208 protein-coding genes, 2 tRNA genes and 1 pseudogene (2 of these 211 cut by a window edge) are annotated in these 230,686 nt (G+C 59.3%); 83 read left to right on the forward strand and 128 right to left on the reverse strand.

All coding sequences use genetic code 11. From position 1 onward, the window contains the following. From EOI86_RS09515 to EOI86_RS09525, 3 genes are all read left to right on the forward strand, one after another. On the forward strand, nt 1-1,119 hold the 3' portion of the coding sequence (locus tag EOI86_RS09515) for an ABC transporter substrate-binding protein (protein WP_193555775.1). The gene continues 171 nt to the left of window position 1, outside the view; 1,119 of the gene's 1,290 nt are visible here — the last part of the coding sequence; its start codon lies beyond the left edge, outside the window; the stop codon is at nt 1,117-1,119. A gap of 97 nt (nt 1,120-1,216) precedes the next feature. Continuing rightward, nucleotides 1,217-2,095 carry a carbohydrate ABC transporter permease gene (locus tag EOI86_RS09520; protein WP_127764823.1) on the forward strand — a complete coding sequence of 293 codons (879 nt, stop codon included), beginning with the start codon at nt 1,217-1,219 and terminating at the stop codon, nt 2,093-2,095. Then, nucleotides 2,092-2,910 (forward strand): carbohydrate ABC transporter permease, encoded by an 819-nt coding sequence (locus EOI86_RS09525; RefSeq protein WP_127764824.1) that lies wholly within the window; start codon nt 2,092-2,094, stop codon nt 2,908-2,910. Before EOI86_RS09520 ends, EOI86_RS09525 begins: the two co-directional genes overlap by 4 nt. Before the next feature lie 32 nt (nt 2,911-2,942). Here the strand turns inward: EOI86_RS09525 and EOI86_RS09530 are convergent, their stop codons facing one another. Beyond that, nucleotides 2,943-4,370 carry a tetratricopeptide repeat protein gene (locus EOI86_RS09530; protein ID WP_161973764.1) on the reverse strand — a complete coding sequence of 476 codons (1,428 nt, stop codon included), beginning with the start codon at nt 4,368-4,370 and terminating at the stop codon, nt 2,943-2,945. A 225-nt stretch (nt 4,371-4,595) separates the two neighbouring features. Beyond that, the gene (locus EOI86_RS09535) at nt 4,596-5,132 is read right to left on the reverse strand and encodes a hypothetical protein (protein ID WP_193555776.1); all 537 of its coding nucleotides are present in this window, start codon (nt 5,130-5,132) and stop codon (nt 4,596-4,598) included. Nucleotides 5,133-5,320: 188 nt separating this feature from the next. Between EOI86_RS09535 and EOI86_RS09540 the strand changes: the two genes are divergently transcribed. From EOI86_RS09540 to EOI86_RS09575, 8 genes are read left to right on the forward strand one after another with little or no spacing between them, the layout of a single operon-like run. Then, nucleotides 5,321-7,636 carry a bifunctional salicylyl-CoA 5-hydroxylase/oxidoreductase gene (locus tag EOI86_RS09540; protein ID WP_127764826.1) on the forward strand — a complete coding sequence of 772 codons (2,316 nt, stop codon included), beginning with the start codon at nt 5,321-5,323 and terminating at the stop codon, nt 7,634-7,636. 15 nt (nt 7,637-7,651) lie between these two features. Continuing rightward, nucleotides 7,652-8,422: an SDR family NAD(P)-dependent oxidoreductase gene (locus EOI86_RS09545; protein ID WP_127764827.1), complete on the forward strand. Its 771-nt coding sequence runs from the start codon at nt 7,652-7,654 to the stop codon at nt 8,420-8,422. Then, entirely contained in the window at nt 8,419-8,946 is a 528-nt protein-coding gene (locus tag EOI86_RS09550) for a MarR family winged helix-turn-helix transcriptional regulator (protein ID WP_161973765.1), read from the forward strand. Before EOI86_RS09545 ends, EOI86_RS09550 begins: the two co-directional genes overlap by 4 nt. After that, nucleotides 8,946-9,761 carry an enoyl-CoA hydratase family protein gene (locus EOI86_RS09555; protein ID WP_127764829.1) on the forward strand — a complete coding sequence of 272 codons (816 nt, stop codon included), beginning with the start codon at nt 8,946-8,948 and terminating at the stop codon, nt 9,759-9,761. Before EOI86_RS09550 ends, EOI86_RS09555 begins: the two co-directional genes overlap by 1 nt. A 1-nt stretch (nt 9,762) precedes the next feature. Then, the gene (locus EOI86_RS09560) at nt 9,763-10,947 is read left to right on the forward strand and encodes an acyl-CoA dehydrogenase family protein (protein WP_127764830.1); all 1,185 of its coding nucleotides are present in this window, start codon (nt 9,763-9,765) and stop codon (nt 10,945-10,947) included. A 55-nt stretch (nt 10,948-11,002) separates the two neighbouring features. Beyond that, complete coding sequence (locus tag EOI86_RS09565; RefSeq protein ID WP_127764831.1) at nt 11,003-12,661, forward strand: AMP-binding protein; 1,659 nt, start codon at nt 11,003-11,005, stop codon at nt 12,659-12,661. Nucleotides 12,662-12,664: 3 nt separating this feature from the next. After that, nucleotides 12,665-13,138: an acyl-CoA thioesterase gene (locus tag EOI86_RS09570; protein WP_127764832.1), complete on the forward strand. Its 474-nt coding sequence runs from the start codon at nt 12,665-12,667 to the stop codon at nt 13,136-13,138. Further along, a complete protein-coding gene (locus EOI86_RS09575; RefSeq protein ID WP_240035605.1) occupies nt 13,138-13,548 on the forward strand; it encodes a RidA family protein in 411 nt (136 codons plus the stop codon). The genes EOI86_RS09570 and EOI86_RS09575 overlap by 1 nt, the downstream gene beginning before the upstream one ends. A 25-nt stretch (nt 13,549-13,573) precedes the next feature. Here EOI86_RS09575 and EOI86_RS09580 read toward each other — a convergent pair whose 3' ends face one another. Both EOI86_RS09580 and EOI86_RS09585 read right to left on the reverse strand, forming a co-directional pair. Further along, the gene (locus EOI86_RS09580) at nt 13,574-14,695 is read right to left on the reverse strand and encodes a hypothetical protein (protein WP_127764834.1); all 1,122 of its coding nucleotides are present in this window, start codon (nt 14,693-14,695) and stop codon (nt 13,574-13,576) included. Nucleotides 14,696-14,930: 235 nt separating this feature from the next. Continuing rightward, complete coding sequence (locus EOI86_RS09585; RefSeq protein ID WP_127764835.1) at nt 14,931-15,341, reverse strand: DUF2000 domain-containing protein; 411 nt, start codon at nt 15,339-15,341, stop codon at nt 14,931-14,933. A 137-nt stretch (nt 15,342-15,478) separates the two neighbouring features. Here EOI86_RS09585 and EOI86_RS09590 point away from each other — a divergent pair, with 137 nt between their 5' ends. After that, nucleotides 15,479-16,261, forward strand: a complete 783-nt coding sequence (locus EOI86_RS09590) for an AraC family transcriptional regulator (RefSeq protein WP_205032113.1) — start codon at nt 15,479-15,481, stop codon at nt 16,259-16,261. A gap of 59 nt (nt 16,262-16,320) precedes the next feature. Further along, nucleotides 16,321-18,096: an ABC transporter transmembrane domain-containing protein gene (locus tag EOI86_RS09595; RefSeq protein ID WP_240035606.1), complete on the forward strand. Its 1,776-nt coding sequence runs from the start codon at nt 16,321-16,323 to the stop codon at nt 18,094-18,096. A 285-nt stretch (nt 18,097-18,381) separates the two neighbouring features. Here EOI86_RS09595 and EOI86_RS09600 read toward each other — a convergent pair whose 3' ends face one another. After that, nucleotides 18,382-18,993 (reverse strand): glutathione S-transferase family protein, encoded by a 612-nt coding sequence (locus EOI86_RS09600; protein ID WP_127764838.1) that lies wholly within the window; start codon nt 18,991-18,993, stop codon nt 18,382-18,384. Between the two features lie 115 nt (nt 18,994-19,108). Here EOI86_RS09600 and EOI86_RS09605 point away from each other — a divergent pair, with 115 nt between their 5' ends. Beyond that, nucleotides 19,109-19,693 carry a TetR/AcrR family transcriptional regulator gene (locus EOI86_RS09605; RefSeq protein WP_127764839.1) on the forward strand — a complete coding sequence of 195 codons (585 nt, stop codon included), beginning with the start codon at nt 19,109-19,111 and terminating at the stop codon, nt 19,691-19,693. Between the two features lie 18 nt (nt 19,694-19,711). Here the strand turns inward: EOI86_RS09605 and EOI86_RS09610 are convergent, their stop codons facing one another. Beyond that, on the reverse strand, nt 19,712-20,644 hold the full coding sequence (locus EOI86_RS09610; RefSeq protein WP_205032114.1) for a DMT family transporter: 933 nt from the start codon (nt 20,642-20,644) through the stop codon (nt 19,712-19,714). 154 nt (nt 20,645-20,798) lie between these two features. Here EOI86_RS09610 and EOI86_RS09615 point away from each other — a divergent pair, with 154 nt between their 5' ends. Next, entirely contained in the window at nt 20,799-22,226 is a 1,428-nt protein-coding gene (locus tag EOI86_RS09615) for a protein adenylyltransferase SelO (RefSeq protein ID WP_127764840.1), read from the forward strand. Nucleotide 22,227: 1 nt separating this feature from the next. Here the strand turns inward: EOI86_RS09615 and EOI86_RS09620 are convergent, their stop codons facing one another. After that, nucleotides 22,228-24,102, reverse strand: a complete 1,875-nt coding sequence (locus EOI86_RS09620; protein ID WP_127764841.1) for a PAS domain-containing sensor histidine kinase — start codon at nt 24,100-24,102, stop codon at nt 22,228-22,230. Nucleotides 24,103-24,230: 128 nt separating this feature from the next. Then, on the reverse strand, nt 24,231-26,660 hold the full coding sequence (locus EOI86_RS09625) for a GcvT family protein (RefSeq protein ID WP_127764842.1): 2,430 nt from the start codon (nt 26,658-26,660) through the stop codon (nt 24,231-24,233). Between the two features lie 317 nt (nt 26,661-26,977). Here EOI86_RS09625 and EOI86_RS09630 point away from each other — a divergent pair, with 317 nt between their 5' ends. The 3 genes from EOI86_RS09630 to EOI86_RS09640 all read left to right on the forward strand — a co-directional run bounded on the left by EOI86_RS09630 (nt 26,978) and on the right by EOI86_RS09640 (nt 28,959). Next, the gene (locus EOI86_RS09630) at nt 26,978-27,277 is read left to right on the forward strand and encodes a YciI family protein (protein WP_127764843.1); all 300 of its coding nucleotides are present in this window, start codon (nt 26,978-26,980) and stop codon (nt 27,275-27,277) included. A 132-nt stretch (nt 27,278-27,409) separates the two neighbouring features. Continuing rightward, nucleotides 27,410-28,225 carry a leishmanolysin-related zinc metalloendopeptidase gene (locus EOI86_RS09635; RefSeq protein WP_127764844.1) on the forward strand — a complete coding sequence of 272 codons (816 nt, stop codon included), beginning with the start codon at nt 27,410-27,412 and terminating at the stop codon, nt 28,223-28,225. A 122-nt stretch (nt 28,226-28,347) separates the two neighbouring features. Further along, nucleotides 28,348-28,959: a PAS domain-containing protein gene (locus EOI86_RS09640; protein ID WP_127764845.1), complete on the forward strand. Its 612-nt coding sequence runs from the start codon at nt 28,348-28,350 to the stop codon at nt 28,957-28,959. 15 nt (nt 28,960-28,974) lie between these two features. Here EOI86_RS09640 and EOI86_RS09645 read toward each other — a convergent pair whose 3' ends face one another. Then, a complete protein-coding gene (locus EOI86_RS09645) occupies nt 28,975-31,491 on the reverse strand; it encodes a PAS domain S-box protein (protein ID WP_161973766.1) in 2,517 nt (838 codons plus the stop codon). 111 nt (nt 31,492-31,602) lie between these two features. Here EOI86_RS09645 and EOI86_RS24545 point away from each other — a divergent pair, with 111 nt between their 5' ends. After that, a complete protein-coding gene (locus EOI86_RS24545; RefSeq protein WP_161973767.1) occupies nt 31,603-31,809 on the forward strand; it encodes a hypothetical protein in 207 nt (68 codons plus the stop codon). 205 nt (nt 31,810-32,014) lie between these two features. On the opposite strand, the gene EOI86_RS09650 is transcribed toward EOI86_RS24545, so the two are convergent. The 3 genes from EOI86_RS09650 to EOI86_RS09660 form a co-directional block, all read right to left on the reverse strand. Beyond that, on the reverse strand, nt 32,015-32,431 hold the full coding sequence (locus EOI86_RS09650) for a response regulator (protein ID WP_240035632.1): 417 nt from the start codon (nt 32,429-32,431) through the stop codon (nt 32,015-32,017). 17 nt (nt 32,432-32,448) lie between these two features. Next, complete coding sequence (locus tag EOI86_RS09655; RefSeq protein WP_127764848.1) at nt 32,449-33,627, reverse strand: EAL domain-containing response regulator; 1,179 nt, start codon at nt 33,625-33,627, stop codon at nt 32,449-32,451. A gap of 169 nt (nt 33,628-33,796) precedes the next feature. Further along, nucleotides 33,797-34,855, reverse strand: a complete 1,059-nt coding sequence (locus tag EOI86_RS09660) for a cyclase family protein (protein WP_127764849.1) — start codon at nt 34,853-34,855, stop codon at nt 33,797-33,799. A gap of 323 nt (nt 34,856-35,178) precedes the next feature. On the opposite strand from EOI86_RS09660, the gene EOI86_RS09665 reads away from it, so the two are divergent. Next, nucleotides 35,179-37,377, forward strand: a complete 2,199-nt coding sequence (locus EOI86_RS09665) for a CHASE3 domain-containing protein (protein WP_127764850.1) — start codon at nt 35,179-35,181, stop codon at nt 37,375-37,377. A 231-nt stretch (nt 37,378-37,608) separates the two neighbouring features. Here the strand turns inward: EOI86_RS09665 and rsgA are convergent, their stop codons facing one another. After that, nucleotides 37,609-38,670 carry a ribosome small subunit-dependent GTPase A gene (rsgA, locus tag EOI86_RS09670; protein ID WP_127764851.1) on the reverse strand — a complete coding sequence of 354 codons (1,062 nt, stop codon included), beginning with the start codon at nt 38,668-38,670 and terminating at the stop codon, nt 37,609-37,611. Nucleotides 38,671-39,027: 357 nt separating this feature from the next. After that, nucleotides 39,028-39,103, reverse strand: a tRNA-Glu gene (locus EOI86_RS09675). Between the two features lie 172 nt (nt 39,104-39,275). Here EOI86_RS09675 and EOI86_RS09680 point away from each other — a divergent pair. Then, the gene (locus EOI86_RS09680; RefSeq protein WP_161973768.1) at nt 39,276-40,547 is read left to right on the forward strand and encodes a flagellar hook protein FlgE; all 1,272 of its coding nucleotides are present in this window, start codon (nt 39,276-39,278) and stop codon (nt 40,545-40,547) included. Between the two features lie 34 nt (nt 40,548-40,581). On the opposite strand, the gene recJ is transcribed toward EOI86_RS09680, so the two are convergent. From recJ to EOI86_RS09705, 5 genes are all read right to left on the reverse strand, one after another. After that, nucleotides 40,582-42,354, reverse strand: coding sequence for a single-stranded-DNA-specific exonuclease RecJ (gene recJ / locus EOI86_RS09685; RefSeq protein ID WP_127764853.1), 1,773 nt, complete (start codon nt 42,352-42,354; stop codon nt 40,582-40,584). A gap of 79 nt (nt 42,355-42,433) precedes the next feature. Continuing rightward, nucleotides 42,434-43,426 (reverse strand): class II fructose-bisphosphatase, encoded by a 993-nt coding sequence (gene glpX, locus EOI86_RS09690; protein ID WP_127764854.1) that lies wholly within the window; start codon nt 43,424-43,426, stop codon nt 42,434-42,436. Nucleotides 43,427-43,510: 84 nt separating this feature from the next. Further along, complete coding sequence (locus EOI86_RS09695; RefSeq protein ID WP_127764855.1) at nt 43,511-44,809, reverse strand: homoserine dehydrogenase; 1,299 nt, start codon at nt 44,807-44,809, stop codon at nt 43,511-43,513. A gap of 67 nt (nt 44,810-44,876) precedes the next feature. Further along, complete coding sequence (locus tag EOI86_RS09700; RefSeq protein ID WP_127764856.1) at nt 44,877-46,097, reverse strand: LL-diaminopimelate aminotransferase; 1,221 nt, start codon at nt 46,095-46,097, stop codon at nt 44,877-44,879. A 164-nt stretch (nt 46,098-46,261) separates the two neighbouring features. Beyond that, entirely contained in the window at nt 46,262-47,191 is a 930-nt protein-coding gene (locus EOI86_RS09705) for an OmpA family protein (RefSeq protein ID WP_127764857.1), read from the reverse strand. Nucleotides 47,192-47,523: 332 nt separating this feature from the next. Between EOI86_RS09705 and EOI86_RS09710 the strand changes: the two genes are divergently transcribed. Then, nucleotides 47,524-49,353 carry a PHA/PHB synthase family protein gene (locus tag EOI86_RS09710; protein WP_240035607.1) on the forward strand — a complete coding sequence of 610 codons (1,830 nt, stop codon included), beginning with the start codon at nt 47,524-47,526 and terminating at the stop codon, nt 49,351-49,353. Between the two features lie 197 nt (nt 49,354-49,550). Here the strand turns inward: EOI86_RS09710 and EOI86_RS09715 are convergent, their stop codons facing one another. The 3 genes from EOI86_RS09715 to argC are packed head-to-tail and all read right to left on the reverse strand — an operon-like array spanning nt 49,551 to nt 51,688. Beyond that, on the reverse strand, nt 49,551-50,114 hold the full coding sequence (locus tag EOI86_RS09715; protein ID WP_127764858.1) for a gamma carbonic anhydrase family protein: 564 nt from the start codon (nt 50,112-50,114) through the stop codon (nt 49,551-49,553). 1 nt (nt 50,115) lies between these two features. Further along, nucleotides 50,116-50,712, reverse strand: coding sequence for a nucleotidyltransferase family protein (locus EOI86_RS09720; protein ID WP_127764859.1), 597 nt, complete (start codon nt 50,710-50,712; stop codon nt 50,116-50,118). A 10-nt stretch (nt 50,713-50,722) separates the two neighbouring features. After that, entirely contained in the window at nt 50,723-51,688 is a 966-nt protein-coding gene (argC, locus tag EOI86_RS09725) for an N-acetyl-gamma-glutamyl-phosphate reductase (protein ID WP_127764860.1), read from the reverse strand. Between the two features lie 296 nt (nt 51,689-51,984). On the opposite strand from argC, the gene EOI86_RS09730 reads away from it, so the two are divergent. Further along, complete coding sequence (locus EOI86_RS09730; protein ID WP_127764861.1) at nt 51,985-52,479, forward strand: YbaK/EbsC family protein; 495 nt, start codon at nt 51,985-51,987, stop codon at nt 52,477-52,479. 78 nt (nt 52,480-52,557) lie between these two features. Further along, nucleotides 52,558-54,036, forward strand: a complete 1,479-nt coding sequence (locus EOI86_RS09735) for a caspase family protein (RefSeq protein WP_127764862.1) — start codon at nt 52,558-52,560, stop codon at nt 54,034-54,036. Between the two features lie 26 nt (nt 54,037-54,062). Here EOI86_RS09735 and EOI86_RS09740 read toward each other — a convergent pair whose 3' ends face one another. Beyond that, nucleotides 54,063-54,290, reverse strand: coding sequence for a DUF2061 domain-containing protein (locus tag EOI86_RS09740; protein ID WP_205032115.1), 228 nt, complete (start codon nt 54,288-54,290; stop codon nt 54,063-54,065). A gap of 201 nt (nt 54,291-54,491) precedes the next feature. Between EOI86_RS09740 and EOI86_RS09745 the strand changes: the two genes are divergently transcribed. Both EOI86_RS09745 and aptA read left to right on the forward strand, forming a co-directional pair. Beyond that, a complete protein-coding gene (locus EOI86_RS09745; protein WP_127764863.1) occupies nt 54,492-56,846 on the forward strand; it encodes a xanthine dehydrogenase family protein molybdopterin-binding subunit in 2,355 nt (784 codons plus the stop codon). Nucleotides 56,847-57,051: 205 nt separating this feature from the next. Further along, nucleotides 57,052-58,386, forward strand: a complete 1,335-nt coding sequence (gene aptA / locus EOI86_RS09750; RefSeq protein WP_127764864.1) for an omega-aminotransferase AptA — start codon at nt 57,052-57,054, stop codon at nt 58,384-58,386. Nucleotides 58,387-58,454: 68 nt separating this feature from the next. On the opposite strand, the gene EOI86_RS09755 is transcribed toward aptA, so the two are convergent. Then, complete coding sequence (locus tag EOI86_RS09755; protein WP_205032116.1) at nt 58,455-59,636, reverse strand: cytochrome-c peroxidase; 1,182 nt, start codon at nt 59,634-59,636, stop codon at nt 58,455-58,457. 154 nt (nt 59,637-59,790) lie between these two features. Further along, nucleotides 59,791-60,960, reverse strand: a complete 1,170-nt coding sequence (pobA, locus tag EOI86_RS09760; protein WP_127764865.1) for a 4-hydroxybenzoate 3-monooxygenase — start codon at nt 60,958-60,960, stop codon at nt 59,791-59,793. A 181-nt stretch (nt 60,961-61,141) separates the two neighbouring features. On the opposite strand from pobA, the gene aguB reads away from it, so the two are divergent. Next, nucleotides 61,142-62,035: an N-carbamoylputrescine amidase gene (gene aguB / locus EOI86_RS09765; protein WP_338033043.1), complete on the forward strand. Its 894-nt coding sequence runs from the start codon at nt 61,142-61,144 to the stop codon at nt 62,033-62,035. Between the two features lie 12 nt (nt 62,036-62,047). Here aguB and EOI86_RS09770 read toward each other — a convergent pair whose 3' ends face one another. Next, the gene (locus EOI86_RS09770) at nt 62,048-62,671 is read right to left on the reverse strand and encodes a class I SAM-dependent methyltransferase (protein WP_127764866.1); all 624 of its coding nucleotides are present in this window, start codon (nt 62,669-62,671) and stop codon (nt 62,048-62,050) included. 44 nt (nt 62,672-62,715) lie between these two features. Further along, complete coding sequence (locus EOI86_RS09775) at nt 62,716-63,606, reverse strand: LysR family transcriptional regulator (RefSeq protein ID WP_127764867.1); 891 nt, start codon at nt 63,604-63,606, stop codon at nt 62,716-62,718. Nucleotides 63,607-63,719: 113 nt separating this feature from the next. On the opposite strand from EOI86_RS09775, the gene EOI86_RS09780 reads away from it, so the two are divergent. After that, nucleotides 63,720-64,436 (forward strand): haloacid dehalogenase type II, encoded by a 717-nt coding sequence (locus tag EOI86_RS09780; RefSeq protein WP_127764868.1) that lies wholly within the window; start codon nt 63,720-63,722, stop codon nt 64,434-64,436. A 27-nt stretch (nt 64,437-64,463) separates the two neighbouring features. Here EOI86_RS09780 and EOI86_RS09785 read toward each other — a convergent pair whose 3' ends face one another. The 5 genes from EOI86_RS09785 to EOI86_RS09805 all read right to left on the reverse strand — a co-directional run bounded on the left by EOI86_RS09785 (nt 64,464) and on the right by EOI86_RS09805 (nt 69,460). Continuing rightward, on the reverse strand, nt 64,464-67,541 hold the full coding sequence (locus tag EOI86_RS09785; RefSeq protein WP_127764869.1) for an HD domain-containing phosphohydrolase: 3,078 nt from the start codon (nt 67,539-67,541) through the stop codon (nt 64,464-64,466). Nucleotides 67,542-67,762: 221 nt separating this feature from the next. Then, nucleotides 67,763-67,942, reverse strand: a complete 180-nt coding sequence (locus EOI86_RS09790; RefSeq protein WP_127764870.1) for a hypothetical protein — start codon at nt 67,940-67,942, stop codon at nt 67,763-67,765. A 132-nt stretch (nt 67,943-68,074) separates the two neighbouring features. Beyond that, the gene (locus EOI86_RS09795; RefSeq protein WP_127764871.1) at nt 68,075-68,284 is read right to left on the reverse strand and encodes a cold-shock protein; all 210 of its coding nucleotides are present in this window, start codon (nt 68,282-68,284) and stop codon (nt 68,075-68,077) included. 296 nt (nt 68,285-68,580) lie between these two features. Then, nucleotides 68,581-69,051 (reverse strand): hypothetical protein, encoded by a 471-nt coding sequence (locus EOI86_RS09800; RefSeq protein ID WP_127764872.1) that lies wholly within the window; start codon nt 69,049-69,051, stop codon nt 68,581-68,583. Nucleotides 69,052-69,064: 13 nt separating this feature from the next. Further along, nucleotides 69,065-69,460, reverse strand: a complete 396-nt coding sequence (locus EOI86_RS09805; protein ID WP_240035633.1) for a DUF6152 family protein — start codon at nt 69,458-69,460, stop codon at nt 69,065-69,067. 196 nt (nt 69,461-69,656) lie between these two features. Between EOI86_RS09805 and EOI86_RS09810 the strand changes: the two genes are divergently transcribed. Beyond that, nucleotides 69,657-70,385, forward strand: a complete 729-nt coding sequence (locus EOI86_RS09810; protein ID WP_127764873.1) for a tellurite resistance TerB family protein — start codon at nt 69,657-69,659, stop codon at nt 70,383-70,385. Between the two features lie 111 nt (nt 70,386-70,496). Here the strand turns inward: EOI86_RS09810 and EOI86_RS09815 are convergent, their stop codons facing one another. Continuing rightward, nucleotides 70,497-73,259, reverse strand: coding sequence for a bifunctional aconitate hydratase 2/2-methylisocitrate dehydratase (locus EOI86_RS09815; protein WP_127764874.1), 2,763 nt, complete (start codon nt 73,257-73,259; stop codon nt 70,497-70,499). Between the two features lie 590 nt (nt 73,260-73,849). Here EOI86_RS09815 and EOI86_RS09820 point away from each other — a divergent pair. Next, complete coding sequence (locus tag EOI86_RS09820; RefSeq protein ID WP_127764875.1) at nt 73,850-75,526, forward strand: hypothetical protein; 1,677 nt, start codon at nt 73,850-73,852, stop codon at nt 75,524-75,526. A 231-nt stretch (nt 75,527-75,757) separates the two neighbouring features. Here EOI86_RS09820 and rpsI read toward each other — a convergent pair whose 3' ends face one another. Next, a complete protein-coding gene (gene rpsI, locus EOI86_RS09825) occupies nt 75,758-76,273 on the reverse strand; it encodes a 30S ribosomal protein S9 (protein WP_127764876.1) in 516 nt (171 codons plus the stop codon). A gap of 2 nt (nt 76,274-76,275) precedes the next feature. Next, nucleotides 76,276-76,740 carry a 50S ribosomal protein L13 gene (rplM, locus tag EOI86_RS09830; RefSeq protein ID WP_127764877.1) on the reverse strand — a complete coding sequence of 155 codons (465 nt, stop codon included), beginning with the start codon at nt 76,738-76,740 and terminating at the stop codon, nt 76,276-76,278. A gap of 313 nt (nt 76,741-77,053) precedes the next feature. On the opposite strand from rplM, the gene EOI86_RS09835 reads away from it, so the two are divergent. Both EOI86_RS09835 and EOI86_RS09840 read left to right on the forward strand, forming a co-directional pair. Then, nucleotides 77,054-77,890, forward strand: a complete 837-nt coding sequence (locus tag EOI86_RS09835) for a TauD/TfdA dioxygenase family protein (RefSeq protein WP_127764878.1) — start codon at nt 77,054-77,056, stop codon at nt 77,888-77,890. A gap of 168 nt (nt 77,891-78,058) precedes the next feature. Then, complete coding sequence (locus tag EOI86_RS09840) at nt 78,059-78,781, forward strand: class I SAM-dependent methyltransferase (RefSeq protein ID WP_127764879.1); 723 nt, start codon at nt 78,059-78,061, stop codon at nt 78,779-78,781. 26 nt (nt 78,782-78,807) lie between these two features. Here the strand turns inward: EOI86_RS09840 and EOI86_RS09845 are convergent, their stop codons facing one another. Together EOI86_RS09845 and EOI86_RS24605 are read right to left on the reverse strand one after the other, a co-directional pair. Beyond that, nucleotides 78,808-79,626: a phytanoyl-CoA dioxygenase family protein gene (locus EOI86_RS09845; protein WP_127764880.1), complete on the reverse strand. Its 819-nt coding sequence runs from the start codon at nt 79,624-79,626 to the stop codon at nt 78,808-78,810. Between the two features lie 284 nt (nt 79,627-79,910). Then, on the reverse strand, nt 79,911-80,579 hold the full coding sequence (locus EOI86_RS24605; protein ID WP_127764881.1) for a hypothetical protein: 669 nt from the start codon (nt 80,577-80,579) through the stop codon (nt 79,911-79,913). A gap of 336 nt (nt 80,580-80,915) precedes the next feature. Here EOI86_RS24605 and EOI86_RS09855 point away from each other — a divergent pair, with 336 nt between their 5' ends. Then, complete coding sequence (locus EOI86_RS09855) at nt 80,916-81,440, forward strand: TetR/AcrR family transcriptional regulator (protein ID WP_127764882.1); 525 nt, start codon at nt 80,916-80,918, stop codon at nt 81,438-81,440. Next, the gene (locus EOI86_RS09860) at nt 81,437-82,612 is read left to right on the forward strand and encodes an MFS transporter (RefSeq protein WP_127764883.1); all 1,176 of its coding nucleotides are present in this window, start codon (nt 81,437-81,439) and stop codon (nt 82,610-82,612) included. Before EOI86_RS09855 ends, EOI86_RS09860 begins: the two co-directional genes overlap by 4 nt. Nucleotides 82,613-82,699: 87 nt before the next feature. On the opposite strand, the gene EOI86_RS09865 is transcribed toward EOI86_RS09860, so the two are convergent. Both EOI86_RS09865 and EOI86_RS09870 read right to left on the reverse strand, forming a co-directional pair. Further along, complete coding sequence (locus tag EOI86_RS09865) at nt 82,700-82,945, reverse strand: hypothetical protein (RefSeq protein WP_127764884.1); 246 nt, start codon at nt 82,943-82,945, stop codon at nt 82,700-82,702. A gap of 274 nt (nt 82,946-83,219) precedes the next feature. Beyond that, entirely contained in the window at nt 83,220-83,672 is a 453-nt protein-coding gene (locus tag EOI86_RS09870; protein WP_127764885.1) for a PaaI family thioesterase, read from the reverse strand. A 74-nt stretch (nt 83,673-83,746) separates the two neighbouring features. Between EOI86_RS09870 and EOI86_RS09875 the strand changes: the two genes are divergently transcribed. Both EOI86_RS09875 and EOI86_RS09880 read left to right on the forward strand, forming a co-directional pair. Then, entirely contained in the window at nt 83,747-84,550 is an 804-nt protein-coding gene (locus EOI86_RS09875; RefSeq protein WP_127764886.1) for an enoyl-CoA hydratase, read from the forward strand. A 4-nt stretch (nt 84,551-84,554) separates the two neighbouring features. Continuing rightward, a complete protein-coding gene (locus tag EOI86_RS09880) occupies nt 84,555-85,106 on the forward strand; it encodes a CoA-binding protein (RefSeq protein WP_127764887.1) in 552 nt (183 codons plus the stop codon). 45 nt (nt 85,107-85,151) lie between these two features. Here EOI86_RS09880 and EOI86_RS09885 read toward each other — a convergent pair whose 3' ends face one another. Further along, nucleotides 85,152-85,457: a hypothetical protein gene (locus EOI86_RS09885; protein WP_127764888.1), complete on the reverse strand. Its 306-nt coding sequence runs from the start codon at nt 85,455-85,457 to the stop codon at nt 85,152-85,154. Between the two features lie 36 nt (nt 85,458-85,493). On the opposite strand from EOI86_RS09885, the gene EOI86_RS09890 reads away from it, so the two are divergent. After that, nucleotides 85,494-86,423 (forward strand): GNAT family N-acetyltransferase, encoded by a 930-nt coding sequence (locus EOI86_RS09890; protein ID WP_127764889.1) that lies wholly within the window; start codon nt 85,494-85,496, stop codon nt 86,421-86,423. A 28-nt stretch (nt 86,424-86,451) separates the two neighbouring features. Further along, complete coding sequence (hisI, locus tag EOI86_RS09895) at nt 86,452-86,853, forward strand: phosphoribosyl-AMP cyclohydrolase (RefSeq protein WP_127764890.1); 402 nt, start codon at nt 86,452-86,454, stop codon at nt 86,851-86,853. Between the two features lie 21 nt (nt 86,854-86,874). Here hisI and EOI86_RS09900 read toward each other — a convergent pair whose 3' ends face one another. The 12 genes from EOI86_RS09900 to rpoZ all read right to left on the reverse strand — a co-directional run bounded on the left by EOI86_RS09900 (nt 86,875) and on the right by rpoZ (nt 97,176). Next, the gene (locus EOI86_RS09900; RefSeq protein ID WP_127764891.1) at nt 86,875-87,183 is read right to left on the reverse strand and encodes a hypothetical protein; all 309 of its coding nucleotides are present in this window, start codon (nt 87,181-87,183) and stop codon (nt 86,875-86,877) included. Between the two features lie 34 nt (nt 87,184-87,217). Further along, on the reverse strand, nt 87,218-88,426 hold the full coding sequence (locus EOI86_RS09905) for an MFS transporter (RefSeq protein WP_127764892.1): 1,209 nt from the start codon (nt 88,424-88,426) through the stop codon (nt 87,218-87,220). Between the two features lie 50 nt (nt 88,427-88,476). Continuing rightward, nucleotides 88,477-89,220 (reverse strand): sulfotransferase-like domain-containing protein, encoded by a 744-nt coding sequence (locus tag EOI86_RS09910; RefSeq protein ID WP_127764893.1) that lies wholly within the window; start codon nt 89,218-89,220, stop codon nt 88,477-88,479. A 45-nt stretch (nt 89,221-89,265) separates the two neighbouring features. Then, entirely contained in the window at nt 89,266-90,189 is a 924-nt protein-coding gene (locus tag EOI86_RS09915) for an aminotransferase class IV (protein WP_205032117.1), read from the reverse strand. Nucleotides 90,190-90,251: 62 nt separating this feature from the next. Further along, nucleotides 90,252-91,211, reverse strand: a complete 960-nt coding sequence (gene era / locus EOI86_RS09920; protein WP_127764894.1) for a GTPase Era — start codon at nt 91,209-91,211, stop codon at nt 90,252-90,254. Beyond that, nucleotides 91,208-91,909, reverse strand: coding sequence for a ribonuclease III (rnc, locus tag EOI86_RS09925; protein WP_127764895.1), 702 nt, complete (start codon nt 91,907-91,909; stop codon nt 91,208-91,210). The genes era and rnc overlap by 4 nt, the downstream gene beginning before the upstream one ends. After that, nucleotides 91,896-92,612: a signal peptidase I gene (lepB, locus tag EOI86_RS09930; RefSeq protein ID WP_127764896.1), complete on the reverse strand. Its 717-nt coding sequence runs from the start codon at nt 92,610-92,612 to the stop codon at nt 91,896-91,898. The genes rnc and lepB overlap by 14 nt, the downstream gene beginning before the upstream one ends. Nucleotides 92,613-92,785: 173 nt before the next feature. Then, nucleotides 92,786-93,211 carry a holo-ACP synthase gene (gene acpS / locus EOI86_RS09935; RefSeq protein ID WP_127764897.1) on the reverse strand — a complete coding sequence of 142 codons (426 nt, stop codon included), beginning with the start codon at nt 93,209-93,211 and terminating at the stop codon, nt 92,786-92,788. Continuing rightward, the gene (locus EOI86_RS09940; protein ID WP_127764898.1) at nt 93,208-93,774 is read right to left on the reverse strand and encodes a DUF2062 domain-containing protein; all 567 of its coding nucleotides are present in this window, start codon (nt 93,772-93,774) and stop codon (nt 93,208-93,210) included. The genes acpS and EOI86_RS09940 overlap by 4 nt, the downstream gene beginning before the upstream one ends. Nucleotides 93,775-93,895: 121 nt before the next feature. Beyond that, nucleotides 93,896-94,498 carry a pyridoxamine 5'-phosphate oxidase family protein gene (locus tag EOI86_RS09945; protein WP_127764899.1) on the reverse strand — a complete coding sequence of 201 codons (603 nt, stop codon included), beginning with the start codon at nt 94,496-94,498 and terminating at the stop codon, nt 93,896-93,898. Nucleotides 94,499-94,525: 27 nt separating this feature from the next. Continuing rightward, complete coding sequence (locus EOI86_RS09950) at nt 94,526-96,688, reverse strand: RelA/SpoT family protein (RefSeq protein WP_127764900.1); 2,163 nt, start codon at nt 96,686-96,688, stop codon at nt 94,526-94,528. A gap of 95 nt (nt 96,689-96,783) precedes the next feature. Beyond that, a complete protein-coding gene (gene rpoZ / locus EOI86_RS09955) occupies nt 96,784-97,176 on the reverse strand; it encodes a DNA-directed RNA polymerase subunit omega (RefSeq protein WP_127764901.1) in 393 nt (130 codons plus the stop codon). 477 nt (nt 97,177-97,653) lie between these two features. On the opposite strand from rpoZ, the gene EOI86_RS09960 reads away from it, so the two are divergent. The 5 genes from EOI86_RS09960 to EOI86_RS09980 all read left to right on the forward strand — a co-directional run bounded on the left by EOI86_RS09960 (nt 97,654) and on the right by EOI86_RS09980 (nt 100,844). Beyond that, nucleotides 97,654-98,337, forward strand: coding sequence for a LabA-like NYN domain-containing protein (locus tag EOI86_RS09960; RefSeq protein ID WP_127765214.1), 684 nt, complete (start codon nt 97,654-97,656; stop codon nt 98,335-98,337). A gap of 56 nt (nt 98,338-98,393) precedes the next feature. Then, nucleotides 98,394-99,044 carry a uracil-DNA glycosylase gene (locus tag EOI86_RS09965; protein WP_127764902.1) on the forward strand — a complete coding sequence of 217 codons (651 nt, stop codon included), beginning with the start codon at nt 98,394-98,396 and terminating at the stop codon, nt 99,042-99,044. A gap of 48 nt (nt 99,045-99,092) precedes the next feature. Further along, complete coding sequence (locus EOI86_RS09970) at nt 99,093-99,539, forward strand: hypothetical protein (protein ID WP_127764903.1); 447 nt, start codon at nt 99,093-99,095, stop codon at nt 99,537-99,539. Between the two features lie 48 nt (nt 99,540-99,587). Then, nucleotides 99,588-99,980: a RidA family protein gene (locus EOI86_RS09975; protein WP_127764904.1), complete on the forward strand. Its 393-nt coding sequence runs from the start codon at nt 99,588-99,590 to the stop codon at nt 99,978-99,980. 108 nt (nt 99,981-100,088) lie between these two features. Beyond that, nucleotides 100,089-100,844 (forward strand): carbonic anhydrase, encoded by a 756-nt coding sequence (locus tag EOI86_RS09980; RefSeq protein WP_127764905.1) that lies wholly within the window; start codon nt 100,089-100,091, stop codon nt 100,842-100,844. 15 nt (nt 100,845-100,859) lie between these two features. Here the strand turns inward: EOI86_RS09980 and EOI86_RS09985 are convergent, their stop codons facing one another. Genes EOI86_RS09985 through EOI86_RS10005 form a run of 5 tightly spaced genes read right to left on the reverse strand, consistent with a single transcriptional unit; the run spans nt 100,860 to nt 106,887 of the window. Further along, nucleotides 100,860-101,642: a carnitinyl-CoA dehydratase gene (locus EOI86_RS09985; RefSeq protein WP_127764906.1), complete on the reverse strand. Its 783-nt coding sequence runs from the start codon at nt 101,640-101,642 to the stop codon at nt 100,860-100,862. Between the two features lie 5 nt (nt 101,643-101,647). After that, nucleotides 101,648-103,765 carry an acetate--CoA ligase family protein gene (locus tag EOI86_RS09990; protein ID WP_127764907.1) on the reverse strand — a complete coding sequence of 706 codons (2,118 nt, stop codon included), beginning with the start codon at nt 103,763-103,765 and terminating at the stop codon, nt 101,648-101,650. Between the two features lie 10 nt (nt 103,766-103,775). Continuing rightward, nucleotides 103,776-104,936, reverse strand: coding sequence for an acyl-CoA dehydrogenase family protein (locus EOI86_RS09995; RefSeq protein WP_127764908.1), 1,161 nt, complete (start codon nt 104,934-104,936; stop codon nt 103,776-103,778). Between the two features lie 26 nt (nt 104,937-104,962). After that, entirely contained in the window at nt 104,963-105,943 is a 981-nt protein-coding gene (locus tag EOI86_RS10000) for an L-carnitine dehydrogenase (protein ID WP_127764909.1), read from the reverse strand. 50 nt (nt 105,944-105,993) lie between these two features. After that, nucleotides 105,994-106,887, reverse strand: coding sequence for a beta-keto acid cleavage family enzyme (locus EOI86_RS10005; RefSeq protein WP_127764910.1), 894 nt, complete (start codon nt 106,885-106,887; stop codon nt 105,994-105,996). A gap of 141 nt (nt 106,888-107,028) precedes the next feature. On the opposite strand from EOI86_RS10005, the gene EOI86_RS10010 reads away from it, so the two are divergent. The 4 genes from EOI86_RS10010 (at nt 107,029) to sigJ (ending at nt 111,528) form a co-directional block, all read left to right on the forward strand. After that, a complete protein-coding gene (locus EOI86_RS10010) occupies nt 107,029-107,994 on the forward strand; it encodes a GlxA family transcriptional regulator (RefSeq protein ID WP_127764911.1) in 966 nt (321 codons plus the stop codon). A 132-nt stretch (nt 107,995-108,126) separates the two neighbouring features. Continuing rightward, nucleotides 108,127-110,043, forward strand: a complete 1,917-nt coding sequence (ggt, locus tag EOI86_RS10015; protein ID WP_240035608.1) for a gamma-glutamyltransferase — start codon at nt 108,127-108,129, stop codon at nt 110,041-110,043. A gap of 119 nt (nt 110,044-110,162) precedes the next feature. Beyond that, nucleotides 110,163-110,618 (forward strand): carboxymuconolactone decarboxylase family protein, encoded by a 456-nt coding sequence (locus EOI86_RS10020; protein ID WP_127764912.1) that lies wholly within the window; start codon nt 110,163-110,165, stop codon nt 110,616-110,618. Beyond that, complete coding sequence (sigJ, locus tag EOI86_RS10025; RefSeq protein ID WP_127764913.1) at nt 110,608-111,528, forward strand: RNA polymerase sigma factor SigJ; 921 nt, start codon at nt 110,608-110,610, stop codon at nt 111,526-111,528. Before EOI86_RS10020 ends, sigJ begins: the two co-directional genes overlap by 11 nt. 3 nt (nt 111,529-111,531) lie before the next feature. Here sigJ and EOI86_RS10030 read toward each other — a convergent pair whose 3' ends face one another. From EOI86_RS10030 to ugpB, 13 genes are all read right to left on the reverse strand, one after another. Beyond that, on the reverse strand, nt 111,532-112,902 hold the full coding sequence (locus EOI86_RS10030) for an MATE family efflux transporter (RefSeq protein WP_127764914.1): 1,371 nt from the start codon (nt 112,900-112,902) through the stop codon (nt 111,532-111,534). A 183-nt stretch (nt 112,903-113,085) separates the two neighbouring features. Then, nucleotides 113,086-113,910 carry an aspartate dehydrogenase gene (locus tag EOI86_RS10035; protein WP_127764915.1) on the reverse strand — a complete coding sequence of 275 codons (825 nt, stop codon included), beginning with the start codon at nt 113,908-113,910 and terminating at the stop codon, nt 113,086-113,088. Nucleotides 113,911-114,037: 127 nt separating this feature from the next. Further along, nucleotides 114,038-114,910 (reverse strand): multiheme c-type cytochrome, encoded by an 873-nt coding sequence (locus EOI86_RS10040; RefSeq protein ID WP_127764916.1) that lies wholly within the window; start codon nt 114,908-114,910, stop codon nt 114,038-114,040. Between the two features lie 359 nt (nt 114,911-115,269). Continuing rightward, nucleotides 115,270-116,829 (reverse strand): hypothetical protein, encoded by a 1,560-nt coding sequence (locus tag EOI86_RS10045; protein WP_127764917.1) that lies wholly within the window; start codon nt 116,827-116,829, stop codon nt 115,270-115,272. Between the two features lie 17 nt (nt 116,830-116,846). Continuing rightward, a complete protein-coding gene (locus EOI86_RS24680) occupies nt 116,847-119,135 on the reverse strand; it encodes a multiheme c-type cytochrome (RefSeq protein WP_205032118.1) in 2,289 nt (762 codons plus the stop codon). A gap of 481 nt (nt 119,136-119,616) precedes the next feature. Continuing rightward, entirely contained in the window at nt 119,617-121,683 is a 2,067-nt protein-coding gene (locus EOI86_RS10055; RefSeq protein WP_127764918.1) for a cytochrome c3 family protein, read from the reverse strand. A gap of 13 nt (nt 121,684-121,696) precedes the next feature. After that, nucleotides 121,697-122,518 (reverse strand): hypothetical protein, encoded by an 822-nt coding sequence (locus EOI86_RS10060; protein ID WP_127764919.1) that lies wholly within the window; start codon nt 122,516-122,518, stop codon nt 121,697-121,699. After that, entirely contained in the window at nt 122,515-124,239 is a 1,725-nt protein-coding gene (locus EOI86_RS10065; protein ID WP_127764920.1) for a cyclic nucleotide-binding domain-containing protein, read from the reverse strand. The genes EOI86_RS10060 and EOI86_RS10065 overlap by 4 nt, the downstream gene beginning before the upstream one ends. A gap of 85 nt (nt 124,240-124,324) precedes the next feature. Further along, a complete protein-coding gene (locus EOI86_RS10070; protein ID WP_127764921.1) occupies nt 124,325-126,367 on the reverse strand; it encodes an FHA domain-containing protein in 2,043 nt (680 codons plus the stop codon). A 420-nt stretch (nt 126,368-126,787) separates the two neighbouring features. Then, the gene (ugpC, locus tag EOI86_RS10075) at nt 126,788-127,843 is read right to left on the reverse strand and encodes a sn-glycerol-3-phosphate ABC transporter ATP-binding protein UgpC (RefSeq protein ID WP_127764922.1); all 1,056 of its coding nucleotides are present in this window, start codon (nt 127,841-127,843) and stop codon (nt 126,788-126,790) included. Between the two features lies 1 nt (nt 127,844). Beyond that, entirely contained in the window at nt 127,845-128,681 is an 837-nt protein-coding gene (ugpE, locus tag EOI86_RS10080; RefSeq protein ID WP_127765216.1) for a sn-glycerol-3-phosphate ABC transporter permease UgpE, read from the reverse strand. A 47-nt stretch (nt 128,682-128,728) separates the two neighbouring features. Continuing rightward, on the reverse strand, nt 128,729-129,610 hold the full coding sequence (ugpA, locus tag EOI86_RS10085) for a sn-glycerol-3-phosphate ABC transporter permease UgpA (RefSeq protein ID WP_127764923.1): 882 nt from the start codon (nt 129,608-129,610) through the stop codon (nt 128,729-128,731). 148 nt (nt 129,611-129,758) lie between these two features. Beyond that, nucleotides 129,759-131,072 carry a sn-glycerol-3-phosphate ABC transporter substrate-binding protein UgpB gene (ugpB, locus tag EOI86_RS10090; RefSeq protein ID WP_127764924.1) on the reverse strand — a complete coding sequence of 438 codons (1,314 nt, stop codon included), beginning with the start codon at nt 131,070-131,072 and terminating at the stop codon, nt 129,759-129,761. Between the two features lie 181 nt (nt 131,073-131,253). Between ugpB and EOI86_RS10095 the strand changes: the two genes are divergently transcribed. Further along, nucleotides 131,254-132,147 carry a LysR family transcriptional regulator gene (locus EOI86_RS10095; protein WP_127764925.1) on the forward strand — a complete coding sequence of 298 codons (894 nt, stop codon included), beginning with the start codon at nt 131,254-131,256 and terminating at the stop codon, nt 132,145-132,147. A 14-nt stretch (nt 132,148-132,161) separates the two neighbouring features. Here the strand turns inward: EOI86_RS10095 and EOI86_RS10100 are convergent, their stop codons facing one another. From EOI86_RS10100 to EOI86_RS10155, 12 genes are all read right to left on the reverse strand, one after another. Next, nucleotides 132,162-133,052: a LysR family transcriptional regulator gene (locus tag EOI86_RS10100; RefSeq protein ID WP_127764926.1), complete on the reverse strand. Its 891-nt coding sequence runs from the start codon at nt 133,050-133,052 to the stop codon at nt 132,162-132,164. A 42-nt stretch (nt 133,053-133,094) separates the two neighbouring features. Further along, the gene (locus EOI86_RS10105; protein ID WP_240035609.1) at nt 133,095-133,958 is read right to left on the reverse strand and encodes an ABC transporter permease; all 864 of its coding nucleotides are present in this window, start codon (nt 133,956-133,958) and stop codon (nt 133,095-133,097) included. A 3-nt stretch (nt 133,959-133,961) separates the two neighbouring features. Continuing rightward, on the reverse strand, nt 133,962-134,831 hold the full coding sequence (locus tag EOI86_RS10110) for an ABC transporter permease (protein WP_240035610.1): 870 nt from the start codon (nt 134,829-134,831) through the stop codon (nt 133,962-133,964). Between the two features lie 4 nt (nt 134,832-134,835). Beyond that, nucleotides 134,836-135,963 carry an ABC transporter ATP-binding protein gene (locus EOI86_RS10115; RefSeq protein WP_127764928.1) on the reverse strand — a complete coding sequence of 376 codons (1,128 nt, stop codon included), beginning with the start codon at nt 135,961-135,963 and terminating at the stop codon, nt 134,836-134,838. A 103-nt stretch (nt 135,964-136,066) separates the two neighbouring features. After that, complete coding sequence (locus tag EOI86_RS10120) at nt 136,067-137,137, reverse strand: extracellular solute-binding protein (RefSeq protein WP_127764929.1); 1,071 nt, start codon at nt 137,135-137,137, stop codon at nt 136,067-136,069. Nucleotides 137,138-137,162: 25 nt separating this feature from the next. Continuing rightward, nucleotides 137,163-139,877: a hypothetical protein gene (locus tag EOI86_RS10125; RefSeq protein WP_127764930.1), complete on the reverse strand. Its 2,715-nt coding sequence runs from the start codon at nt 139,875-139,877 to the stop codon at nt 137,163-137,165. A gap of 308 nt (nt 139,878-140,185) precedes the next feature. Next, on the reverse strand, nt 140,186-141,172 hold the full coding sequence (locus EOI86_RS10130) for an NAD-dependent epimerase/dehydratase family protein (RefSeq protein WP_127764931.1): 987 nt from the start codon (nt 141,170-141,172) through the stop codon (nt 140,186-140,188). Between the two features lie 129 nt (nt 141,173-141,301). After that, on the reverse strand, nt 141,302-142,294 hold the full coding sequence (locus tag EOI86_RS10135) for an LLM class flavin-dependent oxidoreductase (RefSeq protein ID WP_127764932.1): 993 nt from the start codon (nt 142,292-142,294) through the stop codon (nt 141,302-141,304). Nucleotides 142,295-142,496: 202 nt separating this feature from the next. Continuing rightward, a complete protein-coding gene (locus EOI86_RS10140; RefSeq protein WP_161973769.1) occupies nt 142,497-144,578 on the reverse strand; it encodes a TonB-dependent receptor family protein in 2,082 nt (693 codons plus the stop codon). Nucleotides 144,579-144,618: 40 nt separating this feature from the next. Continuing rightward, complete coding sequence (locus EOI86_RS10145) at nt 144,619-145,005, reverse strand: DUF2946 family protein (RefSeq protein ID WP_161973770.1); 387 nt, start codon at nt 145,003-145,005, stop codon at nt 144,619-144,621. Nucleotides 145,006-145,234: 229 nt separating this feature from the next. Beyond that, the gene (locus EOI86_RS10150; RefSeq protein WP_127764935.1) at nt 145,235-146,365 is read right to left on the reverse strand and encodes an aminotransferase; all 1,131 of its coding nucleotides are present in this window, start codon (nt 146,363-146,365) and stop codon (nt 145,235-145,237) included. A 19-nt stretch (nt 146,366-146,384) separates the two neighbouring features. After that, entirely contained in the window at nt 146,385-147,344 is a 960-nt protein-coding gene (locus tag EOI86_RS10155; protein ID WP_127764936.1) for a LysR family transcriptional regulator, read from the reverse strand. 140 nt (nt 147,345-147,484) lie between these two features. Between EOI86_RS10155 and EOI86_RS10160 the strand changes: the two genes are divergently transcribed. The 4 genes from EOI86_RS10160 to EOI86_RS10175 all read left to right on the forward strand — a co-directional run bounded on the left by EOI86_RS10160 (nt 147,485) and on the right by EOI86_RS10175 (nt 151,774). Beyond that, nucleotides 147,485-147,931, forward strand: coding sequence for a tripartite tricarboxylate transporter TctB family protein (locus EOI86_RS10160; protein WP_127764937.1), 447 nt, complete (start codon nt 147,485-147,487; stop codon nt 147,929-147,931). Beyond that, on the forward strand, nt 147,928-149,472 hold the full coding sequence (locus tag EOI86_RS10165) for a tripartite tricarboxylate transporter permease (protein WP_127764938.1): 1,545 nt from the start codon (nt 147,928-147,930) through the stop codon (nt 149,470-149,472). The genes EOI86_RS10160 and EOI86_RS10165 overlap by 4 nt, the downstream gene beginning before the upstream one ends. Before the next feature lie 22 nt (nt 149,473-149,494). Then, nucleotides 149,495-150,460: a Bug family tripartite tricarboxylate transporter substrate binding protein gene (locus EOI86_RS10170; protein WP_161973771.1), complete on the forward strand. Its 966-nt coding sequence runs from the start codon at nt 149,495-149,497 to the stop codon at nt 150,458-150,460. 111 nt (nt 150,461-150,571) lie between these two features. After that, nucleotides 150,572-151,774 carry a CaiB/BaiF CoA transferase family protein gene (locus tag EOI86_RS10175; protein ID WP_127764940.1) on the forward strand — a complete coding sequence of 401 codons (1,203 nt, stop codon included), beginning with the start codon at nt 150,572-150,574 and terminating at the stop codon, nt 151,772-151,774. A gap of 19 nt (nt 151,775-151,793) precedes the next feature. Here the strand turns inward: EOI86_RS10175 and panC are convergent, their stop codons facing one another. After that, nucleotides 151,794-152,651 (reverse strand): pantoate--beta-alanine ligase, encoded by an 858-nt coding sequence (gene panC / locus EOI86_RS10180; protein WP_127764941.1) that lies wholly within the window; start codon nt 152,649-152,651, stop codon nt 151,794-151,796. A gap of 179 nt (nt 152,652-152,830) precedes the next feature. On the opposite strand from panC, the gene EOI86_RS10185 reads away from it, so the two are divergent. The 3 genes from EOI86_RS10185 (at nt 152,831) to EOI86_RS10195 (ending at nt 156,175) form a co-directional block, all read left to right on the forward strand. Continuing rightward, the gene (locus EOI86_RS10185; protein WP_127764942.1) at nt 152,831-154,306 is read left to right on the forward strand and encodes an adenylate/guanylate cyclase domain-containing protein; all 1,476 of its coding nucleotides are present in this window, start codon (nt 152,831-152,833) and stop codon (nt 154,304-154,306) included. A 630-nt stretch (nt 154,307-154,936) separates the two neighbouring features. After that, the gene (locus EOI86_RS10190; protein ID WP_127764943.1) at nt 154,937-155,455 is read left to right on the forward strand and encodes a hypothetical protein; all 519 of its coding nucleotides are present in this window, start codon (nt 154,937-154,939) and stop codon (nt 155,453-155,455) included. Between the two features lie 66 nt (nt 155,456-155,521). Next, nucleotides 155,522-156,175 (forward strand): hypothetical protein, encoded by a 654-nt coding sequence (locus tag EOI86_RS10195; protein ID WP_127764944.1) that lies wholly within the window; start codon nt 155,522-155,524, stop codon nt 156,173-156,175. Between the two features lie 347 nt (nt 156,176-156,522). On the opposite strand, the gene EOI86_RS10200 is transcribed toward EOI86_RS10195, so the two are convergent. The 3 genes from EOI86_RS10200 to EOI86_RS10215 all read right to left on the reverse strand — a co-directional run bounded on the left by EOI86_RS10200 (nt 156,523) and on the right by EOI86_RS10215 (nt 159,867). After that, nucleotides 156,523-158,478: an acyltransferase family protein gene (locus EOI86_RS10200; RefSeq protein WP_161973772.1), complete on the reverse strand. Its 1,956-nt coding sequence runs from the start codon at nt 158,476-158,478 to the stop codon at nt 156,523-156,525. A 41-nt stretch (nt 158,479-158,519) separates the two neighbouring features. After that, nucleotides 158,520-158,702, reverse strand: coding sequence for an H-NS family nucleoid-associated regulatory protein (locus EOI86_RS10205; protein WP_127764946.1), 183 nt, complete (start codon nt 158,700-158,702; stop codon nt 158,520-158,522). Nucleotides 158,703-159,120: 418 nt separating this feature from the next. Further along, a complete protein-coding gene (locus tag EOI86_RS10215; protein WP_127764948.1) occupies nt 159,121-159,867 on the reverse strand; it encodes an SDR family NAD(P)-dependent oxidoreductase in 747 nt (248 codons plus the stop codon). A 118-nt stretch (nt 159,868-159,985) separates the two neighbouring features. Here EOI86_RS10215 and EOI86_RS10220 point away from each other — a divergent pair, with 118 nt between their 5' ends. Further along, entirely contained in the window at nt 159,986-160,363 is a 378-nt protein-coding gene (locus EOI86_RS10220) for a winged helix-turn-helix transcriptional regulator (RefSeq protein WP_127764949.1), read from the forward strand. A gap of 29 nt (nt 160,364-160,392) precedes the next feature. On the opposite strand, the gene EOI86_RS10225 is transcribed toward EOI86_RS10220, so the two are convergent. From EOI86_RS10225 to EOI86_RS10240, 5 genes and pseudogenes are all read right to left on the reverse strand, one after another. Next, the gene (locus EOI86_RS10225) at nt 160,393-162,015 is read right to left on the reverse strand and encodes a hypothetical protein (RefSeq protein WP_127764950.1); all 1,623 of its coding nucleotides are present in this window, start codon (nt 162,013-162,015) and stop codon (nt 160,393-160,395) included. A 209-nt stretch (nt 162,016-162,224) separates the two neighbouring features. Then, nucleotides 162,225-162,313: pseudogene (locus tag EOI86_RS25005) on the reverse strand (GMP synthase (glutamine-hydrolyzing)); the annotation flags it as partial. A 20-nt stretch (nt 162,314-162,333) separates the two neighbouring features. Next, on the reverse strand, nt 162,334-163,092 hold the full coding sequence (locus EOI86_RS24555) for a hypothetical protein (RefSeq protein ID WP_161973774.1): 759 nt from the start codon (nt 163,090-163,092) through the stop codon (nt 162,334-162,336). Then, nucleotides 163,089-163,817, reverse strand: coding sequence for an SDR family NAD(P)-dependent oxidoreductase (locus tag EOI86_RS10235; protein ID WP_127764952.1), 729 nt, complete (start codon nt 163,815-163,817; stop codon nt 163,089-163,091). The genes EOI86_RS24555 and EOI86_RS10235 overlap by 4 nt, the downstream gene beginning before the upstream one ends. Nucleotides 163,818-163,833: 16 nt before the next feature. Further along, nucleotides 163,834-165,024 (reverse strand): thiolase family protein, encoded by a 1,191-nt coding sequence (locus tag EOI86_RS10240; RefSeq protein ID WP_127764953.1) that lies wholly within the window; start codon nt 165,022-165,024, stop codon nt 163,834-163,836. Nucleotides 165,025-165,121: 97 nt separating this feature from the next. On the opposite strand from EOI86_RS10240, the gene EOI86_RS10245 reads away from it, so the two are divergent. After that, entirely contained in the window at nt 165,122-165,676 is a 555-nt protein-coding gene (locus EOI86_RS10245; protein WP_127764954.1) for a TetR/AcrR family transcriptional regulator, read from the forward strand. Nucleotides 165,677-165,811: 135 nt separating this feature from the next. Here the strand turns inward: EOI86_RS10245 and guaA are convergent, their stop codons facing one another. The 6 genes from guaA to EOI86_RS10275 form a co-directional block, all read right to left on the reverse strand. Further along, nucleotides 165,812-167,377, reverse strand: coding sequence for a glutamine-hydrolyzing GMP synthase (gene guaA, locus EOI86_RS10250; RefSeq protein WP_127764955.1), 1,566 nt, complete (start codon nt 167,375-167,377; stop codon nt 165,812-165,814). 82 nt (nt 167,378-167,459) lie between these two features. Further along, nucleotides 167,460-167,855, reverse strand: a complete 396-nt coding sequence (locus tag EOI86_RS10255; RefSeq protein WP_205032120.1) for a RidA family protein — start codon at nt 167,853-167,855, stop codon at nt 167,460-167,462. Between the two features lie 34 nt (nt 167,856-167,889). Continuing rightward, nucleotides 167,890-169,224, reverse strand: a complete 1,335-nt coding sequence (locus tag EOI86_RS10260) for an RsmB/NOP family class I SAM-dependent RNA methyltransferase (RefSeq protein WP_127764956.1) — start codon at nt 169,222-169,224, stop codon at nt 167,890-167,892. A gap of 52 nt (nt 169,225-169,276) precedes the next feature. After that, a complete protein-coding gene (guaB, locus tag EOI86_RS10265) occupies nt 169,277-170,770 on the reverse strand; it encodes an IMP dehydrogenase (RefSeq protein WP_127764957.1) in 1,494 nt (497 codons plus the stop codon). A gap of 168 nt (nt 170,771-170,938) precedes the next feature. Then, nucleotides 170,939-171,799, reverse strand: coding sequence for an RlmE family RNA methyltransferase (locus EOI86_RS10270; RefSeq protein WP_127764958.1), 861 nt, complete (start codon nt 171,797-171,799; stop codon nt 170,939-170,941). Next, nucleotides 171,780-172,829: a Ppx/GppA phosphatase family protein gene (locus EOI86_RS10275; protein ID WP_127764959.1), complete on the reverse strand. Its 1,050-nt coding sequence runs from the start codon at nt 172,827-172,829 to the stop codon at nt 171,780-171,782. The genes EOI86_RS10270 and EOI86_RS10275 overlap by 20 nt, the downstream gene beginning before the upstream one ends. Before the next feature lie 206 nt (nt 172,830-173,035). On the opposite strand from EOI86_RS10275, the gene EOI86_RS10280 reads away from it, so the two are divergent. Continuing rightward, a tRNA-Gln gene (locus EOI86_RS10280) sits at nt 173,036-173,109 on the forward strand. A gap of 153 nt (nt 173,110-173,262) precedes the next feature. Here the strand turns inward: EOI86_RS10280 and EOI86_RS10285 are convergent. Further along, complete coding sequence (locus tag EOI86_RS10285; RefSeq protein WP_127764960.1) at nt 173,263-173,763, reverse strand: MarR family winged helix-turn-helix transcriptional regulator; 501 nt, start codon at nt 173,761-173,763, stop codon at nt 173,263-173,265. 238 nt (nt 173,764-174,001) lie between these two features. Here EOI86_RS10285 and ectA point away from each other — a divergent pair, with 238 nt between their 5' ends. From ectA to EOI86_RS10305, 4 genes are read left to right on the forward strand one after another with little or no spacing between them, the layout of a single operon-like run. Beyond that, entirely contained in the window at nt 174,002-174,532 is a 531-nt protein-coding gene (gene ectA, locus EOI86_RS10290; RefSeq protein WP_127764961.1) for a diaminobutyrate acetyltransferase, read from the forward strand. A gap of 59 nt (nt 174,533-174,591) precedes the next feature. Continuing rightward, entirely contained in the window at nt 174,592-175,884 is a 1,293-nt protein-coding gene (ectB, locus tag EOI86_RS10295; RefSeq protein WP_127764962.1) for a diaminobutyrate--2-oxoglutarate transaminase, read from the forward strand. A 6-nt stretch (nt 175,885-175,890) separates the two neighbouring features. Continuing rightward, nucleotides 175,891-176,283, forward strand: a complete 393-nt coding sequence (locus EOI86_RS10300; RefSeq protein ID WP_127764963.1) for an ectoine synthase — start codon at nt 175,891-175,893, stop codon at nt 176,281-176,283. A 5-nt stretch (nt 176,284-176,288) separates the two neighbouring features. Then, complete coding sequence (locus EOI86_RS10305) at nt 176,289-177,722, forward strand: aspartate kinase (RefSeq protein WP_127764964.1); 1,434 nt, start codon at nt 176,289-176,291, stop codon at nt 177,720-177,722. A gap of 60 nt (nt 177,723-177,782) precedes the next feature. Here the strand turns inward: EOI86_RS10305 and EOI86_RS10310 are convergent, their stop codons facing one another. From EOI86_RS10310 to EOI86_RS10325, 4 genes are all read right to left on the reverse strand, one after another. Next, nucleotides 177,783-178,544, reverse strand: coding sequence for an enoyl-CoA hydratase/isomerase family protein (locus tag EOI86_RS10310; RefSeq protein WP_127764965.1), 762 nt, complete (start codon nt 178,542-178,544; stop codon nt 177,783-177,785). Further along, nucleotides 178,541-179,845, reverse strand: coding sequence for a phenylacetate--CoA ligase family protein (locus tag EOI86_RS10315; RefSeq protein ID WP_127764966.1), 1,305 nt, complete (start codon nt 179,843-179,845; stop codon nt 178,541-178,543). The genes EOI86_RS10310 and EOI86_RS10315 overlap by 4 nt, the downstream gene beginning before the upstream one ends. Then, nucleotides 179,842-180,504: a TetR/AcrR family transcriptional regulator gene (locus tag EOI86_RS10320; RefSeq protein ID WP_127764967.1), complete on the reverse strand. Its 663-nt coding sequence runs from the start codon at nt 180,502-180,504 to the stop codon at nt 179,842-179,844. The genes EOI86_RS10315 and EOI86_RS10320 overlap by 4 nt, the downstream gene beginning before the upstream one ends. Before the next feature lie 116 nt (nt 180,505-180,620). Continuing rightward, nucleotides 180,621-182,330, reverse strand: coding sequence for an FAD-dependent oxidoreductase (locus tag EOI86_RS10325; RefSeq protein ID WP_127764968.1), 1,710 nt, complete (start codon nt 182,328-182,330; stop codon nt 180,621-180,623). A 142-nt stretch (nt 182,331-182,472) separates the two neighbouring features. On the opposite strand from EOI86_RS10325, the gene EOI86_RS10330 reads away from it, so the two are divergent. The 6 genes from EOI86_RS10330 to EOI86_RS10355 all read left to right on the forward strand — a co-directional run bounded on the left by EOI86_RS10330 (nt 182,473) and on the right by EOI86_RS10355 (nt 187,771). Next, a complete protein-coding gene (locus EOI86_RS10330) occupies nt 182,473-183,543 on the forward strand; it encodes a Gfo/Idh/MocA family protein (RefSeq protein ID WP_127764969.1) in 1,071 nt (356 codons plus the stop codon). After that, the gene (locus EOI86_RS10335) at nt 183,540-184,346 is read left to right on the forward strand and encodes an IclR family transcriptional regulator (RefSeq protein ID WP_127764970.1); all 807 of its coding nucleotides are present in this window, start codon (nt 183,540-183,542) and stop codon (nt 184,344-184,346) included. Before EOI86_RS10330 ends, EOI86_RS10335 begins: the two co-directional genes overlap by 4 nt. Continuing rightward, nucleotides 184,343-185,149, forward strand: a complete 807-nt coding sequence (locus EOI86_RS10340) for a sugar phosphate isomerase/epimerase family protein (protein WP_127764971.1) — start codon at nt 184,343-184,345, stop codon at nt 185,147-185,149. The genes EOI86_RS10335 and EOI86_RS10340 overlap by 4 nt, the downstream gene beginning before the upstream one ends. Nucleotides 185,150-185,181: 32 nt before the next feature. Beyond that, nucleotides 185,182-185,877, forward strand: coding sequence for a hypothetical protein (locus EOI86_RS10345; RefSeq protein WP_127764972.1), 696 nt, complete (start codon nt 185,182-185,184; stop codon nt 185,875-185,877). Continuing rightward, on the forward strand, nt 185,874-186,770 hold the full coding sequence (locus tag EOI86_RS10350; RefSeq protein ID WP_127764973.1) for an NAD-dependent epimerase/dehydratase family protein: 897 nt from the start codon (nt 185,874-185,876) through the stop codon (nt 186,768-186,770). Before EOI86_RS10345 ends, EOI86_RS10350 begins: the two co-directional genes overlap by 4 nt. Nucleotides 186,771-186,838: 68 nt before the next feature. Further along, nucleotides 186,839-187,771, forward strand: a complete 933-nt coding sequence (locus EOI86_RS10355) for an AEC family transporter (protein ID WP_205032121.1) — start codon at nt 186,839-186,841, stop codon at nt 187,769-187,771. A 22-nt stretch (nt 187,772-187,793) separates the two neighbouring features. On the opposite strand, the gene EOI86_RS10360 is transcribed toward EOI86_RS10355, so the two are convergent. Then, nucleotides 187,794-188,177, reverse strand: a complete 384-nt coding sequence (locus EOI86_RS10360; protein WP_127764974.1) for a rhodanese-like domain-containing protein — start codon at nt 188,175-188,177, stop codon at nt 187,794-187,796. Nucleotides 188,178-188,354: 177 nt separating this feature from the next. Between EOI86_RS10360 and hemN the strand changes: the two genes are divergently transcribed. After that, nucleotides 188,355-189,704: an oxygen-independent coproporphyrinogen III oxidase gene (gene hemN / locus EOI86_RS10365; protein WP_127764975.1), complete on the forward strand. Its 1,350-nt coding sequence runs from the start codon at nt 188,355-188,357 to the stop codon at nt 189,702-189,704. A 7-nt stretch (nt 189,705-189,711) separates the two neighbouring features. On the opposite strand, the gene EOI86_RS10370 is transcribed toward hemN, so the two are convergent. Next, complete coding sequence (locus EOI86_RS10370; protein ID WP_127764976.1) at nt 189,712-191,235, reverse strand: B12-binding domain-containing radical SAM protein; 1,524 nt, start codon at nt 191,233-191,235, stop codon at nt 189,712-189,714. Between the two features lie 236 nt (nt 191,236-191,471). Here EOI86_RS10370 and EOI86_RS10375 point away from each other — a divergent pair, with 236 nt between their 5' ends. From EOI86_RS10375 to EOI86_RS10395, 5 genes are read left to right on the forward strand one after another with little or no spacing between them, the layout of a single operon-like run. Next, the gene (locus tag EOI86_RS10375; RefSeq protein ID WP_127764977.1) at nt 191,472-192,215 is read left to right on the forward strand and encodes a cytidylyltransferase domain-containing protein; all 744 of its coding nucleotides are present in this window, start codon (nt 191,472-191,474) and stop codon (nt 192,213-192,215) included. 46 nt (nt 192,216-192,261) lie between these two features. Next, entirely contained in the window at nt 192,262-193,443 is a 1,182-nt protein-coding gene (locus EOI86_RS10380) for a DegT/DnrJ/EryC1/StrS family aminotransferase (RefSeq protein ID WP_240035611.1), read from the forward strand. A 42-nt stretch (nt 193,444-193,485) separates the two neighbouring features. Then, nucleotides 193,486-194,430 (forward strand): NAD-dependent epimerase/dehydratase family protein, encoded by a 945-nt coding sequence (locus EOI86_RS10385; protein ID WP_127764979.1) that lies wholly within the window; start codon nt 193,486-193,488, stop codon nt 194,428-194,430. 33 nt (nt 194,431-194,463) lie between these two features. Then, nucleotides 194,464-195,198: a sugar phosphate nucleotidyltransferase gene (locus tag EOI86_RS10390; protein WP_127764980.1), complete on the forward strand. Its 735-nt coding sequence runs from the start codon at nt 194,464-194,466 to the stop codon at nt 195,196-195,198. Then, on the forward strand, nt 195,195-197,411 hold the full coding sequence (locus EOI86_RS10395; protein WP_127764981.1) for a glycosyltransferase family protein: 2,217 nt from the start codon (nt 195,195-195,197) through the stop codon (nt 197,409-197,411). Before EOI86_RS10390 ends, EOI86_RS10395 begins: the two co-directional genes overlap by 4 nt. On the opposite strand, the gene EOI86_RS10400 is transcribed toward EOI86_RS10395, so the two are convergent. Continuing rightward, on the reverse strand, nt 197,408-198,349 hold the full coding sequence (locus EOI86_RS10400) for a hypothetical protein (protein ID WP_127764982.1): 942 nt from the start codon (nt 198,347-198,349) through the stop codon (nt 197,408-197,410). The two genes, EOI86_RS10395 and EOI86_RS10400, sit on opposite strands and share 4 nt — an antisense overlap. A 337-nt stretch (nt 198,350-198,686) precedes the next feature. Between EOI86_RS10400 and EOI86_RS10405 the strand changes: the two genes are divergently transcribed. From EOI86_RS10405 to EOI86_RS10415, 3 genes are read left to right on the forward strand one after another with little or no spacing between them, the layout of a single operon-like run. Then, nucleotides 198,687-201,641, forward strand: a complete 2,955-nt coding sequence (locus EOI86_RS10405) for a B12-binding domain-containing radical SAM protein (protein ID WP_127764983.1) — start codon at nt 198,687-198,689, stop codon at nt 201,639-201,641. Then, on the forward strand, nt 201,638-202,498 hold the full coding sequence (locus EOI86_RS10410) for an SDR family NAD(P)-dependent oxidoreductase (protein WP_127764984.1): 861 nt from the start codon (nt 201,638-201,640) through the stop codon (nt 202,496-202,498). Before EOI86_RS10405 ends, EOI86_RS10410 begins: the two co-directional genes overlap by 4 nt. A gap of 47 nt (nt 202,499-202,545) precedes the next feature. Next, on the forward strand, nt 202,546-202,983 hold the full coding sequence (locus tag EOI86_RS10415; RefSeq protein WP_127764985.1) for a TIR domain-containing protein: 438 nt from the start codon (nt 202,546-202,548) through the stop codon (nt 202,981-202,983). 81 nt (nt 202,984-203,064) lie between these two features. Here the strand turns inward: EOI86_RS10415 and EOI86_RS10420 are convergent, their stop codons facing one another. From EOI86_RS10420 to EOI86_RS10430, 3 genes are all read right to left on the reverse strand, one after another. Beyond that, nucleotides 203,065-205,737 (reverse strand): motility associated factor glycosyltransferase family protein, encoded by a 2,673-nt coding sequence (locus EOI86_RS10420; RefSeq protein ID WP_127764986.1) that lies wholly within the window; start codon nt 205,735-205,737, stop codon nt 203,065-203,067. 183 nt (nt 205,738-205,920) lie between these two features. After that, nucleotides 205,921-206,976, reverse strand: a complete 1,056-nt coding sequence (locus EOI86_RS10425) for an alpha-ketoacid dehydrogenase subunit beta (protein ID WP_205032122.1) — start codon at nt 206,974-206,976, stop codon at nt 205,921-205,923. Next, on the reverse strand, nt 206,957-207,919 hold the full coding sequence (locus EOI86_RS10430) for a thiamine pyrophosphate-dependent dehydrogenase E1 component subunit alpha (protein WP_127764987.1): 963 nt from the start codon (nt 207,917-207,919) through the stop codon (nt 206,957-206,959). The genes EOI86_RS10425 and EOI86_RS10430 overlap by 20 nt, the downstream gene beginning before the upstream one ends. Before the next feature lie 171 nt (nt 207,920-208,090). On the opposite strand from EOI86_RS10430, the gene EOI86_RS10435 reads away from it, so the two are divergent. After that, nucleotides 208,091-209,110, forward strand: a complete 1,020-nt coding sequence (locus EOI86_RS10435; protein WP_127764988.1) for a GHMP family kinase ATP-binding protein — start codon at nt 208,091-208,093, stop codon at nt 209,108-209,110. 23 nt (nt 209,111-209,133) lie between these two features. Further along, complete coding sequence (gene nagZ / locus EOI86_RS10440) at nt 209,134-210,147, forward strand: beta-N-acetylhexosaminidase (protein WP_127764989.1); 1,014 nt, start codon at nt 209,134-209,136, stop codon at nt 210,145-210,147. Between the two features lie 10 nt (nt 210,148-210,157). Here the strand turns inward: nagZ and EOI86_RS10445 are convergent, their stop codons facing one another. The 7 genes from EOI86_RS10445 to EOI86_RS10475 form a co-directional block, all read right to left on the reverse strand. Continuing rightward, a complete protein-coding gene (locus EOI86_RS10445; RefSeq protein ID WP_127764990.1) occupies nt 210,158-210,640 on the reverse strand; it encodes a MerR family transcriptional regulator in 483 nt (160 codons plus the stop codon). A 91-nt stretch (nt 210,641-210,731) separates the two neighbouring features. Next, a complete protein-coding gene (locus EOI86_RS10450; RefSeq protein WP_127764991.1) occupies nt 210,732-211,034 on the reverse strand; it encodes an integration host factor subunit alpha in 303 nt (100 codons plus the stop codon). Nucleotides 211,035-211,219: 185 nt separating this feature from the next. Next, the gene (locus EOI86_RS10455) at nt 211,220-212,197 is read right to left on the reverse strand and encodes a beta-ketoacyl-ACP synthase III (protein ID WP_127764992.1); all 978 of its coding nucleotides are present in this window, start codon (nt 212,195-212,197) and stop codon (nt 211,220-211,222) included. Continuing rightward, nucleotides 212,194-213,243: a phosphate acyltransferase PlsX gene (gene plsX, locus EOI86_RS10460; RefSeq protein WP_127764993.1), complete on the reverse strand. Its 1,050-nt coding sequence runs from the start codon at nt 213,241-213,243 to the stop codon at nt 212,194-212,196. The genes EOI86_RS10455 and plsX overlap by 4 nt, the downstream gene beginning before the upstream one ends. A gap of 132 nt (nt 213,244-213,375) precedes the next feature. Further along, nucleotides 213,376-213,558, reverse strand: coding sequence for a 50S ribosomal protein L32 (rpmF, locus tag EOI86_RS10465; protein ID WP_127764994.1), 183 nt, complete (start codon nt 213,556-213,558; stop codon nt 213,376-213,378). Between the two features lie 135 nt (nt 213,559-213,693). Continuing rightward, nucleotides 213,694-214,281 carry a DUF177 domain-containing protein gene (locus tag EOI86_RS10470; protein WP_161973775.1) on the reverse strand — a complete coding sequence of 196 codons (588 nt, stop codon included), beginning with the start codon at nt 214,279-214,281 and terminating at the stop codon, nt 213,694-213,696. Between the two features lies 1 nt (nt 214,282). Next, nucleotides 214,283-214,951 (reverse strand): ubiquinol-cytochrome C chaperone family protein, encoded by a 669-nt coding sequence (locus EOI86_RS10475; RefSeq protein WP_127764996.1) that lies wholly within the window; start codon nt 214,949-214,951, stop codon nt 214,283-214,285. Nucleotides 214,952-215,183: 232 nt separating this feature from the next. Here EOI86_RS10475 and EOI86_RS10480 point away from each other — a divergent pair, with 232 nt between their 5' ends. Next, nucleotides 215,184-215,681, forward strand: coding sequence for an outer membrane protein assembly factor BamE (locus tag EOI86_RS10480; RefSeq protein ID WP_127764997.1), 498 nt, complete (start codon nt 215,184-215,186; stop codon nt 215,679-215,681). A gap of 186 nt (nt 215,682-215,867) precedes the next feature. Here the strand turns inward: EOI86_RS10480 and EOI86_RS10485 are convergent, their stop codons facing one another. From EOI86_RS10485 to rocF, 9 genes are all read right to left on the reverse strand, one after another. Beyond that, nucleotides 215,868-217,940, reverse strand: a complete 2,073-nt coding sequence (locus EOI86_RS10485; protein WP_127764998.1) for a sodium-translocating pyrophosphatase — start codon at nt 217,938-217,940, stop codon at nt 215,868-215,870. A gap of 240 nt (nt 217,941-218,180) precedes the next feature. After that, nucleotides 218,181-219,446: an MFS transporter gene (locus EOI86_RS10490; protein ID WP_127764999.1), complete on the reverse strand. Its 1,266-nt coding sequence runs from the start codon at nt 219,444-219,446 to the stop codon at nt 218,181-218,183. Between the two features lie 30 nt (nt 219,447-219,476). Continuing rightward, nucleotides 219,477-219,929: a hypothetical protein gene (locus EOI86_RS10495; protein WP_127765000.1), complete on the reverse strand. Its 453-nt coding sequence runs from the start codon at nt 219,927-219,929 to the stop codon at nt 219,477-219,479. 57 nt (nt 219,930-219,986) lie between these two features. Further along, on the reverse strand, nt 219,987-220,643 hold the full coding sequence (locus tag EOI86_RS10500) for an isopropylmalate isomerase (RefSeq protein ID WP_127765001.1): 657 nt from the start codon (nt 220,641-220,643) through the stop codon (nt 219,987-219,989). A gap of 132 nt (nt 220,644-220,775) precedes the next feature. After that, the gene (locus EOI86_RS10505; protein ID WP_127765002.1) at nt 220,776-221,933 is read right to left on the reverse strand and encodes a mandelate racemase/muconate lactonizing enzyme family protein; all 1,158 of its coding nucleotides are present in this window, start codon (nt 221,931-221,933) and stop codon (nt 220,776-220,778) included. Between the two features lie 56 nt (nt 221,934-221,989). After that, complete coding sequence (locus EOI86_RS10510; protein WP_127765003.1) at nt 221,990-223,240, reverse strand: NAD(P)/FAD-dependent oxidoreductase; 1,251 nt, start codon at nt 223,238-223,240, stop codon at nt 221,990-221,992. After that, nucleotides 223,240-223,563 carry a 2Fe-2S iron-sulfur cluster-binding protein gene (locus EOI86_RS10515; protein WP_127765004.1) on the reverse strand — a complete coding sequence of 108 codons (324 nt, stop codon included), beginning with the start codon at nt 223,561-223,563 and terminating at the stop codon, nt 223,240-223,242. Before EOI86_RS10515 ends, EOI86_RS10510 begins: the two co-directional genes overlap by 1 nt. A gap of 115 nt (nt 223,564-223,678) precedes the next feature. After that, a complete protein-coding gene (gene rocD / locus EOI86_RS10520; RefSeq protein WP_127765005.1) occupies nt 223,679-224,911 on the reverse strand; it encodes an ornithine--oxo-acid transaminase in 1,233 nt (410 codons plus the stop codon). 43 nt (nt 224,912-224,954) lie between these two features. Beyond that, nucleotides 224,955-225,929, reverse strand: coding sequence for an arginase (gene rocF / locus EOI86_RS10525; RefSeq protein ID WP_240035612.1), 975 nt, complete (start codon nt 225,927-225,929; stop codon nt 224,955-224,957). Nucleotides 225,930-226,055: 126 nt separating this feature from the next. Here rocF and EOI86_RS10530 point away from each other — a divergent pair, with 126 nt between their 5' ends. The 3 genes from EOI86_RS10530 (at nt 226,056) to EOI86_RS10540 (ending at nt 228,440) form a co-directional block, all read left to right on the forward strand. Further along, a complete protein-coding gene (locus EOI86_RS10530; protein WP_127765006.1) occupies nt 226,056-226,478 on the forward strand; it encodes an Lrp/AsnC family transcriptional regulator in 423 nt (140 codons plus the stop codon). A gap of 121 nt (nt 226,479-226,599) precedes the next feature. Next, on the forward strand, nt 226,600-227,910 hold the full coding sequence (locus EOI86_RS10535) for a serine hydroxymethyltransferase (protein WP_127765222.1): 1,311 nt from the start codon (nt 226,600-226,602) through the stop codon (nt 227,908-227,910). Between the two features lie 80 nt (nt 227,911-227,990). After that, complete coding sequence (locus tag EOI86_RS10540; RefSeq protein WP_127765007.1) at nt 227,991-228,440, forward strand: hypothetical protein; 450 nt, start codon at nt 227,991-227,993, stop codon at nt 228,438-228,440. A 12-nt stretch (nt 228,441-228,452) separates the two neighbouring features. Here the strand turns inward: EOI86_RS10540 and EOI86_RS10545 are convergent, their stop codons facing one another. From EOI86_RS10545 to EOI86_RS10560, 4 genes are all read right to left on the reverse strand, one after another. Continuing rightward, nucleotides 228,453-229,244, reverse strand: coding sequence for a CE1 family esterase (locus EOI86_RS10545; protein WP_161973776.1), 792 nt, complete (start codon nt 229,242-229,244; stop codon nt 228,453-228,455). Nucleotides 229,245-229,364: 120 nt separating this feature from the next. Then, a complete protein-coding gene (locus tag EOI86_RS10550; protein WP_127765009.1) occupies nt 229,365-229,805 on the reverse strand; it encodes a YqaA family protein in 441 nt (146 codons plus the stop codon). A gap of 143 nt (nt 229,806-229,948) precedes the next feature. Further along, nucleotides 229,949-230,254: an AtuA-related protein gene (locus tag EOI86_RS10555; RefSeq protein ID WP_127765010.1), complete on the reverse strand. Its 306-nt coding sequence runs from the start codon at nt 230,252-230,254 to the stop codon at nt 229,949-229,951. 1 nt (nt 230,255) lies between these two features. After that, nucleotides 230,256-230,686: the 3' end of an acyclic terpene utilization AtuA family protein gene (locus tag EOI86_RS10560; RefSeq protein ID WP_127765011.1), read on the reverse strand. 904 nt of this gene lie beyond the right edge of the window; only the last 431 of its 1,335 coding nucleotides appear in the window; the start codon falls outside the window, past its right edge; its stop codon occupies nt 230,256-230,258.

A 230,686-nucleotide genomic window follows, 5' to 3' on the forward strand; every position in this document is an offset into this window, starting at 1 on the left:
CCCAGCGTCAAAATCGACGCCGTCTATGCCGGGTCCTATCAGGACACGGTCGCCAAGGTGCTGACGGCCGCGCGCGGCGGCGATGCCCCGCAGCTGTCGGTGATCCTGTCCGTCGACATGTTCACCTTGCTGGACGAGGACCTGATCCTGCCGTTCGACGATTTCGCGACGACCGCGGAAGACAAGGAATGGCTGAACGGTTTCTACCCGTCCTTCATGGAAAACAGCCGGACGGGCGGCAAGACCTATGGCATCCCGTTCCAGCGCTCCACACCGGTGCTTTACTGGAACAAGGAAGCCTTCAAGGAAGCGGGCCTGGACCCGAACACGCCGCCGGCGACCTGGGAAGAAATGGTTTCGATGGGCAAGAAGCTCGTCAAGAAGAACGCGTCCGGCGAGGTTGAGCGTTGGGGCGTGCGTATCCCCAGTTCCGGCTTCCCCTATTGGCTGTTCCAGGGCCTGTCGACGCAGAATGACGTCATTCTGGCCAACAATGACGGCAACAAGACCAATTTCGACGATCCGAAAGTGGTCGAGGCGCTGCAATATCTAGTCGACCTCAGCGGCAAGTATGGCGTGATGGCGCCTGGCATCATCGAATGGGGCTCCACCCCGAAAGCCTTCTTCGAAGGTCAGACCGCGATGATGTGGACGACGACCGGCAACCTGACGAATGTCCGCAAGAACGCGCCCTTCGACTTCGGCGTCGGCATGCTGCCGGCCAACAAGCGCCGCGGCGCACCGACCGGCGGCGGCAACTTCTATATGTTCAAGGGCTCCACGGATGCGGAACTGAAGGCTGCCTTCGATTTCATCAAGTGGATCACGGGTCCGGAACAGTCGGCCAAGTGGACGATCGCCACCGGCTATGTCGCCCCCCGCCCCGCCACCTGGGAAACGGACGCGATGAAAGCCTATACGGCGGACTTCCCGCCGGCGCTGGTTGCGCGCGATCAGTTGGAATACGCGGTCGCCGAGTTGTCGACCTATGAAAACCAACGCATCACACGCATTTTCAACGACGCATTGGAAGCCGCGATCACCGGTAAGAAAACGCCGGAAGAAGCCCTGAAGGAAGCACAGCAGAAAGCTGATGCGATCCTGAAGGCCTATCGCTAAGCACGGATTGGCGCCGGTTCGGGGAACCCAGAGTAATATCTCCGAGCTCCGGACCGGCACCGTTCCAACGGGACGATAAGGGTATGAGGAACAACAGATGACGCGCCGTATAGAGTGGGTCCATGCCTGGCTGCTTTTGCTGCCCGCGATGGTGTTCCTTTTCACCTTCACCCATCTGCCCGCCGTCCGCACCATCATCGACAGTTTCTTTTCCACGGCCCGTGGCAGGCGCAAATCCGTCTTTGTCGGGTTGGAGAACTACCAGCAACTGATCGACGACCCGACCTTCTGGAAGGTGCTGGCGAACAATCTGTGGTTCGCGCTGGGCACCATTCCCACATCCATTGCCATCGCCCTGGTCATGGCGCTGTGGGTCAACGAGAAGCTCGCCGGACGCAGCTTCATTCGTATGGCCTATTTCACGCCAACGGTCCTGCCGCTGATCGCGGTCGCCAATATCTGGCTGTTCTTCTATACACCCGGTTTCGGCCTGTTCGATCAGATCGCGACAGGCCTGTTCGATACCGGTCAGCATAATTTCTTAGGGAATCCCGACACCGCGCTCGCCGCCGTCATGGTAGTGACAGTCTGGAAGGAAGCCGGGTTCTTCATGATCTTCTATCTGGCCGCCCTGCAGACGATTCCGCCTTCCCTTCTGGAAGCCGCCCGAGTCGAGGGTGCCGGCCGCTGGACAATTTTTTGGCGGGTCGTCTTCCCGTTGCTGATGCCGACGACGCTTTTCGTTTCCGTCAACGCGGTGATCAACTCGTTCCGGTTGGTGGACCACCTGTTCATCCTCACCGGCGGCGGGCCGAACAACGCGTCCTCCCTGCTGTTGTTTTACATCTATGAAACCGCCTTCCGCTTCTGGGACACGGCCTATGCCGCGACGCTGACCGTCGTGCTGCTGGTGATGCTGTCGCTGTTGGCGATCGGCCAATTCTTCCTGTTCGACAGGAAGGTGCATTACAAATGATCCACGCCTCCGCCATAGACCGTTTCCTCAACACTTTCGGGTCCTGGGCGCTGGCCCTGCTTTGGGGCCTGCCGCTCGCCTTCGCCATTTGGACGGCGATCCACCCGGCGGAATTCGAAGCGAATTTCGAATTGCTGGCGCCCCTGACCACCGTGAACTTCGTCAAGGCCTGGGAAGCGGCCCCCTTCGCGCGCTACTTCCTGAACACCTTCATTCTGGTGACCTTGATCTTGGCCTGTCAGTTCTTCCTTGGCACCCTTGCCGCTTTCGCCTTCGCGCGGTTCCAGTTTCCGGGGCGCGGCATTCTGTTCGGGCTGGTCCTGCTACAATTGCTGGTGATGCCGGACATCCTGATCGTCGAGAACTATCAGACCATGCGGTTTTTCAACCTGGTCGACACCATCCCGGCGATCGCGCTGCCCTATATCGCATCCGGTTTCGGCATTTTCCTGCTGCGGCAGACCTTCATGACCGTGCCGAAGGAATTGGATGAGGCCGCGCGCCTGGAAGGCGCTTCGACCCTCGGCCTGCTCTGGCGGGTCTATGTGCCGCTCGCCAAGCCGACCTACCTCGCCTATGGGCTGGTCTCCGTCAGCCACCACTGGAACAATTTCCTCTGGCCGCTGATCATCACGAACTCGGTCGAAACCCGGCCCGTCACCGTGGGGCTCAGTGTGTTCGCCTCAACCGACAGCGGCACCGAATGGTCGGTCATCAATGCCGCAACGCTCATGACGTCGGCGCCCCTTTTGATCGGGTTCCTGCTCTTTCAACGGCAATTCGTGCAGAGTTTCATGCGGGCGGGGATCAAGTAGCTCCAGATGCTTATCGAACAGTCGGCGAAAATTTAGCAGTCCCTGAACTGCTTCCCTCTGCAAGTTTCGATAACGAACTCAACCTTGGCTTTGTCTGCATTCGAGAGTTTGGGCCAAATCTTTCCCTGTGCGTCAATCGCCCTGTCCAAGCCCTGCGCTGCGGCAATCCCAATCCATGCGACCCCTTTCAACCCATCTTTTTCGACGCCTTCACCCGCGAGGTACATCGTCCCAAGCGTAAATTGGGCCAATTCATGCCCCTGATCGGCTGCACTTCGATACCATTTCGCAGCAGTGGCTTTATCCTGTGCGACCTTCTCGCCGTTAAAGTAGAATACGCCGACCGCAAACTGAGCATCTGCAATACCCTCGGACGCCGCACGTTGGAAGTGGCTGAGAGCACGATCCCTGTCAGCGTCTATTCCCTTTCCAAAATAGTACATTCTTGCCAACTGGAGATAGGCTTCCGAATAGTCCAAATCAGCAGCCCTGTTGAAGTAGGCAATCGCTTTCTGGGCATCCTGGGCGACCCCCCTGCCGTCCTTATAAAGACGTCCGATGCTATAGATCGCTTCCGCATACCCCTGCTCCGCTGCCAAGTGGAAAAGTTCGAGCGCTCTTCCAGAGTCGCTCTCTACCCCTTCCCCAATGACATAGAGATGTGCGAGTTCCGTTTGTGCGCGAGCATTTCCCTGATCGGCAGCAAGCCTCATCAGGCGAGCCGCCTCTCTCGGATTTTTTTCGCCACCAAGCCCCTGAAGAATTAGCAAGGCGAGGTTCAATTGCCCGACAGCGTAGTTTTGCTCTGAAGCCTTTTCATACCATTCACGAGCCTTCGCATAGTCGGTCGGGACAAGGTCACCCGACTCGTACATCCGGCCCAAGTTCACAGTTGCAGGCATCGATCCCTGCAATGCCGCACTTCTGTACAACCTGATGGCCGCCTCTGTGTCCTGACTGACCCCAACACCATTTTCATATGAGTAGCCAAGATTGAACATACCGGAGAGATCGTCCCTGTTTGAAGCCTCTCTAAAATATTCGACAGCCTTCTCCACATCCTTTTCGGTACCCAGGCCGTCAAGGTATAGATTTCCGAGGCTGTTTAGAGCAGCCGGAAGCCCTGCTTCAGCCGCCCGTTTGTTCCATCTAAAAGCTTGCTCGTAGTCTTGCTCGGTACCATTTCCGGACAGGTACATTTCGGCTAATTTCAATTGGGCTATGCGGTTGCCCTGATCCGCCGACTTCTTATACCAAGCAAAGGCTTGCACCGGGTCCCGCTGAACACCTTTTCCTTGTTCGTACAGGCCTCCAAGATATAGTTGCGCACCAGCGTCACCCGCTTCCGCGAACTGATCCCAAATTTCTTTTGCCTCGAGGTATCTGCCTTTTTCCGCGAGATAAAGAGCCCGGGCTAGGTAGATCTTGTCGGGGACTGCCCACACAGCGGATGTCGGCAAGCCCCCAAATATCAACACCGTCGACAAAAGTAATACGGACAGGAGCCACCGCTTCGACGTCTCAGGTCTGCAACAATACATTTGATCAAATCCCAATTGGCGAGGAAAAAAAAATTGGCAAGATGAAAGCCGGAGCCCTCATCTCTTACTACTAGAAGTTATGATTTCTGCCCAACCTTTCTCGTATTGGCCATACTGCTGTCGTCCGATTCCCCACAATCCGGGTCAATAGCGCCCCAACGTGATCTCGCCTTCCGCGATTTCCTTGTAGTCGTTACCTTCCAGAATGACCGCGTAGACCTCCGCTTCGTATTTGTTACCGCGGCCGCCGGAGCATGGCGGCAGATAGCCGGGGCTGGACCAAGCGCCGGTGGCGCGGTTCTTTTTTACCAGCCAGACGCCGTCGGGCATGTCACTGGTGCCGCCCGGCACGGCGGGGAGCGTCACCGTTCCCGCGCCCGGCGTGATGTTGAACCCGATCTTGCCATGGCCGCCGTCATAGGAGAGCTGCTGGTAGCTCTTATCATTGAACTCCACCACAATGGCGTTTGCTTCGGGTGGAATGTTGGAAACCATTAGGGGCGGCGTCGCCCCCTCCCCGTCGAACTTCTTGCAGTGCTGACCTGCGGGAATTTTGCTGCCGTTCCATGCTGGATCCGCAAATTCGACCGTCAGGTCGCCAGCCTGTGCCGACATCGTCCCCCAAACAAGTCCAAGCGCCATACACGCCATGGCCAAAGGACGCGATATTTTTGAACTCATGTCTGGTGTTCCTCTACGTATTTTTCCAGTGCTAGGTTTCGGCAATTCTATTCCGGCAGGGCATGACTTCCCAACCGTCCGTGCCAACCGACACAGGAGGATCGCACGCCCCGATATTTGCTTTACATATAAAATATCCGCTCATAAACTTTTTACTTCCGTTAGATCATCCTTCCTGGAGTGCGTTGATGAAAATCGCCTGTCTCGGTGGCGGCCCCGCCGGTCTGTATTTCGGCATTTCCATGAAGTTGAGGGACCCGAACCATGAGATCGTCGTCGTGGAACGGAACCGCCCCTACGACACCTTCGGCTGGGGCGTGGTCTTTTCCGACCAGACCATGGAAAACCTGCGGCTGAACGACCCGAAGACGGCCGACGCGATCCTGGCGGAATTCGCCCACTGGGACGATATCGACATCCATTTCAAGGGTGAGTGCGTGACCTCGACCGGGCACGGCTTCGCCGGCATCGGCCGCAAACGCATGCTGAACATCCTGCAGGACCGGGCCCAGGAACTGGGGATCGAACTGATCTTCGAGCAGGAAGTCGACGGTGTGGACGCCTATAAAGACTACGACCTGATCGTTGCGTCGGACGGTTTGAACTCCAAAATCCGAAGCGCCAATCCCGAAGCCTTCCAGCCGGATATCGACACCCGCCCCAACAAGTTCATTTGGCTCGGCACCAAGAAGAAATACGACGCCTTCACCTTTATCTTCGAGGAAACCGAACACGGTTGGATTTGGGTCCACGCCTATAAGTTCGATGCGGATACCTCCACCTTCATCGTCGAATGCACGGAAAAGACCTGGCGCGGTCTGGGTCTGGACAAGGCCGATACGGAACAGTCGATCGCGATTTGCGAGGAAATCTTCAAGGACTACCTGGACTGCAATGCCTTGATGAGCAATGCGCGGCATCTGCGGGGCTCCGCCTGGCTGAACTTCCCGCGTATCAATTGCGGCACCTATCACCACGACAACGTGGTGCTGATGGGGGACGCCGCCCATACCGCCCATTTCTCCATCGGGTCCGGCACCAAACTGGCGCTGGAAGACGCCATCGTGCTCGCCGACCTGCTGCACAGCGAAGACAGCATGGAAGCGGCCTTCACCCAGTACCAGGAAGCCCGCCGGCTGGAGGTCCTGAAGCTGCAGAGCGCGGCGCGGAATTCCATGGAATGGTTCGAGGAACTGGAGCGCTACACCCATTTCGACCCGCCGCAATTCGCCTATTCCCTGCTGACCCGCAGCCAACGCGTCAGCCATGAGAACCTGCGTCTGCGCGACAAGGAATGGCTCACCTCTGTCGAGCGCTGGTTTGCGGGAAAGAGCGCCGCCGGGGTAACCGCGAATACAGCTGCGAACGACGTCCCGCCCCCGATGTTCACGCCCTTCCGCCTGCGGCAGATGGACGTGATGAACCGCATCGTGGTCTCCCCCATGGCGACCTATAGCGCGACGGACGGTATTCCCAACGACTTTCATCTGGTTCATCTGGGCGCGCGGGCCCAGGGCGGCGCGGGATTGGTCTTTACCGAGATGACCTGCGTCACCCCCGCCGGCCGTATCACGCCGGGCTGCCCCGGCCTATATTCCGATGAACAGGAAGCCGCCTGGAAGCGGATCGTCGATTACACGCATCAATGGTCCGGCGCGAAGATCGCGATGCAATTGGGCCATAGCGGGCCGAAGGGATCGACCAAAATTGGCTGGGAAGGCATGGACCAACCCCTCGATGAAGATGGGGACGAGGGGAATTGGGAATTGCTCGCCCCCTCACCCGTACCCTGGTCGCCGAACAACCAGACGCCTCGTGAAATGACCGAAGCCGATATGGACGATGTGGAAGCCGCCTTCGTTCAGGCGGTGGAACGCGCGGACCGTTGCGGCTTCGACATGGTCGAAATGCATGCGGCCCACGGATACCTGCTGTCGGCCTTTCTGACACCGCTGACCAACAAGCGCGTGGACGAATACGGCGGGTTGCTGGAAAACCGCCTACGCTTTCCGCTGCGGGTCTTCGCCGCGATGCGCGCGGCATGGCCCTCGGACAAACCGATGTCAGTGCGGATTTCCGCCAATGATTGGGTCGGCGAAGAGGGTATCACGCCGGACGACGCGGTGGAGATCGCCCGCGCCTTCAAACAGGCGGGCGCGGATATCATCGACGTTTCCGCCGGTCAGACCAGCATTCAGGCCAAGCCGGTCTATGGACGGATGTTCCAGACGCCGTTTTCCGACCGGATCAGGAACGAAGCCGGGATCGCCACCATGGCGGTCGGGAATATTTTCGAGGTCGATCACGTCAACAGCATCCTGGCCGCGGGCCGGGCTGATCTGTGCTGCCTGGCCCGGCCGCATCTGGCCGATCCCTATTGGACGCTGCATGCCGCCGCGGAACAGGGATATCAGGGTGCTGCTTGGCCGAACCAGTACCTGCCGGGCCGGGATCAATATGAACGCAACCTCGCCCGCGCGGCGGATATGGCGATCCAGGTCTAAGGCGGGTTTGGCAGGATGAGCACTCTTGAAGGACAGATCGCGATCGTCACCGGCGCCGGCACGGGCATCGGCGCCGCCATTGCGGAACGGTTGTCGACCGACGGCGCGACACTGGCCCTGGTCGGCCGCCGGGAAGCGCCGTTGAAGGAATTGGCTGACAGGTTGAACAATGCCCATGCCTTCACCGCCGACGTGACCGACGAGCTGTCGGTGACGTCCATGGTCGCCAAAGTCACCCAGGAACTGGGGGCGCCCGGCATTCTGGTAAACAATGCAGGGGCTGCTGAGTCCGCGCCTTTCGACCGGACCAGCCTGGACATGTGGAACAGCATGCTGGCCGTGAACCTGACAGGCGCTTTTCTGTGTGCGCGATCAGTCCTGCCCGCTATGAAAAAGGCCGGCACGGGGCGGATCGTCACCGTCGCCTCCACCGCCGGGTTGAAAGGCTATGATTATGTCGCGGCCTATTGCGCGGCGAAACACGGCGCCATCGGCATGACCCGGGCGCTTGCCGGGGAAGTCGCGCGCAAGGGCATTACGGTCAATGCCGTCTGCCCCGGTTTTACGGAAACCCCGATGCTTGAAGAAAGTATCGCGAACATTGTCGAGAAGACCGGCATGGACGAGGACGCCGCGCGCAAGACGCTGACGGCGACCAATCCGCAGGGACGTCTGGTCGACCCGGCGGAAGTCGCCGACGCGGTCGCCTGGCTATGCCGTGCCGAGAGTGCGTCCATGACCGGCCAGGCCATCGCAGTCGCCGGTGGGGAGGTAATGACAGGATGAGCACAAAGAAAACCGCCCAGATGCGCCTGGGCCTGGACAAGGCCCCGTCCCGCGACCGCGCGCAAAAGGCGACTCGGTTATGGCTGCGCATGCTGACTGCGTCCCGCACCATCGAGGAAGAAATCGGCCGCCGCCTGCGTGAGGAATACGGCATATCGCTGGCCCGTTTCGACTTGATGTCGGTCCTGCACCGGCATGACGAAGGCCTGACGATGAGCGAAGTCGGCCGCCACCTGCGGGTCAGCGGTGGGAATGTGACGGGCCTGGTCGACCGGCTGGAAAAGGAAGGCCTGGTCGCACGCCAGCAGCACCCGTCCGATCGCCGCTCCATCGTGGTTTGCCTGACGCCACGCGGCCACGAGATTTTCGTCAACATGGCGAAGCATCACAAGGAATGGGTGGCGGAAATCCTCGCCTGGCTCGGCGACCAGGAAATAGACGAACTCTACGGTTTGCTGACGACCGTGCGGGATTCCGCATTGGACGCGGCGGAACAGAACAGTGACATGAAGGAGGCCGGTTAATGGCTACCGCGCAGGGTGTCCCCACGCCTGAACATTTTTTGCTTGAGATGAAGGGCGACGTCGCCGTCATCACATTGAACCGGCCGGAGAAGAAGAACCCCCTCACCTTCGAGTCCTATGCCGAACTGCGCGACTTCTTCCGCGACCTGGACCGGCAGGACGTCATCAAGGCTGTCGTCGTCACCGGGGCCGGCGGAAATTTCTGTTCCGGCGGCGATGTTTTCGAAATCATCAAACCGCTGCTGGAACGGGACATGAAGGGGTTGATGGAATTCACCCGCATGACCGGTGACTTGGTCAAATACATGAACGGCTGCCCGGTGCCCGTGATTTCGGCGGTGGACGGCATCTGTGCCGGGGCCGGTGCGATGATCGCGCTGTATTCCGACATCCGCTTCGGCACGCCGAACGCAAAGACGGCCTTCCTGTTCACCCGCGTCGGACTGGCGGGCTGCGACATGGGCGCCTGCGCCATGCTGCCCCGCGTGATCGGCCAAGGGCGCGCGGCCGACCTGCTGTTCACCGGCAAGAGCATGAGCGCGGATGAAGGACTTGCCTGGGGGTTCTACAATCAGGTCGTCGATCCCGAGACGCTGTTGGACGAGGCCGTCGCCTATGCTCAACGCCTCGCCGATGGGCCAAACTTCGCCCATATGATGACCAAAACCATGCTGAACCAGGAATGGAGCATGACCTTGGCGCAAGCCATCGAGGCGGAAGCGCAGGCCCAGGCGATTTGCATGCAGACGCAGGACTATCACCGCGCCTTCCATGCGTTCGCCAATAAGGAACGCCCGGCTTTCGAGGGGAATTAGAATGCCGGATAAATCCTTTCTGGACTGGCCGTTTTTCGAAGACCATCACCGTCGCCTCGCTGCGGATCTGGACGCCTGGGCGGCGGCGGAACTACCTGCCCTACTGGCGAACGAGCATGAAGACCTGGACGGCACCTGCCGCAAATTGGTCCAGGGTCTCTCCGCCGGCGGTTGGCTCGACTATGTCGTCCCCGCCAGTCACGGGGGCAAGTTCGACCGGCTGGACGTGCGGTCCCTCTGTCTGATCCGCGAGACGCTTGCGCGCCATGCCGGCCTAGCCGATTTCTCCTTTGTCATGCAGGGCCTGGGCAGTGGACCGGTCACGCTGGCCGGAACGGCGGAACAGCAGGATGCCTGGTTGCCGAAGGTCCGTGCCGGTCAGGCGGTTTCCGCCTTCGCACTGTCGGAACCGGAAGCCGGGTCGGACGTCGCGGCGCTCGCCACAACGGCGGTGGAAGACGGCGACCATTACGTCCTGAACGGCACCAAGACCTGGATATCGAACGGCGGCATCGCCGATGTCTATACGGTCGTCGCGCGCACCGGTGAAGCACCCGGCGCCAAGGGCCTCAGCGCCTTTGTGGTGCCCGCGGACACGCCCGGTTTCGCAGTCACCGACCGCATTGAAGTGATCGCGCCGCATCCCTTGGGCACCCTCACCTTCACGGATTGCCGCATCCCGAAAACCGCAATGATCGGCGGACCGGGACAGGGGTTCAAATTGTCCATGATGAACCTGGACGTCTTCCGATCCACGGTCGGCGCGGCGGCGTTGGGCTTCGCGCGTAAGGCACTCGACCTATCGCTGGAACGCGCCGGAACACGACAATTGTTTGGCGCGCCGATGGGCGACCTGCAACTGGTTCAGGGTAAGCTGGCCGACATGGCATTGCGCGTCGATGCTTCGGCCCTTCTCGTCTATCGTGCGGCTTGGACCAAGGATCAGGGCGCGCCGCGGGTCACCCGCGAAGCCAGTATAGCGAAACTGTATGCGACGGATGAAGCGCAGCAGGTCATCGACGATGCCGTCCAGATATTCGGCGGACATGGTGTCGTCTCAGGGAATCCAGTGGAAACGCTCTACCGCGAAATCCGGGCGCTCAGAATCTATGAGGGCGCGTCAGAAGTACAGAAGGTGGTGATCGCGCGGCAGGCTTTGGCCGATTATGCCGCTGCGGGGATTTGAGCCAAGTATTTAAGCCGGGCGTTAACGCTGGGTGTTTGAGCTGGGGGTTGTAACGATGGGAAATCTTCTGGGTAGCTATACCGCACATACCGACACATTCGCGCGGGACAACCTTCCGCCGCAGGACTTGTGGCCGACCTTTTTGCTGGACCGGCCGGAATTCCAATATCCGGACCGAATGAACTGCGCTGCCGAATTGCTGGATAAGCCAATTGAAAAAGGCTGGGGCAACCGGCCCTGCCTGCGCACCCGTCGGGAAACCTGGAGTTATGCGCATCTAAAGGCGCAGACCGACCGGATCGCCCATGTGCTGGTCGATGAATTGGGCCTCAAACCCGGCAACCGCGTCCTGCTTCGGTCGGCAAACAACCCGATGATGGTCGCCTGCTGGTTCGCCGTCGCAAAGGCGGGCGGCGTCGTGGTCGCAACCATGCCGTTGCTGCGCGCAAAGGAACTCGCCGTCATCATCGAGAAGGCTGAAATCAACCTGGCGCTCTGCGACGAACGGCTGATTGAGGAAATGGAAGGCGCGAAAGAGGCCGCCCCGCGTCTTGAGCGGATCTGTGCCTTCAACGGATCGGGTGAACCGGGCACAGGCGCGGAACTCGAGGATCTGATGCGCGGCAAACCGGCCCACTTCGACGCCTTGGATACGTCCGCGGACGATGTCGTGCTGATTGCCTTCACATCGGGCACGACGGGAAAGCCGAAGGGCACGATGCATTTCCACCGGGACGTGATGGTAATCTGCGATGCCACACCGCCCCATGTCCTGCGTATCCAGGCCAAGGACGTCTTCATCGGGTCCCCACCCTTGGCGTTCACCTTCGGGCTTGGCGGATTGGTCCTGTTCCCGATGCGCTTCGGCGCCAGCACGGTCCTGTTGGAAAAAGCCACCCCACCCGCCCTTCTGGAAGCCATTCCGGAATTTGGGGCGACAACGCTTTTCACCGCGCCGACCGCCTACCGGGCCATCATGACCGCGGTGGAAGAAGCGGCCCCGCACCGGGGCGATGCGCTGAAATCGCTACGGAACTGCGTCTCGGCGGGTGAGACGTTGCCCAAGGCGACCTTCGACGCCTGGAAGCAGATGACCGGTATCGCCTGCATCGACGGATTGGGCTCGACCGAAATGCTGCATATCTTTATCGCCGCCCCGCCCGAAAAGATGCGCGGCGGCGCGACCGGCTATCCCATGCCCGGCTATGAAGCGAAAATCGTCGATGACGACATGAATGACCTTCCCCCTGGTGAAGTCGGGCGGTTGGCCGTGCGCGGGCCAACGGGTTGCCGCTATCTGGCCGACGACCGGCAGACCGTCTACGTGCGGCAAGGATGGAACCTGACCGGTGACGCCTATTCAATGGATGAGGACGGCTATTTCCACTTTGCCGCCCGCGCTGACGACATGATCATCTCCGCCGGTTACAACATCGCCGGGCCGGAAGTGGAGGATTGCCTGCTGGAACATGCCGGTGTGGCCGAATGCGCCGTCGTCGGTGTCCCCTCTGAAGACCGCGGCACAATCGTCAAAGCCTATATCGTTCTGCGGTCCGGCTATGAGGCAGAGCCGGCCTTGACGGAAGAAATGCAAAATTTCGTGAAAAACAGGATCGCGCCCTTTAAATATCCGCGCGAGATCGAATTCGTCGACGTCCTACCCAAGACCGAGACCGGCAAAATTCAACGCTTTAAACTGCGGGAGACCCCCTGAGCCATGACGGTCTACAAGACCCCTATCACCGTCCTTTTCCGCCATTGCGACGTGGCGGGCATCGTTTTCTACCCGCGTTATGTGGAAATGGTGAACGACGTCATCGAACGCTGGTTGGACGAGGCATTGGGCTGTTCCTTCAAGCAAATGCATCTGGAACTGAACGCTGGGATCCCCACCGTGAAGTTGGAGGTGGAATACCTTGCGCCCGCGTCACTAGGCGATGTGTTGGAATTCCAATTGACCTTACGCGACCTTGGAAAAAGTTCCTTCAAGACACGTATCATTGCCATGCATGGGGAAACCAAGGTTATGGAAGTGCGCTCCACCCTCGTCTGGGTGAAGTCCGGCAACGCGTTCAAAGGCGAAGGCGCGATGAAGGCCCAGCCGCTGCCGGCCGACATCCGCGGCAATATGGAAAAATTCCTTGAGGTCGATCCTAAGGACTTCATTCAAATCGCCGAGGGAGATAACTGATGGACGTTCTGCTGCCGGAAGGCTGGAAGAAGGGAAAAGGCTACTCCCACGGCATGGCTGAAACCATTGAACCGGGCGACAAACTGATCACGCTTGGCGGGTTGATCGGTTGGAACGGCCAAGAAGAATTCGAAAGCGATGACTTTATAGAACAATGCCGCCAGACATTGGAAAACGTCGTCACCGTCCTGGCGCAAGCCGGCGCCGAGCCGAGCGACGTGATGTCCATGACCTGGTACATCACGGACAAAGAAGAATGTTTGGCCAGGCAGAAGGAATTGGGCGCGGCTTATCGCGCCACCATGGGCGATCATTTCCCGGCCATGGCCATGGTTGAGGTCAAAGCCCTGATGGAAGACCGCGCCAAGGTGGAAATCGAAACCCGCGCGGTTGTCAAAAACGAGCGTTAACGGCCGCGAGCCAGCTGTATTTGAGTCACGTTTCCTTGGTTTTCTTTAGCCGTACAGCGCGGCCAAGCTCCGCGCCGGAAAACCATATGACCACGCCAAAGCAGCAGACAATCATCATGTAGGGTGCGGCATAGTAGCGGGTGTCGAACCACGGGATGAACACGAAATGAAAGCAAACCATCAGCAGTGACAGCAAGGCCGTCTCCCCATAGGGACGAAGAGGCTTGGACCGGAAGGTTAGGCCATAGGCAATAAGCGCCAAGGCAATCAGCATCGGATATTTAGCGCTCTTGTTCGCGACCATGTGAACCTGCCTTACCAGGATATCGGCAAACATGGTCGGCGTGACGGTGAACTCCTTAGTCATCATGTAAGGCTGCTGTGAAATGAAACTGTGAAAATAGACGGCTTGGTAACTCGGCGTGTCGAGCGGGATTGAAATCGCTGCGTATAGCACCAACGCTCCAAGACCCCAGGCCACCGCTTCCCGGAACCTCATGCGGCGTTCTCCAGTCGCTAGGAAGGTGGCCACCCCCAGGAAAGCGCCGAAATAGAGAATAGCGTCCATGCGGACGATCATCGCGGCAAGGAAACATATGCAGGCAAGGCGGCGACGCCCTTCCGTGAAGCTTATCAAAGCACCGGCGATCGCAAGAGCGGTCAATCCGTCGGGGTATTCGTACCTCGCTGTCTGAAACAGGCCGGCGAGCAACCCTGCAATCGCGATCGGTATCGCGACCGGCGCAGAAAGCTTTCGCAACAACCAAACCGCCACTAGTGCAAAAGCCAGGGCCGCCGGAATCGCCGCCATGATGCGCGTCGCCAAATATGGATCGACCCCCAGATAGGTCAGGCCGATGACCGGCACGATGAACCCCAATTTATAACAGGCGACGTGCAATTGTTGACGGAACGCTTCCGGGTCCGTCGCGACGATTGATCGATAAAGACTGATCCCCGGCGGACTTTCCGTCAGTTCCCGATAGGTGCGTTCTGGAATGCTCGCTTTCAAATGGTCATAGGTCTGACGCTGAATTTCCGGCCAGTCGCCATCCGTCGTCGCGTCGAATACACAGCCCAAATAGAAAATGACGTCGAAAGCATGCTTGGGGGTCGCCAGGGAGATCCCCGCGAATACGATGCTCAACAGCAACACACCCGCAAGGGCCCAACGCGGGACACGTCCCGATCCTGTTACCCAATCAAAAGCGCGCACCCGCTGCCCTTTCCGCTGCTTTCGGCGTCTTTGCGTATAGGCGAGTCACGGTTTCACGCCAAGCTAGGTAAGTGCTGCTCTGTTCCAACGCTACGGGACGTCCATGCCGATGGGATCGACGACAAGGACGCCCAGGGCATCCAGGCACGGGACGGTCTTGGGTCGGTCATGGATGCAGTTTCATTCCTTTCATGACCTTATCGACCGTCTTTCGGTCCGCATGGAGGGCAATGGCGACCAGATCAAGCTCTTCCAACGGCACCGCGGCGACGGCGGCGCGGTTGTCCTGATCGTTCCCGGTCGCGAACAGATCGGCTGTGAAAATGATCGGTACTTCGCCGCGCGACAGCGCACGGCTGTTCGCCTTGGTCAGATCGGCTTTCTCGACCTCATAGACCAGGATCGGCTGGCGGATCATTGCGCCGTATTGCGTGCCCGACCCGTCGGCATAGGGCTCACCGATCAATTCCGGGCTTTGGCCGACAAGACCGCCCGCCAGGAAGCTCACCGCATTCAGCTTTCGCCAAGTCTCTAAACCGTTCCAAACCGCGATGGCGATTTTCGTATCGTATTGCATGGGGCAGCCTCCGACATCACATTGTTGCAATGGCACATTCTCTAGCAGGCACATTTGACGTCGGTCTTGAACGTTCGTGCGTTCCCGGCAGCCCCACGCGGCGGGATTGGGTCCGTCACGGCGCCTGCCCGCCTGGCATGGAACGTCATGAAGCCTTTTTCGCGGGCTTTGCCTATGCGCCGCACAGGCACGATACCTACGCCATCGGCTATACGGTCGAAGGCGTGCAAAGCTTCGGTTACCGCGGAAGCGAGGAACACAGCCTGCCGGGCCATGTCATGGTCTTGCATCCAGACGAAGTGCATGACGGCCATGCCGGGACCGAAGACGGGTTTCTTTTCCGCATGCTGTATCTGCGCCCTGACGTCATCCGCGATGCCCTTGCCCAGGCTGGGCCCGGGGGACGCCCCGCCCCCCTTCCTTTCATCGACGGGGCGGTCAGCCGCGACCCGCGCGTCATCCGGGCCTTGATGCCGGCCCTGGCCGATATGAAGGCGGAGATAGACCCGCTGGAGGCGGACCGGATCGTTCAGGAACTGGCCGACGCCCTGAATGCGATATCCGGCAACCTCCTGACGCCCCCTTCCCGTTCCCATCAACAGGCTGTAGACCGGGCGCGCGAGTACCTGCGCGGCAATCTTGCCGATACGGTCACGTCGGAAGAATTGGAACAGGAAACCGGCTTGGACCGATACGAGCTTTCCCGGCAATTCCGCCGGCTTGTCGGTACCAGTCCCTATCGCTATCTGGTGATGCGCCGCCTGGACGCGGTGCGCGATGCTATCCTCGACGGCGATAGCCTTGCCGATGCCGCAATGGCGGCGGGCTTCGCGGACCAGGCCCATATGACACGGCATTTCAAAAAGGCTTTCGGGGTGACGCCTGGTAAATGGCTCGCGCTCTCCCAAAAGACCCCTTAAGGGGCGCCTCAGAGGCCTGACGAAACCCAACCCGCTGCCGACCGGCATGGAGACATATTTTGGCGAGACAGTTATTGCCGGAACGGCCCAAGGGCCGCGATTTGCGGACGCTGCGGCGCGCGGCCGGGTTCCTGCGCCCCTATTGGCCGCGGGTCGTGGGCGCGATGGTCGCGCTGATGGTGACGGCATCTGCCGTACTGGGCCTTGGCCAAGGCCTGCGTGCCCTGATCGATGGCGGGTTTTCCGGGGGCGACCCCGCCGCCCTCGAAAACGCCTTGGGGCTGCTCGTCGGCCTCAGCATTGTCATGGCCATCGGCACCTATTGCCGTTTCTATCTTGTCACCTGGTTGGGCGAGCGCGTCGTCGCCGATTTGCGGGACGCCGTTTTCGACCGGGTCATTCGGATGGATCCCGCCTTTTTCGAAGTCACCAAGACCGGTGAAATTCTTTCCCGCCTAACCACCGACACGACCTTGTTGCAATCGGTCATCGGATCCAGCGTCTCCATGGCGTTGCGCAATACGCTGATGATGATCGGCGGACTTGCGATGATGTTATTCACCAATGCCAAGCTGACCCTGCTCGTCCTGCTGGTCGTCCCCGTCGTCGTCGTGCCCATCCTGTTCATCGGCCGGAAGGTCAGAACCCTGTCGCGCGCCAGCCAGGATCGTGTCGCCGATGTCGGCGCCTTTGCCGAGGAGAGCTTCAATGCGATCCACACCGTTCAGTCCTATACCCATGAAGAAGCGGACCGCCGCGCCTTCGCCGCCGAGGTAAAAAACGCCTTCACTGTCGCCATCGAACGGACCCGGTTGCGCGGCCTGTTATCCGCAACCGTGATCCTGCTGGTTTTCGCCGCGATCTCGGTCATTCTGTGGGTCGGCGGCAATGACGTGATGGAAGGAGTCATTTCCGGCGGGGACCTGGCAGCCTTCGTCTTCTATGCAACGGTGGTGGCGTTTTCCGTGGCGATCATTTCGGAAGTCTACGGCGAATTGCAGCGCGCCGCCGGCGCGACCGAACGGCTTGTCGAGTTGTTGGAGGCCGAACCAGATATCCTTCCCCCGTCCCAACCAGTCCCCATGCCCGTCCCCCCGCAGGGCCGCATCGCGCTGCAGGACGTCACCTTCCACTATCCCTCGCGCCCCGACATGGCGGCACTGAATGGCTTCACCCTAACCGTTGAACCGGGTGAGACCGTTGCGTTGGTCGGTCCGTCCGGCGCCGGCAAGACGACCGTGTTCCAATTGCTGCTGCGCTTTTACGATCCGAATTCCGGCACGGTGAAAATCGACGGTGTCGATGTCAGCGCCGCAGATCCGACTTTGGTCCGGCAGCGCATTGCCCTTGTCCCCCAGGACCCGATTATCTTCGGCGCGACCGGACGGGAAAACATCGCCTATGGCGACCCGGACGCCTCCGAGGATCGCATCCATCAAGCGGCGAAGGATGCCCGCGCAGAAGAATTCCTGACCCGCCTTCCTGAAGGTTACGACACCTTCCTGGGTGAGAAAGGAGCGCGTCTTTCCGGTGGGCAGCGGCAGCGTATTTCCATTGCCCGTGCCATCCTTCGGGATCCCGCCATTTTGCTGCTGGATGAAGCGACAAGCGCCCTGGACGCGGAGAACGAGCGTCTGGTGCAGGATGCCCTGAACCGTTTGATGGCGGGCCGCACGACGCTGATCATTGCCCACCGACTGGCGACCGTGGTCAATGCCGACCGCATCGTGGTGATGGAGGACGGGCAAATCTCGGCAATCGGCACGCACAAGGAACTGACCGAGAATAACGACCTTTATTCCCGCCTGGCCAAACTGCAATTCAGAGATTACTGACTTAAACGATCTCGGTTATTCTTGCCATTCAACGCGTTGTATCTACCGGTGCCGCGTACGCTTGAAGCACCGGCAAACGACAACAGTTGCATCGTTATCTTGTCAAACACCGGGGACCGCAATTTCCTCAACAATAGCTCGCCGATGATCCGGTAAGTGTTCAACTATTGGGACAATCTCCGCGGGACCGGGGCGATGCCTGAACAGCGCACCGAGCATTTGGTTGTTCTGACTAGACCACTCCTCGAGTTCCTGCTCGCCCTTGCTGACGGCCACGCCGACCGGCTATTTCCGGAGCGGGCATGCCTCCCGCCCCATCAACCGCTTCAGATAGGCTTTCAGGTTCGGGAACCCGTCACTCAAGAAACCGATCCGCCACCCCATGCCGACTGCGATGCAGACATTGATATCCGTGGCGGTGAACCGGTCTTCCAGCATGAAGTCGGTTTTCGCCAGACGGTCTTCCAGCACCTGCGCCCCTGCCCTGTAGAACTTGGCGGATTGCTCCACGACATCCGCCTTCCGCTCCTCTTCCGGCAGCAGGAAACTCATCTTGTTCTTGAAACCCGCATAAGCCCAGGCCTCCACTTCGCTCGTCGCGAACAAGGTCCATTGGTCGTGCAGGGTACGCGCCCATGTGCCCGGTTTTGCGATAAGGTTCTTTTCCGGCACTAGATCGCAGATCGCCGCAACGATGGCGGAGGACTCGAATAGCGGCTTCCCGTCGATCAGCGCCGCCGGCAGTTTGCCCATGGGATGGATTTTGCGAACCGCGTCACTGTGAAACGTCTCGAAATTGTTTCCTTCGGATCGGTAGTCCAATCCGGCCTCGTTCAACGCCCATCGGCATTTCGAGGAACGCGTCGGTTTAAACTCATAAAGAACGATATCCGGCATATCCGCAGTCCTTCCGCCATATTTTATTAACAATTCTTGACTTTGCGGACCGTGGGACAGCGCTTTAATATGTTCAAGAACATATTAAAATCCGCAGAAATCCAGGAAAAACACCATGCCTCTGTCACGTGAACACAAAAAGAATACGCGAACCCGAATCCTGGAAGCCGCCAGGCGCCTGTTCAACAAACGAGGATTCAACAACGTGCCGATCGACGACATCATGGCGGAAGCGGGCCTGACACGTGGCGGTTTCTACAACCATTTCCGCGCTAAGGAAGACCTTTACGCGGAAGCGTTGACCACCTTTGCGGACGGGGCGAAACGCGCCGTCATCAGCAGCGCCCATACGGGACCGGACCGGGTCCTCTCCTTCATCCGGGGCTATATTTCCCGTCGCCACTTGCAGACCGTTGAGGATCAATGCCCGCTGATCGCTCTTTCAACCGATGTCGCGCGGGCCGGACCGGCCACTAGGCAGGCATATGAAGGAATCGTGCGCAACATAATCGAATTCTTCGAAAACGAAGCACCCAGCAATGATACGCTGACGGCGCGGGAGCGCAGCCTTGCCACCGCCGCCATTTGCATCGGCGCAATGGTCTTGGCCCGGACCGTCGATGACAAGTCTCTGGCCGAAGAGATCTGCGATGCGTCACGCAAATTGGCGGAAGAAACCGTCATACCGTCAAAGGCATAACGGCAGCCAGGGGCCCGGTCAGTGCTGCTTCTTGAACTTTTCCGACAGGAAAATACCGAACAAAACCAGGAGCAGCGCCACGCCATGGAAGATGTGGAATTCCTCTCCCAGGAAAGCGACGGCCATGCCGGAAGCAAAAATCGGCACCAAATTGACGAAGACCCCGGCGCGACTGGGCCCAATCTTCTCAACCCCCGTAATGAAACAAAGTTGAGAGACGAAGGAAGGAAAAATCGTTACAGCCAAGACAATGAGCCAACCCAACGGAGTCGGTGCCAGGAAATCACCCATGATTATCTCACCGGCGAAGAAAGGCAGGGACACGAAGAAAGCGACAATGGACAGGCCGGAGAATAATCCAAGCGTCGACACCGGCGGTTTACGCCGCAATCCGATGGCATAACTGGCGTATAGGAAGGCTGCCACCAGCATCAGAAAATCGCCGTCATTAACCGTCAACGTGACGAGGCGATCCATACTGCCACGGGTGACAACAACGACAACGCCAACCAGAGTGACCACCACCCCCAACCCCTGGATGACGCGAATCTTCTCCTTGTACAGAAGGTAGCTGCCGACCATCACGAAAACCGGAATCGCCCCCTGAATAATGCCCAAATTGATCGCTGTCGTACTATGGGCTGCGATATAATAGACGGCATTGAACAGCGTAAATCCGGCGGCGCCCATGGCGCAGACAAAACGCCAATGACGTTTCAACATTGGCAAATCGCGCAACAGAGGTCCGCGCATGAACAGCGCGATCAACAGAACGACCCCGCCCCAACGGGCAGTCACCAATGCAAGCGGTGAAATCTCACCGACCGCCAGCCGGCTCAATACGGCGTTCCCGCCCCAGCACAAAGTAGCGAAGGTCAGAAACATATAGGCATCGATGGACCATTTCGGTCCCATGTCTGGCGCGTTGGAAGCCTTGGCTGTATCGCTCATACTAATTCTACTCGTCCTGAAACACGCCGTTGCGGCAAAGCCCGGGCCGGCCCTTGATTTTATATGCGGCGGTATAAGTGTGGGATGAGGTAAACACTATCTTCCCGGCGCCGTCGAGCCATCAGCGCTGACAGGAAGCGCAAAGGAGTTTTTCTTGCCCGTATCGCCAGCTTACCATCCCGACATTCGCCATCCGGCCTTGGGGGATGCGTTCTACGTCCCGGTACAACCGGCCGACTTTCCTAAACACATCCTGCGGTTCCGGAACGACCGATGGGCGAAACGGGTCGGGCTGGACACATTGACCGATGAAGAGTGGATCGCTCATTGCGGCCGGTTCGAACCATTGCCGGACAATCTGCCCAATCCTTTGGCGCTGCGATATCACGGACACCAATTCAGGGTCTACAACCCGGAACTGGGTGACGGTCGCGGGTTCCTCTACGCGCAACTGCGGGAAGGTCAGAGCGGACGTTTACTGGACCTTGGCACGAAAGGGTCCGGCCAGACGCCCTGGTCCCGTCAGGGGGACGGGCGTCTGACCCTGAAAGGCGGGGTCCGGGAAATCCTGGCGACCGAGATGCTGGAAGCGCTTGGCGTCAACACCTCAAAAACCTTCAGCCTGATCGAAACCGGTGAAGCGCTGTATCGCGGCGACGAACCCTCCCCCACCCGTTCCGCCGTTCTGGTGCGGCTCAGCCACGGGCATATCCGTTTCGGGACATTTCAGCGGCTGCTGGTGACCGGACAAGCGGCTGAGAAACGCACCCTTGTCGACTATGTGATAGAGACCTATTGGCCGGAAGCCGCCGACAGCTCCGAACCCGTGATCGCGCTCTACACCGCCATCATGCGCGCTTTGGCCAGGAAGGGCGCACAATGGTTCGCCGCCGGCTTCGTCCACGGTGTGCTGAATACGGACAATATGGCCATTACGGGTGAAAGTTTCGACTACGGCCCTTGGCGCTTTCTGCCGGTTTTGGACCCGGGTTTCACCGCGGCCTATTTCGACAATGCAGGTCTGTACAGTTTCGGCCGACAGCCTGAAGCATTGCACTGGAACCTCGCCCGTCTCGCGGAATGCCTGTTGGACTTGGCCCCACAGGAAAAGTTGGAAGAGGTCATCGGACAATTCGGCCAATTGTTCGAAGACGAACTGGTCCTGCAGACTTTCTGGCGCCTTGGGCTGGAAGTCCGGGACATGGACCAGGCGCAAGAGCTGACACGGGCCTTCTACGCAGCCTTACGGGAAAGCGGTGCGCCTTATGAACAGGCTTTCTTCGACCTCGCCCTGGGCGCCGAGGCAGCACGTTTAGAGAAATCTCCCAGTGCCGAAATCTACAGGTCCGACACATTCGCGGACTTGCTGCGTGCAATTCGCGGCGCAGCGCCCGCGATCGCTACATCTAAGAATGCCTATTTCGATGGCCCGGGACCGGTCACGATGTTGGTGGAAGACGTGGAAGCCATATGGACGGACATCGACAAGAACGACGACTGGACATCACTGGAACGCAAGGTCGGAGAGATTCGGGCCATGGGCGACGCCTATGCAGGAATCCCACGCGGCAATCCAATTTAAGTCAGGTTTCGTCCCCGGCGTCGTCTTCATTGATTTCTGCGGACGCGATCGGGAAGAAGACGGTAACGGTCGTTCCCTTGCCGACCTCGCTTTCGATCTGCATCTCCCCGTCATGGTCGGACATCAGGGACTTCACGATCGACAGGCCAAGTCCTGCGCCTTCCTGGGCAACATAGGCGTCGGTCAACCCGCGTGAGAAAGGTTCCGCGATGAATGGCAGTCGATTGGCCGGAATACCGACACCGGTATCGGCAACCTGAATAGAGACGAACCCGTCCCGTTCTGTCGCCGTGACGGTAATACTACCGCCGGTTTCGGTGAACTTCACAGCGTTGGAAAGCATGTTGTTCATGACCTGGCGGGCCGATCGTGCGTCGGCGCGGACTTTCGGCAGATCCGGCGCCGCATTGATCACCAGGGCCACACCCTTGTCCGAAATCGCCTTTTGGAAATCATTCTCCGCGAAATCCAGAATCTCACGGACATCCACCGCCCTGAATTCGTAGGTCCGTTTGCCGGCTTCGATGGCGGAAATGTCGAGCACCTGATCGACCAGCCCCAGCATATGGCCGCCGCTGCTGCGGATAGCATCCGCATATTCCAAGTACTTTTCACCGCCGAGAGGACCGAAATACTGCCCCTTCAGCATTTCGCTGAATCCCAGGATCGCGTTCAACGGTGTCCGGAATTCATGGCTCATCGTGGCCAGGAACTCTGACTTCGCCTGGTTTGCTTCCTCGGCCCGCCGCAAGGCGGCATCCAGCGCCCGGGCGGATTCCTTTTCAGGCGTTACGTCCCGTCCGGTGCCCCGGAATCCAGTAAAATTACCGTTTTCATCGAACACCGGATCACCGTTAAGGCTGATCGTCCGTGGTCCACCGGACGGCCCGTGGATGTCATAGGCAAAGTTCCGGAACGGCCGGTGGTTCTCCAGGTCGTTCATGTGCTGTTGCCATTTCGGCCGGTCCATCATTTCGGAGGTCAGGTCGTAACGGCTCTTCCCAATGGCGTGCGCGACATTGATACCGAGAACCTCACCGGCCCGGGGAGAAAAATAGGTGAAGCGGAAATCCGAATCCATTTCCCACAGCCAGTCGGAGGCGATCTCGGCAAAGGAACGGAACCGCTGCTCACTTTCCTTCAAGGCTACCGCGGCCTTGGCCCGCGCCTGAATATGGCTGCTGACGGAGCCTAACAGTTTATTGACGCTTTCGACGACGGCCCGGAATTCGTTGGCGGGATAGGAATTCGCATCGGGCAGAAGACCCTTCTTCGGGTCATCGGGGTCGATCCGGGAGAACTCGTTGGCCATTTTGACCAGCGGACGCGTGAACAGCCTATTGAAAATGAACAACAGGATGATCGCCAGGATCAGCGCGCGCCCAAGGGCAAACAGGATTTCATACCCCGCCTGGCGCAGCACATACATCGCCGCCTGCTCGGAGGATACTTCCACCACCAGTGTCCCGATCACCTTGTCCGGTTCCAAGGCATGATGAAGCGGCGCAGAAATCGATGTCACCTCGATCGGCAGGAAATTGGCGGTCCAATTCTCTTTATAGTTGGATTTCTTGCTGCTGCTGCTGACCAGGGAATTCCCAAATTCGTCGAATATCTCAACGGTGACGATGGGTACGAACCGCAACAGGCCGTCTGCGACGCCCGAAGCAAGATAACGGTCATAAGTGAAGGCGGCCTGACTTGCCGCACCTTCGACCGAATCGATCACCGCATTCGACGTCTTACGGATATCGACCAATTGCTGGTCGTATTCCCGGGCAAGCTGGGCAATCCCGAAAACAAGCCCCACCCCGACGGCGATCACGAAGATCAGCCAGGTCTGAAGCAACGTCACGCTGCGGGAGGGTTTGAACATGGGTGACCAGAGACCGCGTATTTTTATCAAACAGATCCGATATTTAGAGACGGCATCCCCGGCCCTAGAAGAATGTATATTAGACTTGGCTGGGACGATGTGTCACCAACGCAAACGAAACGCCCCCATCAACCGCGCATTCGTGCGCCATCCCCGTCAAAAAGCGGTTTGGAAATCAGCCGTGCCGGTCGGATATCGCCCAGAATCTCAATTTCGACATCGAGACCATCGGCAATCAGCGCCACGGGAAGAAAACCGATCGCAATCGACTTGTCCGCGTAATGGGAATATCCGCCGGAGGTTACGAAACCCTTAATCTCGCCGGCGACATAGATCGGCTCATATCCCACCGCATCTGCATCCGCCGCATCGACGACAAACGAGCACAGTTTTCTAGACGGGCCCGCTGATTTTTCCGCCATGGCCGCTGCCTTTCCGATGAAATCGACCGGCTTGTTGTACGATATGAAACGGTCCATGCCGGTCTCGGCCGGCGTATAATCCGGGCCGAATTCGCTGAGCCAGGACCCGAAGAACTTGTCCAGGCGCAAACTCATCATCGCCCGCATGCCGAACGGCTTCAGGCCGAGGCCCTCACCCGCCGCCGTCAGGGCCGCATACAGGGCCCGTTGGTCATCGGCCCCGACATAGATTTCATAGCCCAGATCCCCGGTATAAGAGACCCGCTGCACCACCGCGCGGGTCAAACCGACATCCATCTCCCGGACATCCATGAACCGGAAGGCATCGCCGGACACATCAGCCCTTGTGGCACGGCTCAACAATGTTCGGGCGTTCGGCCCGGCGATCTGGAAACCGATCCGGCGGGTCGAGACATTCTCGATCTCGACCCCCGACGCCGGCAGATGGGCAAGGAACCATCGCATGTGATAGGCCTGCGCCCCAAAAGACGCAGTCAATTGAAACTCCTCCTCGCCGCGGTGATTTTCCAGGCAGGAAATCGTGAAATCGCCGATCAGGCGTCCTTTCGGACTGAGCATCGGTGTCAGGCTGAGACGTCCCGGTTTCGGAACCCGTCCCGCCATGATCGTATCGATCCAATCCCGGGCGCCCGGCCCGGTGACGCGATACTTGCCGAAATTGTGAATTTCGTTGATGCCGACCGCTTCGCGCACGGCGCGCACTTCGGCGGCAACCGCGTCGAACGCATTGGAACGCCGGAAGCTGGGCGTTTCGAATAGCGGTTCGCCTTCCGGTGCGAAGTAATTCACCGCTTCCATACCATAACCGGCGCCAAAGACCGCCCGCTGCTGCTTCCAAATATCGTAGGCAGGCGTCGTCTGGAACGGCCTGGCCGCCGGCAGTTCCTCATTCGGGTAGGAGATGGAGAAACGCCGCTGATAGTTCTCCCGCACCTTGGTGCGCGTATAACCCGGCGTGATCCAATCGCCGAAGCGTGCCACATCCATAGCGAAGACATCGCGGCTTGGTTCGCCCTCGACCATCCATTCGGCCAGGGACAGGCCGACACCGCCACCCTGCGAAAAACCGGCCATGACGCCGCAGGCCGACCAATAGTTCCGCAGTCCCGGAACCGGCCCAACCAAGGGGTTTCCGTCCGGCGCGAAAGTAAAGGGGCCATTGATCACCGTCTTGATCCCGGCGCGCTCCAATACGGGGAACCGCTTGCAGGCAAAGGCAACGGAATCCTCAATCCGATCCAACTTGTTCTCGAGCAATTCATGCCCGAAATCCCATGGCGTTCCGTCGACCGCCCAGGGATCGCAATTCTGTTCGTAAAACCCGATACAAATCCCACGGCCTTCCTGGCGCAGGTAACTTTCGCCTTCCGGGTCCATCACATGGGGCAGTTCACTGCTGCGCTCAAAGACCTCGGGCGTTTCCTCCGTCACCAAATACTGATGTTCCATGGGATGCAGCGGCAGATAGACACCGGCCATCGCGCCGACTTCCCTGGCCCAAAGCCCGCCTGCATTGACCACATGTTCCGCGTGAACGGTTCCTTGCTCCGTCACCACATCCCAGGTGCCGTCGGGTCGCTGTGTCGTTGCATGGACCGGGTTGCGCAACACGATCTCCGCCCCCGCCATGCGCGCCGCCTTGGCATAGGCATGGGTGGTCCCGGATGGGTCAAGATGACCATCCAGCGGATCGTAGAGCCCACCCAATACGCCTTCCACATTCGTGATCGGTGAGATTTTCGCGATCTCTTCCGGACCGATGAATTCCGTCTCCAGGCCCATATAACGGTGCTTGGCCCGTTCAGCCTTCAGGTGATCGACCCGTTCCGGCGATGTCGCCAAAGTCACGCCCCCCACATGGTGGAGGCCGCAACTCATCCCCGTTATTTCTTCAAGCTCCTTGTAGAGCCGGATGGTATAGCCTTGAAGCGCCGCCATGTTGGTATCGCCGTTCAGGGTATGAAAGCCGCCGGCTGCATGCCAAGTCGATCCAGATGTCAGCTCCGACCGTTCGATCAGCATGACGTCGTTCCAGCCGAATTTCGTCAGGTGGTATAAAACCGAACACCCAACGACCCCGCCGCCAATGACCACTACCTGCGCCGATGTTTTCATTTATCCCTCACGCAATTCCAAAAATTGTCGGACCCGAAAATCTCGTCACCTCGGGTATCCTCAGCGACGGCCCAAGTTTCAAATAACTGAAGCCCCCGGATCCGCAAGGCCCGTTTCACGAGGCCCCATTTTGCAGTTCGCGCGCCGTTTGCATTCCGGCCCCCCCCTTCGCCCGGTCGCGGGACACCGTCAAGACCGTGCGCCACGCTTTCTGGACCTGCAATGGCGCGGATCAATTCCGCAAAGCTTCGGCTCACCCTCGTCCGGCCAGACGCTTACTGTCGCCGCCGAAACAAACGAAAGGAAGGAAAAGCATCATGTTTGTCGTATTTTTCGAAGACGACGGGGCCGCCGCGGACCAACGCAGCATCCACATGCAGGCGCATTTGACATTCCTGGAAAGGAACGCCGACCGGATCAAAGCCGCAGGCCCCGTCAGCGATCCACGCTCCAGCCTCCCGGCGGGTGGCCTTTGGACGGTCGACTGCAAGGATGAAGAAGATGTCTGGGATTTGGTGAAAAGCGACCCTTTCTGGCCCACCGGTCTGCGGAAATCAGTGACCGTTCACCGCTGGCATCGGGTCTTCGCAGACGGAATAAGGCAAGCCGACAGTTGACGCCCATTCCAGCAATGTTTGGCCGGCTTGTGCGCGCGGTCACAGTCGGCCCGGGCGGAGTTTGCATAAATTGCGTCTTAAGAGGCACGGGGTTACGATCAAATTTGCACCTAAATTGGTGGAGGATGTCGCGTGCCTGTTCCTGGAAAGATCTTAGCTCTCATCGCGGCCCTGTTCATCACGGTCGGCACAACATCAGTCAGGGCGGCGGGGTTCGACATCAGCGTCGTTTTCGGCGGCGGCCTCACCACCAGTCAGCAAAGTGTGTTCTCCCAAGCTGAATCATTCTGGGAATCTTTGATCACAGGGTATCAACCCGGCATCACACTGTCCGGGATCACCATTCAAGCCTCCGGCGTTCCAATTGACGGAAATGGGCAAATCCTCGGGCAAGCCGGTCCAACGTCCGGTGTTTTTCAGCAAGGGTTCGGAATTGCCACCCAAGGGGTGATGCAGTTCGATACCGCCGACCTCGGGGTCTTGGAAACCGCGGGTCTGCTGGACGAAGTCATCATCCATGAAATGGCCCATGTCATGGGGTTCGGCACGCTCTGGGAGCTGAATGGCCTCTCCGCACCCGGATCCGGGCAATATACCGGTCAGAACGCGTTGGACATATACCGCCTGGAATTCGACCCGCTCGCAACCTTCATTCCCGTCGAATTGGACGGTGGCGAAGGCACGGCTGACGGGCATTGGGACGAAGGCTGGGCTGGCACCGCCAATGAATTGATGACAGGTTTCTTAAACGTTCCGGCCTTCATCAGCGCCACGACTGTCGCGTCTTTCCAGGACTTGGGCTACACGACGATCGATCTTGTGGTCGCGGTTCCGCTTCCCGCTTCAGCATTGCTACTGCTCGCGGGGCTCGGCTGCCTCGGTGGGGTGCGATTCACCGCACGCCGCCGTAATCACCGTGCCGCAAAGCATCCATCCAGCGTCGCCTAACCTGTAAACTCTTTTCGGTCCGCGGCGAAAGACAGGTTTTCCGACGCCTCCAACTGTATTAGGACGTTTCAGGCATACGTATCTTGGTACGTTGCCTCGACTGTTTCGCTGGTGGAACGGCAATGAATTGGATCCGTCAATTTCCTCGCAGCACGGTGCCGATCGAAGAGGCGCCGGGACTTTTTGCGACCTTGGCGCCGCGCATCGTTGCAAAAGCTTATCTGGAACTGATGCGGGACGCCGGTGGAAACGTTCCGCGTAAGACCGGATTGGACATTTCCAAATTTGCGGCGGCCCTGCCGAATGTCGCCTTATTCGCGGTAAAACTGCCAGACCATTGCGTCTACCGCATCCTTGGTGAAGCCTGGAGGCAGCGCATCGGTCGGAACCTTGTCGGCAAGAACTACATAGACTTCGTCGCGGCGGAGCGGCGTGAGAGCGCGATCACCTCGCTGCAGGACATGATCACCATACCAAGTGCGTTCCGTGTGATCATCGAACAAACCTATAGCGCGGGAAAAAAGGCACAGCTTGAGGTCCTGGCGGTCCCCTTGCTGTCGGAGGAAGAAGGCGTCGACAGCTTCTCTCTGTTCGCTGCCCAGTTGGTTACCCCGGTTCATTTCGGCCCGGGTGACGACCGCATCGTCCTGGGCGCAAACATCATCGAGCGGGATCTGATCGATATCGGTTATGGTGTGAACGATGCGTTCTATGATCTAGTTCGCCCGCATTGACGCCAAGACGGAAACCTAAGCTGGAACGGGCTGCGCGGCGTCCAACAAAGACCTGACCTGTATGGCGAGCGTCCGGTTGTCATACGGTTTCTGCAAGAACGTATAGCTCTCGCTTGGATTGATCGCGCCATTGGCCAGATCTCCTGTGAAACCGGACACCAAGCACACGGGCATCGCCGGTCGTAGATGACCGGCCGCGTCGGCTAGTTCATAGCCGGACACGCCACCCGGCATCACCACGTCACTCAACATCAGGTCAATGGGCTCTTCGCTAACCAAAACCTCCATCGCCTTGGCGCCGCTGTTGACCACGATTGTTCGATATCCAAGCTCCTGTAGAACCGCAGACGCGACATCCGCCAACTCTTCCTCATCATCGACGACCAACACGGTCTCCGTCCCATGGGGCAGGTCCTCTCCATTTTCTGAGTCAACCGGCGCAACATCCAACTCTTCCCTATCCGTCGAAACCGGAAGGAAAATCTTGAACGACGTGCCGAAACCCTCCTCGGTATAAACCGTGACAGTCCCTCCCGAGCGGCGCGCGAAACCATAGACCATGGGCAGGCCAAGACCGGTGCCCTTTCCGGTTCCTTTGGTCGTAAAGAAAGGATCAAAAATGCGGGAGCGAACCTCTTCAGACATCCCTGAGCCGGTGTCGGCAACATCCACTTCCACATAGCGACCAAACCGCAATTGACGGAGTTCTTTTTGCGAACCGGGGCCGACATCCAAAACCCTTGTCCCTATCCGCAAGGTGCCGCCGCCCGGCATTGCGTCCTTGGCGTTGACCGTCAGATTGACAAGCGCATCCTGAAAGTCGCCTGGATCCGCGACCGCATTTGGCAAGTCGTCATCCAGAAACAGTTTGATCTCGATGCTGTTGGTGATTGAACGCTGCAGAAGCTCGTAGATATTTCTGATGCTTTCGTTGACATTGATCGGCGTGGCCCGCGTCGGTGCCTGTCGAGAAAAGTTCAAAAGCCGGCGCGTCAGCGCGGCGGCGCGATTGGCAGCGGAGACTGCCTTATCCACCTGAAGGTAAAGCTTCTCGTCCTTATCGAGCTTGCGCTTTACCAAATCAAGGTTCCCGATCACTATTCCTAGAATATTGTTAAAGTCGTGGGCTATCCCGCCGACAAGCTGCCCGACCGATTCCATCTTTTGGGCTTGCCGCAACTGATTTGCGAGTTTCTTTTCATTGCTGACATCGACGATCGAACCGAGGAACTGGCGCTCGCCTTCAACCTCCATCTCGGCAATACCGAGGTTAAATGGAAAGGCTTCCCCCCCCTTTCGCACGCCGACGACCTCTCGCCCAACGCCGATAATCCTGCCCAGCCCTGTTTTCAGATAGGACTTGATATAGTCATCGTGCCGGCTTGCATCGGATTGCGGCATCAGCATTTTCAGATCGCTGCCCAGCAACTGACGCTCGGTGTAACCGAAAATCTTGCACGTCTCCGGGTTTACACGAAGGATTTTCCCGCGCACATCTGTCAGAATAATTCCGACGGTTATCGCTTCGAAGGCGAGACGGAAACGAAGCTCCGCCGCGCTCAACTCTTCCTGCTGCTTCCGAAGGACGGTAACGTCGCGTCCGGTGCCTCGGTATCCAACGAAAACACCATCCTCGTCAAAAACCGGCTTGCCCGATGCCGATAGAAATTTCTGCACGCCATCAGGCCCCGTCAAGGTATACTCGAAGTTCTTGAACGCGCGGTGCTCGCTCAGATCCCTATAATGTTGTTTCCACTTGGTCGTTGACGAATCTTCGTCAGTCACTTCGTGGCGCGTTTTTCCGACGGCATCGCTTTGCTGATAGATGCCTCCCTCTTCCAAGCCGGTCGATAAAAAGACGAAACGATGGTCGGCATCGCTTTCCCATTCCCAGTCCGACGCGGTGTCGGCAAAGTCCTTGAAACGTTGCTGGCTTACCAACAGCTCGTTCTCTTTTTCCTTCAACTCGGTAATATCTGTCTGAAAGCCTACAATGCCGCCGTCCGGCGTTTTACGTTCGACAATCCGAATCCAACGGCCATCCAAGACCTTCTGTTCTATCGGCCCCTGCGGATTCCGGTGCAGGTCCGCTTTCTCCCTAAGCCATTCTTCTTCCCGCCCCTCGGCTTCGGGAAAGGACCCATTTCGCAATCCGGCCTGCAACAAGTCTTCGAAACTGATACCGGGTCTTACTGTATCCATGCCATGTGAACGGCAGATGTCTTCGAATTTTGCATTGTGAAACACCAATCGGTCGTTTTCATCGAACAGAACAAAACCGTCCACCATCGCATCGATGATTTGCTGGAATTGGTTCTTCGTCCGTAATAGTTCCTGGTGACTTTGTGAAACCACTGCTTTGGTTTCAACCAGTTCCTCCGCCGCTCTACGGGCTTGAAAATAGACAAAAACCGCACCACAGGCGATGACGAATCCGCCTATCGCGAGACTGCTGACGACTGCGTCGAAGAAGGGAGCAAGCACCTGGCTTTTGGGAGTCTCAACAACCACGGCCCCGCCGATTTCCGCCACCGGCGCAATCGCGAGTATCAGGTCATAGTCCTGCGCCTGCCCTGTCACATGCGCAACCGTAACGCCGTCCATCGCGCTCGATACGACGGCCTGGGCATAGGGTGAATCTATATGAAGGACGTCATCGTGAATTGGTTCGTCTGCATGTTCCTGATGCACGACAATCTCCACGGATGTTTCAGTATAGACAACGAAAACGACCTCTCCGATGGCCGCCCTAAGCGGCAACCTTTGGAACGCGCGTTTGATGGTCTCGAGTGTCACCTTATTTCCGGCACCAGGATTTTCCGGGTCCAAAGTCTGTTCATCATGCGCTGAAATGGAACGGATCAGATTTGCCGTCGTGAGCGCCATGTCGCCCATATAGCTTTCGGTTTGTTTCACCGTCGTGTCGTATAGGTATTTCGCAATGCTGAAGGAGATTGCGGCCGAGACAAAAAGCAAGCAGCCAACGATCTTATAGATAAGCCGGTACGATTGCATGGGTCAGCTTTCTGTCTTGCCCGCTTTAACGGCGCGTTGCTTACACGCTTTTGCTTCCGCCATCGGGCACACCCGGTTCGACTTTCGCGAAGAGTTCTTCGAGATCGTCGATCACGAACGGTTTCTGAAGTTTCCCTAAGATCGTCAGGCCATTTGCCTCAGCGATCAGTGCAACGCTATCGAGATATTTGCCGTCATAGCCGCTCATCACGACGATAGGACAGTCCGTATTCAGCTCCGCGAATTTGTTCAACAACTCGACTCCGTCCATGTCGGGCATGACGACGTCCATGACAATGCACGCCGGATGAATGGCCTTAAGCTGTCGCAGACAATCTCCACCATCCTTGGCAACAACGGGATCAAAACCCAGCAATGAGGCGACGTCCGAGACAAACTCCGCCATGTCTGCATCGTCATCGATAACCAAAACCGTGTTGCTGCTCTGTCGTATCATCACTGAACTGTTCTCCACTAACCGGCCATACCGACATCGCTGCCCGTATCGATTGAGTACTGCGCCGCTTCCACCGGCTCACCGACAATCCCACCCTGAGCGAGCTCTACTTGCATTGCCGCCAATGCATCCAGTGTGACCTGATCGTTGACCCCGGTGCCGACCATTCGTATGCCCAATTCACGGGCGACCAACACAGTCACCTTTGCGAAGGCCCTCACTTCAGGGTCTTTCGCCATACCATTGACGACCATTCGATCTAATTTGATCTCGTTGATCGGCATTCTTACCAATTGATGCAAAGCGGTACGTCCGGTCCCGAAGCCGCTGATCGACAGAATGAACCCTTTGATACGCAACCTTGTGAGCATATCGATGTACTTGCTGAGATTGTTTTCAAGAACGGCCTCGGGGACATCGATGATCAATTGGTCCGGGTCGACCCCTTCGCTCCTGCATAGCGGCTCCAGCATTTCCGCCATTTTCCATCCGGACAGACACTTGGGTGTGACGCCTACCGACAATCGCATTCGACGCCCGGCCCGGTTCAAGACTGACAGGTGTTTCACAGCACTTGTTGCTGCAAATTCAATCAATTCCTTGGAAAGGCCACATTCCTCAGCAACGGGCATGAAAGTTTCCTGCCCGACCATTCCGCGCGCAGGATGTTTCCATCGTAGCAGGGTTTCGCCGCCTACGATGGCATTTGTCCCCGTGCGGGCCTGTGGCCTGATGAACAAGGTGAACTGGCCTTCCGCCAACGCATGCTTGATGTCCTGGCTAGATGGTTTGAAAGCAGGCACCTTCGCGCTTTTACCGATCACATCGGCGTAGCGCCCCATCACCGTGTCCAGTTCGTCCACCGTAAAGGGTTTCTGCAAAGTGCCGAGCACCGGCAGGTCATGGTCCTTGGCCACTCGCTGCGCCGCATTCAGGATAGATCGGTCCTTCCCACTCATGAAGACGACCGCAGCTCGGCTTTCCCAATCACTTAACAGGCGGAGGAGTTCAATTCCGTCCCCGTCAGGCATGAAGAGATCCAGCATGATGACGTCGAAACTGTCATTGTATTGTCGGCAAAACGCGTCTTTCCCACCGGCGCATTCGGCCCGGTGCTGCAAACTCTCCAATGCGCCTTGAACGAATTCCGCCATGTCGGTTTCGTCGTCGACGACCAGTACGCGTAAATGCTCCATGCCCCCTCGAGAGATACTTTAAAAAGCCTATTATCGATATTCTCTAATGTTCTAATGTTAAATATTTAACAGAACGTCAACGATGAAGTCTTTGCCTCTGAAAATAGAATGGGCCGACCGGAAGAAACCGGCCGACCCAATGAGAATTAGTGCAAAAGAAGGAAAAGGGTTAAACCGTCGCGACTGGAGTCGCCGGCGAGCCGACAGCCCCCGGCAACCGTAAAGGCGGCGCGGTCAAAAGAAACCGATACCGGCCGCGCTCACGTAACCAACCGGCAAGAGGCGTCAGATGCCAAAGTTCCCCCAAGGGGATGCCGTTCTTGAACAGGCAATGCTCGTGCAGCGGCATGCTTGCGCAGCAACCAGCGCCACCGGGTTTGGAAGGTAATCCCTCAACGGCATAATTGTCGGCGATCAAGGCGGAAAGCCCACTGTCGGAAATCCAGTTCAGCAATTTCGTGTCACGTCCATCCAGGACCGCGCAGGCGGAATGCAGTGTTTTCTCGTCCGGGTTCCGGTTCATGCCCAGCACGACCTCGGCGAAGCCGGTATGCAGGCAAACCATATCGCCGGTTTCGACCTCCACACCGTCCTCCTCCAGTATCCGCATCAAGATGTCATAGCCGACATAGGTCCGCTCATTTCCCAAATGCGCATGAAGGTCGACCATGGCCGCGCGCCCCTGCACGCAATGGACGGCGTAATTCTGGATGCCCAAGGCCCCCGCATTGCTCGTCCCCTTCCGCCAATCCGCCCCGGCCGGCGCACCGGCATCGGCGATCGAGTCCGGACCGACGATATCGATCCCGCCACGAAAGCCGTTGTAAAAAACCTTCTCTGGAACACCGTCGCCGTCCGCATCGAAAAGGGATCCGACATGCGATAGCGCATCCCATTGCGTTGAGTATTGAAGATGCAACAGGACGAGGTCGTCGCAGACCACATCCGTCGCCCCCTCCTCTTCCGTGTTCAAGGCGACATTGAAGTTCACAGCATTGGGGCGAAGAGTAGGCCTTAGAACCGGCGGTTTGCGCCGGGGGTTGAGCCCGCTCCCGCCCGGATAATCCAACGGCAGGGAAAGACAGAAGGGGATGCCTTCCTTCGCTTCGGCAAGCCCTTGCAGAACTTTGTCTCGGGTAATGAGGTTCAAGCGACCGAGTTGGTCATCCGGTCCAAAATCCCCCCAGTTCGACCCGTCCGGCCGTTTTTTCCATCTTTGCTGCATCATCTTCCCCCTGTTTGCCAACCGGTTGGCCCGGTCCAGTTATAGGGGAAATTGTGCTTGCCCCCCGAAATCGGCTCAAGGCGGATTTTGCGGTCACATCAACCTTTCCGGAACGCCCGCAATAGCATGCACGGATATCAGAGCCATTGCCGTCGACCCACAGCCCCCCCCTTTTCGGTCCTGAACTGATTTTTTGGCGCCGACAAAGACCTTTCAAGTTTAATGGACACCCACCCCTTGTAACGAGGGGTAGAAATAATACTTCACTATTTTCTTATATACAGGGCTGCGTCTGCTTTCGGCGTCCCCACGAAAGGAGGCTTTTTATGACCGGTTCAACGAACGCGAAGCGCTTTCGTTTCGCGAACCTGAAGACACGTACAAAAGTTTTGGTCGGCACCGGCATTCCAATCGCTTTGGCAGCCCTTGTCAGCGGCATCGGCCTTTACGACATCAACTCGATCACCCAGACCAACAAATGGGTCGATCATACGCGCGTTGTGCTGTCCGAATCCTCTGCGGTCGTCTCTTCAGCGGTGAACATGGAAACCGGTATGCGGGGCTATCTTTTGGCCGGTCAAGACAACTTCCTGGACCCGTACAACCAGGGTGAAGGCGCTGTCTACGATCAAATAAAACACTTGCAGGAAACGGTCAGCGACAACCCGCCCCAGGTCGCCCGTCTGGAAGAAGCAGCAACGGTCCTGCGCGAATGGCAGACCAAGGTCGCCGAAGAACAGATTCAGCTGCGTCGAGATATCGGTACGGCCGAAACCATGACGGATTTGATCGGCATCGTCCGCGAAGCCCGCGGCAAACAATATTTCGACAAATTCCGTGAACAGGTCGCAACTTTCTCAGACCGAGAAAAAGAACTGCTCGGCAAGCGCCTGGCCGATTTCAAGACCGCCTTGCGGTCCGGTAGCGTCGGCGCCGATGGCGGCGAGTCGCTGAAATGGGTTGAGCATACCTACGCCGTGATCGGAAAGGCGGACTCGATGCTCGCCGCCGCGATCGACATGGAAACAGGCATGCGTGGTTTTCTGTTGGCCGGTCAGGAGGAATTCCTGGAGCCCTACAACAGCGGCAACGAGACATTCCATGAGATCGTCGCCGAATTACAGGATACGGTGAGCGACAATCCTGCCCAGGTCGCATTGTTGCAGGAAATCGATACGACGATTTCCGATTGGGCGACACAGGTCGTCGAGCCGATGATCGATCTACGCCGCAAGATTGGCAACGCCAAGAACATGGACGACATGGCGGATCTGGTCGGAGAAGCCCGCGGCAAGCAGTATTTCGACAAGTTCCGCCAGATCATGGCCGATTTCCAGGCCGAGGAAGCGGGCCTCATGATATCCCGCAAGGCACAGAACGAAGAAACGGTATCCACCGCCTTTGTCCTTCTGATCGCCTTTACCATCATCGCTGTGGTGGTGGGCATCGGGGCCGCGTTGATCATCGGCGGATCCATTTCCCGTCCCATCGGGGGCATGACCCTCGTCATGCGCAAGCTTGCGGATGGCGACACCAGTGTCGATGTCATTGGCGCCGATCGCCGCGACGAAGTCGGCGAAATGGCCAGTGCCACGCAGGTGTTCAAGGAAAAGCTGATCGAAGCCGACCAAATGCGGGCGGAAGCCACGGCGCGGGACGCCCGGGATGCGGCGCAGCGTAAGCAGCAGATGCTCGATCTGGCGAACCAGTTCGAAAGCGAAGTCGGCGGCATCATCACGACGGTGTCGTCCGCCGCGACGGAACTTCAGCAGACGTCCCGGTCCATGTCCGGCACCGCGGACGAAGCAGCCGCGCAAACCACCGCGGTCGCTTCGGCGTCGGAACAGACCACCACCAATGTCCAGACCGTCGCTTCTGCGGCAGAGGAACTGACGAGTTCCATCAACGAAATCAGTCGACAAATCGGCGAAGCCAACAAGGTTGCGGCAAAGGCCGTCGAAGAAGCGGAACTATCAAACACTTCGGTGCGGGAACTTGCCGACTCGGCGGCCGAAATCGGCAGCGTCATAAGCCTGATCCAGGACATCGCGGAGCAAACCAATCTGCTTGCCCTGAATGCCACGATTGAGGCGGCGCGCGCCGGCGAAGCGGGCAAGGGTTTCTCGGTCGTCGCGAACGAAGTGAAGTCCCTCGCCTCCCAGACTTCGAAAGCGACGGACGCTATCTCCGGCCGTATTGCCAGCATGCAGTCGGCCACCGAAATGACGGTCGAGTCGATCGAACGGGTCGTGGCGATCATCAAGCAGATCAGCGAGAATACCTCGGCCGTCGCCGCCGCAGTCGAAGAACAGGATTCGTCGACACAGGAAATTGCCAGGAACGTTCAGCAAGCCGCCAGCGGCACGCGGGAGGTTTCCAGCAATATTGGCAAGGTCCAGGAAGCGGCAACCGAAACAGGGCTGGCGTCCCGTGAAGTGCTCGAAGCGTCCCAGGAACTGGCGAAACAGTCCGAAACGCTGAGGCACCAGGTCAATGAATTCGTCGCTGGTCTACGAACCGCATAAATGTCCCGTCTTTTCGAAAACGCATTGATGCAAGGCCCCCTTTCGAGAGCCCTGTCATTTTAGGGGGCCTTGTCGTTTCTGGGGCGGGTTCGGCTTAGCCCGCATCCGGAGCCTGTGGCGGCGCGTTGACCCTTCGCCACCGCACGAAGGTTGCCCGGCGAACGCGCCTTTGATTGGGAAGCGCGCACAGCCACGAAAGGGCGTATCGCCACGTCGAACTGGAAACCGGTATTACGGTTCCAAATAGTCCTTTTTGTCTTTCGTCGCGCGCTTCACCATTTTGCCGAAGGCTTTGTCACGCGACCGACGCTGCGCGAGGCTCGCGCTGTTGAAAGCCTCTTCGGCAATCAGTTTCCGCCAGCGCTCCAAGCGGCTCTCCTCCAACGCGCCCGCCTCAATCGCAGCGGTGACGGCACAGTCCGGCTCCGTATCGTGGCGGCACGTGGAAAACCGGCATGACCGGGCAAGGTCGACGATATCGGAAAAGACGTCATCGAGGCCGCTTTGCACATCGGTCAGCTGCAATTCGCGGATGCCCGGCGTGTCGACCACCCATCCGCCCGACGGCATTCTGTGCAAGGCACGCCCGGTGGTCGTGTGGCGTCCCTTGCCATCGTCATCGCGAATGCCTTGGGTCGCGATATCGGCGCGGCCCGTCAAGCTGTTAATCAAGGTGGACTTCCCCACGCCGGACGACCCCACAAGCGCGACTGTCTGGCCAAGAGAACACCAGGGCAGCAGGCGCTCGACCTCCTTGCCGTCCAAGGCGTTCACGGATTCGACCATGTGGACGGAGGGCAGCGCATAGGCCTGGCGCAAATACGCCCCAGGGTCGTCACACAAATCCGCCTTGGTCAGGATAATGACGGGCGTGACCTCCGCTTCCGATGCAAGTGCCAGATAGCGTTCCAGGCGCGGGATATTGAAGTCCTGATTGCACGAGGTGACGATGAACAGGGTATCGACATTGGCGGCGATAAGCTGCACGTCGCGCCCGGTGCCCGCCAAGCGGCGCTTGAGCAAGCTTTGGCGCGGCAGCATGCGTCGTGGACGATGCGTTTCCGCATCCAGCAACAGCCAATCCCCCACGGTGGCGGTGGTTTCACTGTCATCCGGATCGCTCCGGTATGGCGGAATGGAGATATCGACACCCGGCCCCGCGACACTGACGGCGCCGCGATGTACCGCGGTCACGCGGACAGGGACGGCCTGTTCCAGGTCATCGGGTTCCAGTTGGGCGGAAAAATGGGGATTCCAGCCGAATTCGGCCAAGTCGGTCATTTGATAGGTCATTGTTCATATCCAGCGGTCGCGGGATGGCAACACACCCGCATTGAGGTCGCACAAGCACAGTGACGTGGATTGGTAATCCTCCACGCCTGCGTACGGCTGGTTCTGCAAGCGGGTGCGAATGGTTTGTGCTGCTATCCGCACACCCATCTGTCCCCAATCTGCCCCCATTTGCATGGATGGAGCAAAGCGATGACACGCGCCCTAAAGCGGAACCGGTCCCTCTCAGACAATGGCCTTCAAAAAACCTCCTGCAGGTTACTGCATCGACACATCAAAATACCCGCAAGACGCCAAGGCGTCGAGCGACTGCTTCCCGATTGACGGAAAGAATATCAATTTTCAAATTTATCGGGAGATTGGCGACCCCTACGGGATTCGAACCCGTGTTGCCGCCGTGAAAGGGCGGTGTCCTAGGCCTCTAGACGAAGGGGTCGTCGTCGGCGAGGCGGAGATATATGGGGACGCGCCGCCCCCGTCAAGCCGTATGAACTGCAAAAATCCAGATTAGTTTGCAGTTTCTTTTCACCGCCCTTTCAGACGTTTGGCACTATCCTTGCTGTACTGGTTTCACCTTATTGGAACATACGGTTGGGAGTCATACTTCCGTGGTCGCAAACTACCTCTTCGGGTCCAGCATCAGCGCCATTCAGGCGCAGGCGAAAGCCTTTGAGGTCATATCCCACAACATCGCCAACTCGACGACGCCCGGCCACAAGGCCGAAACCAGCCGGTTCGAGGAATTGGTGGTCGATGCGGGGCGCGTGCGCGGCAATGTTTTCCCAGCCCTGCGCGGCGCCAGCAACGTGGTGCGGCGCGACATCCGCGCGGAAGGCGGCGTTCTAGCCACGAATGGCGCGCTGGATCTGGCTTTGTCGGGCCGCGGTTTCTTCATGGTAAATACCGAATTGGACGGATCCGGCACCGCAATGCTGACCGATTCCGGGCAGTTCCAGCGGCGCATCGTGGATAACAACGGCGTCGAAGAGGTATATCTTACCGACAATGTAGGCAATTTTGTCCTAGGCTTTCCTTTCGACCCCGTGACCGAAACCTTTACCAGCGTGAACGACGCGAGTGGTCTGGTGCCGATACGGCTGGATGCGGCCGGCGAGAGTTTCCAAGCCGTCGCGACGACGGAATCTTTCATCAACGTCAATCTTCCGCCTGACGCGGCGACGGGTGAATTCTTCGATGCCGGACTGACCATTGCCGACGGCTCTGGCGCTGCCGATGGCATCGCGGACCGGCATAACGTGACGGCACGTTTCACCAAGACAGCGACCAACAATGAATGGACGCTGGAATTCTTCGGTGACAATACGGTCGTGACCAACCCAGCCGCGCCGGTCACCGTTACCTTTAATGCGGACGGCACCCTGAACGTGCCGCCATCCATCGCCTTGGACATGACCTTCACGGATTCGGGCGCCTCGGTGAGCACAACGCTCGATATTTCCGACACGCGCAGTTTCGCCCCCGAATTCGTCATCGGCGAAACCGGGTCGAACGGGTTCGAAGAAGGCAACCTCGTCTCCACGCGGTTCAATCAACGCGGCGTTCTGGAAGGCATTTTCAGCAATGGCCAAAGCCGCAGCCTGGCCAAATTGGCAATCGGCGATGTGGTGAACCCGGAATTGCTGCTGCCCGTGACGGACACCCATTTCGTCCTCAGCGGTCTGAACGGCGACCTGCAGATCTTCGAAGCGGATATCAACGGCCGCGCCCAAATCGTCACCGGCGCCCTGGAAGGCTCCACGGTCGATCTGGGCGAAGAACTGGTCCGAATGATCGAGACACAGCGCGCCTATTCCTCCGCCGCGACATCCCTGCGTACGGTCGAGGACCTTTTGAAAACAGCCACAAACCTGAAGCGCTGACGCAGGTTATCGACTTAACTTACTGAAACAGTAGCTAGTTTGTCGTCGCCGCGTCGTCGATCATCAGTTGCGGCTGTTCCCGCCCCTGCCAGCGGTCAACCCGCAGCCGCCCGGCCAGATGGATCGGCGCGCCACCACGCGCGCTCAACAACAGGCTTCCCATTTCCTGATCCGCGCACCGAAACGCGATTGCCTTCAGCGATGCGCCTCCCTCGCCCGCGATGCGGCAGCGGACATGGTCGGTCCCCACCACATCCGCATGCGCAACCCTGGCATTCGGCAGGGCAAAACGCGGTTCCGCATTGCCCATACCGAAGGGGGCGAGGTTCTCCAACGAGCCGATCAAATCCAATGTCGCACCGGAAACGGAAAGGCCGCCATCCAACGAAAGCCGCGGACGGATCGGCGCACCGGCCAGTTCCGCGGAAATCCGTTCTTCCAAAAAGGCGGCGAAGGCCTCGCTCTGGCCCTCGGCGACGCTGAAACCGGCAGCCATCTTGTGCCCGCCACCATTCATCAGCAGGTCGGATTGCCGCGCGGCGATGACATGCGCGCCCAGATCGACCCCTTCGACCGATCGGCCGCTGCCCTTGCCCACCCCGTTTTCGAAAGCAACGACGCAGGCGGGCCGGTTATAGCGTTCCTTCAAGCGTCCGGCGACGATGCCGATGACGCCGGGATGCCACCCTTCCGCACCGACATAGACGAGGTGCTCGCCGATGCCGCGGTCTTCAGCGATGTCGATCGCCTGTTCCAGGCACTGCGCCTCGATTTCCTTGCGCTCTGCGTTATAGCCGTCCAGGCGGCGGGCGATGTCCCGCGCCGCACCTTCGTCTTCCGTCGACAGCAGGTCCGCGCCGAGCGATGGTTCCCCTACCCGGCCGCCGGCGTTGATCCTGGGGCCCAGCAGGAAACCCAGATGATACGTCCCCGGCATTTCATCCATGCCCGCGACATCCGCCAGCGCCCTGAGGCCGACATTCCGGCGCTGCGCCAGGACCTTGAGGCCCTGGGCGGTCAGCACGCGATTCAGCCCGCGCAGGGCCACCACATCAGCCACCGTCCCCAAGGCCACGATGTCCAGCAATTGCCGCAGGTCGGGTTCCCGCCTTTGCTTGAACCAGCCCGCCTCTCGAAGCGCCCGGTTCAAAGCCACAAGGACCAGAAAGGTCACGCCGACCGCGGCCAGATAGCCATGCGGGCTGTCGTCATCCAAGCGATTCGGATTGATCACCGCGGATGCTGCCGGCAAGCGCGGTTCAGCGGCGTGATGATCTACCACAATCACATCCAAGCCCGCCTCTTTGGCCGCCGTAAGGGGGTCGAAGGCGGTGATTCCGCAATCCACCGTGATGACCAGACGGACCCCGTCCCGATGCAGCTTCAGCAGGGCCGGTGCATTGGGTCCATAGCCTTCGGCGATCCGGTCCGGAATGTAGACTTGAAGGGGTAAGCCCAGGGCCCCGAAATACCGCCTGAAAAGGGCGGAAGACGTCGCACCGTCGACGTCGTAATCGCCGAAAACGGCGACTTTTTCACCATTTTGGATGGCATGGAGAAGACGGGAAACCCCCTCCTCCATCCCACGCAGATGCATCGGGTCCGGCATTTGGTCCCGCAGCGACGGGTTCAGGAATCCCTCGATATCCTCCAACCCGATGCCGCGGCCGACAATCGCGCGACCGACGATGTCGGGCAAACCCCGGCTTTGAGATATCGCGGCGGCCAGGCGCTCGTCGACAGGACGCAGTTCCCATCGCTTGCCACTGGCCGAGCGCTCTACGCCGAGGTATGCCTGATCCGTCATGTTGTCGCCGTCGGTCCTCCCGGGCCCGCTAGGGTTTCCCCGCCGTCAGGGTTTCCGTGCCGCCAGAGTTTCCGTGCCGTCAACGCGGGTCGACCCAGAACTTGCGGCCGAAATCGTGCAGAGTTTCGATTTTCCGAACCGTTCCGGTCTTGGACCGCATGACGATGGAATGCGTCGTCGCGCCCTTGGCGAAAATCCGTACGCCGCGCAGCAGGGTGCCGTCGGTCACGCCGGTCGCGGCGAACATGACGTTGCCCTTGGCCAGATCCAACATGTCGTATTTGCGGTCCAGGTCGGTGATGCCGACCTTGTGCGCGCGTTCCTTTTCATCTTCGTTCCGGAACAACAGACGACCCTGGAACTGGCCGCCGATGCAACGCAGCGCCGCACAGGCCAAGACACCTTCCGGCGCGCCGCCGCTGCCCATATAGATGTCGATCCCGCTTTCCGGGTCCGAGGTGGACATGGCACCCGCCACGTCACCGTCGCCGATCAACTGAATACGGGCGCCGATATCGCGTGCCGCTTTGATCAGTTCGGCATGGCGCGGACGGTCCAGGATGCAGACCAACACATCCTCAATTTTCTTACCCTTGGCGTCCGCGATTGCCTTGAGATTTTCTGCCGGGCTTCGGTCCAGGTCCACGATCCCTTGCGGCAGTCCGCCGCCGACCGCGATCTTGTCCATATAGACGTCCGGCGCGTGCAGGAAGTTTCCGCCTTCCGCCATCGCCAAGACGGCCATGGCGTTAGTGCCGCCTTTGGCGGTGATGGTGGTGCCTTCCAACGGGTCCAGCGCGATGTCGATCTTCGGACCGGTGCCGGACCCGACTTTTTCGCCGATATACAGCATCGGGGCTTCGTCGCGTTCGCCTTCGCCGATCACGACCGTGCCGTCGATGTCCAGTGCGTTAAGCGCCGTGCGCATCGCATCGACCGCCGCCTGGTCCGCTGCCTTTTCGTCACCGCGCCCCATCCAGCGGGAAGCCGCGAGGGCCGCCGCTTCGGCGACGCGTGCCGCTTCCAGGGCTAGGTTTTTGTCGGCTGTTGTCTCGGGTGCTTTTTCGGCCATTTCATTCTTCCTTTAGTTCTATCCGCGGGTCGTTTTCCCGCGGCTAATTTTTCCTGCAGGCGATGTTCCTACAGGCTGGGGATACTATCCCTCGAATGGTTCGATGCGGATCATACGCGGTGTTTCAACAACCGCGCCGAGCGCTTCGATCTTCGCGCGGGCCGCCTGCATCGCAGCTTCGCCCGTCTCATGCGTGGTCAGCACGACAGTCACCGGTGCCCCCGGATCGCGCCCGCGCTGGATCACGTTTTCCAGCGAAATCGATTCATCCCGCAATATCGCGGTGATATCCGCCATGACGCCCGGCTGGTCAATCACAACGAGGCGGACATAGTAGGTTCCCACATGGCTATCCAACGGCAGCGTCGGCATTTTGCGCAGTGCCGAGACGGGAACACCGAAGGCAGGGCCGCCACGACCGGCGGCGATATCAATAATGTCTGCCGCCACGGCGGAAGCCGTCGGACCGTCGCCGGCCCCGCGGCCTTCCATGACGGTCGTGTCGACGAAATCGCCCTTGGTCACGACCGCGTTGAAGACACCTTCGACCGACGCGATCGGCGCGCTCATCGGCACCATCACCGGATGGACACGCTGGAAAACTCCCTGCTCGCCCTGTTCCGCGATGCCGAGCAGCTTGATCTTGTAGCCGATCTCTCGGGCATATTGCAGGTCGTCCGGGGTGATGTGGCGAATGCCTTCGACGGAGACACTCTTAAAGTCGATTTCGACCCCGAAAGCGAGACTGGTGAGAATCGCAAGCTTATGAGCGGCGTCGACCCCGTCCACATCAAAGCTGGGATCGGCTTCCGCGTAGCCCAATTCCTGCGCTTCCGACAGGACATCGTCGAAATCGCGCCCGGTTTCGCGCATGGCGGTAAGGATATAATTACAGGTCCCGTTCAGAATGCCGTGCAGAGAGGTTATCCGGTTTCCCGCCAGACCTTCGCGGATCGACTTGATGACCGGAATGCCGCCCGCGACCGCTGCCTCATAGGCGAGCGTCACACCGGCCTGCTCCGCCGCACCGGCCAGTTGCAGTCCGTGATGCGCAATCAGCGCCTTGTTAGCGGTCACCACATGGCGGCCCGCGGCGAAAGCCGCTTCGCAGGTTTCCTTGGCAATTCCTTCGCTGCCGCCGATCAACTCAACGATCACATCGGCATCCGCGTCGCGCGCCATTTCGGCCGCATCCTCATACCAGGCATAACCGCCAAGGTCGCATCCGCGATCCTTGGTCTTGTCCCGCGCGGCGACGGCAGTGATTTCAATCGACCGGCCCGAACGCGCGGCAATCACATCGTGCTGCGCCTGCAGCAACCGAACCAACCCCGCGCCGACCGTACCCAAACCGGCGATTGCGACTTTTAGCGCTTCAGCCATTTACTGAACTCCACCCCACCAAGTGCCTCAAAAAATACAATTTTATCAATATCGGAAAACTTCCGGATTAAGCCGCTTTCCCACTGTCCGACGGTTCGCTTTCGGCCAGGAACGTGCGGATGTTGCGCGCCGCCTGACGGATCCGCTGCACATTCTCAACCAAGCCTATCCGGACAAATCCTTCACCGTATTCCCCGAAACCGACGCCTGGCGCGACCGCAACCTTGGCCTCGGTCAAAAGCTGTTTCGCGAAAGCCAGGCTGCCGACATTGCTGAACTTCTTCGGCACGGGCGCCCAAACGAACATGGTCGCTTCCGGGCTGGGCACGTCCCAACCGGCGCGGGCCAGGCTTTCCACCAGAACGTCGCGACGTTCCTTGTACAGCGCGCGCATGTCGTCAACGCAGTCCTGCGGCCCGTTCAAGGCGGCCGTCGCGGCAACCTGGACCGGGGTAAAGGCGCCATAATCCACATAGGATTTGATCCGTGCGAGGGCGGCGATCAGCGTTTCGTTCCCTGCCGCGAAACCGACACGCCAGCCCGGCATGGAATAGGTCTTCGAGAGAGAAGTGAATTCGACCGCGATATCGCGCGCGCCGGGGACTTCCAGCACCGAGGGTGGCGGCGTGTCGCCGAAATAAACCTCGGAATAAGCCAGATCCGACAGAATATAGATTTCATGATGGCGGCAGAAATCGACGACTTCCGCAAAGAAATCCAAATCGACCACTTGTGCCGTGGGGTTCTGCGGAAAATTCAGGATGACAGCCAAGGGCTTGGGAATCGAATGCGCAACGCCGCGCTTCAGCGCCAGCATGAATTCCTCGCGAAAGTTCCCCTCACCGCTACCGGCCGGCACATGACGGATTGCCCCGCCCGCGATGATGAACCCGAAGGAGTGGATCGGATAACACGGATTCGGCGCCAGAATGATGTCGCCCGGACTAGTGATCGCCTGGGCTAGGTTCGCCAGCCCTTCCTTGGACCCCAGCGTGACGATGGCTTCTTTGTCGGGATCGATGGAAACATTGAAACGGCGCTCGTAATAGGCCGACAGCGCTTTTCGCAGGCCCGGTATGCCACGGCTGGTCGAATAACGGTGGGTCTTGGGATTGCGGACCGTCTCCACCAGTTTTTCGACGATATGTTCGGGCGTCGGCGAATCCGGGTTGCCCATGCCGAAATCGATAATGTCTTCACCGCGTGCGCGCGCCTCTGCCTTGAGGGCATTGACCTCAGCGAAAATATACGGCGGCAAGCGCTTGATGCGGTGAAAAGAGTCGATCATTTCCGTCTGGCTCTCAGCTTGGACATGGTCCTATGTCCGGTCGCGCGGTTTTAACCGACGGCTTCCGGAAGGTCTAATGTTGAATCGTGAAAAAGCGCAGTTTTCCGCTCACTTCCTACGGTCCGGCGATCACCGGACAATCGGGGTCCGCGGCGCTTTCGCCTTCAGTACTGGATGAAAAGCTCGACCCGTTGGTTGCCCGAAATACCGGCGGAGGAGTCTTCCGAATAACGCGGTTCGCGAGCGCCGACGGCGGCGATGTCGATCTTGTCCTGCGGGACGCCGATACGCAGCAGCGCCGCGGCGGCGGACGTCGCCCTGTCCAGGGACGCCTTATAGTTCACCAGATCTTGCCGAACCTGATCGTTCACACCGGCCGATTTGCTGGCATGCCCGACGACTTTGATGGACTTGCCTCCATTGCGGAAAATGCTCGCGACTTGCGAAAGGACGTTCAGGTCAGTCTGGGTCAACTGCGATCCACCCTGCGGGAAGTACAACGTTGCGATATGAACCGCCTGACCGATCGGATGGCCATAGCCCGCGGACGGCGCCGGTGCCGGCTGTGGCGGCGCGGCGGCGACCTGATTGCTCGCGGTCGGTTGGGGAACCGGCTGCGGAACCGCTGCCGGCTGGGGTGCAGGCTGAGCAACAGGCTGCGGCGGTGCGGCTGCAGCCTGCGGCACGGGCGACGGCGCGCTGGTTGTGGTCTGGCTGCCGCCTGTATTCTGCCTGACGACCTGTTCGGAGTAACGCGCGTTGTTCTTGTCGGCGACCAACTGGTTCTGCAATTGACCGGCTTCCTGGACAATTGACGGGGGCGGCGGTTTCTGCGGCACAGTGCCGACGGAAGGATAGGCATCGCTCGCCCCGGGAACGGGCTTCGGTTCCGTCGACTCTTCGGCATCACCCTCATCGTCGCCGAACCAATTCAGCGGATTCGCGGCAGAGGCCACATCACCGGCGGTATCGCCGATATCCGACATGGTCTCACAGGCCGACAGGGTCAACGCAACCGCTGCTGCAGCAGCAAAGCGAACAAGGAACCTGCAGTCGATACCGCCCAAAAGCGGTTCGGAAGACTCAATGGTCATGGCAATCCAACCCGTACATTTCTTATCAACTATCGGCACATGCGAGGTTGGCACGTACCCTCCCGTAATACCAGTCAATGAGGGGGATACTATAGGATTCCCGCAATGTCCAAAATCCCTATGCTGATCAGGCGCTTGTTCGTGAACAGCTGGATTTCCATGTGCACACCGATGCGTTACCGACGTAATGCCACGCCCCCTTGGTCTGCCCCCTCGCCTGCTTTATAACCGAGTTGTAATTGAAATCCGGGACATTGCGTGTACTTGCACGGTAGGATTGTCTTGCAAGCTGGCGATATTGCCCGGACGACAGCGTCGATTGAGGGTTCTGAATGAGCGATAAAACGAGCGAAACGACCGAAGGCCAAAAGGATTGGCCGGATCCGGTCGAGTTCTCCCGCCAAATGGGCCAAATTGCGGAACGCAGTCAAAAATTGGTCACGGATTTTCTGAACAAGCATCCCGCGGGCAATACCGAAGGCGCGCTGGGGCATGGCGACCCGTTGAATGTGGGGGCTGCCTTCCTTGAAATGACCCATCGGATGATGACGAATCCGGCGGCGATGATGCAGGCGCAGGTCAACCTTTGGCAGGATTATGTGAACCTTTGGACCGCCACGACCCATCGCATGCTGGGTGGCGAATCCCAACCGATCATCCATCCCGAGAAGTCGGATAATCGCTTCCGCGACGAAGCCTGGAACGAAAACGCGCTGTTCGACTATATCAAGCAGTCCTATCTGCTGACCGCGCGTTGGATGCAGGAAACCGTAGGCGAAGTCGAAGGCCTGGATGCCAAGACGGCGAAGAAGGTCGACTTCTATACCAAACAATTCGCCGATGCGCTTGCGCCGAGTAATTTCCTGCTCACCAATCCGGCCGTGCTGCGCGAAACCCTGGACAGCAAAGGCGAGAACCTGATCCGTGGGTTGGAAAATCTGCTGAAGGACCTGGAAAAGGGCGAAGGGCAGCTGAAGATTTCAATGACCGACGCCGAAGCCTTCGCGGTCGGCGAAAACATCGCAACCTCGCCCGGCAAAGTCGTCTTTCAGACCGATTTGATGCAGCTGATCCAATACGAGCCGACGACGGAGACCGTCTACAAGACGCCGCTCGTGATCGTGCCGCCGTGGATCAACAAATACTACATCCTGGATCTGCGGGCGAAGAACTCCTTCATCAAATGGGCCGTTGACCAGGGGCTGACGGTCTTTGTCGTTTCCTGGGTGAACCCGGATGAGAAACTCGCCCGGAAGACCTTCGAAGACTACATGAAAGAAGGCACCCTGGCCGCGATCGACGCGGTTCTGGGCATTACCGGCGAGCCGCAGACGAACATCATCGGCTATTGTCTGGGCGGCACGCTGACCGCCTCCACACTTGCCTATATGGCGGCCAAAAAGGACGAGCGGGTCAAGTCCGCGACCTTCTTCACCACGATGATCGATTTCGAGGAAGCGGGCGAACTGTCCGTCTTCATCGACGAAGAACAATTGCAGGCGCTTGAAGAACGCATGAACGACCGCGGATACCTGGAAGGGTCCGAAATGGCGACGACGTTCAACATGCTGCGCGCCAACGACCTGATATGGTCATTCGTGGTGAATAACTATCTGATGGGCAAGGATCCCTTCCCCTTCGACCTGCTGTACTGGAACTCGGATTCCACGCGCATGCCGGCGGCGATGCACAGTTTCTACCTGCGCCAGATGTATCTGGAGAACAAGTTGATCGAACCGAACGGCATATCTCTCTGCGATACGCCGATCGACCTGACGACTATTAAGATCCCGGTTTGCGTCCTCTCTACGCGGGAAGACCATATCGCGCCCTGGAAATCGACCTATGCGGCGACACAGACCTACAAGGGGCCGGTGAAATTCTTGCTGGCCGCAAGCGGCCATATCGCCGGTGTGGTGAACCCGCCGAATCCGGAAAAACCGAAATACTCGCACTGGACGAATACGAAGAACCCGTCGACGCCCGAGGAATGGCTAGACACCGCGACCGAGCATCCCGGGTCCTGGTGGCCGGAATGGCTGAAATGGATCAAAAAGCAATCCGGCCAGAAGAAAACGGCGCCGCGGATTCCAGGGTCGGAGAAGAAATATCCGGCGATCGAGGCCGCCCCGGGATCCTATGTGAAAGCCCGGATCGAATAGCGCAAAGAACCCTCGAAGCAGACAAAGAAAAACCCCCATCCTCGCGGTGGGGGTTTTTGTGTTTCGGCTTTCTTGTATACGCCTTTGGGTTCTTCTCCACGCGATGCCCTAGTCGCCAGGCAGCACGTGCCTCCGCATTGCGCCTTTTCGCGGGTGCGGCCACTTTCGCTTTCTTCATGTCACTTTCTCCTCACACCTCAATTCTTCTCGCAGGCCGCGCGGTGTTTCGCGGCCAGTTCCATGTAATGCGGCGCGGTATAATCGATCATCCGCGCATCGCCTTCCCCGGTCATACGCATGAACTTGGCGGGTGACCCCGCCCATAATTCACCCGGGCCGACCTTCTTGCCCGGCGTCAACAGGGCGCCGGCGGCGACCATGCCGCCCTTCTCCACCAGGCAATCGTCCATCACGCAGGCTTTCATGCCGATGAAGGCTCCGTCTTCCAACGTGCAGGCATGGATCAGCGCCATATGCCCGATGGAGATGTCGTCGCCGATGTAGGTACCCTGCCCCTTGCTGGAAACATGCACGACCGTGCCGTCCTGCAAATTCGTCCTGGCGCCGACCCGGATCTCGTTCACGTCACCGCGCAGTACGCAATTGTACCAAATCCCGGCCCCCGGGCCGATTTCCACATCGCCGATGATCACCGCCCCCGGCGCGATGAAGGCGGTCGGATGGATGACCGGCTTCTTGCCGTCGAATTCGATAATCCGGGGTCCCGCGACCATCCCGGCAGTGACCATCCCAGCCTCCATCTCACTTCTCCTCAAAATCACTCAAATCCACCGGCCAAGGCTCTTCGACCGAAAGCCCCGGCCAACGGTCAAGCCAACCCTTGCGCGTCACGCGTTCCTGAAACGCCTTGCGGCACCGCGCACTGTCTTCACCAGGCCGTAGAACACCGCGCATCAAATCACCCAGTCCGAAAGGCGCCAAAATCCACAATCCCTGCGCACCATCCATCCGGACGGCGACGGCGGTCGCGGTTTCCGGCCAACGCCGCATAGCTTCGGCAAGCCCTGAATAAGGGGCGTCACCGTGTTTCAGATGCATCCGCGCCTGATTGCGGACCGACCAGGGCACCGCGGGCAACCGTGTCGCCAAGTCCCGTTCCAACGCCGCTTCCCTGTCCCCGGTATCGGTCGGATCATGGATAAGGATGTCCACATCCTCCGGTGCTTCCGGCGAGCGGCCATGCAGATCATCCCATGCCGCGTTGCGAACGAAACCGGCGCCGATCCACGCGTCGTCCCCACAAGCCTGCCACACGGTTTCCAGAACCTCCGCATGCCAAGATGCGCCCAACAGAACCCGCGTCAGCTTTTGCCGGTCGTCTTCCAGTTCGATCGTCATCGGTGCTGCATCAGTAGACCAGTGGCGTATCCAGGCCCTTCCCTTCGTCGGCCCCCAGCATGATGTTCAGGTTCTGCACGGCCTGGCCCGACGCGCCCTTGCCCAGATTGTCGATCAGGACCATCACCACCGCCTGCTGCCGTTCTTCATGCCCGAAAACATGAATCCGCATCTTGTTGGTGCCGTTCAGATCCTCCGGGTTCAGCCGCGCCATCGCCGCCGTGTCGGCAAGGTCCGCGACTTCCACATACGGTTCGCCCGCATAGTGGGTCTTGAAGACCTGAACCAAGTCGCCCTCCGTCGGCGTGCCCGGCAAGGCCCAAAGCTGCAAGGGAAGCTGCACCAGCATCCCCTGCCGGTACCGTCCGACGCTGGGGACGAACAACGGTTTATGCGCCAAGCCGCCCCATTGTTCGATTTCCGGTACATGCTTGTGTTCCAGACCAAGTCCATAGGCCCAGAACGTCGCGGTGCTGTAATTATCGGCGCTTTCGTCCTCAAACTCCGAGATCAGGGACTTGCCGCCGCCGGTATAACCGGAAATCGCATTGATCGTGATCGGCCAATCGCTCGGCACGACACCCGCCTTCACCAACGGATGTAGCATCGCGACCGAGGAAATCGCGTAGCAGCCCGGATTCGTGACCCGCGCGGCCTTGGCGATGGCTTCCCGTTGGCCCGCATCGAATTCCGGAAAACCATAGGCCCAGCCCGACGCGATCCGATGTGCCGAAGACGCATCGATTACCTTTGCGTCGTTGCTTTCAATCAAGGCCAACGCGTCCTTCGCGGCGGCATCCGGCAGGCACAGGATCGAGACATCCGCGGTGTTCAACGCATCGCGGCGGGCGTTCACATCCTTCCGGTGTTCGTCGGAAAGCTGGATGAAGTCCAGGTCGTCCCGCGCTTCCATCCTGGCCCGGATCTGCAATCCCGTGGTGCCCGCTTCGCCGTCGATGAATATTTTCGCTGTCATTGTTTCGTTCCCGATCGAGTCTTCTACAAGATGCCGGGCATTGTCGGTCTAGGACACCCGGCGCAAAAAATAAGGCGGCCAAAGCGGCCGCCCATAGAAACCATGTCGGCCCGGTCGGGCCCTGTCGGTTCTATCGTCGCGTACCGTGCGCCGAAACTTGTTCACCCCGTCGAAGCATGATTTCGTCCGTCCTCAATAATTGCCTTGCCGGGATCGTCCCTGCCAAGCGGCGGCACTATGGTCCGAAGCGGGTCAAATAGGCAAGTGTTTTGAAAACATGGATCGGGAGGGTGAAGATGACGGAACTGCAGGACCGGGTCAGGGCCGCGTTGGAAAAAAGCGGCGTTCCCTTCGAGATCATCGAATGTGACCCGAACCTCGCCGATACAGCGGCTTTCTGCGCCCATTACGGATATAGCCCCGAAAATTCCGCCAATGCCATCCTGGTCAAGACCAAGACTGCCGAGCCGAAATTCGCGCTCTGCATGGTATTGGCCAGTGCACGGTTGAATGTGAACAGCACGGTGCGCAAGAAATTCCCGGCTCGTAAGGTCTCCTTCGCCTCGCGGGATGAAACCAAGAAGCTGACCGGCATGGAAATCGGTGGCGTCACCCCGATCGCCCTGCCCGAAGACCTGGCGCTTTGGGTCGATGCCGCGGTGATGGAATGCGACCAGATCATCCTGGGCGGCGGCGGACGGGACACCAAGGTCATCGTCGATCCGGCTTATTTCCGCGCCACGTCCAACACCGAAATCGTACCGGACCTGGCAACCCCGATTTCAGGATGATTGTCGGTTTCACGGTTCACGCTGCCCGGCCGTTGGGGTACCTTGATCCGAGTCAGTTCACCTCCCGGAGGGCACGTCATGCATTCCGCGCGGACGGTCGCCGCTTACCGACCAAGAACAATACAGGGCATGATCCAATGGGGCCTGACCGCCGCGGCGGTGCTCGCCGTCTTCATCTTTTCCGTCACGATCTGGTCCGCCGGTTTCGGTTCAGCCCGGGCGGCCGACAGCAAGCTGGCGCTGGTGATCGGAAATGGCGGCTATCAGGATGCGCCATTGGAAAACCCGGTGAACGACGCCGCACTTATTGCGGACAATCTGAAGAGTCTCGGCTTTCGTGTCTTCCGTCATATTGACCTGGACCAGCGCGGCATGCGGCGCGCGGTTTCCGATTTCGGCTTGGCGGTCGAGGAAGCTGGCGAACAGTCGGTCAGCCTCGTCTATTATGCGGGCCACGGCGTGCAGATCGAAGGTGAGAATTATCTGATCCCCGTGGGTGCGCAGATCAGGCATGAGCGGGATGTGCCGATAGAGGCGGTTTCCGCGAACGACATTCTGGAATCGCTCGGCCATACCCGCACCAGCCTCAATATCGTCGTGCTCGACGCCTGCAGAAACAATCCCTATGCGCGGAGCTTCCGGTCCGGGTCGCGCGGTTTGGCGCGCATGGACGCCCCGCAAGGTACCTTGCTGGCCTATTCCACCTCGCCCGGCTCCACCGCCGCGGACGGTCGGGGCCGGAACAGCCCCTATGCCCTGTCGCTGGCCAGCGCGATGAACCAACCCGGATTGTCGATCGAGGAAGTCTTCAAACGCACGCGGATCGCCGTGATGGAACGCACCGATGCCGAGCAGGTGCCTTGGGAAAGTTCAAGCCTGACCGGCTATTTCACGTTCCTGGAGGGCGCTGGCGCGCAGCCAACGGCCAAGGCGGTCCCGGACGACGAAACCGTTTATTGGACGTCGATCGCCGCCCTGGGCGATCCTGCCCTGTTCCAAAGTTATCTCGAACAATATCCGCAGGGACGGTTCAGGCCGATCGCGGAGGCGCGAATAGCGTCCCTGGAGGCCGGCCCGGCGGTACCGCCCCCGGTCGCGGCGCCCGCGGACCCGCTTGTAATGCCCCACGCCCCCCGGCCTTCAAGGCCCACTCAGTCATCACAGCCTTCCCAACCATCCCAGCCCCAGCCATCTCAGCCCCAGCCTTCTCAGCCCCAGCCATCCCTACCTGCTGATCGACTTGCCTTCGCCCAGGGCGAGTTCAAACCGGTGGAAGTCAAAGGACATACGGAATGCGGGCGCATTTCCTTCCGGTCCGTGAAATTCACTTCCCCGACCGAGGGCAAAGGCCGGTGGTCCCATCCCGAGGCCAGCGGCAACATAGCATTTCGAATCGAGAACGGCGCCGCGTCCGCCCGCATGAGCGGCCCTTTGGTGGTCAATGCCCCCGATACCGTGGAGGTTTCCGGAAGCGACCTGTTGGTGAAAATCCGCCTCACCTATACCGGCGGCCGCTGTGATCTCGCCTTTCGCATGCCGGATGTGATCGCGCGTTGAGGATTTCTCCGCCCATCCAATGGCGGTCAAAACCCGACTTTTGACCAAACCCGTTCGTGGATGGTGTAGGCGACGGTTTGCACCAACGGTTCAACGATGCCGATCCCCAATGCGACCCGCCAATCACCGGTCAAAACGTAAGCCACCGTGATGGCAACCGTCAGGTGCATGGCGCTGTAACTGCCGGTTTTTGCGATTTGACGCGCCAATTTGGGCCCGACACTGTTGTTCATGTAAGAAATGGCGGCTGACATTCTTTTTATCCTCATGATACGCAATCCATAATATGTAATTGCGACTTATTCGCATTTAAATAAGCGGATTTTCAGATTATGTCAAGAATGGACCTGCAGTTATGCACGCAAGTGCCCCTTCCTTTTTCAGCCATCCGCGTTAATCTTTAAGACAGGTCCAAAACTAACCTCACCACATTTCTGATCCAAAGGGAGTTGGCTATGCCGGCATTGGACGATCCAGCCATGTCATCCGGAAAATTCGGAATTGGGCAGAACGTGCCCCGCAAGGAAGACCCCACCCTGCTGACAGGGCATGGGAAATATACGGACGACTTGAACCTGGATGGGCAATTATACGCCTATGTCTTCCGCTCACCCTATGCGCACGCCATCATCAAGAATGTCGATACATCGGCGGCACTGGACAGTCCCGGCGTCAAAATGGTGGTCACCGGGAAAGACTTGGTCGAAGCCGGATACGGCACCCCTCCCTGCGTCGTTCCGCTGAAAAGTACCGACGGAACCGACATGATCAAGACCCCGTGGATGGCGCTGCCCGCCGACCGGATCCGTTATGCTGGCGAAGCGGTGGCCATGGTCATTGCGGAAACCCAAGTGCAGGCCAAAGACGCCGCGGAATTGATCGAGTTGGACGTCGAAGAACTGCCGGCCGTGGTCAATATGGAAACCGCTGCCGCACCGGGTACGGAACAAATCTGGCCGGAATTGACGCCGAACAACACCGCCGTGCATTGGGAAGGCGGCAAGAAGGACGAGACCGAGGAAGCCTTTGCCAAGGCCGCTCATGTCACCAAGATGCGCCTGAACAACAACCGCCTGGTCGTCGCGCCGATCGAGCCGCGATGCTCGATCGCCGATTACGATTCGGAAGAAGACCGCTATGTCTTCCATTCCTGCTCCCAAGGCGTGTTCGGCCTGCGCAACAACCTCGCCGAACATGTGTTGAAGGTCGAACCGGAAAAGCTGCGCGTGCTGACATACAGTGTCGGCGGTTCGTTCGGGATGAAGATTTATGTCTATCCGGAATACCTGCCCCTGCTGCACGCCGCCAAGGCGCTGCGCCGGCCGGTGAAATGGACGGATGAGCGCAGCGGGTCCTTCATGAGCGACCTGCACGGCCGGGCCATGAAGTTCGACGCGGAACTGGCGCTGGACGAAGACCACAATTTCACCGGCGTTCGGGTGAAGGTGGTCGGAGATCTGGGGGCCTATATCTCCTTCGTCGGTCCGATGATGGCCAGCCTGAACATCCTTCGGAACGGCATCGGCGCCTATAAGACGCCGACCATGTTCGTCGAATCGGATCTGGTCCTGACGAACAAGACGCCGGTCGCCGCCTATCGTGGCGCCGGACGGCCGGACGGCAACTACATCATGGAAAACCTGATCGACCAGGCAGCCCGCGATCTTGGCATCGACAAGATTGAATTGCGCCGCAAGAACCTTGTTCCTGCGGATATGATGCCCTTTACCGCCGGCAACGGCGAAGCCATCGATAGCGGTGACTTCCTGGGTACAATGGAAAAGGCCCTGGAAGTCGGCGACGTCGCCGGTTTCGCAGCGCGCCGCAAGGACAGCGAATCGCGCGGCAAACTGCGCGGCTTGGGCGTCAGTTCCTTCTGTGAAGTGACCGCCACCCCGGCCAAGGAAATGGGCGGCGTGCGGTTCGACGACGACGGTGGCGTCACCATCGTCACTGGCACGCTGGACTACGGTCAGGGCCATGCCGGTACCTTCGCGCAAATCCTGAATGACCTGCTGGGCATCCCCTTTGAAAAGGTGCGCCTGCTTCAGGGCGACAGTGACCAATTGCTCGCCGGCGGCGGCAGCGGTGGATCACGGTCGGTCATGTCGACCGGTAACGCGCTGGTGGTCTGTTCCGAACAGATCATCGACAAGGGCAAAAAGCTTGCCGGGCATCTGTTCGAAACCGCCGCGGCGGATATCGAATTCAGTGAAGGCAATTTCTCCGTCGTTGGAACGGACCGCGAAATCGGTATCATTGAACTGGATAAGGAATCCAGGAAAATGAGCAACTTGCCGGACGGCCTTGATCCAGGACTTACGGTCGAACTGGTCAATGATCTGCCCGATCCCGCCTATCCGAACGGCTGTCATGTCTGTGAAGTGGAAGTCGATCCTGATACCGGCATGGTCAAGCTGGACCGCTATTACACCGTCAATGATTTCGGTGTGCTGGTGAACCCGATGCTGGTCGAAGGTCAGGCCCAGGGCGGTGTCGTTCAGGGCATCGGCCAAGTGCTGTGGGAAGAAGCCGTCTATGACGACGACGGGCAATTGCTGTCCGGGTCCTTCATGGACTATGCGATGCCCCGTGCGAACGACCTGCCGGATATCGGCTTCGTCTCCAACCCTTCCCGCGCGACGACCAATTCGTTGGGCGTGAAGGGGTGTGGCGAAGGTGGCACCGGCGGCTCCCTGCCCGCTACGTCCTGCGCGGTGCAGGATGCGCTGCATTCCGGCGGCGCCAAACCGATCGAGATACCGGCAACGCCGGAAAAGGTCTGGCGCGCCCTCAACGCGGCAAGCTGATAAGAAATACGCTCCTCCGGTCCAGCCCCGTCTTGGAAATGGACCGGTGGAGCCTTCTTATTTTCTCAAAGCGGCCCTCTGACAGGGCCGTTTTTTTGTGCGACACTACAGCCAATTCAGTCCTATCCTTCCTTTCCGCGTCCAGGCTGCCAAAGCTGGCGGGGCCGTCTCTGTTTCGGAAGGTGTTTTCTATGGGAGTTTTCCGATGAATGTCATGTCCATGCCGGCCGAGGGCGGCACCAATTCGCTCGAACAATACTGGATGCCCTTCACGGCGAACCGTGATTTCAAGGCCTCGCCGCGCCTGATCACGAAGAGCGAGGGCATGTATCTCTGGAACCACCAGGGCGGCAAGCTGATCGACGGGTCGTCCGGCCTGTTCAACGTCGCGGCCGGCCACGGGCGGAAGGAAATCGCCGACGCGGTCTATGCCCAGATGATGCAGAACGACTACACCGCGCCGTTCCAGATGAACCATCCATCGGCCTTCGACCTTGCGTCAAAGCTGACGCATATCCTGCCCGATCCGTTCAACCATGTCTTCTTCACCAATTCCGGGTCGGAATCGATCGACACGGCGCTGAAGATCGCCATGGCCTATCATCGGGCCAACGGTCAGGGCCACCGCATCCGCTTCGTGTCGCGTGAACGCGCCTATCATGGGGTGAACATGGGCGGTGTGTCGCTCAGCGGCATGGTCAAGAACCGCGAAACCTTCCCGTCGGTGATGCCGAACATCGTCACCATCCGCCATACCTGGGACCCGGAAGCGGTTTACACCAAGGGTCAGGCCGAGCACGGCGCGGAACTGGCGGACGACCTGCAGCGCCATTGCGAAACCTATGGCGGCGGCACAATCGCCGCTGTCTTCGTCGAGCCGGTGGCCGGCTCAACTGGTACGCTGGTCCCGCCGAAGGGTTACCTGCAGCGCCTCCGCGAAATCTGCGACAAGCATGGCATCCTGCTGGTCTTCGATGAGGTCATTACCGGCTTCGGCCGCTTGGGCCACCCCTTCGCCGCCGACGCTTTCGACGTTACGCCGGACATCATTACGATGGCCAAGGCCCTGACCAATGGGGCGATCCCGATGGGCGCCGTCGCCGTTCGCGATGAAATCTACGAAACGGTCACGGAAGCCGCGCCGGACGATGCCATCGAATTCTTCCACGGCTATACCTATTCCGGTCATCCGGCGGCCTGCGCGGCCGGTCTGGCGACCTTGAAGATCTATGAGGACGAAGGCCTGTTCGAACGCGCCGCCGGCCTCAGCGACTACTTCCTGGACGCGATCTGGTCCTTGAAGGATCTGGGCATCGTCAAGGATCTGCGCGGCATGGGCTTCATGGCCGGTGTCGAACTGGACCCGATCGAAGGCAAGCCCGGCATCCGCGGCAACAATATGCAGAAGGCCCTGTTCCACAATGGCTGCCATGTGAAATGGACCGGCGACACGGCCATCGTCGCGCCCAGCCTGATCGCGGAAAAAAGCCATATCGACGAAATCGTCGGCTGCATCCGCAAGACGCTGGAAGAAGTCTAAACTTCCAGTCGCCCAAAGATAAAAAGGCCCGCCAATCGGCGGGCCTTTTTCGTTGCGGGCGCGGCCCCCTACTCTTCCAACAGATGCTCGTAGCGCCTGTCGGTCAGGGTTTTCAGGAAGGCGACGATGGCGTCGATGCGTTTGTCGTCCAGCGCCGGGCCGTGCTCCAACTCTTCCAAGGACAGGTTTTCCGTGACTTCGGGCGGCCCCCAGGGCTTGCCGGTTTCCGGGTTGATCTGCCCGGCGGCCTTCTTGGTGTTGTACTTGTTGTAGAACACAACGGTCGTGCGCAGGTCTTCGAAGACGCCGTTATGCATATAAGGTCCGGTCACCGCCACGTTCCGCAGGGTCGGCACCTTGTATTTCCCGTCCTCAACCGGATCGTCGACGCCGGGATTATCCAACAGGCCCCGGTCGATAAAGCCGGGTTCCTTGCCATTGACCGCGCGCGCCGCCGGATTGGCCGGTATGCCGATATTGTGAAAACGGTAGTTCGAGAAGGTCTCCTCACGAGATACCTGAGAGGTCTGCAATTGATGGCATTTGTTGCAGTTGGTGAATTGCTGCGAAAAGAAAAGGACACGGCCCAATTCTTCCTGCTTACTGAGCTTCACCTCGCCGCGCAGGAAACGGTCATATTTCGAATCAAAGGGAGAGAAGAAGGCCGTTTGCTCAAACGCGGCAATGCTTTCCGCCATGGCATCATAGGCCGCCTCGGCATCGTCCAGAGTGCCCGCACCGTAAATCTTGTTGAAACTCGCGACATAGACCGGGTTTTCCTTGATCCGCTCCACGACGGTGGCCTCGTCGGGCATTCCCATCTCAATCGGGTTTAGCGGAGGACCGCCCGCCTGCCCTTTCAAATCCGCCTCCCGTCCATCCAGGAATTGACCGCCGACATAGAACCCGTCCGCGTTCTTATGGAAGACGGGTGAGAAGCGCGCATACGCCGCCGTCGGCGTATTGCGGTCACCCAATGAGGCACCGTCGTCGCCAAGCGACACGGAACGCCCCGCCTCGGTCTCCCGCGGGTCGGTAAAGGCGTGTTCAGGATCGTGACAGGTCGCGCAGGCCATGGTCCGGTTGCGCGACAGGTTTGTGTCGAAGAACAACGACCGCCCCAGGGCTACCTTGCTATCAAATGCGGGGCGGTCAAGTTCGGGGCGTTGTTGGGAAAAAGCCGTGCCGGCCACGCCGGTGACCAGCATCAGCATCACCACGCCGATACTCAATTGTACGATCTTGTCCATGTCCTTCCCCCACCCCATCCGCGATAACGGATGGTAATCTCCACGCAATGCCTAATGGCACGCCGTAGCGTTACCGATAATGACACTCATTATCGTTTGCATTGATGAGGATCAAATACTGATTGGAGAACCCACCTGCGGCGAACCGTCCCCGTCAGTAGGGCAAGCCGACGTAGTTTTCAGCCATCACGCGCTGCGCCGCTTGGTTCGAGCGCAGGAATTCCAGTTCCGCTCGTTGGATACGCAGGTCGAATTCGGTCTGGTCGGGATAACGATGCAGCAGGTTCGTCATCCACCAACTGAACCTTTCCGCTTTCCAAACCCGTGCAAGCGCACGTTCGGAATATCGGTCGATCCCCTCGCTGTCATTTTCTTCGAAATACTGCAGCAAGGCGTTGTACAGGTAGTAGATGTCGGACGCTGCCGTGTTCAGTCCCTTGGCGCCCGTCGGCGGCACGATATGGGCGGCATCCCCGCACAGGAACAAACGTCCCCAGCGCATCGGTTCGGCAACGAAGCTGCGCAGCGGCGCGATGGACTTTTCGATCGAGGGCCCGGTGACCAGCTTGTCCGCCGCCTCGTCCGGAATACGACGCTTCAATTCGTCCCAGAAGTTCTGGTCGGACCAGTCCTCCACATGATCGGACATGGAACACTGGATGTAATACCGACTTAGATTGGCGTTCCGCATCGAGCAAAGGGCAAAACCACGCGCTGAATTGGAATAAATCAACTCATCATCCACCGGCGGCGTTTCGGACAGCACGCCGAGCCAACCGAAAGGATAGACCTTTTCGTATTCCCGGCGGACATCCAGCGGAATGCTCTGCCGGCTGACGCCGTGAAACCCGTCACAGCCCGCCACGAAGTCGCAATCGATCCGGTCTTCGCCATCCGGCGTGCGATAGGTGATATAGGGTTTGTCGGTATCCGCATCGTTGACGGTGACATCTTCGACCTGAAAGACGATCTTGCCATCCGCGGCTTCCCGCGCGTCATACAGGTCCTGGGTCACTTCCGTCTGGCCATAGACCATGACCGTGGTATCGGTCAGGTCCTTGAAATCGACCCTGAAGGATTCGTTGTCATAGGCGATGAGGGTCCCGTCATGGATAAACCCTTCGCGATCCATCCGCTCACCGACGCCGGCCTCCCGCATCAGGGACACGAATCCCCGTTCCAGAATACCCGCGCGAATCCGGCTCAACACATAGTCGCGGGTCTTTCGTTCCAGAACGACGGTATCGACGCCCTTGCGATGGAGCAGTTGTGAAAGCAAAAGCCCGGACGGCCCCCCACCTATAATCGCGACCTGTGTCCTCACCTTCAAACCCCATTCCCGTTAAAGCGTACAAACGGTACGCCGTGGCACCGCCAGCACTAATTAATGTTGGCATACACAACATATTGCAAGAGTCGTCTGACGGATTATCGGCCTGCAACGCATCAATGCAATTGCAGCGTCCCACCCCGCGTGATTTCCTCATGATATTAGGGTGGTTCTGATGGAGTGGATGATGAAAGTCACTGTCGCGGCGACGCAAATGGCATGCACCGATGTTGTCGAGGAAAATGTCGCGCGGGCTGAGGCCATGATCCGCAAGGCGGCAGATAACGGCGCCAATGTTGTGCTGCTGCAGGAACTGTTCGAAGGCCTTTACTTCTGCCAGGACGAATTGCCGGAACACTGCGCCCGGGCGAAACCGGCGGACGGCCATCCGACCATCGCGCATTTCCAGAAATTAGCCGCTGAATTGAACATGGTCATTCCCGTCAGCTTCTATGAATTGGCCAACAATGCACGCTTCAATTCCGTCGCCGTCATCGACGCGGACGGCGCGGTGCTCGGCATCTACAGAAAGAGCCATATTCCACACGGGTCGGGTTATCAGGAAAAGTACTACTTTTCCCCCGGCGATACCGGGTTCAAGGTTTGGGATACCAAGTTCGGCAAGATCGGCGTCGGCATCTGTTGGGACCAATGGTTTCCCGAAGCCGCCCGTGCCATGGCTCTGATGGGGGCCGAGATGATCCTGTATCCAACCGCCATCGGATCTGAACTGCAGGATGCCGGTTGGGATTCGTCGGGCCATTGGCGGCGTGTGATGCAAGGACATGCCGGGGCGAACATCCTGCCCGTCGTCGCCTCTAACCGGATCGGTCGGGAGGACGGCCGCAAGGGCACGCATCTGGACTTTTATGGAACATCCTTCATCGCCGGCCCGACCGGTGAGATCGTCTGCGACGCGGACCGGGAAACTGAAACGGTGCTCACCGCCACCTTCGACTTGGATGAGGTCCGGAACCTGCGCCATGGCTGGGGCATCTACCGCGACCGGCGAACGGACCTTTACGGCCCCCTGCTCACCATGGACGGCGCGACCGCGAACGCCCGATAACCTGATCCCAGCCTAAATCGGTTTCCGGGCAATGATGAAGACGGCTTTTCCTTTACCCGGCTGCCATTCTTCCTCGATCGCAAAGCCGGCTTCGCGAATGCTCGATAGGAAGTCCGCGCGCGTGAAAATGGCGAGGACCGGAAACACACCCAAGAATGAACCGACGGGACCGATAATGCGCAGAATGCCCATGCCGTCCCCCAGACATGTGGTGCTGGAAACCAATACGCCGCCGGGTTTCAGCATGCGGTAGGTCCTGGGGAGCACATTCCGCCAATCCGGCAGAAGATGAAAAATGCTGTGCGCCATGACCACATCGACAGAACCGTCAGAAACAACCAGGTCATCGACCGCTGCCTGTTCGAACGACACATTTTCGATACCGGCGATGTCGGCCTTCTCGCGCGCGATCTCCAGCATTTTCGCGGAAAAATCGGTCGCCCGGATATGGTTCACAAAAGGCGCGTGAATAAGGGCCGTGGTTCCGGTACCGCAGCCGATCTCCAGCACTTCAGAGTGTGGTGTGAAGTGCCGTTGCGTCTCCGTCAGTTTCCGGCGGTAGGCGCTTTCATCCGCGACCTTGTGTTTGGCATATATCGTCGCAAGCTTGTTCCAGAACCGTTCCGGCCGGACCATGATCCTCTCCGCTTTTCCCAGGAAGTCGCACGCGCGATCCTGTCTTAAAGAGCAATCTTGAGAATCTCCCCTTCCCCCGCCTCCTGCGCGATCCCATCGCGCAGCGCACCCACCGCGTTGGAGGCCGGCTTGGCGGCGAGACGCACCACATAAGCGATGTCCGGCGGCGTCCGAAACACATCGCCGGAAACCTCTTCCATCGTCGCGGAGAGGTGTTCCTCATTTACGATGGAAACACCCAACCCTGCATCGATACCGGCAAGGATGCCGGCATTGCTGGAACATTCCAGGACGGTCCGAAACGCTCGGCCCATGGTTCCGGCATTTTCGACCAGCCAGGCTTTATAGAAACAGCGATCATCATAAGCCAGAAAAGGCACGGGCCCGTCATCGGGCAGATCGAAGTCTTTCGCCTTGGCCCAGCAGAGGCGATGCCGGAACAGCACCGTGTCATCCGGGCGCACATCCTGCGCGAAAACCTGCATCACGCCGAGGTCGATGGCCGCATTCTCCACCTCCTCCTGAAGCACTTGGCTTTGCGCGACATGGACCCGAACGGACACATCGGGAAAGACCCGGGCGAAACGCGCCAATACCTGGGCCAGCCCGCTGCTGGTCATGTCCTCGGTCATGCCCATGCGGATATTACCGGCAAGGGTCCGCCGGCTGAGCGTCGCGGCGGCTTCGTCATGCAAAGCGAGAATTCGGTTGGCATATCCAAGCAGCCGCTCGCCGGTATCGGTCAGCAAGGGCAGCCCGGACCGCCTGTTCAACAGACGGCAGTCGATATGATCTTCCAGGCGCTTGATCTTGTGGCTGATCGCGGATTGGGAGAGCGAGAGATGATGCGCCGCACGGGTCACCCCGCCATGATCCGCGACGGATTTCAGCGCGCGCAGGGAATCCACATCCAACTTCACCGGTATCGTCGTCACGCCTTCGACTCCACATGACAGATTTCGATGGAAACTAGATTAACATGTCATTTTTAACAATGGATGAACTAGGCTAGAAAGAGCGAAGATCATTCAACACAGAGAGCAAGAACATGGCGCTTACGGACTACAAGGCACTGACATTCGACGTTTACGGCACGCTGATCGACTGGGAAACCGGCATGGTCAACGGCTTGAAGCCCTTGACCGACAAGGTCGGTGGGTTGACCCGCGACCAGATCCTGGAAGCTCATGCCTTCCATGAATCGACCAGCCAGAAGTGGACGCCGTCCAAGACCTACTCCCAGCTGCTGGCAACCGTCTACAAACGCTTGGCGGAAGAATGGGGCATCCCTGTCGAATGGGACGAATGCCTAGTCTACGGCGCGTCTGTCGAGCATTGGCCGGCTTTCGAGGACAGCGCAGAGTCACTCGCCTATCTGAAAGATCACTACAAACTGGTCGTCCTGTCGAATGTCGACAATGCCAGCTTTGCCCACAGCAACAAGAAGCTCGGCAATCCGTTCCACATGGTCTACACGGCCGAAGACGTCGGGTCCTACAAGCCCGCGCCCCGCAATTTCGACTATATGCTGGAAAACCTTGCGCGGCTTGGCATCGAGAAGCAGGACATTCTGCATACGGCGGAAAGCATGTTCCATGACCACGGCCCGGCCAACAAATTCGGCCTCACCAATTGCTGGATCTATCGCCGTCACGACAAGGAAGGCTTCGGCGCGACGATGAATCCGGGTGAAATGCCCTCGGTCGACATCGTCTTCAACAGCATGGCCGACTTCGTTACCGCCCACAAAGCGGAACTGTCCTAGGCTGCGTCCTCGGTAAGCCGGCCGCGGTCAGGACGCGGCCGGCACCGCCCCGTCATCCATATAGGCTGAGATATCGACCTCATCGATCTGTTCCGGCAGCAGGAACCGGCGCGCATATTCCTTGTACACGCCATTCCGCAGGAACAGGTCGAACAGGTCCGGATCGATATGCTGATCCTTCTTCATGAAGGACATGATACGGATCGATTCCGTCAGTGTCTTCGCCGGTTTGTAGGGCCGGTCGGCGGCGGTCAATGCCTCGAAGATATCGGCGATTGCCATGATCCGCGCGGGAATCGACATATCGTCCTTCTTCAATTTACGGGGATAGCCCGTGCCGATCATCGTTTCATGATGACCGGCGGCAATCTCCGGAATCCGTTTCAGATGGTCCGGATACGGCAAGCCTTCCAGCATGATGATGGTCTGGACGATATGGTCGTTGATGATGAAGCGTTCCTCGGCGGTCAAAGTCCCGCGAGAAATACACAGATTGTAGATTTCACCGTGATTGAAGCGATGTTCCGGCACATCCATGTCGAACCCGTACGGGTTGTCGCCGAATACGTCCGATGTCTCCCGCCGATGAATGTGTTCAGGCTTGTCGTCCAGCAACTTCTCGACCACAGGCAGCGCGGGTTCCGAGAATTCGTCCATCCGTTTCCGTTCTGCGATCGATAATCCCAACCTGTCGCTGAAGTGGCGGGTCCATTCGCGCCGGCCGATTTGGCGCAGGCGCTCCTTCTTTTCCTCATCCATGAATTCGCCACCGATATTGCACTCCGCCACGAAAGCGAAGTCGTCCATCAATGCGGCATTCTCTCTTTCGAAAGCATCCCTGTCAGGTTCCTTCCCGTCCAGGGCCGCTTGTAGGAAGGCGATCTTGTTGTCCCGCAACAACACTTCGAACCGAGTCCGGATCTCGTGCATGCGGTTATAGATCGTCTCCAGTTTCGTCGCCTTATCGACGACATATTCCGGCGTCGTCACCTTGCCGCAATCATGCAGCCAGGCCGCGATACGGAACTCACGCCATTCGTCTTCATTGGCGAACTTGAACTCGGACAACGGGCCGTCAGACTCGGACTCAGCGGACCGCGCAAGCATCATCGCCAATTCCGGTACACGACGGCAGTGCCCGCCGGTATAGGGCGACTTCGCGTCAATCGCCGCCGCCATCAACTCAATAAAACTATCCAACAATTCTTTCTGCGACTGGATCAGGTTCTTATTGTCCAGGGCGACTGCGGCCTGGGATGCCAAAGCTTCCACAAAGTTTACGACTTCAACATCGAACGGCCCGACTTCGCCGGTTTCCGGGTTCTTGGCATTGATCAACTGCAACACGCCGATGACGTTTTTGCCACGTGGTTTCAGAGGGACCGTCAAGAAGGATGTGGAGTGGTATCCGTTCTGCTCGTCGACGCGTTTGGTGCCGGAGAAATCGAAATTTTCATTGTTATAGGCATCATCGATCAGCACGGTCTCACCGACCAAAGCGCAATGGCTCGCCACATTCCTGTGGTTGGGTTCCTTCGATTCCGGGTCCCACAAGGGTACCGGCACCAAGCCGACAGGCGGTCCATCATGCCCCCCGATATCGATCCCCATGCTGTCATTCTTCATGTTCTCGAAATGAAGCGCATCGTCCTTTAACATGTACAAAGTCGCGCCATCTGCTTGCGCGAGTTCCTTGGCCACATCGAGTACCGCGTCGATCAATCGCGTTTCGGAATGTTCCCCGCCCAAGGCGATACCGCGTTCGACAAGCCGTTCCAGCTTTGTCTGGGTTTGCATCAAATCCCGGGTCCGCTCCTGGACCATGGATTCAAGACGCACAGCTTCCGTTTTTTGAGCCTCGATAAAACCGCTGACCTGTTTAGCGACCTCCGAAAAAGTCCGCGCGATATCGCCCAACTCATCGCTGCGTCCGGTGCCGGGGATCGGCCCGTCGACCCGGCGCGTCACGCCGAAATCCAAAAAGGCGTTGCGAATCCTGGACAAGGGTTTGGTGACCGAGCGCGCCGCAAAGAACCCAATCGCGACTACGACCGCCGTAGTGACGACGACAATCGCAAAGGTCATGTTCCGCAATTGAATTACCGGCGCCATCACCTCAACAGCGCCTATTTCCGACAACAACGCCCAGCGGGCGCCCCGGAAGGTGAAGGGTGAATAGGCGGACAGGACATCGTGGCCTTTGTAGTCATAAGCGAACATGACGCCACTCTCGCCGGCAAGCGCGCGTTCCGATGTGGTCGTATTGACCGAGACTTTGAGGATTGAGGAATCCTCGTCAAACCGGGAGTCGGTTCGCATCAAGCGATCCGAACCGACGACATAGGTCTCGCCCGTCTCCCCCATTCCAGCCGTCACTTGCATAATCTCGTTGAGGCGGATGATCGGCATTTGCAGGGCAATCACCCCAAGGAACTTCCCACCGTCAAAAACCGGTTCCGACAGAAAACTTGCGGGCGCGCCGCCGATCGGGGCATAGGACTGGAAATCGGTAAACTGCGCGGTGACGTTCGGCGGGGTGGAGAGCGCGCCCGAAATCGTCCCGGCCAGCGCCGTATTTTTCCAGCGCCCGGTGATCAGGTTGGTTCCGAATTCCGCGTGTTTGGATGATGTGTAGACGACGTCCCCTTGCGGGCTGATCAGGAAGACATCGTAATACCCCTTCAATTCATGAAGCAGTTTCAGCCAAGGATGGAACCGGTCATGGGTCTGCTTATAGGCCGATACGTTTTCGGGCAGATCTTCCGGGTTTTCCACATCACCGTTGGGATTGTCGACTTTGTAAACAGTCCTCAACAACGCTTCCGTCCGGTCGCTTGAAATGCCCAGCCCGGCGAAGGATCTGTTCAATTCTCTCAGCGCATCGCTCACAACCGGACTGCGGGCAATCAGCTCCACATCCTCTTCCACACCTTTGAGATAGGTGGAAAATGCCGCCGAACGCGATTCACTGATCGAGACGAGCTTCGCGGCCGTCACGTCTTCCAGGGCATCTGCGGATCGTTTGTAGGCCCCGATTCCCACGGCCACCGAACAGGCTGTGGCACAGACGGCAACCAAGGCTGGCAGTTTGAAGGCAATACTCATGTCACGGTCCTACGCAAAAAGGGGATTTGCTGAAGACACCGGTTGCGTAACCGGTTGATCCCTGGCTCTAACCGGCCATTGAAGGACCATCTGACAGAAATTATCCGTATTATTCTTGAGTGTATAGAGGGTGAACGCCGCCATACCTTTCCCACAGAAATGCAAAACGGCCCCTCGGTTTCCCGGGAGGCCGTCCATAGACGCTCAATTGTCGCGTTGCGTTACCGCACGCTGACAACCGACGGCGCGCCAAACATTTCTTCGATAATATATTTGGCATGCGCGATCATGGTCTGGCTTTCGTCGCTATCGACGACGAATTGGCTCGATCCGTTGCCGTTCGAATACGACACGAAGTGATGCAGACCGAATTTAATCAGGAAGTTGGATTCAACAGACATAATTTTCTTCTTTTTATGAATTGTATAGGTCGATTTTTTGTATTTTTGGGCCGGTTTTCACGGCCAAAAACGGAAATAGGCGGTCAAAGACCGCCTATTCCGATCTCACATACCTAGATTGGTATGCGAAAGTCAGTCGTCAAGCTGCAGGTTTTCAGCGGACATCTTGCCGTCACGACCCGAAACCAGTTCGAACGTCACGCGCTGACCGTCGGACAGGCTGGAAATGCCGGCGCGCTCAAGAGCGCTGATGTGAACGAAGGCGTCCTTCGAACCATCTTCCGGTTGAATGAAGCCGAAACCCTTGGTCGGGTTGAACCACTTAACGGTACCTTTGGTCATGATTTTTTCCTTTCACGACAATTTATTTTCGTTCCGCCGCCGAATGCAGCGGAGCTTTGAAACGCTTGAATTGTCGGAGAGGAAACGTGATCGACCGCGTTAGCGGGTAGCATGAGTTCTGCAGCGACTTCGAAACGTGAGTGAGTTATAGGGGTTTCCTGAAACAAAGCAAGGTAAATCGTAGGGCCCACGCCGTGACGTCCTTTGCCGACACGATTTCGAGCGCCCCTGCCCTTGGCCTGTAAGCCCGGGAAATCAAAGGAAAATCGGGTTCAGGCACTTTCGGCCGGTTAGCGTCAGTTTGCCGCAAATGCGATCAATCGCCCAAGCACCAGTGCGCCCAACCATGCTGTTAGGGAAATCGCACCGATACGGCGCAGAGCCCCCCTTGGAGCGTCTTCAAGTGTCCAACCATGACGGCGATGGGCGAGGATTGCGGATACCGTGCCAATCGCAATCAAAACCAGCTTGAACGGCAATAGTGGATGGGCGGCATAATCCACGGCCCTTGTGGCGAAAAGTAAAATCCCCGTCAGCACCGCCAGGACCAATCCGGAGCCGGCGGTCACGGCCAGAATGCGCACCACAGCAGCCCGCGCGGCGTCCGGCCAGAACCCTAGAAGACGCAGGGACAGCGGCACGGCGCCGCCGACCAGAAGCGCAATCCCAAGCACGTGGCCGGTATTGACGGCTGCGTAGCTCCAGCGGGAAAACCTCAGGGCCTCGACCGGCGGCAAACTCTCCAACGCGGTGAGAAATTCCTCCACCGCCCAATTCCAACTAGCTGCGGTTGGGATAAAGCGCGTGTTCCCTACCCTCTATCAAGATCCTTTCGGCCTTCATCAGCTTGTCGTCGATATTCGCCGATGGTTCGCCGATGATCGTTAACTCCACGCCGGGGGAAAGGTCGTCGGGCGTCAGACCCGCTTGTTCGTTGCGCCAGGGCTGTCCGACTTCCACGGTCCAAATTTCCCCTTCCGCATCGACCGTCAGCACCCCGTGCGGATTGCCGAGCTTGGCCGTCTTGATGAGTCCGGTCAGTTCGATATTGCCGCCCGTCGTCCAGGACCAGCCATGGTGAGCCCAGGCAACGCCGCTAACCAGACCGAATACAAGCACGGTGAAACCCAAAGCTGTTGCGATACGGCGCATGGCGAACTCCTCTTCCTCGATCATTCTCACAAGTGAATTCCTGCAAAGATATGGAGCGCCATGCCCACAAGAAAAGCCTCCCCCCTGACATCTCTTGCGAGCATGAGTGAATACAGGGGCTTGCAGTCTGGAATTCGCCCCGTTCGTTCATATCTGAATAGCATCCCGCGCCGAACCGTTTGGCGCGCCGCGACTTGGAGGACTGGAGGAAAATCTCGACATGAATGTAAACGCGATCCTGAACAACGTAATGGGGACGGCCGGTGCCGGCATCGATAAGGCGGTCCAGGGCGCACGCTCCGGCGGAATGCCGTCGGGCCTCCTCGGTGGCGCGGCTGCCGGTGGCTTGGCCGCCCTGTTGTTGAGCAACAAGAAGGCGCGAAAAATGGGCGGCAAGGCCCTCACCTATGGCGGCATGGCGGCGATCGGAGGTTTGGCCTACAAGGCGTGGCGCGATCATAAAGAAGACCAGACTCGAACCCAGCCGGCGCAGCGTTCAGCGCACGCCGCCGCAATTTATCAACAGACCGCCGCCAACACACCCGCGCCCCCTGCGGGCAGCATCTTCGACCTGGCCAATCAGCCAAGCACATCACAGGGCGAGGACATGCGCCTGGTCGTCATCCGGGCAATGATCAGCGCGGCCAAAGCGGACGGTCATATAGACGCGGATGAACGGACCCGTATCGAAGGGCAGATCAAAGCCCTTCAAATCGGCCAGGACGAACAACAGTTCCTGATCGATCAGCTGAACGCCCCCAGCGACCCGATCGCAATCGCACGGCTTTCGGGCAGCCTGGAACAGGCGACCGAGATATACGCCGCATCCGCCTTGGCCGTGGATGTGGATACGCCTGAGGAACGCCGCTACCTGGAGCGCCTGGCCGACGGGCTGCATCTGCCGGAGGATCTACGTCAGCGCTTGGATGAGGAAACCGCGATCCGCTAGACACCGAAAGGCGCAGGAAAAAGGCCCTGCCAAACGGCAGGGCCTCGTCCATTCTCGGTTGTTCCCATGTTTGACGGGTCGGTGATCCCGACCCGGCGTCGGAAACCGACCCTAAGCGCGCGGCGGCGCGAACTTCGTCAGATTGATTCCTTCAACGGCGGTCTTGTATTCGTCGATGCTCGGCGTGCGGCCAAGGATCGTTGAAAGAACGACGACCGGAGTCGAGGCCAAAAGGGATTCCCCTTTCTTCTCGTCGGAGTCTTCCACCACACGTCCCTGGAACAGACGTGTTGAGGTCGCCATGACCGTGTCGCCCTTCTCCGCCTTTTCCTGGTTGCCCATGCACAGATTGCAGCCGGGGCGTTCCAGATAAAGGATGTTTTGGTACTTCGTGCGGGCTTCGCTCTTTGGCGCGCTGTCGTCGAATTCGAAACCGGCATATTTCTGCAGAATTTCCCAATCGCCATCCGCCTTCAGCTCATCGACGATGTTGTATGTCGGCGGCGCGACGACGAGCGGCGCCTTGAACTCGATCTTGCCGTTCGCTTTTTCCATGTTCCGGAACATCTGGGCGATGATGTTCATATCGCCCTTGTGAACCATGCAGGACCCAACGAAGCCGAGGTCGACCTTCTTGTTCGCCCCGTAATAGGAAATCGGCCGGATCGTGTCATGCGTGTAGCGTTTGGACGCGTCGATGTTCTGGACATCGGGGTCGGCGATCATGGGTTCGTCGATGGCGTCCAGGTCGACGACGACCTCCGCGAAATACTTGGCGTTATCGTCGGGCGTCAGGGCCGGCTTCTCACCGGATTTGATTTCCGCGATGCGCTTGTCCGCTTTGGCGATCAGCCCCTTCAGCATCTGGGCGTCGTTATCCATGCCCTTGTCGATCATGACCTGAATGCGGTGCTTAGAGATTTCAAGCGACTCGATAAGGGTGTCGTCGTTGGAAATACAGATGGACGCTTTCGCCTTCATTTCGGCCGTCCAATCCGTGAAGGTGAAGGCCTGGTCGGCAAGCAGGGTGCCGATATGAACCTCGATCACCCGCCCTTGGAACACGTTGTCCCCGAATTGGGCCAGCATTTGCGCCTGCGTCGCATGGACCACATCACGGAAGTCCATATGCGTACCCATTTTCCCCTTGAAGGTGACCTTCACCGATTCAGGGATAGGCATCGTCGCTTCGCCGGTTGCCAGGGCAAGCGCGACGGTGCCCGAGTCAGCGCCGAAGGCAACGCCCTTGGACATGCGCGTGTGGGAGTCACCGCCGATGATAATGGCCCAGTCATCCACCGTAATGTCGTTCAAGACCTTGTGGATGACATCCGTCATCGGGTGATAGACACCCTTCGGGTCACGCGCCGTGATCAGGCCGAACTTGTTCATGAAGGCCATCAGCTTGGGCGTGTTGGCCTGGGCCTTCTTGTCCCATACGGACGCCGTATGACAGCCTGATTGGTAAGCCCCGTCCACGGAGGGTGAAATCACCATCGCGGCCATGGCCTCCAATTCCTGCACCGTCATCGGGCCGGTCGTATCCTGGGAGCCGACGATATTCACCTTCACGCGCGCGTCGGAACCCGCATGCAGGACAGTCCCCGCGCTGACGCCGACGGCATTGTTGTTGAAGATCTTTTCGACCGCGGTCAGGCCCTGCCCCGCTACGGAGACTTCTTTCGACGCGGCGAAAACGGGGGCCGGTTCAACGCCGAGCGTTTCAGCGGCGATGGTCTGCAGCTTCTTGCCGAAGACAATCGCATAGGAACCGCCGGCCTTCATGAATTCCTTTTTTTGCGGGGTGAAGGATGACGCGATATTCGCAAGCTCATCCTTTCCTTCCGCATCGCGAAGCTTCATGTCCTTCGTATCGATTTTCAGGACGGTTCCGGTTTCGACCGAATACTTCTGTTCCAGAACCGGGTTGCCGTCATTGTTCAGGATCGGATTGCCGTCCTGATCCAATTTCTTGACCCAGTTCTTCAGATCGATGCCAATGCCGCCGGTAACGCCAACAGTCGTGAGAAAAATGGGGGATATGCCGTTCGTTCCAGCAACGATCGGGGCATAGTTCACAAAGGGAATGTATGGGCTTGCCGGCTTGCCGGTCCACAAGGCGACGTTATTCACCCCCGACATACGCGAGGATCCGACCCCCATCGTCCCCTTTTCGGCGATCAGCATGACGCGCTTGTCGGGATGCTGCTGCTGCAGCGCCCGAATTTCCGCCTGCGCTTCCTCGGAAATCATGCACTTGCCGTGCAATTCACGGTCAGCACGGGAATGCGCCTGGTTGCCGGGAGACAGCAGGTCGGTGGAAATGTCGCCTTCCGCCGCGATGTAGGTGACGACTTCGATCTCGTCATCCACATCGGGCAGGTTCGTGAAGAACTCAGCCTTGGCATAGCTTTGAAGGATATCCTTCGCCACACCGTTCCCCGCCTCATAGGCCGCCTTGAGCCGGTCTGTATCCGCTTCGTAGAGATAAACTTGGGTTTTCAGGACATCCGCCGCCTGCTTGGCGATTGTCGGATCATTGCCCAAGGCCAGATCGATCAGCACTTCGACCGAGGCCCCACCGCGCATGTGCGACAACAGCTCGAAAGCGAATGTCGGCGTGATTTCCTTGACCGACACTTCCCCGAGAATGATCTTTTTCAGGAACTTCGCTTTTACGCCCGCGGCACTCGTCGTGCCGGGAACCGTATTGTAAATCAGGAAGTTGACGCAGTCGTCCCTATGCTCGGAACCGGCATCCAGGATGTGCGCGATGATCTCTTCCAGGAGGGCGCCATCCTCGATCGGCTTGGCGTGCAGGTCTTGAGCTTTGCGGCTCTCAATTTCTTCCAGATATTCCGTATACAAGCTCATGACGTCCCCGGCGATTTTGATGTTCCAGTTAGCTTTGCCGCCGGGCCGCAACAGCTTTCGGCAATCCGGCTAAAAGCTTTCTCTTGAATAGGTCCTGAATTGGTAGTTCAGCCGGGGTCGTGGCGCAAGTTGATTGTGGCTATTAACCGCTTGATATAAGGGCAATCGTGGCTGGCAGACAGTCACAAGAAAGAGAAGGATTCGCCAAATGGCAGGGCATTTCCATATCCCCACCGAATTGAAAACGATCAACAACCCAATTAACAAAATTCTCGTATCTAATTGATCTTAATATTAATGTTTTAAAGGACTACAATTAAAAATCGCTTTTCGGCTATTTCTGCCGCTTCCTTGTCCTTTGGCCGTGCAGTTTGGGACGCTGACTTGTTTCTAGCGTTAAATAGTCTTGATGACTTAACGAGTATAACGTGACCTGCCGCCGAACTCCCCTCCGCCCAATCTTGGTTCACAATGCTGGCATCCGAAATTTTATAAATCCACCTTAAATTGATTGATTAGCAAATTTGATTTAAGGTTGTACCTAGTTCAGCGTTCTCTACATTTGGAATTAGTTGGGGGGGAGATTTCCTATGGCTGCGCGAGCTACACTTTTGACGACAATCGCTTTGTTGGCTGGATGCACAAGTGGCGTGGTTTCGACCCCCATAGACACGGCAAAAACCACGGGAGGCAACGAGCTAGAGGTAGGAAACATACCCCATGGCATCGTGTATCATCTTCCGGCCCGGGAAATAGCGGTTGAAGCGCTTTATCGACTGAACTCCTGCCCAAATATTTCGACTGCGCAAGAGACAGCGATCCGCACTCGAATAGAATCCTTGGCAAATACGTTCAGCGTACTCGGACAAAAAGTCTCAACCGTCGATAGAGACGGGACATATGACGAAGTTCGGGAGTCCATTCGACGCAATAGCGAAGAAATTACATCAATCGCCAAACAAATCGAAACCCTTCTGCAACAGACATTGGTTGTCACAGTGTCAGGCATCGAAGCGTCCCAACATTCTGTACCCGATTATCTCGCTGGAACCTTTGTCATCGAGACGCGGGAACTGACAACATGGCTAAAGGAAGTGTCGGAAGCGAAGGTTGTTGTCGAAAACGGTTTGCTTCGTTCGGTAGCCTATGAAGCGAAAGACAAAACACGTGACGTGATCGCAGGGATTAGTGGATTGGCATTTCGTATCGCCTCTCAAACCGCGACTATGGCCGTTCCGGGCGGTCAGGCTGCACAAGGAATCGCCAACATTCGAGACAGCGGCGCAATCCAAGCCCTCAACGCCGGACTCGGTGAGCAAGGAATTTTCATTATACTGCAGGGCGAGCTCGACGATCTCCGCCAGTCACTGGATAACGCCATTGCCGACTTGGATTACTGCAATCCGGCAACGATGACAGCGCTGGCTGGAGAGGCGGCACTGAAGGACCAAGTCAAAACCGCGAAGACCGAAGTCGCAAAGGCCAATGCCGCCTATCAGGCCGCGCTCAAACCAAGCGACGGTACAGCGCCCAACGCGGACGCCGTGAAAGTCGCAAAAGCCCGGCTCGAGGAAGCTCAAAAAAGGCTATCGGCAGAAACAGCAAAACTCGCCAAACTTATCGCCGCCAATTTAACCGCCAAAATCAACCGACGCTTCCTCCCTCAGAGGACGGCTTTGTCATTCGACGTCAAACCAACGACCGACATACTCCAGAAGTGGTTTAATTCGAACCGTTTTCTATCGACCGGAACTTCATTGGTATCGGCTATGACTATGTTACAGGTCACCGTTGAGCCGATTCCCGATTCCAATATTGGTGATGTCAATAAGGCTCCAACCTTCAATGGCATCTACTACCGCGTTCCCAGGCCCGCCAAGCTATTGATTTCAAGGTTGGGAAACGCGTCCGACGTATTGCAAGGCGCGACGCCGGCATATGTGCCGGCAGCAAACCCGGAGTCCGTTCTCTTCCATCAGTTCGGCGTTCTCGCGGCGCTGGAGATCGAGAACGGTATCTTCCAGGAGAACAAATACGTGGTTTCGTTTACTGAAGATGGCCTGCTGCACTCTTTCGAATATCAAGAAAAGAGTGCTCGCGCGCTGGGTGCCGTTGACACAGCAGAAGACGTTCTCGACGCTAAGGACGATGCGGCTATCAATGCAGTCGACCGAGAAACAAAACTACTAGAGGCCGAGAGAAAAAGGCTTGAGGAATTGAAAAAACTGCAAGATGCGGAAAATGCGCTAATAGAAACCGACGAATAATTTAGGCCGCAGCCACATTTTTCTTCTGATATCGGTACAACTCGAAGCGAACTCCAAAGGAAGTGGTCTAATTTGTCTATGGGTAAAACAAGCCAGCGACAGTTGGCGTATCAGAAACGAAATACGTTCCTGTTTGCGCAGTGAGTTCGCCTGTGGACCAGCATAAGAAAAGCGGCGTTCCCAAATCCTGAGAACGCCGCTTTGATTTTTCCGCCGAAATTATTGTGGCGATTAACGCTTCGAGAACTGGAAGCTGCGGCGGGCTTTCGCGCGGCCGTATTTCTTACGTTCGACGACACGGCTGTCACGGGTCAGGAACCCGCCCGATTTCAGGGTCGGACGCAAGGTCGGTTCGAAGTTGACCAAGGCCTTGGAAATGCCGTGGCGCACCGCACCGGCCTGGCCGCTGAGGCCGCCACCGGTAACCGTCGCCATTACGTCGTACTGATCGGAACGCTCGGCCCGTTCAAAGGGCTGACGCACCATCATCTGCAGCACGGGGCGACCGAAATACGCGGCCACTTCCTTGCCGTTGACCGTCATGCGGCCCGAACCCGGCTTGATCCAAACGCGAGCAATCGCGTTCTTCCGCTTGCCGGTTGCATAGGCGCGGCCCTGCGCGTCGATCTGCGGTTCCGCCGGGGCGCTGGTCTCAGCCGCCGCGGCAACCACGTCCGCCCCGCCGGCGCCCTGAAGGGCTTCACCGAGTTGGGACAGATCATTCACCGTCTGGTTTTCATCAGCCATGACTAGAAGCTCCGGACATTCTTGCTGTTGCGGGAAGCGAGATCGAGCACCGCGGGCTGCTGCGCCTCATGGGGGTGTTCCCCACCGGCGTAGACGCGCAGGTTGCTCATCTGCTGACGGCCGAGCGGTCCGCGCGGAACCATCCGTTCCACCGCCTTCTGAACAACCCGTTCCGGATTCTTGCCGGAAAGGATTTCACCGGCGGAACGGCTCTTGATGCCGCCCGGGAAACCGGTGTGCCAGTAGAAGCGCTTGTCGGCCAGCTTGTTGCCGGTCAGCTTCACCTTCTCCGCATTGATAACGATCACATTGTCGCCGCAATCGACATGCGGCGTATAACCGGGCTTGTGCTTGCCACGCAGGATCTTCGCGATCTCAGCGGCCATGCGTCCCAGCACCATACCGTTGGCATCGACAACGAACCACTTCTTGTCGACTTCCGCCGGCTTCATCGAATAGGTCTTCATATCTAACTCGCCTTATCGATCCGCTTTGGGTCAAAAGTTAAAGCCGTCCGGCCCTGACATCGTCAGGCAGCCGGTTCGGCCGAATTCTGTTCTCAAGTCAATTCCAAGCGGCCCCGAATACCTGCTAGGCTGACCACCCTTACCCATTCGGGCGGAGCGGCCGGTTCGGCTCATACTTGCGTCTTTGTTGAGAGCGCGCGGTTTGTACGGCGGCACCGGTTTGAGGTCAAGCGTTTTTACGAAAAAAAGGCGCATAAAAACAGTAAGTTACAGTTGCGGTATTATTTTACCGCACTTGGGAGGGTCTGAAAACATGGGCAAAATGGAAATTCAGCAGCTAACTCCCGCAATCGGCGCAGAAATTCGGAATTTCGACCTGTCCAAGCCCCTTTCGAACGCCGAATGGAAAGATGTCCATGACGCTTTCATGACCCACCAAGTCCTGGTGTTCCGGGATCAATCCATGACCGCGGATTCCATGGTCGATCTGGCCCACCGTTTCGGCCGCATCGGCACCTATCCGTTCCTAAAAAGTCTGGCAGGCCATCTGGAAATCACCGAAGTGATCAAGGAAGCCGACGAGAAGATCAATTTCGGCGGGCTTTGGCATACGGATACGAGTTATCTGGAAACACCGCCGATGGGGTCCCTGCTATATGCGCAAGAAGTTCCGCCGGTCGGGGGCGATACTTTGTTCGCCAATATGTATCTGGCGTTTGAGACGCTCTCCCCCGCGTTGCAGGACTGGCTGCGCGGCCTCAAGGTGGTGAACCGGTCGGACAAAGCGGCCGCGGCAGCGACGCGTGTGGAACAGATCGGACGGATCGGGGCGGCGGAAGACGCCAAGCCGGTTTACGAAGCGGTCCATCCCCTGGTCCGGACCCACCCCGTCACGGGCCGCCCTTCCCTATATGCCCATATCGGCCACAGTGTCCGTTTCGAGGGTATGACCGAGGAGGAAAGCGCGCCACTGCTAAGCTATTTGTTCCAGCACCAGATAAAACCGGAATTCCAGTGCCGTGTCGCCTGGCAGTCGGGCACCCTGACCGTTTGGGACAACCGCTGCACGCTCCATAACGCTATGAACGACTATCACGGCCACCGGCGGCATATGTGGCGTATCACGATTGAGGGCGATCGCCCCAAATGATACCTTCGTTCGGCAGCCGTGCCTGTCTTAACGATCCGGCCAAATCCGCCTCATATGAGCATTCCAAGGCCGTTGTCTTGTAATGTTTCCTTTAAACCTGCGATAGTCGCATCAGGATCTTAAGTCACGCAGATCAAGCGGGCTAACGGGTAAAGGGCGAGCACCGAAATGGATATCAAAGAAGAAGACATTCTCGGCGCCAGCATCAAGACCCACTGGTACTACGTTTCCAAGGGTTTGGCCGTTCGCGCGATGATCGGCGACCAACCTGTCGGTCAGACATTGGACGTCGGCGCGGGTTCCGGCGTGTTTACCCGCCAACTGATCGATTGCGGTCTCTCATCCGGCGGGGTCTGTGTCGACCCGTATTACCCCCGCGAACACACCGAATCCTATGGCGGATCGGAAATTAGCTTCGTTCACACGGTGGATTCCGTTCCGCAGCGCCTGGTGCTGATGATGGATGTGCTGGAGCATGTGGACGACGATGTTGGGATGTTGCGCGAATACGTGGACAAGATGACCAGTGGAAGCCGTGTTCTGATTACGGTTCCGGCCTTCCAATTCCTGTGGTCCGGCCACGACGTCTTCCTTGAACACAAACGCCGCTACACACTTCAACAGATCAGCGACGTGGCTGCCGCGGCGGGCCTGCAGGTCAGTCAGCAACGATACTTTTTCGGCCTGCTATTCCCGGTCGCCGCCCTGTTGCGCTTATTTGACCGGCTGCGTGTGGCTGCCGGCCAGGTCGAGGCAAAGAGCCACCTGAAAGCCGCCTCGGGTTTTACCAATAGCGGTTTGATCCGCATTCACGATGTGGAACGGAAAACGCTGTTCCCAATCAACAGGCTCTGCGGTCTGTCCGCCTTTTGCCTCGCCACCAAGCCCTGATCCGTCAGCCGAGGTAACCCGTCCTTCTACCCCCGCATGACCGGGAAAAGGTCGCTGTCCATGACGTCCCCCGGCGCTAGCGTGCATTCCGGAAACTCAACAAATGGCGGCGACATCGTCCCCTTTCGGACAACGAAGCGCGCGTCGTCGCCCGTCCACCGGAACGATACGGCGCGACGGCGGGTATCGGACGCACTGTTGCCGGGGGCACCATGGACGGTCCGGAAATGGAAAGCGACACAATCGCCGACCTCAAGGCCGAAGGACAGTATTTCATGTTTGTCCCTCTCGGCCTCGAAATCAGGAATCGGTTCGAAGCCTTCGTCCTCCCGATCATAATCGACCCCGGTGAACCGAGTCGGGGTGAACCAGCGATTCCATTTGTGCGATCCCTTGATGAATTCCACGCCGCGTTCCTTCGGCACGGGATCCAAGGGAACCCACAGGCTGACATTGTCATCGCCATTGACGCAGTAATAGGGCTGATCGTGATGCCAGGGCGTGCGTTCCGCCGTGCCCGGTTCCTTCACCACCACATGTTCGTGGAACAGGTTCACCTTCTTGGATCCCATCAGGGCCATTGCGATATCGGCGGCCGGGGAGTTACGGGCGAAATCTTCATATTCCGGGATCCGCGACCAATTGCAGTAATCGCCGAAGAAATGGCCCGATGCCCCTTCCGGCGTGTATTCGCGGCGGTATTTGCCAGGCTCGGCGATGTTCCGCTCCAGCCCCTTGGTCAGGACCTTGATCCATTCCGGCGAGAAGGCGTTCCGAACGACAACGACACCGTCTTCCTTAAAGCGTTGCGAGAGTTCCCGATCGACGTTTTGCACAGCAGCCATACCCAGTAATCCCCCGTAATCCTAAGCCATCCCAAAAAACCGATCCGTCGGCGCATGCCGATCCGGCTTGGGTCATGGTACCCCCACGCCCGATCCGGTCAATCGGTCAGATGACGGTTTCGTCGTTATCCCTGACGGCATCCTTGCCGGCGCCCGTGCCGCCTGGAAAGAAAAAGCGCGCCGAAAGAAAAAGGCGCCCGGCCTTTCGGCCGGACGCCCATCACCCGGGAGGACAGTTTGGAGGACCGTTCCGGATAAACTCTAAAAAACCTTCGACAGGAATCTTATGATCTTCTTCGACGCCTGCCAATGAAACCGAGCGCCGCAAGCGCCGTGGCGGCCAGCGGCAGCGCCGCCGGGACCGGCACGGTGGAGACCGTGAAATCGACGGTCAGGGCCGGGAAAACCGAAGTATTGCCGCTGTCGATACTGACGAAGTTGCCGCTGGCGAAACTGTCTGTTTCGACACTCAGGGTCAGCAAATCTCCCGCCAGAGCCGACAGTACCGGCAAGGTGCTGCTGAAGTCGCGCGAAATCAGCAGGCCGGCATTCTCCGGATCGTCGATCGTGGAATCGACAACTTGGGTCTTTGATGCGGTGAAATCGGCGGCGTCTATCGTGCCGTCACCGTTATAGGCGAAGACGTCGTAAACCGCCGGCAGAAAAGGCCCGATAATCGGTGAGGTCAGAGTCATCGTCAGATTGACGCTGTTGATCACCGCTGCGTCTGGAATGGCGGAGAGATCGAATTCCAGGAAAATGCGGCGCTCCAAGCCCCCCGATTGCGTGAAGGACAGGACTGTATCCGTCGTGTCGATACTGGTACCGCCGAAGAGTTGGACATCGCCGTCGGCGGTTGGAGTGAACCCCAATACGGTCGCCGCGGCCGGCCCTGCGCCTGCGCCTGCGATCATGGCAATCGCCGCCGCAATAGACATCAAATGCCTTCGCATGAATGAAAACCTCCGAGTTTGTGTTTTCACCCGCCCCAATAACAACGTTATTTTACCAATTTTCATATTACAAGAATACCGCCTCATTTTTTGTATAAGTTTTGTCAACCGCTGTGCAACGCGCGGGTATTGGGAAAAATGAACCCAATTCGCGCCGGGTCATTTCCCAGGCCCCTTGGCGCCTCCCAGTCCCCCAAGCACCGGTCCTGTACAACGCTGGCGCCGGATCAGACCAGCGCCTGAAAGTCATGTGGACATAGCCCCCCTCGGCTCTTGCACCTTGCAATGTAAAACGATCGTTTTACATTATGCCCATGGATGCAGGAGCAGGTTCCCATGGATATGACTAGCAAACTTACCGCCGTCGCCGAGCGGCTCTTCGACCGGCACGGCTACATGGCCACCGGCATGGACCGGCTGACGGAGGCTGCGGGGGTCTCGAGCCGCACGCTCTACAAGCACGTCGGCAGCAAGACCGAGCTTATGGCCCGCGTCCTGACCGAGCGGGACCGGCGCTTCATGGCCCGGATCGAGGTGCGGAGCGTCGACGCCCTGTTTGCCGCGCTCGAGGACTGGGTCCGGGTGGAGGGATGTCGTGGCTGCCTGTTCCTTCGCACGCGCGCTGAAACCGGGGGCGACACGCCGGAGATTGCCGAAGCGGTTTCACTGCACAAGGAGGCACTTCAACAACGGATCCGCGAGGTCGTCGCAATGGACCTGGGACGCGAAGACCTCGCGCTCGCAGAGCAGGTGCTGGTCCTCTTCGAGGGCGCGACCCACGCGGCTGTCTATCGCGGAGCGCAAACCGTCTCAGCGGCAAGGGCAGCGGCGTTCACCTTGCTGGAAAGGGCGCGCCCATGAGCCCGGCCCTTCGCATCGGCGCGACGGGCTTCGCGCTCATTGCGGTCTGTTACGGTTTTGCCCGCTTCGCCTTCGGCCTGTTCCTGCCGCAGATCGACAACGAACTGGGCATTGGCACGTCCCTCAGCGGGATGATCTCGGGTGGCTCATTCGCCGGCTACTGCGTCGCCATTGTCGCATCGGCCATCTTGACCGAACGGTTCGGCGCGCGCGCCGTCGCGGTTGGGGCGGCCCTCGTTGCGTCAATCGGCATGGCGGGCATCGCGCTTGCGACGTCGCCACTGATCCTAGCCATTGCCGTTTTGGTCGCCGGATCGAGCACAGGCCTAGCCTCGCCGCCCATGGCCGCCGCGGTCGCGGCAGCCGTCAGCAAAGGACGGCAGGACCTGACGAACACGGTCATCAATGCCGGTGTGAGCGCGGGTGTCGCGCTGTCGGGGCCCATCGCGTTGGTCATCACGGGGCAATGGAGATTGGCCTTTGGCGCTTTCGCAGCCGTGGTTCTGGTGTTGGCCATCGCCGCCGCGATCTCGCTTCCTGCCGCGTCGGGCAACGGCCGCGCCGGTGGTCTGCCCCCGATGACAGGGCCGGTTCTAAGACTGATCTCCGCATCCTTCCTGATGGGGGCCTCGAGCACGGCGCTCTGGTCCTTCGGCGGCCAAATCGTCGCGAACCAGCTGGACTGGGGAACGACCGGAACTGGCCTTCTTTGGACCTGCATCGGCGCCGGCGGACTTGTTGGAGCCTTGGCAGGAACGCTCGTCGGAAAGTTCGGTCTCGACCACGTTCATGGGGCGTTTTTAGGTCTGATGGCGGCCAGCATCCTGTCCGTCGGTATGGGCCTTGGTCCCGTCCCCACGCTGGTTGGCGGTGCCGTTTTCGGCGCGGCCTACGTGATGCTGACGGGTGTTTACCTCATTTGGGGCACCCATGCCGTATCCGACCGGCCTGCAACAGGGCTCATGGTCGGCTTCTTGACCATCGCCGTTGGGCAGACCGTCGGCGCACCGATTTTCGGATTGTTGATGGCGGGTCCGGGCGTCGATTTTGCGGTGATTTTTTTCGCCGTTGTCGCCCTGTTCGCCGGGGCATTTCCGAAAGGTACTCTTTTACTGGGGGATAATTTGGAAAAGAAAAGGCGCCAAGCCATACGGCAAGGCGCCCAGTATTGAACAGGAAAGCAGGGAGAGAGAAACCAAATTAAACGCTAAACGTCGTCGATCCGGTCAACCGCGCGGTCAACGACGCCCGGCCATGGGTCAAACCGAAGCGATCGATCCTTTTTGACCTTTCGTGCGCGGGCAATGCCGCTTCTGAAGGTATCCGCTTTCCACTCCGCCGGATTCGGCGAAGGACAGCGCGCCCTTCGGTGTGTCGGTGTCGGAACAGCCGATCATATGAACATCTTGATCCGCCGCGGGGGTAAACGGCGTCATGGTCACTACGGAAGCCGCGCCGGCGGCCAATACCGCAGCAAGCCCCAGGGCAGTAGTGAATTTTCGCATAGTGCAATTCTCCGGGTCAGTCGTGAAATGTCGACTTAGTGAATAACAGTGTTATACGGTATTCGGAGAAGAATAACAATGTTATTTTTTGACCAATTTTGAAGAAGGCTGCATCCCTGCCCCAGATTGGAATCAGGCGTCCGATGGAGACGGTCGTTTCTTGCGTGAAATATCGGACGATAGAAGACGGAACCACAGGCCCCGGGACCGCAGAACAGGGCAAATCGCTCAAATCGGAAGGCAAACAGACCCGGAACCGGGCCTATCTGGCCCCTTACTGCGGCGGAATGGAATAAGTCGCCGTCACATGGGCGCACATGCGATCGTCCCCTTCAGGATGGATCGACATGTCCCCGACCGCCAAACGCTTGCCGAGTTTGATCAGCCTTGCGTCGCAAAGCAGGTCCTTCTCCGCCGGTTTGTGCAGGAAATTGATGTTGAGATTCGTGGTCACCGCCAGGGCGACGGGCCCGATCGCGCCCATCAACCCGACATACATGCCGTAATCCGCCAGCGCCATCATGGCAGGGCCGGAAATCGTCCCGCCCGGCCGTACAAAATTGTAATCATATGGCAAACGCACCCGGGCCCAGCCAAAACCGATCTCATCCACCTTGAAGCCGTACAGGGCAACGAAGGGGGCCAGTTCGCCGACCAGTTCGTCCAGTTCGGCAATAGTCAGTTTCGGGGTCTGGTTCGGGTCGAACGGGGCTTGGGGTGCGGGCATGGATTGGATATTCTCCCAAACAGGATATCAACTGGGAAGCGTGCCGAAGCGCGCCGATAGCGAGGGTGAGAAAGATGACCGCAGTTGCCGCTTCTGTCGAGGCCGAGCCCATGGTCCTCCGCGAGGACCGGGACGGCGTTTCACGCCTGACCCTCAACCGGCCGTCTGCCTATAACGCCTTTTCCCTGGGGTTGATGGACGCGCTGACCGAGTGCCTGCGAGAGATCGATCTGGATCACGGCATCAAGGTGGTCGTGATCGAAGGGTCCGGAAAAGGCTTCTGCGCCGGGCATGACCTGAAGGAAATGAAGGCCAATCCCGACCGCGCCTTTCGCGCCAAGACCTTCGAGACCTGTTCGAAGATGATGATGACCGTAACCCAGCTGCGCCAGCCGGTGATCGCGAAGGTGCATGGCATCGCGACCGCCGCCGGGTGCCAGATGGTTGCGACCTGCGATTTGGCCGTCGCCGCCGATACCGCGCGGTTCGGCACGCCGGGCGTCAATATCGGCTTGTTCTGCTCGACGCCGATGGTGGCCTTGTCCCGTGCCGTGCAGCGCAAGCAGGCGATGGAAATGCTGCTGACCGGCGATATGATCCAGGCCGACAAGGCGGTCGAGTTCGGACTGATCAACAAGGCGGTGCCGGAAGAAGATCTGGAACGGGAAACCGCAGCGCTGGCGGACAAGATCGCGACCAAGTCCGGCCTTGTCCTTAAGACCGGCAAGGAAGCCTTCCACCACCAGATCGATATGACCCTGTCGGACGCCTATGCCTATTGCGCTGAAGTCATGACGGACAATATGGCATTCGACGATGCGGAAGAAGGCATCGCCGCTTTTATCGAAAAACGCAAACCCGTCTGGAAGGACAGTTAATCTTATGAGTCTCGCTGCCGATCTCCTCGCCCAGCTCAAATCCGGAGCCAAGCCGATCCTGCCGACCGACCGGGACCATGAAGCGGATTTCTATTCCGATGCCTTCGTCCGGGACATCATGCGTGGCTGCAAGGTGATCGCGATGGTGGGCGCCAGCGCCAATTGGAACCGGCCCAGCTACTTCGCCATGAAATATCTTCAGCAGAAGGGCTACCGGGTCATTCCCGTCAATCCGGGCCAGGCGGGCAACAAGATCCTGGGGGAAACGGTCTATGCGAAACTGGCCGATATCCCTGAAAAGATCGATATGGTCGATGTCTTCCGCAATAGCGAGGCGGCGGGCGCGTTGGTGGACGAGGCAATCGCCACCGGCGCTTCCGTCTTCTGGCTGCAACTGGGCGTCATCAACCATGACGCGGCCCAACGCGCCGAGCAGGCCGGAATGCGGGTGATCATGAACCGCTGCCCGAAAATCGAATATGCGCGGCTTTCCGGGGAATTGAGTTGGAACGGCATCAACAGCCGAGTGATCAGCGCCAAGAAACGCGGCTTGTAGGGTGCGAAGGCCCCGTTAGAGCGGGTCCCACTAGAGCAGGCCCCTCTAAAGCAGACAAAGCACGCCGTAGCAGCGTCCCAGGCCCAGTTCAAAGACGCCCCAGAGGATACCGTCCAATATGACGCAGGCGAGCAGGAAGAGCAGCACGGCCCGCCAGGTTATACGCGTCCCCAGCATCGGTTTGTTCAGCCAGGCCATGGGCGTGGATTGTCGCGCCTGGGCGCGTTCGGCCATGCCGGCGACGTTTACCTCGCGTTCCGGCGTCGTCGCCGCGCCCTTCAAGGCGGCAGAGGCCGACGCGGCGGCCTTGGTCTTCTTGCGGCCCTTTCGGGATTTGCCGGATTGCGCCATGTCTGCCTTTCATCCCCGTGCCGGGTGTGCGCCGCGATGACCGGGCGGCGCGACCTTACCCTTCAATTCGATGAGATAACCGAGTCCGTCTGGACGCGCCACCTGGAACGGGTGCCACGGTCCAACCTGTTCCAGGACTGGGACTTCGGGGAGGCGATGGCGAGAACCGAAGGCCAGACGCCTTTCCGAGCCGTAATCCGGGCAGGCACGCTGGAACTGGGTATCGTTCAGGGGTTTCATGAGCGTATCTTCGGTATCCTCACCTTCACCCGAATCCTGCGCGGCCCCCTCTTCTTCCAATCCACGCCGCCAGAAATTCATGCCATTGCCATCAAAAAGGTGAAGCGCGTCTTCCCGGTCTCTAAACTGCACTGGTCCACGGTGATGCCGGAGATCGCGCCCTCACCCACCTGGGACGAGGCTGCATCGTCCCGGTCCCTCCACAGGATAATGGATGGCTATGAAAGTGCCTGGCTCAACTTAACCAAACCCGAAGAGGCCCTTCGCGCCGGACTGAACCAGAAATGGCGGAACCAACTTGTCCAGGCGGAAAAAGCGGGACTGACCGTCGAGGAAGGCGGCGATCCCGCTTGGCTGCTGGCGGCTTACGAAGATCAGCGCCGCAACCGCCGCTATAAGGGGCCATCCGCGGCTTTGCTCGGTGTCCTGCCGCGCAGCAAGATGCTCACGCTGCACTGCTTGGGGGCTGACGGTGTTGCGATGGCCGGCGTGCTGTTCATCCGGCATGGGTTGGACGCGACCTATCAGGTCGGCTGGACCGGGGAAGAAGGCCGCACGGCCAACGCGCATAACCTGCTGCTGTGGGAAGGCGTCAAACGCCTGAAGGTCGAAGGCGTGCGCGGGTTGGACTTGGGCGGGATCGATGCGGAGAAAATGCCGGGAATCGCCCATTTCAAACAGGGATTGGGCGGCGAGGCTTTTCACTGCGCCGGTGTCTACTTATAAGCACCCCACCGAATACCGGGAGGCGACCATGCGCGATCAGACGACATTGCAGAAGAAGGATATCGAGGAAGGCAACCTCCTTGCCCCGAAATTCGATGAGAACGGATTGATCCCCGTCGTAGCCCAGCATGCCGATACGGGCGAAATCCTGATGCTGGCCTATGCAAATGCGGAAGCGCTGCAAAAGACGGTGGAAACCCGCCTCGCTCATTACTACAGCCGCAGCCGCAAGTCGCTTTGGCTGAAAGGCGAGACCAGCGGTCAGACACAGGAAGTCGCCGATATTCTGATCGATTGCGACCAGGACGCCGTGGTCCTGAAGGTCCGCCCGCAAGGCGACGGCGGCTGCTGCCATGTGGGCTATCGCAGCTGCTTTTTCCGCAGTGTCGAGGACGAAGACACCCTTTGGTTCAACGCGCAAAAACTCTGAAACGCGCGTCAGAATCGGTGTTCAGGACTCAATGACCTTGAAATGGCGGCCCAGGGACTGGGCCACCAGGGTCAATATCCCGGCGATCAGAAGGTTCGCGACGAAGGGCACCACCGCGTTGCATCCGCTGTGAATGGCAAACTCGGTCGCCCAGGATTGATCCGAGACATAGGCGCGGCACGCCGCGTCCCAATCGAACACCTCGAAATAGAGGTAGGTATCGAGCGCAAAGACCAACACGAGCACACCGATCCAATAGATGTGCAATTGGTGGTGATAGCCCCGCATGGAAAGTCGTTCGAACGCGTTCGGTGGTCTCTTTTCGGCCATGGCGGAAGAATAGCACCCTTCGCCCGAATTGTCCCTACTCCGCCGGCACCGTTTCGCCCTCGAACTTGGCCGGCCGGTCGGACGGCAGGAACAGGACAACAACAACCGCGAGAACGGACATCGCCGCCAGCCCCAGGATCAGCCATTCGAAGCTGCCGGTCGCCTCCCGCACCCAGGAAATCAATTTCACGCCCAGGGGCGCCGCACCGAAGGCCAGGATGAACTTGATGCCGAAGGCCAAGCCCTGGTGCCGTTCAGGCGTGTATTGGGACAGCAGCATGTTTTCCGATGGCAGCGCGCTGTTGTTTAGAACCACCATGAAGGTCGCCGCGGTCAGCAGCATGACGTCGCCCGTCAGCGCAACGATCGTCAGCAAGGGTATCTGTCCCATCCAGCAGATCACATAGACCATCTTCTTAGAATGATGATCGGCCATATGGCCGCCGACCACCTGCATCGCCGCACCGGCCACATAGACGGCCGCAACCATGGCGCCGACCAGGGCCAGATTGCCGCCGACCAGACCGATCAAGCCTTCCTCGAACAATTTCGGCATGGCCGCCTGCATGGTGCTGTAGAGCAAGCCGATGGCGAACATCGGGAACAGCAGCAGACAAAAGGCCTTCAAGTTGCCGTTGCCCATGGCAGGGTTGTTTTTCCGCGCCGACTTTTCGCCTTCGCTGATCCGTCCCGTCGCCACACACCACAGCATCACCGCGCCAGTGCCGGCGCAGAGGATGCCCGGCAGCAGGAAAGCTTCCCGCCAGGAGAAGAACTCCAGAATCAACCCGGTAATGCCGCCCGCCGCCGCCGCGCCGAGCCCGCCGAAAATGCCGTTCACCGCCAGTTTCTTACCCGTAGACCCATCCGAATTGCGGATCAGCCAGGAAATGCCGACCGGATGATAGATCGCGCCGAACAGGCCGATCATCGCCAGGAAACCGGTCAGGACCAAATCCTGCTCTGCAAAAGCGCAGGCGGCCGTCGCCGCCCCCATGCCCAGAAACATGATCACCATCATGCCCGGCGCGCTCCAGATATCCGCCAAGCGCCCCGCCGGCAGCGAGGCCGCGCCGATCAGGATGGAGGCCGGCAGCCACAGTTCGATCAGGTCATGAAAAGGACGGTCCCAATCCGCCGCCATCGCGATGACGATGGTGAAGTACATCGCCGCGAAATAATGGAAATAGAAATGCCCGATGCAGGAGAAGATCAGGGACAATCTGGCGCTGGACGCAGACATGGCGCTCTCTCGATGTCTTGAATGGCCGGACTATGATCCCGCCCGCGCCGTCAAACAACCAAGCGATGTTTCACAAGTGTATTGTACGGGTCCAAACAGGCTTCATAGACCGGTTTCAGCCTGTCCGGCACCACCGCTTCCTTTTCAGTATAGGGCATGAAGCCGGTGGATGCGTTAACGGAGGCGTACCAATGCGCGCCCCAGACCCCATCGCTGTCGCGCGGCCCGTCCGGCCAATTCAGCATCGCCGCGTCGAAGGGAATACCGACCCTGGCGCACAGCGCCGACAACATCCCTTCGGGATTCTTCAGCACATCCGCAGACTCCAGGACCGGCGGCGCGCTGCCCAGCATGTCGCAGACTCGGTCGAACAACTCGATTTGCCGGTGATAACCCAGATCCGCCGCCGTCACCTCTTCCCGTTTCGCCGCATAGGACGCGACGACGAATGCCGGGTCGCGGATCAGGAAGCAATTCGCCATCCCGTCCGTCCAATTCAACCCATAATGCGGCAGCATGTGATGGGTCATGTGCTTCTGATACCAGACGGGTTTTCCGTCCGGCACAGAACCGGTCACGTGGCGCACCACATTGCGCCAGTCGGTGGGCTGAGAGGCGATCACCGCACCGCGCATCGGATGGTCCAGGCCGGTCTCGTAGAGATAGGCGGCATAGAAGGGTTCGTCCGAGACCGCACAGTCGGCCCGGTTTTCGAACGAGCGCATCATCGCCGTCGAGATGTTGCGCGGGCCGGACCACATGGCGATCCGGATCGGGGCGTTCTCGTCGCTCATTCCCAGTATCCCTCGTTCACCGAACTCAAACTTCGGACCACGCCGCTAGTCGGCCGGACATTCCTGCTGGATCAAATCGGCGTAGAGCGACTGAAGCCGCGCCGTCATCTGACCCCGTCCGCCATCACCGATCTGCCGACCGTCGACCGTGCCCACCGGCATGACGCCGGCGAACGTCCCTGTCACAAAGGCCTCCTCCGCGCCGTAGACTTCGGTCAGGCTGAAATCCTTCTGATAGACGGGAACGGCGTTCCGGTGCGCCAATTCGATGATGTTACCCCGCGTGATGCCCTTCAGGCAGTACTTGCCGGTAGAGGTCCAAAGCTCACCCTTGCGGACGATGAAGAAATGCGTCGAATTGCAGGTCGCGACAAAGCCGTGCGGGTCCAGCATCAACGCTTCATCCGCGCCGGCCTTGTCCGCCTGAATGCAGGCGGCGATGCAATTCAGCTTACTCAAGCTGTTCCACATCGGGTCCTGCACATCCGGCGCGCCGCGACGGACATGGGCGGTGAACAGCGACATCGGCCGTTCCTTGGCGGTCGGATGGGCTTCCTTCCATTCCGGGATAATCACGACCGTCGCGCCACCGACATTGGCCTTCGGGCTTTGATAGGGGGTGCTCTTCAAGCCGCGGCTGACGACCAGTCGGATATGAACGCCCGAATGCATGCCGTTGGCTGCGCAGGTGTCCATGATTTTCTTGGCCAATTCCGCCGGCGCCATACCGATATCGAGGTCAATGGCCTTTGCGCCTTCATAAAGACGGTCCAGATGCTCTTCCAGGAAGGCCAACTTGTTGTTGTGCAGGCGGATCCCTTCCCAAACGCCGTCCCCCAAGAGGAAACCGGAATCGAAGACGGAGACAACCGCCTCAGCGCGGGGAACAATCCGCCCGTTCACATAGATCCGGACCGTTTCGTTGCGCGGATCCTCATGATGGGCATGGCTGCCCGTTTCCATGTTCATGTCGCCTCCAAACACCGATGGGCGCAAACCGGCACCCTACCCCACTCCAACACTACGCGCCGTCAGGCGTTGAAATCCAGGTTCCAGACGCGATAGCGGGCCGGGTCGTCTTGCCAGCGTTCGCGGACCTTTACAAAAAGATAGAGATGAACCGGACAGCCGAGCAACTCGACCAGTTCCTCGCGCGCTGATTTACCGATGACCTTCACGCGTTGGCCGCCCTTGCCCAGGATGATGGCCTTTTGGCTGTCGCGGGCGACATAGATGGTCTGCTCGATCTTCACCCCGCCGTCATTCGTCGGCTCCCACAACTCGGTCTCGACCGTGGTCGCATAGGGTAGTTCCTGGTGGACGTTGAGGAACAGCTTCTCACGCGTCACTTCCGCAGCCAACAGCATCTGTGGCATGTCGGAAAGCTGGTCTTCCGGAAACATCCAGGGGCCCGGCGAAACATTGGCCGCCAAATGGTCCAGCAAATCCTGCGCGCCGTAGCCCTTCAGGGCCGAAATCATGAACGTGTCCGTAAAGGCGCCGGATTCGTTCAACGTGGCTGCCAGTTCCAGCAGCTTTTCACGCTTCACCAGATCGATCTTGTTCAGGGCCAGCACGGCTTTCGCCTTGCGTTGCACAAGACCATCCAGGATCGCCTGGTTTTCCGCGTTCAATCCGACCGACGCATCGATCAGGAAGACCGTTTGATCGGCCTCGTCCACGCCCATCCAGGCGGCGCCGACCATTGCGCGATCCAGGCGGCGTTTCGGCTGGAAAATCCCGGGCGTATCGATGAAGACGATCTGCGCCTGCCCCTTCATCGCGATGCCCATGACGCGGGTCCGGGTCGTTTGGACCTTATGAGTGACGATCGACACTTTCGCGCCGACCAGCAGGTTGACCAGGGTAGACTTCCCCGCATTCGGCGCACCGATTACGGCAACAAAACCACACCGGGTTTCTCCGCCGTTCGGGTCGCTGGGGTCGTCTGGGCCACCGGACTTGCCGGATTTGGTGTTATGGGTGGTCATTCTGCTTTCTTCAACTCCGCCAGCAAGGCCGTTGCGGCCGCTTGTTCCGCCGCCCGCTTGGACCGTCCCGTCGCGCTTCTGGATGTCCCGTCCTTCACCTTCGCGGCAATCGTGAATACCGGTGCGTGGTCGGGGCCGCTGCGTTCGACGATTTCATATGTCGGCAAGGGCTGTCCGCGCCCCTGCAACCATTCCTGCAGACTGGTCTTCGCGTCACGCGGCGGTTCAAGCTCGCGCTCCAGGAACGGACGCCAAAGTGGCTCGACAAAGCGCTGGGCCGCCCCCAATCCACCAATACGATAGATCGCCGCGATTATGGCTTCGCATACATCGCTGGTGATGGCACTGTTCTGACGCCCGCCCGATGTCTCCTCACCCGCCGACATCAGGATATAGGCCGGCAGGCCGATCTGGGTAGCGACCTCGGCCAATGTCTCTTTACGGACAAGGCCTGCATGCCGCTTCGCGATGGGGCCTTCGTCCTCCTGCGGGAACGCCTTCAACAGCATTTCGGCAACGATCAGGCCCAGAACGCGGTCGCCCAGAAATTCCAGACGTTCATAGCTGGTGCCGGCGCCGATCAAACTGCGATGCGTCAACGCCCGCCGCAGCAGGTCCTTGTCCGCATCGGTCAAATCCGTGTCGCCGAGCTGAAGCGCGGCAATCAGGGTGGCGTCGATCGGTTTAGTTGATCCCATTGAGCAGACGTCCATACCGGATCGCGAACGGCCAGTTCCAGATTTCCCAGACCTCCGCGCTGCCGTCGGTCGAGAAGAAAAGCCTTTCCGCGCGGCCAATCAGGTTTTCCGCGGGTACGAAGCCGACCTGGCTCAACACGCGGCTATCCTGCGAGTTGTCGCGGTTGTCGCCCATCATGAAATAATGACCTTCAGGCACCGTATAGACCCGCGTATTGTCCAGATGCCAATTGTCGCCGCGTTCCTCGATAATCCTATGCTTCACCCCATTCGGCAGGGTTTCCTCATATTGGCGGATATGTTTCTCCGCCACCGTGCCCCTGTTGACGACATAATCTTCCATACGGCGGCGCTCAACGGCTTTGCCATTGATGTGGAGGATACCGCCCGTCACCTGGATCTTGTCGCCCGGCAGGCCGATGACGCGTTTGATATAATCGATCTTGGTATCCGTGGGCAGGCGGAACACAGCGACATCGCCGCGCTCCGGCTCATCACCCAAAATCCGCCCTGAAAAAGGAATCAGGCCCAGGGGAAAGGAATACTGGCTGTAGCCGTAGGAAAATTTCGAGACGAACAGATAGTCCCCGATTAACAACGTCGGGATCATCGAACCGGACGGAATATTGAACGGCTCGAACGCGAAAGTCCGCACGCCAAGTGCGATCGCAAGCGCGAACACGAGGGTTTTGAACAACTCCATGAAATGCGGCCTCTCTTCACCTCAATCAATCCGCGCCGCAACCTGCCTCTTTCGGCGGTGCATCGCGAAAATTCCATCCCGGCGCGGGATAAGGCCCGGCGCGTCGCCGCAAGTCAAGGCGGCGGCGGGTCACACCGGGCAAGCCGGACACCAGCCTAGGGTTCCGGCGGCCCTCAGGGGTCCGTCGGATCGGGCCAATCCAGCGGTACGGCGGACAGGATCACCACCGCCTGGGCCAATCCCGACTCGTCGGTGAGACTGACATTCGCAAGCGATTTGAACCCGGCCGGGGTCAAGCCCAACAGCCGTTCGCGCGCCCCGCCGGTAATGTTCAGGGTCGGCTTGCCCGATGGCAGCGGCACGACTTCCATGTCGCGCCAGAACACGCCTTTTCGGAATCCTGTGCCGAGCGCCTTGGAACAGGCCTCTTTCGCGGCGAACATCTGCGCGTACCGGTCAGCGCGGCGCGCCGGCCGCCGTTCCGCGCGCATCCGTTCCTGATCGGTATAGAGCCGGTGTGTGAACCGCTCACCAAATTGTTCCAACGTGTCGCGGATACGGCCGATATCGCAAAGGTCGGTTCCCAATCCAATGATCATACCGCAGCCCCCGTCCCACCTTCGGAAATGTCCCGATTTTTCTTGGCCGCGATACGCGCGCGGCGGATCAACTGATACTTGGCCACCATCGCCCGCAAGGGAAAGAAGAAGGCCGCCCAGACGACCAGAGCCGTCGGCACCCCGCCAACCATCATCGGCACGAAAATCGCCCAGAAATTATCGGCCAGGTAGGACAGGCTCAAATGTTGGTAATTCAGCTCAATCGCGTCCCGGCCCAGAATCCAAACACCCAGCGTGTAGATCCAGGCCCAAATGAAGGGAAAGGTCCAGGGATTGCCGACCAGGGTCCCCAGCGCCGCCGCCAGGACACTGCCCCGGGTCAGCCAAGCCCCGATGGCCGACCCAATAATGTGCAGCCCCATGAACGGCGTGCAAGATATCGCGGCGCCCCAGGCAAACCCGGCGGCAATGGAATACGGCGTACCCGGCAGGCGCCCGACGCGATGCTTGAAATAATCCGCGCTGCGCCGCCACCCGATCGTCGGCCAGACGGCCTCCCGCACATGGTGGTGAACCTGTCGCTTACGGCGGCGTTTGAACATGAACGGGAAACCCGTGCGCTTAGTGGAATATGTCAGACATTGAAATTGGCCTGTCGCGCTTTACGACGCAAGCGCAGCATGGATTATTGTGGCTGTAGCGGATAGCCCAACCACCCCTTTCTCACCACATCCGGCCGGCGGCGTATTCCGGGTAGCCTTCGTCATAGGCGACGGCGTCGAAGTCTTCCTTCATTTCCTTGACGAACTGCCCGGCACTGGGCACCGCGGGTTTCTCCGTCACCGGGGTCCATAATTGCGACCGCATGATCGCCTTGGCGCATTGGAAATACATCTCGCCAATCGTGACCGCGATAACGGTCTTGGGCAGTTTGTCCTTCTTCGCGAATGTGACGCGGATATCCTCATCCGCGGTCAGCGCCGCTTGGCCGTTGATGCGCACGACATTGTCGCAGCCCGGCACCATGAACATCAAGCTGACCCGCCCGTCGCGAACGATATTGCGCAAGCTGTCGATCCGGTTGTTGCCGCGCCAATCGGGCAACCAGACGGTCTGTTCGTCGACGATCCTGACCACCGGCCCATCCTCGCCGCGCGGGCTGGCATCGGTCCCTTCCGGCCCGACGGTGGAGATCACCAGGAAGCGCGACGCCTCGATCCATTGCCGATACAGCGGCGTCATCTTTTTCGCGACCTTGGTCAGCGACGCCGGCACGGGTTCATCGTAAAGAGCGTCGAGAGCGTCCAGGCTGTCGATGGTCTGCATGGTTTTCCCCTTAGGCGTGGCGGAATGTTAGCTGAAGGCCCGGTCCACGGAATTGACGACCGGCGTGGCGCGGAGCGCGGCCATAATGTTGCTGAGCTGGCGGACCCCGGTAACTTCGATATCGAGCAGCATCTCGTAGAAATCTTCGCCGCGATTGGTGAATTTCAGATTGAAGATATTGCCGCCGCTGCGGCCGATAACGCTGGAAATCGTCCCCAAACTGCCCGGTTCGTTGGCGATCACCGCATGGACGCGCCCCATGAAGCCCTGCGGTTCCTCCGCATCCGTGTCCCAGCTGACATCGAGCCAGCGGTCCGGCGAATCCGCGAAATCTTCCAGCGTGCTGCAGTTGATCGTGTGGATGGTCACCCCGCGGCCGGTGGTGACGATGCCGACGATCCGGTCGCCCGGCAATGGATGGCAGCAGCGCGCGTAATGGATCGCCATGCCTTTGATCAACCCTTTCACCGGCACGCTGTGACGGTGGGGATCCTTGGCTTTCTGCGTCGGCGGGATCTGCTGTTTCTTTTGTTCCAGCTCCTGCGCCTGTTCAGCCTTGGCGCCCGGATAGACCGCATAGAGAACATCGCGCCCGGTGATCCTGCCCTCGCCCACCGCGACATAGAGGTCGTCGACCGTATCGACCTTGAATTTCGCGGTCACCCCACGCAGGGCCTTTTCGGTCAGGTCGTAATCGCCCTGTCGGAAGGTGCTGTCCAACACCTCGCGGCCGAGGCCGAAATACTGGTCGCGCTGTTTGGAACGAACGAAGCGGCGAATGGCGGACCGCGCCTTGCCGGTAACGATAAAGGCTTCCCAGGCGGGTGACGGCGTCTGCGCCTTGGAGGTGATGATTTCGACCTGATCCCCGTTGCGCAATTCGGTCCGCAGCGGTTTGATCCGGCCGTTGATCTTGGCGCCCACGGTGCGGTTGCCCACATCGGTATGGACAGCATAGGCGAAATCGACCGGCGTCGAGCCGCGCGGCATGGCGTGCAGATCGCCCTTCGGCGTGAAGACGAACACCTGATCGGCGAACATCTCCATCTTGGTGTTTTCCAGAAAGTCGTCCGGCCCGGACGCGTTGGACAGGATATCCAGCATGTCGCGCATCCAGCGATATTGCCGCCCTTCGCGCGCCGGTGCCTCCGACCCGTTGGCCTTATAGCGCCAATGCGCGGCGACGCCCAATTCCGCCACGTCATGCATTTCTTGGGTCCGGATCTGAACCTCGATCCGGGTGTTCTCCGGCCCGATCACGCCCGTATGCAGGGATTGGTATCCGTTCGGCTTCGGCAGCGAAATATAGTCCTTGAACCGGCCCGGCGTGACCGTATAGCGGCCGTGAATACAGCCCAATGCGCGGTAGCAATCGCCGAGATTTTCGACGATGACCCGGAAGGCAACGATATCGGAAAGTTGTTCAAAACCAATATTTTGTCGCTGCATCTTGCGCCAAATTGAGAATGGCGACTTCTCCCGTCCCAGAACGGTCGCCTCAATCTCGTTCGCCTCAAGCAAGGTCTGCAATTCTGCGACCACCTTACCGATGGTGTCGCCGCTTTCCTCATGAAGGTAATGCAGGCGGTTGACGATGGAACTGCGCGCGTCCGGGTTCAATTCCGCGAAGGCGAGATCTTCCAGTTCGTCCTTCCAGTCCCTGATGCCGATACGCTCGGTCAGCGGGACATAGATTTCCATGGTCTCAAGCGCGATGCGGCGGCGCTTCTCCTCTTTCGAGATGAAGTGCAGCGTGCGCATGTTGTGGAGGCGGTCGGCCAGTTTCACGACCAGAACGCGGATGTCCTGAGACATGGCCAGCACCAGCTTGCGGAAATTCTCCGCCTGCTTGGTCCGGCTGGACTGCAATTCCAACTGGGTCAGCTTGGTGACGCCGTCGACCAGGCCCGCCACTTCGGGACCGAAAGTGTCCTGAATGATCTCCAGCGTGGCATCGGTATCTTCGACCGTGTCGTGCAGCAGGCCGGTGACGATGGAAGATGCGTCGAGGCGCTTCTCGCTCAGCAACCCGGCGACTTCGACCGGGTGGGAAAAGTAGGGATCGCCCGATGCCCGGGTTTGCGTCCCATGCGCCTTCATCGCAAAAACATAGGCGCGGTTGAGGAGGCCCTCATCCGCGCCCGGATCGTAGTGCTTTACACGCTCCACCAGTTCATACTGACGCAACATGTTTCTTTACACCCCTTTATCGGGGAAAGGGGCCGGTTGAAGACCGGCCCGTACCAGAAAAAACCGCCCCGCGAGCGGGTTGCGAAAGGGATCGCTTAGTCTTCAAAGAAGCCCGGCTCCATATCCTCGAACGCCGGCATGTCGGGCAGAGCCCGCGCGAAGGGCGACATCGGCTCCGGCTCCGGCTCTTCCACCGGCTTGTCTTCCAGCGTGCCGTTCGACATCTGCTCCATCATATCGACTTCTTCCGGCTCATCGACATCGACATGGCGCTGCATGTTGCGGATCAACTGGTCCTGCAACTCAGCCAGGGGAACGGTTTCATCGGCGATTTCGCGCAGCGACACGACCGGGTTCTTATCGTTGTCGCGGTCGACCGTGATCGATGCGCCGGTCGCGATATCACGGCTGCGCTGAGCCGCGACCAAGACCAGGTCGAAACGGTTCGGAATTCTTTCTACACAATCTTCAACGGTAACGCGCGCCATGCCAAAACGTCCTTCAATCTTGCTTTCGTCGCCATCGTCGGCGGTGTGTCGACCTTGGGCCCAACTGAACCGGGAGCCCCGCCACGCCGCACGAGTAAAGACCGACACCCAACAACATAGTGGGCCCGGTCTGAACTTTCCAACCGAACGACAGGAGTTTTCGGTAAATTTTTGAGGCGCGAAATATACGGTCGATGCGCGGGCAATGCAACATCAAGACGCGTCGTGCCCCGGCCGAAAGGGTCAAGGTCGCCGCATTCCCGCTAAAAAGCCTCATATCGGGCGCATTCGGGCCTAATAACGTCGTTGTCTTTTGCCAATAGTTGCGCATCGACACTTGATACTTACTTGTCGGACTTAAATTCTAGCTGTAAGAAATTCCGCTTGGTCGGACTTGATCACGATAAAAAACACTAAGTCATTCGGGTACAAGTCATTTTCGAAGTTTTTGAGTTTTTGGGGGCTCACATTATGGATATGGGGTTTTACAAGGAAGAGCGAGTCGCTCTGTTCATTGACGGTGCTAATCTTTATTCCGCTGCACGGACATTGGGATTCGATATCGATTACAAGAAGCTGCTGGACCAGTTTCGCGGCGAATGCCAGATGGTCCGCGCGTTTTATTACACCGCCTTGTTTGAAGAGCAGGAATATTCGCCGATCCGTCCGCTTGTCGACTGGCTGGACTACAACGGCTACACGCTGGTTACCAAACCGGCCAAGGAATACACCGACGCCCAGGGCCGCCGTAAGGTAAAAGGCAATATGGATATCGAACTGGCGATCGATGTTCTGGAAATGGCCGAACATATGGATCATGTCGTGTTGTTCTCCGGCGACGGCGATTTCCGCCGCCTGGCCGAGGCCGTTCAACGCAAAGGCCTACGCGTCACCGTCGTCAGCACCATCAAGACCTCGCCGCCGATGGTCGCCGACGAACTGCGTCGGCAATGCGACAACTTCATCGAATTGTCGGAACTGTCCAAACTGGTCGCGCGCAATTTCCATGACGGGGCCCGCCCGGCGCCCCGGCCGCGGAAGGAAAACTTCAAATCCGCCGAATACCGCGACGATGCCGAGGACGACCTCGAAGAAGATTACGAAGACGACTATGAAGAAGAGTTCGACGACGACGACGAAGCGGTCGTAGAGCGCGTCTAAACAGGCACGCGCGCCCCTCACCTCACTCCTTTCAGGTCGTCCAACCGGGAAACGCCGTGACGGAAGAATTTTCAGTTCCGGAACAGACTTGCGCGCTTTGCCCCAGGCTGGCCGCCTTCCGAGCGGACAACCGGGCGGCCCATCCCGATTGGCATAACGGACCGGTGGACAGTTTTGGACCGCTTGGCGCGGAACTTCTGGTCATCGGCCTGGCCCCCGGCCTGCAGGGCGCGAACAAGACCGGCCGGCCCTTCACGGGTGATTACGCGGGCGATCTGCTCTATGCCACGTTGTCCGGTCATGGATACGCGAAGGGCACATACGACAAGCACCGCGGTGACGGGCTGGAACTGGTCAATGCGCGGATCACCAATGCGGTGCGCTGCGTCCCGCCACAGAACAAGCCGATTGGGTCGGAAGTTTCCAATTGCCTGCCCTTCCTGGCGCGCGAGATCGCGGCTATGCCGAACCTGAAAGCCATGCTGTGCCTGGGCCTTCTGTCACATAATGCGACGTTGCGGGGATTGGGGTTCAAGCAATCCGCCTTCAAATTCGGCCATGGCAGCGTTCACGATCTACCCGATACCGGCGCAGTCCTTGTCGATAGCTATCATTGCTCCCGCTACAACACGAATACCGGCCGCTTGACCGTGGAAATGTTCGATGCCGTTTTCGATACGCTGGACGGAATTCTTGCCGGGGCCTGACGTCTCGCCCAGGATGGTCCGCGCAGTGCTACCCGACCGGACCCCTTCATGATCAAAACCGCCATTGTTCTTGCCGTCATTGTCCTGGTTGCCGGGGCTTTCATACTGCGGGCGATGCGCGCCATGAAGGCCCAGATCGAAAGCGACGCGGACGAGGCCGACGATTGGACGGGCGCGAAACGCTTCGGCGGCAAATTCGAGGGCGATGCCGGCGGGGTTTCCGAAACCAACCGCCCCCCGCCGGAAGATGAAATCCGCCGGACATGGACGCCGATCCGCGCACCGGTGAACGGCGCGCTTTCGAAACCGGGCGGCACGGCCACAATCCCGGTCAGCGACGCGCAGCTGCGCAAATACGCCGATTGGTGCGACCGGCGCTGCACCGGCGCTTGGCTGATCGTGCTTCCTGTATCCGGCCCCGCCACACTATGGTTCCGAAACCGGGCGGACGCGGAAGCCTTCGCCCGGGTCTGGCATCCGCTTGCCGGAACCTGAAACGAACTGGCAGCAGAACCAAATCTCAATTGAATTGGGAGGCAGACCATGACCTTAACCATCTACAATCCAGACACCATCGCAGCGCCCCTTGCCCGCTATTCGCATGCCGTGGAGATCCCTAAGGACGCCCGCGCCTTGTTCATTTCCGGCCAGGTCGGCCTGACGCCCGACGGCGCGATGCCGGACAGCGCGGAAGAACAGTCCGAAAATGTCTGGCTGAACTTGAAGGCGATCCTTGAGAATGCCGGTATGGGGCTGGAGGATCTTGTCCGGGTGAACGCCTATATCACCGACGCGCGTTATGTTGCCGCCTACCGCACAGGTCGGGACAAGGTGCTGACCGACGGCATCGCACCGGCTTCCACCTTGGTGGTCGTCTCCGGACTGGCCGACCCGAAAATGAAGATCGAGGTTGAGGCCGTCGCGGCGAAATCTTGAACGCTACCCTCTCGGCTAAAACGCCGCGATATTAACCGGTTTGAAAGCATTTCCGGGCTATCTCCCGCTCTCCCGCCAATTCGGCAGGCTGATCGAGGAGTTGCCCCCATGCCCCGCAAGATTTCCGCATTTCTTTTGTCCGCCTGCGCCCTGCTGGCGCCCATCGGCGTGCAGGCTGCCGGGGGCAAGGCCCATTGGGGGTATTCAGGGCACGAAGGTCCCGAGCATTGGGCCGAACTGTCGCCCGGCAATGCGGCCTGCGCGGGCACGTCCCAATCGCCGATCGACATCATTTCCGCTGCGGCAGTTGCGGCCGGCGGATCAACGCCGGAAGTGGATTGGCACGGTTTCGCGCCCTCGGTCGTGAATAACGGCCATACGATCCAGGTGAATACGGGCGGCCATGGCGGGTCGCTGGTGGCGGGCAGCCGACGCTACGACCTGCTTCAATTCCACTTCCATCACCTGTCCGAGCACACAATCGATGGCAAGCACGCGCCGCTCGAAGTCCATTTCGTGCACAAATCCGACTATGGCGACTTGTTCGTGATCGGCGTGATGATCGAAGAAGGCGACGCCAACCCGGTTCTGGAGGCGGTTTTCGAACATATCCCGGAAGCGGGCCACACCCATGAGGCCACGCATGAGATCGACCCCGCCGATCTGTTGCCCGGCGACCATGCGGCCTTTCGCTATCGCGGGTCGCTGACCACCCCGCCCTGCTCCGAGATCGTTACCTGGCATGTGATGGAAGGTGCCGTCACCGCCAGCAAAAGCCAGATCGAGGCATTCTCGTCCTTGTACTCGGACAATTTCCGCCCGGTCCAGCCCGCCAACAATCGCATGGTCGTGATCAGCGACTAGGCTCGGGTCCGCCCCTTACCGCCCCTTCCAGACCGGGTCGCGCTTTTCGGCGAAGGCGATGGCGCCTTCCTTCTGATCTTCGCTGGAATACAGCGTCTTCACCGTCGGTAGTTTGGACTTGGTCACGAGATCGAAGGCTTCCTGCACCGGCAGGTGGCTCGTCTCGCGCACCACTTCCTTGATCGCCGCGTAGACCAGCGGCGGACCGCTTGCCAGCAGGTCGGCTTTCGCGCGCGCGACGGTCATCAGGTCGGCCGCCGGCACCACTTCGTTCACCACGCCCCATTGCTTCGCCTCCGCCGCGTCGAAACGGCGGCCGGTGAACAGCATTTCCATGGCGACATGGTGGGGAATGCGGCGCGGCAGTTTGATCGTCGCCGCATCCGCCAAGGTGCCGGACCGGATTTCCGGCAAGGCGAACATGGCATGATCGGCGGCGATGATGATGTCCGCGCTGATCATCAATTCGAACCCGCCGCCGAAGGCGATGCCGTTCACCGCCGCGATCACCGGCTTGTTGAGGTTCGGCAATTCCTGCAAACCGCCGAAGCCGCCGACGCCGTAATACTCGTCCGGCCCCTCACCAGCTGCGGCGGCTTTCAGGTCCCATCCCGGGCAGAAGAACTTGTCCCCGCCGCCCGTCAGAATGGCGACCCGCAGTTCGGGATCGTCCCGAAACGCCGCAAAGACATCGCCCATTTCGCGGCTGGTCGGGGCATCGATGGCATTCGCCTTCGGCCGGTCCAGGGTCACTTCCAGCACCGCGCCGCGGCGTTCCACTTTCACGGAGTCGCTCATCTTCTCTATTCCTCCACCCATCGTATCAGGGCGTCCGCGGCAACAGCGCCGTGGCCCCCTTCTTCATCTTGGGGCAAAACCATCAGCGGATTGATATCCACTTCCAAAATCCGGTCGCCCAAATCCGTGACCATCGCACCGACGCTTTCAACCGCGGAGACCACCGCTTCCCAATCGGCCATGCGCCTGCCGCGATAGCCGCGCAGCAGCGGCGCGCAGCGCAGCGAATTCAAGGCCTCCTCGATCCGCTCCCGCGTGGCGGGCAACAGGATGATGGCGGCATCGTTCAGCAGTTCGACCAATTCGCCGCCCGCGCCGACCACCAGATGCGGTCCGAATTGCGGGTCGCGGTTCACGCCAATCAGCAGTTCGGCGACCGACCCGGCCACCATCTTTTCCACCATCACCCGGTCGGCCAGCGTGAACAGGTGCTCCGCCGCCGCGGCAACGGCATCCCCATCGCCCAGATTGAGTTTTACCGCCCCGGCTTCGGTCTTATGCGCCAGGGTCGCTGAAACCGCCTTGGCGACGACCGGGAAGCCCAGAGCCTCCGCCGCGGCGACCGCTTCCGTCGCGGAGGTGACCAGCGATCCTTCCGGGGTCCGCAACCCATAGCGCCGGGCCAATTGCTTCGACCGCCATTCGTCCAATACCACGGCTTCGCCCACAGGGTCCGGGCCGACTGGCGACGGAAGCCAGTCAGACTGTTTTCCGGCCCGTGCGGCGGCGGCAATGGCGCCCAATCCTTCTCGCAGCCCCTGCAAGGGGACGACACCGGCTTCCAGGAACCGTGCCGCAGCCTCCGGCGTCATGTTCTCGGAAATGCTGGCCAGGACGGCGGCCGGGCGGCCGCTGATCCGGGCGGCATCGATATAGGCGTCGATCGCCGGTTCCCAGCCCGATGTGTCGCATTTGGCCGGATGCGGAAAATCGATGACCAGCACGCCCATATCCACATCCGCCGACAGGGCCGCGCCGAAACAGTCGGTCATCGCCTGGCGGTCTTCCCAGATATAGGTGTGGTAGTCCAAGGGATTGGCGATTGCCACCTTGTCGCCCAAGACATCGTAAAGGCGGTCATGCACCGCCTGCGAAAAGTCGGGATAAGTCAGCCCCATATCCTCGCCCAAATCCGCCATCAGCGAGGCTTCACCGCCGGAACAGCTCATTGAGGCGATCCGGTTCCCCGACAGCGGCGGCACCACGGAAAGCAGTTTCAGCGTTTCCAGCAAGGTCGACAGGTCGTCCACCCGTGCGATCCCGATGGCGTCGAACAAGGTTTGATACAGCGCATCGGACCCGGCGAGCGACGACGTGTGGCTCATCGTCGCCTGCGCGCCCTTGTCCGACCGGCCGGCCTTCAAGACCACAATGGGTTTGCCCGCCTGCTTGGCCCGCGCGGCGGCCCGCGCGAAAGCGGCGATATCGTCGATGCTTTCGGCGATCAGGCCGATACAGGTCACGCGCTCGTCCAAGGCCAGGGCGTCGATATAGGCATCGAAACCCAGATCGGCCTTGTTGCCGACGCTGATCACATAGGCCAGCGGCACGGTACGCTGCTGCATGGTCAGGCTGATGGAAATATTGCCGCTTTGCGCGACGATGGCAGCGCCGCGCTCGACCCGGACACCGCCATGCTGGTCCGGCCACAGGGCCGCGCCGTCCAGATAGTTCAGCGCGCCATAGCAGTTCGGCCCGACGAAGGGCATGGCGCCCGCCGCCGCCAGCAGGTCATCCTGGCGTTTGATCCCGAGGCCGCCGACTTCCTTGAAGCCGGATGCATAACAGACCGTCCCGCCCGTCCCCAGCGCCGACAGCCGCTCGACGACATCGACCGTGGCGTCCGGCGGGATCGCGACGAAAGCCGCGTCCGGCGCGCCTGGCAGGTCCTCGACCGTTGCGAAACAGGGAATGCCCGACATATCGGCCCGGCGCGGATTCACCGGCCAGATCTCACCGTCGAACCCGATTTTCAGCGATTGCTCGACGACGGTCGCAGCCTCGTATCCGCCGATAACGGCCACCGACCGGGGACGCAACAGGCGGCGCAGACCGTCGATCTTGCCCGCGCGCTCTTGTTCGGCGTCGCCGCCCGATGCCGCGGGGTCCAAATGCCCATCCATGGACGTCTCCCTAACCGCCAAGCGGCCGCAAAAGGGAACGGGAAATAATGTGGCGCTGGATTTCGCTGGTCCCTTCCCAGATCCGCTCCACCCGCGCATCGCGCCAAATCCGCTCAAGCGGCAGGTCGCTCATCAACCCCATGCCGCCATGGATCTGGATCGCCTCGTCGGCGATGAAGGCCAGGGCTTCGGTCGCGGCCAGTTTCGCCATCGCCGCATCCATGTCTTCCATGGCGCCCTGTTCGTGTTTCCAGGCGGCTTCCATCACCAACAGTTCAGCCGCGTGCAGGCGCATTTTCATATCGGCCAGTTTGAAACTGACACCCTGGAACTTGCTGATCTGCTGCCCGAATTGTTTGCGCTCGACCGCCCAGTCCAGCGACTGTTCCAGCGCCCGGTGGCAGCGGCCGAGCGACAAGGCCGCGACCTGCAGACGGGTCGCGCCCAGCCAATCGTTCGCGACGTCGAAACCTTGATCGACAACGCCCAGAACCTGGGAGGACGGCACGCGGCAATCGTCGAATTCAAGGATGAAATTGTGATAACCGCGATGGGAAACGTTCTTATAGCCCTGGCGCACGGTGAAGCCGGGCCAGCCCTTGTCGACAAGGAAGGAGGTGATCTTCTTGCGCGGTCCGCGCGGGGTCTCTTCCTCCCCGGTCGCCGCGAACAGAATGACGAAATCGGCCCAATCCGCATGGCTGATGAAATGCTTCACGCCATTGATGACGAAATCGTCCCCATCCCGTTCCGCCTTGCAAGACATGGAGCGCACGTCCGATCCGGCGCCGGGTTCGGTCATCGCCAGGCAATCGACCTTTTCGCCCCGGATACAGGGGAACAAATACTTCTCCCGCTGCTCGCCCTCGCAGGCCTGCAGAATGTTCGACGGCCGCGCGACCGTGTAATTCAGCGCCATATTGGCCCGGCCCAATTCCCGGTCCAGCAAACACATGGAAACGGTATCCAGGCCGCCGCCGCCCAGTTCCTCCGGCATATTCGCCGCGTAAAGGCCCAGTTCAATGGACTTTTCGCGGATTTGCGCCGCCAGCTCCGGCCGCAGCGTATCGCTTTCCTCGACCTCTGCTTCGTAGGGATACAGTTCTTCCTCCACGAAACGGCGGGCCGTCTCGACGATCATGCGATGTTCTTCGCTCAGACTGAAATCCATGACTTCCGCCCCTTGTTCTTGTTCGGTTATTCCGCCGCCATGCGGTCGCGGTTTTCCTTCAATACGCGTCCTGCGCCCTCATTGAAGGTCTCCAGGGCCTGCATGATGGCGATCAGGCAATCGTCGCGCAGGCGCTCCATCTCCGAGATCGTGGTGCCGGCCAGTTGGTCCTCTGTGCCGGTAACCATCTTGTCGATCAGATCTTCGGTCAGTTCCGGGGCCTTCAGCTTGGTCCAGGGCAATTCCAGCGCCGGGCCGAACTGGCGCAGCATATGGCGCATCCCCTCGTCCCCGCCGGCCAGCGCGAAGGTCTTGTTGACGCCCATGAAGGCCCAGCGCAGGCCGGGGCCATAGACGATGGCGTCGTCCAATTCCTCGGTCGTCGCGATGCCTTCGTTGACGATATGCAGGTTTTCCCGCCACAGCGCTTCCTGCAAACGATCGGACAGAAAGCCTTCGACCTCATTGCGGACATGCAGCGGATACATGCCGATCTTGGTATAGAAGGACCGCGCGGCTTCGATGGTTTCCGGCGCGGTCTTCTTGCCGCCGACCAGTTCCACCAGCGGCAGCAGATAGACCGGGTTGAACGGGTGGCCGACCAGGACGCGTTCCGGATGGGCGCAATCGGCCTGGAAATCGCTCGGCAACAAGCCGGATGTGGACGATCCGATGAGCACATCCGCTGGGGCGGCGGCATCGATTTCCGCATGTAGCTTGGTTTTCAGGTCCAGCCGTTCGGGGGCGGATTCCTGGATGAAATCCGCCTTGGACGCGACCTCGGCCACGCTGGCGGCGAAACTCAGCCGGGACAGATCCGCGCCGGGCGCAAGGCCCAGCTTGGTCAGCGCCGGCCAGGCGTTTTCGACTTTCGCCCGCAGGATCGCTTCCGCGCCGGGGCCCGGGTCGAAGGCAATGACGGACAGCCCGTTGGCCAGACAGCGCGCGGCCCAGCCGGCGCCGATCACACCGCCGCCGATCAGCCCCACCGTTTCGATGTTACGCATCGTTCTATTCCTTGAAATAGGACGCGTTTACAGCGCCCTGTAGAGTCATGTTAAACTTGCTTGGTAAGACCGAACTTGGCCCGCGCCTGCTCCGGCGTCAGGACGCGTGCGCCCATCGCCTCGACGATCGTCCGGGCACGCTCCACCAGTTGGGCATTGGTCGCGAAGACCCCTTTGTCCAGGTAGATATTGTCTTCCAGACCGACACGAACATTGCCGCCCAGCAGGATCGCCTGGGCCACCATCGGCATCTGCATTCGGCTAATGCCGAAGCCCGACCACATCGCATCTTCCGGCAATTCGTCGCGCATCGCCTTCATCATGTTGGGCGATGCCTGCGCCCCGAAGGGAATGCCCAGACACAGCTGGAACAGCGGCGGGCTTTTGATCAGGCCCTGGTCGATCAGGTGACGCGCCATGGCGACGTGGCCGGCGTCGAAAACCTCGATTTCCGGCTTCACGCCATAGGATTCCATGGCTTCGGCCAATTGGGCCAGCATCACCGGCGTGTTGGTCATGACGTAATTGCCGTAACCGAAATTCATGCTGCCGCAATCCAGCGTGCAGATTTCCGGCCGCAATTGGTCGACATAGGAAACCCGCTCCTGCCAGGGCGCCATGTCTGTCGCGGCCTTGTCGTAGTTCATCGGATCATCCGGCGGGCCCAGCGTCAGGTCCCCGCCCATCCCGGCGGTCAGGTTGATCACCACATCCGTGTTGGATTCGCGCACCAGTTCGACCGTCTGCCGAAACAGGTCGGGATCGCGGCTCGGCGCGCCGGTTTCGGGATCGCGGACATGCAGGTGAACCACTGCGGCGCCGGCCTTGGCGGCCTCGATCGCGCTCTCGGCGATCTGTTTCGGGGTGACCGGAATGGCCGGATGCTTGCCGACCGAATCGCCGGAACCGGTAACGGCACAAGTGATGACAACGTCGTAGTTCATAACGCCTCCCGCCCAAATTCGATTTGGATCGTTCATAGTGAAATCAGTCCCGCGACTCTAATCACGCGCCTTGCTCAAGATTGAACAAAAACGCATTATCCTTGTTGAAAAGCGCCAACTCGGTAAACGGGGCGAAATCCGATGCAAGCCTTCCTGGTCCGTCAAGAACCGGTGCGTCTGGGGCATCTGCTGCTTCCCCGGTTCTCCCAACTCGCGTTGAGTTCCAGCCTGGAGCCCTTCCGGCTGGCGAATACCCAACTGCAACGCCCGGCCTATAAATGGATGACGCTGTCGGTCGACGGCGGGCCGGTGGAGGCCAGTAACGGGATCTCCAACAATGTCACCGCCTCGATCGCCGATACCGCCATTCTGGATATGCTTTTCGTCCATGCCAGCTACGCGCCGGAACGCGGCATGTCGCCCGCCGTGCTCTCCTATCTGCGGCGGCAGGCCCGGTTCGGGGCAATCCTGGTGGGGATCGAAACCGGCGGCTTGGTGCTTGCCCGCGCCGGGGTGCTCGACGGCTACCAGGCGACCAGCCATTGGGAAGTCCTCGACAGCATGGCAGAAACCTTTCCCAACGTGTTGGTGAAAAAGGATGTTTTCGTATTCGACCGGGACCGGATCACGGTCGCCGGCGGGGCCGCGGCGATGGATATGGCGATGACCTTGATCGCCGCCAAACACGGCCCGGCCCTGGCGACCTTCATGGCGGAGGAATTCGTCCTGCCCGGCATCCGGCCGGCCGACGCGCCGCAGCGTTTCGCCGCGACCCATGGCGCCGGCAGCCCCAACCTGACCGCCGCCATCGCGATGATGGAACAGAACCTGGAAGCCCCCTTGCCGATCGGCGCCCTGGCCCGCCGGGTCGGGATTTCGGTGCGTGAACTTGAACGGCTGTTCCGGCGCTGGCTGGAAACCACGCCGGCGGCCTATTACCGGGATTTGCGCCTGCGCCGCGCCCGCGCCCTGCTGCAACAGACGGAACAGCCGATCACCGAAATCGCGCTCGGCAACGGATTCGCCGACGCGGCCCATTTCAGCCGCGCCTTCAAAGCGCTTTTCGGCCATCCGCCGTCACACGAACGTCGAATCCGCACGCTCTAGATCGACGCCTAAAACGGATGCGGTGCGATCGTTGTTCCGGATCGGGATAAGCACTACGATACCTTTCCCGCGGCTCGAAAGGGCCGGAAAATGCGATACGGAATAGAGGCGAATATGGCGGAAAAGAGTATCATGAATCTCCTCCCCGGGCCGGTGAACGCGGTGATCGGCGCATGTCTTTTCGGCGGCGGATCGATCCTGATCGCCAGCATGATTTCAGCCCTGGTCTCGCCCGAACCCTCACAAGACATCGCGGCGGGCGGAAAAGCCCCGCAAACCGAAGCAGCCGCGCCATTAGAAGGTACCGCCAAGGAAGCCGTCGCGCCGGAACCCCCGACCGCTGAAACGGCCGCCCCCGCACCAAGCGCCACGCCGGTCGAGGCAGGGAAATACATGATCGCCGCCGCCCATCCCGCAGCCGCCCAGGCCGGCGCGCAGATACTGGAAAACGGCGGCAGCGCGGTAGATGCGGCGATTGCCGCGCAAATGGTGCTGAATGTTGTCGAACCGCAATCGTCGGGCATCGGCGGCGGGGCCTTCATGCTGCATTGGGACGAGTATAAACGCCGTCTCGACAGCTATGACGGCCGCGAAACGGCGCCCGCCAAAATGAAGCCGGATGCCTTCCTAACCGCGGGCGGCGAGCCCAAACGCTTCATGGATGCCGTGATCGGCGGTGCGTCGGTCGGCGTGCCCGGCCTGCTGAAAATGCTGCATATGGCGCATCAGCGGCACGGAAAGCTGCCCTGGGCTGACCTGTTCCAGCCTGCCATCCAATTGGCGGAAAACGGTTTTCCCGTCAGTGAGCGGCTCTACAGCCTGCTTGTGCGGACCGAAGGCCTGCGCGGCAATCCGGTCACGAACGATTATTTCTACACTTTCACCGGCGCCCCGAAGGCGATCGGCACGATCCTGAAGAATCCGGATCTGGCGGAAACCTTCCGCCTGATCGCGGAGGAAGGGCCGGATGCTTTCTATGACGGGCCGATCGGCCAGGATATCGTCGACGCGGTTCGCAACGCGCATCGGAACCCCGGCGTCATGACCGCAACCGACCTGGCCGGCTACGAGGCCAAGCGCCGCGCGAATCTGTGCGGCCGGTACCGCGAGCGGCTGGTCTGCGGCATGGGCCCGCCCTCCTCCGGCGGTTTCACGGTGCTCCAAGCACTCGCCGTGCTGGACGAGTTTCCCTTGGACGAATACCGGCCGGGCGCCCCCGGCACGATTGCCCTTGTCGGGGAAGCCTCGGCACTGGCCTTCGCGGATCGGAACCATTACCTGGCCGATGAGGACTTCGTGGACGTCCCCATCAACGCCTTGTTGGAAAACGCCTATATCCGCGCCCGGGCGGGCTTGGTGGACCGTGCGATGGGTGAGAAATCCAAGAAGCAGCCCGGCCATCCGCGCGGCAAACAGGCGGCCGCCGATACCTCGCTGGAATTGCCCTCGACCACGCATATCTCGATCATCGATGCGGACGGCAACGCGGTTTCCATGACCAGCAGCATCGAATCCGGCTTCGGATCACGGGTGATGGTGCGCGGCTTCCTGCTGAACAATCAGCTGACCGACTTTTCCTTCCTGGCGGAACGGGACGGCAAACCCATCGCCAACCGGGTCGAGCCCGGCAAACGCCCGCGCAGCTCCATGGCCCCAACCCTGGTCTTCGACGAGGACCGCGAATTGGAAATGGTCCTGGGCTCCCCCGGCGGCAGCCGCATCATCGGCTATGTCCTGCAATCGATCCTGAACACGGTGGACTGGGAAATGGACCCGCAAGCTGCCGTCTCGCAGCAACACTATTTGAGCCGTAACAGCGGCGTCGAGGTCGAAGACGGCATGGCCGCCGGCACGGTGGAGCAGTTGGAAAATCTAGGCTTCACCGTCAAGCAACGGAGCATGACCAGCGGGCTGCACATGATCGTCAAACAGGACGACAAACTGCTGGGCGGCGCGGATCCGCGGCGCGAGGGCACGGCCATCGGGGAAAGTCAGGTCCTGCCGAACCTGGAAAAGGCTTTCGATTTCATTCAGGCAGGAGCGGACTGAGCCGACTTACGCTCGCCCGGCCAAATTTCTTTTCCGCGCGTGTCACAGGACCGCGCCCCGCATCGTCATACCCCCGAAACAGTCGACATCGTAGAGACATCATCGATAGGAGAAGCAGGATGAAAGCACGCCTGGACTATTTCAAAGCCTCGCCCAAAGTCATGAAAGCCATGGTCGGTCTGGAACAGACCGTGCGCGATAGCGGGCTGGAATACAGCCTGATCGAGCTGGTGAAGACGCGCGCCTCGCAGATCAACGGATGTGCCTATTGCATCTATATGCACACAACCGACGCCCGGAAGGCCGGCGAGACGGAGGAGCGCCTGTACCTGCTGTCCGCATGGCGGGAATCCTCGCTTTATACAGACCGCGAGCGCGCCGCCCTGGCCTGGACCGAATCCCTCACCCTGGTTGCCGAGACCGGAGCGCCGGACGATGTCTATGAGGGCCTGGATCCGCATTTCACCGATGAGGAGAAAGTGAACCTGACGATGCTGATCGGCGCGATCAATGTCTGGAATCGGATCTCGGTCGGTTTCCGCGGCCAGCATCCGGCTGCGGCAAATGCAGCCTGATATCGTCACCCCGAACCGGGAGGCCGCGTTCGCTACCGAGCGCGGCCGGCTGATCGGTCTGGCCTATCGCATGCTGGGCACCCGCGCGGATGCCGAGGACGTGGTGCAGGACGCCTGGCTGCGTTGGCGGAAGGTCCCGGTCATGGATGTGGAGAACCCGGCCGGCTATCTGTCGACCATTGTCACAAGGCTGTGCCTGGACCGGTTGAAACAGGCCCGGCGCCGGCGCGAGTTATATGTCGGCCCTTGGCTGCCGGAACCGGTCCTGACCGATCCGAGCTATGCGCCCCCCTCGATGGAAACCTTGGACCGCGACGTTTCCTTCGCGCTGATGACCGCGTTGGAGCGGCTGTCCCCACTGGAACGCGCCGCCTTCATTCTGCACGACATCTTCGAAACGCCTTTCCCTGAAATCGCCGTTCTGCTGGACCGAAGCGAAGCGGCTTGCCGGCAGCTCGCCAGCCGGGCGCGCGGCAATATCGCCAACAACCGCGCCCGGTTCGAAGCGGAAGCAGGCTCAGCGGATAAATTGGCGGATGCATTCTTCGCCGCGGCGCGTGACGGTGACACGGATCTGTTGAAACGCGTGCTTGCCCATGACGCGCAATTGCATACCGATGGCGGCGGCCGCAAGGCAGCGGCCCTGAACGTCATCAAAAGCGCTGACAAGATCACCAGGTTCTTCGCCGGCCTTGCCCGCAAACCCGCCATCGGCCCGCCGATCCTGACACGACGCGCTTTGGTCAACGATCTTCCCGCCCTGCTAACGCTGGAGCATGACGGGACGCGGCAAGCCGCGATGGTCGAGATCGTCGACGGCCAAATCAGAACCGTCTATATGATCCGCAACCCGGAGAAGCTGGAGCGCCTTTGGGCCGATACCAATCTGGGCGACGTTGAATTTTCGTGAGGACTAACCGCTTTTCAGCAACAGTTTGCGCCGCACCCGGACCGTCAGAATGACCGATGACATCCCCATGCCGAACGCCATGCCGAGCCAAATTCCCTGAACGCCCAGACCCGCGGGGAAAGCCAGAAGCCCCGCCGCCGGAACTCCCAGCAGGGCAAAGCACAGGATGGAGGTGACGGCGGGCGCGCGCGGGTCGTCCAACCCTTGCAGCACACCGGTCAGAACGATGCGGCCGCTATCGACGACAAGCAGCAAGGATCCGAAAAGCATCAGCGGGGCCGCGAGCGCGATCGTTTCGTCGGCCAACGGCACATCCGCCCCAATGAAGAGTGGAACCAGTCCATTGCGGCCAAGCCCGATGGCCACGGCGAAAAGGATCATCCCGCCGCCCCCGATGGCAACCGCATTGCGGATCGCCCTGCCCCGCGCCGCGCCGTGATCCCGCCCATCATTGAAGGCGACACTGATCGCCGCCGCCTCACTGAACCCCAGGGCAAGGGCGATGCCGATCTCGGACAACTGCAGCACGATCGAATGCGCCGCCAGGGGAACGGGGCCCAGATAGCCGACAAGTATGGCCACGACCGCGAAAAAGGCCATGGTGGCCGCCTCCAAGACTGCGAAAGGAACGGCATAGCGCAACACCGGCTTGATCTGCCGCCATACCGCCAGATGTACCCGCCAAGCGCGCCACAGGCCATCGAAAACGGATATCCGCCAAAGCCAAAGCCCCAAGGCCAAAGCAGTGAGCAAACCGGTCAAGGCGGTGCTAATCCCCGCCCCCGGCAGTCCAAACGCGGGTATTCCGACCGCGCCGAAGATGAACACATAATTGCCCACGAAATTCACCGCCACAGCGGAAACCGACATGGCCAGGACGGCCCGTCCATGACCGTGTGCCGACGCGATGGACCACAACCAGCCATGCACAAAGGTGAACGGCAGCGCGAGCGCCAGCCAATGCGCATAGGACCCGGCCAGTTCGGAAAGCAGAGCATCCTGCCCCACAGCCAGCAGAACCGGTTCCATCGCGGCGATGAAGGCGATGCAAGGCAACATGGCCAACCCCAGCGAAAACGCCGACGCGGCCAAGGCATTCGCGGCCGATGCCGTATCGCCCGCCCCCAGATACCGGGACAGCAGCGGGCCGACGCCGATGGCAAATCCGATCCCCGCAAAGGAGAGCATCAGATAGATCGAACTGGCGAGCGTCGCCGCCGCCAATTCCGGCGCACCGAGCCGCCCGATCATCGCGACGTCGGTCACGCCAATGGCGATATGCGCCAGATTGGCCAAGCCCAGGGACATGCCCAGGCGGAACAGGTCCGGCGTCCTTGTGGCTGTGTTGTCGACCGTCTCGACAAGATCAGACATGCCCGGCCATTCCGGAAATCGGCATCAAAACATCCCCCTACGGCGTCCGTCGCCGTCCCTTTTGTCTGTCGCTTCCCTAAGATGAGCCCGTGAACTGTTGTCCTATGTCAGTACAGCAGCCGAAGGCACCGGGGCAACCGGGCGACCCGATTCCGGTATACCCAAATTACCGGAAAAGCCGGTTCAGCTTCCGATCTTCAGCGGCTGCACGAGGGCCTTCAAGGCCGCGATGGTGCTGAGCGGGGTGAGTTTGCCGGTGGCCGGGTTCTCTTCCGTGGGGACGCCCGCTATGGACATCTCAAACGACACCTCCGCGGCATCCACCTCGATCACATGGGTGTTTCGGGTCACCCCCGGATCGGCCCAGATTTCATATTGCGTCTCATCCGGTCCGGCGCCCGCCAACGATAGCGCGACCGCCACATTCACATTCGCTGGGAATTTCTGGGCCGCGTCGCGGACGGAGCCTTGGTAAAGCCGCAACGGTTCCGACAGGTCGGACAGGTCGATCCCCTGCTCTATCACGAACGGCGCCTTGGCGAGGCCGGCCGGCGGTTTGCGGGTTCGCATGGTGACCGACCGCAGCGTCCCCTCCGCCGCGGCGCGGACCGCGTCCAAGCCCAGCAGCGCGCCGGTCGGCACGATGATCCGCGCGCCGGTTTCCGTTGCGAGATCGACAATGTCCCAATTCACGAGCAATTGGGTCACGCTGAGGGGCATCAAGACCTTTCCCGCCTTCACCGTCGGTTCCGCGACCGCGCGGAACAGGTCGGGCGGCAGACATTCGACGACCACATCGGCCGCCTCCGCCAGGTCACCGGGCGATAAATAACTGGGTTGATGCGTCAGTCCCGCCAATTTGGTCCGCGCCGAGCTTTCGCTGGAGGCAGTGGCCGCAACAAGGTCGAGGCCTTGCCCCAAAGTCCGCGCGTCATCGCTATCCAGCCATTCGGCCACCTTCAGACCGACAGCCCCCAACCCGGCCAAAGCCACCTTCACCTGTGCCATCCTCGTTTCCCCTGTAATCCATTTCGCCGCATGACTGTAATGCTCCGCACCAAAACAAGAAACGGGCGATGCCGTCGCCAGCATCGCCCGTCTCGATCAAATTACAAGGTAAGGAGTGTCGTCGTCCTTACTTGTATTTAGTCGGCAACATCGATCCCACCTGACCGGTGAAATCCTTGCCCTTGATTGCTTCGCCGAATGCCCGGCCCGCCTCGTCGGTGGGGTTGGCAAGCACATCGGCGGCTTCAGGAATAGCGCTCAGCACTTCCTTGGCCTTGGCGATGCGCTTGTTCTGCGCTTCGACATATTTCGCATTGTCTGTCTTGCTGATGGCATCCGTCGCGCTGACCAGCGCCGCCGCCTGACCAACGAGGAAGTAAACCGACTTCTGAGCATCGGTCATTTCCTGGTTGTTCTTCACATCCGGAGGATAGAAGCGGTGACGCACGACGCCTTGGCTGTATTCGACCAGTTCAAAGCCCGGGTTCAACGGATGACCGTTTTCAAGCATCGTCGCAGCGGTATCGCCCGGCAGGTTCGGATTGGCCAAACCATGGCAGGACATGCAGTTCGACGCGATGTCATAAATCATCGACGAATGGATCATACCCTTGGCGATGCCGTCTTGAATCGAGTTCGGGTTCTTCTTGTCGTTATGGATATCGATCCATTCCTTGGCGGCGCCGTGACAGCTTTCGCAGGACGGGCCCGCTTCGGCTTTGCCATCGATCACCGTGTAGTGGCACATGACGCAGGTATCGGACTTCTTCATCCGACGGTCGCCGACGGCCTTAACGATATCTTTCGCCTTCTTGTCCCGGTGGATTTCCTTGAAGGACGAGAAGTGCGGCGTGCCTTCCCAGACACCATGTTCAGCGGTGTGACACTTCTTACAAGCGTCCGGACCGACATTGTCAGCTGCTGCTGCACCGGCGGTTCCGAATACGGCGGTAAGGAGAGCCGCCGCAAACGCCGCCCGGAAAATTCTTTGGATCATCATTTGTCCCCGACTGTTGTTGCCTGGGCCCAGTTGGGCATCCACTGTTCGCCCCGCCGACCATCGGTAGAGCTGGATCACATCACGGAACCACTATAGTGCTCGTGTGTGACCGTGTTCTTTCGGTTGCCGTAGCCGCGCGGGGAAAAAGTGACCCGTCGCGCGTCCCCTGACACCGTTATGCTCCAGACTAACGTTTGCCGGAATCCGATGCAAGGAACGACCACGCAATCCTATGTACCTCAGTTCACAAAAAACTGAACTAAAAAAAATACGGCCCCCGCTTTAAACGGAGGCCGTAATTTTATTACCCATTTCAACCGGTTACCGGGACATCCCAGTATTCGGCCTTAAGTTTGAGCTTAGAACTTGCGGCGCAGTTCAAGACGGGCGCCACGAATATCTTCGTTGTCCGTCCGCCAACCGTAAATTCCGTCCGCCCGAACAATCCAGGCCGGAGAAATCGGAAGTTGGTAGCGGAAACCGATGGCATATTCGTCATCCGGCACCGCGCGGTTCGCGCTGAACCCGCCGAGCCGCTGCGACGTCGCCGCTTCCACAACGATCTGCTGGTGCAAGTCGAATAGATACTGAATACCGATCGCGCCGCCATATGCGTCCTGGGCACTGTCGTTCAGTTTCGGGAAGTTCGTGATGCCCGGGTTCTCGAAAGTGATACCCGTATTCTTCAGAAGGCCTGTATTGTCCGTCAGCGGTTGCGGACGGTCGAAACCAATGAAGAAGTTGGCATAAGGAATCAGTGTCGAGGGAAGATGCGTAATCAACGAATTTTCCACCAACAAGACGAAACCGTCTGCCGTCTGATCCGCACCGTTGTCTCGATCCTGACCGAAGGTCCAGATCGCACGGGCGCTGTTGGAAAGCCATCTGTTGTAGCGTTTTGAGAACGCGACCGTCAGACTGTTGAAGGACTGATCGTCGAACCCGTCATGCCCTTCCAGGCGGCCGTATCCGAATTCCCAGTAACCTTCCATGGCTTCCACAAAACCGGCGACGCCATAAACGTCGAGGTTATGTTTCGCGCGCTTGCCGTTGCCGTCGAGGATCGCGGGATTTTCAACATTATCCCAGCCACCGAAGAAGGTGAAATCCATGTTGGATATGGTCAAGGCAGGGCTGTTTTTCGCCGGTATGGTGAACGCCGCCCCGGTGAAGATTTCATCCACCCAGACACCATTCTGGAAAATCATCGGCATCAAGCCGAAAGCGACCGGCAGATCGAAGCCTGCGTCCTTGCCCATCAGACCTGACGCGATCTGACCAATATCACCTTCGAAGAACAGAGCCTCGATATTGCCGTTGATCTGTTCCTCACCGCCGTCTTCGTCATCACCGAAGAATTCGTACCGGGTTGCGTTTCCGTCCCGATCAAACGGTTCAACAAGGGCGTGGATACGCTCGGTCCCCGTGAGCTTGAGGTCGATGTCCAGGTTGGCGTCGATCGCGATCTGGCCGCGTTCGTCGTTACCATTGTCGTTATATTCGACGGCGGTTTTAACGTCCCCATAGATGGCCAAGGCCGGGAAAACGAGGTTCCGTTCACCAATAATGTTGATACCGGGTTGGAACGGGCCTTCTGTGTACTGAGGCCGCCCCAATTCAAGCAGCGGACGCGGTGTCGGTGCCGGCCGCTTTGCCCCATAGATCTCAAACTGAGCCTGCGGGTCGTAGGGCTTGTCCTCATAGCTAGGATCGTCCCCAAAATACTCGGGATCGTGCTCCACCTTCGTCGCTTCGGGCGGAATGATCGATTCCGTTTTGACCCCTTCCGCGGCCCCCCATGCATCTACCGACAGCAACGACAGGCTTAGTGCCGTTGCCGCCAGCAGGACCGACATCGCGGCGCCGTGACGCCCGAAAGATGCATCTGAGACCACCTTACTCTCACCAGTTCTTTTCATTGGATTGCCCCAGACCCTTAATTAACGTCGAATTCAACGGTGTAGGCGTGGAAGTCGAGCATCCATTCATTCATGGACTGCTCCATATCCACGGTCGACCCGACGAACTTCATGAAATAGATCGGCTCGGCGCGGCTACGCAGGCGAACTGACAACTTATACTTACCCGGTTTGGTCAGCAGTTCACCCGGTACAGAGTAGTCGGCCGTCTTGCTGCCCAGCGGCGGGATCGAGCGACCTTCCATGCGAACGAAAGGCGCATGGTTCAGGACCGTCGTCGGCTGCGGTGCCGGGCGGAGGAACGGACGTTGGTCGATATCCAGGTTGATCGGCAGATACATCTCCCGGTCAGTCCCCTTGACGTTGGTCGTCAAGAACTTGGTCTGCAAGTTGAATATCTGGTCGTCATACGGAACGGTACCGGCCGCCACGTCGAGCGAATGGATATCCGCAAAGTCGCCATTGCTGTCGACATAACCGGATTCCCAAACACGTTTACCATCCGGATCGGTCAGGGCGACGTTCAACCAGATTTCGGGTTGGGCGCCGAGTGAACCGGACGGCAGGTTATGACCTTCGTCGATGTTGTTGATGACATAGGCGAAGTCCAGATCCGAACCGGCCTTGCGGCTGCCGTCGAAGAACGGACCGTCGATGCGGCTGCCGTTTTCCATGACCTGCTTGCGCAGTTCACGCTTTTCTTCCAGGGCGGCCAAATTGACCTCGATGATGGCCCAAGCGTCTTCACGGTCACCGATATCGAACCAGGCGAACGGGAAGTCAACATTCAGGCTGTCCTTCGCAGCATGCAGATCTGCCCTAAATTCCGGGGACGCCGCCGGGATCGTCGCGTTCAACGCGGCGAGCTTGTCGGCCAAGTCCGCAACCTGTTCTTCGGTCGGCGGATTCCCCCTGAAGCTTTCGAGCGTTTCGACAACCGCCGTATAGGCATCGTCAAAACCAGCAGCTGCACCGAGATTGCTTTCCACATTGGACAAGCGTGCCGAAACGGCATCGACCAGGGCAGCATCGCCCCCCATGTCAGCGGTCAAGTCACGTACCGTGGCAAGCGCCTCACGGGCTTCGTCGAGGGCTTCGTCGGCTCCGTCGGTATCCAGAATACCGTCCACCGGTTCCAACCGTGCGAGCATCCGATCGAGGCCCTTCTCGGTTTCAAAACCGACGGTACCGCGTTCGATATTGCGCTCGATGGCTTCCAGACCGTTGAAGGTCTCCAGACCACCGCCCAGCGGTTCCAGCGCGAAGTGGAACGTCTCATACGCGGCGTTCAGGTCGTAATGTTCGTCTTCGAACTCTTCCGTGCCCCAGCCGCCACGATAATCGAAGGCGAGCCAATCTTCGATGTCGAAGGCTTCGGCATCGGGATTGTGGGGGAAGATACCCGGATGTGCGATCGGATAACCAGGCCCATAGAACGCGTGGTTGCTGTGACGGCGACCCGGGTTGATTTCAACACCGTTGACGACGGCCGACGGTCCGGTTTCGTACCCAGCGGCGACGCCGGGGGTCTTGCCCATATGGCAATCCTGACAGGTGTCGCCCTTCGCGAAGGCCGGCGAGTCACGATACTGATCCCAAACCACCTCCAGCTTGATGCCGAGGTTCACCGCCACCTGGTGACAGGAAACACAAAACTCGGATTGGCTGATATCCGCGAATTTGATGACATTCGTGTGGATCTTGCTGCCGCGTTCTTCGTCGTTGACGGCGATCAGCAGGTCATCCTTTTTCTCGATAACTTCATCGAATTTTGTTTCGCGCAGGGCACCTGCCATCGGCTTGTAGATGTTGCCGGGGGCGATGTTCCGCTCACCGTTCACCTTGCCGTAGGATTCGGCGACGCGGTGACAGGTGATGCAGGTAATGCCTTCACGTGCGACTTGGCTGCGTTCCCAAAGCGGCAGATGACGCTTTTCGCCGCGCTGCGTCCCGACCGTCTGGTGACAGCGAACGCAAAACGACCCAATCGTGCCCTGGCTGAGATCGGTGATGGTCTGTTCGAACTTATGAAACATCGGAGAGATCGATGCGTAGGCATGGTTCGAAGAAGACCATTCAGAATAGATCTGCTGATGGCAGGGTTGGCACTGACTGGCCGTCGGATAGGCTTCCTCCGAATAAACCGCCGAATGCGGGTCTTCGACATCGGTTGCCAATTTAAGAGCGTTATCTTCAGCCGATGCGGGTGAAACCGCCAGAAAGGCCAAAGCGGCGAGCGCTATCGCACCGCGGACAATCACGCCCAGGGGCGCGATATTTAGCGCTGAAAGTTGAGAACGTGTCACGTCTTGCTCCTCAGTTTCCAGTCCGCTTGGCGCAACATACCGCAAAAAACCAAGCGGGGTTGCCCGGGGAAGGACAACCAGTAAAGCAACTCCCGTCCTTGAGGCGCTGTGCTGCCCCCCACAAACCAAGGACTCCTGCCAACATGATAGGATCCTTATTAGGTCCTCTCATTTGGCTTGATAAAACCGTATCACTTCTTCGTTCGTCAAGGAAGCTTGGCTAATATTCGCCACATTCTTTGCGTTTACGCCGTCGATAGGACCAATATGCAACAGGATACCGCGCCCATGTCCTAAATGCCGGCAATAAGCCATTTTCCTAATGTGGTTTTTCCCGCCGAATCAAACCCTTCCAAGACTGTTTGGCGGAATTATCAATTGCCGGCCGATTCGCCTGCTCCTGGACAAAGGCCCAGGAAAAAAAGAAACGGGCACCCGGTAATCCGGATGCCCGCCCCCTTCCCGGCTTGAAACCGGACAGCTATTTCGCGGTCAGTTTCGTGTCCACCGCCGCCGGTGGGAATTCACCCACATGATAGTTGTGGCACTGCGTACAGTCGTTCCCCGCCACGCTTTCCGTATGACAATCGGCGCAGACCTTCTGGCTCAGCGGAGAGAAGTTGCTGGTGAAGGTCGAATTGTCAAAATCAGTGAAACCGGCGGTGTAATCCGCTTCCGGATTCAATTCATGACAGGTCGAACACCCCTTATCCCCGATCAGCGCGAAATGCTTGGCGTGGAAGAAGTCGGTGAAGCCCACGGCGGACGGGTTCGGCTGCCGCGATTTCCAGTTCACTTCCCCGGGCCCGTCGGTTTTGTCGACACTGTGACAGCCCACGCATCCGCCTGGCGATTTAGGCGTACCGATCGCATCCATCAACGACGCGCCCAATTCCTCGTCCTGGTTGGTGACGACGGCGAAGCGCAGCCAGTCGCGCATGAATTTATCCCCATGCCCGGTCAGCTTGTAGTTGAGCGTGAAGTATTCGACATACCAACCGCCGCCTTCAGACCAATCGGCCTCCTCGAGCATGCCGTCGGGCAGTTCATATTCCTCACCTTCATCTTCCGGCATCGGCTGCGCCGTGCCGTCGAGATGGGCTTCCATTTCCTCGAACAGGTTCGGGAACCAGCGTTGCTGAAGAATGGAAACGGCGTCGATATGCAAACCCGCCATCAAGTCGGCGACCTGTTTCTGGTTCAGATCCGCGTCCGAGGCGGCGCTCAGGCGTTCCTGGATCGCTTCGGGGCCCTGGGTCAGAATATCGTAGATCAGGGTTTTATAGGCCCAGATCAGATTCTCGATATGCTTCTGTCCGTCCTCATCGATATCGGCGAGGTCGAAAAGATCCAGGTCTTCCTCTTCGATATACGCACGTGCGGCGGCATAGCCCTCGTCGCTGCGCATCAAGGCATCGCCGATCGCCTGGAACTCCTCACCCTCGGCATAGGCCGGGTATTCCCCGGTATCGGCTTCCATGTCGATCAGGGAATCCACGTCCATGCCGGGCAGTTTGAGGATCTCGACCGGCTTGTCGGCAATGAAGGGCGCATGACAGGACGCGCAACCCGTGTCGAAGCCGGCGAACAGCATCAATTTGCCCTGCGTGTCGGGCACATGACAGGTCCGGCAGGTGCCGGGCGCCTTGTCCGCGTTATTTGGATCGACGAAATACTTCCCGATATGGGCCTGATGATCGAAGGCTATCCGCGTCCGGCGCAAATAGGGATAGGCGCCGAATTCCGGGTGCCCGTCACCGATCGCGTTGAACTTGGTCGTATGACAGGCCTGACATTCCGAATTGGACATCTTGGTGATGTCGTTCTGATGTCCGCCATGTTCCTGGTGACAGGTTCGGCAGGCGACACCGCCGCCATCCGCTTCCGGCACCGACAGCCCCATTACCGCGGAAACCCGCGTCATCAGGGGACCGCCCCCCTCACCGCCCCGCGCGGCCGCGTCTTCCGATGCCGCGGCCAGGAAGGCGCTGGTCTGGTTATGAGGATTGCCGCCCCTGTTTTCGTGACAACCCAGGCAATTCTGAATATCCGACGTCTCGCTGCCGCCGGTGAACATGGAATGCGCCCAGGCGACCATCCCCTTGCCCGAGACCGTGTGGCAACTGGCGCAACCGCCCAGTTCCGAATGGGCCGCCGATAGCGGACCGGGCGAGAACACGGCCTCACCCGTCATGCCGCCGGCCAAAACCAGCAACAATCCGACCACAACCGCGACCACATAGCGGGACAACATTCCCCTTTGGCGCCGGATACTCGGCTTCGGCGAGCATTTCGGGATCGGATTGCAGCAACTGCCGTCCGGTGCGGGGCCTTGCGAGCACTTGCCGCCGGCCGCATCGCTACGCGTGCAGATCCACCGCCCGTCCTTCATCAGGGGACGGCATTCCGACTGCGCCCGGCAAACGCCATTGCCGCCCGGCCCTACCAGACAGGGTTTGCCTTCCGCCAACCGGCCGCAGACCCATTCCTGGTTCGGCCGCTCGTAAGGGCTGCTTCGATAATCAAAACGCTGAAGTTTCAAATTCACGTTCCAGCCCCCACTACAAACTCATGCCGGCAAAGGCATGCACAAGGATCACATGCACCACGGCCAGGGCCAGAAGCCCGTAAGTCGCCGGAATATGGATGAAAAGCCATCCTTTCAGCGTCTTCTGCAGCGCATAGTGATAATCCAAATCGCTTTTCTTCTCGGCCAAGGCGCGCAACTCGCCCAACACTTCCTTTTCGGTGTCGTTCAGGTAGCGCTCCATGCTGTCGAATTCCTGCTTCAGCGCGAAGCGGCGACCGCCGAGTTCCATGATGTGTTCGAAATAGTCCCGCGGCCGCGTGAACCAGTCGCGCAGCCGTTCGGCGTAGAAGTCCGCAATCGACGTTGAAGTGGTCTGTTCCACCGAATAGACCGCCAGATCATCGGCCGCTTCCCGCAATTGGGTCATAAAGATCGGAATGCGTTCGAAGATCACCTCTTCCCCGCGCCGGGTCAGGCGCGGCGGCAGCGATTTCGACAGGAAGGCCCCCAAAACGCCGGACAGCGCCACGATCACGAACAGCACCGCCATCGTCGTTTCGATCCAGCCGTTCGGAACGTTGAAATCGAGATGGATGAGAAAGGTGCCGACCACGAACCAACCGAGATACACGTGCAGCTTTACCCAATTCCGGACTTTCGCCAGCGGCAGGAAAGGCAGCTTCTTGCGTGTGTTCAACAAGGTCAGGACCAGCATCCCGCCGAGCAGGATCCAGCCCGTGACGAAAGCGGGCTCCCACAAGGCCGCCTGCATGCCGCCATGCAGAAAATAGATCGCGACGGCGGCCAGGAAGGCGATACCGAACCGCCCAATATGTTTTCGGGTCAACGTCATGATTGGTTCAGCCATTCCGCAATTGGGCCCAGGTCGCTCATATTCACGCGGCGCAGGGCATCGTGCGGACAGGCGCGTTCACAGGACGGCCCGCCCATCTGATCGACGCAAAGGTCGCATTTCGTCGACTTCATGATCGGCGCGTTCGCTTCATCCAAAACGAAATCGCCGTTTTCGTCGCGCACCGCGACCATCCGGATATTGTCGTAGGGACAGGAATTCGCGCATGTCGCGCAGCCGATACAGGCGCTGTCGTTGATCACGACCTGCCCCTGTAGGGACGAGCGGTGAATGGCGCCCGTCGGACAGCCGATCATGCAGACCGGATCGGTACAGTGCATGCAGGCATTCGCGATCATCACATTGCCGTAGCGGCGGCCGTGACGGGCGAAACGCGGGTTGTTGTTATGCGTTGCCGCGCAGGCCCGAACACAATCGTCGCACCGGACACAGCGGTCCGTATTGATCAGCATCGTGGCTCGACCGTTGATGATCCGGTTCTCAACCAGGAATTCCAGCAGCCCGGTATCGAGCCCCGATCCCTCCTGGGTCACCGATTGGATCGAATCCGCCTCGGGCTTGTCGAGCACTATGGGCGCGGGCAGCAGGTTCGGCGGCAGGTTCGGAAGGACGATGTCCTCGACAATTTTGGTCGGAACCCGCAGAACGTCGACATTACCGAGCCCACGGAGCGAATTCTGATACGGGATCTGGTCGTCGTTCTTCCAGTTATGGACCAGTTCCTCCAGGCCGTAGACTTCGCCCCGGCCAAGGAAGGATATGGTCGGGTCGCCATGGTTCACATGCCGGCTGACCCGCGCGAACCCGGTTCGGATCAGGAACAGGCCGTCGACATATTCCCCCTCACCCGCGATCACAGGTTCATGCCGGAGGCGTTCGGCGCCGGTCAATTCCGCGAGCTTCTTGAAGCTCGTATGCCATTCGAATTCGCCATAGGTCTCGAACACCGTCGCATCCGCGACACTTTGGATCGTCTCGTCATCCAGATGCTGGAACAGCGGCAGCGCGCGCAGATGATGGATCAGACTGCGTTCGCGGTAGAGCTTGTCGATATGGTTCCGGAAGGCTTCGTCCCGGCGGCGGATATCGCGGATCCCCTGCCAGCGGATTTCGAGCAGCTCCGTATCGCCATCGGCAAAAAGGCTCAAAGTCCGCGGAGTCCGGCCCAAGGCGGCGATTTCGCCGAAGATCGTGCCCTCGCGCAGCGGTTCGGTGTGATAGTCCTTCATGATCGAAGGGACATCCTGCAGGAAGGTATGGGTTTCCCCATCCCGAACCCGCTGACCGGTTTCCGCGCCGCCACCTTTGAGGCGTGCGACATCGCGGACTTCCGGCATGTCCGGATTGGCCCAAAGCTGCTTCAGTGCCCCGAAGACGCCGCGTTTCTTTTCCGTCTGGCGACCGAGCAAGGCATCCGGAAGGTCCGGATTGATGACGACCCGAACGGAACCCGACAGCACCATGAAGGCGGAATTCCCGTAATCCCCCCGTCGCACGACGATGTCGCCGTGGCGGTAATTGCGGATCCGCATGTCGTTCCGCACGATGTCGCGCAACGACATGGATGGCGGGAAACTGGATTCGTCCATATTGCAGAACGGCTCCAGCGTCATGATCCGGTCTACATCCTCGTCCGTCATCTCAGTACTGAACGGGTTGTCCCAGCGCATAGGACGTTGAATGACTAACGGTCCGTCCATAATTCCCCCTGTGCCGGTCCACTTGGAACCGTCGCTACAGGCGCCGGCACACCGCGTGCCGGCCCCTTACTCAAAATCCGGCCGATCAGGCCTCCAGAACCAGGTTGCCCTTCGGCACCGAGACGCATACCAGGCACGACCCGGATTCCGGCGCGGATCCCGGTTCCTCGACATATTTCACATCGCCTGATTTCACCGCGGTGATGCAGGTGCCGCAGTTGCCGGCCCGGCAACCGGAATCCATGGCAATGCCTTGTGCTTCGCCGAATTCCAGAAGTGAATCGAAGGATGCGTCCCAAGCGACTTTCTTACCCGACTTGGCGAATTCCACCTCGATCGCTTCGGCCGGCGCGGCGCCTGCGTCCTCGGCCGGCTTGGGCTTGGCTTTCTTGACGCTTGCCGGTCCGAAGGCTTCGAAATGCACGTTCGGTTCCGGAACACCCCAGGCGTCCAGGTCCTTCACCAGCGATTCCATCATCGGGGGCGGACCACAGATGTAGAAATCGTAGTTGTTGGATGGCAGGGCGCGTTTAAACAGATCGACGCTTACGCGTTCCGCATGCTGATAGTCGCGGCCTTCCTCGTCGCCTTCTTCCGGATCGCTGTAGCAAACGTGAAGATGGATATTCTCATGATCCCGGGCCAATTGCTCGAGATGCTCCTTCATCACGTGTTCCTTGCTGTTCCGCACACCATAGAAGAAGTGCGTCTCACGCTTGGAACCGGACAGCGCGATCGAATTGACCATGCTCATCACCGGCGTCAGTCCGACACCACCGCCGATCAGAACAACCGGCGTATGCTTGGTCTGATCCATGAAGAACTTACCGGACGGCGCTTTGACGTCCAGGATGTCCCCTTCCTCCAACTGATCGTGGAAGAAGCTGGAGGACAGGCCCGACGGCAGGTCCGGACGGTCGCGCGGCGGCGGAACCTTCTTGATGCTGACCCGATAATAGTCGCGCTGCAGCGGACTGTCGGACAAGGAGTAACAGCGGATAACCGGCTTATCCTTGCCCGGAATCTTCAACTGAAACGTCAAATACTGACCCGGGTCGAACGGCGGATGTCCCTTGCCGTCATGCGGCTTCAGATAGAAGGAGCAGATACCGCCGCCTTCCGGGACCTTCCGGTCGATCCTGTATTTCCGGATCCCGTTCCAGGTCAATGTCGCACGGTCGCGTTCTGCACGCATATGCGCGCTGGACGCCTTGACCTGATTGCGCAGCATCGCGACCTGTTGATCGTAATAAGTGCTTTCCGCGGAAGCCCGGCGCATCGAACTCCAGGTCATCGCAAAGACCTGGATCGCGACCGCCGCGAGCACCGCGCCGCCGATGAGTTGATACCCGGAGGTCCCAAGCTCACCCGCCTGCCCGAATACAATCGCGAACACGCCGACTATGATTGCGCCGCCAAACATGACACGGCCGACCCAATTCATACCATCTCCTTCTCCGCGACGCCGCGCGGCAGCTTGTTTCGCCCTGGATGCGCCTTTCGGTTCCCCTTTCGGATCCCTTTGGGAAGCACCCGGTCGTTTCGAAGACGCGGTCCCGGCGGCAGCACCGTTACCTGTTGTCTTCTCCACCCCGGCCGTCGTCGGCTTCGCCGCAACGGCCTCAACATTCGCAGGGGCCGGTTCCACCTGCGTTTCAGGTTTCGGCGACGTAGCTTGCGCACTAGGCGAAGCAGCCCCCGAAACCTCCGGCCCAGCCTCATAGGCCAGGGTAATCAATAAGTTGCCGATCTCCAACTGATCTTCGAGGTTGAGGTCTTGAGCCTCGTTCGGACTGATCCGGGCTTCGTTGACGAAGGTCCCGTTGCTGGAGCCGACATCGGTGATCAGCAACGTGCCAGGTCGCTTCACAGAGAAAACGCAATGATCACGGGAAATAGAGAAATCTGTCAGAACATAGTCGCTGGATTTCGGGTTCCGCCCAACAGCGAAACGCCCTTTGTCCATCAGCGCGGATTCGTCGATCGAGAAACTTTGGATCTGACCCGTGCTCGTTTCAAAACTAAACGTCCACGTGCCGGGCTTGCGATTGGGCGCAGTTGTGCCCGACGCCTGTCCACCGTCCCCCGAAGCGCTTTCTGCGCCGGTACTTTCTTGCGCGTCCGTCATGGATTTCCCGGTCGATGAACCGTTACTTCCCTTAAGATTTCACCGCGCCCGCACCATGTGATCGCACGCAGTACAAACGTCCGGGTCAATACGGTTCGTTTCATGCGGTACCACAGTCCCCAAAGCGCAGGTTAACCTTGTTCACTAGAGTGTGTAAACAGGTGATCGGGGTTAGAACGACTGTCCAATAGGACGATATCGCCATTTGGCACATGCTAAGTGAATAATAAATTAATATGTCCGGAAAAATTCGCTATTTCAAAGCGCTGCGACCATCCCGACGTTGAAATCAACGATTGGGGACAGGGCTAGATTCGCCGGCGTCGACGTGTCCGCGTCGGACAGCCGGCCCCTTCCTCATTGCCGGCGCGCTGGCGGGGCAACGAACAGAAACTTCGGTGGGAATACGCTTTTCGGTCGTTAGTCCAACCGCAGGGTGGTTGCCGGATCGAAAAGGTGGATATCCTCCGCCGGAACGGAGAACTGCACGGAATGCGTTCCCTGCTCCGTCGTATGCACCCCCTGCAAGCTGGCGGTGAAAAGTTCCGCGCCGTTCTTTAGTTTGCCATGCAGCAGCGTCGTCGCGCCAAGCGGCTCGGTCAGTGTCACGTCCAACGCCAAAGGCCCATTGGGATCGACATGGACATGTTCCGGGCGAATTCCGACAGTGACCGGGCCGGAATGCCGGCTGCGGCACGGCAAAACAGCGCCGCCCGGCAGGGTTACCATGCCGTCCGCGGCCGTCCCCTGCACCGTGTTCATCGACGGGCTGCCGATGAATTGCGCCGCGAAAAGCGTACGCGGCCGCTCATAGACCTCAAGCGGCGTGCCGATCTGCTCAGCCACCCCGCCATTCATCACGATCATCCTGTTCGCCATGGTCATGGCTTCGACCTGATCATGGGTCACATAAAGCGAGGTGATGCCGAGTTTGGACTGCAATTCGCGGATTTCGAGCCGCATTTGCACCCGCAGCTTGGCATCCAAATTCGAAAGCGGTTCGTCGAACAGGAAGACAGCCGGCTGACGCACGATCGCGCGGCCCATGGCGACGCGTTGACGTTGACCACCTGACAATTCCCGCGGCTTGCGGTCCAGGTAAGGTTCCAATTGTAGAAGTTTTGCCGCTTCGGCCACCTTGCGCTCGATCTCCGGCTTCGGAATGCGGGCGATTTTCAGGCCATAGGCCATGTTCTGGCGCACCGACATATGGGGGTAGAGCGCATAGTTCTGGAACACCATGGCGATATCCCGGTCCATCGGTTCCTTCTCATTCACCCGCAGGCCGTTGATCTGGATCTCCCCTTCCGAGATCGTTTCCAGGCCGGCCACCATTCGCAGCAGCGTCGACTTCCCGCAGCCTGACGGCCCGACGATGACGATGAACTCGCCATCGGCGATTTCCATATCGATGCCGTGGATGACATCCACCGTTCCGAAGCGTTTCTTGACGCCCTTCAGCGCAACCGTTGCCATATTATTTCTCGCTATCCACCAAACCGCGGATGAAAAGTTTCTGCATGGAGACCACGACGATCACCGGTGGGATCATCGCCAGGATCGACGTCGCCATGATCACGGGCCAATCCGCCGTGTCGTCGCCCGACGGGAACATCTGCTTGATGCCCATGACGATGGTGTTCATTTCCGGCTCGGTGGTGATGAGCAGCGGCCAAAGATACTGGTTCCAGCCATAAATGAAGAGAATGACGAAAAGCGCCGCGATGTTCGTGCGGCTCATCGGCAAGACGATATCGACAAAGAACCGCATCGGCCTGGCGCCGTCGACCCGCGCCGCCTCGGCCAGTTCGTCAGGGATGGTCAGGAAGAACTGGCGAAACAGGAAGGTCGCCGTCGCCGAAGCGATCAGCGGAAAGATCAGCCCGGCATAGGAATTAAGCAGCCCGAAACCAGCGACCACTTCATAGGTCGGCACGATCCTGACCTCTACCGGCAGCATCAAGGTGATAAAGATCATCCAGAAGAAGGTCGTGCGGCCCGGAAACCGGAAATAAACGATCGCGAAGGCCGACAGCAGCGATATGGCGATCTTGCCCAAAGCAATTCCCAGGGCCATCACCAGCGAGTTCAGCAGCATCGTCGCGACCGGTATATTGACGCCCGCGAACAGCGCCCGTGTGTAGTTTTCCACGAAATGTCCGCCCGGCAGCAGCGGCATCGGCGGCGAGACGATTTCAGGCTGGGTCACCGTCGATGCGACGAAGGCGAGCCAGATCGGGAAGAAAACGACCAGCACCCCCAGGATCATCAGAGCGTGGGTCATCCACAACGCGCTGCCGCGTTTCTCGACCATGCCGGCCGCGGGCAATTTGCCCTGCGTTTTACGTTCGGGTGCGGCCATCAGTAGTGCACCTTCTTTTCGACGTAGCGGAACTGAACCACGGTCAAGGCGCCGACCACGACCAGCAGAATCACCGACTGCGCGGCGGAGGACCCGAGGTCCTGGCCGACGAAGCCGTCAGCGAAGACTTTGTAGACCAGAATGGTGGTTGCCTGTTGCGGACCGCCGGACGTGATGGTGTGGATGACCCCAAAGGTCTCGAAGAATGCATAGACGACATTCACGACCAGCAGGAAGAAGGTCGTCGGCGACAGCAAGGGCAGCACGATGGTGAAGAATCGCGTCCAAAAACGGGCGCCGTCGATTGCCGCCGCTTCGATCACCGAGCGCGGAACGCTCTGCAGTGCGGCAAAGAAGAACAGAAAGTTATAGCTGATGCGGCCCCAGGCGGAGGCAACGACGACAAGGCCCATCGCCTCCCCGTCGTTCAGCACGTGATTCCAGTCATAGCCCAGCTGGCCGAGATACCAAGACACCACGCCGACGCGCGTATTGAACATGAACAGCCACAGCACCCCCGCCACCGCGGGCGCAACCGCATAGGGCCAGATCAACAGGGTCCGATACGTCCCTGCCCCCTTGACCAATCTGTCCGCCATCACGGCGAGAAAAAGCGCCGGCACCATCGACACCAGGGTCACCAGGGTCGAGAAGATCGCCGTCGTCAGGAAGGAGGCGCGGTAATACTTGTCGCTGAGCAGGTATTCGAAATTTCCCAGGCCGACGAATTGAGACGACAGGCCGAAGGGATCGGGGATGAACAGGGACTGCCAAATCGCCTGTCCCGCCGGATAGAAGAAGAAAACACCGGAAATGAGAATCTGGGGAAACACCAGGGCCAGCGGCAGCAGCCATCCCTTGAATGTAACGCGTTTTTCCATGACCCCAATCCAAGACCTAAAATCAACATGGCCGCCTGTGGACCGGCCCAGTTCACGAAGGCCGGATGCGACGGCCGGCGGCGTATGACGCCGCCGCCGGCCGTGCCAACACGAAGACCCGCGACGGCGGGTCCGTATTCCCGTTACTTTACCGGTTGGCCTGCTCAAATCGGCGGAGCAAGACGTTGCCGCGTTCGACGGCGCTGTCCATGGCTTCCTGTGCCGTTTTGTCACCGGACCAAACCGCTTCCAATTCTTCGTCGATGATACCACGGATCTGATCGAAGGAACCAAGGCGAAGACCCTTGGAATTGGCGGTCGGCTGATTGGCAGTCATCTGGATCACCGCAACGTCGGTGCCCGGATTTTCCTTGTAGAAACCGTCGGCCTTGGTCTTTTCACCGGCCGCAATCGTGATCGGAAGATAGCCCGTATCCTGATGCCATTTGGCCTGGATGTCGGTCGAGGACAGGAAGTTCAGGAACGCCGCGACGCCCTTGTATTCCTCGTCCGTATGGCCGGTCATGACCCAAAGCGACGCGCCGCCGATGATGGTGTTCTGCGGTGCGCCGTCGACGCCTTCCCAATAGGGCAGTGGGCGAACGGCGAAGTCGAACTGCGCTTCCTTTTTGATGCCCGCATAGCCGGCGGAGCTTTCGGTGAACAGCGCGCATTCGCCGCTGCGGAAATTGGCGCCGCCTTCGTTCCGACGACCGGCATAGAAGAACTTACCGTCCTTCGCCCAATCGCCCATGGTCTGGATGTGCTTGACCTGAACCGGGCCGTTGAAGGCCAATTCCGTGTCGAGGCCGGCAAAGCCGTTATCCTTCGTCGCGAAAGGTACGTTGTGATAGGCGCTGAGGTTCTCGAGATGGATCCAGCTTTGCCACGCGGTGGTCAGCGGGCAGGAATGGCCGGAAGCCTTCAACGTGTCGAGCACGTCACCGACCTTCTGCCACGTGGACAGGTCGACATTCGGATCAATACCGGCCGCCTTAAGGGCGTCCTTGTTGACCCACAAGACCGGCGTGGAGGAATTGAACGGCAGGGACAGCATTTCCCCGTCCGTCGTCGTGTAATAACCCTTCACCGCGCCGATATAGGCATCCTGGTCGAACTCGGCGCCAGCATCGGCCATCACTTCGTATACCGGCTTGATGGCGCCCTTGGCGCCCATCATGGTCGCAGTGCCGACTTCGAAGACCATCAGGATATGAGGCTGTTCCTGGGCGCGGAAAGCGGCGATGCCGGCATTCAGCGTTTCGGAATAGTTCCCCTTGTGGGACCCGACGACCTTGTAGTCGCTCTGGCTAGAGTTGAAGGTTTCAATCTGCTCCGCCACCAGCTCGCCCAAGCGGCCGGTGAACGCATGCCAAAATTGTACTTCGGTTTGGGCCATCGCACTGAACGGCGACGCCAACAGGGACCCGGCGACCAAAGCGCCGATTGCAGAAAATCTCATATATACCTCCCAATGGGCAAACCAACCCCGCCGAATGACGGGCGCGTGCCTCCGCTTATCTAAAAAATGCTACAGATCGATTACATAATGAACAACGATTTATGTAAGCATTTACATAACATCGCATTATAGTTATGCAGATTTGAACGCCCTACCCCAAAACCACCGGAGTAAGAACATCATGCGGCTTCGGATGCGGCAGTTGGAAGCATTGATGGCGGTCGCCGAGACCGGGTCGATGACCCGCGCGGCCGAGGATTTGGGCATTTCCCAACCCGCCGTCAGCCGGTTGCTGTCGGACCTCTCTACGCAAATCGGCTTTCAGCTTTTCCAGCGGCGCGACGGTGTCCTCACCCCGACACAGGAGGCGCGGTTCCTACTGCCCGACATTCAACGGGTGCTGGAGCGCTTGGATCATATTGGGGAACTCAGCCGCAACCTGACGGAACGCAAGGCCGGGCATCTGAAGGTCGCCTGCTTGCCGGGCTTCGCCACCAGCCACCTGCCCGATGTGCTGTCCGCCTTCCTGGAGGAACGGCCGGGCGTCACCGTTACGATCGAACCGGACCGTCCGGAACGGATCATGGAATGGATGCTGAACGAGCAATACGACCTGGGCATCACCGACGGGTTCGAAGGCCATCCCGCGGTGCAGAGTGAGACGATCGACCTGCGCACCGTCTGCATCTTTCCTGAAGGGCATCGCTTCGCCGACATGAAGGTCGTCCGCGCGACCGATCTGGTGGAAGAGAAGATCATTCATACACGGCGCGACAGCCCGTTCTACCGTGCGTTCCAGGAGGCGATTCAGTCGCGCGGCGTCGCGATCAACTCCCTGGTCGAAATCCGTCAGTTCACCGCCGCCTGCGAATTGGTGTCGCGCGGCCTGGGCGTTTCGGTGATCAGCGAGTTGGACGCGGAAGGCTATCGCAACCGCGGTGTCCGGTTCCGCCCCTTCGAACCGCGCATTCCTCACCGCCTGGCCATCGTCCGGCCGACGCATAAGGACCCGTCACTGGTGATGATGGAATTCATGGACATGTTCCGCGAAAGCCTGGCTCGATACCGGCTTTAGCTTTTCCGCGCCAATCAATCCCAGGACGCGATCAACTCCGACGCTTCCGCTTCGAAGGCCTTGGTGACATCGCGCAAGCCTTGCAGACCCAGAACCAGAAGGTCCTTGTTGGCGGGACTGTTGCCATAGACAAGACAGCCCATGCGCTCGAAGACCGGTGCGCCCTTGACCGGATGAAGCAGACCACTGCGGATATGCTGCATCACCATTCTGACAGGCAGATAGGCACTGCCGCCGAATTCCAGGATATAGCGAACGGCGATCATCCCAAGCCCCGCCGTCAGTTCCGGGGTAAGGTCGGGGAAAGCGGCGTCATGATCCTGTTTGAACGGCTCGCCCCAGTCGATCTTCACATAGCCCTTGCGCCAATCCGGGTCATCCACCCGGCATCGTCCCTGCGAGGTGAGAAGGAAAAGCCGGTCGCTCATGAATTCCTCGATCGTGAGGCCCGGTGCTTTCTGCGGTTCATACATCAGCCCGACATCGAGGACACCGTCGCGAAGATGCGCCATCAGGCCCGGCGAGAAATCGGCCTCCACATGAACGGCGACATCCGGCGCCCTGTCCCGCATCCAACTGACCCACTGAATTTCAAGCTGATCCCACAGGCTGATCGCCACGCCCAGGCTGATCGAGTCCCGGTATTGCTCGGCCAGGGCCACATCCTGCCGGGCGCGCTGCCACAGCCGGCTCAAACTGGTGGCGTGACGCAGCAATCGTTCGCCGCTGGGCGTCAACACCGCCCCGGTATGGCCGCGGGTGAACAACTTTCGGCCCAACTCATCCTCCAACGTCCGGATCCGGGCGCTGACGGATGATTGGCTCACATTCAGGTTTTCCGCCGTTTTGTGAAAGTTGCCCGTGGAGACGACGTCCAGAAACGTCCTGATCTGATCTATATGCATAACGTCCCCGGCCCTGCCCGCACGGGGCGGGCCCGTGCAGTCCTATTCCTCGGTTTTACGGCGGTTCACTAAAACGCTGAGCAAGGCCAGCACCCCGGACCCGACCATCAAGAAGAAGGATACGGCGTTCAGCACAGGCGTCGACCCAACCTTCACCATGCGATCGTACATCGTGATCGTCAGCGGTGCATCCGGTCCGACCAGCATCAAGGTCGTATTGAAGTTCTCGAACGACACCAGGAAGGCGACCACGAAGGCGGAAAACATCGCCGGCGCCAGGAAGGGCAGCGTGATCGTGGACAAGACCCGGAACCGTGTCGCCCCCAGATTCAGGGCGGCGTCTTCCAGCGTGGTGTCGAACTTTCGAAGCCGCGCGGCGATCACCAGCGAGGTGATGGTGGTGAGGAACGAGAATTGGCCAAGGATCACCAGCGGAATTCCGGGACGCAGCATGCCCAGTTCTATCCCGATCGCGTCATCCGCCCCATTCGCGATCATGCTGGCGAAAACCAGGATCGAAATGCCCAGGATCACGCCCGGGATCACCAAGGGCACAATCATCAGGATGTAGAAGAAGCCCTTGAACGGGAACTGTTTGCGTTCGAACAGAAAGGCGTTGCAGGTTCCGACCGCGACCGCCATGGCGGAAACGATCACCCCGATATACAAGGAATTACCGATCCCGCGCAGTAACCGGCTGTCGTGGAACATTCCGATCTTGGGGCTCTCGGTACCGAAGAACCATTTCAGCGTGAAGCCGTTCCAGGGCAAGGCCGGAAAATTGGAATCGTTGAAGGCGAACACGCCGGCGACGATCAGCGGCGCGGCCAGATACAGGAAGAACAGCAGCATATAGCCGCCATACACACCGCGCAGAAAACCGGAATTTGGAGCAGCAACGTTCACGGTCTAATCCTTCGCCACGGTGGATGCCAGATTCTGCCCGGTCAGTTTCAGGCCGAGCCAAACGGCCAGCGACGTGAAAGCCAACAGCACGCAGCCGAATGTCGCCCCCGCTTCCCAGTTATACCGGGTGATGAACTGCTGATAGATCTGTTCGGTGAACCACATGCTGTTCTTGCCGCCGAGCAGAACCGGCGTCAGGTAACTGCCGGCACAGAGCATGAAGACGATGATGCAGCCAGCGACGATGCCGGGCATGGCATAGGGAATGACGATCCGACGCAGCACGGTGAAACGACTGCCGCCGAGATTGTAACCGGCTTCGATCAAGGCATTGTCCATCCCATCCATGGTCGATACCAGGGGCACGATCATGAACAGCACGACGGTATAGACCAGCCCCATCACGACGGTAACATCGTTGTACAACAGTTCCACCGGTTCCCCGATCAAACCCGCACCCTGCAACAGGCTGGAAAACACACCGGTTTCCCGCAGCAGCAAAATCCAACCGAAGGCGCGGACGAGGTCGCTGACCCATAGGGGGATCAGGCATAAAAGAAACAGCGCGGCCCGCGACCGTTTGCGCGCGATCTTCGCGATGTAATACGCAACCGGAAAGCCAACCAGCAACGCAAGCACCGTCACCAGAACGGAAATCCACGCGGTGCGTAAAAGTGTGTTCCAATAGATCGGTTCATTCAGGAATTCGAAATAGTTCGCCAGACCGAATTCATACACCCGGGGCGCCAGCTTGACCTGTAATGACAGATAGCCGATGCCGATCTGCGGCAGAACGATCAGCAGCAATATCCACAACGCGAATGGCGTGAACAGCAGGATCAGCGAAAGGCGGCCTGTATCCGTACGCAACACGGCGTCAGTCCTCCGCCTTGAAACAGATACCGCCGGCATGCGGCCATTCCAACGTCACATCCTGCCCGACGGACTCGCGTGAGAGGCCCCCGTCCAGACGATGATCGACCTCGATCAACTCCCCGCGCGACGTCCTCACCAGCACCCTGCTGTTCGCCCCGTTGAACAGGAAGCTGTCGATTGTCCCCTGCAACCGATTGCGGTCGGGCGCGTCGGGCAAAAGGCCCGGCGTCACCACCAAGGCTTCCGGTCGGACGAAGACCGATGCCGTGTCACCAACCGATAACCGGCCAGTATTTGATGATCCGCCCCCCTGCCCCGATGATCCCCCGGCTAGGGGTGCGACCAAGGTCGCGCCACCATCCAGGCCGACTTTCACCTGGTCCCGATCCAACGCGGTGACAGTACCCGACCAGCGATTGCTGTCGCCGACGAACCCGGCGACGAAGGCTGACGAGGGCGCCCGGTACAGGTCTTCCGGCGCCCCGATCTGTTCGAAGCGCCCGGCATTCATGACCGCGACATTGTCGGACATAACCAAGGCTTCGGATTGATCATGGGTGATGTAGAGGAAGGTCGTGTTGAACTGATGCTGAAGCTGTTTCAACTCGATCTTCATATGTTCCCGCAGCTTGAGATCGAGCGCCCCCAACGGTTCGTCGAGCAGCAGCACATCCGGCTCAAGAACCATGCAGCGCGCAATCGCCACACGTTGTTTCTGTCCGCCGGAAAGCTGGGAAATACGCTTCCCTTCGTATCCGGCCAGACCGATCCGGTCGAGGACGGCGGCGACCCGTGTCTTGATCTCGCTTTTGCTATCCCCCCGGCATCGCAACCCGTATGCGATATTCTCGCCCACATCCATCATCGGAAAGAGGGCGAGATGCTGAAAAACCATTTTCACGTTTCGTTTGTTCGGCCCGATCGACAGAACCGATTGCCCCTTTATGCGGATATCGCCGCCGCTCGGCGTCTCGAACCCCGCAATCATCCGCATCAAGGTCGTCTTTCCGCAACCCGATGGCCCGAGGATCGAGAAGAAGGAACCGCTGGGCACTTCCAGGGACACGTCGTTCACGGCGCAGAAGGCGCCGAACATCTTGGTCAGGTTATCGCATTGAAGGTCGAACATGATTACGCGCGGGCTTTCAACTCTCGGTGTTTCGGCCATCCGGCGAACGCTATCGGGCCCTGGTTGACCCGATAGCGTCCTCACCGGACGAATGGACGTATGCTTAGTCTGACGCCGCCTTGATGCGGTCCAGGACCTTGCCTTCCATATCCTCAAGCCCGGCCGGCACGCTTGGCATGACTTTTAGGTTGGCGATGGCGGCATCGTCGAAGGCGAGGTTGACCGCTTCCCGCGCCGCATCCGGCATCAATTCCTTGCCCCCTTTGACCGCGCTGATGGCGCCGGAGGATTTGGAAATCATGGTCACGATTTCAGGCTGATTGACGAAGTTGATCCACTTATAGGCCGCGTCATCTGCCTTGCCCTTTGCCGGCAAGGTGAACGTGTCGATCCAGGCGAGCGCCCCCGTCCGTGTCGGCACGAAGCGGATATTGGGGTTCTGGCTATAAAGTTTGAACGCCGTGGAATCCCAGGCGTCGGAGGCAACCACTTCGCCGGAAAGCATCAGGTTCGAGAGCATGTCGCCGCCGGTCCAATAGGCCTTCACGTTCTTTTTGCAGTCGATCAGCTTGGCTTCCAGTTTGTCCAGAATAGCCTGATACGCCGCGGGATCGTCATAGGCGTCGAACGGGTTCATGCCCATGTCGAAGGCCATGCCCAACAACACGCCGCGCTTGAGGCGCATCGATACACGCCCGCTGTATTTGGGGTCGCAAAGGTCGGTCCATCCCTTGAGGTCCGGCGCCTTTGAAACATCGACGATCAGTCCCTGCGTGCCCCATTGATGCGGGAAGGAATAGAGTTCCCCGTCGATCGTGGCGTATTTCTTGACCGAATCCATCAGCACCGGTTCGATCACCGAAGCGTCAATCTTGGAAATATCGATCGGCTTGTAGATACCGTATTCCGACTGCGCCGCCTTGATGCGGGAGACACTGGGTTGGGCAAGATCGAAGCCGGCCCCACCGGTCGCACGCAGCTTGGCGACCATTTCCTCATTGTTCGAGAATGTAACCTCGACATCGATGTCGGGGTATTTCTTCTCGAAAAGGGCGATCACTTCATCGGGGGCATATCCGCCCCAGGTCAGCAGCCGCAGCGTTTCCGCATTGGCCGAGGACGCGCATAGGGCCGCAACGGCGCCGGCGCAAATGGCATTGAGAAATTTATTCACTTAAGCCTCCTGTTCGTTGATGTTGCTATCCGGCTTGAAGCGCCGTGTTCTTGTTGATCTGAACCGTGAAATACGGTTGACCCGCGACGCTTTCCGAAAGACCTGGAAAAAGGCTCACCGCGCCCTCGTCCTGAAATTCGAAATAATATTGAAGCGGGTATGGCGCCGCGGAATAGTCGCCGGGTATGGCGCCGTGATACGCACCGTCCCTGTATTCCAGCGGGCCGGATTGCCATGCCTCCGCTTGATTGACGTGACGAAAATACAGCCGCCCCGCGCGGCGGACCGCATCGAGTGGGCTGCATGTCAACGCGATGTCCTTGCCTGTCGAAAGGTCGGTCGGCTGGCTGTGGAGACAGGTCAATTGCTGCGGCGACGACCACCCCTCGACACGTTCGATAAGGGCGGCGGCCAAACCGGTATTCGTCGTTTCGCCGTCGACCGCCGTGCCGTCACGCCCCGCCAGGATCGCCACCATGTCGGCGATGTCCTGATCGATCGCCGGCAAGCGGTCGTCCCAACGTCCGCTTAGCCAAGAATGCGGTCCATAGGTGAGGTCCGGCACATAATGTGCCCTTCCCTCTTCCGCCGCGACGGCCCAAGCATCGCGCGCAAGTCTGTACCGGCAAAGGGCCGCGTCACCGACCGACGGCGCGCCTAGCAGCAGGAAAATCTCCCACAACACCGCCGCGCGGGTCTTTTCCGCGAAGAACCGGCCAATGGCCGCATGTATGGTGACATCCGCCGAAAATCGCCTTAATTCCGGACTGTGTTCGGAAACGCCCGCCCGCGCCCGTTCATTGGCCAGGACCGCCTTGGCACTCAGGGTTTCCAGCCAATTCGCCCAGGTCAGCGGGGCGATGCGGTCGACCGGCTCGCCGGCCACCAGGGCCGCCGCGCATTCCGCCGGCGACATGAAGAGCTGGGGGTCGCAGGAGCCGACCGTGCCGTAACGCGCCGGTTTGAACAGTTCATATCCGTACGGCAAATACGGCGCCTCATGCACCACGGACATGTTCTCGTATATTTCGGGCCAATACGAATTGTTCGATGCCGTCGGCGTATGACACAGAGTAATCAAAGGGAGGATACGGGTCGCGTTCGCCATCGCCGTACGGCAATCGCGCGCCGCACCGTCGAATTGAGCGGAAAGATATCTGTCCGCGCTGTCGTCGACCGATGCCGGGTTATACAGCCCCCGCCCCCAGACCCGGTAGGTATAGGCGAACTTCTGCCAATCCCGGCGGCGCAACAGGGTCGAGTCCTTATAGCCGGTCCGATCCCCCGGAAGCCCGCTGCCCATGCGCCCTTTGAAGGAGAGCGGCTCACACAGCTCTACGCCCGCCGAGCCGCAAAACGTGGAATGCCGGCCATAGCCGCCGGCCAAGACCGGATCGCCCCACAGCAGCACGCGCATCGTTCCCGGCCATATGCGGTAGACGACGTCATAGGGCCGGCCATCCTTCAACAGATCGCCATAGCTGTAGCGCATGAATTTCCGGGCGCCTTCGCTGAAGCGCCACGTGCCTTCGTGCTCTGCCGCATCCGGGCCGGAATAAAGCGTCTTCATATCGCGGCCGGCGCCGCCGTCACCGCCCGCCCCCGTTTCCAGCTCCAATGCCCGGATCGACGCCTGGTGGTATGGCAATCCCATATGTTCCGATGTGTATTTCGGGGAGATGCAGACAGGCATGCCGGTTCCCAGCGCGATCTGGATCATGCGTTCGTCGATGCCCTTCGCATGCAGATCCAATTGGATCGTCCGGCCGCATCCGGTCACGGCTTCGAAATAGGTTTCCCAGAAATCGTAGCTTCCTTCCGGAATGCCGCATTCCACATGGACGCGCAGGGTGAGACCCGTGATGTCAGGCACCTCCGCCAAGATTATGGCCAGGGCGTCACGGCAATAGGCGGCCCGATTTTCCTTGGTCACGCCCTTGATCTGATAGTTGGCATTCGGGCTGTTCGCGAAATCGTAGCTTTGCGTCCACAACGCCAGATGAAACGACAGCCCACGGCGGCGCGCTTCGGCGGCGATGAAGCGCAGGGTATCCAGGTTCTTTTCCCGCTCCGCCGCGGTCAGGCCTTCCGCTTCGACGTTATGGCCCGGGACCTGGACCAGGAACGGATAGGCGAAGTGAAAATAGACATCCGAAATGAACTCGTTTCCATAGGGGTAGTTATATTGCATTCCCATGGTCATTGAGACGCGGTTGAACCGATGTGTAACCAGATGCGTCAGGTATTCGCACCACCCCTCGCGATCGTGGAACCACGGCAGATCTTCGGCGACGCTTTGAAAGCAACGGCTGATGCTGCGCACTTTTGCGACCGGCGTTTCGACCAAGGGCGTCGGCAGGGTCAGGGCGTCGTCCAGACTGGCCGCGTAGCGCACGCGGTCGGCTAATTCCATTACGGCGTAAACGAGGCCGCGTAGATCCGCTCCATAGGCATGGATCTGCCGGCGCCCATCCGCTTCCGCTTCGAACAAGGCGAAACTGTCTTCAGCGTCGGGCAGGGTTACCCCCATGCGACCCGCTGCTTCAATAAACGCATCGGATTTAGAAAGGGAAAGGATCAGTTCGGGCGGTGAAAACTCTGTCGTTCCCATCCCATCGAAGCGTTCGACAATGCACCGCTCCAACTCGCCCAGCGCCCAGACGATTTGGTCCGGCATTTCAGTACCGGCGGGGCAATCCAAGAACCGACGAACGACAACGCCCTGCGTAATCTCTGACAATGTTTATGCTTCTCTCTGCCGACCCTGGACCGACGGACGCGGCGACAAACCGGACCGTTCTTTAAAGTCAGCCTATGCAGCCCCAGCCGATGCGAGAAGCGAATTATATTGCAGACATTGATCGTTTATTCAGATTTTCTAATCTTTTAGTGCTTGTGGAGATTTAGCGGTACTGCAAAGGCCTCCCCAGATTTCCGAACCGGCAAATGCCGAACTTACGTTATCGACGAAACCGCCTGAATTATTGAAAAACAGGAAATAGCGAAGAGATGCTGTCTTGTGGCGAAAACAGATACACGCCGCGCGGTTCAGTCCTCGACGGGGAAAGGACCGTCGGTGAACACCGTGTCGTGGTAGCCCTTGATGCCGACGGCACGGGCGAGCGGGCTGCGGAAGTCCTCGCCCCGTCCCACCTTGTCGAGCGCGGCGGCGAAGTCCCATTTCGGTTTCCAGCCCAATGCGTCCATCGCCGGCCGGCTGACATAGACCCGGTCGATGCTGTCGAACATGGACCACCCCTTTTCCTCGTAGACCGCTCGGGCTTCCGGGAAATACCGCCACAGCACTTCGGGCGCATTCCGCCGCAAGTCGACAAGATCGTTTTCCGCGAACGGTGTCGGGGCTGAGGCGATAAACCGTTGAAACCCCAGTTCCGGGGCATGGTCCAGCGCCAACAAATGCGCATCCACCAAATCGGCCAGATCGGCCCGCCGGTATAGCAATTCGTTCATCTGGGCGTTGGCGGTGTCGAACCGGTCCCGGATCGCGGCAGTGTCGTCCTCCTCCGGAAAGAAGCGCGACGTCCGCAGGATGATCAGCGGCAGGCCGCGCCGCCGAGAAAACAATTCGCACAGATGTTCGGCCCCAAGTTTGGTCGCGCCATAGATGTTCTTAGGGATCGGCGTCACCGCCTCGGTGATCCAGGCGGCAGGCTCTGTCGGTGCCGGTGTCAGGGCGCACCCAAATGTGCTGGTCGTACTGGTGAAGACGAACGCCTCGACTTGCGCCTGCATCGCCGCCTCGAGCAAGCAGAGCGTGCCCGTCACATTCGTATCGATGAAGTCCTGGGCGGCATGCGTCGCGACATGGGGCTTGTGCAGGGTCGCCGTATGGATGACCGACCGGACATCTTCAAACACCCGTTTCAGCAAATCCCTGTCCGTGATCGACCCGACGATATCGGTGTAGGGCGACGGTTTGATGTCCAGCCCAAGGGCCGGCCGCCCCGCATCCCGCAAGACACGCATCAGCCCCTCGCCCAGATGTCCGGCGCTTCCGGTAACCAGGATCGTCATGGGAAATGTCCTTCCCGCCGTCTTCAACCGCCGGCACCCTACCAGCCGTGCCGGGGCGTGCTACGCATAAAACATGCGCGTCGCACGCTGGCGACGGGGCGGTCCCGGCGCCGCCCGCTGCCGTCGCTGTTATTCCCGCGACAGGCCTGCCGCCTGGGCGATCAGGTCGATGGAATGGATCCGCGCCTGATGATCGAAGACGTCGGAGACGACAATCAATTCATCCGCCTGGGTTTCCTTCACAAGCGCGTCCATGCCGGCCCGCACCGTGTCGGGGGAACCATAGATCGAGCGCGCCAGCATGCCCATCGCCTGAACCTTTTCCTGCGGCGACCAATAGGTCTCGATATCGTCGATCGGCGGTTTGCTCAGGCCCCGCGCACCCCGGAATATATTGGTGAAGGACATTTGCTGGGTGGTCGCCAGACGCTTGGCTTCCGCATCCGTATCGGCGGCAATGATGTTCACGCCGACCATGGCATGCGGCTTGTCCAACTGTTCCGACGGCTTGAACCGGCTGCGATAGAGTTCCAGCGCCGGCAGCAGATAGTCGGGCGCGAAATGGGAGGCGAAGGCATAAGGCAGGCCTAGTTCGGCGGCCAGCATCGCACCGAAATTGCTGGATCCCAAAATCCACAGCGGCACTTCAGTGCCCGCCGCCGGGATGGCGACGATGCGCTGGTCGGGCTGGGCCGGCGCCAGGAAGGCCTGCAATTCCATGACATCCTGCGGGAAATGGTCCGACGATCCCGGATCGCGGCGCAGCGCCCGTAAAGTCATCTGATCCGTCCCCGGCGCGCGGCCCAGGCCCAGATCGATCCGCCCGGGAAACAGACGTTCCAGCGTGCCGAATTGTTCTGCGATGATATAGGGCGCGTGGTTCGGCAGCATGATGCCCCCGGCCCCGACGCGGATTTTCTTCGTCCCTGCCGCGATATGCCCAATGACGACCGAAGTGGCCGCACTGGCGATGCCGGCCAGGTTGTGATGCTCGGCCACCCAGATCCGGTTATAGCCCCAGCTCTCCGCATGCTGGGCGACGTCCCGAGCGTTATAGAGCGCGCCCGCCGCATCGGTCGCTTCGGTCACCCGGACAAGGTCGAGAATGGAAATCGGCGTCATGGTACCACCACCTATCTACTGTTGGCTTACAGACATAGGTCACGAGTCGGGCCAGAGGGAGTGCGCGACAGGAAAAACGGCAAGGCCCTGAAATCACAAGCGGGCGGGAATCATCCTGGAATGAAACCCGCCCGCGAGGTCGGACCGAACAACGGTCGGTCCTGGGGAACTATTCGCAAGTCAAACGGTCAGTCATCTGCGATCAGAATGTCACCTTAAGGCCACCAAAGACCGACCGTGGATCGCCGGGGAAGAAGCTGGCGCTGTCCGCGCCATTCACATTGTCCCGAACCAGCGTACCCGCGATGTATTCCTTGTCCGTCAGGTTGCGCAGGTCCAGGAACCATTCCACCTCCCCCGGCAAGGCGCCGGACAAACCCAAATGCAACAAGGCAAAGCCAGCCGCTTCCGACGTGTTGGCATGGTCGATCCAGGTCCGGCCGCGAAGCTCGACCTTCGGCGTCACCGTGACCCATGAAGCGGGGGACCATGCAAGTTGCGCATTCAGACTATGGTCCGGAATGCCTGCAATGTCGTTGTCACCGAACGAGATATCGTCGTCGAAACGAAAGTCATTCCAAAGATAGCTGGCCCGGAAAACGACTTCGGGGGTGAAGGCATAACTGCCGCCGACTTCCAATCCGCGATGTATCGTCCTGTCGGCATTGGTCGTCCCGAGGGACACGCCGTTCTCATCGACCAGAGCCAAGAATTCGTTGTCGACGATGGAGTAGTATGCGGTTGCTTCGAATGCCGCTTTACCGGACCGATGCCGCCAGCCGAGTTCGACGGTGTCGGCCTCCTGCGCATCCGGTAAGGGCAGGTCGGGCAGAACGCGCGCCTCGCCGAACGGCGAGGGTTCGAAACTGCGGCTTACATTCGCGAATAGCTGATTTGCGGTGTCGAGGTCGTAAAGCGCACCCAGTTTCGGACTCCACCCTTCGAAGGTCTCATCATAGCTGTTCGCCGGCGTTGCCAGGTTGTCCAATTCACGTTTCGCAACGGTGAACTGTGTTCCCGCCTGCACGGTCAATGCATCGGTCAGACCATGGGAATATTCCGCATAAGCGCTGTAGGTTTGCCCATCCAACTCAGTCCGTCCGTTGAAGGTTCCCGGATGCCCGCCGGCATTGGTGAAACGATCCTCCTGCCCGATATACCGCGCGGCGGAAATACCCGCGACGACCCGCCGGGCCGCATCCCCTTCGGCGAAATCGAACACACCGCGCAAGTCCAAGCCGGTATTGTCCGCTTTTTGCTTCAGCAAGCCGCGCACAGTTGGGTGATACCGGTTCTTTTTCGAATAATGGGCCGTCGAGGTAAGGTCGATCCCTTCCCGTGGCGCCCAGGAAAACCGTATGGCGGCACGCCCCAGCTGGTAGTCATTCGATGCATTCAGCGCTTCGGAATTGGTTAGGGCTTGTTCGGGGTCGGCATTAAATTGCGCCAAGGTGAGCGCACCCGGAATCTCAAGTTCGGAATCGACGTATTTCAGGAAAAGGCGCGTCTCGAACGTATCACTGACGCGCAAGCCTGCATTCGCCGAAACCCGGCGCCCACTGGTCGCGGAGTGGTCGCGCCAGCCGTCTTGCTTCCCGGCGGTAAAACTAACGACGCCATCCAGATCTTCGTGCGCGCCGGCCAGTTGAAAATGGCCCCGCCGCTGACCGAAGGAACCCGCATCGACCCGCGCTTCCAAGGTTTCCGCCGTACGACCCGTCGGGGTGACAAAATTGATCGCACCACCAAGTGCGCTTGCGCCGTATTCCAAGCCATTACCGCCGCGCCACACTTCAGCATACTGCATCGACAGCGGGTCGATTTCCTGGAAGTCCCCTGCCCCATCGGCAAAGTTCAACGGAATACCGTCCTGATAAAGCTGAATCCCCCGCAGCAAGAAACCACGCTGGATACCGGACCCACGGATCGAAAGACGCGTTTCCTCGCCATGCCGGGTCTCCGCGAAGACGCCCGGCGCGTATTTCAAAACATCGCTGAGCGTGGTCGCGCGTGTGTCTTCAAAGTCCTCTGCATCCACCACGCTGGTTCCACCCGCGCGTTGGTCGAGTTTCTGTTGTGCCTGTTCAACGGCGGACTGAGTGGCTTCGACATTGATGGCTTCAAGGTGGACCGTGTCCTTCTTTTCAGCCTGGGTGGTGGAGACGGTCTGCGCATGGACTGTGGTGGCGAACATCGCCAGTGCCGCTCCGGACAGGAGGCGGCGGAGTAATTCGTGTTTCATGATGATCTCACGCAAAGAAAGAGGTGCAAGCAGGATGCGCACCTAACATCCCCGGAAGCGGGGATTGGCGGACTGGTCTTTCCTAGCTGTGAGCCGGCGGCCCACGGGCACCGACCGGCGGCCCCTGTGTTTCCTCCAGGTCATCGACACGGAAAATGAAGTACTGCGCCGAAGACCGCACATGCACCAATGCCGAAACAGAAACCGGCTCTGGAACAAGCTGGGCGTTCGCCAGTGCACAAAGCGGACAATGCCCGTTCCAAAAAGACCGGTCAGACGCCGAGCCATCGATCAGATCGGCAAAAAGCTTCGCAGCGGCTTCAGCACCGGGCGACGGGTTACCGGGTTGAGCGCAAATGAACGCTTTTGCATCCAAACCGCCAGCGCCGGCAAAGGCCATGCTCGCCGGCAGGAACACCTGCAGCACGACAGACAAGACCGCCAACAGGCGTGCGATGCGATTCCCCAAGACCCCTCTCATGCCGCCTGTATAGACTGGCCTTCTTGGGAATACATCTCGTTCTTCGTCAAAAATGCTGTGTTAAAACACGGACAGTCCAGATTGTAGGCTCGCGCCAATACTTCTCAGATAACTTATTTCCTCAATAACTGCATTAAATTAGGAATACTTGATTTTCGGCATCCCAGCCGCACCGCTCTTTTCGCTTTCTCGAGGCAGAGAATTCAGATGCTTGGACCTATCCGGCGGTCTGCCGGTCATTCAGGAAAACCGACATACGGTTCAACCCTTCGCGCAGAATGTCCGTTCCGTTGCAGTAGCCGATGCGCAGATAACCTTCCATGTCCATGGCGCTGCCAGGGGTGAGCATGACGCCGGTGGCGTCGAGCAGTTTCACGCAGAAGTCTTCGGACTTCATCGGCAGATCGTATTTGAGCAAGGCGGTGGTGCCGGATTTCGGTTTGATCCAGGAGATCAGCGGCTCGCCCTCGACCCAGTCGGACAGGATCGCGAGATTGGTGCGGCTGATCTTCTGACTGCGCGCCAGAATCTTGTCGCGGTTCTCCAGCGCGATGCAGGCGAAATGATCGTCCAGCATGCCGGTGCTGATCGTGTTGTAGTCCCGGTGGATGGAAACCGCGTGCAGCAGGTCCACCGGCCCGACGATCCAGCCCAGGCGCAAGCCCGCCAAGGCATAGGCCTTGGACATGCTGGCCGTGCTGATCCCCTTTTCATAGACATCGACGATGGAAGCGGTCGCTCCCTCCCCGTCCTGGTCGGTGCCGCGATAAACCTCGTCGCACAGGACCCAGGCGTCGCAGGCGCGCGCGATCGCCGCTACCTGTTCCAGATAGGCGCGGTCCATCAGCGAACCGGTCGGGTTGTTCGGGTTGTTGATCGCGATCAGCTTGGTGCCGGGCGCTGCCAGGCGTTTCAATTCTTCCAGGTTGGGCAGGAAGCCGGTCGCTTCCGTCAGCTTCAGGATATGCACGTCCGCGCCGTAGCTTTCCGGGATGGAATAGTGCTGCTGATAGGTTGGCAGGACGGAAATCACCCGGTCACCCGGTTCCACCAAGGTTTCATGAACCAGGGCGTTCGCGCCGATGGTGCCATGGGTTGAGACCACGTTCTCCGGCTTTTGGTTCTCGTAGAGCCCGGCGACAAGCGCGCGCAGCCGGTCGCTGCCCTCGATCGCGCCATAGGTCAGTTGCATTGGCAGGATCTCGTCCAGGATGGTCTCGGTCTTGCCCGCCATTTCCAGCAATTCCGCGACTGTCAGGGACTGAACGCAGGTTTCCGCCAGGTTCAATTCGCAATGGTTCTCATACCGGTTCATCCAGATTTCGACGCCGAAGTCGCGAATTTTCATGCCACCGATACCCCGTCAATCACGATTGAATCTCTGCCTGCCCGAACTGCGACGCGGTCTTGCGCAAGGCTTGGCGCAGCAGATGCACCGCCGCCATCTGTTCATGCTCGGCCAGGGTGAGGAACCCTATCTGGATCGGCGGCAGCTTCAAGGCAGGAATGTCCAGCACCCGCAATTCGCCGGTCAGGACGGGCGCGTCGAACATAAGCCTCGGCACCAAAGTCAGCGCGTCCAACTCACGCGCCAGAATCATCTGCGCACTTGGGCCCGCTGCGCATTCGACAATTGGAGTGGGCCCGGCAACACCATGGTTCCGGAACGCGGTTTCCAGCGCGATATGGTTATTGCTGTCCGCCGGCGGCAGCACCCAGGACCATTCGACAAGTTCCGCCATCGTTACATCCGTCCTGTCCGCCAGCGGATGTTTCACGGAACAGGCGAGAACCAGATCCGTCTGGATCAGCGGGTCATGCCGCAGAACCGGCAGCATGTCGCGGGGAATCCGGTCCCAATCGATGCTCCCTACGTAACAATCCAGGTCCCCGTCCCACAGGGCGTCCAGCATGTCACCGACAATGCCGGCCTGCAGCTGGTAGCGCATCCGGGGATTTTCCGTCCCTAATCGGCGCATGGCGGCGGGTAGCATCTGAAAGACCAGGGCCGGGTTGGTGCCGACACGCAGGGTTGGCGACTGGTCCGCGTTCAGTTCCGAGGCCATCTGATGCAGGGACGCCAGGCCGGACCGCGCCCGCTGCAGGGCCAATCTTCCCGCCGACGTCAATTCGACGCCCCGGACGGAACGGTCAACCAGGGTCGCGCCCAGCGCATATTCAAGATCCTTCACCATCTGCGAAACCGCCGGCTGGGTGCGGTTCAGGACCTCCCCCACCGCCCGAAGCGAGCGATGTTCTTCAATCAGTTCCAGCAGTCGAAGATGGCGCAGACGAAGACCGTCAAGGCGATGGGACGTGTAGGACATAAGATTTTCTTATCAGATTCAAGAAAGTTTCGACTATTTCTTTTCGATAAGCGGGTCTAGGTCTGAAAGCAATAAGTGCGGCCGACGGCGGTAGTGGCTAAGACCAACCCCGAACGGAATCGCAACAGCGGGAGGAATCAATGCGGCGCGCCAACGTCATTTCCGGCGTCATTCTGGTCATTTTCGGTCTGGTCATGCTGGCCGTTGTCATCCCGATGCAGATCAACCCGGGGCCGGACGGCATGATGTCCCCCCGGCTGGTTCCGGGCATGATGATGGGCGTGGTGATTGCCCTGTCGCTGCTTCTGGTCATCAACAACATCCGCGCGAAAGCGACGGCGGACGACTCTGTCGCGCCAATCTCACGGGGCGAGATCCGCGCCCTGGTCACGATCGGTGTGATCTTTGGCGCCGCCATCCTGCTCTATTTGCTGGTTTCGCCCCTGGCCGCCGGCGCCGTCATCGTCATCGGCGCCCTTTTGGCGCTGGGCGAGCGGCGGCCCCTGGTGCTGATCGCCATGCCCACGGGCCTGCTGACGGCGATTTGGTTCCTGTTCTATAAGGTCTTGGGGACGGGCATCGTATGAGCGACCTCCTCATCGGCTTTCAGGATGTCTTGCACCCGGCCACGTTGATATGGGTCGCGGTCGGCGTCACGCTGGGCTATGTGCTGGGCGCGCTTCCGGGACTGGGCAAGGCAACCGGCGTCGCGGTCTGCATTCCGCTGACATTCTATCTGGGGCCGGTCGCGGCGCTCGGCATGCTGATCGGCATTGCCAAGGGAAGTGCGGCGGGAAGCGCTGTTTCGGCCATTCTGCTGAACACGCCGGGCGAACCTTCCTCCGCCCCGACGGCGTTGGACGGCTATCCGTTGGCCCGGCAAGGCAAGGCGCAGAAGGCCTTGAAGATGGGGCTGTTCGCATCGGTGATCGGGGACTTCGTATCGACCTTGGTCCTGATCTGTCTGGCCGCGCCGCTGGCCCGTTACGCCCTGCTGATCGGGCCGGTGGAGATCTGCACCATCCTGCTTTTCTCCCTCACCTTCATCGGCGGGCTGTCAGGCAATTCCATGACCAAGGGGCTGATCGCCGGCGCGATGGGCGTCTTCTTCGCAACCATCGGATTGGAATCGGAAACCTTCGTTTCGCGCATGACCTTCGGCCTGTTGGAACTGGAAGACGGCATCGCGCTTGTCCCGATGGCCATCGGCATGCTGGCGGTCGCGGAGATGGCGGTTCAGGCCGGCAATGTGAAGGTTCTGGACAGCGAAGGCGCGCGGATCACCGACGGCGCATCGCGCAATGATCGGGTCGTCCTGGCATCGGAATGGCGGCGCTGCCTGCCGGTCATCGCCCGGGGCACATTGATCGGCAGCGTGGTCGGCATCCTGCCTGGCCTTGGCGCCAGTGTCGGGTCCTTCCTGTCCTATGGGGCGACCAGAAAGGCATCGAAGACGCCGGAGAAATACGGCACCGGCATGATCGAAGGCGTGGCCGCCGCGGAAAGCGCGGACAACGCGGTTGTTCCATCCAGCCTTATCCCCCTTTTCGCGCTGGGCATTCCGGGCAGCGTGATTGCCGCCATCCTGATCGCCGCCTTCATCCTGCACGGGCTAACGCCCGGCCCGCTGATGTTCCAGCAGCAGCCGCGTCTGGTCGCCGATGTTTATGCGGCGATGCTCTGCGCCAGCGTGATCCTGTTGATCGTCGGCTATACCGGACAACGCCTTTTCGCGCAGGTCATCAAAGCGCCGCTCAGGCTGATCATCCCCGGTGTCCTGCTGCTCTGCACGGTCGGCGCCTATATGGAAACCAGCAGCGTCTTTTCGATCTACGTGATGTTGTTCTTCACCGTGATCGGGTTCTTCGCCCGCAAGCTCGACTTCTCCTTCGTCACGTTCCTGATCGGCTTCGTCATCGGGCCAAATTTGGAGCTGAGCTTTCGGCAGAGCCTGCAACTGCTCGACCACAACGCGATGAACCTGTCGAAGCATCCGATCGCGGTCGTCTTCATTTTGCTTACCGTGGCGATCGTCTGGTGGATCGGGCGCGGCAAAGGTCCGGCGGCGGGCGAACGGCATGCCAGTGCCGGTCAGACACCGGAAAAACATGTTCCAACAAATAGTTAAAAACCAAATGGGAGGAATAAAAATGTACACGATCACGAAACGGGGGTTACTTCACTTCGTCGCGGCTGGGTTGCTCGGCGCGGTCGGGTTCGGTCACACAGCCCTGGCCGCCGACTACCCGACCGGACCGATCACGATGCTGGTCGGATACGGCGCAGGCGGTCAGACCGACCTTGTTGCCCGCGCGACGGCGAAGGTAATGGCCGGCGAATTGGGCGTTCCCATCAATGTGGTGAACAAGCCGGGCGCCGGCGGCGCCGTTGCGGCGCGCGACATCGCCAAGGCCAAGCCCGATGGATACACCATGCTGTTCCATTCCAACTCGGTGATCAACTCCGCGCCCTTCATCATGGAACAGGTTAATTACACGCCCGAGGACTTCGAATATGCGGGCATGATCACCGCCTATCAGGTCGGGATGGCGACGCAGAAAGATCGGCCCTTCAACACGATCACGGAATATGTCGACTGGGCGAAGAAAAACCCGGGATCGAGTTATGGGGCACTCAGCCCGGAAGCGCGGCTCTATATTACCGAAATCGCCAAGCAGAACGGATTGGATGTTAACATCGTACCCTTGAAGAGCGGCAGCGAGATGATCAACGCCTTGTTGGGCAATCAGGTCGCCCTCGCCTTTTCCGGCGGCATTCACTACCGCTATCCGGATGAATTGAAGACGGTCTCCGCGCTGACCACTTTCCGGCATACCTCCGCCCCCGACGTCCCGACAATCGAAGAGGAAGGCTATCCGTTGGGCATGGATTCACGCACCACGCTGATCCTGCCAAAAGGAACCCCTCGTCCAATCCTGGACCGGTTGGCGGGCGCGTTGAAGGCGGCGGAAACCGATGCGGAATTCGCGAAAATCACCGAAGCGGCCAACATACCGATCAAGTATTTCGGTGTCGACGCAGCGAATAAGGAAATGCGGGACAGTTACGCCAAGAACAAGGGGATCATGCAGCGGGCCGGTCTGATTTCCAACTAACCCGTCATGACCGCTGCCGTGGGTGCCCGCAGGCGCCACAAATGCGCCCGAAGGGCCCCACGGCGGCGATCTTCCTCTACCCCACTTTTCACCACTGTTATCGGAAGCCAGATGTTCCAACCTCTTAAAGGCATGCGCGTCGTCGACTTAAGCCAGGTTCTAGCCGGTCCCTACGCGACCTATCTGTTGGCCCTTATGGGGGCCGAGGTCATCAAGATCGAAAAACCCGGCGAAGGGGACTGGACCCGCCGCACAGGCCTGACGCCGGAACTGGCCGATCAAGGCATGGCATTGAATTTCCTGACCCAGAACGGCGGCAAGAAATCGGTGACGATCAATCTGAAGACACCGGACGGAAAGGCGATTGCACGCAAGCTGATCGCGTCCGCCAATGTCTTCGTCGAAAATTTCAAGCCCGGCGTGGCCGAGCGCCTTGGATTCGGGTTCGAAGATGTGCGCGCCCTGCGGGAAGATATCGTCTATTGCTCGATTTCCGCCTTCGGCCAGAACGGCCCGATGAGTCCCCGTCCCGCCTATGACCATGTCATTCAGGGCATGTGCGGGATCATGCTGACCACCGGCAAGCCGGGCGGCGGCCCGACCAAGGTCGGCGCGCCCTACGTGGATTTTGCGACCGGAATGAACGCGGCCATGGCGGTTATGGCGGGATTGATGGAGGTGCAACGCACCGGCGAGGCCGTTCAGGTCGATGTCGCCATGCTGGATACCGCCTTGATGCTAATGGCGTCGCTGATGACCCAGCATCTTTCCGGGGGTTGGATGCCGGCGCAGAACGGCAACGAGGCTTGGAGCGCCAGCCCCTCCTCCGGCGCATTCGAAACGGCGCAAGGCGTGTTGATGCTTGCCGCCAACAACGATGCCCAGTTCCGCAAGCTCTGCAATGCCATTGGCCGAAAAGACATTCTGGAGAATCCGCGCTGGCAAACCCCGGCAACACGAAAGCAAAACGGCCCGAGCCTACGCGAAACACTGAGCTGCACTTTCCTGGGCGGCACCGCATCGGAATGGGAAACCCTGCTGGAGAAAGCGGAGGTTCCCGCCGCGAAGGTCCGCTCGCTCGACGAAACCCTGGCGGAACCGCAAATCGCGGCGCGCGGGTTGATGAACGAAATGCAGATCGGCGGTCACGATGCGCCGGTGCATTTACCCTCGATGAGTTTCCGGGCCAATGGCGAAGCCGTCGCACCGCGAACCCCGCCCCCAGGCTTGGGTGACGATACCGAAAGCGTACTTGCCGAATTGGGCATAGACCGCGTGGATTTCGACAAGCTGCGGGCGGCCGGCGCGATCTGACCTGCCCTGCCGTCCAGGATCAATCACCCGGATAGGCCACCGGTACATTGTCGATCAAGCGGGTCGCGCCCAGTTTGGCGGCGACGAGTAGACGACCGTTGCGGTCCAGCGCGGTCATTGGCTGAAGGTCGTCTTCACCGCGCAGTTCCAGATATTCGACCTCGGCATATCCCGCGGCGACAATGCGGGTCCGCGCCTTTTCGATCTCCTCGATGACGGGGGCGCCGTTCGCAATCCTGTCCGCCGCCGCGAACAGCGCCTGGGCCAGGGCCGGGGCGATTGCGCGCTCCGCCGCGCTGAGTTGCACGTTGCGGGAAGACAGGGCCAACCCGTCCTCCTCCCGGATTGTCGGGCAACCGAGGATCTGCGTTGGGATATCCAGATCGGTGGCGAGGCGCCGCACCAGCTGCAATTGCTGAAAATCCTTTTCCCCAAAATAAGCGAAATCGCCGGCTGTCTGCAAAAGTAGCTTGGTGACGACCGTCGACACGCCGTCGAAATGCCCGGGGCGATGCGCGCCGCAAAGACCTTCCGAAACTCCTTCGACCGACACCGTGGTCGCGAATCCTGGTGGGTACATCTGTTCCCCATCCGGCACGTAAAGGACATGTGCGCCGAGCGGTTCCAACTTGGCCGCGTCCTCGTTCTCTGTCCTTGGATAAGCGGCGAGATCGGCGGCGCTGTTGAACTGTTTCGGATTGACGAAAAGCGTAACGATCACGCGGTCGGTATCCGCAAGCGCCGCACGGACGAGGCTCAAATGCCCGTCATGCAACGCGCCCATGGTGGGGACGACACCAACACGCAGTCCCTGCATGCGCCAACCGGCGACAATGTCCCGTAAGCCTGTCCGGGACCGGACAATCTCTACAGCCACGCGAAGCCCCCCTCACCGTCTAAAACAACGCCCTGGCACGTGCCCAGTTTCAGACCATGTCCCAGCCAATAATTCAATGCCGGGGGTAGGACAGCGCCGAAGCCGATCAGGGGCAATGATCGAAGTCAGGTTCGTTTCCGTATAACAGCCTGTTTGGCAGTGGTGGGAACAGGCATTTAATGAGAGTTCGTTTTCTAGCATCCATGGGAAGCTTGGTTCTCGTCGACTTCGCCATCACAGGGATCCTTATTGTCATTTCGGGCCGGATCGATGTGCTTGGATACGATTTAGCGGTCAATCTGTTCTCCCTCGGTCTTCTCAATATTGGCGGCGCCTGGTGGCTTTTCCGGCCAATCCAACGGTTTTTGGACCACGGAGAAGGCAGTGAAACGGTTCTGGAACGCGTTGAGTCTCTTCCCCGTCTCGCAAGTCTCTGGGTCGTTCTGTGCACCGCGATCTACTGTGGTTCCGCTTTTGCGCTGGGAATTTTCATGCCGAGCGACATCCCGACTGAGACCATTCCGACCAAAGTGCTTGTTTCCGGTCTGATCTGGTTCGTCTTCGTTTATGCGGTCTATTACGCCTTCTACATCTATTTCCTGATCAACGATTTTTCGTTGGACCTTAAACGACAACTTGCCGCACGCGGTCTGCACATGCGGGCGCTAAACGGGCGCATCCTGTACAAATTGGTGGCCGCGATGTTGGTAGCCGCCTTCATGCCCAGCCTGCTGATCGCGTTCGACCTCAGCATATTTCGCCCATTGCGCGCAGCGCAGGGCCTGTCCGTGGATCAGACGATCTTCCTCGATTTGATCGCATCGGCTTTTTTGGTCGCGGTGTCCCTTGTTTTCGTGACCCGCAGCCTTCTGCGCCCGATGGATGCCCTGACCTTGACGATGCAAAGCCTTCGCCAGGGGCAGCTCGGCGTGTCTGCGCCGGTATTGTCCGGGGACGAACTTGGCGTTCTAGCGGAGCGGTTCAACGAGATGATCGAGGGATTGCGCGAGCGCGAGTTTATCCGGGAGACCTTCGGACGCTTCGTCCCGCGAAAGGTCGCCAGCACATTGCTGGAAAACCGAGGTGCTCTCGAACCTCAATTGCGAACCGCGACCATCCTGTTCGCCGACATCGAGAACTTCACACAGATTGCCGAGAACCAGGCACCGGAAACGGTGTTCCGAATGTTGAACGAATACTTCACGGAAGCGGTCCAGCCAATCGACAGATATGGCGGCGTGGTCAATCAGTTCCAGGGAGACGCCATCCTGGTCACATTCAATGTGCCGGTCGCCGATCCGTTGCATGCGGACAACGCCGTCTCCGCGGCGATCGAGATGATGAATGCCATTCAAGCACGAACATTCTCCGGGATCCCGTTGCGGGCGCGCATCGGAATTCATACCGGCGAAGTCATCGGTGGCGCGGTCGGTTCCGACGAAAGGCTCAGCTATACGGTGCATGGCGACGCCGTCAATCTTGCCTCTCGCCTGGAACATCTGAACAAGGAACTCGGCACACGGCTGCTGGTGTCTGAAACGACCCACGCCGAACTGACAAAGAGCTACGACTTGGCACTCGCCGGTGAATTCGCCCTTAGAGGCAAGTCCACAAAAATCGGCGTCTACACACTAAAACCAACCGAGATTTCCTAGTGCGCCGCCAAAAGCCTCGGCCCACTCCGTCGTACCAGGTGGTTTTGAGGCGCAGTCATGGACCATCAAGTTGCCGCAGCCTGCCTTCTGTCTTCAGCACTTCTCCAGACAACAGGTCATAGCCTCCTCGCCCAGAAGCGCGATGTACAGACTGATTTTCCAAATTGTTCAGTTTCAATGCCACCAACGCGCAAGGTATTCTGAAAGTGATTACAGTATGATAGGCAAAACCAAGGGCGTTTTAGGGAGACGGCATGAAAAATGGGTTTGTTCTGGTTTCGCTCTTTCTCATGTGCACTCTCGTCCTACATCAAGGCGCCGCGGCACAGGCATCCAAGCCACAGTCTACCTCTCCAATAACCGCCGAATTGGAAAATGACATTCAATACGCTTGCGAGGCCTATCAGGATATCTTGGGGCACAAGCGGGACACTCTTTGTGTGCCGCTGTCAGAACGAGTATTACAGAAATCTGCTGACGCTTCAGGATTGGCCCCGGTACTCCAACGACTTCTTTACCTTGTTTGAAAAAGGTGAGGACTTCAGCGCCCCTGCCAACAGTTACGCCCTCAAGGTCGCACTGGGCCGTTCGCATTGCGCCGCGTGTTCAAAAAACAATTATTCAGGATGTTTGCGCAAAAAAAGCTCGGTCGAAGCGATGGTCGAGACGGTTCGGCTCATCTTCGCCGGGGAATTCGACCGGGGCAAAAAGGACGTCCATTACTCTCAGATCTTCTACGAATATGTCAGCGCCTATTCGGCCCATTGCAGACATCGGATCAAGAGCGGGACGCGGTTCGTCACGGAAGTGTACAAGAACGGCAGTTTCGAGGACAGGTATGAAACCGCTGTCGAGACTGAATTTGTCGACAGTTTCAAAAAACACGACCGGATAAGGTCAGACGCCCTCACCGCGGCAAGCGTCGGGGCCATCGGCCGTACGCTGAGTCAGTCGAACCCCTTCGATTTCGGATCTATCGTCAATGTCGTGGCCGAACGCGAGTTCCGCGCCAAGATTATGGAAATGAATGTCCAGCCGCATTGCGACAATGCGTCCGGCATGACCATGCACGAGAATTTCCGCCGCTTCGAATTCGGTCTGAAACCTCTGAAAAACGAAAACGCGCAGCGCATGATGCAGGCGCTTTAGAACAAGGCCGCCAAGGAATCCCAAATTGAAGCACGGAATCGCGCCCGCATTCATGCAGCGAACAAGGTGGCCCATGCCCGCGCGTTAGAGAGGTGGCGCATACGCGATGAAGAAAAGCAGAGGGTAAAGGCCCTTTCCTGCGCCGTGAAGGAGCTGGACAACAATTACGGGCCAATCCCGGAAGACACCCGGCGCAAGATCGCCAAACATCCGTCCTTAGCAGGCTTTTGGAAAGGAGTGTTTCATGGGCGGAAGGCAGAGTTGATGACCCGGACAGCGCACCGCGGGACCGAACTGTACGGATTGATCTATTTCCCCGACCTCAACTGCGCATTACTGATGGAGTTCAGACCCTATCCAGGCCCACCGAGAATGCCGGAAAAGGTCGACGTCTACATAAACAAGGCCGCACTGAAGACAGGTTTCTGCAGCACCAAGCTCGGCCAGCACATCAACGCCGATCTCAGTGCCGGTTTCTTTCTATCGCCCGAAAGCAGCAAGCAAATGATCAAGATTGTGCCCAGCAATGCGAGTAAGCTCTTGAGCAGCGAAGCAGGACTGGATTTTTCGTCGAGCTGCGATGCTGTCACCTTCCAACCCGCGCCGCTGTCATCGGCATTTCGACGGTTGATCGACCAGGAAGTGGCTGGTTGGGAACGGTCCATTCCCTGGTGGATCCCCGGAAAAAGGGAATGGCAAAGTATTCAGCAGGGCGGTTGACGGCGGCCGAAGACTGACTGTCAGGGAAGATCAAACTGTTCGCGACAAGGTTACGTTGTTGGTCGCAAAGGTTCATTCGGCGTTCGATCGATTCCAACAGAAAGCTCAGCTATTCAGTTTAAGGCGACGCCGTGAATCTTGCCTCACGCCTCGAACACCAGAACAAAGAAGGCTGCAAATTTGGCATATTTTCACATGTTTTAACGGAACAGCTAGTTCTTCTAGCCTAGCTATTCCATGCGAACCTTCTGAAGTTTGTTAGGCACGACGTGAGTTGCTTTTTCCATGTGTTCTCGTAGCAGCTTTCATGTGTAACTACGTGCCTTCGTCAAAATTTGTGCAACTTACTAACGATTGAAAAAAGACGATACAGCTCTAATAATTTTTTGGGCTCCATGGTAGTTCACATGATTAAAATCAGAATACAAAACAAGTCCGTCTTCATTATATTGATAGCATTTATCTTCATCGCAAAATAGGCTTTTCGTATTCACATAGCTTACGTTTGGCGACGAGTGTCTATTAAATACCGAAAATACTGCCTGGTTCCGCTCATCATATTCCGACACTGATATTGACGGCAAAGATCGTACCGCTTCTCTAATCGGCTCCTCTTGACTGAATAGTAACCTACGGCCAACCCAATCGTGAGCATAGTAGTGAAACTCAGGCACTGGCTCTATAATTATTACTCTCTTGTTCGATGCTGAAAGCGTTTCGAAGGTGTTAGCAAATGAGCGTTTAAACAACTCGATATTATCAGATGGCGATTCTGCGCGTCCTAAATTATCAGCCCAAAGTCTTGGCTTGTCATTGCCCCTGTAACCTGTAGTGTAATTAGCCCATTCGGCAGCAATTATAATAGTCGATATATTTTCAGATGCGATAGCATGATTAATTGCTGTTTGGATAGTTTCAGCACAATCGCCTCTAGAATCTGAAAAACCGTTCAACAACGGCGCACAGTATCCGCCACTAACTGCAAGAGCAGATCTATTTTTACTGATTAGAAAATCATTTGCCGCATCAAATAGCGCTCCAGCATGAGAGTCGCCTATTATCGCAATCTCCAAAGAACCATCGCCTATAATACAGAAATTATTCTCTCTTAGCTGAGCTTCCGAGCGCCTTCCTTCATTGTGACAATAGGTGTCTCCAACAACAGGAATGCTTCGTAAGTATTCCCATGATGCAATTCTATTCTCAAAGCCGTTTGCGAAATGACCATAAAGACCCAAACCAAAAGGAATAAAAAGCATAATCATTGACGATGTATACACTAGCTTTCGACTTACCTTATTGCGATTTCTAAAAGGAATTTCAATATACTTCCAACTCAAATATGCCAACACTAAAGAAGTTAAGCTAAGGGTTAACATCAATGCTTCTGGTGGATGATCTAACAATCTTATTCTTGCGAACGCAAATAGAGGCTGATGCCAGAGATAGGCCGAATAACTTATTAAACCAATGCCAACAAATGCCTTTGAACTTAGTATTTTTGCTGCAAGTGTTTCCCTATCCGCATAGAGAATAAGAAGAACAACACCAAACACAGGCACTAACGCGTACAGGCTAGGGAATGGGATTTCCTCATCGTAAAAAAATATACAAAAGACGATTATAGCTAAGCCAAATAATGCTAAGAAACTATTTTTCTTCACCCCATTTTTCTGTACTAAGAACGCTGCGATAGAACCGGAAAACAGTTCCCAAGCTCGCGTAGGTGCAAGATAGAAGTTAGCAATTTCTGTGTTACGCCAACCCCATTCGCTCAGTAACAAGCTGATTGTTGCCATTACAACAATCATCCAAAACACTCTGTTCTTTCCAAATCTCCAGGCGAAAATTAATAAGATAGGAAACAACACATAGTATTGTTCCTCAACTGCTAAGCTCCATGTATGCAGCAAAGGTTTTTCTTCCGCAGCAGCATCAAAATAGCCACTCTCGCGCCAAAACAGTATATTTGATGCGAACAAGCTGACTGCAACAAGACTTTGCGAAAAGTCTTTCATCTGGGTGGGCAGCATCCACATCCAAGCAAAAGGGATGCACACAAGGATTACAAAAAAAAGTGCTGGCAAAATTCGTCGTGCACGTCTCTCATAGAATTTAGCAATACTGAATCGTTTATTCTCGATGTCTTCAACTAGAATTGTGGTAATCAAGTAACCACTAATTACAAAGAACACATCAACGCCTACAAAACCTCCACCAAACAGTTCAAATCCAGCATGGAAGAGTATTACGGGGACGACAGCCAGGGCTCGCAATCCATCAATTTCAGCGCGATACTTCAAGTTAACAATCCTGCGTTTATCAATTTATTTTTTGCCGAGCTTTACTTTTCTTTTGTTTTCCTACCTGCAGCAAGAGAGCCTTTCAGCATGCCAGCCGTAAAACCAAACTCCTTGCAAAGACGCTTTACTTCTTTCAGAGCGTTCGCACGTTCGTTCTTCTTAGCTTCAACCATCTGCTCTTGGATCGCTTCCATTTCAGCTTTCAATTCGTCATAAGATTTCATCTCGCACCTCCGTTGGTTAAGTTGTTAGCCTTATATTATGCATTTGTTAGTAGGGCGAATAGCATCCGTAGTGCTGTAGTTTATTGGTACATACATCTAACGTATCCACGCTAGGTTTAACACGGTTGAACCGTAGCGTTTTGGCATCGACGCTCAAAGACAATAGCTTCGTAAGTGCGGCAAAAAACATGACGTGTGATAAATCTGTTGCTGATGAAACTGCAGAAGCTACTCCCGCTCTATCATGGCAACGGTTTGAATGTGCGGTTGCAAACCACGCAGTTGATGTCGCTCACCTCGTTGATAATCCGGGTCGCGCAGACCAATAGGAAGCTATGCTCGAAGGCACAACTGCCGGCGGCCATGCCCGCGGGCGGGATGGAAGGGCGCGGCGATAGTCGCGCCCTTCCCCGGGACCTCAAACCTGCGCCAAACCGCCATCCGCGAAGACCTCGCTTCCGGTCATGACCGCGCTTTCATCCGATGCGAGGAAAAGCGCCACATTCGCGACATCCGCGGGTTCCGCAATCCGCCCCGCCGGTGTCTGTTCGATCAAGGCGTCGTACAGCACGTTGTCGCCAACCGCCGCCGCAACCCCGTGAAGGCCCGGCGTGGATGTTGCGCCCGGCGACAGAACATTGACACGAATGCCGGTGCCTTTCAGGTCAAGCGCCCAACTGCGCACCAGGTTGCGAACCGCCGCCTTCGTCGCGCTGTAAACACTGAAGGCCGGGGTTCCCATCGACCCGGTGGTCGACCCGGTGAGGATCACAGAGGCGCCCGCCTGCATCAGCGGCAAGGCTTTTTGCACGGTGAAGACCACGCCCTTCACGTTCACGCCGAAGGTCAAATCGAAGGAGGCTTCGGTGATCTGCCCCAATGGCTCCAACTGTGCCAGACCGGCATTGGCGAACAAGACGTCAATGCGTCCATGCCCTGCCCGGACGGTCTCGATCAAACGGTCCAAATCCTCTTGCCGCGTGACATCACCTTGAACCGGGGTCACCGCGGAGCCGATTTCCGCGACAGCTTTTTCCAGTTCGTCCTGACGCCGTCCGGTGATGTAGACATGCGCGCCTTCCGCAACGAACCGTTTGGCCGCAGCCAGTCCGATTCCACTGTTGCCCCCTGTGACGACGGCAATCTTTCCTTCCAGTTTACCCATAACAGCAACCTCGTTTGTGATCTGGTTAGTGATGATGAGGTTGAAGTGTGGATGCGCATTGCTATCTACCAGTATGCACCATTTGGTAAGTACCTAAAAAAACGGAAAGGCCATTCGAATGACAACCCGGTTCAATTGCGGTTTGGAAGCCGTCCTCTCGGTCATCGGCGGCAAGTGGAAGCCGTTGATCGTGTTCTATCTTGTGGACCAGACCAGGCGTTATGGAGAGTTGCGCCGCGCCATCGGGCGGGTCAGCGATAAGGTCTTGATCCAACAGTTGAAGGATTTGGAGGCCGACGGAATCGTCCTGCGCGTGGATCATGGGGAAATCCCGCCCAAGGTGGAATATTCCCTCACCCCGTTCGGCAATAGCCTCGCCCAAGCGCTCAGGAACCTGTGCGAATGGGGCACGCAGCATACCGACGAGCTGGCCGCTATCGCCGACCGACGCCAACCGGACGCAACACCGCCGCGCAAGGCCGCCGACGCAGCCTAGCACCGGCTGGTTACAAACCCCGCGCCGCGCTACTCGCCGATATTCTTCTCAAGGATCGGAAGGCTCTCAATGCGCTGCGCAATGATCCACTTGTTTAACGGGGTCGTCGGTCCGCCGCGGCTGTATTTCTTCAGCGTAGAATAGAAGATGACGAATTTGTCGCCCATCGCCTCCGCCGTCGCGACCTGGAATTCGTCCCATTCGTAGAAATAGGTCGTCTCCGTCCCTTTCAGGGTGATCGTGCCCGACAGGCTGACATCGACATCGTCGAATTCCGTCTCGCTGGTTTCCTTCTCCAGATGCCGAAGGCCGGCATTGATGACGAGCCGTTTCACCTCACCCACCTCATAGTCGGGGCGCGCCAGGGTATCCCGGGCGATTTCCAGCAAGTCGTCATCGTCGGAATCCGGCTCCGGCATCCTGACATTTTCCAGTGCCGCCGCACGCGTCGCCTCCAGAGCCTCCAGGGCCGCGTTGTATCGTTCGAACACCTGCTTGTGCGCCGCCAACTGTTCCCGCTTAAGCATCTTGTCGAACGCCATTGCCACCGCTGCCACCCAGCGATGCTCCTTCAGCATTTTCGGAAGATCCTCTTCCGCATTTCCTCCCAACAAGCGGTATTGACCCTTCTCGGTGGTGGGATCGAGCGCCTCGAAGGCTTCAACGGAGCCAATATTCGAAGCCACCTGCGCATCGATATTGGTGGAAAACGTCGTCAGTTCGCTGTCGATCTGCCGGACATTGTCCGCATATCCATGCTCAAGGCGTCGGACATCCTGCGCGTCGTAGGGCGCCCCTTGAGTGACCGTGCCCGGATTGTTCGGCAGATAGGCGCGTTTCTTGATTTCCGCCAATTCCTTGTACTGCTCCACCGACGTCTTCCGAACCTCGGCCAGTGATGCCACCCATTCCGGCACGGCATTCCCCGGATAAGGATAGGCCGGTGTCTGGGGCACGCGGGGGAAGGCATTGTCCATGGCTTTCAACCTCGCCTGAACGTCACCCAGGGCCGCCAATTCCTTCGCCGCATGATCTTTCCCGAAGGCGATCATGTTGCGCAAAACCTGCAACGCCCCCGCAGCAGCCTCGACATCCGGGTCGGCGGCGAATTGATCGTATTTCGCCAGTTGCTCCGTAAAATAGGCGTCCCGCTGCTCAAGTCGCGCCACGTAATCCCCATCCTGAAACGGCATTGCGCCGTTCTGATCCGTCGTCTGAGAAAGGCTCTCGATATCCCGCTTGAGTTTCTTGATGCGGACACGCTGTTGCGAAATCATGGTTTCGCCCGTGCTCGGCGCGGTCGTCGCGGGGGGCGATGTCGTTGCGCCGGATGCCGAAGACTGAGGGGCAGACTGTACCTTGGCGGAACCATCCAACACCGCTTTGAGCTGCGCCACCAGCGCCTCGTAGCGTGCATTGGCCTCAGTCCAGGACGGATCGGCCTTGTGATCGGAACCGTCGAGCCGCTGGCGGGTGAGCTTCAGTAGTTTCAGCGTCCTGTTGGCCGTCGACTTCGATACAGTGCTGCCCGAACTCAACTGGCCTTCGAACCGGTCCAGATCGGCGACCGCCCCGGCAATATTGGAATCGGCAGGCTCAGCCGCAGTTGCTAGCGGAGCAAGAAAAGCGGTCGCGGCCCAAAAGAGCAGCACCAACAAAAACTTAGGAGAACGGCTGAGACAGGGCATAGGGGGAAACTCGCACAATTGTGTCCACGGAAGCGGCGAAACCACCAGTGCCGATCAGACAGACGCCTGCGGTACCGTCCATGGAACCATAAGCGCGCTCATCAGTCCCCCCCGACTGGTTTACCCAGCCAGGATCAAGGAAACAGAGGTGTTGAGTCCAGCGGGAAATACCCCTATTCCCACTCAATCGTCCCCGGCGGCTTCGACGTGCAGTCGTAAACCACCCGGTCGCCGCCCTCACCTCGTTGATGAGGCGGTTCGCTCAGGCCGACAGGAAACTGTCTATTCGATGACCTTGGAAACCTCAAAATAGCTGTCGTCCAAAATGCCCTGCAGACGGTGGCGGACGTGATCTCGAAACAAGAAGGTGACCGGCATGGGTTGCATGAAGACTTCCAATGACGCCATCTCTCCGGACATGTTGAACCGAAGCAACGCGGCCATTTCTGCGGCAAACCCCTCAACCGAGCCGGTCCAATAGCTGAGGCGTCTTGCGCCGGCGCCGAGGCTTGGCCCAAGCTCTCGCGTGCCGTAAATGGCCGCGGCATGGCCGACCACCGTTTTTACCAGTTCAGCACCCTGCGGCTCGCGGTGCAGGATTGGGCTGGCGAACACCGCGTCTTGAGCAACGGCGAACGGAAAATGCGGATCCACCGGCGCGGCCTTGTCGAATGCCCGGCTTCGGGGAATATCGGAGGGTACAGTCCAAATCCCCTCCGGCGCTTTCGCACGGTTGGCCGCGGCCCAGCTTTCCGCTTCGTGGACCGGACGCACCATGATGCGCAACTCTCTCACCTCGCCGCCATGTATTAAAGCCAACGTGCAGCCATGAAGCTCGGAGCCTGAGAGCTTCCACAACGTTGCCACTGCCGCCTCCCCTTGCAGGGTTTCAATTTCCTCCAGCGGGCCTGGAACGGTCGCGACGATCTCAGCTAAGGCTTGGGAAACCTTCTCCGAACCGATTATCTCGTCGCGCCTGAACGGATGTTTCAATGTAGCGTCCTGGGCGATGGGAAGGTTCGGGACGAGTAGTCCGCTCATTCCGCCGGCTCCCGTCGGAATTCCGCGGCGAGTTGGGCGGCATAACCCGTCGGGTTGGCGTGGTACCCCTGCGCCATGGTTTCTGCGGGGCCCGGAAAGATTTCCGTCTCATCGTTCTCTAGGCCTGTAATCAGTGCGGCCGCGATCTGTTCCGGCGTCATTTTTTGCTGGTCGATTCCGGCCGTCATGTCGGTATCGACCAAGGCCGGCAGAACGGAAACAACAGCGACACCGCTTCCATCCAACTCTGCGCGCAGTGACATCATAAGGGAGTGCAATGCGGCCTTGCTCGCAGCATATGTACCTATCTGTGGAATTGGCGCGAGTGCGAGAATGGATGCCAGGGCAACAATGCCGCCACCGCCATTGTCGCGTATTATCGGGGCGAAGGCGCGCGTCAGGGCAAGTGTGCCGAACACGTTCGTGTCCATCTCCGCACGCAGTCCCTCGAGCGATGGCGCACCGAGTGGTCCACCGCCCCGAACGATACCCGCATTGTTCACAAGCAGGGTCACATCGGAACAGGTTCGAGCGGCGGCATCAATCGTGGCCGGGTCGGTGATATCAAGCCGTATCGGGGTTATGCCGGCGCCTTCCGGCGTGTCGCCGCCGCGTGAACCGGCGTAGATTTTCTTGACGCCGGCACGGTGAAACGCGTTGGTGACGGCACGGCCGATGCCGCGGTTTGCGCCGGTGACGAGCACGGTTGACTGTGACAGATCCATGGGTGTTTCTCCGGGTTCAGTTTTCGATTTGGATGGCAAGGGCTGTCGCTTCGCCGCCACCAATGCACAACGATGCAACACCGCGCCGCTTTCCAGCGGCCCGCAGGGCGCAAATCAGTGTGACGACGATCCTGGCGCCGCTCGCGCCAATTGGATGGCCAAGAGCACAGGCCCCGCCATTCACGTTCAACTTCTCACGCGGGATTCCGATATCCTTGGCCGCCGCCATTGCGACGACCGCGAAGGCTTCATTGATCTCCCAGAGATCGACATCGTCCGGTTTCCATCCCGTTTGCGCCAATAGCTTGCGAATGGCAGAGATCGGCGCCGTTGTGTAACGTTCGGGTTCTTGCGCATGGGCGGCCTGCCCCGCGATACGCGCTAGGATGGGCAGACCGCGCGCTTTGGCCACTGCCATGGGTGCGAGAACCAGCGCCGCGGCACCGTCCGCATTTCCCGAAGCGCTGGCGGCGGTGATTGTCCCGTCTTCGGCAAAGGCCGGGCGCAGCGTCGATATCTTCCCGCTATCCAATAGCCCGGGACGCTCATCCGCAGAGACATGGATGTCACCCTTCTTACCGGGCACCGTCACGGGGGCGATCTCCGCCTCGAACGCACCGCTTGAAAGCGCCGCCTGGGCGCGCTCCAGCGTCTCGATGGCGAAGATATCCTGATCCTTACGGGTAAAACCGTATTCCCGGGCGGTCGTTTCACCGAACGATCCCATGGAACGGCCGGGTTGGTATGCGTCCTCAAGGCCGTCGAACAACATGTGATCGACAAGTGTCGCCGCTCCGCTTTTCTGTCCACCGCGCAACGCGGCAAGCAGATGCGGCGCGCGCGACATCGCTTCCATTCCGCCGGCGACAATGAGATCGGCTCGGCCCAGGCTCAGGAGGTCGGCGGCTGTCATGATCGTCTTCATTCCCGAGCCACAGACCTTGTTCACCGTCGTCGCACCGACATGGTCCGGCAGGCCAGCCATACGCGCCGCCTGTCTCGCCGGCGCCTGCCCCTGGCCCGCGGTCAGGACGCAGCCCATCATCACCTCGCCGACACTGCCCGGATCGACGCCGGCATCCTCCAGCGCCGCCGCAATTGCGGCCGCCCCGAGCACAGGCGCCGGCAAGGGCGACAGCGCGCCGGTAAAGGCGCCAAGCGGCGTCCGGCGGGCGGAGCAGATCACGATTGGGTCGGTGTCAGTCATAGCGGTGCCTCTCAGTGGTGTAAAATTAGATTATGTTTGTAATCTAAATGCGTCAAGATTAGATTGCGAAGATAATCTTATTGCCGAGGAGGCCGTCATGCGCGTCAGCCGGGAGGTCGCTGAAGAAAATCGAAAAAGGGTGGTTGAGACAGCCGGCCGGCTGTTCCGCCGCCACGGGTATGACGGGATCGGCGTGGCGGCGCTGATGAAAGCCGCGGGCCTTACTCAAGGCGGTTTCTACAAGCAGTTTGAAGACAAGTCGGCGCTAGTGGCGGAGGCGACGGAGTCTGCCTTGGCCGAGAACCGGAAGATGTTGGAGGACGCCATTGCCGCGTCGGACTCCCCCCCCTGCGAGGCGATTGCCCGCTGGTACCTCTCGCCATCGCATGTCGACATGACGGCGGAAGGATGTTGCTTCGCAGCCCTGGCAGCCGAAGCGCCCCGACAGGGTGAAGAGGTTCAGTCCATTTTTCGCGAAGCGATGGAGGCTAGTCTGGATCTGATGACCGGCCCGGACGGAGATCGCAAGGAGGCGATGCGACAATTGTCCACGATGGTCGGCGCCCTGGTGCTGGCGCGCGCCGCAGGTTCGGACGGCTTGGCGAATGAACTTATGGATGCCGCGAGATTGAAGCCCTCACGGAAGGGCTAATCAGTAACGTGAATAAGCATCAGAGAAAGGTCGACCGGTTGCATACCCATCGCGACCCGCACACTTGATAAACCAACCCGCGTTAGCCGCCCACCTTTCCTTTAAAACCGGTACGTTAGGACAGAAACATTACCCTCATTCCCACTCAATCGTACCGGGCGGTTTCGACGTGCAGTCATAGACCACGCGGTTCACGCCCCTCACCTCGTTAATGATGCGGGTCGCGCAGGCCGACAGGAAACTGTGGTCGAAGGGGTAGCTGTCGGCGGTCATGCCGTCGGTGGAGGTCACGGCGCGCAGGGCGCAGACATGGTCATAGGTGCGGCTATCGCCCATCACGCCGACGGTCTTCACCGGCAGCAGCACGGCGAAAGCCTGCCAGATTTCGTCATACAGACCGGCCTTGCGGATTTCGTCGAGATAGACGGCATCGGCCTGGCGCAGGATGTCCGCGGCCTCCCGCGTCACCTCACCCGGAATGCGAATAGCCAGCCCCGGACCCGGGAACGGGTGGCGGCCGACCAGAATTTCCGGCAGGCCCAATTCGCGACCCAGATCCCTCACTTCGTCCTTGAACAATTCCCGCAGCGGTTCGACGAGTTGCATGTTCATCCGTTCCGGCAAGCCGCCCACATTGTGGTGCGACTTGATCGTGACGGACGGGCCGCCATGGAAGGAGACGCTTTCAATGACGTCGGGATACAGGGTGCCCTGGGCCAGGAAGTCCGCGCCGCCGATCTTGGCGGCTTCCTCCTCGAACACGTCGATGAACAGACCGCCGATGATCTTGCGCTTCTTCTCAGGGTCCGTGACGCCGGCCAGCTTGCCCAGGAAAAGATCGCTGGCGTCCCGGTGGATCAGCGGAATGTTGTAATGGTCGCGGAAGACGGTGACGACCTGCTCGGACTCGTTCAGGCGCATCAAGCCGTGATCCACATAGATGCAGGTCAGCTGATCGCCAATCGCTTCATGGATCAAGACCGCCGCGACAGATGAATCCACCCCACCGGACAGCCCGCAGATGACGCGCTTGTCGCCGACCTGCTTGCGGATCTTCGCGATTTCCTCGGCCCGGAAATGGGCCATGGTCCATTCCCCGCCGCAGCCGCAAACCCGGTGCACGAAGTTCTTCAGCAGTTCCGCCCCGCGCGGGGTGTGAACCACTTCCGGGTGGAACTGAACCGCGTAATAGCGGCGCGCGTCGTCCGCGATGGCGGCGAAGGGCGCATTGCCGCTTTTGCCGACGACGCGGAACCCGTCCGGTAATTTGGTGACGGTATCCCCGTGGCTCATCCAAACCTGGTCGGTGTCCGTTTTGCTCCAGACACCATCGAACAGGATGCAGTCGTCGATCACTTCAAGCTGGGCCCGGCCGAATTCGTGATGCTTGCCCGGCGACACCTCGCCACCCAATTGCGCACACAAGGTCTGCTGTCCATAACAGATGCCCAGCACCGGCAGATCCGTCTCGAACAATTCCTCTGGCGCGCGGGGCGTGTCGTCATGGGTAACGCTGGCCGGGCCGCCCGACAGGATGACGCCCTTCGGGTTGAACTCACGGATGCTCTCGCCGGTGACTTTGTTGAAGGGATGGATCTCGCAATAGACGCCGCCTTCGCGCACCCGGCGCGCAATCAACTGGGTCACCTGGCTGCCGAAATCGATGATCAGGATGCGGTCGTCAATGGAGATGTCTGTCATGATGTCCGGTCTTTCTTAGTGGCGGTTCGGCTTTTTGGGCGGTTCGGCTGATGAACAGTTCGGGCGGGGTTTGGAGCAGGCGTTACAGGCGTTTCGCGATCATGTCGATTTCGACCAACGCGCCGACCGCCAGGCCGGTCACGCCGATGGTGGTCCGCGCCGGCAGTTTCCCGGGCTCGAAATATTCCAAATAGGTGCGGTTCATAACCTCGTAATCGCGGTCGAATTCCGTGAGATAGATGCGCACCTGGAAGACATTCGACAGGTCCAGGTCCAGCCCCTTCAGGATCAGGGTCAGGTTATCCATAACCCGCTTCGTTTGGGCTTCGATCCCCTCGGGCAACGGCTTGTCCGGGTCGTCGGGATAGGTCGGCATCTGCCCGGTCAGGAAGACGAAGCCATCAACCTCCGTCGCGTGGGAAAACGGGGCGACCGGCCGCGGACCGCCTGCGATCATGTGGTGCAGTATCTCGCTCATCCTTGTTCGGCTCCCCTTCTCGCAAGGTTTGTGGTCAGGCGGTCAATTTTCGGCCCAGCACGGCACAATAAAACCCATCAGTATCGTGATCCGCCGGGGTCAGTTGCAGCGCCCCGCCGGTCATCGGACAGGTCCCGCCCACGGTTTCGGCCCAAACGTCCTCGATCGGATACCGGAAAAAGTCCGGACGCTCCGCCAGGAAGGCTTCGATGCGTTCCTCGTTTTCCGCCTTCAACAGCGAACAGGTCGCGTAGATCAGACGTCCGTCAGGCGCGACCAACCGCGCGGCGGAGGAGAGAATTTCCGATTGCAGGGCTGTCAGTTCGGCCAGGTCGTCTTCGCCCAGCCGCCATTTCTGATCCGGGTTTCGACGCCAGGTGCCCGATCCCGTGCAGGGCGCATCGACCAGCACGCGGTCGAACCCGCCATCGAACCGGCCGGACCGGCGTTTTACCCATTTATCGCGGGCCGAAGACAGGACCCGGCGTTCAACGATGAAGGACCCGGCTCGCTTCAGGCGCTCACCCGCGCGGTTCAGACGGGTTTCCGAGGTATCGCAGGCCACGATACGGCCCTTATTGTCCATCCCCGCAGCCAAGGCCAGGGTCTTGCCCCCGGCGCCGGCGCAAAAGTCGACGACCTTCATGCCGGGCTGCGCATGGGTCAGCAACGCAACCAATTGCGACCCTTCGTCCTGCACTTCCAACCAGCCGTCCTTGAAGGCCCTGGTGCCCCGCAAGGGACGCCGGCGAGCCAAGCGCAAACCGACAGGCGACAAGGCGCACGCAGTGGTTTCGATCCCCTCTTGCGCCAGCGAAACGGCAACGGCTTCCCGGTCGGCCTTGGTGGGATTGATCCGCACATCGACCGGGGCTTCCGCTGCCAGGGCGGCAGCTTGCCGTGTCCAATCCGTTCCGAATTGTTCGTTGAAACGGGTGGCCGCCCATTCCGGCAGGTTCGCCGACACCCAAACAGGTTGATCCGGATGGTTCAAACCATGGCCGCGTATGCCTTCCAGCCAGGCCAATTCCTCCGGACCGGGCGGTGTGACGCCGTATTCCGCTTGGTCCGCGAAGTCGGACACGATATCCGCCCCGTCTTCCGCCAACGTTGACGTGAGCACCGCATAGGTCAGCGCTCGGCTGCGGCCGTCGACGGGCAGCGCGCTACGCGACAGCCACCAATCGACCTGCCCGCGACAACGCAGAACCCCGTAAATGGTTTCCGAGATCGCCGCTCGGTCCTTGGACCCCGCGAAACGGCGTTGGCGGAACCCGTCCGAAATGACCGCATCGGCGGGTTTCCCCGCCTGGGCCACAATCTCGTCCAACAGTTCAATGGCCGTCTGTAAACGCGCGCCGGCCTTCATCCGCCGACCCCCGCGGTGACTAAATCCATGGAAGTTCCGTTAAAGAGCACGATCAGTTATCGATCCTGTAGTTGGCGGATTCCTTGGTAACGGTGATGTCATGGACATGGCTTTCGCGCAGACCGGCACCGGTGATCTCACGGAACACGCAGTTTTGCTGCATGTCCGCAATCGTGCCGTTGCCGGTATAGCCCATGGCCGCCCGCAACCCGCCCATGAGCTGGTGCAGAACCTCCGAGACCGGCCCCTTGTAAGGAACACGCCCTTCGACGCCTTCGGGTACGAATTTATGGCTCTCCTTCACTTCCTCCTGGAAGTAACGGTCAGCGGATCCGCGCGCCATCGCGCCGGCGGACCCCATGCCCCGATAGGATTTGTAAGACCGGCCCTGATACAGGAAGACTTCACCGGGGCTTTCATCCGTCCCGGCCAGCAGCGAACCGATCATCGCGCAATCGGCGCCTGCTGCGATCGCCTTAGCCAGATCACCGGAGAACTTGATGCCGCCATCGGCGATGGCCGGCACGCCGTTGGCCCGGCAAACCTCTGACGTTTCCATGATCGCGGTGAACTGCGGCACACCGACGCCGGCGACAATCCGTGTCGTACAGATCGACCCCGGTCCGATCCCGATCTTCACCGCATCCGCGCCCGCATCGATCAGGGCTTTGGCGCCGTCGGGGGTCGCCACGTTGCCGGCAATGACCTGGGCGTAATTGGACAGGCGCTTCACGCCGCTGACCTGGTCCAGCACCCCGGCGCTGTGGCCGTGCGCGGTGTCGACCACGATGACATCGCAGCCTTCTTCCAGCAGCGCTTCGGCCCGCGCCAGCCCTTCCGCCCCGGTCCCGGTCGCGGCGGCGACGCGCAGACGACCCTTCTCGTCCTTACAGGCATTTGGGAAGGCTCTGGATTTTTCGATATCCTTCACGGTGATCAGACCGACGCAGCGTTTTTCGTCATCGATCACCAGCAGCTTTTCAATCCGATGATGGTGAAGCAGGCGCTTGGCCTCTTCGCGCGACACGCCTTCGCTGACCGTCACCAGACCGCGTTTGGTCATCAACTCGCGTACAGGCGTTGAGAGATCGTCCGCGAACCGCACATCCCGGTTCGTCAGGATGCCCGCCAGCTTGCCGCTGCGCTTCGAAACAACCGGAATACCGTGAATTCCATGCCGATCCATAATCTCAAGAGCGTCAGCCAAGGTCTTATCAGGATTGATTGTTATCGGGTTCACAACCATGCCGGATTCGAACCGCTTCACCTGGCGAACCTGGGCCGCCTGCTCTTCAATGGACATGTTCTTGTGGACAACACCGAGGCCACCGTGCTGGGCCATGGCAATCGCCAACCGGCCTTCGGTCACCGTATCCATCGCCGAGGAGATGATGGGAATGCCAAGCTCAATCGTGCGGGTCAGCTTGGTCCCGGTCTTGGTGTTGTGGGGAAGAACTTGGGAGTAGCCGGGCTGCAGCAGGACGTCGTCGAAAGTCAGCGCCTTGGCGAAGCCATAATCCGTTGAAACGCGTCCCGTGTCGGCCATGGCTTTTCTCCTCATCAATTTGTTGACCGGAAAATAGCCAGGATTCCGCCAAAAGCAAGCGCGCGCAGGCCTGCTTTATGCAGATTTCACAAATTTTTCGGCATTTATTTCAGCCGACCCTGCAAATCGTTGCCGAATTAGGGCCTGTTTCTTATCCTGCTATGCAAATCATAACTCGTCATCGGCGTTTTCACCTTCATCCGATGCAGACCGTTCGCTCGACTGCCGCACGGGTGCCTTCCCTTTGAACCCGATCGCGATCACATAGGTCTCGGCAGATTCCTTGCGGCTCGACGGCGGCTTGAAATGCGCGACTTTTTGGAAATTGCGTTTCAATTGGGTCAAAAGGCTAGCCTCGGCCCCGCCGGAGAAGACTTTGGCAACGAACGCGCCGCCGGGCGCCAGGACTTCAAAAGCGAATTCCAGCGCCGTTTCGGCAAGCGCGATGATTCGAATATGGTCAGTTTGCGGATGACCGGTCGTATTTGCGGCCATATCGCTCAAAACCGCATCCGCCGGCCCGTCCAACAGCGCTTTCAGGCGGTCGGGCGTATCGTCATCCATGAAATCCGCTTGGAAGATGGTAGCACCCGCGACCTGTTCCGCTTCCAAAAGGTCGACCCCGACGACCTTGCCGCCACCATCTTTGCCCGCTTTGACGCGTTCGACCGCTATTTGCGTCCAGCCGCCTGGCGCACAGCCCAGATCGACCACCGCCATGCCCGGTTTCAGGAAATTGTATCTGTCATCGATGTCGAGAAGTTTGAACGCGGCCCTGCTGCGGAACCCGCGCGCCCTGGCTTCGACCACATAAGGATCGTTCAATTGCCGCTCTAGCCATCGCGTGGAGGAATTCTTGCGCCGCCGCGCGGTCTTCACCCGCACAGTCGTATGCCGGGCACCGCCCAGACTGCCGGTCATGCCGCCTGACTTGCCGCCTGACTTGCCCCCAGACTTGCCTCCAGGCTTACCTCCGGGCTTGCCGCCCGATTTTCCGGAACCCGAACCTTTACTGCCGCCGCGCGCCATTTTGATCTCCTTCGTGGCGCCGCATAAGGTCCAGAAGAATGCCTTCGCGCAAGCCCCTGTCGGCCACTTTAAGCCGTCCGACGGGCCAACAGGTACAAATCGCCTCCAGAATCGCGCATCCGGCCAGCATCAGCTCCGCCCTGTCCTCGCCGATACAGGGCTGCGCCGCCAATTGCGGCAATTCCAGCCGGCGCAGGAATTCGGTCAGCGTACCGATCCGCTCGAAAGAGAGCGACGCGCCGTCCACCTGACTGCGGATATAGCGTTCCAGGCCCATCTCTATCCCGGCAAGCGTCGTCACCGTGCCGGACGTCCCAATCATCTGCACCTCACCGCGCCCGACATAGTCGGCAATGCGGTGGGAATGGCAAAAGTCCCGGACCTTTTGGGACATTTCCTCGACGCAGGTTTCATACAGCGCCGGATCGGCCAGGCGGCTGCCGTACCGGTCGGTCAAAGACACGACGCCGTTCGGGATCGAATGTGTGCCGATGACTTCAGCATGCCCGTCCCGGCAGCCGAGCCAGGCAAGCTGCGTCGACCCGCCCCCGATATCGAAGACGAGGCCATGGGGCTGCTGCCCGTTCAAAAGCGGCAGACAGCCGGCGATGGCCAGCCGCGCTTCCTCATCCGTGCCGATCACCTCTATATCGAGGCCCAACTCCCGCTGAACGCGGACCAGAAACTGGTCGATGTTGCGCGCCTTGCGGCAGGCTTCGGTGGCGACCGCCCGAAAATGGACGGCATTCTGATCGCGGATCTTGTTCATGCACACGCCAAGCGCCGCAACCGCACGGTCCATCGCCGCGTCGGACAGCATGCCCGTAACGGAAACACCACTGCCCAAACGGACGTTCTTGGCAAAGGAGTCGATCACCTGAAATCCCTCGCCCTTGGCCCGCGCAATCAGCATACGGCAGCTTGACGTGCCGATGTCGATGGCGGCGAAGCACCGCGGCTTGGCGCGGATTTTCGGGTCGGGGGTTTTGTTCTCCTGGGGTCCGGGGCGACCCAACGTTCCGGTGTTCATCACCTTGTATTACCGTAGTGCGGAAGCGGTGAGCAAGATAGGGATAATGTTTTAGTATTTCATCAGGCGGCGCCGGCATCTCGCGACCGGGCGACGCTTGAATCAGACAGGCGGCTTGACCGCCGTCGCGGGCTTGGCTAGAAACCGGCGTCCCGGCCAAGGATATCTCACAATATCGCTAGCTTACGGCCCAGGGCACCCTCTGCTGGGGGATCGTCTAATGGTAGGACAGCGGACTCTGACTCCGTCAATCTAGGTTCGAATCCTAGTCCCCCAGCCAGCTTTCCATCGAAAACCGGTTCGTACGCTCACGATTAGTTGAAGCGTTGGATATCGTCCCCCCCCCGGACTTGCCTCCCGCGACTTCGATATCAAGGGTTCCGTCGCGCCTACGATCGAATCTCATGAAGCATTGGCTGCGCGCGGGACATCGCTATTCCGAGACATTGGCCGAGGGAAGTTCGCCGGTCGTCAGCACTGGCGATGCATCAAGACGTTTAGCGTCAAGCATATCCGCAACGCGTTCGAGCGACGACACGAGCTGCGCCTGCTCCCAATCGGCAAGATCCTCGAACGCACGGACATAGCGTTGCTGGAGGGCATCCGGCGCGTGTTCCAGCGTGCTCTCGCCCAATGCCGTCATCACCACGTTGATCTGTCGGCGATCCTGCTCGGACGAGCGACGTTCGACCATGCCTCGTGCCACAAGCTTGTCGACAAGCGCGGTAACGGTGGCTTGGCTGACGCTCATCTGGTTGGCCAGCGCCTTGGGCGTGGCGCCGCCTTTTTCATCGACGACCTGCAAAACCCGAAGCTGTGCCGGCGTCATGCCAGCCGCTTGCGCCAAATCGCGTGCATACAGCTCCGTCGCGCGGAGAATGCGCCGCAGAGCGATCAAACTTTCATCGGTACGGTCGCGTGGTTTAGCCGTCATGGCGGGCATAGTGGCACAACGCCATAAGATGCTTCAATCGACGAAACACCTGCAATGGTCAGTTGATCCAACCTTTCGATTCTTGATGAATAATTTCGTCTTACGAAGGATTATTCGGAACGAAATTACCGAGCAACATACATTGTTTGCCCTATTAGTCTTATTTTCTCACTAGATGTTGCGCTTTGATCGCGAAGTATATAGTTAGTCTATCGAATTATTTGAGAGGCCATTAAGAATGCCGACACCAAGTATCGTTCCCCGAAGTACGCCCCGTCTGCGCAAACCAGTTGCGGAGGATGGGGCCGCCATATGGGATCTTATCCGATCCTGCGAACCGCTGGATGAGAACTCGATGTACGCCAATCTCATCCAGGCCGACCATTTCCGAGACACCTGTGTCGTGGCGGAAATGGATGGTGACATCGTTGGCTGGATTTCAGGCCACATGATTCCGAGCGAGGACGCCTTATTCGTCTGGCAGGTCGCTGTCAGTCCGAAGGCGCGCGGGCTTGGGTTGGGCAAATCCATGTTGCTCAACCTCATCAACCGCGACGAGGCTAAGGAAGCCGCGCAGCTCAAAACAACGATCACCGAAGACAATGACGCCTCCTGGGGGTTGTTTCGCAGTTTTGCGCGCCATATCGGCGGCGACCTGGCGGATGAGCCCTATTTCGAACAGGACACGCATTTCGACGGCGCGCATGACACCGAGCACATGGTGACAATCACCCTGCCGCAGCGCGCGGAGCTGAAACGGGCCGCCTGACCCGCTTCCTGCCTTCCAACACAAAATTAACGAACCCTCATAAAGGGAAAGGACACCCCATGCCCAATGACATGGTGAAGCAAACTACGATCTATAAGCGCCGCGAAAGCGAAGCGCGTTCCTATTGTCGTGCCATGCCCGCGGCGTTCACGCGGGCGAGCGGCTCCGAATTGTTCGACGCCGACGGCAACCGGTATATCGACTTCCTCGCCGGATGCTCATCGTTGAACTACGGACACAACGATCCGGACATGAAGGCCGCGCTGATCGAGCACATCGCCGGCGACGGAATTGCCCATGGCCTGGATTTTCATACCGACGCGAAAAGCGCCTTCCTGAAAGCATACGAGGACCACATCCTCGCCCCGCGCGGCATGAACCATAAGATCATGATGACCGGCCCAACCGGCACGAACGCGGTGGAAGCGGCGATCAAGCTGGCCCGCAAAGTCACCGGCCGTCGAAATGTGATCGCCTTTACGAACGGGTTTCACGGCATGACCATGGGGGCCTTGGCCCTTACCGGGAATGCCTCCAAACGGGATGGCGCGGGCAATGCTTCGCTCGGCGACGTCACGCATATGCCGTATGAAGGTTCCCTGGGCGATACGGTCGACACATTGGAGGTTATCGACACGATGTTGTCGAACCCGTCCTCCGGCATCGATGCGCCCGCCGCCTTCATCTTCGAGCCGATCCAGGGCGAAGGCGGGCTGACCGCGGCCTCCGACGACTGGATGCGCGGCATTGAAAAGATAGCGCGCAAGAACGGCGCGCTGCTTATCGTCGATGACATTCAGTCCGGGTGCGGTCGTTCCGGCACCTATTTCTCCTTCGAGAAGTCGGGAATCGAACCGGACATGATCACCCAGGCGAAGTCGCTGTCAGGCTTCGGGCTGCCGTTTGCCGCGCTTCTCATCAAGCCAGAACACGACATTTGGAAACCGGCTGAGCACAACGGCACGTTCCGCGGCAACACCCATGCCTTCGTGACCGCGCGCGTCGCGATCGAGAAATTCTGGGCCGACGATGCGTTCCAGAAGGAAATAGCGATCAAATCCGATGTGTTGGGCGCGGCGCTAAAGGACGTGGCCGAGCTCGTCGACGGTGCGTCGATCAAGGGCCGCGGCATGATGCAGGGAGTCGATGTCGGCTCCGGCGATCTGGCCGCCACGATTTGCGCGCGCGCTTATGACCAGGGTCTGGTGATCGAAACGTCGGGCGCCCATGACGAGGTCGTGAAATTCCTCGCCCCTCTTACCACCCCGCAAGAGATCTTGCGTGAGGGTTTGAACATCCTGACTCAGGCGACCTACGACGCAACGCGCCAAATGAAAATTGCAGCGGAGTAAAGACGAATGATTGTACGCGATTTCAACGAACTGAAGAACACCGAACGTCATGTTGCCGATGCCCAATGGACATCGACACGTCTGTTGCTGGCCGATGATGGGATGGGGTTTTCCTTCCACATCACCGTTCTTGAAGCCGGGTCCGAGCACACGTTCCACTACAAGAACCACTTTGAGAGTGTCTATTGCATGAAAGGGAAAGGCTCGATCACGGACATCGCCACGGGCGAGACCCACGCGATCAAGCCCGGCGTGATGTATGCGCTGAACCTGCATGACAAACACATCCTGCGCGCCGAGGAAGAGTTGCACATGGCGTGCTGCTTCAATCCGCCCGTGACCGGCAAGGAAGTCCACCGAGAAGACGGCTCTTACGCCCCAGCTGAAGAGCTTGCCTAACCGTCATGACCAACAAAACCCATACAGTAGAGAAGATCGGCGGGACATCGATGTCCCGCGTCGATCAACTCAAGGATACGCTCTTTATCGGGTCCCGGCAGGGCGAAGCCCTGTATGGCCGTGTGTTCGTGGTCTCCGCCTTCGGCGGTATCACGGATCTGTTGCTTGAGCACAAGAAGTCGGGAGAGCCCGGCGTGTACGGCCATTTTGCCAATGCCGAAAGCGACCATGGTTGGCACGAGGCGCTGACGCGGGTCGGGTCGGAGATGCGAAAACGCCATAACGCGGTGCTCGACCACCCCGGCGACATCGAACAGGCCGACGCCTTTGTGTCCGAGCGCACGCTTGGCATTCGCAACTGCCTGATCGACCTGCAACGGCTTTGCGCCTATGGGCATTTCCGCCTGTCCGAGCACATGCTGCAGATCCGCGAGCTTCTGTCCGGGTTGGGCGAAGTGCACTCCGCTTTCGTCACCACCTTGATGCTGCAGCGCGCGGGCGTAAACGCACGGCTTGTCGATTTGTCGGGCTGGCGTGACGAGGGAAATGTGACCCTGGACGAACGCATTGCCCAGGCGATGGAACGCATCGATCCGCATACGGAAATGCCCATCGTGACGGGTTATGCGCAATGCGCCCAAGGGCTGATGCGCGAATTCGACCGCGGCTATTCCGAGGTGACGTTTTCAAGGCTCGCCGCGCTGACCGGCGCGCGCGAGGCGATCATCCACAAGGAATTCCATTTGTCTTCCTGCGACCCGAAGCTGGTCGGCGAAGCCGCTGTGCACAAACTGGGACGCACGAATTATGACGTAGCCGACCAGTTGTCGAACATGGGGATGGAGGCCATCCATCCGAAAGCCGCGAAGACATTGCGCCAGGCCAACGTCCCCCTGCGCATAACCAACGCCTTCGAGCCGGACGACCCCGGCACGCTGATCGACGATCATGCGGCTGAAACGCCCGCCGTCGAAATCATTGCCGGCCTCGACATCATGACGCTGGAAGTGTTCGAGCAGGATATGGTCGGCGTCAAAGGCTATGACGCGGCCATTCTGGAAGTATTGAAGCGACATGGCGTGCGGATCGTATCGAAGGTTTCGAACGCCAACACGATCACGCATTACCTCGACACATCGTTCAAAATCATGCGGCGGGTCGAGAAGGACATCGCGCAGGTCTATCCGTCTGCGGAGATCACCACACGGACCTTGTCCATGGCGTCGGTCATCGGGCGGGACCTGAACGGATTGTCCGTCCTTCAGCGTGGATTGGTCGCCATTGCCGATGCCGGCCTCAGCGCAATCGGTGCCAGTCAGGGGCCGCGAAACGTGGACGTTCAGTTCATCGTGGACCGCGACGACCTGCAAGCCGTGATCAAGGCACTGCATTCCGAGTTCATCGAATCCGTGCGCCCGCGACTGACACGGGCCGCATGAAAGGGTGAGAGCGCACCCCTTCGGAAAAGTTGAAGGGTCGCGCCGCTTGCCTAACGTCGATCAGAATTGCTGCAGCAGCCGCGTCGTTTCGGGATCCATGAAGCCCGCTATCGTGGCCTCGGTCTCGAGGTTCAGGGCCTTGTTGATATCCGGCACCGCGGCGCTGTTCAGCACCCTCTTCATAGCCCGGACCGACAGGACCGGCAGCGCCGCCAACCGATGCGCGGTCTCCTGCGCCGTCGTCATCAGGTCCGCGTCCGGCACGACCTTCCAGGCCAAGCCGATTTCGCCCAATTCCTGCGCCGCGTAGCGGTCGCCGAAGGTCAGCATCTCCCGCGCTTTGTTCAGGCCGACCAGGGCCGGCAACAAACTGGTGACGGCCCCGGTGACAAATAAGTTGAGGGAAACTTCCGGAAAGAACCCTTTCGCGCTTTCGGCCCAGACCGGGAAATCGCAATTGATCGCCCATTCGAAGCCGCCGCCGACGGCCCAGCCGTTAATCGCACCGACGACCGGCTTCGGGCCCAGCGTAATCGCGTGGGTCGCGCGCTGAATCGCCAGGACGAGGTCCCGCGCCTCCTCCTCCGTTTCCGGATGGACATGTTCGCGACGATCATCGCCGGCGCAGAACGCCTTGCCCGCGCCGGTGAAGATCATCGCTTTCGTCTTGGGGTCCGCGTTCGCGTCCTCGAACGCCTTGGCGACATCGTCGATCAATTGCCGGTTCATGGCGTTCAAACTGTCGGGTCGGTTCAGGGTGATGGTGCGCACGCCATGATCGTCCAGCGCGCTCAACACGGTTTCATATGTAAAATCGGTCATTGATATCCCCTGACGACACGTTTCGTTTTGCCTTCCGTCCGCGGAAGACTACCTGCCGGTACCAGCGTCACCTTTGCGCTGGCGCCAAGCTGGGATTTGATCGCGGTTTCGACCCGTCCAGTTAGATCACCCGGATCAACCGCCCCGTTTGCCAATTCAGCCGTGACCGGAAGAACGTCGTAGGGCGGCGGCATGTCCAATTGGATGCGGTATTCGCCCGACAGTTCCGAGAAGCCGTTGATCACGGCCGCTACCATGGTCGGAAACATGTTCAAGCCGCGCACGACGACCATATCATCCGAGCGCCCGGTGACCGAGAAACGGAATCCCGTGCGCCCGCATCGGCACGGATCCGTCGCCCGGATCGAAACGATATCCCCGGTCCGGAAACGCACCAGCGGTTGGCAATCGCGCACCAGATGGGTCAGGACCAACTCCCCTTCCCGGCCCGCTTCCAGCGGAAGCGGCTCGGCAGTCTCCGGATCAATAAGTTCCGGGTAAAGAACATCGGCAGCCATGAAATGCAGACTGGTATCGTGCGGGCATTCCGCCCCAAAGTTCGACAGCACGTCTGAAACGCCGTAATTTGCGTTACGGGCCTGCATGCCCCAAGTCTCTCTCAGCCGCGCGCGGAAGGCCGGGTCGTCGACCCCGGCCTCGCCCCCGAACAGGCCGAGCTTGAGACCAAGGTCGCGCGGGTCCAGGCCCGGGAACTTCTCCGCGATGACCTTTTCCAGAACTTTCGGATAGGAAGGCGTGCAGGAAATAGCGTTGATCCCGACTTCTTGGATCGTCCGCACTAGCAGTTCCGTCGCGCCGACCCCGAAGGGGACGACAAGCGCGCCGGTTGCCTCAAGGGTCAGGTGATCGGTTAACCCGCCCATCCACATCTGATAGTTCAGACAATGGACGACCGTGTCCTTTTCCGTCAGCCCCGCCGCCTTGTGGCACCGGCCGCCGATTTCCTGCGTCACCTGTGTATCCTTGGCGGAAAGGGCCAGGTTCATCGCCTGCCCTGTTGTTCCCGATGTGCGATGCAATCGGTTCACCGCTGCGCGGCGGCCCGCCAGATAGTCGCCGAAAGGCGGATGCCGCGCCTGCGACGTGCGCAATTGCGCTTTTTCCGACAGCGGAAGCATGGGCAGATCCCGCAAATCCTGCGGCGGTTTCCGGCCCGCCCAAAGGGCTTGGTAGAAAGGCGAATGCCGCGCGACATATGTGCTTTGTTTTTCCCAGGCCTCCCGATGATGAGCGGCGAGATCCGCCTGCGTGGTGAATTCGGCATTCTTCACGGTGGTCATTTTGCCATCCCCCGCGTCCAGATCAGTGTCAATGTATCCAGGACCGCTTCCCGGTCGCCGGAAACGGCGATCAGGCCCGGATCTTCGGACAGAAACAGGCTGGAAAGATATTGATCGACCATACCGCCAAGAGCATAGGCGCGGCGGGTCAATTCATCCGGCGCCACCGCGCCTTCACTACCATCCCGCTTCAAGCGCATCCGCACCGAGGAAACGACGGCTTCCACCCACGCGGCGTTCAGCGTGTGAAACACCTGTTTCGCGCCGGGGAAGCTGTCCATGTGGTGTATCAAACACCGCATCATGCCCCGGTTCAGGCGGAACAGCTCGTAATAGGCTTCGGTCGCGGCACGGATCGGGCCCTCCGGTTCTTGTCGGCTCGCCTCGCGCATACTGTCCTGCAGAAAGCCGACGAAGCCCGTCAGCAAATCTTCCAGCAATCCGACCCTGTCGGTGAAGTAGATATAAAAAGTGCCGTTTGAAATACCCGCCCGCTCGCAGACATCCGTCACCCGCAGGTCCAGCGGGCCGGTCTCGTTCAAGATCTCACTAGTCGATTTCATGATGCGGGCGCGGGTGCGCTCCCCCTTGGCCATCCCCTCGCTCTGCGCAAGCAGTACATCGGCATAGAGAAAAGGGGATGTGATGGTTTGGAGCATGGTCGCGCCGATCCGTTAAAAAACAAAACTGACGTAGGTTTCATTTTTTACCCAAGCATTGTCAATATCCAATCATTGGCGCCCCTATCCCCAGCCCTCGGCGATGGTACGATCTTTCAGTTTCGACGCCCAGCCGCATGTTTGCCGGCGGCATAGGCGAAAGCGATGGCGGGGCCGAGGTTGATGCCGGGACCCGGATAAACACCGCCCATGATCGACTGCATGTCGTTGCCGCAGGCATAGAGCCCGCCAATCACCTGACCGTCCCGGTCAAGCAGTCGCGCATCCGTGTCGGTGGTCAGGCCGACGGCGGCGCCGATCTCCCCGGGATAGAGCTTGATGGCGTAGAAAGGCGGCGTGCGTGTCGGACCCAGGGTCGGATTCGGTTTGTGCATCGGATCGCCGTTGCCGCATTCATAGACCGTACTGCCGCGCTGGAACGCTTCATCGACGCCGGTCTCGGCATACCGGTTCATATCCGCGACGGTTTCCTCGAGTCCCTGCGCGTCGATATCGAGTTTCCGCGCCAAGTCGGGAAGCGTATCCGCCTTGGTCAGATACCCATCGCGCAGAAACGGCGCCAATCGCTGCCCGCCCGGTCGGATCATGCCCAGCCCGTATTTCCGCAAGCCCGCCGCATCCGTCACTTCAAACGCGGGGATCGTCGCGCCTTCCCGGTTGGCCGCATACATCGCGATGACAAATTTGTGGTAGGAGGTGCTTTCATTGACGAAACGCCGTCCGTCGCGCCCGACGCAGAAGATACCCGGCTTGGATCGGTCGAGTACGAAATGCGGAAACACGGCCATGCTGCCGTCCTTTCGCCGCCGACGCGACATCGGCGCCCAGAATACCGGCTGCTCCGCCCCTTCCCCGTAAACCGCGCCAAGCTTAAGCGCTATGTCATGCATGGTTCCGGTGCCCGCCGGTGCGGCCGGTGTGTATTCCGGCACGGGATCAGGCAAGAATTCCAGTCGGCGCTGCGGATGACGGGCGAAACCGCCGGACGCCAGGATGACGCCGCCGGTGGCCGTCAATGTCTGTTCCGCCCCATTGCGGCGCAGTGTGACGGTCCGTGCATCGGGATCGCCGGCGATATCCGTGACCTCGGCTTCGATTGCCACCGTCACGCCCAGGTCCAAAGCCGATTTCAGCAACCGGCCGACCAATGCATTGCCCATAACCATCCGGGCCCCGCGCCCGAACCGCAGACGGTCGATGGCATAGCGGCCCACCAGCCCCACCGAATAGACAAAAGACATGGCGGATTTGGTGAGTTTCAAGAGATGCGCAATGTCGTCCCGGTCGACCATCATACCGCCAAGCACTGTGAACTCGGGCAAAGGCGGTCGAACCGAATGCAACGCTTCCCGGAGCGATCCGCCGTCGAACGGCAGAGCCTCAATCGCTCGGCCCGCCGTCTTCGAACCCGCCAATTCATAAAGGTAGTCGGGATGGAACGGTCGCGACCGGAACCTTATGTCCGTCTCAGCTTCCAAGCGCGCCACCGCTTCCGGCCCCAGACGCAGGAAGGCATCCCGCATCGACCGGGGAGAGCGGTTACCGACCGCAGCGTCCAGAAAGGCGCCCGCTTCTTCCACGCTGTCCTCGACACCGGTTTCCGCGGCATGACGAGTATTCGGTATCCAAACGGATCCGGCGGAAAGGGCCGACGTGCCCCCCACAAAGTGCGACCGTTCCAATATGATCACCCGCGCCCCTTCCAACGCGGCAAAGACGGCAGCGGACAGTCCAGCGGCGCCCGAGCCGATGACAATCACGTCCCAACTCGTTTCGAGAGAGGTTTGAGATTTTACGATACCCATGAACGCGACCACACTTCCGGTTAGCTCGGCAAAAGACCGACGGGATGACACGGTAACCTAAAAAGAATTGTGTTCAATAACAGAAACAGTTTTCACTTTTTACTCGAGTTCGTATACCTTCAGCCAAACAGGGGGAATACACATGACGGAAATAAGGGTGGCCGTGGTCGGCACAGGCGTCATCGGCCGCACCCATATCGACACATTGAAGACCGTGCCCGGCATGGTCCTGACAGCGGTCGTCGACCCCTCACCCGCCTCAAAGGACCTGGCAGCCGGGCTTCAAATCCGTCATTTCACAACCGTCGACGATCTGCTCTCCGCCAAGATCGCGGACGCGGTTGTCGTGGCGTCCCCCAACGACACCCACGTCCCCATCGGCTGCCAATTGCTAGAAGCGGGCCTTCCGATCCTGCTGGAAAAGCCGGTCGCGAACAGCCTGGCGGAAAGCGCCCAATTGGCGGCAGCTGCGGCAAAAACCGGCATGCCCGTCCTGGTCGGTCATCACCGGCGCCACAACCCGCTGATCAAAGCAGCCAAACGCGCCCTTGAGGATGGCGCGATCGGTCCCCTGGTCATGGCCACGGTGACCTGCGCCGTTCTGAAACCCGACGATTATTTCGACGTCGCATGGCGGACCGATCCGGAACAAGGCGGCCCCCTGCTGATCAACGCGATCCACGATATTGACCTTCTGCGGCATTTCTTCGGTGAGGTCGCGGCTGTCCAAGGCAGCGCTTCTAACGCCGTGCGCGGCTTGCCTGTTGAAGATACCACGGCGGCAATCCTCACCTTCGAGAAAGCCGGATTGGCGACCATCGCATTATCCGATGCCGCCGTCGGCCCCTGGGCCTGGGAACTATCATCTGGCGAAAATCCGGGGCGGTTCCCGAAACATGACGCGATCACGCATATCTATGCCGGGCGCCAAGGCGGTCTGAGCCTGCCGGATTTGTCCCATTGGACACATGGTCCGGGCGGCAATTGGTATCACGCGTTGAAACACGGCACCGTCCCCTTCACGCAAACCGACACTTATATCGCGCAGATGGAGCATTTCGGGCAGATCGTGCGGGGTAAGGCGGAACCGCTGGTCACCTGTACCGACGGCATCCGAAACATGGAAGTCGTCGTCGCCATCAAACAATCGTCCAAGACGGGGCGCGCCATCCAGATTGCCGATCTAGCGGACAGCAATGGTGCGGCGAGATGAGCAGCGCGCTGGAACGCGGCCTCCGCATTCTCGAAATGCTTGCCGCCCATCCCGAAGGGCAGCAGGTCAGTCAGGTGGCGGACGCATTGGGCATTCCGATCTCCGGCGTTCATCGGCAATTGCAGGAATTGGGACGGCTGGGATATGTCCGGCAGGTTCGGGACCAGGGCGACTATGGCCTGACCGTCAAACTGGCTGCGCTAGGCCTCAGCTTCCTGGGTCGTAGCGGCGTCACAGACATCGCCCAACCGATACTGGACCGTTTGGCCACGGCCAGTGGCGAATTGATCCGCCTTTCCGTGATCGATGGAGACCGGCTTGTATGGGTCGCTGTCGCCCAAGGCGCGACCGGCGGCCTACGCTACGATCCCGGCAAGGAACAAGGGGTTGTCGTTCATTTGGCGACGGCCGCCGGCGGGCAAGCCTGGCTTTCCACCATGAGTGACGAGGACGCTCTGACATTGGTCAGCCGGCAAGGCATAAGGCCGGAGGGTTTCAACCCCGGCAGCGGCGCGCCGTCGACCCTGAAGGACCTTCTGAAGATATTGGAAACAGCCCGCAAGCGCGGGTATGCGCTTGCTGTCGACAGTTACATGGAAGGCATGGCGGCGATGGCCGTGCCGCTGCGGCGCGGCGACAGCGATACGGTGATCGGCTGCCTGTCGATAGCGGGACCGGCGGTGAGGCTGACCAAAACCCGAGTCGCCGAACTGGTCCCAGTGCTGAAGGAAGCGGCCACGGAATTATCCAATGCGGCCGATGCCTCGCAGTTCTTCCGGCAATTGGGGAATGACTTGCCATGAGCCGCGCCTATTCCCTCGCCTATCTGACGGGCAATGGGGTCGACCCGGTCACCGCCGTCGGCCTTGCCGCCGATCACGGCTACGACATGGTGAGCTTCCGCCTGCTCCCAGCCGGGCCGCTCGACAACATCCATCCGCTTCTTGAGGATGACAGGCTTCTGGCGGAGGTGAAGGCGGCCATGCGCGCCACCGGCGTCACCATGGCGGATGCGGAAATGATCCGTCTGAACCCTGCCACGGTGCTGGACGATTTTACGCCCTTTCTGGATCGGATCGCGGAGCTGGGCGCGCGCCACGTGCTGGTCGCCGTCGACGATATCGACATCAGCCGCGTGCAGGACAACTACACGGCCCTGTGTGATAAACTGGGCGGATACCGCCTGACCGCCGACCTGGAATTCATGCCCTGGACCGGGGTGAAGGATTTGGCGACGGCCCGCCGCATCGTGGAAACGGCCAATCATCCGGCCGCCGCCGTGCTGTTCGACACACTGCATTTCGATCGTTGCGGGTCGACTTTGGAGGAATTCGCGGCGCTTCCCACAAGTCTAATGAACTATGTCCAGATTTGCGACGGCCCAGCTCCCTACGACACATCCGACGCGGCCCTGGTTCAAGTTGCGCGGACCGCGCGGCTAATCCCCGGCGAGGGTGGCATCGACTTGGCCTCCATCGCCAAATTCATACCACAAGACATGACCGTCAGTGTCGAGGTCCCGAACCATGCCCTCGCCGACCGCATCGGTCCGTCGGAAGTGGCACGCCGCGCACTGGCGGCAACAAAGGAACTGCTCGGCGATTGAGCCGCGCGACTAACAAAGAAGGAGGACATCCCATGGCCCTAACCGGCAATGCCTTTCTGGCGATCTGGCACGACATCGAACCATCGGGACAGACCGAGTACATGGAATGGCATACGCGCGAACACATGCCCGAACGGCTTTCCATTCCGGGCTTCAAACTAGGCAAGCGGCTGATCAACCATGACATTCCCCGATATCGCTACGGTACGGTCTATTGTGGCGATACGGTAGAGGTCTTCCGCTCCCCCGCCTATCTGGAGCGCCTCAACAACCCTACCGACTGGAGCAACAAGGTCCAGCCGACCTTCCGAAACTTCCTGCGCGTCGCCTGCGACCGTGTGGCTTCGGCGGGGGTTGGCGAAGGCGGGGCGATGGCGACCATCCGTCTGGATCTGCAGGACGGGGCCAGCGCCGCGGATGTGACGCAAGGCGCCCAGAAACTGGTCGACGGCCTGCTCGATATTACCGCCGCCTGCGGCGCGCATCTGGGATTGGCCAAGACGGAGGTATCCGGCGTAAAGACGCGGGAGACGGAATTGCGCCCCGGGATGAAGGAGAAGGAGTTCGACGCCGTCATCCTGGTCGAGGGCAGCGGCTTGCCTGAACTGGAAGCCTCGGTCCCGCAGTATCTGGAAGCGATCGCGGCCAGCAGCTGCGGCCTCGGCGATCCGGCGGTGATCGTCTACAACCTGGCCTATCAACTGAGCGCCGCGGATATGGGGCAATGAGGGTCCTCATCACGGGCGGCGCCGGGTTTCTCGGCGCCTGGGTAATCCACCGGTTCTTTGAGTCCGGCGCGCAGGTTCGCGTCCTGGACCTAAAAGACGACCGCTCCATCGCCCGCAAGATCATGGGCGCGAAGGCCGACGGCCTGGATTGGCGCGTGGCCGATATCCGGGACGGCGATGCAGTGAAGGACGCCGCGGAAGGCTGTGATTTCATCGCCCATCTCGCCGCGTTGTTGACGCCCGATTGCGCGGCGAACCCGGTCCTTGGCGCGCAGGTCCTGCTGATCGGCACATTGAACGTCTTCGAGGCGGCGAAGGCCCATGGCATGAAAGGCGTTGCCTATGCCAGCAGCGGCGCGGTGTTCGGCGGGGATAACGGTATCGACCCCTATCCGGTCACCCAATACGCCGCTTTCAAACTGGCCTGCGAAGGGGCGGCGCGGGCCTATTGGCGCGACGCCGGCATTCCAAGCGTCGGCTTCCGGCCCGCCGTCATCTACGGCCCGTTCCGGGAAACCGGCATGACCGCCGGTCCGTCGCTGGCATGCCGCGCCGCGACGCGGGGCGAAGGCTTCCACATGGGCTATTCCGGCGCGGCCGATATGATCTTTGTCGACGATGTCGCGGCCGCCTTTCACGCCGCGGCCACCCGCCCTTTCGAAGGGGCGCACGCCTTCACCCTGAAAGGGGAAGTGGCGGATGTCGCCGACATCGCCGCGACGATCAAGGACCTTGTCCCGGGAACGGAGGTGACCTGGGAGGGCGACCCCATCCCCATGCATGCCATCCTGGCGGACAGTCCCGTGGAACCGCTGTTGGGACCCCTGCCCCGAACCGCGCTGCGCGACGGCCTGGCGAAGACCATCGAACACTACCGGCAGCATTCCGATTAGAACGCCGGTCGAGGGGTTTGGAATAAAAGACTTGGTCTTGGCGCGGACCGCTTTAAAAAGAGGGTGTTGTGACAGACTTCATCCTCTCCATCGCGCCGATCTTCCTGATGATCGTGCTGGGCCACGCCTTACGGCGCGGCGGCATCCCGAATGCCGACTTCTGGAACCTGAACGACAAGTTGGTCTATTGGGTGCTGATGCCGGCCCTGTTGTTCTACAAGACCAGCACGATCGAAATTTCGCTGCATTTCATCGGGTCCTACGCCTCGGTCCTTATCGGCGCCTTCGCGGCGGCGGGACTGGTGGGGACCGGCCTCGCGAAACTGGCGGGGCTGCCAAACCCAATCGCCAGTTCGGTGCTTCAGGGGTCGGCACGGCACAACACCTTCATAGCGCTTGCCGTCGCGGAACGCGTCTATGGGACCGAAGGCTTGGCGGTCGCCGCCCTGGCGACATCCATCCTGATCCCGATAACAAACGTAACAATGGTTTCCGCCATGGTCTCGATGCATCGAAAGGCGGGCACGACAGGGTTCGTGGGACCCATCCTGCGCGATCTGGGAAGAAACCCGTTGCTGATATCGGTCCTGTTGGGGCTGACGATGAATCTGGCCGGGATCGGCCGGATTCCGGTCCTGCACGAAACATTGGGCATTCTGGGCGCAGCGGCGCTGCCAATCGTGCTGATGTGCGTCGGGGCGAATATCCGGCTGCGCGCGATGCAGACATCCACCCTGCCCGTCCTGTTCTCCGTGATCGGGAAAATGATCGTGTTTCCCGTGATGATCGTGGTCCTGTCGAAGCTGCTCGGCCTTACGACGCTGGAGATGACCATCGCCCTTCTATTCGGCGCGGCGCCGACCGCGTCCTCCGCCTATACGCTCGCCCGGCAGATGGGGGGCGACGCGCCGCTGATGGCCGCGATCGTGACCATTCAAACCGGCCTGTCCTTCCTGACATTGCCGCTGACGGTCTATCTGGTTGAGCGCTATTTCACCTGACGGCATCCAGCCGAACGGGGATCTATTCTTTTGCGGCGACCTCACCACCCGCTTTGACCCAGCCGGTGAACCCGTCGCTGATATGCGCCACCTTCGGCAGTCCCATCTCCTGCATCGCCAGGGTGGACAGCGCCGAGCGCCATCCGCTGGCGCAATAGAAGACGAAGGTCTTGTCTTCCTGAAAGACCGGCTTGGCATAGGGGCTTTCAGGGTCGACCCAGAACTCCAGCATGCCCCGCGGACAATGAAACGCGCCCGGCACCATGCCTTCGCGCTGAAGTTCGCGAACGTCGCGAAGGTCGACGAATTGAACGTCGTCCCGCCCGAGCATTTCCGTCGCCTCCGCCCCGGTGACGCAGCGGATTTTCGCATTCGCTTCGGCGACCATGTCCTTGACGTGTTTCATCTCACTCCCTTTTCGAAATCGGCATTGGTTGCGTGCAGCCTAGGGCATCGGCCCTGGAATGGTCCATGCCACAATCCACCTCCCTCCATCACTTGATCCTGATCAACGACAGCCGTGTCCGCGCATGGAACCTAAGATGCAACGAATGTTGGATTTCTTGGTTTGGAAGAGAGTGACATGCCCCCGATGTTTCAGAAATACGCCTCAATGGCGGTGCCACGGTACACCAGCTATCCCACCGTGCCGCATTTCGATTCAGGCGTCGGCGGGCGCGGCTATGCCGGTTGGCTGGAGGCGCTGAACCCGGCTGAGCCTGTCTCCCTCTATCTCCATGTCCCCTTCTGCCGGAAGCTTTGCTGGTATTGCGGCTGCAATATGAAGCTGGCGTCGCGCTACGAACCCGTCGCGGATTATGTAGAAACGCTGATCCGGGAATTGGAACTGGTCGCGGAGCATCTGCCCGGCCGGGTCGGTCTGTCCCATCTGCATTTCGGCGGCGGCACACCGACCGCCCTTGAACCCGACGACCTGGAACGGGTGATGGACACGGTGCGCGCCCATTTCACGGTGAATGAGGGCGCGGAACTGGCCATTGAATCCGACCCCCGCACATTGACGCCGGAAATGACCCGCCGCATCGGCAAGCTGGGCTTCACCCGCGCCAGTTTCGGCATTCAGGAATTCGACCCCAAGGTCCAGAAAGCGATCAACCGTATCCAGCCGGAGGAAATGGTCGTTTCCGCCGTCAACGGCCTGCGGGACGCCGGCATCACAGGCATAAATTTCGACCTGATCTACGGCCTGCCGCATCAAACCGTGAATACCCTGCGCGCGACCATTGCCGCCTGCGCGGCCTTGAAACCGGACCGCCTGGCCCTGTTCGGCTATGCCCATGTGCCTTGGATGGCGAAGAAGCAGCGCCTGATCGATGAAGCCGCCCTGCCCGGCGCACAGGCGCGAATCGACCAGGCCGAGGCCGCAGCCAGGATGATCAGCGCCGCGGGGTACGAGGCCATCGGCCTGGACCATTTCGCGCTGCCCCATGACGACCTGGCCATCGCCGCGCGCAACGGCACGCTACGCCGGAATTTTCAGGGCTATACGACCGATAAGGCCGAAACCCTGCTGGGCGTCGGCGCGACCTCCATCGGCCGCACCCCGTCGGGCTATGTTCAGAACATTGCTGAAACCGGCGCCTGGGCGCGCGCCGTGACCTCCGGCACGCTTCCGGTCGCGAAAGGGCATGCTTTTCAGGGGGAGGACACGCTGCGCGGCCATGTGATCGAAGCGTTGATGTGCCGCGGCGAAGTCGACCTGGACGCCGCCATCCTGCATCACGGTGGCGCACCCGGCTGTTTCGACATGGACCTGTCCAGCCTTAGCGACATGGAACGCGACGGCTTGGTCATACGGGACGGATCCGTTCTGCGCCTGACCGAAGCCGGAAAACCGCTGGTCCGCACCGTCGCCTCCGTCTTCGACGCCTATCTGTCGACCGGAACGGCGCGGCATTCAGTGGCGGTCTAGGCACACACTAGACCGGTTCTGGCTGCAGCCGGGTCATCCAACCCGGTTCCTTGTGATGGCGCCGGGGCAGCGTCATTTTCAGCATGTCGCGGACATTCTGCGCCGCGTCCTCGCCGAATGTCTCCCCCACCATCTTTTGGTAATCGGCCCGATCGAAATAATCGATGAAGGCCTGGTCGCGGAAGGCCAGCACCTGTTCCGCCGCGAGCGCTTCCGTCGGCAACGGCATGCAATCGTAGGAATGTTGGGAATAGCCGATCCAACCGGGACCGCCGGGGTCCTCCGGCAGCGGCAGCCCGGCGGCCTTCGCCTGGATGTGGAGCGCCGATCCCGGATAGGCCATGGCACAATAGAAATTGGCCCATTCCGTATTCAGTTCGAGCGCGAGGTCCAGCGTTTCCCGCATGCTGTCCATCGTGTCGTCCGGCAGACCGAAAATGTAGTTTCCAAGAACAGAAATGCCGTGATCCCGGGTTCTGGAAACCGCATCGGCGATGTCCACATTGCCGAACCGTCCTTTGGTGACGCCGTCGCGGACATGCTTGCTGCCCGATTCAATCCCCAGACAGAGCCAATTAAAACCGGCTTTCTTCAGTTTTCCGAGAAGCTCCGGGTGCAGCGTGTCGATCCGCGCATAGGCCCAGAAATTGAGGCCGTAGTCGCGTTCGATCAACGCATCGCACAGGTCTGAAACATGGCGGCGATTGAGGACGAACATTTCATCCGGGATCTTGATATGACGGACACCGTATTTCGTCACCATCTCGTCGATCTGGGCCATCACCGTATCGACCGACCAATACCGCATGCCCGGCCCGCCAAAGGGGGCGTTGATGCAGCAGAAGGAGCATTTGAAACTGCAGCCCAAGCTGGTTTGCAGGGAGGCGTAGTTTTCCCGGTGCGCCAAGTCATTGAACGCGTGCCAGTTATGGGCCCGGTATTTGGTCATATCCAGAATATCGAGCGCCTGGCGCGGCAAGACCGCATCCAGATCGGCGACGTTGGATGACGGCGCGGCGGCGACGACGTCGCCATCCTGCCAACGGACCAGGCCCGGCACCGAGTCGAGGCTTCCGTGGCCATACACCAGATGGGCAAGAAGCGCATCCAGCGTCGCCGGTCCCTCGCCCGTGAAAACGAAATCCACCGGCTCTTCCCTTAAGGTCCGTTCCGGCAGGGCGGCGCAATGCGTTCCCATCATCGCGACGGGCCGGTCCGACTGCGCGCGGAAGGCCGTCGCTGATTTTCTGGCACCCGGCATGCATTGAGTGGACGCACTCGGCTGCTGGCCATAGACGACGAACAGGGTAAGCGCCGCATCCAACTGCGCCGCCTTCGCCGCGGTCTGCTCATGCGTCAGGCCTTCCGCCTCGGCATCCAACAAGGCGACGGAAAAGCCTTTCATCCGCGCATGTTCCGCCAACAGCCCCGCCCAGACCGGCGGTTCGACAGCCGCCAGGCCCGCACCCAGATTCTGATAGATTTCCATCTTGCCCGGCGGATTAATCAGCAGCAGGTCGAGATCGGCCATTCAGTCCTCACAAATCGATACAACGTCCCGCCGAACAGCTTGCGAAAGCCATGCCGGTTCGCGGCGCGGTGCACATTTTCTATCCGGCCACTCTGTCCGCTTCGCCGTTCAGCGTCCAGTTGCCTGTCCGGCGGATTGGCAATTCCCGGCCTGTACGGTAACGCTTGGTCAGAAGTTTGCATCGAAACCGGGCAGAAACGGCACGGAAGCGTCCTACAGACCAAACCGGGGCATAGATGAAGACAGTTTGTATTTCCCAAGCCCGTATGGGGTCCAGCCGGCTGCCCGGCAAGGTATTGCTGCCGATCCATGGTCAGCCGATGCTGTTCTATCACCTGCGCCGGCTGCAGCAGGCCACAGAGGTCGATACGGTCGCCGTCGCCACCACGCATCTGATGGAAGACGACGCCATCGAACTGTTCACCGTCAATCTTGGCGTTCCGTGCCATCGCGGCCCGGTCGAGGACGTCCTGACCCGGTTTTTCGATTGCGCGGTGCGGCACGATCCGGACATCGTCGTGCGGGTGACCGCGGACTGCCCCCTGATCGATCCGTCCCTGGTCGATTACGCCGTTCGGTCCCTGAAGGACGCCCCGCCGGAAATCGACTACATGAATCTCAGCTTGTCACATTTCCCGCGCGGGATGGACGTGGAGGTCATGCGTTTCAGCGCCCTGGCCCAAGCCTTTAAAGAGGCGACAGACCCCTATGCGCGCGAGCATGTGACCCCTTTCCTATACGGCCATCCGGAGCGGTTCGGCTGGCGGCAGTTGGAAACCGATACGCCTGCGGCGCAGTACCGGTTCTGCGTGGACGAACAGAGGGATCTGGACCTGATCGCCGAATTGCTTGACCGTCTGCCCGACGGTGACCTCAGCTTCACATGGCACGATGTCATCCGGCTGATGCAGGCAGACCCGACGCTTGAAAAGATCAACGGGGGCGTCGCGCAAAAGCCGTCCCAGCGCGCGGGCGGATGATCGGTTTGCCTGTTCGCGTATCTGTATCGTTTTGAAGGGAATGTCCGTGACCGAACCATTTGCACTGGCCGCAACCAGTTGGGATGCGCGGGAAATCGACGCCATGCAGGCCGTGATCGACAGCGGCATGTTCACTATGGGCGACAAGGTGAAGGCGTTCGAAGCCGCGTTCGCCGCCCATTTCGGCATGGGCTACGCGATCATGACCAATTCCGGCTCTTCCGCGAACCTCGTTTCCACCGCGTCGCTTGCCTTTCGCAAACAAGGCCCGGCGCTGAAACCCGGCGATGAAGTGATCGTACCCGCGATTTCCTGGACAACGACCTATACGCCACTACAGCAATACGGGCTGAAGACGCGCTTCGTCGACGTGGAACTGGACACCTTGAACGTCGACATGGCCAAGCTTGAAGACGCGATAACACCCAACACCAAAATGCTGATGGCGGTCAGCATCCTGGGCAATCCGGCGGCGCTGGGACAGATGCGGAAACTGGCGGATGACCGCGGCCTGATCTTCATGGAAGACAATTGCGAAAGCCTGGACGCGGATATTGGCGGCAAGCCGACCGGCACATTCGGCGACATTTCGACAGCCAGTTTCTTCTTTTCGCACCACATCTCGACCATGGAAGGCGGGATGATCATGACCAACGACCGGGAGCTGGCCCATCTTTGCCGGGCGCTTCGGGCGCATGGCTGGACCCGGGATTTGCCGGACGACAACGAATTGGTGACCCGCGGCGACGATGACTTGTTCGAGGCCTATCGCTTCATCCTGCCCGGCTACAATGTCCGTCCCCTGGAATTCAGTGGGGCCGTCGGGCTGGTGCAATTGGACAAACTGCCTGAAATGACGGCCCAGCGCCGCCGGAATTGGGGGCTGTTCACCTCCCTTTTCGGCGAGGACGAACGCTTTATCATTCAACGGGAAAAGGAAGGCCGGTCATCCGCCTTCAGCTTCACACTGGTTCTGAACCCGGCGATGGATCTGGACCGAAAGGGCATTTTCGACGCGCTTTCCGCCAACAAGATCGGCTTCCGCATCATCACCGGGGGATGCTATCCCCGGCATGAAGTTATCGAGCATTTCGATTACACTTGCCACGACGACCTGCCGAACGCGAACCTTGCCCATGACCGGGGATTCTTTGTAGGCAATCATCCATTGGACCTGACCGATCAGATCCACCGCCTGCGCGACGTGCTGGACCGCGCCGCGCAATAGGCCAAACCAACAAAGGCGGAACCACAGATGGCGGATGGGCAGATGGCGGATGGACAAAAAATCCTGGTGACGGGCGCTGCGGGATATCTGGGGTCCATCCTATGCGAGCATCTGCTGGACCAAGGCCATGAGGTCACGGCGGTCGACAGTTTCGCGCATGGCATCCCTTCCCTCGCCCATCTTTGCGCCAAGCCGGGTTTCGACCTGTTGCGAGCAGATGTGCGTGACAGCGGCACGATGAAGCCGCTCTACACCAAGCATGATGTCGTCATTCCGCTGGCCGCCCTGGTCGGCGCACCGCTTTGCGCGCGGGAGCCGGAGGCCGCCGTTTCCGTCAACCTCACTGCGGTCGAGACCATGCTGTCGGTATTGGGTCGGGACCAGCGTATACTGATGCCAATCACCAATTCCGGCTATGGCATCGGGTCGAAAGACGGCTATTGCACCGAAGAAAGCCCGCTCAACCCGATCTCGCTCTATGGCCGAACCAAGGTCGACGCCGAGGCCGCCGTGCTGGCCCATGGCAATGCGATTTCGTTCCGCCTGGCGACCGTATTCGGCATGGCGCCGCGGATGCGTCTGGACCTGTTGGTCAACGATTTCGTCCACCGCGCCGTCACCGACCGTTCCATCGTGCTGTTCGAGGCGCATTTCCGCCGCAACTACATCCATGTGCGCGACGTGGCGCGCGCTTTCCTGCACGGATTGGAAAAATTCGATACCTTGCGCGACAATGTCTTCAATGTCGGTCTGTCCGACGCAAACCTGACCAAGCGGGAGCTGTGCGAAAAGATCAAGGAACAGGTCCCCGCCCTGCAGATTCTGGAAGCGCCTGTTGGCGAGGACCCGGACAAACGCGACTACCTCGTCTCCAACGCAAAGATCGAAGCGACGGGCTATGTCCCGGCCTATAGTTTGGAAACGGGGATCGCGGAACTGATCATGGGATACCGGATGATCAACGCGAAACGGTTTACCAATGTCTGACGCATCGCTGCTGCAACAACGCCGGACGGTATCATGACGGCGCTGCCGCCAGTTCTGATCCTCGCCGGCGGCAAGGCGACGCGGCTGGCCGACGTCCTGCCCGAATTGCCGAAAATACTGGCCCCGGTGGATGGAGTTCCCTTTCTGGATATCCTTTTGAACCGGCTGTTGCGGCAAGGTTTCACACAGGCCCATTTCTGCCTGGGCGTAATGGCGGAACAGGTCATCGACTATCTGATGCGCGCGGATATGGCCGATCTGCGGGTAACCGCCAGCATCGAAGACCGCCCCCTCGGCACCGGTGGAGCGATCCTGAATGCATTGTCCCCCACCCGCGGGCAACGATTCTTCGTCCTGAACGGCGACAGTTTGATCGATTACGATCCGGGCGCGATGCTGGCCCGGCACACCGAGATGCATAAGGAAGCCGGCGTCACCCTTCTGACGACCGCCGTTGCCGATGCCGCGCGTTTCGGAACGGTCGCGGTCGAAGACGGCCGTGTCACCCGGTTCGGGGAGAAGTCTTCCGATGGTCCGGGACGGATCAATGCCGGTGTCTATTTATTTGACCGGGGGATGTTCGACCCGCCGTACTTCGAAGATCGACGGTATGACGGATCCGACATTTCGCTGGAACGGCAGATGCTGCCACACTGGGTCACCCAGGGCCGCGTTGCCGATCATCCCGTCTCCGCGCCGCTTCTGGATATCGGCACACCGGAGGCACTGGCCGGCGCCGCCGGCTTTCTGGGGCCCATTTCCGGATGAACCAATCCGCGCAGGATGCCTTTGAACGGGCCGATTATCAGGCTGCCGCCCGCCTTGCCGACGACCCGATCCTGAAAGGCCTGGCGCTGGTGATGATCGGCAACCCATTGGATGGCCTGCCATTGCTATCGGGCACCGATCCCGCAGATCGGCAAGTCCCGGCGGGCACCGCCGCCATCCTGGCTTTCGGTCACTGGCTGGGCGGTAATACAGCTGAAGCACGGACGATATTGAGCGCCCGTCGCGAAGACCGCTTGTGCGCAGCATTTCTGGATCTGCTCAAGGACGAACCGATCCCCTGTCTGTTTCAGACCGCCCGCGCACCGCTTTTGTCCTCATGCAAACAAGTCGACGGCTTCGCCGTCACCACCGTCGGATCAAGCGGTCAGGATTGCGATATCGCATTGGACGATTGCGACAATAAAACGCTTGGAAACACCCTGGATGAAGCCGCGTTCCTGTTCGGGTTCGACTTCGCGGGCCCGCCACCCCTTCGTGCGCCCGGCAACGACACGCCTTACCTGATCCATCTGACCGATCCCGACGTGCATGTGCTGACAGGACTGCATCCGGTTCGGGACTATGACCGGGCCATCGCCGGCACATCAGGTCAGGCCGCGATGCTTCGGGCAATCACCGGAACACCGACGGCGAGCGGCCCGTTGTTCGGCGGTTTGTCGGCGTTTCATCCCTCGCTGGCCGATTTCGGGCCGGCCCCTGACAATGACAGGAAAACCGACCTGTTCTTTTCCGGTTCCTACGGCACCCCAATCTATCACGAGAAACCGGCGCGCTTCTTCGCCGTCAGCCAAGTTCCCGAAGCCTATCGGATTGATCTGTTCGACAGTACGCGGCCCCTGTCCGATTATGCCGCCGGGTTGCAATCTGCCCGGTTTGCCTTGGTTTCGGTCCGGGCGCCCGGCAGCTTCAGCACGCGGGCCATGCAAGCCCTTGAATGTGGGGCCTTCGTCCTATGCGAAGCGGATTCCGGCGTTCTCGATTATTTCCCTGGTGAGGACTGGGGCGTTTTCACCTATCGCCCGGACCATATCACCGAGGACATTGCGGCCCATTTGGCCCGCTACGACGACTATGCCGAGCGACTGCGCACCCGATGGGGCGCAATCCGGCAGCGTCTGTCCGCCTTGTCCCCCGGCTCCCCCGCGGCGGAAGAACGGTGGCTGAAATACGCGGCCTTCCAGTCGCTTCTGATCCGCCATGGCGGCAGACCTTCAAGACGGCCCCGCAGCGCCGCCGCGCCGCTCGACTGGTTTACGGTGCGGGGTCTTCCGGCGCCGGCGCATGAGGCACCGTGGACGACCCGTTCCGCCGGCTATACGGACCTGGCCGTGAAGGCCCGCGGGGCCACGCCCCCGGCCGAATGGTTGGCGGAGGATGGCGGGTTTACCCCGTTGCGCGGCCATCCTGCACGGATTCCTGCCCTGCAACGCGACCTTAGCGGCGCGTTTCTTCGCTTGGCCGAAACCTGGCAGGCCCGCGACCGTCCCGGATTCGAAGCCGCGGCGGAGGCCGTTTGGGAAAACCGAGAGGGGTACGCCGGGCAAAGTTTGGACGGCATGGCGATCCCGGATTACTGGCTCGGCGTTTTCCTGAACCGATTGGGCCTGCCGCTCGGCCGTCTCTACGAGGAAACCACCACAACACGGATCAAAAATCGCACGGGCTCCGAAGCCTCCCTTCTGGTAGCCGCCTTGGGCATGGTCGGGGCCGAACGGGCCTGGGCCGGGGGCGACACCGCCGCAGCCGCGGAACGGGCCGGGCTGGCCGCAATGGTGGACCCGGCAAACCATGCGGCGACGGCGATGACCCTGCTCTGCGACCTGAAGCAAGAGCGCGCCTTGGAGTCCCAACCTGCACAGTTTGCGGACTATCCCTGGCACCTGCCGCGCGTCCTGGCATTGCTGGTGGAGAACACCGCAACGGACAGCCAATTGGCTGAGGGGAAATTGCACGCGGTCTATTTGCGCTTCGTTCAACGAATGCGCGACAGCCGTCCCCTCTTGTCGCCATCCAAAGTGCCCGCCGGGGCAGCCCGCTATCTGGCGTGGAAGCTGGGTATTCCGGCCGCCAGTGACGGCGATAGTATCCTGGACAGGCTGCGGCAGGAGGAATTGCTGCTGACCGACGCGTTCATTGCGACACGCTTGATCGCGGAACCGATCCTGGCCGCACTGAAAGCCCCGTCGGTCTAGTCTATCCCGATTTCCGCCAATAACGGCGCAAGGACGCCCGCCATCGGCCGCGCCTTGGCCAGCCGCTCACGCTCGGCGACGGCCCGGTCGGTAAAGTCGCCGAGCGCCAGTTGCGACGCGACGAAATCGACGACGGATCCGGATATTTCCGGCGCGTAGTCATGCAAATCGGAGGAGTCCGGACAAGCTTCGGTCAGGACCACGGAGTCATTGACGATGTGATAATAGAGCCGCGAATTGGATTCGTAGGGCCAGGATTCGTCCTGCCGGATATTGATCGCCAGTTTCGACCGCGCGACCAGATCATCCCGATGAAACGGCGCGGTCATCTGATGCGTCACGCCCATTTTGAAACCGGCGTTTTTCAATTCTTCAAGGATAGCGGCCCGATACCGGGTCATCGAGCCCGAATAAAAGACGTCGATGTCCTTTTCACTGTCCGGCAGTTGGCGCACCGTGGCGCATCTATCGGTATAGCCATGGGCGACATAGTTGACGACCGTATCGGGAAGATGGGCCTTGAAGGGTTCCACCTGCTGAAAGGCCAGATGCCAGACCGCATCCATCCGTGGCGCGAGACTGAGGAAGTTCCGGAACCGTTCGTTCAAAACCGGCCTATTGCGATAATTGTCCAGCCGCCGGTCCCAGGGATGCCCGGTATCGCCGGAATCCGTGGAGAAGTTGTTGAAGGTCCCATCGGTGACGATTTCCGTGCCGATGACGATCAGCCGGGTGTCCGACGTCCATTGATCCTCAAGCGCGGCGACATAGTCGTTCGTGAAGTTCTCGACAATGATGTTCACGAAGCCGGGTTGCAGATCCTTCTCGATATCCGCGCGATGGCCCAGATCCTCCAACCCGTGTTTCAGCATCATCAGGGTGTGCGAGACAGAAAGCCCGAAATTGTAGTGATTACCGTAGCCGATCTTGAAGTGCATCGATTGCGATTTCCCGGTTGTATGACGTGCCGCAGTCCTAGTCCGGACGAGGCGTCTTTCCAATACCGACTTTCAACGCCGCAACCACCTTTGCATCCGGCTCCCGAAGGAAAAGGATCGATTCTTGCAGCATGAAAATATCGGCGAGATTCGGATATCAGCGTTGCCGCAAATCGAACGGATCCGCCCCCATAAAAAATGAATAGCTTCCGAGACACGCGATTGGGTTACGCTTATGATCGAACACTTTTATAGTACCAGATCGACATGGAAGAATATGCGACCCTTTGAGAGCAGGAATATCGGCACTTAAATTACCGTTGAATGAGCAGCAAAGATGGAAATGACGGCAAAGAACATCCTTAAACTCAGTGATGGAATCAGTGAGTTCGAAGCCGAGGGGAAGAGAGTGTTCTTCTCTCCCTACCGCCTGTTCAACCTGATCGACAGAGAAACCGAGGCCTTTTCCCGGCTCTGTGAAGAATTGGCCGGCTTTTTGCGCTCCCAAGAGCGGCTTTATGTATACGCCCGTACAACCTTCTTTCGGGACCTTCAGCAGGATTCACCCGCCCTGGCATCGCTTGACGTCGAATTTATCGATGAGTCCGGGCTGGCGGCGCTGGCCGACGATCACCCAACCGGTTTACCGACTATTTTCATCGCGGAGATCGATGCGCGGGACTATTTCGACATGCAGTTGGGCATCAAGAAACTGTTCCGGGCACAGCCCACTGTCCTGGATTTTTCCTGTCTCACCACGATCTGTCCGGAGCAAATCCCTTATTACTGTTGGGGCAATTCCTCCCTGAGCGTTTATCCACTTGAAGTGCCGAAGGTCGAAATTCAGCCCGGTCTGGACCTTCTTTTGTTGGATTGCCCGGCACGAAATCTTTCGCTCATGCCGAATGGGCTTGCCTATGTCCACAACGCCCTAAAGAAGACGACCGCGAATTTCCAAACGCTCGATCTGGATATCATCACCTATCACAATTACCACATTCACAGAATTCACAATCTCTGTGACTCGGTAGTTCTGCCTTCCGGTCTGGAGATGCCGGAAGACCCTTGGCAAGCGGCGCATTACGACATCTGGTTCATGTCGGAGGTCATCGATTACTTCGGGCCCGTCATCAACGAGGTCGCGGACAAGATTGTCGCCGCGCGCCCGAAGATACTCGCCATGTCCATTCAGGCATGCAACGAGACGTTTTCCAGACGCCTGATCAACATCGTACGGGCCAGGTCACCGGAAACGATTATTCTGTTGGGCGGCTATAGTTGTTACAATGCCGATATCGGTCTGAGGGCCTTCCCGGAAGCGGATTACATGTGTGTCGGCGAAGCCGACCTGTCGATCGGCCCCCTGGTGGAATCCTTGATCCGGGATGAGCATGTCGCCAACATGCCGGGCGTCATATCCAGGAATGACGATACGAAAATACCGTTCATTCCTGCACCCATGCAGCATAATCTGGATGAGCTGGATTTCCCCAAATACGAATGGATCGGCACCGATATCTATGTGAATTTCAACGGGTACCGCCTGACGCCCGTTATCGCGAGCCGGGGGTGCCGTTGGGCCCGCTGCACTTTCTGCGCCGAACGTTTTTACTGGCGCATCCGTTCGCCCAAGAATTTCGTCGATGAACTGGAATGGCTGGCTTCCAAAGGATGCCACCTGTTCATGTTCAATGAAAGCGACCTGAACGGCCACCCCGAAATGCTGCTGGCGATCTGCGACGAAATCATACGCCGCGGGCTAAAGGTTCTGCTCACAGGCCAGCTTCGCATTCACAAGAAATGCACCCGGGCCTATTTCGACAAGCTCAAGAAGGCAGGGTTCGTCGCCCTCCGCTTCGGTGTCGATGCATTCTCCGCAAACGCACTTCGGTTACAAAAGAAGGGCTATACGACGGAGACCATTTCCAATGTCCTCAGAGATTGCCATGAAGCTGGGATCGCATCGGAAATAAATTGGGTGATCGGTGTTCCGGGGGAAACCGAGGAAGACATCGATGAGGGCATCGATCTTATACTGCAGAACAAGAAATACATAAATCGGCTGGCAAATATCAATCCGCTGATTCTTTCGAACGGCAGCGTTTACTGGCTGGAACCCGAAGAACACAATATCAAATTCAGATTGCCACAGGAAGAACTGTATAAGCGCTACTTCCGAGCAATTCCGGCGCATCTTTGGTATTCTGAAGAACCCTATATCGATGCAAACGTCCGCAAGAGATGGTTTGAGAAAATCCTTCTGCGATTGCACGAAAGCGACTTCACGATCGGCGACTGGGCCAAACGCGTGATCGAGGACGTGGTGGAGAACAAGGACGTTCATCGCGTCGCGATTCCGCAGCCTGAGACGGAGCACAATGAGCACGTCTTGCCCAACCCCGTCTTGAGGGAGAACTACAAGGGGTTCGATATCTACGAACTGTCAGACACGTTCTACGCCGTGCCGGAAAACATCGAGGACGTGTCTTTCCTGATGACGGGGGTAATGAAACCGGGGGTCATCACCGACCTGACCGAACAAGCCGTCAAGAGTATCATCGACGAAAGTTTGGATTGGGCCAATTCACGCAGTATGTATCGAAAACGCATCAGTGAAGACACCAAGGGGAAGCCGGAGCTGAGGCTGTCCCCGTTCATGAAAGACGCAGCCTTCTTCGAATACGACGGTTTTTTTTACGCGGTCTCTTTGGCAGATACTGACGCAAAAGCCAGTGCCGATACGGTGCGTTCCTGCAAGGTCGTCGAATACAAGGTCGCGAATTGGTTCGGCCGGCTGATTACCCGAACGGACAATTACAAAATTATCGGGTCGGACAGTGATTTCTATGCCGTACCTTTGTCGGTGCACCGTATGGAAGCGCACATGGTCAATGACTTGAAGAGGTATGGCATTCGGTCCTTTGCCCATTTGGAAGACGCCGTCCGATTTGCCAAAGACATGGCAGCGCAAGCGCCCCAAAATGAGGGGAAGACAACGAATGCGCATGCCGACGAGAATGACGGGAATATGCAAGAAGCATTCGGGCCGGCATTCGGAAACTTCTTCGAACAACCGAAACTGCTGGAAGAAGTCGATAGCTATCTCGTTATCGGCTATGAGGGGTTTGTCTACGGGCTGCCGAAACAGTATGGCGACGTTGATCTGACCCAGGTGGACGTCATGACCTGGCCCGGTGTTTTGCGCGACGTTTCGAACGATGCGGTGATTGAGCAAATTCTGGAAAAGCGCCAAACGGAAATGGTTTACGGGCGGGCCCAGGTAAGGGTTTGAGGACCTCACTCCCCCAGCAGGACCTCGCCTTAGAGGGCATGCGCGACCATCGTTTCGGTTTGTCCCCGAAGGCATGGCAGCGGTTTCGCGGGCTCGCCGCGTTGGTTACCGGCGCCGGCACGGGTTACGGACAGGCAATTGCAACAGCACTTGCGGGCGCCGGCGCGAATGTCATTCTTGTCGGCAGGCGGCGGGAAAAGCTGGAGGAAACCGCAGAGAAGTGTCGGGAGAATTCGGAGCCCTCTGTCGATACTCTGGTTTGCCCAACCGACCTATGCGACTTCAACAGCCAATTGACGATGCTGGACTGGGTCGAGCGAGAGATGAATCACCCCGCCCTGCTCGTAAACAGCGCCGCGTTGCCGTGTGCGAGGGATATCGCCAAACCGGTGCCCCTCTTCTCCTACGGTGTCGAGGAATGGGAAAAGCTCATGCGAACCAATGTGACCGCACCATGGTTTCTGAGCCGGGAATTCATCGCGCGATTTCACGACAGTAACCCGATACGGATCGTCAACATGACATCTCGGGCCGGTTGGTCGGCAAAGGGTTCCGTCGGCCCATACAATGTCAGCAAAGCCGCCTTGAACAATCTGACCATGTCCCTGGCCGAGGAGGCCCGCATGCAGTTTCCGGGCGCAGATATTCAGATCAACGCCCTTAATCCATGGGAAGCCCGAACCGAAATGAATCAAGGATCAACGGCCAAACCGGAAGAAGTTCTACCCATGACGCTTCTTCTTCTTGCGCAACCTGCCGGCGGGCCGTCCGGATATTTCTTCTGCCGAGACGGCAGGCATGATCAATTCACCGACACACTGCCATACGGGAAAGACCTGGCCGCTGAATCGCGATAGACGGCACAACGCAAACTGCAATATTCGGGAAAGAAGAAAATCGACACATGGCAGAAACGCGCGAAAAAAAGATCCCCGTTTTCATTACGCATGCTTGGCGCTTTCACGATGATTGGAACCGCCTCGCTCAGATGATCGAGCAGTTTCCCGGCAGCCCCTGGGTCAACTACAGCGTCCCGTGGTACGATCCGGCGATCCGTGTTCATTCCGACGCAGGAAAAGAAAAACTGACCTCGATCCTGCTCGCTCAGATCATACCCGCGAAGTTTCTGATCTTTCTGTGCGGTCCCTATTCCGCGAAAAGCGCGCATATATGGTTCGACAAGGCCGTGGATATCGCGCTGGAGCGGAACAAGGAAATCCTCCTTCTACCGGGATACGCGACCCAGGAGTATCTCGCGCCCGATCGCATCGCGGATGCGCGCCGCATTTCCTGGGACCTGGAGAAAGTGCATAAGGAAATCGTCGATAATTATGCGCTGTAGGAAACACGGTTTCTTGGCGCGCCGGAAGCGTAGGCGGCGTCAGTTTAGCGCCTGCGGCCACGTCCTAGGGGCAGCTTTTTTCTAGAGCCCTTCCCATTGTGCATTTGGAAATTCAACGCGGCAGAAATCTTTGAGTTTCTTTTTCTCGTGCTCGAAATCGCCGGACAGCGCGAAGTCCTCGTTACCGCATCTAAAAGAATATTCGAGATACAGGTCTATGTACTCTTCCAGCCCGCCGCGATCTTTCCTGTAACACTGCAGGCGGTCGTGTTTGTCATGGGACATGGACATCAAATGCGCGGGCAGCATCTTCGTTTGAAAATTCTTACGGGAGAAGAACGTCTGCGAGCATTGCCCGCATTTCAACGACGGCATCACCTGCATCGGCGTGCGGATGACGTTATCGACTTTCAACTCTGTCGCCCCGCAATACGGACAAGAGTCCCAATACCCCGGAATCGAGGTCTTGTTGACGAAATCGAAGAGTGGTTCAAGTTCCTCCGAGTCTTGCGGAAATTGGCAAAGATACCAGCCGATCGTTTCCTCGACGGTCCAACAAGGGTCTGCCAGAAGCGGCAGCATCGCGCCCAAGTTCCGCAGAACGCCGTCCGTATCGAAGTCGAAAAGAGCTTCCCACCAACATCTGTACAAGCCATACAACTCATTCGTCGAATGCTCGGAATCGAATGTCATAAGGCCGGTACCGGCGATCGAACGTTCCGCTTCTAGCCGAAAACGGGCCATCGTTCTGATCAGGGATTCACACAGGAAACGAAGGCCTTTTTTCAGAAAAGAGCCTACGCTATCAGCCGACTGCGTAACGAAATATTGGCGTAGGATATGAAAAGAGTACCTGCATTCCTCTCGAATGAGGGTCGCCGCGCCGAGGTCTTTGGACGACACGGTATTTATCCGCTCGAATGACTCTTCAAATGCGTCGACGACGAGGCGGTCCATATCGGCCAATGGGATATTAGGGTATAATTTTTCGGTCTTTGCTTGGAATATTGACACCAAGTCGAGAACCAGTTTTTCCGACTCCTGAAGCATGGCGGCGGCATTGTCGATGAAAGCCGCCAACTCGGTTTCACCGAGTGTGACGTAGTTCAACCCGGCCAAGGGTGACAAGCCGCTCTCGCGCGCCAATTCGACGTCTCGGCAATGTTCCCTCACCAGGGCGAGGAAGCGTGCTGGATCGAGTACAGGGTCTGCTTTGGCAATAGCCGCCCCTTCTCCGCAATTGTAAACAAGCGTTTCCGACTCATTTTGCAACAGCAGACGATTGGTCAGCGAAAGCATGAAAGCCCAATTGTCGGTCGTTTGAACATTGCGGCCATCGTTCCCGGGAATGGAGCGCGAGTCCGGCGGCTTGATGAACCCCGGATTCTTTGTGGTCCAGGCCTTGTGATTATAGGCGACATTCTCGACGTGATGCGCGCCGTCCGCACTATAGGCGTAGTCGACCCCGGCAAGAAAAATAGCCGGGGGATTCAATGTCAGGCATAGGTTAAGGGCGCTGTTTACAGCCGTGCCGCCACTTTCCGGAAAAGGCTCCAGAATTGGTCTCAACGCATGAAGAACCATATCCCCGGTACGATTGAAAAAATAGACATCGTCGAACATGTCGCTGACCTGTCTATCGACGGACACAGATGCGACCAACGTCGTCTGCTTGAACGCATCGGGATTTTCGACCGTGGACAGTTGATCCACGACCATCGGCGTGTTCTCGAGCTCAAAATGCAGATCCGGATACAATCCGGCCTCGGCGAGAGGCTTCAGCGACGTTCCGGCACCTACCAAAATCACGTCTTCCCGAATTTCCGCAAGAGCTGGAATGAATTGCGTAAGCGACGGACCGCTGCCGGCAACAACGACGGGCTTTGAAGATTTTTCATTCGTCTTCGACGGCGCGATGAAAGAATAGCGCGGTCGCTCCTCGTCAGTCTGGCCATGCGCCTGGTGCACGGCCTTGCGAAGATTATCGCAGATATTCCTTAGATGAATGGATTCGTCTTCCGCCCAACCGTTGTATCCCTTTATGGAATTGAACTCTGAGACGATGCTCTTGTAGAGCGTCAGTTCCCGGTCCAAGTCGTAGTGCGGATAGAAATAACTTCCCGGAAGCAACCCAATGTCTTTCTCGCGCAAATATGTGGAAAGCGCGATCGAGAGCATTCTCTGATCGTCCGACATAAGGAATTTCAAGGTGGCGCGCTTTTCTCGCAACTTTGATGCGACCCGCACCCAATCCGTAAACCCGAGGGACGCCTGTAGGAAATCTATGTAATAGTCGCAAATAACAAAATTCTGACAATTGAGCTTATCAATCAAAAACTCCACATGCCGCCCCGTGCCCAAGCCGACGATGACGGCAAAGCCATTTCGGGTTTCGGTGGAAAGCGCATGCTCCCCAGTATAGTTCGCCCCTTCCAAGTTTAGCAGTTGGTTTTTTAGGAAGTGTCCAGAGCGGGCCTTGCCTAAGGCCTTCTTGGAATCGAACGGGATCAAGTAAATAGGCTCTGCCAAATTTACCCTGGTCGGGTTCTGAAAATAGTCGCGGAGTTGTTTTGATATGACGGTCTCGGCATCGGGATGATAATGCGGCCGTCCTTCTATGAACATGTTGTGCCGGGTACCGTCGGGGTCCACCGGCAAGATCTCCACGCCGCACGGCTCTTTCCGGCGGAGAAATTCATAATGCTCCGGACTGAGATACGGTTTGAGCGCTTCAAGATTATCGTCATACAGCATTATTATTGTCCGTCGGGTAAGGCTGCGGAAAACAGAAGTATTTCAAATCTTCCTGTAACGCAGTGCACGCCCCTCCATCACGGCCCCCCGTTATGTCACCCATCCTCCGTGGACGTTGCAGCCGCGAGCAATCAGCAGAATGCGCCTGAAACGGCGTTGCGTGCCCGACGCCGAACCCCATCCTCAAAACGGCCCCTTGAAAACCGGGTCCTGCTGCATGTCCTCGGCCATGGCGGCGAAGGGCGGTATGGACGCCTCCGGCACGGCAAGGCGCATGGCGGCCACGCAGATGGTCACGGCATCGGGGTAGAAGGCCTTTTCCAGCGACGGTGTCGTCGGGCATGGCGTCGGTGCGAAGCCGATCCGCGCCACCTGGACGCCGGGCACGCGCTCGGCAACAGCGGCGACGATCTCAGCCGATGCGCCGCAAGCGGTCCAGGCGGCATCCGCGACGATAAGCCGGCCGGTTTTCTCCACGGATCGGGTGATCAAATCCATGTCCAGCGGCGCAAGCCAGATCGGATCGATCACTTCGGCTGAAACATTCGCCTGTTCCAGCAAGGCCGCCGCCTTCAAGGCGTCATGCAGCATGTTCGATATCCCGACGATGGTGACATCACCGCCTTCCCGGCAGACCCGCCCCTTGCCGATGGTCGAGGCGCCGGCGGAGATATCCACCGGGCCTTCACGGTTGTAGAGCAGGCGGTGTTCGACGAAGACGACCGGGTTGTTGTCGGCAACAGAGGCCATCATGCAGGTCATCGCATCCTGCGGCGTGGCGGGGGCGACAACGTGCAGCCCCGGAATATGCATGAAAAGGCTATGCAGGCCCTGGCTGTGCTGCGCCCCCTGCCCCCAGGATTTCCCGATGATGCCACGCGCCACCATCGGCACCGTCACCTGGCCGCCGAACATGTAATGCGCCTTGGCGGCGATGTTCACCAATTGGTTCATGCAGAGCAGCAGGAAGTCCATCCGGATATGGGTGTGGATCGGGCGCATTCCGGCCATGGCCGCCCCAATGGCAACGCCGGTCATCGCATCTTCCGACAACGGGGTTCCGAAACACCGCTTTGCGCCGAATTCTTCCGCCAGCCCCAAAGTCGTCCCCTGAATGCCCAGGTGGTCGTCCACATCCAAACCGAACAGGAAGACGTCGTCGTCCGCCCGCATCGCACGCGCGATGCCCAGGCGCACGGCCTCCTTATAGGCGGTCATGTCAGGCATAGGCGCCAACATTCAGTTCACCCGGCTGCGGGAAGGGGCTGGATTCGGCATAGGCGACCGCCTCGGCGATAATAGCCTCAACCTCCTCATCTATGGCTGACCGCATATCGGGGGCCAAGGCGTCGCCCAGGCGCGCTACCTCGTCCTTGCCCCGCCAGTGCGCCGCTTCGCCGGCATCGCGATAGTCCTGATCGTGGTCATCGTTCGGCCCGACATGTTGAAGCCATCGATAGGTCGGGCATTCAGCGAAAATCGGCCCTTCTGACGCCCCCGTGCGGATCGCCTCGATCCGCTCCGCCGCCCAGGCCCGCAATACGATTGTGTCCATATCCTCGAAGCGGTGGGTCTCCACACCATATCCCTCAACCCGTCGGCAGAGATCCGGTTGAGCCCAACGATTGGACAGTGGCGAATGAATCGCCAGGCCGTTGTTCTCACAGACGAACAATATCGGTAGGCCATGCAGCGCCGCGAAGTTGAGGCTTTCGGGGAAAACCCCCTCCTCAGTCGCGCCATCGCCCAGGAAACAGACCACGACGCGGTCTTCGCCCCGCATCTTGATCGCCATCGCATAACCGACGGCCACGGGAATAGTGGTTCCGACCACCGCTGAGGCGCCCAAAATACCGTTATCCATGTCGACCAGATGCATGGATCCCGCGATTCCGTGGGCGACCCCGTCCCGCTTGCCATAAAGTTCGGCCATCATGCCGGACGGCGACCCGCCTTTGGCGAGAAATGCCGCATGCCCGCGATAGGTCATCGACACCACGTCCTGGCGCCGCAGCGGATCGCAGAAAGCGACGGAAATCGCCTCCTGCCCGATGGAGAGGTGGACCGGGCTCTTGATCTTGTCACTGGGATAAATCTCAGCCACGACTTCTTCCATCCGGCGGATCAGTCGGATCTTCCGATAAAGCCTTGAAATCAGATCATTGTCGAAATTTTTGCTCATGGGTTTTCGTCTACAGGGATTCAGCCGATGGTGGCCAGCAGGCATGGCCACCCTCTCAGCAAACCTTTGCCACGGAACCGAAGGCACGGATATAGTGAAACACGTTGAAACGCGACGGGCAGAAGCCCGATCCACCCAAATGATTGGACATCTCAGAAGAGATCGCCGCAGATGATTATTGCCCGAACCCCCTATCGCGTCTCGTTTTTCGGCGGCGGAACGGATTATCCCGCGTGGTACCGAGAGCACGGTGGCGCGGTCATCGGCACCGCGATAGACAAATACTGTCATGTCACGATCCGCCACCTACCGCCGTTCTTCGAACACAAACATCGCATCGTCTATTCCAAGGTCGAGACGGTCGACGCTATTGAGCAGATTGAGCATCCCAGCGTCCGCGCGGTCCTGCAGTATCTGGACATCCACAAGGGCGTCGAAATCCATCACGACGGCGATTTGCCCGCCAGGACCGGCCTTGGGTCCAGTTCGTCCTTCACCTGCGGCATGTACAACGCCGCCTCCGCCCTTCTGGGCCGGATGCACAAACCGGCCCGACTTGCCGATGAAGTCACCCATATCGAACAGGATCTGATCGGCGAGAATGTCGGCGACCAGGACCAAATATGGGCGGCATACGGCGGAACGAACTATGTCGACTTCAAGCCGGATGGATCGCGGACGGTTACGCCGCTGGTGATATCGGCAGAGCGCCGCCGCGCCCTGGAAAGCCACCTAGTCCTGGTCTTTACCGGTTTCGCGCGCTATGCGGACCAATACGCCAAGAACCAGATCGACAATATTCCAAAGCGTCAGGCCCAGTTGAAAAACATCCAACAAATGGCCGATGAAGCCTTCAACATCCTGATTTCCCCGAACCGGGATATTGCCGAATTCGGCCGGCTGATGGGAGAATCCTGGCGCAACAAACGCGAAATCCATGAAACGGTTTCGACCGACAGGGTCGACGAGATCTATCAAGCCGGCATCGACGCCGGGGCCTATGGCGGCAAACTGTTGGGCGCCGGCGGCGGAGGCTTCATGCTTTTCGTCGTGCCCCCCGAACGCAAGCCAACCTTGCTGAGCGCACTCGCAGACCTCGTTCCCGTCGAGTTCAAAATCGGGGCGCCCGGCAGCACCATTGTCCTGTACGAACCGAACGGGTGGGATACAGCCGTCAACGCCGCCCCCTAACCGGCACGGAGCAATAATCAGAGATGCCTGCAAGTAATGTGATTTATGGTCTGGAAGAAACCATGCCGACCGCGCAGGAACGCGCTTTCTTCCGCGACATGGATCCTTTCGGCTACATTCTGTTCGCACGGAACATCAAGGATGCCGAACAGGTACGGGCCTTGACCAAAAGCCTGCGCGAGATCAGCGGGCGCGATGACCTACCGATCTTGATCGATCAGGAAGGCGGCCGGGTCCAACGCCTGCGCGGGCCGCATTTCCGGGAAGCCCCGCCCGCGGGCGCAATCGCGGAACTGGCCCTGATTGACGAGAAACAAGGGCTGCGCGCTGCCTATCTTCATGCGCTTGGGATTGGGGTGCAATTGCGGGACCTCGGCATCACCGTCGACTGTGCGCCCTGCCTGGACCTTCGGTTCGAGGGGGCAAGCGACGTGATCGGCGACCGATCATACGGCAATGACCCGGAATTGGTCGGAAAACTGGGCCGCGCGGCGATCGACGGCTTCCGGCAAGCCGGCGTCATGCCGGTCATCAAACATCTGCCCGGGCATGGCCGGGCCTTGGTCGATAGCCATCATGGTCTGCCCGTGATCGATACCGGCCTGGAACTCTTGGCGAAGACTGATTTCAGGCCATTCGCCAATTGCCGGCAAAAGACCTGGGGAATGACGGCGCATCTTGTCCTCACCGCTGTCGATCCCGACCGTCCGATCACGCAATCGGCAACCGGAATTCAGGAAATCATTCGGGACAGGATCGGTTTTGACGGTCCGTTGATGACCGACGATCTTTCGATGAATGCCCTGACAGGTGAAATGGCCTATCGCGCGGATAAGGCCGTCGCGGCCGGGTGCGACCTGCTTCTACATTGCAACGGCAAATTCGACGAGATGGAATCCGTGGCCGAAGCGGTCGTCCCGCTTTCAGGCAAGGCCCTTGAACGGATCAAGGGCGCGCCTATTCCAAAACAGGCGGCACATCCGGGACTTACCGAGATCGAGGCTGAGTTGTCGGACCTGCTTGCACGGACGCAATAGCGGTCGGCGGTTAAAGCGACGCCCTGATTTCCTTCAATTCGGCCAGGACTTCCCTTAAAACCGTTTTCGTCGCGGCCGGCATGCCCGGCGGTGGCAACGGGAACAGCGACCCTTGCGGTCCGGTATCTTCCGGTACGGGCGCTGCCGCCTCTACCGGGGCTTCCGTCGGCGCGGTATTGACTTCGGGTTCGGCAAGCAACCCTTTCGGGCCTTTTTCGCGCAACAGTTTCTGTACGCCGCGGATCGTATAGCCTTCGGAATACAGCAGATCGCGAATGCGGGACAGAAGCTGAACATCCTCCGGCCGGTAGTACCGCCGGCCGCCAGCGCGTTTCATCGGTTTTACCTGGGTGAACTTCGTTTCCCAGAAGCGCAGGACATGTTGCGGAATATCGAGCTCCGACGAGACTTCGCTGATGGTGCGGAACGCGGCGGCGGACTTGCCGCCTTTCGGTTCAGTTTGACCACCCTTGGCTGCGGAGTTTTCTGCCATAGTCAATAATTGTCCCAGCTCAATAACTGTCCTACTGCGCCGCGACGTTTCCATCCGGCTACAAACCTATCCAATCCGGCTATACCGATGGCTAGTCTTTCAGATTCGCGTTGATTCTGTTCTTCAGAACGTGACTCGGCCTGAAAACCAAGACTTTGCGGGGAAGAATCGGTACTTCCTCACCCGTCTTGGGGTTCCGGCCGATCCGCTCGCCCTTCTGACGGACGGAAAAACTGCCAAACGAAGAAATCTTCACCGACTCTCCACGTGTCAGCGCATCCGACATCTCCCCCAGAACCGCCTCGACAAGGTCCGCCGATTCATTCCGGGAAAGGCCAACTTCCTGGTATACCGCCTCGGATAGCTCCGCACGGGTAACCGTCTTCTCCACCATATTCTCCCCCGCCGCCTTTGCAGGACTGTGAAAGAGCCGGGTAGGTCGGGATTACCCCCCAAAACCGCCTCGGCGTCGTTGCGCAAAACTTTGGCTATTTCATGAGGTTAACGTCGGGCTTTACCGAGGTCAACGAGAAGCTCCGAACGGAAAACGATTGTTCTCTCGGACAGAACTACCAATCGTTACCAGCGCAGAATCGCCGAACCCCAGGAGAAGCCCCCGCCCATCGCCGTCAGTGCCAGCAGATCGCCCGGTTTGAACAATTGACGCTCGAATCCGTGGGTCAACGCCAGCGGTATTGTCGCGGCCGATGTATTGGCATGGTTCTGCACCGTGACGATCACTTTTTCATCCGGCACGTCCAGCGTCTCGCCGACTTTAGCGATGATCCGGCTGTTGGCTTGGTGCGGTATCAGCCAGTTGATGTCTTTCAGCGTCAAGCCATTTGCTTCGAGTCCCGTACGAACAGAAGACGCCATGCTATTGACAGCAAAACGAAATACTTCCTGGCCCTGCATCCGAACATGGCCGGATGAAGCGTTCGTCGCCGGGCCGCCGTCAACATAGAGCTGATCGTAGCGCGTACCGTCGGTATAAATATGTGTGGAGAGAATGCCGCGATCGGCGTTGCTGCCCGCACCGTCCACCGCGCGCAGAACCGCCGCGCCAGCGCCGTCGCCGAACAGGACGCAGGTTCCCCGGTCATTCCAATCCAGGATGCGGGAATAGATTTCCGCCCCGATCACCAGAGCCGTCGTTGCCTGCCCCAGCCGCAGCATATTGTCCGCCATGGCAAGGCCGAAGACGAACCCGCTGCAAACAGCCTGAACGTCAAATGCCGGGCCCTTGGTCACGCCCAATTGGCTTTGAATACGCGCGGCCGTTGCCGGAAACGTATTGTCAGGGGTGGTCGTGGCCAGCACGATCAGATCCACGTCTTGCGGTTTCACCTGCGCCGCCGACATGGCCCGCAAGGCCGCTTCCCGGCCCAAATCCGAGGTCAGTTCCCCGTCAGCCGCGATATGACGCTGCTTGATGCCGGTCCGTTTGACGATCCAGGCGTCCGAGGTATCGACGGTCTTCGCCAAATCGTCGTTGGTCAGGACTCTTTCCGGAAGGTAGCTGCCGACACCGACGACCTGGGACCGAACTATACTCATTGTGCAGCAGCCTCCCGCGCGGCCTCGGAATCGACCTGCAAGCCTTCAAAATCCGCCTTCATCGCATCGATGAAGCCATGTACCGCCATATCCGCAGCGACGCCGATGGCGTTCGCGAAACCGATCCCGTCGGTGCCGCCATGGCTTTTCACCACGATCCCGTTCAAACCCAGAAAGACCGCGCCGTTGTAGCGTCGCGGATCCAGGCGCAGGCGCAGCTTGTCGATCGACCGGCTGGCAAACAGATAGCCGATCTTGGCCATCAGGCTGCTTTGGAAAGTCTCGCGGATAAAGGTACTGATCAGTTTGGATGTTCCTTCCACGGTCTTCAGCGCCACATTGCCCGTAAAACCGTCGGTCACGATGACATCCACCGTGCCCTTAGAGATGTCGTCACCTTCGACGAACCCCTTGAATTCAATAGGTAGATTGCTGTTGCGGATGGTGTTGGCCGCGGCCTTCACCTCCTCATTGCCTTTCAATTCCTCGACCCCGATGTTCATCAGGCCGATCGTCGGCTTGGCCAGCCCAAGGACGGTTCTGGCGAAAACCTCGCCCATCACCGCGAATTGCACCAGGTTTTCGGCGCTGCATTCCACATTGGCGCCCAGATCGAGCATGCAGCTTTCGCCGTTCATGGTGGGCAGGACAGAGCAGATGGCAGGCCGGTCGATACCCGGCAAGGTGCGCAGTCCGAACATCGCCATCGCCATCAAGGCACCGGTATTGCCCGCTGACACCGTACAGGAAGCCTCACCGGACTTCACCGCATCAATGGCGAGCCGCATGCTGGACTGCTTACCGTTCCGCAACGCCGCCGACGGTTTGTCATCGTTGGAAATCGCCTTGTCGGTGTGACGAATTTCGACGCACCCTTTCAGCAGGGGCTGCGCCTCCACCAAGGGGCGAAGCCGGGCTTCGTCGCCGAACAGCAGAAAATAGGCATTCGGCAAACGCTCGCGCGCAATCGCGGCGCCTGCAACAACAATATCGGGGGCGTGATCGCCCCCCATACCGTCCAGCGAAATTGTTAGCCGATCCGCCAAAGCGTTGTCCCGCCGCGTGCCTTGTTCTTGTGCCTTGCAGGGCCTTTTCCGTCCCTACAAGGAGGCGTTCCGGGCTCATGCGTGCTGGTTAGCGTCCTCGCCCAACCAACCGGACGCCTTATGAACAGGCAATCAGAGTCCGGCCGCTTCCACAACCTCGCGGTTGTCGTAATGACCGCAGGATGCGCAAACGTGATGCGGGCGCTTCAGCTCACCGCAGTTCGGGCATTCGGCATGTGCCATGCTTTTCAGTGAATCATGAGCCCGGCGCATATCGCGACGCGAACGGCTCACCTTTCTTTTGGGTACAGCCATTTTCTTCAACTTTCGACAAATGAGAAACGAGCGGCTTCTTAGAGGATTTGATCACCGACGACAAGCCGCCGCATGCAATAGAACAACATGCGCGGACACCCGTACGGCGATCCACCCTCTAACCGTGGCGGTGCTTTAATCCTTACGCTTCAGTTTTGCAAGCTCTGCGAACGGACCGCTGGGGGCATTGAGGGTAACGACTTCCGCGACCTTCTTTCCGCCATCGCCATTCAGCAGGTCCTCGACCGCGACCCCCGGGGCGCGTGGATAAGGATCGAGCGAAAGGGAAAGGTGTTGCACGGCCAGTTCCCCGATATCGATCCCCCGGTCCTCGAAAGGTTCAACGGGATCGTCGTCTTCCAAGGTCAGTTCGATATTCACCACGTCATCAACCGCGCCGAATTCTGCTTCGAACTCTTCGGCGACCTCTCCCTCGACAGGCTCCAGCGATACGACGCAGGCCTGCACGACCTTGGCGCTAAACGTGCCGGTGGCCTTAACCCCGCGCCCACCGCCTTTGGTCGGGCGCAGATGCACCTTCGCTTCGAAAGACGGCAGACCCAGCAGGCCCAGGCGCTTTGCAATCGCCATACGTTCGGATTCGGTAGGCGCAAGGCGCACGTAGCGTCCCTCACCCGGTAACGAGTCCGGATCGACCCAGACGCTGAACTCCCGTTCCTCGACCGGAACGGCGGCGCCCTCTTCTTTCTCGTGTTCAGTCATTTCAATTTCCTGTTCCGGGCCGCGGCTCGGGGAAGGACACCTGGCCGCCCAAAATGGCGGACGGGTCCTGTGCCGCAAGCGCGGCCCTGGCTTCCAAAACATAGCGCGTCAGCCCTTCCTGGGCAGACGCAATACCAGGCGATGCCGGCAGAACGCCGGAATCGGGGCCGGAATCGAGGCCGAAATCGGGGCTTTCCCCGGCCTTGGAAACAGAATCGGACACGGTCCCCGACCCTTCCAAAACCGCGCCACGATAGACGTTTCGCCCCAGGGCATCGGCCAAGTCTTCCACCGGAGTGGCGCCGTTCAGGGCCTTCTCATAGGTCTCAAACCGCCCATACAGCGCGTCGATCATGCGATGGATCTTCTTCGGAACGCTCAGGTCACCGACGCCGATTTCCCGCAAGGAATTGTCCATATCCGCGAAATGTTCCTCCAGCATCGCCCGCAAGACAGGGTTCTGTCGGTCTTCGCGCGGGAATCGATTCAGTATCAGGAACAGGTGCAGCACGATCATGTCGAACCGACCATCTACCGTATCGGGCACCTTCATCACAGTATAGAAGACCGGGCGGCGCGCCTGATCCACCACCGCCGCATAAAGCGCGACAGCGCGGGAATCGTGGCTATCCAGGTCTAGAAAGCGTCGAATGGCGCGCAGCAGGGGCATATGGGTCTCAACGGATCAGAGGGACAAGCATTCTGGCATGGCGTTCCTGAATTGACACAAACAGGGGCCGGTGCGAGTTTGCCCACCAAATCGTCCCTAAACGCGGCGGGGTCAAGGTCCCGGCACGGAAAACATTACGGGAATCGTGTTGGATGGCGTGTCCGGCGATCCCATATGCACCGGGTCGGCCCCTGTATACCTTTCAAATGAAGAAGCACCAGTTGACCGGTCCATGACGAAACGATCCGCCTCACCTTCCCGAACCAGCCGAGCCAAAATCGGCAGACATGCGCGCCTTTTGGCCAGTGTCGCAGTGATCGCGCTTGCGGCCACCGCCTGTACGCCCAAGACGGCCCTGCGCGGAAATCTGCCGCGTCCTCATCAGATCGAGCAACTGGAAGTCGGGAAACAACGCAAAACCCAGGTCGAATCGATCATGGGAAGCCCGTCCGTGATCGGCACGTTCGACGACAACATCTGGTACTATATGAGCCGCCGGACGGAGCAATGGGCCTTCTTCCCGGAAGAGGTCGTGGAGCAAAAGGTCCTGGCGCTGTATTTCAGCAATGAAGGCGTCCTGCAGCACGTTGAAACCTATACCGAGGACGACGCCCGCGAAATCGCCACCAGCAGCCGGACGACGCCGACCGCCGGTAAGGAACTGGGGGTTCTGGAGCAAATCTTCGGCAATGTCGGCAAGTTCGGCGGCAACCCGGATACCGGTTACTAGCCGCGTTCGGCTCCTACAACATGAACCGGCAGGTCGGATTCTCCGCTGGCCGCCCCTGGCCACCCCCCTGCCTGCCCCCCTGCCTGCCATTGCAAAGAAAAGCCCCCGAGGCATCGCCCCGGGGGTTAGTTTTTTTTCCGGGCTCCGGCGAACCGGGCCCGTTCGATTTGTCGCCTTACGCGCGGTTTAGTGCGCGAGTGCAGCCAGAAGCAGGATCGCCACGATATTGGTGATCTTGATCATCGGGTTCACAGCCGGACCCGCCGTATCTTTGTACGGATCGCCAACGGTATCCCCGGTGACCGCGGCCTTGTGGGCCTCGGACCCTTTACCGCCGTGGTTGCCGTCTTCGATGTACTTCTTGGCGTTGTCCCAGGCACCACCGCCCGCCGTCATCGACAGCGCGACGAAGAGGCCGGTGACGATCACGCCCAACAGCAAGGCGCCGAGTGCCGCGAAGGCAGCCGCCTGGCCGGCAATCGCGTTGATCACGAAGTAGATCACGATCGGCGAGAAGATCGGCAGCAGCGACGGGATGACCATTTCCTTGATCGCGGTCTTGGTCAGCATGTCGACGCAACGGCCGTATTCGGGCTTGGTCGTGCCTTCCATGATGCCCGGCAGTTCCTTGAACTGACGGCGAACCTCGACCACGACAGCACCACCGGCGCGGCCGACGGCGGTCATGCTCATCGCGCCGAACAGATAGGGCAGCAAGCCACCCAGCAATAGACCGACCACGACATACGGGTTGGAGAGCGAGAAGTTGACCTTCACGTCACTGAAATAGGCATCCAGATCCGACGTATAGGCCGCGAACAGCACCAGCGCGCCGAGACCGGCGGAACCGATCGCATAGCCCTTGGTGACGGCCTTGGTGGTGTTGCCCACTGCGTCCAGCGCATCCGTGGTGTTGCGGACGCTATCGTCCAGCTCCGCCATTTCAGCGATGCCGCCTGCGTTATCCGTCACCGGACCGTAGGCGTCGAGCGCGACAACCATGCCGGCCAGGGCCAGCATCGTGGTCACCGCGATGGCGATGCCGAACAGCCCCGCGAACAGATAGGTCACGATGATCGCGGCGCAGATCAGTATCGCCGGGATCGCGGTTGCTTCCATGGAAACGGCAAGACCTTGGATGACGTTCGTGCCGTGACCGGTTTCAGACGCCTTTGCGACCGAACGGACCGGACGGTATTCCGTCGAGGTATAGTATTCGGTAACCCAGACGATCAGGCCCGTCAGGACCAGGCCGGTAATCCCACAATAGAACAGATCCATGCCGGTGAAGGTCGTCCCGCCGATGGTCAGTTCCGTGGCCGTGCCGATGGTCATTTCCGTGATCGGATACAGCGCGATCGCCGATAGCACCGCCGAAGCGAAGAAGCCCTTATACAAAGCCCCCATGATGTTCTGGCTGCTGCCCAACCGGACGAAGAAGGTCGCGATGATCGACGCGACCAGGCAAACGCCGCCGATTGCCATCGGATAGATCAGCATTTGTTCCAGGTTCGGGTCGTTGCCGAGATACAGCAGGGCCAGGACCATTGTGGCGCCGATGGTGACGACATAGGTCTCGAACAAATCGGCCGCCATGCCCGCGCAATCGCCGACATTGTCGCCGACATTGTCGGCGATAACCGCCGGATTGCGGGGGTCGTCTTCCGGGATGCCGGCTTCGACCTTACCGACCAAATCCGCGCCGACATCCGCACCCTTGGTGAAGATACCGCCGCCGAGACGGGCGAAAATCGAAATCAGCGATGCGCCGAAGGCCAAGCCGATCAACGGGTTGATCATGTCGCGGCCGGTGGCGCCCATGCCGTCGAGGATGGCGTAGTAGACGGCGATGGACATCAACGCCAAGCCGGCGACCAACATGCCCGTCACCGCACCGGAGCGGAACGACATGCTGAGGCCCGCGGCCAGGCTCGTCCGTGCCGCTTCGGTCGTGCGCACATTCGCGCGAACCGAGACCAGCATGCCAATATAGCCGGCGGCGCCGGACATTATCGCGCCGATCAGGAAACCAATGGCCGTCGTAAGGCCAAGCGATAGAAACAGGACGACCGCCACGATGACGCCGACGATGCCGATCGTCGTGTACTGGCGGTTCAGGTAAGCGGATGCGCCTTCCTGAATGGCCGCCGCAATTTCCTGCATGCGCTCGTTGCCAGCGCTCGAGGCGATAATGGCGCGCGATGTGAACAGTCCGTACAGGACCGCTAACACACCACAGCCGATAATAAGGTAAATCATTTTGCTCTGACCCTTCCCAAACTTGAAGTTTGATCCCGTAATGGGATTCCCGTGCGACGGTCTTTTTGCCGCCTGAACATCCCCAATCACGGGGTTTTTTGCCCTTCGCCGTCTGCCTCCAGCAACAGGGTTACAGTGACCGTCGCCCCGACCAAAGCCGGGGCGCAAGCCGCAAAAAAGCTACGGTAACGCGGAAATTTAGGCAAGTAGAGGAATTACCCCCGCACCGCGGGGGGCCGATCAGGCCAAACGGGTGCCGTCAGGGCGATAGAAACGCAACCACAGCGCCGCCAGGAAGACGACGAGCACCGGTCCAATGATCGCCATGTTGACTGCATCCCAACCGACCAGATTCTGAAGCATCCCGGCCGACAGACTGGCCACGCTGACCGATCCGAAGACCATGAAATCATTGAGTGCTTGAACCTTATTGCGCTCGGACGCGGTATAGGTTCTGGTCAACAGGGTCGTGCCCCCGATGAACATGAAGTTCCATCCCACGCCAAGCAGAAGAAGCCCAAGCCAGAACTCCTCGATATTCACGCCGGACAGGTTGACCGCGACACAGCCGATATTCAGCGCGGTGCCGAGTTTGATGATGTTCAGCACGCCAAATTTGCGAATCAACGAACCGGTAAAGAAGCTGGGCGCGAACATGCCAAGCGCATGCCATTGAATGACGAAAGCCGTGTCGGCGACGCCGAAACCACAGACCTGCATGGCCAGCGGGGTGGCCGTCATGACAAACGACATCACGGCATAGCCAAGCATCGCCGCGACGACAGCAACGACGAAAATCGGCTGTTTCGCGATCTGGCCCAACGGACGGCCGGATTCCCGCCGCTGTTCCGGCGGCAGGTTCGGAATTCGGATGAATTGCAGGATACCGACGGTTATCAGGCACAAGACGATCACCACCGCATACGAGCCCGCGAACATGACGGGTGCCAGAAGATCCTGACTTTCCCGCGCCAATGTGGGTCCGACCACGGCGGCGATGACACCGCCCGCCATGACCAGCGAAATCGCCCGCGGGCGAAAGGCCTCGCTGGCGGTTTCAGACGCTGCGAAACGGTAATACTGCCAGAACGCGTTGTGGACGCCGATCATCAACCCACAGGCGGTGAACATCCAGAAACTGCCTTCCAGAATGGCGTAGCACGCGAGCGCCGCGCCGCCGGCCCCAATGAACTGACCGATCGTGAAGCCTACACGGCGACCGACGCGGCGCATGAACATCGATGCAGGGATCGTCGCCATCATGGTCCCGATGAACTGCATGCTGAGCGGCAAGGTCGCCAAGCTCTCTTCCGGCAAGGTTCCCAGGAAGGGCAGCGTTACCGTGGCGTTCGGGTCGGCGAGCATTTTGCCCGTCAGCGCCGAGATGACCATGTTGAGGCTGGTTCCAGACATGCTGCACGCCAAGCACAACGACAGCAGGATGACGTTGCGCTTGGTCGGGTCCGAACCGGAAAAGGCCGAACGCGTACCGGACAAAATAGACATGGGGCGATTCACTCAAACAATTGGAACAGGTCAACTTCCGCGTTTTTCGTAGATGCCCTCGATCAGGACATCCACCAGGTTCTCCGACCCGATATTCTTGGCCACGATTTTTCTGAGGCGCCGCTTGATTGCCACAATGCTGATCGGTTGGTCGAGGGGCGCAGCCGAAAAATAGTCGTGAAGCGAAAGGTAGGTTTCTTCCTTAATACGGGGCATGACCTGAAGCGCAAATTCTTTTCCACCCTGATCAGTCACCTGGAGCGTGATCTTCAACAGGATGTATTTCTTGACGGCCCCTTGTCGGATTACGGGGATGGTCAGGGAATCGAGTTGAACCAGTTCCGGGTCCGGCGGTGGTGGTGGCGGCTCCGGTTCCGCCATCTGATCGGTCGCATCTTTCAACACAAACCAATAATAAGCGGCGCCGCCGGCGGTACCGACGAGCAACAATATGGGGATGATGATCAGTAGAAGCTTTTTCATATGCACGCGCCGTTAAAGGTGACGCTTACCATACCCGGCCAATGCCCGAAACCGCCGTCACTGGGAATACCCGCTCCCAGGCGACTCGTTCTCCTGCTTGCTCCAATCGATATAGACCGCTTCCCGTTTGTTCTTTTTTCCCCTCGGCAGCCACAACGCCCCAAGGATAACCAGGGTGATCCCACCGAGTTCCAAGATCCAGTTCACTTTGACATCGTTGATCGTGGTCTGGATGACGACATCGAAATGGTGGAACCCAACCGCCCTGACCAAAATGAACAGCACGACCAGGAAGACGCCAAGAATGGCCAGCCAGTTGGTCAGCACGATGCGCCGTAACCCAATGCCCAGAACCACGAAAGCCGCGAAGGTCACGCCCATCAAACCGTAGATGAAATGCCGCTGGAACTCGCGTCGTTCGTCATACCAGCCGTTGATCTTCGAATAGCAACGGCCGACCGCCGTCATGAAGGATTGCAGGTCCAACTGCTTGTTCACGCAAAGGAACAGGAAAAGCAGGGTGACTGAAATCCAGAAGAAGCGCTGCAGAGCGACGGTATCGTCGGAATAGATGCGTGGCGCCTTCAACACCGCGCGAAACGCCAGCAGTGCCGCCACCGCATAGGCGACGACCGTGACCCAGCCCATCACCGTCGGATCGCCGATCTTCGGCGACCAGCGCGCGAAGGTGCAGGCTTCAATTTCGTCAAACATGAACCCGACTCGTCTTTGCCCGGCTGGCGCCAGGACTTCCCCCCAAAGACCTAACCGGCCCCAATTTCCGGTAGTATGGTGCGCGCGTTTCGGGTCAAAGGCAATCTTGTAAAAGGAACCGTAGAAGGCCGGTCAGGCAACCCTGTAGCGTTCCGCCGCGTCCCAATTCACGGTGACCCCAAGGCCCGGACGCATCGGCGGTTTGGCCTTGCCGTCCTGTCGTTTGACCTGCCCGAAAATATCCAGCGGCTCTTCGAGAATCTCGTCGCGGAAATGGCTGACGGTCGAATCGAATTCCAACATCGGTGTCTGCGGGAACAGGCCGCCCGGCAAATCCTGTTGGGCGCAAAGCAGGTGGAGGGTCATCGCCACAGACACATCCGACCCCCAGCAATGGTTCATGCAGGGAATGAAATGCGTGTGCGCCAGGGCAAGCACATTCAGGTATTCCGTAATCCCGCCCAATCCGCAGACTTCCGGCTGCACGATATCGACGCAGCGATTTTCGATCAGATCACGAAAGCCCCAGCGGGTGAATTCCGCCTCACCGCCTGAAACAGGTGTTTTCAACGATTGGCAAAGGTCGCGATACCCCTGGTGGTCCTCGTTCGCGACCGGTTCTTCGAACCAATCGATTTCCATCTCGTCCATTGCGGCCCCGACATACATCGCGTCCTTGAAGACATAAGCGTGGTTCGCATCGACGCCGAGGCCCATTTCGTCGGGGATCGCATTGCGAACGGCCTGGATCAGTTTCACGTCCTTCTTAGGCCCCATGCCGATTTTCATCTTGGTACATTTGAAGCCCATTTCGGCAATGGCGGCGGCTTCTTCGGCAAAGGAGGATTCCAGGTCCTCCTCCTCCCGCAACATCATGCCGTAACCGTAGACGGTGACGTCGTCCCGGCACGGGCCGCCCAGCAGTTTCACCAAGGGCAAGCCGGTCGCCTGCCCGGCGATGTCCCACAGCGCAATATCCACCGCGGACTGGGCTTGCAGCGGCATGCCTTTCTGCCCGTGGTCCCGCAATGCGTTATAGACCTTGTGCCAGAGGTACTGTCGAGCAATCGGATCTTCCCCCAGCAACAGGGGCTGGATTACCTGTTCGACGATCGCCTTATTACCGAGCGCGACATTCCCCGCCCCAAAACATTCACCAACGCCGACAAGCCCCTCATCGGTTTCCACCCGCACCAAATGGCACGACCGCCGGGTGAACCAAGCCTGGCTATAGCCCATCTTGGGCATATCGTGGCCATAGATCCGGCTTTCGATTTTTGTGATTTTCACCTTTCCGCCTCCCGCTCGTTCTTATTGTTCGGGCCGCGGAACGTGTTCCGGAAGCCCTAGCCGCCCTTGCGCGCCGCCTTGACCAATTCCTTCAGGGCCAGTCCCTCGTCAGCCGCTTCGGCTTGCGACAGGGCATAGCCCGCGTCGAGAAGGCGCCGGCTGGCAATATGATTGGCCGGCTGGTTCACCGTATCGGTGCCCAGCCACGTGTCGCCCTTGAAGTAGAATACCGAGAATTCGCCGGCAGCAACATCGCCACGGATGACTTCCGTGTCGTAGCCGACCGTGATGCCGGTCATCTGCAGTTTCAGATCGAATTGATCGGACCAGAACCAGGGCGCGGAATCATAGGGCTTCTTTTCACCCGAGACGGTCGCCCCGGCGGTGCGTGCTTGATCGGTCGCGTTCTGAACGGATTCAAGCCGCAGCGATCCGTCATAGAAACGTCCTTCGAACTGGGCGCAATCACCCACCGCAAGAATGTCCGGATCGCTGGTTTGCGTATTTTCGTCGACGATGATGCCATTGGCGCAATCAACGCCAGCCTCTTCCGCAATCTCCTGGTTCGGCAAAACACCGATGCCGACAATCACCATATCCGCCGGCAGGGTTTCGCCGCCGCTCAAGATGACACCGGTTACTTGGCCGTTTTCGCCCTCCAAGCGTTCGACACCCGTCGACAGGCGCACATCCACGCCTTGGCTTCTGTGGTGGTCTGCATAGAAGGTGCTGACCGTCTTCCCCACACCACGCGTCATCAGGCGGTCGGCAAGTTCGACCACAGCCACATCTCGCCCCATCGTCTTCAAGGCGGCAGCGCCTTCCAGGCCGATGAACCCACCGCCGATCACGACGACCGACTTCACCCGGTCGAGTTCGGCCAGCATGGCATCGATATCCGCCAGGGTGCGAATATAGTGCACACCGACAAGGTCAGAACCCGGCACGGTCAAGGGGCGAACCCGCGTCCCCGTCGCGATCACAAGCTTTCGGTAGGAAAGAACGGTGCCATTGTCGCATGTAACCGTATGCGCCGCGCGGTCGATGGCCGTGGCGCTGACGCCGAGGCGCAGATCGATGCCCTGTTCTTCATAGAAAGCAGCGGGACGGAACAACAAAGCCTCGCGTGGCTGCTTGCCCATCAGATAGGCCTTGGAAAGCGGCGGGCGCTGATACGGCAATTCCCGCTCGTCGCTCAAAACCGTGACCGGCCCTTCGAAACCGGCCGCGCGCGCCGCGATCGCAACCTGATGTCCGGCATGAGAACCGCCGATAACGACAAGGCCTGCTGCTTCGTCGGTCGCCATCAGATCTGTGACTCCGGCAATTCAACAACGATGCCGTCGAGCGCGTCGCTCATTTCGATCTGGCAGCTCAACCGGCTGTTAGGCTTCCGTTCGGATGCCGTGTCGTCGAGCATTTCGTCTTCCAGGACTTGCACCTTGGGAAGCTTGTCGAGCCATGCTTCGTCCACATAAACATGGCAGGTCGCGCACATGCAGGACCCGCCGCATTCCGCTTCGATGCCTTCGACCCCGCCGGTCAACGCCCCCAGCATCAAACTGGTTCCGGCCCGAACTTCCAACGTCTCTTCGGAACCGTCGTGCTGTCTGTAGGTAACTTTGGGCATCGCCTCATCCCCCGATCAAAGAAAGCTTGTTCGGTTCGCTATCAAATCACGGCGTGAAGGGCAATTACTCCGTGACATATCCCGGAAGGAAAGCCTCCCCGAAACGGCTTTGTGTTCAGTCGAGCGCGGTCAAAACGGAATCGAACTGCTCCAGGCACCAATCCGTCTGATCGTGGTCGATCACCAGTGGCGGCGCAATGCGGATGGAATGCTCGTGCGTGTCCTTGCACAGAATGCCTTTTTGCTTCAGCGCCTCGCAATAGCGCCGGGCGCCGCCCGCGGATGGATCCAGTTCCACCGCGATCATCAGCCCGCGCCCACGCACCTCTCGCACCGCGTTGGCGCGGATGTTTTCCAGCCCGTCTTTCAGATAGGCACCCTGTTCGGCGGAATTTTCGATCATCCCCTCTTCGACCAACACCCGCATCGCGGTGCGCGCGATGGCGCAGGCCAACGGATTCCCGCCGAAGGTGGAGCCATGTTGCCCCGGCTGCAGCACGCCCAGGACGTCGCTGTTCGAAAGCACGGCCGATACCGGATAGAAACCACCGGACAGCGCTTTCCCGACGAGGGTCACATCGGCGACGATGCCTTCGTGCTCTTCCGCCAACAGCCTGCCGGTCCGTCCCAGGCCAGTTTGAATTTCGTCCAGGATCAAGGTGATGTTCCGCGCGGTGCAGACCTCCCGCACTTCCTTCATGTAACCATCCGGCGGAATGATTACGCCGGCCTCGCCCTGGATCGGCTCAACCAAAAAGGCCACCGTGTTCTCGGTGATCGTGGATTTGAAGGCGTCGATATTCCCGAATTCGGCAACCTTGAATCCCGGCGCGAAAGGACCGAAACCGCCTCGCGCCACCGGGTCGGTGGAAAAGCCGACGACGCCGAGGGTCCGGCCGTGGAAATTGTTGGAACAGACGATGATCTCCGCCTTGTCCTCCGGCACGCCTTTTACCTCATAGCCCCATTTCCGCACGGCCTTGATGGCGCTCTCCACGGCCTCGGCCCCGGAATTCATCGGTAGGACTTTATGTGAACCCGTCAGTTCGGCGATTTCCTCGTAGAACGGCGCAAGCTGATCGTTGCGGAAGGCGCGCGAGGTCAGCGTCAGTTTACCCGCCTGTTCGATCATGGTTTCCAAAATCTTTGGGTGACAATGGCCCTGGTTCACGGCCGAGTATGCCGACAGGCAATCGAGATAGCGGTTGCCGTCCACATCCCAAAGGTACACGCCCTCGCCCCGGCTAAGCACGACGTCTATCGGCTTATAATTATGCGCGCCGAGAAGGCGTTCGGTGCGGATCAGTTCGTCGGCAACGCCGAATTGATCGGTGGCTGCGGATGGCATGGTTCTCTCCTGTACGAAACGGTTGGGTCGGCTGACGTCTCGGTCAAACGCCAGAATTCCAGTCCGGGCCCTGCATGCGGTTAACGTCCTGCGGTGCGCGGTCGATGATCTTTTTGCCAAACAAGCTGGTAACCAGATCGACCAGCAGCAGCGAGGTCTTGCCCCGTTCGTCAAGAAACGGGTTCAGTTCCGCCAGGTCCATGGAGGTGACGAGTTCCGAATCGCTCAGCATCTCCATGATCAGATGGGCTTCGCGATAGGTCGCGCCGCCCGGCACGGTGGTCCCGACCGCGGGGGCAATCGATGGGTCCAGGAAATCGACGTCCAGACTGACATGCAGCATCGCGTTCCGGCGTTTCACGTCTTCCAGAATGCCACCGACCAAGTGGGAGACGCCCTTTTCATCGATCAGCCGCATATCCATCACCGATACGCCGCGGCGCGCCAGCAACTGCCGTTCGATCCGGTCGACGGATCGGATCCCGAACAGCTGGAAGTCAGCCGGCATCACGCCGACACGGTCCATGCCTTCGAAAATGAAATCCATCCCCGGCTCGCCGCAAAGGCCCGCTACCGGCATGCCGTGGATATTGCCGCTGGGCGTCGTTTCCGGGGTGTTGTAATCGGAATGAGCGTCGAGCCACAGAACGATCAGATCCCGTTCCTGGTCCCTGGCCCGGCGGGCCATGGCATTGATCGTTCCCAACGCCATGCTGTGATCGCCGCCCATGAAGATGGGAAAGCGCTTGCCCTGCGAAACCTCAAAGGCTTTTGCATCCGCCGCCTTGGCCCAGGCCGCGACTTCCATGGTTCGGTCGGATTGCGGGGCAATAGAGACATCGCCCGCATCTTCTACCGTGTGCCCTTGCTCCATGAGCGCTTCCGCCAATCCGGCGGTCCGCAGGGCCGAAGGCCCCATCGAGCATCCCCGCAATTGGGTCCCAGACTGAATGGGCAGGCCGAGCAAAACGATTTCCGACACGCTTTGCGCTGGCATGTCCTGCATTGGCGCCGTCATAACGATTCCTTTCAACAAAACTGATAACCCATTTGTACGACAGGCAGATGGCGGCATATAGTCGGATATCTGATCTTTTTCGTAACTAAATTTATCATTTTGATAGGTTCCATTGAGCAAACTGACATGGATAATCTGGACAACGATCTGATTTCGCTTCTGCGCGCGGATGCCCGCAGCCCTGTTTCCAGCCTGGCGCAACGGTTGAACGTGTCCCGCGCAACGGTGAAGGCGCGGATCGACCGGTTGGTTGAAGCCGGCATCATCCAGGGCTTCACCATCACCACCGGCACGGAGGCCCCAAGCGGCGTGCGCTCCATCATGATGGTCGAGGTCGAAGGCAAGGCGGCCGAAACCGTGCTGCGCCGCCTGCGCGGCATCCCGGAGGTTCGTACACTCTATGCGACGAACGGGCGCTGGGACATCGTCGCCGAACTGGAAACCGCCAATCTTGGCGATTTCGACGAAGTCTTGCGTCGCATCCGCCTGATCGACGGCATCGCCGCGACGGAGACCAGCATTCTGCTCGCCGCGCATAAACGAACTTGACCCGAACACATCAAAGTCTCCGGCACGACGAATATTCCGGTTGGGGCGGATGCGTCGCTGCGTGTAGTCTGCGGCGCAATCCATCAGTTAAGACTTTCGAACAGGACAAGCCCCCGTGACCATGCTGACGCGCCGCGACTGGGTTCCGGCAGAAACCGAAGACTTCGTGATGGCGGTGGCGGCGGAAGCAGCCGCACGCGATGCCGACGCTCAGGAGGCCGAAATTGATCGGTTGATCAATTGGAACCGGCAAATCCACGAACGCGACTGCATCAACCTGAACCCGGCCACCAATGTCATGAACCCGAAGGCGGAGGCGGTGCTTTCATCGGGCTTAGGATCCCGTCCCTCCCTGGGCTATCCGGGCGACAAATACGAGATGGGTTTGGAGGCGATTGAACGGATTGAAGTCATCGCCGCCGAATTGGCCGCGGAAGTCTTCAATGCCAAATATGCGGAAATTCGCGTCGCCTCCGGCGCGCTGTCGAACCTCTATGCTTTCATGGCTACCTGCAAACCGGGCGATAGCATCATTGCCCCCGCCGCCGCCATCGGTGGACATGTTACCCATCACGAGGCCGGCGCGGCGGGGCTGTATGGTTTAAAAATCCACCCCGCGCCTGTCGACCCGACGCGCTATACCGTGGACCTGGATGCGCTTCGGGAAATGGCACAGCAGGTTCGCCCAAAGCTGATCACCATCGGCGGCAGCCTGAATTTGCGCCCGCACCCAGTCGCGGAGATCCGCGCAATCTGCGACGAGGTCGGCGCGCATCTTCTATTCGACGCAGCGCATCTCTGCGGCATGATCGCCGGCGGGAGCTGGCCGAATCCGCTGGACGAAGGCGCCCATCTGATGACGATGAGCACCTATAAAAGTCTAGGCGGACCGGCCGGCGGACTGATCGTGACGAATGATGCAGGTTTGGCCGAGCGCCTCGACGCCATCGCCTTTCCCGGCCTGACCGCGAATTTCGATGCCGCGAAATCAGCCGCCCTGGCCCTGACCATGCTGGATTGGAAGCAACATGGCGCGGCCTATGCCAAGGCGATGGTCGAGACGGCGGGCGCCCTCGCCACCGCCTTGCAGAAACGCGGCCTGCCTGTTTTCGGAACGGGGAATGAAGTGACGACATCCCATCAATTCGCCATCGAAGCGGCACGCTATGGCGGTGGACAAGCCGCGGCGAAGAAGCTGCGCCAGGCGAATATTCTGACGTGCGGGATCGGCCTGCCCATCGCCCCGGTCCCCGGCGATATGAATGGGTTGCGTCTGGGCACGCCTGAAATCGTACGCTGGGGCATGACGGTCGCGGATATGGAACCGCTGGCCGATCTGATCGTCAGCGGCCTGGAAGATCCAGAATCTACCATCGACAAGGCGATCGCCTTCCGGCGCCGGTTCCAGACCATTCATTTCATTAGAAAATAACCGAAAACCCTCGGGTCAGCCTTTGCCAGGCGTCATAAATCAGTATCCTGTGCACAGGGACATCGTGGCGGAATGTTTAGATGAATCATCAGCAGGTTTTGAAATCGGCGCTGGCGGGGCTGCCAGCAGAAAAGGCCGGCTATTTCATCGAGCTTGGGAGTTTCATCGACGAAACAGCCGCCTTCGAGGACTACAAACACTGGATGTTCCTGCTGCTGGCCAAGGGCTGCGAGTTGATTCCGCCGGTGCTCGAAAAACAGATGATGGCGGCGGAGCTATCGAAATTCGTCACCCAGCGGATGATGCGCATTCAGCAGGCGGCCTATAGCCGGGAATACATACTGAACAACGGTGCCCCCATTACGGAGCTTGCGACCGAATTCGCCAGCATGGTCTCGGAAACCGCTTTGCAGGCCTATAAGGAAGGCAAACTGAAAAGCGATGAGCCGGAGGTTCTTGTCTATCGCTGGCCCTTCAACAATGTGGACGAATTTCCATACGAAGACCTAGATGAGATGGACGACGACTGACCGCAAAGCGGATCAGTTCGACAAACCCGTCATCCAATCATATCCCTGCGCCACCCATTCGCCGGGAATACTGTGCCCACCGGGATGAGTGCATAGTTGCAACTCCCGCCCCGACCCACAGTCGGACCAAATATCGCATTGATATTTCGGCAGAGAGATCGATCCGTCAGGCTTGGCCCCGCAGCCATCCAGCTTCCGCAAAAACGTCATGCCGTCGGTGATCGGCATTGAGTTATATCGCCCGATCCTGTCATAGGCGACGACCTTGTCCGACAGACCATGAATATGCCGCATATTCACCGGGCCCGAGGGGCAGTCCTCAGGCATCGACGACCAGAAGCCTCCTGCGATAGGCAGATAGGCGGTGAATAAATCGCCCGTATAGCAGGCCACATTCCACACCATGCTGGCCCCGCGTGAGAACCCCGCAGCCAAAGTCCGGCGATCATCGACCGGCCAGCGCTTGGCTACATCGGCCATGACCGCGCGGATGAAGGCGGCTTCATCCCGCCCCTCCTCAGCTCGGCCGGCGCCCATCTGCCGCCAGTATCCTATCCGCGCATAGGGCGCGACGAAAAGCGCGCCACGGTCCAGCACCGGTTTCACCATCGACCGGTTATGGAAAGTCCCTTCCGGCGAGGCGTTCCAGCCGTGAAAAAAGACGACCAAGGGCAATAAGGCTTTTCTATCCCAATCGGGTGGTGCCTCGGCCAGGTAGTAGCCACCAGGTACTGTGCATTTGCCGCCCGCGCCACAAACCGGTTCAGCCGCTGAAACGGCGAACGGAACCATAAATACCGTCATGAACCAACAGAACAACAAAGCGCGCATTGGGGTACTTTCGCAGGAATATGGGAATTCATTGTGCGCCGTCACGGTCCTGACCGTGAAGTCAAAGCCCCGTGAAGATGGCGAGCGCTTGGGCTAAAGCTGGATCAATCCCGCGGTCACGGCGGCCAGGAAGACATACCGGCCGAACTTCGCGATGGTAACTAGGATGACGAAATCCAGCAGCCTTTCGCGCATCACACCGGCGACGATGGTCAGCGGATCGCCGATGAAAGGCGCCCAGCTTAACAGCAGCGACCACTTGCCATAGCGATGATACCAGCGTTGGGCACGGTCCAGCGCCTTGCCGCCGGCGGGAAACCATTTCCGGTCACGGAAGCGTTCGATCCAGCGTCCCAGGAACCAGTTCACCACCGCGCCAAGCGTGTTCCCCACCCCAGCGACCAAGACCAGCATCCAGGCAGGATAGTCGGCAATCTGCATGCCGACGAAGACGATTTCGGATTGAATAGGCAAAATCGTCGCGGCCCCGAATGCCGACAGGAACAGACCGCCATACGCCAACACTTCATCCATGACGCAGGCTTCCCATTCCACAGTGCCTCGAAGGCGGCGACGCTACAGTTCCGCCATGCAACGCGCAAGGGAACCGGAAGCAGGCCGGCAGCCCCCTTTCCGTCAAGACGAGGAAACTTCCAATACCGCCGGACGGTATACCGTCAGCCGTCTATCTCCATGTCCAGGATGGTCGATCCCAATGCCTTGCCATGCGCATCCAGGGCAAGCGACCGGGTGACGCCGCCGGCAAGCGCACCGCGCAGCACGAAGTTCAGGGCGTGAAGCTGGGGCAGTTCATAACGCACCACATTGCCGCCCATGGCCGGGCCAAAATGGGCCGCGACGCGCTCGGCGGTCACTTCACTCTGGATCAGCGGCCAATCTTCCGCGCGATAGGCGATGACGGAGATATTGCAGGTATCCCCTTTATCCCCGGTGCGGGAATGGGCGATGTCTCGCAGCCGCATCTCAGCTCTCCAAAATCGTCACGGTTTGGGAAACCAGATCTTCCGGGACGAAGGTCGAGGCGATGCCCACGACCTCCCGCGCCTGTTTCGTGACCCCGCCGCCACCGTAGGGGCCGTTGAGGTAGAGGCTCTCCACCTCCTCCCCTATCCTGATAGCATCGTCTTTCGTCTCACAACGCGCGGCGAAACGCATCCGCACCTCGCGCGGAGGCGCTTGCGATACCGCGCCGGGAAGAACGGAATTGACGCCGATAAGCTCGCCCCGACTTTCCACCACCGAGGGCCCCAGTTCCGCCAAACGCTGCTCGACAAGTTGAAGGGCGAGGCGGCCGCGTTCTTCCGCGCCCGGCCCGGCATAGGAGATCTGGCCCTCCCCGATCCAGCCATCCACATAGCCGACCGAGACTTTCAGCAAGCCGGTGCGTGCACGCC

This window comes from Hwanghaeella grinnelliae (assembly GCF_004005845.1).
Taxonomy (GTDB): Bacteria; Pseudomonadota; Alphaproteobacteria; order UBA8366; family Aestuariispiraceae; genus Hwanghaeella; species Hwanghaeella grinnelliae.

Coding starts and splice junctions, on each gene's coding strand:
- EOI86_RS10540 (WP_127765007.1), top strand. CDS start 227,991: ATGAATCATCAGCAGGTTTTGAAATCGGCGCTGGCGGGGCTGCCAGCA.
- argC (WP_127764860.1), bottom strand. CDS start 51,688: ATGACAGCGAAAATATTCATCGACGGCGAAGCGGGCACCACGGGATTG.
- EOI86_RS10215 (WP_127764948.1), bottom strand. CDS start 159,867: ATGGGTAAACTGGAAGGAAAGATTGCCGTCGTCACAGGGGGCAACAGT.
- EOI86_RS10425 (WP_205032122.1), bottom strand. CDS start 206,976: ATGTTGGCGCCTATGCCTGACATGACCGCCTATAAGGAGGCCGTGCGC.
- EOI86_RS09840 (WP_127764879.1), top strand. CDS start 78,059: ATGGATATCAAAGAAGAAGACATTCTCGGCGCCAGCATCAAGACCCAC.
- EOI86_RS09610 (WP_205032114.1), bottom strand. CDS start 20,644: ATGAGCGATACAGCCAAGGCTTCCAACGCGCCAGACATGGGACCGAAA.
- EOI86_RS09950 (WP_127764900.1), bottom strand. CDS start 96,688: ATGTTGCGTCAGTATGAACTGGTGGAGCGTGTAAAGCACTACGATCCG.
- EOI86_RS10450 (WP_127764991.1), bottom strand. CDS start 211,034: ATGGTGGAGAAGACGGTTACCCGTGCGGAGCTATCCGAGGCGGTATAC.
- EOI86_RS10115 (WP_127764928.1), bottom strand. CDS start 135,963: ATGTTCGACCTTCAATGCGATAACCTGACCAAGATGTTCGGCGCCTTC.
- EOI86_RS10220 (WP_127764949.1), top strand. CDS start 159,986: ATGACAACCCGGTTCAATTGCGGTTTGGAAGCCGTCCTCTCGGTCATC.
- EOI86_RS09730 (WP_127764861.1), top strand. CDS start 51,985: ATGACGGAACTGCAGGACCGGGTCAGGGCCGCGTTGGAAAAAAGCGGC.
- EOI86_RS09845 (WP_127764880.1), bottom strand. CDS start 79,626: ATGGCTGCTGTGCAAAACGTCGATCGGGAACTCTCGCAACGCTTTAAG.
- acpS (WP_127764897.1), bottom strand. CDS start 93,211: ATGATCATTGGATTGGGAACCGACCTTTGCGATATCGGCCGTATCCGC.
- EOI86_RS09590 (WP_205032113.1), top strand. CDS start 15,479: ATGGAACGTCATGAAGCCTTTTTCGCGGGCTTTGCCTATGCGCCGCAC.
- aguB (WP_338033043.1), top strand. CDS start 61,142: ATGGAGTGGATGATGAAAGTCACTGTCGCGGCGACGCAAATGGCATGC.
- EOI86_RS10375 (WP_127764977.1), top strand. CDS start 191,472: ATGAAGACAGTTTGTATTTCCCAAGCCCGTATGGGGTCCAGCCGGCTG.
- EOI86_RS09570 (WP_127764832.1), top strand. CDS start 12,665: ATGACGGTCTACAAGACCCCTATCACCGTCCTTTTCCGCCATTGCGAC.
- EOI86_RS10040 (WP_127764916.1), bottom strand. CDS start 114,910: ATGATGATCCAAAGAATTTTCCGGGCGGCGTTTGCGGCGGCTCTCCTT.
- EOI86_RS09560 (WP_127764830.1), top strand. CDS start 9,763: ATGCCGGATAAATCCTTTCTGGACTGGCCGTTTTTCGAAGACCATCAC.
- hisI (WP_127764890.1), top strand. CDS start 86,452: ATGCGCGATCAGACGACATTGCAGAAGAAGGATATCGAGGAAGGCAAC.
- EOI86_RS10065 (WP_127764920.1), bottom strand. CDS start 124,239: ATGGACGGACCGTTAGTCATTCAACGTCCTATGCGCTGGGACAACCCG.
- EOI86_RS09735 (WP_127764862.1), top strand. CDS start 52,558: ATGCATTCCGCGCGGACGGTCGCCGCTTACCGACCAAGAACAATACAG.
- EOI86_RS09655 (WP_127764848.1), bottom strand. CDS start 33,627: ATGGAGCATTTACGCGTACTGGTCGTCGACGACGAAACCGACATGGCG.
- EOI86_RS09945 (WP_127764899.1), bottom strand. CDS start 94,498: ATGCAGACCATCGACAGCCTGGACGCTCTCGACGCTCTTTACGATGAA.
- EOI86_RS10470 (WP_161973775.1), bottom strand. CDS start 214,281: ATGACTGAACACGAGAAAGAAGAGGGCGCCGCCGTTCCGGTCGAGGAA.
- EOI86_RS10400 (WP_127764982.1), bottom strand. CDS start 198,349: ATGCACTTCAAGATCGGCTACGGTAATCACTACAATTTCGGGCTTTCT.
- EOI86_RS10455 (WP_127764992.1), bottom strand. CDS start 212,197: ATGAGTATAGTTCGGTCCCAGGTCGTCGGTGTCGGCAGCTACCTTCCG.
- EOI86_RS09630 (WP_127764843.1), top strand. CDS start 26,978: ATGTTTGTCGTATTTTTCGAAGACGACGGGGCCGCCGCGGACCAACGC.
- EOI86_RS10165 (WP_127764938.1), top strand. CDS start 147,928: ATGAGCGACCTCCTCATCGGCTTTCAGGATGTCTTGCACCCGGCCACG.
- EOI86_RS10360 (WP_127764974.1), bottom strand. CDS start 188,177: ATGAAACACGTCAAGGACATGGTCGCCGAAGCGAATGCGAAAATCCGC.
- rpoZ (WP_127764901.1), bottom strand. CDS start 97,176: ATGGCGCGCGTTACCGTTGAAGATTGTGTAGAAAGAATTCCGAACCGT.
- EOI86_RS10445 (WP_127764990.1), bottom strand. CDS start 210,640: ATGGCAGAAAACTCCGCAGCCAAGGGTGGTCAAACTGAACCGAAAGGC.
- EOI86_RS09650 (WP_240035632.1), bottom strand. CDS start 32,431: ATGATACGACAGAGCAGCAACACGGTTTTGGTTATCGATGACGATGCA.
- EOI86_RS10490 (WP_127764999.1), bottom strand. CDS start 219,446: ATGTCTATTTTGTCCGGTACGCGTTCGGCCTTTTCCGGTTCGGACCCG.
- EOI86_RS10550 (WP_127765009.1), bottom strand. CDS start 229,805: ATGGATGAAGTGTTGGCGTATGGCGGTCTGTTCCTGTCGGCATTCGGG.
- EOI86_RS09620 (WP_127764841.1), bottom strand. CDS start 24,102: ATGTTCAAACCCTCCCGCAGCGTGACGTTGCTTCAGACCTGGCTGATC.
- EOI86_RS10390 (WP_127764980.1), top strand. CDS start 194,464: ATGACGGCGCTGCCGCCAGTTCTGATCCTCGCCGGCGGCAAGGCGACG.
- EOI86_RS10150 (WP_127764935.1), bottom strand. CDS start 146,365: ATGAAAATTCGCGACTTCGGCGTCGAAATCTGGATGAACCGGTATGAG.
- hemN (WP_127764975.1), top strand. CDS start 188,355: ATGCCCCCGATGTTTCAGAAATACGCCTCAATGGCGGTGCCACGGTAC.
- EOI86_RS10010 (WP_127764911.1), top strand. CDS start 107,029: ATGCAAGCCTTCCTGGTCCGTCAAGAACCGGTGCGTCTGGGGCATCTG.
- EOI86_RS10155 (WP_127764936.1), bottom strand. CDS start 147,344: ATGTCCTACACGTCCCATCGCCTTGACGGTCTTCGTCTGCGCCATCTT.
- EOI86_RS10070 (WP_127764921.1), bottom strand. CDS start 126,367: ATGACGGACGCGCAAGAAAGTACCGGCGCAGAAAGCGCTTCGGGGGAC.
- EOI86_RS09860 (WP_127764883.1), top strand. CDS start 81,437: ATGAGCCCGGCCCTTCGCATCGGCGCGACGGGCTTCGCGCTCATTGCG.
- EOI86_RS10395 (WP_127764981.1), top strand. CDS start 195,195: ATGAACCAATCCGCGCAGGATGCCTTTGAACGGGCCGATTATCAGGCT.
- EOI86_RS09915 (WP_205032117.1), bottom strand. CDS start 90,189: ATGAACATGGAAACGGGCAGCCATGCCCATCATGAGGATCCGCGCAAC.
- guaB (WP_127764957.1), bottom strand. CDS start 170,770: ATGGCCGACACGGGACGCGTTTCAACGGATTATGGCTTCGCCAAGGCG.
- EOI86_RS09520 (WP_127764823.1), top strand. CDS start 1,217: ATGACGCGCCGTATAGAGTGGGTCCATGCCTGGCTGCTTTTGCTGCCC.
- EOI86_RS10285 (WP_127764960.1), bottom strand. CDS start 173,763: ATGACGGCTAAACCACGCGACCGTACCGATGAAAGTTTGATCGCTCTG.
- EOI86_RS10315 (WP_127764966.1), bottom strand. CDS start 179,845: ATGACCACCGTGAAGAATGCCGAATTCACCACGCAGGCGGATCTCGCC.
- EOI86_RS10475 (WP_127764996.1), bottom strand. CDS start 214,951: ATGCCCCTGCTGCGCGCCATTCGACGCTTTCTAGACCTGGATAGCCAC.
- ugpB (WP_127764924.1), bottom strand. CDS start 131,072: ATGAGATTTTCTGCAATCGGCGCTTTGGTCGCCGGGTCCCTGTTGGCG.
- EOI86_RS10170 (WP_161973771.1), top strand. CDS start 149,495: ATGTACACGATCACGAAACGGGGGTTACTTCACTTCGTCGCGGCTGGG.
- aptA (WP_127764864.1), top strand. CDS start 57,052: ATGAATGTCATGTCCATGCCGGCCGAGGGCGGCACCAATTCGCTCGAA.
- EOI86_RS10515 (WP_127765004.1), bottom strand. CDS start 223,563: ATGCCCAAAGTTACCTACAGACAGCACGACGGTTCCGAAGAGACGTTG.
- EOI86_RS09805 (WP_240035633.1), bottom strand. CDS start 69,460: ATGATCGAGGAAGAGGAGTTCGCCATGCGCCGTATCGCAACAGCTTTG.
- EOI86_RS10235 (WP_127764952.1), bottom strand. CDS start 163,817: ATGGATCTGTCACAGTCAACCGTGCTCGTCACCGGCGCAAACCGCGGC.
- EOI86_RS10160 (WP_127764937.1), top strand. CDS start 147,485: ATGCGGCGCGCCAACGTCATTTCCGGCGTCATTCTGGTCATTTTCGGT.
- EOI86_RS09875 (WP_127764886.1), top strand. CDS start 83,747: ATGACCGCAGTTGCCGCTTCTGTCGAGGCCGAGCCCATGGTCCTCCGC.
- EOI86_RS10420 (WP_127764986.1), bottom strand. CDS start 205,737: ATGCTGTATGACGATAATCTTGAAGCGCTCAAACCGTATCTCAGTCCG.
- EOI86_RS09940 (WP_127764898.1), bottom strand. CDS start 93,774: ATGTTCAAACGCCGCCGTAAGCGACAGGTTCACCACCATGTGCGGGAG.
- EOI86_RS10300 (WP_127764963.1), top strand. CDS start 175,891: ATGATTGTACGCGATTTCAACGAACTGAAGAACACCGAACGTCATGTT.
- EOI86_RS10095 (WP_127764925.1), top strand. CDS start 131,254: ATGCGGCTTCGGATGCGGCAGTTGGAAGCATTGATGGCGGTCGCCGAG.
- EOI86_RS10305 (WP_127764964.1), top strand. CDS start 176,289: ATGACCAACAAAACCCATACAGTAGAGAAGATCGGCGGGACATCGATG.
- EOI86_RS09600 (WP_127764838.1), bottom strand. CDS start 18,993: ATGCCGGATATCGTTCTTTATGAGTTTAAACCGACGCGTTCCTCGAAA.
- EOI86_RS09665 (WP_127764850.1), top strand. CDS start 35,179: ATGACCGGTTCAACGAACGCGAAGCGCTTTCGTTTCGCGAACCTGAAG.
- EOI86_RS10005 (WP_127764910.1), bottom strand. CDS start 106,887: ATGAACTACGACGTTGTCATCACTTGTGCCGTTACCGGTTCCGGCGAT.
- EOI86_RS09720 (WP_127764859.1), bottom strand. CDS start 50,712: ATGACGATCGAACTGGAAGACGACCGGCAAAAGCTGACGCGGGTTCTG.
- EOI86_RS09755 (WP_205032116.1), bottom strand. CDS start 59,636: ATGGACAAGATCGTACAATTGAGTATCGGCGTGGTGATGCTGATGCTG.
- rpmF (WP_127764994.1), bottom strand. CDS start 213,558: ATGGCTGTACCCAAAAGAAAGGTGAGCCGTTCGCGTCGCGATATGCGC.
- EOI86_RS10000 (WP_127764909.1), bottom strand. CDS start 105,943: ATGCGTAACATCGAAACGGTGGGGCTGATCGGCGGCGGTGTGATCGGC.
- EOI86_RS10530 (WP_127765006.1), top strand. CDS start 226,056: ATGGATAATCTGGACAACGATCTGATTTCGCTTCTGCGCGCGGATGCC.
- EOI86_RS09575 (WP_240035605.1), top strand. CDS start 13,138: ATGGACGTTCTGCTGCCGGAAGGCTGGAAGAAGGGAAAAGGCTACTCC.
- rpsI (WP_127764876.1), bottom strand. CDS start 76,273: ATGGCTGATGAAAACCAGACGGTGAATGATCTGTCCCAACTCGGTGAA.
- EOI86_RS10345 (WP_127764972.1), top strand. CDS start 185,182: ATGGCCCTAACCGGCAATGCCTTTCTGGCGATCTGGCACGACATCGAA.
- EOI86_RS09820 (WP_127764875.1), top strand. CDS start 73,850: ATGGCTGCGCGAGCTACACTTTTGACGACAATCGCTTTGTTGGCTGGA.
- EOI86_RS09740 (WP_205032115.1), bottom strand. CDS start 54,290: ATGTCAGCCGCCATTTCTTACATGAACAACAGTGTCGGGCCCAAATTG.
- EOI86_RS10430 (WP_127764987.1), bottom strand. CDS start 207,919: ATGAGCAAAAATTTCGACAATGATCTGATTTCAAGGCTTTATCGGAAG.
- EOI86_RS10275 (WP_127764959.1), bottom strand. CDS start 172,829: ATGAACACCGGAACGTTGGGTCGCCCCGGACCCCAGGAGAACAAAACC.
- EOI86_RS09990 (WP_127764907.1), bottom strand. CDS start 103,765: ATGGATGGGCATTTGGACCCCGCGGCATCGGGCGGCGACGCCGAACAA.
- EOI86_RS09890 (WP_127764889.1), top strand. CDS start 85,494: ATGACCGGGCGGCGCGACCTTACCCTTCAATTCGATGAGATAACCGAG.
- EOI86_RS09545 (WP_127764827.1), top strand. CDS start 7,652: ATGAGCACTCTTGAAGGACAGATCGCGATCGTCACCGGCGCCGGCACG.
- EOI86_RS09705 (WP_127764857.1), bottom strand. CDS start 47,191: ATGACCATTGAGTCTTCCGAACCGCTTTTGGGCGGTATCGACTGCAGG.
- EOI86_RS10335 (WP_127764970.1), top strand. CDS start 183,540: ATGAGCAGCGCGCTGGAACGCGGCCTCCGCATTCTCGAAATGCTTGCC.
- EOI86_RS10100 (WP_127764926.1), bottom strand. CDS start 133,052: ATGCATATAGATCAGATCAGGACGTTTCTGGACGTCGTCTCCACGGGC.
- EOI86_RS09905 (WP_127764892.1), bottom strand. CDS start 88,426: ATGTCTGCGTCCAGCGCCAGATTGTCCCTGATCTTCTCCTGCATCGGG.
- EOI86_RS10185 (WP_127764942.1), top strand. CDS start 152,831: ATGAGAGTTCGTTTTCTAGCATCCATGGGAAGCTTGGTTCTCGTCGAC.
- EOI86_RS10555 (WP_127765010.1), bottom strand. CDS start 230,254: ATGCGGCTGCGAGACATCGCCCATTCCCGCACCGGGGATAAAGGGGAT.
- EOI86_RS09780 (WP_127764868.1), top strand. CDS start 63,720: ATGGCGCTTACGGACTACAAGGCACTGACATTCGACGTTTACGGCACG.
- EOI86_RS10320 (WP_127764967.1), bottom strand. CDS start 180,504: ATGCTCCAAACCATCACATCCCCTTTTCTCTATGCCGATGTACTGCTT.
- EOI86_RS10340 (WP_127764971.1), top strand. CDS start 184,343: ATGAGCCGCGCCTATTCCCTCGCCTATCTGACGGGCAATGGGGTCGAC.
- EOI86_RS10500 (WP_127765001.1), bottom strand. CDS start 220,643: ATGTTTGACGAAATTGAAGCCTGCACCTTCGCGCGCTGGTCGCCGAAG.
- EOI86_RS09790 (WP_127764870.1), bottom strand. CDS start 67,942: ATGTCTGTTGAATCCAACTTCCTGATTAAATTCGGTCTGCATCACTTC.
- EOI86_RS09900 (WP_127764891.1), bottom strand. CDS start 87,183: ATGGCCGAAAAGAGACCACCGAACGCGTTCGAACGACTTTCCATGCGG.
- EOI86_RS09810 (WP_127764873.1), top strand. CDS start 69,657: ATGAATGTAAACGCGATCCTGAACAACGTAATGGGGACGGCCGGTGCC.
- ectA (WP_127764961.1), top strand. CDS start 174,002: ATGCCGACACCAAGTATCGTTCCCCGAAGTACGCCCCGTCTGCGCAAA.
- EOI86_RS09980 (WP_127764905.1), top strand. CDS start 100,089: ATGCCCCGCAAGATTTCCGCATTTCTTTTGTCCGCCTGCGCCCTGCTG.
- EOI86_RS10385 (WP_127764979.1), top strand. CDS start 193,486: ATGGCGGATGGACAAAAAATCCTGGTGACGGGCGCTGCGGGATATCTG.
- EOI86_RS24605 (WP_127764881.1), bottom strand. CDS start 80,579: ATGCGAAGGCATTTGATGTCTATTGCGGCGGCGATTGCCATGATCGCA.
- EOI86_RS09835 (WP_127764878.1), top strand. CDS start 77,054: ATGGGCAAAATGGAAATTCAGCAGCTAACTCCCGCAATCGGCGCAGAA.
- EOI86_RS09815 (WP_127764874.1), bottom strand. CDS start 73,259: ATGAGCTTGTATACGGAATATCTGGAAGAAATTGAGAGCCGCAAAGCT.
- EOI86_RS10175 (WP_127764940.1), top strand. CDS start 150,572: ATGTTCCAACCTCTTAAAGGCATGCGCGTCGTCGACTTAAGCCAGGTT.
- EOI86_RS10370 (WP_127764976.1), bottom strand. CDS start 191,235: ATGGCCGATCTCGACCTGCTGCTGATTAATCCGCCGGGCAAGATGGAA.
- ugpA (WP_127764923.1), bottom strand. CDS start 129,610: ATGGAAAAACGCGTTACATTCAAGGGATGGCTGCTGCCGCTGGCCCTG.
- era (WP_127764894.1), bottom strand. CDS start 91,211: ATGACCACCCATAACACCAAATCCGGCAAGTCCGGTGGCCCAGACGAC.
- EOI86_RS09710 (WP_240035607.1), top strand. CDS start 47,524: ATGAGCGATAAAACGAGCGAAACGACCGAAGGCCAAAAGGATTGGCCG.
- ugpE (WP_127765216.1), bottom strand. CDS start 128,681: ATGGTCGAGAAACGCGGCAGCGCGTTGTGGATGACCCACGCTCTGATG.
- EOI86_RS09910 (WP_127764893.1), bottom strand. CDS start 89,220: ATGAGCGACGAGAACGCCCCGATCCGGATCGCCATGTGGTCCGGCCCG.
- recJ (WP_127764853.1), bottom strand. CDS start 42,354: ATGACGGATCAGGCATACCTCGGCGTAGAGCGCTCGGCCAGTGGCAAG.
- EOI86_RS09640 (WP_127764845.1), top strand. CDS start 28,348: ATGAATTGGATCCGTCAATTTCCTCGCAGCACGGTGCCGATCGAAGAG.
- EOI86_RS10035 (WP_127764915.1), bottom strand. CDS start 113,910: ATGGCACAGGTGAAGGTGGCTTTGGCCGGGTTGGGGGCTGTCGGTCTG.
- EOI86_RS24555 (WP_161973774.1), bottom strand. CDS start 163,092: ATGAGCGGACTACTCGTCCCGAACCTTCCCATCGCCCAGGACGCTACA.
- EOI86_RS10060 (WP_127764919.1), bottom strand. CDS start 122,518: ATGACGTTGACCCGAAAACATATTGGGCGGTTCGGTATCGCCTTCCTG.
- EOI86_RS10310 (WP_127764965.1), bottom strand. CDS start 178,544: ATGACCGATTTTACATATGAAACCGTGTTGAGCGCGCTGGACGATCAT.
- EOI86_RS09550 (WP_161973765.1), top strand. CDS start 8,419: ATGAGCACAAAGAAAACCGCCCAGATGCGCCTGGGCCTGGACAAGGCC.
- EOI86_RS10030 (WP_127764914.1), bottom strand. CDS start 112,902: ATGTCTGATCTTGTCGAGACGGTCGACAACACAGCCACAAGGACGCCG.
- EOI86_RS10240 (WP_127764953.1), bottom strand. CDS start 165,024: ATGACTGACACCGACCCAATCGTGATCTGCTCCGCCCGCCGGACGCCG.
- EOI86_RS09770 (WP_127764866.1), bottom strand. CDS start 62,671: ATGGTCCGGCCGGAACGGTTCTGGAACAAGCTTGCGACGATATATGCC.
- EOI86_RS09525 (WP_127764824.1), top strand. CDS start 2,092: ATGATCCACGCCTCCGCCATAGACCGTTTCCTCAACACTTTCGGGTCC.
- EOI86_RS10020 (WP_127764912.1), top strand. CDS start 110,163: ATGAAAGCACGCCTGGACTATTTCAAAGCCTCGCCCAAAGTCATGAAA.
- EOI86_RS09960 (WP_127765214.1), top strand. CDS start 97,654: ATGGGGTTTTACAAGGAAGAGCGAGTCGCTCTGTTCATTGACGGTGCT.
- EOI86_RS10325 (WP_127764968.1), bottom strand. CDS start 182,330: ATGGGTATCGTAAAATCTCAAACCTCTCTCGAAACGAGTTGGGACGTG.
- EOI86_RS10330 (WP_127764969.1), top strand. CDS start 182,473: ATGACGGAAATAAGGGTGGCCGTGGTCGGCACAGGCGTCATCGGCCGC.
- EOI86_RS09565 (WP_127764831.1), top strand. CDS start 11,003: ATGGGAAATCTTCTGGGTAGCTATACCGCACATACCGACACATTCGCG.
- rsgA (WP_127764851.1), bottom strand. CDS start 38,670: ATGACCTATCAAATGACCGACTTGGCCGAATTCGGCTGGAATCCCCAT.
- glpX (WP_127764854.1), bottom strand. CDS start 43,426: ATGGCCGAAAAAGCACCCGAGACAACAGCCGACAAAAACCTAGCCCTG.
- EOI86_RS09880 (WP_127764887.1), top strand. CDS start 84,555: ATGAGTCTCGCTGCCGATCTCCTCGCCCAGCTCAAATCCGGAGCCAAG.
- EOI86_RS10480 (WP_127764997.1), top strand. CDS start 215,184: ATGACGAAACGATCCGCCTCACCTTCCCGAACCAGCCGAGCCAAAATC.
- nagZ (WP_127764989.1), top strand. CDS start 209,134: ATGCCTGCAAGTAATGTGATTTATGGTCTGGAAGAAACCATGCCGACC.
- EOI86_RS09785 (WP_127764869.1), bottom strand. CDS start 67,541: ATGAGTATTGCCTTCAAACTGCCAGCCTTGGTTGCCGTCTGTGCCACA.
- guaA (WP_127764955.1), bottom strand. CDS start 167,377: ATGACAGACATCTCCATTGACGACCGCATCCTGATCATCGATTTCGGC.
- EOI86_RS09625 (WP_127764842.1), bottom strand. CDS start 26,660: ATGAAAACATCGGCGCAGGTAGTGGTCATTGGCGGCGGGGTCGTTGGG.
- EOI86_RS10495 (WP_127765000.1), bottom strand. CDS start 219,929: ATGAAAAAGCTTCTACTGATCATCATCCCCATATTGTTGCTCGTCGGT.
- EOI86_RS10535 (WP_127765222.1), top strand. CDS start 226,600: ATGCTGACGCGCCGCGACTGGGTTCCGGCAGAAACCGAAGACTTCGTG.
- EOI86_RS09865 (WP_127764884.1), bottom strand. CDS start 82,945: ATGCGAAAATTCACTACTGCCCTGGGGCTTGCTGCGGTATTGGCCGCC.
- EOI86_RS10270 (WP_127764958.1), bottom strand. CDS start 171,799: ATGGCGCGCGGCGGCAGTAAAGGTTCGGGTTCCGGAAAATCGGGCGGC.
- rocD (WP_127765005.1), bottom strand. CDS start 224,911: ATGCCATCCGCAGCCACCGATCAATTCGGCGTTGCCGACGAACTGATC.
- EOI86_RS09555 (WP_127764829.1), top strand. CDS start 8,946: ATGGCTACCGCGCAGGGTGTCCCCACGCCTGAACATTTTTTGCTTGAG.
- EOI86_RS10510 (WP_127765003.1), bottom strand. CDS start 223,240: ATGGCGACCGACGAAGCAGCAGGCCTTGTCGTTATCGGCGGTTCTCAT.
- EOI86_RS09985 (WP_127764906.1), bottom strand. CDS start 101,642: ATGAGCGACTCCGTGAAAGTGGAACGCCGCGGCGCGGTGCTGGAAGTG.
- EOI86_RS09995 (WP_127764908.1), bottom strand. CDS start 104,936: ATGGATTTCAGTCTGAGCGAAGAACATCGCATGATCGTCGAGACGGCC.
- EOI86_RS09715 (WP_127764858.1), bottom strand. CDS start 50,114: ATGGAGGCTGGGATGGTCACTGCCGGGATGGTCGCGGGACCCCGGATT.
- EOI86_RS10130 (WP_127764931.1), bottom strand. CDS start 141,172: ATGACGATCCTGGTTACCGGAAGCGCCGGACATCTGGGCGAGGGGCTG.
- EOI86_RS10245 (WP_127764954.1), top strand. CDS start 165,122: ATGCGCGTCAGCCGGGAGGTCGCTGAAGAAAATCGAAAAAGGGTGGTT.
- EOI86_RS10260 (WP_127764956.1), bottom strand. CDS start 169,224: ATGAAGGCCGGCGCGCGTTTACAGACGGCCATTGAACTGTTGGACGAG.
- EOI86_RS09970 (WP_127764903.1), top strand. CDS start 99,093: ATGATCAAAACCGCCATTGTTCTTGCCGTCATTGTCCTGGTTGCCGGG.
- EOI86_RS10545 (WP_161973776.1), bottom strand. CDS start 229,244: ATGACGGTATTTATGGTTCCGTTCGCCGTTTCAGCGGCTGAACCGGTT.
- EOI86_RS10045 (WP_127764917.1), bottom strand. CDS start 116,829: ATGAAAAGAACTGGTGAGAGTAAGGTGGTCTCAGATGCATCTTTCGGG.
- EOI86_RS10405 (WP_127764983.1), top strand. CDS start 198,687: ATGGAAATGACGGCAAAGAACATCCTTAAACTCAGTGATGGAATCAGT.
- EOI86_RS24545 (WP_161973767.1), top strand. CDS start 31,603: ATGAAGGACGTCATCGTGAATTGGTTCGTCTGCATGTTCCTGATGCAC.
- EOI86_RS10205 (WP_127764946.1), bottom strand. CDS start 158,702: ATGAAATCTTATGACGAATTGAAAGCTGAAATGGAAGCGATCCAAGAG.
- EOI86_RS09605 (WP_127764839.1), top strand. CDS start 19,109: ATGCCTCTGTCACGTGAACACAAAAAGAATACGCGAACCCGAATCCTG.
- EOI86_RS10350 (WP_127764973.1), top strand. CDS start 185,874: ATGAGGGTCCTCATCACGGGCGGCGCCGGGTTTCTCGGCGCCTGGGTA.
- rplM (WP_127764877.1), bottom strand. CDS start 76,740: ATGAAGACCTATTCGATGAAGCCGGCGGAAGTCGACAAGAAGTGGTTC.
- EOI86_RS10485 (WP_127764998.1), bottom strand. CDS start 217,940: ATGATTTACCTTATTATCGGCTGTGGTGTGTTAGCGGTCCTGTACGGA.
- EOI86_RS09585 (WP_127764835.1), bottom strand. CDS start 15,341: ATGCAATACGATACGAAAATCGCCATCGCGGTTTGGAACGGTTTAGAG.
- rnc (WP_127764895.1), bottom strand. CDS start 91,909: ATGGGATCAACTAAACCGATCGACGCCACCCTGATTGCCGCGCTTCAG.
- rocF (WP_240035612.1), bottom strand. CDS start 225,929: ATGACGGCGCCAATGCAGGACATGCCAGCGCAAAGCGTGTCGGAAATC.
- sigJ (WP_127764913.1), top strand. CDS start 110,608: ATGCAGCCTGATATCGTCACCCCGAACCGGGAGGCCGCGTTCGCTACC.
- lepB (WP_127764896.1), bottom strand. CDS start 92,612: ATGGAGTTGTTCAAAACCCTCGTGTTCGCGCTTGCGATCGCACTTGGC.
- EOI86_RS09695 (WP_127764855.1), bottom strand. CDS start 44,809: ATGGCTGAAGCGCTAAAAGTCGCAATCGCCGGTTTGGGTACGGTCGGC.
- EOI86_RS09795 (WP_127764871.1), bottom strand. CDS start 68,284: ATGACCAAAGGTACCGTTAAGTGGTTCAACCCGACCAAGGGTTTCGGC.
- EOI86_RS10435 (WP_127764988.1), top strand. CDS start 208,091: ATGATTATTGCCCGAACCCCCTATCGCGTCTCGTTTTTCGGCGGCGGA.
- EOI86_RS09975 (WP_127764904.1), top strand. CDS start 99,588: ATGACCTTAACCATCTACAATCCAGACACCATCGCAGCGCCCCTTGCC.
- ectB (WP_127764962.1), top strand. CDS start 174,592: ATGCCCAATGACATGGTGAAGCAAACTACGATCTATAAGCGCCGCGAA.
- EOI86_RS09535 (WP_193555776.1), bottom strand. CDS start 5,132: ATGAGTTCAAAAATATCGCGTCCTTTGGCCATGGCGTGTATGGCGCTT.
- EOI86_RS09870 (WP_127764885.1), bottom strand. CDS start 83,672: ATGCCCGCACCCCAAGCCCCGTTCGACCCGAACCAGACCCCGAAACTG.
- EOI86_RS10135 (WP_127764932.1), bottom strand. CDS start 142,294: ATGACGCCGATTTCCATTCTCGACCTTGTCCGGGTGACCGAAGCGACC.
- EOI86_RS09745 (WP_127764863.1), top strand. CDS start 54,492: ATGCCGGCATTGGACGATCCAGCCATGTCATCCGGAAAATTCGGAATT.
- ggt (WP_240035608.1), top strand. CDS start 108,127: ATGAATCTCCTCCCCGGGCCGGTGAACGCGGTGATCGGCGCATGTCTT.
- EOI86_RS10255 (WP_205032120.1), bottom strand. CDS start 167,855: ATGAGCGAGATACTGCACCACATGATCGCAGGCGGTCCGCGGCCGGTC.
- EOI86_RS09660 (WP_127764849.1), bottom strand. CDS start 34,855: ATGATGCAGCAAAGATGGAAAAAACGGCCGGACGGGTCGAACTGGGGG.
- EOI86_RS09885 (WP_127764888.1), bottom strand. CDS start 85,457: ATGGCGCAATCCGGCAAATCCCGAAAGGGCCGCAAGAAGACCAAGGCC.
- EOI86_RS10415 (WP_127764985.1), top strand. CDS start 202,546: ATGGCAGAAACGCGCGAAAAAAAGATCCCCGTTTTCATTACGCATGCT.
- EOI86_RS09855 (WP_127764882.1), top strand. CDS start 80,916: ATGGATATGACTAGCAAACTTACCGCCGTCGCCGAGCGGCTCTTCGAC.
- ugpC (WP_127764922.1), bottom strand. CDS start 127,843: ATGGCAACGGTTGCGCTGAAGGGCGTCAAGAAACGCTTCGGAACGGTG.
- EOI86_RS09540 (WP_127764826.1), top strand. CDS start 5,321: ATGAAAATCGCCTGTCTCGGTGGCGGCCCCGCCGGTCTGTATTTCGGC.
- EOI86_RS09700 (WP_127764856.1), bottom strand. CDS start 46,097: ATGATCGACTCTTTTCACCGCATCAAGCGCTTGCCGCCGTATATTTTC.